This window comes from Streptomyces sp. NPDC053541 (assembly GCF_044544705.1).
In the GTDB taxonomy this organism is placed as follows: Bacteria; Actinomycetota; Actinomycetes; order Streptomycetales; family Streptomycetaceae; genus Streptomyces.
In genome coordinates, this window is the sequence record NZ_JBITXM010000006.1 from 61998 (window position 1) to 284299 (window position 222302).

Here is a 222302-nt window from a genome sequence, read left to right on the forward strand (position 1 = left end):
GCAATCACTCTGCGACCAGGAGGGCCGCGTAAATGCCCAAGGGACAGCCGACCGTCGTTCCGGACGACGGCCTCACCACCCGTCAGCGCCGCAACCGTGCCCTGGTGATGGTGCACACGGGCGTCGGCAAGGGGAAGTCGACCGCCGCCTTCGGCATGGCGCTGCGGGCCTGGAACCAGGGCTGGCCGATCGGGGTGTTCCAGTTCGTGAAGTCCGCCAAGTGGCGGGTGGGCGAGGAGAACGCGCTGAAGGCGCTGGGCGAGACCGGCAAGGGCGGCACGGTCGTCTGGAACAAGATGGGCGAGGGCTGGTCCTGGATCCAGCGCGAGGTCGCCGAGGGCGAGCAGTCGCATGAGGAGAAGGCGCGCGAGGGCTGGGAGCAGGTGAAGCGGGACCTGGCCGAGGAGAAGTACAAGTTCTACGTCCTCGACGAGTTCGCGTACCTGCTGCACTGGGGCTGGATCGACACGGCCGAGGTGGTCGAGGTGCTCGCGAACCGGCCGGGTCAGCAGCACGTGGTCATCACCGGCCGGAACGCGCCGCAGGAGCTGGTGGACTTCGCGGACCTGGTGACGGACATGTCGAAGGTGAAGCACCCGATGGACGCGGGTCAGAAGGGCCAGCGGGGCATCGAGTGGTAGCACGTCTCGTCATCGCCGCGCCGTCCTCGGGCGCGGGCAAGACCACGGTCGCGACCGGTCTGATGGCCGCGTTCGCCGGCCGCGGGCTCGCGGTCTCGCCGCACAAGGTGGGCCCGGACTACATCGATCCGGGCTACCACGCGCTGGCGACCGGCCGTCCGGGCCGGAACCTCGACGCGTACATGTGCGGCCCCGACCGGATCGCGCCGCTGTTCCGGCACGGGGCGCGGGGCTGCGACCTGGCGGTCGTCGAGGGCGTGATGGGCCTGTACGACGGGGCCGCGGGCCAGGGCGAACTGGCCTCCACCGCGCAGGTGGCGAAGCTCCTGAGGGCGCCCGTGGTGCTGGTGGTGGACGCCTCCTCGCAGTCGCGGTCGGTGGCGGCGCTGGTGCACGGCTTCGCGTCCTGGGACCCGGAGGTGCGCCTGGGCGGGGTGATCCTGAACAAGGTCGCCACCGACCGGCACGAGGCGCTGCTGCGGGAGGCCCTGGAGGAGTCCGGGGTGCCGGTGCTTGGCGTGCTGCGGCGGGCGCCCGCGGTGGAGACGCCCTCGCGGCACCTGGGTCTGGTGCCGGTGGCGGAGCGGCAGGCGCAGGCGGTGGCGGCGGTGGCCGCGCAGGCCGAGCAGGTGCGGGCCGGGTGCGACCTGGAGGCGCTGCTCGCCCTGGCGCGCAGCGCGCCGGAGCTGTCCGGGGAGCCGTGGTCGGCGCAGGTCGTGGAGCCTTCGCCGGGCGGGGCCCGGCCGGTGGTGGCGGTCGCCGGCGGGGCGGCGTTCACCTTCTCGTACGCCGAGCACACCGAGCTGCTCGCGGCGGCCGGCGCGGAGGTCGTGACCTTCGATCCGCTGCGCGACGAGGCGCTGCCGGAGGGCACGCGCGGCCTGGTCGTCGGGGGCGGTTTCCCGGAGGTGTACGGCGAGGAGCTGTCGGCGAATTCGGCGCTGCGGACGGCGGTGGCGGGGCTCGCGGCCTCGGGCGCGCCGGTCGCGGCGGAGTGCGCGGGGCTGCTGTATCTGGCGCGTTCGCTCGACGGACGCCCGATGTGCGGGGTCCTGGACGCGGACGCGCGGATGTCGCCGCGGCTGACGCTGGGCTACCGGGACGCGGTGGCGGTGAGCGACAGTGTGCTGGCGGCGGCCGGGACCCGGATGCGGGGGCACGAGTTCCATCGCACGGTGATCGAGCCGGGGGCCGGGGAGCGGCCCGCCTGGGGGCTGCGGCAGCCGGAGCCGAGGGTGGAGGGCTTCGTGCGGGGCGGGGTGCACGCCAGTTACGTGCACACGCACTGGGCGGGGGCCCCGGAGGCCGCCGCGCGGTTCGTGGCGCACTGCGCGGGCGGGCCGGCCGCGTGAGGTCAGCCGCCGGAGAGGCCCACCACGAGCCAGATGAAGGCGGCGCCGGCGACCGTGCAGAGCAGGGTGGTGCGGGCCGGGTGGGTGTGGTGGGCCTCGGGGAGGATCTCGGCGGCGGCGAGGTAGAGCAGGGCGCCGCCGAAGAAGCCGAGATAGCTGCCGAGGAGTTCCTCCGGAAGGGTGAGGAGGGTGGCGAGGCCGGCGCCGGCGATCGGGGCGACCGCGTCGGCGACGAGCATGGCGACGGCCTTGCGGCGGTCGTTCCCGTACACGCTGGTGAGCGTGTAGGTGTTGAAGCCGTCGGCGAAGTCGTGGGTGATGACGGCGAGCGCGACGGTGACGCCCATGCCGCCGCTGACCTGGAAGGCGGCGCCGAGGGCGATGCCGTCCATGAGGCTGTGCAGGACCATGGCGGCGGCCGCGACGAGTCCGACCTCGGGGGTGCGCCCGGGGGTCTGCTCCCCCGCGCCGGCCGGGGTGCCCTCGGGGGCCTTCTGCCCGGTCTCGGCGCCGTGGGCGGCGCGGCGGGTGGCGAGGAGGCGTTCCACCACGTGGGCGAAGAGGAAGCCGCCGACGAAGAGCAGCAGGGCCTGCGGGACGCCGAAGAGGGGACGTCCGGCGGCCTCCATGGCCTCCGGCAGCAGGTCGAGTCCGACCACGCCGAGCATCAGGCCGCCGGCGAGGCCGAGGACGAGGTGGCGTCGGTCGGTGACGCGCTGGGCCGTCCAGCCGCCGAACAGCGTCATGAGGAACGCGCCGAGCGCGACGACTACAGCCATGGGCCCTTGCTATCCGATCCGGCCTCCCCCGCGCACCTCGGCGTGGTCGTGGGGGTGGGTGCCCGGTCCGGGGTCGCGGTGGCGGAGGTGCTGGAGCTCGTCGGGGCGGCGCTGCGGGAGGCGGGGCTGGGCGGCGCGGACGTGCGGGCGGTGGCCACGCTCGACGTGCGGGCGGGCGAGCCGGGGATCGCGGGGGCGGCGGCGCTGCTGGGTCCGGGGCCGGGGGTGCCGGTGCGGGCGTTCGGGAGCGAGGAGCTGGCGGCGGTGGCCGTGCCGCATCCGTCGGCGGTGCCGCTGGCGGCGGCGGGGACCGCGTCGGTGGCGGAGGCGGCGGCGCTGCGGGCGGCGGGGCCGGGGGCGGTGCTGCTGGTGCCGAAGCGCAAGAGCAGGCGTGTGACCTGCGCCATTGCCCGTTCCGTCCCCCTTCGTCCGAACGAAGACTCCCCAGGCGCACGGTTGTTGCCCGATACTCACGGGTACATCGGTGGCGAGCCCCACACTCGTCCCACCGGCACCATCCCCATCCCCTCCCCCCACACGACGGCGGCCATGGACATCGACACCTCTGCGGGCACCTCCGCTGACGCGCACGACCTCAGACACCACGGCGACGCCGAGGTCCGGGACGAGAAGCTGATCGACCTCGCGGTGAACGTGCGCACGAACACGCCGCCGGACTGGCTGCGGGAGCGGATCGCCGAGTCCCTGACGGGGCTCGCGGCCTATCCGGACGGGCGGGCGGCGCGGGCCGCGGTGGCCGACCGGCACGATTTGCCGTCCCGCCGGGTGCTGCTCACCTCGGGTGCGGCGGAGGCGTTCGTGCTGCTCGCGCGGGCGCTGCCGGCGCGGCGGGCGGTGGTGGTGCATCCGCAGTTCACGGAGCCGGAGGCGGCGTTGCGGGACGCCGGGCACGCGGTGGAGCGGGTGCTGCTGCGCGAGGAGGACGGTTTCCGCTTCGATCCGGCGGCGGTGCCGGAGGACGCGGACCTGGTGGTGATCGGCAATCCGACCAATCCGACCTCGGTGCTGCATCCGGCGGCGGCGATCGCCGCGCTGGCCCGGCCCGGGCGGTGGCTGGTGGTCGACGAGGCGTTCATGGACGCGGTGCCGGGCGAGCGGGAGTCGCTGGCCTCGCGGACGGACGTGCCGGGTCTGGTGGTGCTGCGGAGCCTGACCAAGACCTGGGGTCTGGCGGGGCTGCGGATCGGCTACGTGCTCGCCGAGCCGGAGACGGTCGCCGCGCTGGAGCGCGTGCAGCCGCTGTGGCCGGTGTCGACGCCGGCGCTCGTGGCGGCGGAGGCGTGCATGGCGCCGGTGGCGCTGATGGAGGCGGAGGACGCGGCGCACCGGATCGGGGTGGAGCGGGCGCACCTGCTGGCGGGGCTCGCGGAGTTCGACGAGGTGCGGGTGGTCGCGGCGGCGGAGGGGCCGTTCGTGCTGGTCCGGATCGAGGGCGCGGACGCGGTGCGGGACCGGCTGCGGACGCTGGGCTTCGCGGTGCGGCGCGGGGACACCTTCCCGGGGCTGGACCGGCACTGGCTGCGGATCGCGGTGCGGGACCGGGTGACGACCAACCGCTTCCTGCAGGCGCTGGACCAGGCGCTGTTGCTGCTGGGCTGAGGTTCCCGGGCGGGAAGGGGGTGCCGTCGCGGCACCCCCTTCCCCGTCCCCCCGGACGCTCCCCCTCGGGCCGGTCAGCCGCGCGCGCGGGCGCGGCCGCGGGCCAGGACCAGGGCGCCGCCGCCGACGCCGAGGAGCAGCACCGCGCCGCCCGCGAGGTACGGGGTGAGGGAGCTGCCGCCGGTCTCGGCGAGGTTCTGGGTGGGGGTGGTGCCGCCGTTCTGGGTGGTCACTCCGGCGTCCCGGCCGGGCGCGGTGGTGGGCTGCCCGGACGGCTGCTCGCTCGGCTGCGGGGAGGGCTGCGAGCTGGGCTCCTTGCTGGGCTCGGTGCCGCGCGGGGTGGTGCAGGTGGCCTCGGCGAGGGTGACCTTGCCCTTGACCTCGGCGACGTTGAGGTTCAGCGGGTTGACCTCGACGGAGAGTTCGAGGGCGGTGGCGGCGGCGGTGTTCGAGGTGGTGGCGGTACGGGAGAGGTCGAGGACGACCTCGCCGACGCCCGGCACGGTGACCTTGGTCTGTCCGCCGGTGGACAGGGTGGTCTTCTTGCCGAGCACGGTGACGTGGCCGAGCAGGTTGGACTCGGCGACCGGGCGCTTTCCGGCCTCGCAGACCGCCTTGGAGGTGACCTTCTCGACCTCGACCAGGGAGAGCAGCGGCAGTCCGGGGACGTGCAGCCGGGCCTTGGCAAGGTTGACGTAGCCCTTGGCGGTACTGCCCTCGACGGTTGCCTCGGAGGTGGCGACGTCCGCCTTGAGCACGCTGACCGGCTTGCCGTTCTCGGCGCCTTCCACCCGGACGCTGAGCGCGGTCTTCTCGGCGCTGGCGGGGGCCTCGACCTCGTTGAGGGAGGCGCGCAGCGGGACGCTCACGGCCTTGTTGAGCAGGTTGACGTCGAGGCCGGTGCGCAGGACGACGGCGGTGGCGTGGCCCTCGCCGCCCCGCTCGCCGGTGCCGCCCGTGGCGTGGGCGGCGGGGGCCGCGAGGACCAGCGGGCCGACGGCGAGGGCGGCGACCGCGGTCGCGGCCGCGGTGCGGCGGGCGGGCAGGCGGAAGGTGGTGCTGTTCAAGACGGTGGAACCCCCACGGGAGACATGGCGTCGCCAGGCCGCTCGCCACGGGGACTGTGGGTCACTGCGGCGCCGGCGACTCGAGACACCGGAATCTTTACGCACTGTGGGTGAACGGGCAGGCACCTGGCGTGAGTTCACTCCAAAGGGTGGATTCCGTGCCCATATTCGAATCTTTCGGCACAGGCGTTCCCGGCAGCCCCGTCCGTCGCACGGCGTGCGAGCGCACGGGGGCGCACTCGGGGGCATTCGGTGAGGGTGAGAACGACGTGCGCCGGCCCGGCGTCACGGTTCGTCAACCTCCCGCCGCACCCACCCCCGTGTGAGCCCTTCCCCGGCTCCTGTAGATTAATTTAGGCCAGCCTAACCTAAGAAACATTGATCTGATCGGGGTCGTACGCGTGAGCATCGAGGTCTTCCGGGACGCCTGGGGCGTGCCGCATCTGCGCGCCGCCGACCCGCTCGAACTGGCCCGCGCCCAGGGCCTGGTGACCGCCCGCGACCGGGCCTGGCAGCTGGAGGTCGAGCGGCACCGGGCCCAGGGCACCACCGCGGAGTTCCTGGGTGCCGCGGAGGCCGGCTGGGACGTCTTCGTCCGCCGGGCCCGGCTGGCCGACACCGCGCGCCGCTGCCTCGACCGGCTGGACCCCGAGACCGCGGCCTGGCTGCGGGCCTATGGGGACGGGGTCAACGAGGGGCTCGCGGCGGGCGCCCGGCGCGCGCCCGAGTTCGCCGCGACCGGGCTGCGGCCGGGCCGCTGGGAGCCCTGGACGCCGCTGGCCGTCTGGCTCTCCACCCACATCCTCTTCGCCGGCTTCCCTACCAAGCTGTGGCGCGACCGGGTCGCGGCGCTCCTCGGCGAGGAGTGGACCGAGCTCTTCGCCGCCGACGGCCCCGGCACGGCCGGCTCCAACGGCTGGCTGGTCTCCGGCGCGCGCACGGCGAGCGGCGCGCCGATCGTCGCCGGCGACCCGCACCGCTTCATCGAGGCGCCCGGCGTCTACCAGCAGATCCGGCTGTCCTGCCCCGACTACGACGTGCTCGGCCTGGCCGTCCCGGGCGTCCCCGGGCTCGCCCACTTCGGCCACGCCGGCACGGTGGCCTGGGCCATCACCAACGCCATGGCCGACTACCAGGACCTCTACCGCGAGCGGCTGCGCCGGCTCCCGGACGGGCGGATCGAGGCCCTCGGCCCGGACGGCTGGGAGCCGGCCACCGCGCACACCGAGACCGTCCGGGTGCGGGACGCGGCCGCGCCGGTCCCGGTCGAGGTGGTGGAGACGGCCCGCGGCCCGGTGATCGTCGACGGCGAGGCCGCCGGGGCCGGGGAGTGGGAGGCGATCAGCCTCCGGTACGCGCCGCGGGTCACCGGGGAGCTGGGCTTCGCGGCGCTGCCCGCGCTGCTGCGGGCGCGCCGCGTCGGCGACGTGGACCGGGCCCTCGCCGCGTGGGTGGAGCCGGTGAACGTGGTGCAGGCCGCCGACACCGAGGGCGGGCTGCTGCACCGGGTGGCCGGGCACGTGCCGGTGCGGGACCGGGCCAACGCGCTGCGCGTGGTGCCCGCCTGGGAGGCGCGGTACGCCTGGGCCGACGGGCCCGCCCCGCTGCCCCGCGCCGAGGTCGGCCCCGAGGGCTTCGCCGTGATGGCCAACGCCCGCGGTCTCGCCGCCCCGTTGGGCGTCGAGTTCGCCCCGTCGCACCGGGCCGACCGGATCGCCGCGCTGCTCGCCGCCTCCGACTCCTGGACCCCGGACGCGACCGCCGCCGTGCACACCGACACCGACAACCCGGCCGCCCGGCCGCTGCTCGACCGGATCGCCGCCGCCGAGGAGACCGCGCTCTCCCCCGCCGCCCGAGCGGTGCGCGCGCGCCTGCTCGGCTGGGACCGGCGGATGGCCGCCGAGAGCACGGACGCCGGGCTCTACGCGGCGGTGCGCGGCGCGGTCGTGCGCCGGCTCACCGGCCACGGGGCCTTCGCGGCGCTGCGCGAACCCGCCCCGTACCCCGAGCTCTTCCAGCCCTGGCTGGCGCTCGGCGGGCGGGTCGGGCTCGCCCTGGAGACCCTGCTGACCCGCGGGCCGGTGCCGGAGGCGGACCTGGTGCGGATCGTGCGCGAGGCCCTGGAGGAGGCCGCGGCCGGGGAGGCGCCGCCCGCGTGGGGCGTGACGCACCGGCTCGCGCCCTGGCAGGCACTGCCCGACCCGGACCCGGAGGCCGACGCGCGGTGGCCGGGGCTGGCCGGCGACCACGACTGCGTGCTCTCCACCTCCAGCGTGCCCGGCTACACCGACCGCAGCGCCCGGGCCTCCGCCGCCCGCTACGTGTGGGACCTCGCCGACCGCGAACGCAGCCGGTGGATCGTGCCGTTCGGCGCCTCCGGGGTGCCCGGCGACCCGCACCACCGCGACCAGCTCCCCCTGTGGCTGCGGGGCGAACTCGCCCCCGTCACCACCGACTGGACCCACCTCGTGAAGGAAGAGCATGAGCAGGACTGAGCACGTACAGACCGTCGAGGGCTTCGGCACCGTCCGCGTCGACCGCATCGACCCGGACGCCGACGCCCCGCTGATCCACGCCTGGGTGAACGAGGAGCGCGCCCGCTTCTGGGGCATGCACGGCACCACCGTCGAGCAGGTCTGGGAGATCTACGCCCACCTGGACGCGCTCACCACGCACCACGGCTTCCTGGTCCGCCGCGACGACGAGCCGGTGGCCGTCTTCCAGACGTACGACCCCGGGGCCGACCGGATCTCCGAGTGCTACGAGGCCCGGCCGGGCGACATCGGCGTGCACCTGTTCCTCGCGCCGACGGCCGCGCCGGAGCCGCGCTTCACCGAGTCGCTGCTCACGGTCCTCATCGACTTCGCGCTGACCGGGCGGAGCCGGATCGTGGGCGAGCCGGACGCCGCCAACGAGAAGGTGCTGGCCCGGCTCGCCCGTACCGGCTTCGAGCTGGGCCCCGAGGTCGTGCTGCCCGAGGTGGACCTGCCGGAGGTCTTCATCCCGGAGAAGCGGGCCCGGCTCGCCTTCTACACCAGGGACTGACCCGGCATCAGGCGATCGCCCGGCCGTTGACGACCACCCGGCGCGGGTCCGCGAGGACCCGGACGTCGGCGCGCGGGTCCTCGCCGTAGACGACGAGGTCGGCCGGGGCGCCCTCGGTCAGCCCGGGACGGCCCAGCCAGTCGCGGGCCCGCCACGCGGTGGCGGAGAGGGCGTCCAGGGCGGGGATGCCCGCCTTCGTGAGCTCCTCGACCTCGGCGGCGACCAGGCCGTGCGGCAGGGAGCCGCCCGCGTCGGTGCCGACGAAGACCGGGATGCCCGCGTCCCAGGCGGCGCGCACCGTGTCGTACCGCCGCTCGTGCAGCCGGCGCATGTGCGCCGACCAGCGCGGGAACTTCTGCTCGCCGCCGTCCGCGAGGTGCGGGAAGGTCGCGATGTTGACCAGGGTGGGGACGATGGCGACGCCGCGCTCGGCGAAGAGCGGGATGGTGTCCTCGGTCAGGCCGGTGGCGTGCTCGACGCAGTCGATGCCGGCCTCGACCAGGTCGCGCAGCGAGTCCTCGGCGAAGCAGTGCGCGGTGACCCGGGCGCCCAGCCGGTGCGCCTCGGCGATCGCCGCCTCGACCTCGGCGCGCGGCCAGGACGGGGCCAGGTCGCCGAGGTCGCGGTCGATCCAGTCGCCGACCAGCTTGACCCAGCCGTCGCCGCGCCGGGCTTCCCGGCCGACGTACGCGACGAGCTCGTCCGGCTCGATCTCGTGGGCGTAGTTGCGGATGTAGCGGCGGGTGCGGGCGATGTGCCGGCCGGCCCGGACGATCTTCGGCAGGTCCTCGCGGGCGTCGATCCAGCGGGTGTCGGAGGGCGAGCCCGCGTCGCGGATGAGCAGGGTGCCCGCGTCCCGGTCGGTGAGCGCCTGCTTCTCGGCGGTGACCTCGTCGACCGGGCCGTGCTTGTCCAGGCCCACGTGGCAGTGGGCGTCGACCAGGCCGGGCAGCACCCAGCCCTCGACGGAGAGGGTCTCCCCGGCGGCGGCCGGCGGGCGTTCGAAGGTGATCCGCCCGTCCACGCACCACAGCTCGTCCCGTACGTCCTCCGGGCCGACGAGCACCCGCCCCTTCACATGCAGCACCGCGTGATCGCTCATACCCGCACTCTACGAGGCCCCTGGGTACCCTGACCCAGGCCCTGCCCGCACCGATCCGAACCGAAGAAGGCACCACCGTGACCGTGACGCACCCGCTCCTCGACCTCGCCCCGCTGACCGCCGCGCACTTCGCGTCGATCGAGCGGCGGGTGGCCGCGCTGCTCTCCACCGAGCAGGACGTGGTGATCACCCAGGGCGAGGCGCTGCTGCCGCTGGAGGGCTGCATCCGCAGCGGGGCCCGGGCCGGTTCCACGGCCCTGAACATCGTCACCGGTCCCTACGGGCAGACCTTCGGCGACTGGCTGCGCGACTGCGGGGCGACCGTGGTCGACCTGGCGGTGCCCTTCCACACGGCGGTGACCGCCGAGCAGGTGGCCCGGGCCTTCGAGGAGCACCCGGAGATCGACTTCGTCTCGCTGGTGCACGCGGAGGCGGCGACCGGCAACACCAATCCGGTCGCGGAGATCGGCGAGGTCGTGCGGGCGCACGGCGCGCTGTTCTACCTGGACGCGGTGGCGTCGATCGGCGCGGAGCCGGTGCTGCCGGACGCCTGGGGCGTGGACATGTGCATCATCGGCGCGCAGAAGGCGATGGGCGGCCCGGCCGGTGTCTCGGCGGTGTCGGTGAGCGCGCGGGCCTGGGAGCGCTTCGCCGCCAACCCGGCGGCACCGCGCCGCTCGTACCTCTCGCTCCTGGACTGGAAGGAGCGCTGGATCGACGGCGGCCGCAAGGCGCTGCTGCACGCTCCGGCGCAGTTGGAGATGCTGGCCCTGGAGGCCTGCCTGGACCGGATCGAGACCGAGGGCCTCGACGCGCTGATGGCGCGGCACGCGGCGGCCGCGGCGGCCACCCGGGCGGGTGCGCTGGCGCTGGGCGGCGGCCTGGAGCCGTACGTGCACGAGGCGAAGGACGCGGCGCCGGTGGCGACGACGCTGCGCTCCCCGGCCGGTGTGGACGCCTCGGAGCTGGTCGCGAAGGCGCTGGCGGCCGACCCCTCGCTGCCGCTGATCGCGGGCGGCGGGGCGCTGGCGAAGGAGATGATCCGGGTGAACCACTACGGGGTGGACGCCACCCCCGGCGCGGTGCAGTCCTCGCTCGCGGCGCTCGGCGCGGCCCTCGCGGAGACGGGCCGCGCCGTGGACCTGGAGGGCGCGCGCCGGGCGGTGACGGAGGCCTGGTCGGCCTGACCCGTGCGGGCCTTCCCCGGCAACCCCGTACGGGGCTACAGGGCCGGGTAGTCGGTGTAGCCGCGGTGGTCGCCGCCGAAGAAGGTGGCCGGGTCGGGGGTGTTGAACGGGCCCGCGGCCCGGAGCCGGGCGGGCAGGTCGGGGTTGGCGAGGAAGAGGGCGCCGTACGCCAGGATGTCGGCGGTGCCGTCCTCGATCAGGGTCAGGGCCTCGGGTCCGGTCGGGCCCTCGGTGGCCGGGTTGAGCACGAAGGTGCCGGTGAACAGCTTGCGCAGGGTGTGGGTGAGTTCGCGGACCTCGGCCACCGGCTCGGTGACGTGCAGGTAGGCGATGCCGAGCGGGTTGATCGCGGCGACGAGCGCGGGGTAGAGCTCGGCGGTGTCGGTCTCGGCGATGTCGTTGTAGACGTTGGCCGGGGAGATCCGCAGTCCGGTGCGCTCGGGGCCGATGGCCTCGGCGACGGCCCGGACGACCTCGACGGCGAAGCGGATGCGGTTCTCGACGGGGCCGCCCCACTCGTCGGTGCGGTGGTTGCTGTTGGTGGCCAGGAACTGGTGCACCAGATAGCCGTTGGCGCCGTGGATCTCGACGCCGTCGAAGCCGGCCTCGACGGCGTTGCGGGCGGCGGTGGCGAAGCCCTCGATCGTCTCGCGGATGCCGTCCGGGGTGAGTTCGAGCGGGGCGGTGAAGTCCTTCATGCCGGGCCCGGCGAAGAGCTGTCCGGCCGGGGTGACCGGGGAGGGGCCGACGGGGTGCAGGCCCGCGCCGAGGACCTCGGGGTGGCTGATCCGGCCGGCGTGCATGAGCTGGGCGAAGATCGTGCCGCCGCGGGCGTGGACGGCGTCGGTGACCTCGCGCCAGGCGGCGATCTGCTCGGCGCTGTGCAGGCCGGGGGTGTCGGGGTAGCCCTGGCCGACGGCGGTGGGCTGCACGCCCTCGGTGATGATGAGGCCGGCGGAGGCGCGCTGGGCGTAGTACTCGACGGTGAGCGGGGTCGGGACGCGGCGCTCGGTCTCGGCCCGGCTGCGGGTCATGGGGGCCATGGCGATGCGGTTGGCGAGGCGTGCGCCGGCGAGGTCGATGGGGTCGAAGGCGGTGGTCACGGCGGCCCTCCCGGGTCAGGTGTGGTCGGCCAGGCATGGAGAAGCGGCGAGCGTTATGTGGTCGGCCAAGAATAAATATGTGGTCGGCCAACGATTCGCCGCGAGGCTTACTGTAGCCCATCTCTTGGCCGACCAAGTTAATCTGGGGGCAGAAACCCTGGAGGAGAGCCGTGTCCGGAACCGAACCCTTCTGTCCCCACCCCGCCCCCGCGGGCCTGCCGTCGGCCGCCCGGGGCGGCCCGGCCAGCCACGCGCTGTCCCGGGTGGCCCGGCTGCACCGGATCGCGGCGGCCCGGCTGCTCAGGGAGGCGGACCTCTACCCGGGCCAGGAGTTCCTGATGATGGCCCTCTGGGACTGCGGGCCGGTGCGCCAGTCGGCGCTGATCCAGTCGCTGGGGCTCGACCCGTCGACGGTCACGAAGATGCTCCAGCGCTTGGAACAGTGCGGCCATGTGCGCCGCCGGCCCGACCCGGACGACCGGCGGGCCGTCCTGGTCGAGCCGACGGAGGAGGGCGAGGCCCTGCGCGCCCGGGTCGAGGCCGCCTGGGTCACCCTGGAGGAGCGCACCCTGGCCGGGCTCGACACGGAGGACCGGGCCCAGCTGACCCGGCTGCTCGCCCGCCTGGAGGAGAACCTGTGCGGCGAGGCGGGCGAGTGCTGAGCCGCTGAAGCGGCCGGCGGCCTCGGCCTCCGGTCAGCCGGCCAGCGCGTCGAGGGCCCGGTCCACGTCCGCCGAGGAGTTGTAGAGGTGGAAGGAGGCCCGCAGATTGCCCGCGCGGGCCGACAGCAGCACGCCCGCCGCCCGCAGCCGCTCCGCCCGGTCGCCCAGGCCCGGCACGCCGACGACCGTCGAGTCGTCCGCGACCGCCGGGTGGCCGAGCGCGGCGAGGCCGGCCCGGAAGCGGGCCGCGAGGGCCTTCACGTGCGCCTCGATCCGCTCGATGCCGAGCTCTTCGAGCAGGGCCAGCGAGCGGGCCGCCCCGTGGTACGAGAGGAAGGCCGGCGGCTCGTCGAACCGGCGGGCGGAGCGGGCGAGTTCGCGCACCGGCCCGTAGCTGTTGACCCACAGCTCCTCGCCGGTGACCCAGCCCGCGTGGATCGGCAGCAGCGCGTCCTGCGCCTCCTCCGTGACGGTGAGGAAGGAGGCCCCGCGCGGGCAGAGCAGGTACTTGTAGCCGCCGGAGACGGTGAAGTCCCACTCCCCCGCGTACAGCGGCAGCCAGCCCGCGGACTGGGTGGCGTCGAGCAGGGTGCGGGCGCCGTGCGCCGCCGCCGCGGCCCGGATCGCCGGGAGGTCGGCGGTGCGCCCGTCCGCCGACTGCACGGCGGAGAAGGCGACGAGCGCGGTCTCCGGCCGCACCGACTCGGCGAGCCGGTCCAGCGGCACGAAGCGGGTCTTCAGGTCGCCGCGGACCGTGAAGGGGGTGATGACGGAGGAGAAGTCGCCCTCGGGGAACAGGATCTCGGCCCCGGCCGGCATGGACTGCGCCACCATGCCGACGTGGACGGAGACCGAGCTGCCGACCGCGACCCGGTCGGGGGCGGTGTGCGCGAGCCGGGCGAAGGCCGCCCGGGCCTCGTCGACCACCTCGAAGTCCCCGGCGCCGCCGGGGCGTCCGTCGGCGGTCTCCTCGGCGAGCGCGGTGACGGCGTCGATCGTGCGGCGGGGCAGCAGCCCGCACGCGGAGGTGTTCAGATAGGTCTGCTTGGGGGCGAACTCGGCCCCGCCCAACGGCTCCAGATGCTCCACGGATTCCATGGGCCCAGAGTGGATTCTCCACGATCTCACGTCAATTGCGATAGATCATGGAGAATTCCCAAGAAAGCCTTATAGGCGGGAGGGTACGGGGCGCGGGCGGCGGGCACCGCCCGGACGCCTCCGCTCAGCAGCTGCCGCCGTCGACGTCGCAGGCCGCCGCGTCCCCGCCGACCGGCTCCAGGACACGCCCCTGCCAGGCCTGCTCCAGGGCCTGGGTGAAGACCTCGGCGGGCTGGCCGCCGGAGACCCCGTAGCGCCGGTCGAGGACGAAGAACGGCACGCCGTTCGCCCCCAGCTCGGCCGCCTCGCGCTCGTCGGCCCGCACGGCCTCCGCGTACGCGGTGGAGTCGGCGAGCACCGCGCGCGCCTCGGCCTCGTCGAGACCGGCCTCGACCGCGAGGGCCACCAGGGTCTCGTCGTCGAAGACGGACCGCTCCTCGGCGAAGTTGGCCCGGTAGGCCAGGTCGAGCAGCTCGCTCTGCAGGCCGCGCTCCTTGGCCAGGTGCAGCAGCCGGTGGATGTCGAAGGTGTTGCCGTGGTCACGGCCCTCCGTGCGGTACCCGAGGCCCTCCGACCGCGCGTTCTGCGCGACGTGCGCCTCCATGGCCCGGGCCTCGTCGAGCGTCCGCCCGTACTTGCGCGCGAGCATCTCCAGGACCGGCCCGGTGTCGCCCTTCGCGCGGTGCGGGTCGAGCTCGAAGGAGCGGTGCACGACCTCGACCTCGTCGCGGTGGGCGAAGGCCGCGAGCCCCTTCTCGAAGCGGGCCTTGCCGATGTAGCACCAGGGGCAGGCGATGTCGCTCCAGATCTCGACGCGCATGGGTGGCTTCTCCTACGGGGTTCGGTGCGGGCGTGCGGGCGGACACGGCGGTGCCGGTGTTCCGTGACGGGAACGTCCCGGCCCGCGGCATTCATTCCGCCGCGGCCGCCGGTGTGAGCGGGCGCACGCGCGGGCGGCCCGGCCCCGTGCCGGGGAGGCGGTTGAAGGAGGCGCGGTAGGCGCTCGGGGTGAGGCCGGTGCGGCGCAGCAGATGGTGGCGCAGGGAGTCGGCGGTGCCCAGGCCGCAGGCGCGGGCGAGCGCGTCCATGGGCAGCGTGGTGGTCTCCAGGAGCTCCCGGGCCCGCTCCACGCGCTGGTGCAGCAGCCACTGGAGCGGGCTGACCCCGGTCTCGGCGTGGAAGCGGCGCGAGAGGGTGCGGACGGAGACGCCGGCGTGCCGGGCGAGGTCGGTGAGGGTGAGCGGGCGGTCGAGGTGTTCCATCGCCCACGCGCGCGTGGCGGCGAAGGAGGCGCCGCGCTCGGGCGGCAGCGGGGTGTCGGTGAACTGTGCCTGGCCGCCGGGCCGGACGGGGGCGACGAGGGCGAGCCGGGCCACGGTGTTGGCGACGGCGGCGCCGTGATCGGTGCGGATGACGTGCAGGCACAGGTCGATGCCGGCGGCGTAGCCGGAGGAGGTCAGCAGCGGGCCGTCCTGGACGAAGAGGACGTCGTCCTGGAGGTCCACGGCGGGGTGCCGTTCGGCGAGGAGCTCGCGGTAGGCCCAGTAGGTGGTGGCGCTGCGGCCGTCGAGGAGGCCGGCGGCGGCGAGCGCGAAGGAACCGGTGCAGATGGACGCGATCCGCCGGCCGTCGGCGCCGGCCCGGCGCAGCACGTCCAGGATCCGCGGGTCGGGGTCGTCGTACCGCCCGCTGCCGGCCAGGATCACCGTGTCGGCGCCGGCCACGGCGTCCAGGCCGTGCGGCACGTGCAGGTCGAGGCCGCCGGTGGTGGCGACCGGCCCGGGGTCGGGGGCGCAGATCAGGGTCTCGTAGCCGGGTCCGTCCGCCGTCTCGACCTTGGCGAACAGCATCTCCGGAATGGCCAGGTTGAACATCGACACGGGCGGGGCGGCGATCACCGCGACGCGGTGGACGGCGGTCATGGCCAGAACCTCCGGGCATATGGCATTCGGGCCACTACTGTACGGGCCTGCGGCCGCGCAGGCTGAGGCCCATGACGACAACGCACCTCGCTCCGCCCTCCGTTGAGTCCCCGCCGCCGGCCGGACGCGGCCCCGGCCCGGCGCTCGCCGCCGCCCTGCTCGGCTTCGCCCTGATCACCCTGGACACCTCGGTGGTGAACGTGGCGCTGCCCGCGATCGGCGGGGAGCTGCGGGCCGGCCTGACCGGTCTGCAGTGGGTGGTGGACGCGTACACCCTGGTCTTCGCCGCGCTGCTGCTGTCCAGCGGCGCGCTCGCCGACCGGGTCGGCGCGAGCCGGGCGTACGGGGCGGGGGTCGTCGTCTTCACGCTGGCCTCGGCCGCCTGCGGTCTGGCGCCCGGGCTGCCGGCGCTGCTCGCGGCGCGCACCGTGCAGGGCGCGGCGGCGGCCGTGATGCTGCCGGCCTCGCTGGCGCTGGTCCGCGAGGCGTACGCCGATCCGCTGCGGCGGGCCCGCGCGGTGTCGCTGTGGGCGGCGGGCGGCACGGTGGCGGTGGCCCTCGGGCCGGTCGCGGGCGGTGCGCTGACCACGGCGTGGAGCTGGCGCGGGATCTTCTTCATCAACCTGCCGCTCGGACTGCTCGCGCTCGCGCTGCTCACCCGGGTGCGGCGCTCGGCCCGCCGTCCCGCGCCGCTGGACCTGCCGGGCCAGGTGACGGCGGTGCTGGCGCTCGGCGCGCTGACCTTCGCGGCGATCGAGGGCGGCCGGGCCGCCTGGTGGGCGCTGGGGCTCGCGGTGGTGTCCTTCGCGGCCTTCCTGCTGATCGAGGCGCGGCGGCGGCACCCGATGGTGCCGCTGGGCCTGTTCCGCGACCGGACGGTGTGGGTGGCGGTCTCGGCGGGCGCGGCGAACACGGTGGCCTTCTACGGCATGGTCTTCGTCTTCAGCCTCTTCTTCCAGCAGGTGCTCGGGCTCTCCGCGCTGGGCGCGGGCCTGATGTTCCTGCCGATGACCGGTCTGCTCGCCGGGGTGAACGTGCTGTCCGCGAAGGTCGCGGCGCGCCACGGGGCGCGGCTCCCGATCGTCGTCGGCCAGGTGGTCGCGGTGGCCGGTCTGCTCGCCCTGCTGTCGGTGGACGCCCACACCCCGCGGGCGGTCCAGGCCCTGCTGCTCGTCCCGCTCGCGCTGGGCTGCGGCTTCGCGCTGCCGCCGCTGATCGCCGCGATGCTGGAGGCCGTGCCGCCGGAGCGCGCGGGCACGGCGGCCCGGCTCCTCAACGCCGTCCGCCAGACGGCGGGAGCGCTCGCGATCGCGGTCTTCGGCTCCTTCGCCGCCACGGGCGTCGCCGCGGCCCTCCGCCCCTCGCTCGTGATCAGCGCGGTGCTCCTCTCCGTGACGGCCCTCGCCTCGCTGGGCCTGCCGCGCGGGAACGGGCACGGGCGGAGGGCATGACCGCGAGCGCGCGCCGGGGCGTAGGCATTCAAGGGCCTTTCGGATCTTGGCCGGATCCCTACGATGACGCCATGCCGATCTCCGGACCCGAACAGCCCCTGACACGCGTCCTGCACGACGCCTCCCGGAGCGACCTGAAGGACCCCGCCCGGCCCCGGCCGGTCCGGGTCTACCACTGGGAGCCGGCCGGACCCCCGGCCGGGCCGGCGCCGCTGGTGGTCGTCTCGCACGGCACCGGGGGCTCCGGGAGCGCCATGGGGTGGCTCGTACGGCCGCTGCGCGAGGCGGGTTTCCGGGTGGTGGCCCTCGACCACCACGGCAACGACTTCGTCGGCGGCTACGAGCCGGAGGGCTTCCTCCACGTGTGGGAGCGCCCCCGGGACGTCTCCTTCGTCCTCGACGCGCTGGCCGCCGAGGAGCCCCTCGGTCCGGTCGGCGTGGCGGGCTTCTCGCTCGGCGGGTACACGGCGGCGGCCCTCGCCGGCGCCCGGCTCGATCCGCGGCTGCTGTGGGCGGTGCTCACGGGGGCGGTCCCGCTGCCGGACATCCCCGAGTTCCCCGGGGTTCTGGAGGCGCTCCGGGCGAAGCACCCGCTCGACGAGGAGTCCCGGGCCGGGACGCAGGCCGCCGGGGCGGACCTCTCGGACCCCCGGGTGCGGGCGGTGTTCCTGGTGGCCCCCGGTCTGGGCGCCCTGGTGACGCCGGAGAGCCTGGCGGCCGTGCGGGTGCCGGTGGGCCTGCGCTGGGGCGGGGCGGACACGGTGAACCCGTACGAGGTCGACACCCGGCCGTACCGGGAGCACATCCCCACGGCGAGCGGGCACTCGGCCGGCCCGGACGTCCGCCACGACGACTTCTTCGCCCCGGACCCTGCCGACCCGCACGCCCGCGTCCGGGTCGGCGCCGAGGCCGCCGGCTTCTTCCGGCAGCACCTCCGCTGACGGACGGATCAGGCCGGGTCCGGATCCAGGTTCGGGCCAGGCCCGGCTCAGGCCCCGGCCGCCGCCGACTCGCCCTCCTCGTCCCGGAGTTCCGGCGGCAGCAGGTGCTGCGGGGTCGACTGGTAGGTGACCGGGCGGAGCCAGCGTTCGATGGCGGTGGCGCCGACCGAGGTGGAGGGGGAGGTGGTGGCCGGGTAGGGGCCGCCGTGGTGCTGGGCGTCGGCGACCGCCACGCCGGTGGGCCAACCATTGACGAGGATCCGGCCGGCCAGCGGGGTGAGTTCGGCGAGCAGTCCGGCGGCCTCGGGGTCGTCCTCGGTGGTCTGGAGGGTGGCGGTGAGGTTCCCGGACAGCAGGCCGAGGACCGTGCCGAGCTCCTCGCGCGTGGAGTAGCGGGCGACGACGGTCACCGGGCCGAAGCACTCCTCCAGGAGGGCCGTGTGTCCGCCCCGGGCCAGCGGCCCCGCCTCGGTGACGAGGACCCCGCCGCTGACCGTGTGCTCGCCGCCCGCGCCCGGGGTGACGGGCGCGGTGACGCCGGGCAGCGCGGCCCGCTCGCGCACGCCGTCGAGGAAGGCCTCCCGCATCCGGTGGTCGAGCATCACGCCGGGTTCGGTCTCGCTCACGGCGTCGGTCAGCGCGGCCACGAAGCGGTCGCCCGCCTCGCCCGCGGGCGCCAGGACGAAGCCGGGCTTGGTGCAGAACTGGCCCTGCCCCTGGGTCATGGAGGCCGCCAGCCCGGCGCCGATCTCCTCGGCCCGCGCCGCGGCCGCCGCCTCGGTGACCACCACCGGGTTGAGGGAGCCGAGTTCGCCGTGGAAGGGGATGGGCACGGGGCGGGCGGCGGCCGCGTCGAAGAGCGCCCGGCCGCCCCGTACCGAGCCGGTGAAGCCGGCGGCGGCGACCCGCGGGTGCCGGACGAGCTCCTTGCCCGCCTCGAAGCCGTGCACCAGCCGGACGACGTCCTCGGGCAGTCCGCTCCCGGCGGCGGCCTTGCGCAGCAGCACGGCGCACAGTTCCGCGGTGGCCGGGTGGTCGGGGTGCGCCTTGATCACCACCGGGCAGCCGGCGGCCAGCGCGCTCGCGGTGTCGCCGCCGGGGACGGAGAAGGCGAGCGGGAAGTTGCCGGCCGCGTAGACGGCGACGACCCCGAGCGGGACCTTGGTGCGCCGCAGGTCGGGGGTGGGCGGGGTGGTCGTCGGGTCGGGCCGGGAGATCCGCACGTCCAGGAAGGAGCCGTCCTCGGCGATGCCGGCGAAGTAGCGCAACTGGGCGGTGGTGCGGGCGAGTTCCCCGGTGAGCCGGACCGGCCCGAGGGCCGTCTCGGCGTCGGCGGCCTCGACGACCCGGTCGCGGGCCGCGTCCAGGAGGTCGGCGGCGGCGCGCAGCAGCCGGGCCCGCGCGCCGCGGTCGGCGAGCGCCCCGCGGGTGGCGTGCGCGGCGCGCACGGCCGCGTCGACCTCGGCCGCGTCGGCCTCCACGGCGACCTGCTCCCGCGCCTTCCCCGTCCGGGGGTCCACACTCCACACTGGTGCTGCCACGACACGCCCCTCGCCCACGTTGTTCGCTATTCTGAACGCGGTTCCTGTAGGTGAATCCGACAGCGGGACTCTAGGGACGGCCGAGCCGTCTCCACAAGGGGCCTCCCGGGCCGGAACCGGACTCCCGCGGAACCGACGGGGCCATGACGAGGGGCGAGGGCGAGGGGCGATGGCGACGAACGACTCGGGTGGGGCGCAGGTCAAGTCCGCGGTGCGGACGGTGGAGTTGCTGGAGTACTTCGCCGGGCGGCCCGGCATGCACTCGCTCGCCGCCGTCCAGGAGGCCGTCGGCTACCCGAAGTCCAGCCTGTACATGCTGCTGCGCACCCTGGTCGAGCTGGGCTGGGTGGAGACCGACGCGACGGGCACGCGGTACGGCATCGGGGTGCGCGCGCTGCTCGTCGGCACGTCCTACATCGACGGCGACGAGGTGGTGGCCGCCGCCCGGCCCACCCTGGACCGCCTCTCCGACGACACCACCGAGACCATCCACCTGGCGCGGCTCGACGGCACCAACGTGGTCTATCTGGCGACCCGTCAGTCCCAGCACTACCTGCGCCCGTTCACCCGGGTCGGGCGCCGGCTGCCGGCCCACTCGACCTCGCTGGGCAAGGCGCTGCTCGCCACCCACAGCGACGAACAGGTCCGCAAGCTGCTGCCGGAGACGCTGCCCGCGCTCACCGAGCACACGATCACCGACCGCGAGCGCCTGATCGAGGAGCTGCGGGTGATCCGCGAACGGGGCTACGCGGTGGACCGCGAGGAGAACACCCTGGGCCTGCGCTGCTTCGGCATCGCCATCCCCTACCGCACCCCGGCCCGCGACGCGATCAGCTGCTCGGTGCCGGTGGCCCGGCTGACCCCGGGGCACGAACAGCTCATCAGGGACGCCCTGTTCGACGCCCGCGACCGGCTGGCGCTCGCCACCCGGCGGCTCTGAGGACCCATCGGGGCGACCTCAGCCGATCCACACCACCAGGCGCACGTGCTCGTCCCCGTGCTCGGCGGCCAGAGCGCGCATGGTGTCCCAGACGGGGGCCCACGTGCCGTCCGGCGGGGCGAACATGCGGGCGGTGATGACGACCGGGCGGTAGACGGCCCCGTTCCACGGCACCTCGCCACCCTCCGGCCACTCCCACGGGCACAGCTCCTCGCCGAAGACCACGTCGGCCACGCGCTCCACCTCGTCCGGGATCCACACGATGTCGTGGAAGGCCGGCTCGCCGTCCGGACCCGGCCGCCACTCGCCGACCCAGGGTCCGACGGGGCCGTCGCACAGCGGCGCGTCCCAGTCGGCGGCCGCCACCTCGGCCCAGGTGACGTACGTGTGCGTGTGGTTGACCTCGTCGTCGGGGATGTGATCGGCGGCGTCCGCCGGCAGCCCGCGGAGCGGGAAGAGCTCCCGTACGGTCCCGAGGCCCCCGCCGTACCCGAACAGGACCTCCCGCGCGTACGACTCCCGCCAGATCCCGAAGTCACCCAGCCAGGCGCGGTCCTCCCAGCTCCCGTCGGTCCCGCGTACCTCGATCACGCCTTCGATGTCCGTCCCCACGGCGCCGATGTTAGGTCCTTCGCGCGGACGGCGGCCTCTCCCCCGTGCGGCGGAGGCGGTTCGCCGTCCGGCAGGACGCGCAGGGGCGGGGGTGCGCGGGAGCGTGGGGGCATGACGACACCGACCGCCCGTCCGGCCCGTACCGGACGCCGCTCCGAGGCCCCCGCCCACCGCACCGCAGCCGCCGCGTCCGGCGACCGCCGCCCCGCCTCGCCCGCCTCGCCCGCCCGGCGCGTGCTGCGCGTGCTCGCGATCGTGGCCTGCCTGCCGTACATCGCGCTCAAGGTGACGTGGATCGGCGGCGGCCGGATCGGCATTCCCGACGGGAGCGCGCTCCTCGACCATCCGACGGCGATGGCCGTCGGCAACTCCCTCACCGTCCTCGCGGACGCCGTCGTGGTGCTGCTCGCCCTGCTCCTCACCCGGCCGTGGGGGCTGCGGGTGCGGGCCTGGCTGCTCGTGCTGCCGATGTGGGCGGCGACCGGTCTGCTCGCCCCGATCATGGCGGGCTATCCGGCGCAGCTGGTCGTCGCGCTCGTCACCGGACAGGACGGGGGCTCCTCCGGGCCGGCCGACGAGCCCTTCCTCGACGCGTGGGTCTTCCCCGTCGTCTACGGCGGTTTCATCGTCCAGGGCCTCGCGCTCGGCGCCCTCTTCGCGCTGTACGCCCGCGACCGCTGGGGCCACGTCTGGGCCGGGCGGCTCGGCGAGCTGCCCGCCGGGCTCACCGGGACCCGGGTGCGGGCCGGCGCCGTGGCGGCGACCGTCCTCGCGCTGCTGCCCGCCGCCCTGACCGTGCTGTGGGCCTGCGGCTCGACCGCCGGCCTCTCCCCCGAGCTCGCCGCGCGCCACGACGCCGACCGGGCAACCGTGGACGCGGTCCGGGCCCTGTTCCTCGTCCTCGCCCCGCTCGCCACCCTGCTCCTGGTGACGCGCCGGCCGGCCGGGCTGCGGACCCGCACCGCGATGGCCCTGACCTGGGTGGGTTCGGCCGCGGTCGGGTGCTGGGGCGCCTACATGTCGCTGGTCTCGCTGCTGCCGCTCGCCGATCCCGGGAAAGAGCCGACGGGCCTGATGATCACCGCCTACGCTGGCGAGATGATCACCGGATTCCTGCTGGCCGGCTGTCTCGCCGTGGTGCTGCGCCGCCGCGGGCCCGCGGGCGGATGAGCGGCGGACCGACGGGCCGCGGGCGGCTGGGCCCCTGCGCGCGGGTGCTGTTCGGGCAGCGGGCCCGGCGGCGCTGGCTGCACCTGATCGTGGGCGGCGCGCTGTTCATGCCGTACTGGCTGGTCGGCACCCTGGTCGTCGGGCCGTTCGCGGACGGCCCCGCGATGTTCGGCGGCAGCCCGCTCGCACAGTTCGGGGCGTACGGGGTGGGGCTGCCGATCGCCGCGCTCACCGCGCTCTTCCCGCTCACCCGGCCGATGTCGGTGGCGGCGGCGCGGGCGCTGTGCGGGGTGGCGCCCGACCGGTTCGCGGAGGGCCCGGCGCGCGGGCGGGCCGCACGGGCGCGCACGGCCGGCTGGTTCGTGCTGCACCTGGGCACGGGCGCGCTGCTCAGCGGGGCCAGTCTGGCGCTGCCGCCGTTCGCGCTCGCGGTGGCCGCGCTGCCGTTCTCGCCCGCCCTGCGGGCCTCGGAGCTCGGCCGCTTCTGGCACCTGGACCACCCCTGGCTCGTCTGGGCCGGACCGCCGCTCGGGCTGCTGATGCTGCTCGCCCTCGCCGCGACGGCCGCGGCGGCGGGCGCGCTGCTCGCGGCGGCGGCTCCCCGGCTGCTCGGGCCGAGCCCGGCGGACCGACTGGCCGCCGCCGAACGACGGGCCGCCGAGCTCGCGGTGCGCAACCGGCTCGCCCGCGAGCTGCACGACTCGGTCGGGCACGCGCTGAGCGCCGTGACGCTCCAGGCGGCGGCCGCGCGCCGGGTGCTCGACTCCGGCACGGACGAGCCCGGTTTCGTACGCGAGGCGCTGACCGCGATCGAGGAGACGACCCGGCGCACGGTCGGCGAGCTCGACGCGGTGCTGGGCCTGCTGCGCAGCGGCGAGGACGACGGCGCGCTCCCGGCGCCCGGTCTGAACGCCCTGGACGCCCTGGAGGCGCTGGTGCGGGGCGCCGGGCCGCGGGTGGCGCTGACGGTGCGCGGGGATCTGGCCGGGCTGCCGGACGCGGTGGCGCGGGAGGCGTACCGGATCGTGCAGGAGGGGCTGACCAACGCGGTGCGGTACGCGCGGGACGAGACGGTGACGGCGCGGATCGCGCTGTCGGGGGACGCGCTGGAGATCACCATGGAGAACCCGCTGCCCGGTCCGGGCCGCCCGGCACCGGTGGCCCGCCCGGACGGCGGCCGGGGCCTGCGCGGGGTGGCCGAGCGCGCCCGGCTGCTCGGCGGCACGGCCGGGGCGGGACCGGCGGACGGTGTGTGGCGGCTCGCCGCGCGCCTGCCGGTGGGAGACGGGGCGCCGCCCCGAGGAGGGGGACCGCGGTGATCAGGATCGTGCTCGCGGACGACGAGCGGATGGTGCGGACGGCGCTGCGGGTGATCCTCGACGCCGAGCCCGGCCTGACGGTCGTCGGGGAGGCGGCCACCGGCGCCGAGGCGGTGGCGGTGGTGCGGGAGCTGCGGCCCGACGTGGTCCTGATGGACGTGCGGATGCCGGAGCTCGACGGCATCGAGGCGACCCGGCTGCTCCTGTCCGGGCCCGCGGCGCCGCGGATCGTCGTCGTGACCACCTTCGAGAACGACGCCTACGTGTACGACGCGCTGCGCGCGGGCGCGGCCGGTTTCCTGCTCAAGCGGGCCGCCCCGGAGGAGCTGGTGAGCGCGGTCCGGCTGGTCGCCACGAGCGACTCGCTGCTCTACCCGGCGGCGGTGCGGGCGCTGGCCGCCGAGCACGCCCGCCGGCAGCCGGCGGCACCGGCCTGGGCGGCCCGGCTGACCGAGCGGGAGGCGGAGGTGCTGCGCCGGATGGCGAAGGGGCTGACCAACGCGGAGATCGCGGCCGGGATGGGGGTCGGCGCGGCGACGGTGAAGTCGCACGTGGCGGCGGTGCTCGCGAAGACGGGCGCCCGGGACCGTACGCAGGCGGTGATCGCGGCGTACGAGTCGGGCTTCATCCGGCCGAGCGCCTGATCCGGGGCGTGGCCCGGAACACGTCCCTGACCGGTCCTCACATGAAGGTTCCCTGAGAAACCGGACACATCAGGAACGATCGGCCGCGCCCCGGTCGTCCCGCACAGTGGGATGAACAAGACGATCAGGCGCGCCTCGGTCTTCACGCTCCTCCTGGTGCTCGCCCTCCTCGGCCGGGCCACCTGGGTGCAGGCGTACGAAGGCAAGGCCCTCGCGAACGAGAAGAACAACCGGCGGAAGATCATCGCGCAGTACGCGGAACCGCTCGGGAACATCGTCGTGGCCGGCTCACCGGTCACCGGATCGAAGGAGACCAGGGGCGGCGACCTCGCCTACAAGCGGGACTACACGGACGGCGCCCTGTACGCGGCGGTCACGGGCTACAGCTCGCAGGCCTACGGGGCGACCCAGCTGGAGGGCATCTACGCCGACGTCCTCGACGGCACCGACACCCGGCTGAAGAACCCGGTCGACGCGCTCACCGGCAAGCGGGCCGAGCCCGGCACCGTCGTGACGACGATCGACCCGGCCGTGCAGGAGGCGGGCTACCGGGCGCTGGGGAACAAGAAGGGCGCCGCCGTCGCCATCGACCCGAAGACGGGCCGGATCCTCGGCATGGTGTCCACCCCGTCCTACGACCCGTCGAAGATCGCCGGGATGACGGACGGCGAGGAGTGGCGGCGGCTGACGGAGGACGAGGACAAACCGCTGGTGAACCGGGCGCTGCGGCAGCCGCTCCCGCCGGGCTCGACGTTCAAGCTGGTGGTCGCGGCGGCGGCGCTCGAGGACGGCCTGTACGGCTCGGTCGACACGGCGACGGACAGCCCGATGCCGTACACCCTGCCGGGGACCAGGACCGTGCTGAGGAACGAGAACGCCTCGGCGCCGTGCGAGAACGCCACGATCCGCACCGCCCTGCGCTACTCCTGCAACAACGTCTTCGGCAAGATGGCGGTCGACCTCGGCCAGGACAAGGTCAGGGCGATGGCGGAGAGGTTCGGCTTCGACGACGAGGAGCTGGACGTCCCCGTGCGCGCCTACCCGAGCGTGTACCCGACCGGGATGGACCAGGCGCAGACGGCGCTGAGCGGCATCGGGCAGTTCGACGTGACGGCCACGCCGCTCCAGATGGCGATGGTGTCGGCGGCCCTCTCCCACGACGGCCTGCTGGCGAGCCCGCACATGGTCGCGCAGGTGGTCGACTCCGACGGCGACGCGCTGCAGAGCTACGAGGACGGCGCGACCGAGCGGGTGGTGTCGGCGGACACGGCGCGGCAGCTGCGCAGCGCGATGCGGACGGTCGTCGAGGAGGGCACCGGCAGCAACGCGGCGATCGGCGGCGGCGTGGAGGTCGGCGGCAAGACGGGCACGGCGCAGCACGGCGAGAACAACAGCAAGACGCCGTACGCCTGGTTCACCTCGTACGCGAAGGACCCGGCGACCGGCAAGGAGGTGGCGGTCGCGGTGATGATCGAGGACTCCGGCGCGGCGCGCTCGGAGGTCAGCGGCAACGGGCTCGCGGCGCCGGTGGCGAAGGCGATGATGAAGGCCGCGCTGGGCTGACCCGCCGGGGCGCGGGGCGGAGGCTCCGAGGTGCCCCCGGGTTCGCAGGGGCGTGGGTCCGAAGTGTCCCGGATCCGAAGTGACAGGAGGCGGGGGCCGGTTGGTGTCCGGCCCCCGCCGCACGATATGCAGGGGGCATGCTCTCGAACGTGCGTCTGCCCCGCTCCCCGTCCGGCTGGACCATGGCCGTCTTCGGCGTCCTCGCCGCGGCGCTCGGCGCGGTGGGCCTGGTCTCGCCGGACACCACGATCCGCCTGATGGGCCTCGCCCCGGTCCCCGGTGCGGAACGGGCCGCGGACGACCACACCCTGCTCTTCCTGACGGCCTCCTCGATGGCGGCCCTCAACATGGGCGTCTACTACGTGCTGGCCGCCCTGGCCGACTGGAGGTCCTTCTTCCGCTGGACGGTGCCCTTCCGGCTGCTCACCTGCACGGTCTTCACCCTCGCGGTGCTCGGCGACCGCGCCCCGGCCGGTTTCCTCGGCGTGGGCCTCTGGGAGGGCGCGGGCGCGCTGGCGACGGGCCTGGCGCTGCGGTACGAGTCCCGGCGCGCGGCCCGGGTCACGGCCTGAGGACCTCCTCCGTCAGGAGCGGCCTTCACGGCTTGAGCAGTGCCTCCGTCACGGCCGCCAGATAGGCGGGGTCGGCCGGGACCGACTGCGGGACGGCGTGGGAGAGCTGGGCGTGGCCCAGGTAGCTGGTGTAGGCGAGCAGGCCGCGGTGGCGCGCCCGGTCGGCGGGGAAGCCCAGCAGTTCGAAGAGGTGGGCGAGATAGCCCACGCGGCGCTCGGTGACGCGGGCGAGGGCCGCGGCGACCTCCGGGTGGTCGCCGGCGGCGAGCAGCCGCACCTCCAAGGGGTGTTCGGCGGCGGTGGCGGTCGCCCCGCGCAGCAGTGCGGCGAGGCGGGCGGCGGGGTCGGCTTCGGCGGCCTCCATGGCGCGGATGATGCGCTCGGTGGAGGTCTCCTCCCAGCGGGCGAGGGCCGCGGCGACGAGGGCGTCGCGGTTGGCGAAGTGCCAGTAGAAGCTGCCCTTGGTGGTGCCCAGGCGGGCGGCGAGGGGTTCCACCGCGACTCCGGCGAGTCCGCGTTCGGCGAGCACGGTGAGGGCCGCGTCCGCCCAGTCGTCGGCGGTGAGCCGTTTGCGGGCGCCGCGTCGCGCCCGGGTGGCCGGGGAGTCCTGGGGGCCGGGGGCCGTGGAGTCCTGTTCCTGGGGGGCCGTGGAGTCCTGCATGCTTCCGTACGGTACCGTACGGTTGGAACATACGCTCCCGTATGGAGGTCCGGTCATGCCCGGAACGCGCACGGTACGCAACGTCCACCAGAGGGTCGTGGAGGCCCCCGCCGAGACCGTCGGCGCCCTCCTCGACCGGCTCTCCGCGCCGGACGACCCGCTCTTCCCCACTCCCGTGTGGCCGGCGATGGTGCTCGACGGGCCGCTCGCCGTCGGCGCCGACGGCGGTCACGGCCGGGTCCGCTACCGGGTCGCCGCCCACGAGCCCGGGCGCTCGGTGCGCTTCGACACCACCGACGACGGGCTCGGCACCGGCTACCACCGCTTCGAGGTCGAGCCGCTCGGCCCGGACCGCTGCCGGATCTCCCACGTCCTCGAAGTGACCATGGGCGTCCGGGCGTTCCTGCTCTTCAAGCTGGCGGTCGAGCCCGTGCACGACACGATGGTCGAGGAGGCCTTCGACAACGCCGAGCGCGCGGTGCTCGGCGGCCTGCCCCACCCGCCGGCCCGGCGCCCGGCCCGGGCGCGGCTGGTGAACCGCCTGATGTGGCTGCGCCCGGTGCCGGTGCCGGTGCCGTCCGGGGCGGCGCTGCTGCACGCCGCCGTGCCGGAGCCCGACTACGCCGACGCCTACCGGCTGCCGCTGCCGTCCGGCGTCGAGCGTGATCCGGCGGCCTGGCGGCACGTGCTGCGGGCGCCGGTCCGGGCCGCGGGCGAGCACGAGATCGTGCTCGGCGAGGACCTGCCGCACCTGGACTACCGCGCCTCCGTGCTGCTCGACGCGGAGACCGCGTCCGTGACCCTGGTCAGTGCCGTGCGGCTGCACAACACGGCGGGCCGGCTGTACTTCGCCGTGGTGCGCCGGGTCCACCCGTTCATGGCCCGCCGGGCACTGCGCCGGGCGCACCGCGCGCTGGCGCACGCCGCCCCGCCGGCGGGCGAGCGGAACGCGCGGCCCGTGCCGGTAGTGCGGGAGCCGGCCGTTCCCTAGGGAAGGTGCCCGATCCGGGCGGGGCTCCTCAGACGGCAGCCTGCCGTCATGCGTGTACCTCTGTATCTGACGGCCGTGCTCGTGTCCGGATTCGGCACCACGGCGATGTGGCTGGTGTCCGGGATCTGGGTGAAGTCCCTGACGGGGTCCGACGGGCTGGCGGCGCTCACCGCCTTCGCCCTGTGGGCGCCCGCCCTGCTCGGCCCGTGGCTCGGCGCCGTGGCCGACCGGGTGCGGCGGCGGCCGCTGCTCGTCGTCCTGAACACGGCGATGGCGCTGCTGCTGCCCCTGCTGCTGTGGGTGGACCGGGCGGACCGGGTGTGGCTGCTGTTCGTCCTGCTGCTCGTGTACGGGACGCAGGGCGCCGTCCACGAGGCGGCGGAGTCCGCGCTGGCGGCGGGCGCGCTCGACCGGGAGCGGCTCGGGGACTTCAACGGCCTGCGGATGACGGCGAACGAGGCCATGAAGCTGATCGCCCCGCTGGTCGCCGCGGGCCTCTTCGCACGGTACGGCGGCGGCCCGGTCGCCCTGCTCGACGCGGGCACCTTCGCGGTGGCGGCGGCCCTGTTCGGCCTCCTGGGGGTGCGCGAGGCGCGCCCTGAGCGCCAGGAGCGGCCGCGGGTGGCCGAGGGCGCCCGGCTGCTGTGGGGGTCGCCGGTGCTGCGGCCGCTGGTGCTCGCGGGCGGCTTCACGATGCTGCTCGCCGGGCTCAACGGCGCGGCGATCTACGCGGTCGTGGACGACGTCCTGGGCCGCGCCCCCGCCTACGCGGGCGTCCTCTACGCGGCCCAGGGCGCCGGCTCCGTCGCGGCCGGGCTCCTGGCGGGCCCGCTGCTCCGCCGCGTCCCGGAGCGCGTCCTCGCGACCGCAGGTCTGGCCCTCTTCTCGGTGGGCGCCGCCGCCCGCGTCCTCCCCTCCACCCCGGTCGCCCTCGCGGCCGGTGCCCTCATCGGCATCGGCCTGCCCTGGGTCCTGGTCGCCGCCATGACCGCCCTCCAACGCGAGGTCCCGGCCGAGGCGGTGGGCCGGGCCGCGGGCACCGCCCACACCCTCCTCTTCGCCCCCAACGCCCTCGCCCTCGCGGCCGGCGCCGCCCTGACCTCCCTCGTCGACCCCCGCTTCCTCCTCCCCGCCCTCGCCACAGCCGGCCTCCTGGGCGCGGCGGCCCTCGCGACCCTGGTCCGCCCCGCCCGCGCCGACGAGAAGGCCGCCGCCCCCGCACCGGCCGGACCGCCGGGCCGCGCCTGACGCAGGGTCCCTCAGCGCAAGGCCGCCAGCGTCTCGCGCACCGCCTTCAGATCCGTGTCCGAGGCCAGGCCCGCGTGGTAGAGGCTGAGTTCGGTGGCGCCCTGCCGGGCGGCGCGGTGGGCGTCGGCGGTGAGGGCGTGGGGGGTGGCGCCCAGGGCGTGGACCACGGGGAGGTTGGCGGCGAGGGTGGTTCCCGGGCGGGTGTGGGGGGCGAAGGCGGGGATGTGGGAAGCGGGGGTCACGACGCCGTCGGCGAAGGTGAGGACGTGGGACGGGTCGGTGCCGGGGTCGGCACCGGTGTGGTGGGGGGTGGGGTCGGCGTGCAGGAGGACGCGGAAGCCGGGTGGGGCGGCGGCGCGGACGGCGGTGACGGCGGCCTCCTGGAAGGTGCGGGCGGTGGCGAGGCGGTGGGCGAGGGCGGCGGCCGCGAGGGGGGCGGGGAGCGGGGCGGCGGGGCCGCCGCGCCAGGCGGGCTCCAGGGCGGCGCGCACCGCCGCGGCCAGTTCGTCCGGGTCGGCGCCCCGCTCCCCGTACCCCGTCCGGCAGGCGGGGCAGAAGCACAGGGACATCAGGTACTGCGCGTCGGGCCCGGCGGGCAGGCCGCCCGTCTTGTCGTGGGCGTGCAGGTGCGCGAGCCCGTACCAGCCGCAGGACTCCAGTTCGGTGCCGACCGCCCCGGGCCGTACCGCCGCCTCGGCCGCGAGGTCCACCAGGAAGGCGCGGACCGCGTCCTGGGCGATGCACGGCGCCCAGGGGTAGCGGTCGCCGTGGGCGTTCACCACGGAGGTCTCCGGATGCTCCGCGCCGAGGCGGGAGTTGTGCGCGAGCACGACCCAGCTGTGCACCTCCAGGGCCGCGCCCGCCAGCGCCTCCGCCGCCGCGCCGAACGCGTCGCCGGGCGCCCAGTCACCCGCGGGGTACGGGGCGAGGGCGCGGCCCCGCCAGCGAGCCGGGTCCGGCGGGTAGAGCACGGCGGCGTACTCGGCGGTGACGACCCGGTGCCGGGGGTGGCGCGGGGTCACCGCGCGCGTGGAGTGGTAGGCGGCGGCCAGGGTGATCCGGTCGAGGCCGAGGGTGGCGAGCCGGCCGGGCGCGGCCGGGTCGCCGACGACGTCCCACGGGTAGAGGAAGGCGCCCGCTCTCACCGAACCTCCCCGGCCGACGGGCCCGCCAGGGCCGCGAGTTCCGCCCGGCCGCGGGCGAGGATCGCGGCGAGTTCCCTCACGTGCTCGGGGTGCGGCTCGCTGAGCGGCGGCCGGACCTCGCCGACGTCCAGACCACCCATCCGGACGCCCGCCTTGACCAGCGAGACCGCGTAGCCCCGGCCGCGCGAGCGCAGTTCGACGAGCGGGCGGTAGAAGGCGTCGATGAGGCGCTCGGCGGTGGCGTCGTCGCCGTCGGCCAGCGCGCGGTGGAAGGCCAGGGCGATGTCGGGGGCGAAGCAGAAGACCGCGGAGGAGTAGAGGCCGACGCCGATGGCCCGGTAGGCGAGGCCGGTGAGTTCGGCGGTGGGCAGGCCGTTGAAGTAGCGCAGGCCGAGGCCGGCGGAGCGGACGGCGCTGACGATCCGCTGCATGAGGTCGAGGTCGCCGTGGCCGTCCTTGAGGCCGATGACGCCGGGGGTGCGGGCGAGGGCGACGACCGTCTCGGGGGTGAGGATCGCGTTGTCGCGCTGGTAGACGATGACGTCGAGCCGGGTGGCGGCGGCGAGTTCGGTGTAGTGGCGGAGCAGCCCGGCCTGGTCGGCGACCACGAGGTACGGGGGCATGGCGAGCAGCCCGTCGGCGCCGGCCTCCTCGGCGAGCCGGGCGTAGCGGACGGCGAGGGCGGTGCCGTAGCCCGCGCCGGCGAGCACGGGCACCCGGCCGGCGGCCTCCGCCACGGCGGCGGCGACGCAGTCGCGGAACTCCTCGGGGGTCAGCGCGTGGAACTCTCCGGTGCCGCAGCAGGCGAAGACGGCGCCCGCACCGGCGTCGATCCCGGCCCGCACGTGGGCGCGGAAGACGTCGAGGTCGACGCCGCCGTCCGGACCGAAGGCGGTGACGGGGAAGAAGAGCAGTCCGTCGAGCCGGTCGGCAAGCGGGGGTGTGGTCACGGGCACTCCCTGGCGTACAAGATTCTGACTACTGTCCATATTCTTGAACGACTGCACGCTAAGGCAGCCCCAATGGGGCGGTCAAGAAGCGAAGTCCCTTTGCCGCACGTGTTCTTGACGCCGCAACCGGCAGTACCTAGCGTGGCGGGCCTTCCACATGCGTGAATACGGTCTACGGACGGAGATCCCGCCTTGAACCCCGCACCCCGCACCGTCCTGCTCACCGGGGCCGCCGGTGGCGTCGGCACCCATCTGCGCGCGCTGCTGCCCCCGTACGGCTACACGGTGCGGTCGCTCGACATGGTCCCGGTGCCCGGCGACCCGGACGCCGTCCTCGCCGACCTCGCCGACCGCGAGGCACTGCGCGAGGCCGTGCGCGGCGTCGACGCCGTCGTCCACCTCGCCGGCATCTCGCTGGAGGCCGACTTCGACAAGATCGTCGCCGCCAACGTCATCGGCCTCCAGCACCTCTACGAGGCGGTGCGCGAGGAGGGCGTCCCCCGGGTCGTCTTCGCCTCCAGCAACCACGCCGTCGGCTTCACCCCCCGACCCCGCGCGGGCGAGCCGCCGCTGCCGGTCGACCTCCCGCACCGGCCCGACACCCACTACGGGCTGTCCAAGGCCTTCGGCGAGGACCTGGCGCAGTTCTACTGGGACAAGCACGGCGTCGAGACCGTCTCGGTGCGGATCGGCTCCTGCTTCCCCGAGCCCACCTCGGTGCGGATGCTGTCCCTGTGGCTCAGCCCCGGCGACTGCGCCCGGCTGTTCCACGCGGCGCTCAGCGCGCCCGAGGTCGGCCACACCGTGGTCTACGGCTCCTCCGCCAACACGCGCGAGTGGTGGGACCTGTCCTCGGCCTGCGCGCTCGGTTACGAGCCGAGGGACGACTCCGAGGCCTGGGCCGAGAAGATCGTCTCGGAGCACGGCCTGCCGGCCCCCGGCAGCGCCGACGACCTCTATCTGGGCGGCCACTTCTGCGAGGACCCGCCGCGCTGGCCCCACTGAGCCGCGCCCCGGAACCGGGGGCGGAAGAAGCTCAGGCCCGGCCGGACAAAGCGGGGGAGCCGGCCGGGACCCGGGTCGACGCGGGCGACGCATGACGCCCGCGGACGAAGCCGACGATACGTTTCGGTCAAGATCACCGCGATCCGCGGAGCGCGGCGACTGTCCGCAAAGCGCGACGCGTTCGCATGCCGGACACCGCGCGGGCCCGGTACGGACCGCACGGACCCCCGACCCGGCCCCCGGAACCGGCCCGCCTCAGCCGCGCAGCGTCCGCGAGGGCGGTTCGCCGAACCGGGCCCGGTACTGGGCCGCGAAGCGGCCGGGGTGGGTGAAGCCCCAGCGCCAGGCCACCTCGCCGACGCTCAGCCCGTCCGGGTCGCCCGCCCGGAGCTCCTCGTGGACCCGCTCCAGGCGCACCTCGCGCACGTACGCCATCGGCGACATCCCCACGTACTGCCGGAAGGACTCCTGGAGGCGGCGCACGCTCACCCGGGCGAGCCCGGCCAGCTCGGTGCTGGTGAAGGGGTGCTCGGGGCGGGCCCGCACCGCGTCCATGGCCCGCTTCACCGGCGCCGGCCTGGCCGGTTCGCCGGGGTGCGCCAGCTCCTCGCGCCAGGGGTGCTCGGCGGCCAGCAGCAGCCCGTTGAGCAGCGCCTCCTGGAGCGGCCCCGCCACCAGCGCGTGGGTGGCGAGCCCGTCCCCGGCGAGCGCCCCCGCGGCCACCTGCCGGGCGAAGGTCACCCAGCTCAGGCCGGGCCCGCGGGTGATGTCGAGGCGCGGCACGAAGGCGAGGCGGCGGTCCGGCGCCCGTCCGATCAGCCGCTCCAGGCGGTCCTGGAGCGCCGCCGCGTCGATCTTGACCGAAAGCGTGCGGCAGTCGCCGCTCCAGCGGTCCAGGCAGGTGTCCCCGGACGGGTCGAGCAGCACCGCTTCCTCGGGCGTGGCGAGCAGCCGCCGCCCGTTCCGCCCCTGGCGCAGCTCCATGGTGCCGCTCTGCGGGGCGTTGAGGTGGTAGGCGCCGAGCTCGCCGAAGCGCATCCGCACGTCGGCGCCGCAGCCGAGGTCGCCGATCATCAGCGGCCCGAGGCCGACGGTGTCGAAGCGGGCCGCGAAGGGCCGGCCCCGCGTGTCGATCACGTCCATGAAGTTGGCGTAGTAGCGCGCGTCGATCTCCTCGCGCGCCTCGTCCACGTCCCGCGTCCGGAAAGAGCTCCCACCCACACCCACACTCACGTTCGAAAGAATAGGCACACCGCCCGCCGTCACCGGCCCCGCTCCACGCCCCGCCGTCACCGGGGTGGCCGAACCCGGGCAAGGTAAGGGAACGGCAAAGCCGTCCCGATCGTTATCCCGGTCATGACCGCTATGACCCCTGGCTCGAACATCCCTCTCACCGCCGTGCGCGTGGCGGTGGACGTCGCCGCCCCGGTGCGGCTCGACGTCTCGGGCCTGCTGCTCGGCGCCGACGGCAAGGTGCGCTCCGACGACGACTTCATCTTCTACAACCAGCCCGCGGGCCCCGGCGTCTCCTACCGCTCGGGCGGCGGCGCCGCGCCGGACGCCATCCTGGTGGACACCGCCGCCGTGCCGGCCGGGATCGAGAAGATCGTGGTGACCGCGAGCCCGGACGCCGCCGGCCAGACCTTCCAGGGCATCGAGCCCACCGCCACGCTGCGCAACTCCGACGACGGCAGCGTGCTCGCCACCTTCACCCCGCCGCAGCTGGGCACCGAGACGGCGCTGGTGGTCATGGAGATCTATCTGCGCAACGGGCAGTGGAAGGCCCGTGCGGTCGGTCAGGGGTACGCGAACGGGCTGGCCGGGATCGCCACCGACTTCGGCGTGAGCGTGGACGAGGAGCCGGCGCCCGCCCCCGTGGCCGCACCCGCGCCGGCCGCTCCCCCGGCGCCCGTCTCCGCTCCCCCGGTGCCGGCCGCCCCGCCGGCCGCTCCCCCGGCCCCGCCGGCGCCGCCCGCCGGCAGCGGGAAGATCAATCTGGACAAGGGCCGGGTCAGCCTCCAGAAGAACCAGACCGTGTCCCTGGTCAAGGGCGGCCGGCCGCTGCTCTCCCAGGTGAGGATGGGCCTGGGCTGGGAGCCGGCCTACCGCGGCCGGGACATCGACCTCGACGCCTCCGTCATCGCCTACGGCCCCCAGCGCAACCACATCGACAGCTGCTACTTCGGCAAGCTGTCCATCCTGAACGGCGCCGTCAAGCACTCCGGGGACAACCTGACCGGCGAGGGCGCGGGCGACGACGAGGTCATCACGGTGGACCTGGGCCGGCTGCCCGCCGACACCACCGGCCTGGTCTTCACCGTCAACTCCTTCTCCGGGCAGAAGTTCACCGAGGTCGCCAAGGCCTACTGCCGGCTCATCGACGCCGCCAGCGGCGAGGAGCTGGTCCGCTTCGACCTGACCACGGCCGAGCCGCAGACCGGCGTGATGATGGCAAAGCTGATCCGGCAGTTCTCCGGCGAGTGGGAGATGACGGCGATGGGCGAGTTCGTGAAGTCCCGCACCGTGCGGGGCATGGTGAAGCCCGCCGCCCAGGCGCTCTGAGCGGCGGGCGGGGGCCCTGCTCGCCGGTCAGAACAGCGCGCTGTACGCGTTGAGGGCCGGCTGGCCACCCAGGTGGGCGTAGAGGACGGTCGCGTCGCGGCCGATCTCGCCCCGCTCCACCAGGTCGATCAGTCCGGCCATCGACTTCCCCTCGTAGACGGGGTCGGTGACCATGCCCTCGGTCCGGGCGGCGAGCCGCATCGCCGCCAGGGTGGCCTCGTCCGGGATGCCGTACACGCCGGCGTGGTAGCGCTCGTCCAGCTCCACGTCGGCGGCGGTGACCGGGCGTTCGACGCCGATCAGGGCCGCGGTGTCGCGGGCGATCCGGGTGATCTGCTCGTGGGTCTCCACGGGCTTGGCGGAGGCGTCGATGCCGATGACCCGGCGGGCCGGACCGCCCTCCTCGGCGAGGGCCGCGAAGCCGGCGACCATCCCGGCCTGGGTGGAGCCGGTCACCGAGCAGACCACGACCGTGTCGAAGAAGACGCCGAGCTCGCGCTCCTGCTCGGCCACCTCATAGGCCCAGTTGGCGAAGCCGAGCCCGCCGAGCCGGTGGTCGGAGGCGCCGGCCGGGATGGCGTACGGCTTCCCGCCCGCCTCCTCGACCTCGCGCAGGGCCTGCTCCCAGCTCTCCTTGAAGCCGATGCCGAAACCGGCCCGCACCAGGCGCACGTCGGCGCCGGCGAGGCGGCTGACCAGGATGTTGCCGACCTTGTCGTAGACGGAGTCCGGCCAGTCCACCCAGCTCTCCTGCACCAGGACGCACTTGAGGCCGGCGTGGGCGGCGACGGCGGCCACCTGGCGGGTGTGGTTGGACTGGACGCCGCCGATCGACACGAGCGTGTCGCAGCCCTGGGCGAGCGCGTCGGCGACCAGGTACTCCAGCTTGCGGGTCTTGTTCCCGCCGTACGCGATGCCGGAGTTGCAGTCCTCGCGCTTGGCCCACAGGGTGGCGCCGCCGAGGTGGTCGGTGAGCCGCCGCAGCGGGTGCACGGGCGAGGGCCCGAAGAGCAGCGGATAGCGGTCGTGGTCGGCGATCGTCGGCATGCGGGCTCCCGGGGTGGGTGACGGTCAGGTCGTGGACGCCGGGGTCCTGGGCTCCGTCGCCTCGTCCGCGAGTTCCTCCAGGGCCCGCCATATCTCCGTCGTGACCCGCACCGCCTCCTCGGTGTCGCCCGCCTCGCACGCGTCGATGAGCAGCGTGTGCAGCGCGGCGGAGACACAGGTGCCGGCGTCGCCGAAGAGGTGCCGCTCGACGCGGCGGAGCAGCGGGGTGTAGCGCTCGACGGTGGCGGCGAGGGCGTGGTTGCCGCTCGCTCCGACGAGCACCTGGTGGAGTTCGTCGTCGGCCCGCAGGGCGGCGTCGACGTCGGCGGTGCGCACGGCCGCGGCGAACCGCTCGTTGGCCTCGCGCATGGCGCGGATGCCCTCGGGGCCGAGCAGCGGCACGGCGGTGCGGGCGGCGAGTTCGTGCATCACCCGCACCACGGAGGCGGCGTCCCGGACGACCCGGCTCACCAGCCGGGTGACCCGGGTGTAGCTCTGCGGCTTGGTCTCGACGAGGCCTTCGTCGCCGAGCCGGGCCAGGGCCTCGCGCACGGGTGCGCGCGAGAGCCCGAGCCGTTCGGCCAGTTCGGTGTCCTTGACCACGGAACCGGGCGCGAGGTCGCCGCGCACGATGGCGTCGCGCAGCGTCTCGTACGCCCGGTCGCGCAGCAGGGTCCGGCCCACGGGCCGCAAGGCGTCCATGAACTGACATGTTAGATGTCAGTTCATGGACGGCACCAGGGTTCAGCGGCGCGGCTGGCGGCGCCAGGGGCCGGTGATCGCGACCATGATGCCGGGGTCCTGGATGTTGGCGAAGAGGGTGTCGCCGTCGGGCGAGAAGACGACGCCGGTGAACTCGCTGTCGTTCAGGTCGTTGCGGGCGATCGGGTACGTGCGGCCGCTCTCGGTCGCGCCGAAGAGGTGCTGGACGCCCTCGCCGTCCTCGGCGATGACCAGGCCGCCGTACGGGGAGACGGTGATGTTGTCCGGGCCGTCGAAGGCGCCGTCCTGCTCGGGGGCCGGGTTGACGCCGAGCAGCACCTTGAGGGTGAGGGTGCGGCGCTTGGGGTCGTAGAACCAGACCTGGCCGTCGTGCGGGGCGCCGGGGCTCTCCTCCCGGGCGTACGAGGAGACGATGTAGGCGCCGCCGTCGGCCCACCACATGCCCTCCAGCTTGCGGGCGCGGGTGATGTCGGTGTCGGCGAACTGCTTGCGGACCGGGGTGGTGCGGGCGTCGCGGTCCGGGACGTCGACCCAGTCGACGCCGTAGACGGTGCCGATCCGCGGGGCGCGGGACAGGTCGTCGACGAACTGGCCGGCGGAGTCGTAGCACTTGGGCGCCTGGAGGCGGCCGGCGTCGTCGGCGAGGGTGGCGAGCCGGCCGCGGCCGTGCTCGAAGCCCTGCGGCGGCACCCAGCGGAAGAAGAGCCCGTTGGGGCCGGAGGCGTCCTCGGTGAGGTAGGCGTGGCCGCGCTTGGGGTCGATGACGACGGCCTCGTGGGCGTAGCGGCCGAAGGCCTTGATGGGCTTCGGGTCGCGGTTGGCGCGGCGGTCGTGCGGGTCGACCTCGAAGACGTAGCCGTGGTCCTTGGTCATGCCGTTCTTGCCGGCCAGGTCCTCGGTCTCCTCGCAGGTGAGCCAGGTGCCCCAGGGGGTGCGCCCGCCGGCGCAGTTGGTGGAGGTGCCGGCGATGCCGACCCACTCCGCGACGGTGCCGTCGCGGTGCACCTCGACGACGGTGCAGCCGCCGGAGGCCGCCGGGTCGTAGACCAGGCCCTCGGTGAGCGGCACGGGGTGGGCCCACTTGGAGCGGGGGCCCTTGAGCTCGTGGTTGTTGACGAGGTACGTGGTGCCGCGCGGGCCGTCGAAGGTGGCGGTGCCGTCGTGGTTGGAGGGCGTGAACTCGCCGGTTTCCAGGCGGGTGACGCCGCTGTGGGTGATGACGCGGTAGGTGAAGCCCTCGGGCAGGGCGAGGAGGCCCTTCGGGTCGGCGATCAGCTCGCCGTAGCCGAGCCGGTGGCCCCGGCCCCGGTCCTGGGCCTGGTCCTGGGCCTGGTCCTGGCCGGCTCCAAGGTCATGGTCCTCGGCGGCCAGCGCCTGCGGGGCGGTGGCGAGCGCGCCGACGGCCCCGGTGAGGGCGAGTGCGGCGCCCGCGGCGGCCGACTGCTTGGTGAACTGTCTGCGGTTGAGGGACATGACGGTCTTCTCCCTGTGGTCACCCGGTGTCGCGGCACACGGTGTCCCCCTCGCCTGAACGCCGGTTGAACGCGGGGACGATCCCGCATGAAGCCGCCCCCGCCCTCAGCGCGCGTCCGGGGCCCGCCCGGCGCGGCGCCGCAGCCACGCCGCCTCGGCGGGCCGCAGATGGGGGTCGGCCAGCTTGGCCTCGGCCGCCTCCCGGATGCGTCCTGAGGGATCGGTGCGGCTGCCCCGGCGCAGGGCGCGCACCAGCAGGCCCCGTCCCAGGCGGACGGCCGTCCCGGACAGCTCCGCGCCGGCGACGGTGACGATCGTCGTCGCGAGGTCCGCGGCGGGGTCGCCGGCGGCCCCGTTGCGCCAGTCGATCACCACGGGGCCCCGCGGGGTCAGCATCACGTTGCCCGGGTGCAGGTCCAGGTGCAGCACGCGGGCGTCGCCGGCCGTCGCGAACCGCCGGGGCAGCCACTCCGGTGCCGGCAGCGCGTGCAGCCGGTCGTGCAGGCGGCCCAGTTCGCGGCCGAGGGAGCCGACCCGCCACGGCTGCCGGGCCAGCGCCTCCGTCATCGTCGGCCCGGTCAGCCGCTCCAGGACCATGTCGGTGCCGGTGACCTCGTACACCCGCGGCACGGGATACCCGCGGGCCGCCAGGTGCGCCATCAGCCGTGCCTCCAGCTCCGTGGGTCCCGCCTCCCGGTAGCGCCGCAGCACCCTGGACCCGTCCAGGGCGTACACGTCGGCCTCCCGCCCCCTGCCGATCAACTCCATGCGGCGCAGTCTGTCCTGACGGCGCGCCGGGTGCCAACCGACGGGGCCCGCAAGGGAGTTCAGGGGCCGACGTACTCGTACACGCCTCCGTGGGGGTGGCGGACGATCGCCCGGTGGCCGTGGGGCGTGGGGTGCGGCGGCGCCACGATGGCGGCGCCGGCGGCGACGGCCTCCTCGACGGCGGTGGTCAGGTCCTCGACCGTGAGGGTGGCGCCGACGCCGGCGACGTTCCGCACCGCCTCGTCCGGCCCGGCGAACAGCAGGAAGCTGCCGACCGCCGCCAGCCGCACGCCCGCGTGGTCGAAACGCTCGGCGGTCCGGCCGGTGAGGCGCTCGTAGAAGGGGACGGCCGCGTCCAGGTCGGTGACGCGCTGCCGGGCGATGACCGAGACGATCTTCGCTGCCATGTCGTGGTACCTCTCCGTGTGGTTGGTCGGCTGTCGTGACGGCGACGACGGTCAGGGTTCGATGTCGACGACCCCGGTGCCGTCCCTGATGTCCAGCGGCACCGAGACCTGGTCGTGCGTGATGAGCCAGGTGTCGTCGTCGGTCCTGCGGAGGCAGAGGGTGAGACGGACCCACATGCCGCCCGCCGCCGTCCCGTCGGGCAGCGTACCGACGAGCCGGCCGAAGCCGTGCGCGAAGGCCAGGTCGTCGCCCACCGTGGGAACCAGGTCGCGCACCTCGTAGGTCACCTCCGCGAAGAAGGCGAACACCCGGGCCCAGTTCTTGAGCTTCGCGTCGACGCCGACGTGCTGGAGCGGCGGGTCGATGTCGAAGGACACGACGTCGGGCGCGTAGAGCCGCCGCAGGGCGTCCAGGTCCTTGGCGCGGATCGCGTCGACGAGCCGGTCGAGGTGGCCGCGGATCGCGGCCTCGTCCGGGTCCTGCCCGGCGGGCCCGGGCGCCGCCGTTCCGTCCGCGCTCCGGGCGACGACCCGGTCGAGGAGGGCGTCCAGGACCTCGGCGTGCCGGGCGTCCGGCCGGAAGGCGGTGAGCTCCTCGAAGTCGGTGTGCAGGGACAGCGCGACCCGCGGGCCCACCGTCGCCATCCCGAGCCGCCCGCACAGGGTGCGCAGTTGCCGGGCCGCGCGGGTGCCGCCGTGGGCGCCGTAGGAGACGAAGCCGACGGCCTTGTCGGTCCACTCCGCGTACAGGTAGTCGATCGCGTTCTTGAGCACGCCCGGCACGGAGGCGTTGTACTCCGGGGTGACCATGACGAATCCGTCGCAGCGGGCGACGGTCTCCGCCCAGGCCCGGGTGTGCGGGTGCGCGTACCGCCCGGTGAGCGCCGGCAGCGGCTCGTCCAGGTGCGGCAGCGGGTGGTCGAGCAGGTCGATCAGCTCGAACTCGGCGTCGCCGCGGCGCGCGGCCCGCTCGTGCACCCACCGGGCGACCTGTTCGCCCCTGCGGCCCGGCCGGGTGCTGCCGACGAGTATGCCGATCCTGGTCATCGCTCTCTCCTGAGGTTCACGGGGGTGTGGCGTCTTCGACCGGTATGACGACGCACCCCCGCGGAACGTCAGGAGGGGCCGCGCACTGCCGCATACGGACCGCGCACCTGACAATCGGGCGGGCTGTCTCGTCGGACGGTTGACGGCTGGGGCACGATCCGGGATCAGGGGAGCCACGAGAACCATGACCGAGCGCATGACGTCACCGCACGACGGGCCCGACGCGGACCTGGCCGCGATCATCGGCGAGCGCCGGCGGCTGGTCGGGCTCGCCTACCGGCTGCTCGGCTCCCTCGCCGAGGCCGAGGACGCGGTCCAGGAGACGTACACCCGCTGGTACGCCCTGTCGCGGCGGCAGCAGGACGCCGTGGAGTCCCCCGGTGCCTGGCTGACGACGGTCGCCACCCGGGTCTGTCTCGACCTGCTCGGATCGGCGCGGGTACGGCGCGAGCGCTACGTGGGCGAGTGGATCCCCGAGCCGCTGCCGGGGCGGACCGACTGGATCAGCGGGCGCCCGGCGGGGGACGCGGCCCGCTGCGCGGACCCGGCCGACCGGGTCACCCTCGACGAGTCGGTGAGCATGGCGTTCCTCGTCGTCCTCGACTCCATGACGCCGGCCCAGCGCGTGGCGCTCATCCTGCACGACGTCTTCGGCTACCCGTTCGCCGAGATCGCCGGGATCACCGGCCGCACCCCGGCGGCCTGCCGCGAGCTGGCCTCGGCGGCCCGGCGCCGGGTCCGCGACGCGTTGCCTCCCGAGGCCCCGGCACCCCACCGGGCGGAGCTCGTCCGCCGGTTCCGCCAGGCCTGGGACGCGCGGGACATCGACGCCCTCGTCGGCCTCCTCTCCCCCGACGCGACGCTGACGGCGGACGGCGGCGGCGTGGTCCCCGCCGCGCTCCACCCAATCCACGGCGGCGAGGGAATCGCCCACTACCTCACCGACCTGGCCACCCGCGCGGCCGGCGCCCTGACCCTCCTCGAACGCACGGTCAACGGCCGCCCCGGCCTCGTCGTCGCGTACGAGGGCACCGCGGCGGCGGTGTACGCCTTCGACGTCGAGGCCGACCGGATCACCCACATCTGGGCGGTCCGCAACCCGGACAAGCTCCGCCCGTGGACGGCGGAGTGACGGCTGGGGGGCGGGGGCCGGGGACGGTTGGACCTGGGCGTGGCCGGGCACGGGCCGAGGCGGGCCCCGGCCGGGGTCGGGCGCCGGCCGGGGGTCGGACCGCGGGCCGGGCCGGGGGCGGTTGGACCTGGGCGTGGCCGGCCACGGGCCGGGCCAAGGCGGGTCCGGGCGGGCGCCGGCCGGGGTCGGGCGCCGGCCGGGGGTCGGACCGCGGGCCGGGCCGGGGGGTGGACCGCGGGCCGGGCCGGGGGGTGGACCGCGGGCCGGGCCGGGGGCGGTTGGACCTGGGCGTGGCCGGGCACGGGCCGAGGCGGGCCCCGGCCGGGGGTCGGGCGCCGGCCGGGGTCGGGCCGCGGGCCCGGAGCTGGCCTGGTGCGGGCCGGGTGAAGGCGATGCCGGCCCGGGTGAAGACGGAGCCGGCCCCGGCCGACAAGGTGCGGCCCGAGCCGGGCGCGTGGGGCGCGTCGGGCCGCGGGCCCGGAGCCGACCCGGTGCGGGCCCGTGCGGGCCCGGGTGAAGACGGAGCCGACCCCGTGCGGGCCCGGGTGAAGGCGGAGCCGGCCCCGGCAGACCAGGGGCGGCCCGGGCCGAGCCGGGCGCGTCGGGCCGGGTCAGTGGTGCGGGCCGGGAGCCGGCCGGGCCGGAACCTGCCTGGTTCGGGCCGGGCTTCGGGCGGGCGCGAGCCCGGCCGGATCGGGCCGGATGCGGCACGGCGCGGGAGCCCCGGGCGCCGTACACGGCCAGGGCGCCCCGGGGCCCCGCACCGCACGCCGGCCGCGCGCCCCGGGAACCCGGCTCCGCTCACGTGCCGTACCGCACACCCCGCCCCGGGCCTCAGCCCCGCGAGCGGGCCTTGAACGCCGCCTTTCGGGCCTCCTTCGCCGAGGACTTGTCCGGGTGGAGGCGGCCCATCGCCTCCAGGACGTCGGCGGTCGCCGGGTGGTCGACGCGCCAGGCGGCCTCGAAGAAGCCGCTGTGGCCGGCGGTCAGGCCCTGGATCAGGCCCTGGAGTTCCTCGGGGTCGCCCTCCGCGTCGAGGTGGGCCGCGATCGTGTCGACGGCGAGCCAGAAGATCATCGCCTCCGGCGGCGCCGGGACCCCGGCCGCGCCGCGCTCGGCGAGCCAGACCCGGGCGAGGCCCCCGAGCTCGCGGTCGTCGAGCACCTCGCGGACGGCCGGCTCGGCCTCGGGCCCGACGAGGGAGAGGGCCTGCTGGGCGTGGAGGCGGCGCAGCGGGGCGCCGGGGTCGGTGCCGCGGGCGGCGGCGAGGAGTTCGCGCGCGGCGGCCGGTGCCTCGCGGCCGGCGAGCCAGCCCTCGGTCTCGGCCCGGGCTGCCTCCTGCGGGTAGTGGGCGATGCCGTCGAGGAGGACCTCGGCGCCCTTGTCGGCGAGTTCGCCGACGACGGGCACGACGAGTCCGGCCTCCAGCATGCGGGCGCGCACCCCGTACAGGCCGAGCGGGGTGAGCCGGACCATGCCGTAGCGGCTGACGTCCTCCTCGTCGAAGGGCACCTCGGAGCCGCCGCCCTCCGGCGTGCCGCCCTCGGCGCCCACCTCCACCATCAGGGCCTCGTCGACCGGCTCGTACGCGACGAGTCCGATCGGCTCCAGGATCCGGAACTGCTCGTCGAGCCGCATCATCGCGTCGGAGACCTGCTCCAGGACGTCGTCGGTGGGCTCGCCCATGTCGGCGGGGACGACCATCGAGGCGGCGAGCGCGGGCAGCGGCACCGGGGCCTCGCCGGGGCCGGCCTCGCTGACGGTCAGCAGGTAGAGGTTGCCGAGGACGCCCTCCAGGAAGTCCGCCTCGCCCTCGGGGTCCCAGTCGAGGGCCTCGAAGTCGATGGTGCCGTCCTCGCCGACCAGGGCCTCCAGGTCCTCCACGTAGGGCGCGGTGGCGTCGGCGAAGACGGTCTCCAGGCCGTCGAGCCAGAGGGACAGCACGTCCTGGGGCGAACCGCCGGTGAGCAGCGCCAGGTTCGCGCCGGGCCGGGCGGTGCCGGTCTCCTCCTCGTCCCCACCGGCGCCGTCCGGGCCGTCCGCGCCGTCCGCGCCGTCCGCGCCGGCGCCGTCCGCGTCGTCCGCCGGCTCGTCCGCCGGGTCCTCGACCTCGACGAGCCCGGTGTCGACGGCGACCCGCCAGGCCTCGCTCGCGTACGCCTCGCCGTCCTCGTCGTCGGCCAGGCCGAGCACTTCGGCGGCGGCGGGCAGTTGCTCGTCGACCAGCTCGCCGCCGGCGCCCACCCGGGTGTCCGGTCCGGCCCAGCGGGCGAGCCGGACGGCGCGGGTGAGGAGGGGGGCGGCCAGGGCGTCCCGCGCGAGTTCCGCGTCCGTGCGCAGCCGAACGGGTGGGAAGGTCGGGCGGTCGGATGCCATCTGGGGTGTTCTCCTCGACGGGGGACGGGGTGCGGGTGCGTACGGTGTGCCCGCTTCGGGCGGCTTCAGCGTAGACGCATTCGGGAGGCCGTCCGGCGGTTCACGGGGCCGTCAGCCTTCGTACACCCGTCGACCCTTGACAAGGGGGTGGCTGTGCAACGAAATTGACGCGCGTAGATCGTTCGATCGTTCGTCCAAACCCTCACGGAGCGCCTTGATGTCTTCCTCCATACCGAGATCGGCCGCCGTCGCCGCCGTCGTGTCCGCCGCCCTGGCCGCCGGGCTTGTGACCGGCGCCACCGCCTCCGCCGAGGACGCCACGGCGGCCGGCGCCGCCGCCGCGGCCGCCGTCCGGATCCACGACATCCAGGGCACCACCCGGGTCTCGCCGCTGGTCGGCAAGCAGGTCACCGGCGTGACCGGCGTCGTCACCGGTGTGCGCACCTACGGCTCGCGCGGCTTCTGGATCCAGGACCCGCAGGCCGACGACAACCCGGCCACCAGCGAGGGCCTCTTCGTCTTCACCAGCTCGGTGCCGACCGTGGCGGTGGGCGACGCGGTGAGCGTCAACGGCACCGTGACCGAGTACGTGCCGGGCGGCCTGAACTCGGGCAACCAGTCGCTGACGCAGCTGTCCAAGCCGGCCGTCACCGTCCTGTCCAAGGGCAACCCGGTCCCGGCCCCGGTCACCATCGACGCCGGCTCCGTGCCGGACGCGTACGCCCCCGAGGGCGACCCGGCGGCCGGCGGCTCGATCAACGGGCTGCTCCTGGACCCGGAGACCTACGCCCTGGACTACTACGAGTCCCTGGAGGGCACCAACGTCCGGATCGGCTCCTCGCGGGTGGTCGGCGCGACCGACCCGTACTCCGAGCTGTGGGTGACGGTGAAGCCGGCCGAGAACGCCAACGTGCGCGGCGGCACGGTCTACGGCTCGTACGACTCCCAGAACACCGGCCGGCTCCAGATCCAGCAGCTGGCCCCGATCTCCCAGCAGCCGTTCCCCAAGGCGAACGTGGGCGACTGGCTGGTGGGCGCCACCGAGGGCCCGCTGGACTTCAACCAGTACGGCGGCTACACCCTGGTCGCGAACACGCTGGGCGAGCACGTGGACCTCGGCCTGGAGCACGAGGTGACGGAGCGGCAGCACAAGAACGAGCTCGCGGTCGCCACGTACAACGTGGAGAACCTCGACCCGAGCGACCCGCAGGAGAAGTTCGACGCGCTCGCCAAGGCGGTCGTGGAGAACCTGGCCTCCCCCGACATCGTGGCCCTGGAGGAGATCCAGGACGACAACGGCGCCAAGAACGACGGCACGGTCACGGCCGGCGAGACGCTGAAGAAGTTCACGGCCGCGATCACGGCGGCCGGCGGGCCGGCCTACGAGTGGCGCTCGATCGACCCGCAGAACGGCAAGGACGGCGGCGAGCCCGGCGGCAACATCCGTCAGGTCTTCCTCTTCAACCCCGAGCGGGTCACCTTCGTGGACCGCGCGGGCGGCGACGCGACCACCGCGACGGCCGTCACCGGCACCAAGGGCGACGCGCACCTGACCCTCTCCCCCGGCCGGATCGACCCGGCGAACACGGCGTGGGAGAACAGCCGCAAGCCGCTCGCGGGCGAGTTCCGCTTCCGCGGCCGGACGGTCATCGTCGTCGCGAACCACTTCGGCTCGAAGGGCGGCGACGAGTCGATCGTCTCGCACCACCAGCCGCCGAACCGTTCCTCCGAGGCCAAGCGGCTGCTCCAGGCCCAGGCCGTCAACGCCTTCGTCAAGGACGTCGTCGCCCTCGACAAGCAGGCGGACGTGCTCGTGCTCGGCGACATCAACGACTTCGAGTTCTCGGGCACCACGCAGGCCCTGACCGACGGCGGCGCGCTGTTCCCGGCGGTCACCTCGCTGCCGGAGAGCGAGCGCTACTCGTACGTCTACCAGGGCAACAGCCAGGTCCTCGACCAGATCCTGACCAGCCCCGGCGTGCACCACTTCGAGTACGACAGCGTGCACATCAACGCCGAGTTCGCGGACCAGAACAGCGACCACGACCCGCAGGTGCTGCGCTTCCGCCCGTGATCACGAAGGGCACGGGTGTGCGAGACTGCCGGGCGTGATCCTGCGTCCCGCCACCCGTGCCGAGCTTCCCGCCGTCCTCGCGCTCCTCGCCGACGAGGAGCGGGTGACCGACCCGGCCTCGGTGACCGTGAGCCCCGCCCACGAGCGGGCGTTCGCGGACATCGAGGCCGACGCGCGCAACGAGGTGCTGGTGCTCGTCGACGACGAGGCCGAGGGCGGCACCGTCCTCGGCTGCCTCCAGGCCACGTACATCCCGGGACTCGGCAAAGGCGGCGCCGAGCGGGCCCTGATCGAGGCGGTCCGGATCCGGGCCGACCGGCGCGGCGGCGGGCTCGGCCGGGCCCTGATGGACGGCGCGATCGCCCGGGCCCGCGCCCGCGGCTGCGGTCTGGTCCAGCTGACCAGCAACAAGTCCCGGACGGACGCCCACCGTTTCTACGCCTCGCTGGGCTTCGCCCGCAGCCACGACGGCTTCAAGCTCGCCCTCTGAGCCCGGCGCCATCCAGCGTGGCGGTGGGACGGAACCGGTGCCGCGCCACACGGGACAGCGACCTGCGCGCAAGGGGAATGCCGCGGCTCGCGGGCATGCGGCGGAAGCGGACCGGCGCCCGGTACGTCCCCGGGCGCGGGCGCGTGGGGCTGCGGCCCCGAGAAGCAGCCGCCGGAAGCGGACCGGCGCCCGGCACGCCCCCGGGCGCGGCGCCTGACCGCCCTCCCGGCGACCTGACGACCCCTCAAGTCCGCGGGACGCGGAACGGCCCGCCGTCCCCTTCCGGGGCGGCGGGCCGTTCGGCGGGCGCGCGGGGTCAGTTGTGGCTGTGCAGGATCTCGTTCAGGCCGCCCCAGACCGCGTTGTTCGGGCGGGCCTCGACGGCGCCGGTGACCGAGTTGCGGCGGAAGAGGATGTTCGAGGCGCCGGAGAGCTCGCGGGCCTTGACGATCTGGCCGTCGGGCATGGTGACCCGGGTGCCGGCGGTGACGTAGAGGCCGGCCTCGACGACGCACTCGTCGCCGAGGGCGATGCCCACGCCCGCCTCGGCGCCGATGAGGCAGCGCTCGCCGATGGAGATGACGACGTTGCCGCCGCCGGAGAGGGTGCCCATGGTGGAGGCGCCGCCGCCGATGTCGGAGCCGTCGCCGACGACGACGCCGGCGGAGATGCGGCCCTCGACCATGGAGGTGCCCAGCGTGCCGGCGTTGAAGTTGACGAAGCCCTCGTGCATGACGGTGGTGCCGGCGGCCAGGTGGGCGCCGAGGCGGACCCGGTCGGCGTCGGCGATGCGGACGCCGGCGGGCACGACGTAGTCGGTCATGCGGGGGAACTTGTCGATCGAGGTGACCTGGAGGTGCAGGCCCTCGGCGCGGGCGTTGAGCCGCACCTTCTCGATGTCGTCGACGGCGACCGGGCCGAGCGAGGTCCAGGCGACGTTGGCGAGGTGGCCGAACATGCCGTCCAGGCTCACGCCGTGCGGCTTCACCAGGCGGTGGCTCAGCAGGTGGAGGCGCAGGTAGGTGTCGTGGGCGTCGAGCGGCTTGTCGTCGAGGGAGGCGATGACGGTGCGCACGGCGACCACCTCGACCCCGCGGCGGGCGTCGACGCCGAGGGCCTTGGCGGCGCCCGCGCCGAGTGCGTTCACGGCCGCGTCGGCGTCGAGGCGCTCGGTGCCGGCCGGGCCGGGGGCGTCGGTCAGCTCGGGGGCGGGGAACCAGGTGTCGAGAACGGTGCCGTCGGCGGCGATGGTGGCGAGGCCGGCGGCGACGGCGCCGGTGGAGCGAGGAGCAGTGGTCATGACGGAAAACCTAACGGTCCGGGCCCCGCGCGGGCCAACCGGTCTCAGGTGCCGGGCCGTCCGTCCGTCGCTTCCGACGAGCCCGGGCCGGGACCGTTCGGGCCTTCCTTCAGTCCGCCCGACCCGCCCGACCCGCCCGACCCGTCCGGCCCGCCGTTCAGGACCCTGGCCAGCATCTCGCGGGCGTGCTCCGCGTCGTACGGGGCGCCGGTCAGCAGCACCTGGAGGCTGATGCCGTCCATGAGGGCGAGCAGGGCGCGGGCGGTGCCGGGTCCGGTGCGCGGGGCGAGGGCGGTGACGACCTCCTCGGTCCACTCGGCGGCGACGGGGCGCAGGGCGGGCCGGCGCAGGGCGGCGAGGTAGAGCTCGTACTCCAGCTCCACGCCGGTGCGGTCGGCGGCCAGCCACTCCCCCAGGAGCGCGGCGAGCCCGGCGGCCAGGTCGGGCGCGGCGATCTCGGGGCCCTGCCGCAGCCGCGCCCCGAAGGTGCCGTTGACCCGGCGCAGGGCGGCGACGAGGAGTTCGTCGAGGGAGGCGAAGTGGTACGTGGTGGAGCCGAGCGGCACGTCGGCCTCGGCGGCCGCGGTGCGATGGCTCAGTCCGGCGATCCCGGCCCTTGCGACGACCCGGAGGGCGGCGTCGACGATCCGTTCGCGCCGGTCCGGGTCGTGCCGCCGGGGGCGGGTCATCAGTGGGCTCCGCCGAGGTTGAGCACGGCGACCCCGGCGATGATGAGGACCAGGCCGGTGATCTTGGCGGGGTTCATGGACTCGCCGAGGAAGAGGGCGCCGATGCCCGCGACGGCGGCGGTGCCGACGCCGGACCAGATGGCGTAGGCGGTGCCCACCTCCAGGGTCTTGAGGGCACGGGCGAGCAGGGCGAAGGCGAGGAGGTAGCCGGCGCCGGTGACCAGTGACGGACCGAGCCGGGTGAAGCCCTCGCTGTACTTCATGGAGGTGGTGGCGGCTATCTCGGCCGCTATGGCCCCCGCGAGCAGTCCGTATCCCATGGGAGCGATGGTACGCGGCCCTGTGTACGCCCGTACACATCCTCGCCCGCTACGGTGTGCGCATGACATACCCCTCGGGGCCGTACGGATACGGCTATCCCCCTCCGCCTCCGCCGCCGAAGCCGGGCGTGATACCCCTGGCGCCGCTGGGCTTCAGCGAGATCCTCACCGGCGCCTTCACCACCTACGGACGCTACTGGCGCCCGCTGCTCGGCGTGGCCCTGATCGCCTACGCCGGCTTCGCCGCCGCCGTGGGCGGCGCGCTCCTGGCCGGCTGGGCCGTCGCCGGCGACACGCTGACCCGGATCTTCGACACCCCCGAGGGGCAGACCCCCGACTTCTCGGACCCGGCGCCCCTGTTCGTCGCCTTCGGCATCGTCTGGCTGATCGCCGTGGCCGCGGCGGTGGTCGCCAGCGGGCTGGTGTCCGCGGCCGTCCCCGCCGTGCTCCAGGAGGCCGTCCTCGGGCGCCGGATCTCCTTCGGCGAGGCCTGGCAGCGCGCCTGGTCGCGGCTCGGCGCCGTGATCGGCTCGGTCTTCCTCGCCTTCCTCGCCGTCCTGGTCCCGATGGTGCTCGCCCTGGCCGGCTTCGGCTTCCTGGTGGCGGCGATCGTCGCGGCCGTCGCGGCCAGTGACAACGGCAGCCTCGACGACGGGCAGGGACTGGCCGTCGTCGCCGGACTGCTCGTCCTGGCCCTGCTGGCGACGGCGCCGTTCGCCCTGTGGCTGCAGGTCAAGTTCTGCCTGGCGCCGACCGTCGCGGTCATCGAGCAGCAGGGCGCGGTGGCCTCGCTGCGCCGCTCCTCGGCCCTGGTCAAGGGCTCCTGGTGGCGGACCCTCGGCTTCATGGTCGTCGCCGGGGTCATCGCCGGCATGGTCAACTTCGCGATCCAGCAGGTGATCCAGGCCGTGGCCGGCCTCCCGATGCTGACGGTCAACCCCGGGGACGACGTCACCCCGGGCGAGGTGCTGGGCGCCCTCGGCGGCGTCCTGGTGATCCTCTCGGTCGCGGGTGTCGTCACCCAGGCGCTCATCGCGCCCTTCCAGCCGCTGGTCATGGGCCTGGTCTACGTCGACCGGCGGATCCGCCAGGAGAACCTGGCCCCGGCCCTGGCCCAGCAGGCCGGCTGAGCGGCGCCCCGTCCGGGCAGCGCGAAGGGCCGCATCCCGGCGGGGTGCGGCCCTTCGCGTGCTGTCGCCCGTTGCCCCGGGCGCCGGGGATCAGACGTTGAAGCCGAGCGCGCGCAGCTGCTCGCGGCCGTCGTCGGTGATCTTGTCCGGGCCCCACGGCGGCATCCAGACCCAGTTGATCTTCAGCTCGCTGACGATGCCGTCGGTGGCGGCCTTCGCCTGGTCCTCGATCACGTCGGTCAGCGGACAGGCCGCCGACGTCAGGGTCATGTCCAGCGTCGCGACATTGGAGTCGTCGATGTGGATGCCGTAGATCAGGCCGAGGTTGACGACGTCGATGCCCAGCTCGGGGTCGACGACGTCGTACAGCGCCTCGCGGATCTCTTCCTCCGAAGCCGGCTTGATCGTGGCCTCGGCGTTCTCGGTCTCGGTCGCGTTCTCGGTCATGCCGACTTCCTCTCCGCGTCGGAGCCCAGCGCCTGGGCCGTCGCGTCCTTCCACGCCATCCAGCTGAGCAGGGCGCACTTCACCCGGGCCGGGTACTTCGAGACACCGGCGAACGCGACCGCGTCCTCCAGGATCTCCTCCATCGCGTCGTCCGGCTCGATCTGGCCCTTGGACTGCATCAGCTCCAGGAAGGTGCCCTGGATCTTCTGCGCCTCGGCCAGGTCCTTGCCGACGAGCAGCTCGTTGAGGACGGAGGCCGAGGCCTGGCTGATGGAGCAGCCCTGGCCCTCGTACGACACGTCCTCGATGCGCTCGCCGTCGTACTTCACGCGGAGCGTGATCTCGTCGCCGCACGTCGGGTTGACGTGGTGCACCTCGGCGTCGCCGTCCCGCAAGCCCCGGCCGTGCGGGTGCTTGTAGTGGTCCAGGATGACGTCCTGGTACATCGAATCCAGCTTCACAGGTCAGCCCTATCCGAAGAAGTTACGGACGTGCTCCAGGCCCGCGACCAGGGCGTCGACCTCGGCCGGAGTGGAGTACAGATAGAACGACGCTCGCGTGGTCGCCGGAATTCCGTACCGCAGGCAGACCGGCCGCGCGCAGTGGTGGCCGACCCGGACCGCGATGCCCTGCTCGTCCAGCACCTGCCCCACGTCGTGCGGGTGGATGTCCCCGAGCGTGAAGGAGATCGCCGCGCCGCGGTCCTCGGCCGTCGTGGGGCCGATGATCCGCAGGTCCGGCACCTCCTGGAGGCGGCGGACGGCGTACTCGGTGATCGCGTGCTCGTGGCGCTGGATGTTCTCCATGCCGATCGCCGAGAGGTAGTCCACGGCCGCGCCGAGGCCGACGGCCTGGGCGATCGGGGGCGTGCCCGCCTCGAACTTGTGCGGGGCCGGCGCGTAGGTGGAGGAGTGCATCGAGACGGTCTCGATCATCTCGCCGCCACCGAGGAACGGCGGCAGGTCCTCCAGGAGCTCCTGCCGTCCCCACAGCACGCCGATGCCGGTCGGGCCGCACATCTTGTGGCCGGTGAAGGCGACGAAGTCGGCCTGCAGCGCCTGCACGTCGAGGACCATGTGCGGGGCGGCCTGGGAGGCGTCGATGCAGACGAGGGCACCGACCTCCTGGGCCCGGCGGATGATCGTCTCGACCGGGTTGAACGTGCCGAGCAGGTTCGAGACCAGGGTGAAGGAGACGATCTTGGTCTTCTCGGTGATGACCTCCTCGATGTTCGAGAGGTCGAGACGCCCGTCGTCGGTGAGGCCGAACCACTTCAGCTTCGCGCCCGTGCGCTGCGCGAGCAGCTGCCACGGCACGATGTTGGAGTGGTGCTCCATCTCCGTGATGGCGATCTCGGTCTCGTGGTCCACGCGGTAGGGCTCGTCCGCCCAGCCCAGCATGTTGGCCACGAGGTTGAGCGACTCCGAGGCGTTCTTGGTGAAGATCACCTCGTCGCGGCTCGGCGCGTTGATGAAGGCGGCGACCTTGTCGCGGGCGCCCTCGTACAGCGCGGTGGCCTCCTCGGCGACCGTGTAGACGCCGCGGTGGACGTTGGCGTTGTGCCGCTCGTAGTAGGCATTCAGCGCGTCGAGGACCTGGCGCGGCTTCTGCGAGGTGGCCGCGGAGTCCAGGTAGACGATCTTCTTGCCGTCGTGGACCGTGCGATCCAGGAGCGGGAAGTCCTTGCGGATCGCCTCGGTGTCGAGGAGGCCGGTCAGCCCCTGATGGGCGGAAGTCACGCGGATGCGCCACCCTTCACGTACTTGTCGTAGCCCTCGTTCTCCAGCTGGTCGGCGAGCTCGGCGCCGCCGGACTCGACGATGCGGCCGTTCGCGAAGACGTGCACGAAGTCGGGCTTGATGTAGCGCAGGATGCGCGTGTAGTGCGTGATCAGCAGGGTGCCGACCTCGCCGGTCTCGCGGACGCGGTTGACGCCCTCGGAGACGATGCGCAGGGCGTCGACGTCGAGGCCGGAGTCGGTCTCGTCGAGGATGGCGATCTTCGGCTTGAGCAGCTCGAGCTGGAGGATCTCGTGGCGCTTCTTCTCACCGCCGGAGAAGCCCTCGTTGACGTTGCGCTCGGCGAAGGCCGGGTCCATCTGGAGCTTCTCCATGGCCTCCTTGACCTCCTTCACCCACAGGCGCAGCTTCGGCGCCTCGCCGCGGACGGCGGTGGCGGAGGTGCGCAGGAAGTTGGAGACCGAGACGCCGGGGACCTCGACCGGGTACTGCATGGCCAGGAAGACGCCGGCGCGGGCGCGCTCGTCGACCGACATCTCCAGGACGTCCTCGCCGTCGAGGGTGACGGTGCCGCCGGTGATCGTGTACTTCGGGTGGCCGGCCAGCGAGTACGCCAGGGTCGACTTGCCGGAGCCGTTCGGGCCCATGACGGCGTGGGTCTCGCCCTGCTTGATGGTCAGGTCGACACCCTTGAGGATCTCGCGCGGACCGTTCTCGGCCTCGACGGAGACGTGCAGGTCGTGGATTTCAAGCGTTGCCATGGGTGACTCAGGACTCCTGGGTGACGGAGACGAGCACATCGTCCCCTTCGATCTTTACGGGGTATACGGGGACGGGGCGCGTCGCGGGAAGGCCGGACGGCTTGCCGGTGCGGAGGTCGAAGCTGGAACCGTGGAGCCAGCACTCGATGGCGCAGTCCTCGACCTCGCCCTCGGAGAGCGAGACGTTCGCGTGCGAGCAGATGTCGTTGATCGCGAACACCTCGCCGTCGGTGCGGACGACGGACACCGGCGTGCCGTCGACCTCGACCCGCTTGGGCGTGTCGGTCTCCAGCTCGCTCAGCGCGCAGACGCGGACGAAGGCCATCAGACGGAAGCCTCCAGCTCGGCCTCGATCTTGGCGATCAGGCGCTCCTCGACGTCCGGCAGGCCGATCTGCTGGACCAGCTCGGCGAAGAAGCCGCGGACGACCAGGCGGCGGGCCTCGGTCTCCGGGATGCCGCGGGCCATCAGGTAGAACAGCTGCTCGTCGTCGAAGCGGCCGGTGGCGGAGGCGTGGCCGGCGCCGGCGATCTCGCCGGTCTCGATCTCCAGGTTCGGCACGGAGTCGACCCGGGCGCCGTCGGTGAGGACGAGGTTCCGGTTGAGCTCGTAGGTGTCGGTGCCCTCGGCGGCGGCCTGGATGAGCACGTCGCCGATCCACACCGCGTGCGCGTCCTGGCCCTGCAGCGCGCCCTTGTAGGCCACGTTGGACTTGCAGTGCGGGGTGTTGTGGTCGACCAGCAGGCGGTGCTCCTGGTGCTGGCCGGCGTCGGTGAAGTAGAGGCCGAAGAGCTCGGCCTCGCCGCCGGGGCCGGAGTACTCGACGCGCGGGTGGATGCGCACCAGGTCGCCGCCGAAGGTCACCACGACCGACTTGAAGGAGGCGTCGCGGCCGAGCAGCGCGTTGTGCTGGGCGACGTGGACGGCCTTCTCGTCCCAGTCCTGGACGGAGACCACGGTGAGCTTGGCGCCGTCGCCGAGCACGTAGTCGACGTTGGCGGCGAGCACCGCGTCGCCGGTGTGGTCGAGGACGACCAGGGCCTCGGCGAAGGCGCCGAGCTCGATCACCTGGTGGCCGAAGGCGACGCCGCCCTCGCCGTGCACGGCGATCCGGATCGGCTCGGTGAGCACGGCCTCCTTGGGCACGCTGACGACCGAGGCCTTCTCGAAGGAGGAGTACGCCTGGGCGGCGACCCGGTCGACCGGCTTGGCCTTGCCGAGGCGGGCGTCGTCCCGGCCGACGGTCTCCACGGTGACGCCCTCGGGGGCCTCGATCTCGACGCGGACGCCCTCGCCGGTGGCGACGGCGGTGCCGTCGTGCAGGCCGCGCAGGCGCTCCAGCGGGGTGAAGCGCCACTCCTCCTCGCGGCCGTGCGGGATCGGGAAGTCCGCGACGTCGAAGGACGGCGGGGCGCTCATGCGCGTGGCGACGGTGGACTCGGCGGCCACCGCGATCGAGCCGGCGGTGGTGGAGCCCGCCGGGATGTTCTGGGCGTCAGCCATGGCTGTCGTGTTGCTCTCTTCCTGCGTAAGAAATCGGTCGCTGCGGTACGGAGGGGCGGGGCGCTTAGCCGACCGCGCCTTCCATCTGCAGCTCGATCAGCCGGTTCAGCTCCAGCGCGTACTCCATGGGCAGCTCCTTGGCGATCGGCTCGACGAAGCCGCGCACGATCATCGCCATGGCCTCCTGCTCGGTCAGGCCGCGCTGCATCAGGTAGAAGAGCTGGTCCTCGGAGACCTTGGAGACGGTGGCCTCGTGGCCCATGGTGACGTCGTCCTCGCGGACGTCCACGTAGGGGTACGTGTCCGAGCGGGAGATCGTGTCCACGAGCAGCGCGTCGCACAGCACGTTGGACTTGGCGCCGGGGGCGCCCTCGCCGATCTCGATCAGACCGCGGTAGGAGGTGCGGCCGCCGCCTCGGGCCACCGACTTCGAGACGATGCTCGACGAGGTGTTCGGGGCCATGTGGACCATCTTGGCGCCGGCGTCCTGGTGCTGGCCCTCGCCCGCGAAGGCGATGGACAGGGTCTCGCCCTTGGCGTGCTCGCCCATCAGGTAGACGGCCGGGTACTTCATGGTGACCTTGGAGCCGATGTTGCCGTCGACCCACTCCATGGTGGCGCCCTCGTAGGCGACGGCGCGCTTGGTCACCAGGTTGTAGACGTTGTTCGACCAGTTCTGGATGGTCGTGTAGCGGCAGCGGCCGCCCTTCTTGACGATGATCTCGACCACGGCGCTGTGCAGCGAGTCCGAGGAGTAGATCGGGGCGGTGCAGCCCTCGACGTAGTGGACGTAGGCGTCCTCGTCGACGATGATCAGCGTCCGCTCGAACTGGCCCATGTTCTCCGTGTTGATGCGGAAGTAGGCCTGGAGCGGGATCTCCACGTGCACGCCCTTCGGCACGTAGATGAAGGAGCCGCCGGACCACACGGCCGTGTTCAGGGAGGCGAACTTGTTGTCGCCGACCGGGATGACGGTGCCGAAGTACTCCTTGAAGAGCTCCTCGTGCTCCTTCAGGGCCGTGTCGGTGTCGACGAAGATGACGCCCTGCTCCTCCAGGTCCTCGCGGATCTGGTGGTAGACGACCTCGGACTCGTACTGGGCGGCGACGCCGGCGACGAGGCGCTGCTTCTCCGCCTCCGGGATGCCGAGCTTGTCGTACGTGTTCTTGATGTCCTCCGGCAGGTCCTCCCAGGACTCGGCCTGCTTCTCGGTGGACCGCACGAAGTACTTGATGTTGTCGAAGTCGATGCCGGAGAGGTCGGAGCCCCAGGTCGGCATGGGCTTCTTGTCGAAGAGGCGCAGACCCTTCAGCCGGAGCTTCAGCATCCACTCGGGCTCGTTCTTCTTCGCCGAGATGTCGCGGACGACGTCCTCGGAGAGACCTCGCTGAGCGGCGGCACCGGCCGCGTCCGAGTCGGCCCAGCCGTACTCGTACCGACCCAGGCCCTCGAGCTCGGGGTGGCTGATCTCGGTGGTCATGCGGGGTTCCTCCCGGCCGTGCTTGCGGATGCTGTGGATGGAGTGGTCTGTGGGGTGCCGTGCGGGATGAAGGTCGTGCAGACGCCGTCACCATGCGCGATGGTGGCCAGGCGCTGGACGTGGGTCCCGAGGAGGCGGGAGAAGAACTCCGTCTCCGCCTCGCACAGCTGGGGGTACTGCTCGGCGACGTGGGCGACCGGGCAGTGGTGCTGGCAGAGCTGCTCGCCGACCGGCGCGTTGCGCGCAGTGGCAGCGTACCCGTCGGCCGTCAGCGCCCTGGCCAGGGCCTCGGTGCGCTCCTGGGGGTCCGCCGACTCGACGGCGGCGCGATAGGTCTCCGCCTGGGCCTCGATCCGGTCGCGCGCGAAGGCCGCGACGGCGGCCTCGCCTCCGGCGTTGCGCTCGATCCAGCGCAGGGCCTCGACGGCCAGCTTGTCGTAGGACTGGTCGAAGGCGTCCCGGCCGCAGTCGGTGAGCGCGAAGACCTTCGCGGGCCGGCCGCGGGTGCGGGCGCCGTAGACCCGCTTCTCGCGGGCCTCCACCACGTTGTCGCTCACCAGGGAGTCGAGGTGGCGGCGAACGGCGGCCTGGGTGAGGCCGAGGCGCTCGGCGAGGTCGGCGACGGTCGAGGGGCCGTGGTCCAGGATGGACCGCGCGACCCGGTTGCGCGTGGATCGCTCACCGGTCGCGAGTTCCTCCGTGGGAGCCTCTCCGACGTTTTTCACAACGCCATTGTTGCGTAATTAATCGGGGACTGACAAGCGAGGTCCGGGTGCACGACGGTGCGGTACGTCACGCAGGTAAGGCTTACCTGACCTGCGGAAACGATCATTCGTAGGACGAATCACGACCGGTCTGACCAGCGCTTTCCGCCCCCGCCCGGCCCTCCGCTCACCCCTTCGGGCGAAGCACCGGACGGCCCGTTCTCTCCACGAGGCGGAGGAAGGTTTCCGCGTTGCGGACCGCCGCGCCGCCCGGGTCGTTGTTGAAGAAGACGAAGACGTCCGCCCGCTCCGGCCAGGCCTCCGCGATCCGGTCCGCCCACCCGGACAGCGCCTTCCTGCCGTACGAGGGGAAGGGCCGCGCCCGGCCCTCGTGCAGCCGCAGATAACCCCAGTCCGCGGTCCGCCACAGCGGGGCCACCGGCCGCGAGCCCCGGTCCGCCCAGCACAGCGCCGCGCCCCGCCCGGCCAGCACCCCGGCCACCTCGTCCGTCCACCAGGACGGGTGCCGGAACTCCACCGCGAGCCGCGTCCCCTCCGGGAACCGGGCCAGCGCCGCGTCCAGCAGCTCCGGATCGGCCCGCAGGTTCGGCGGCAGCTGGAGCAGCACCGGCCCCAGCCGCGCGCCCAGCGCCTCCGCGCGGCCCATCAGCCGCGCCACCGGCTCGGCCGGCGCCTTCAGGCGCTTGATGTGGGTCAGATAGCGGCTCGCCTTCACCGCCATGACGAAGCCCTCGGGCGTCCGCTCCCGCCAGTCGGCGAACACGGACCGCTCCGGCAGCCGGTAGAAGGCGTTGTTGTTCTCCACCACCGCGAAGTTCCGGGCGTACTCCTCCAGCCAGCGCCGCTGCGGCACGCCCTCCGGGTAGAGCACGCCCCGCCAGTCCCGGTACTGCCAGCCCGAGGTCCCGACCAAGACCGTCATGTCCGGCCCGTACCCCGCCGGGACCGGGTCCACCGGCCAGTCCTTAGACTTCCCGGCATGCGAAACGAGTCCGTCGAGTCCGCCGTCCGGGTCCGGGGCCTGGCCAAGCGGTACGGGACGAAGACCGCCGTCGACGGCCTCGACCTGGACGTCCGGGCCGGCACCGTCACCGCCGTCCTCGGCCCCAACGGCGCCGGCAAGACCACCACCGTCGAGACCTGCGAGGGCTACCGGAGGCCGGACGCCGGCACCGTGCGCGTCCTCGGCCTCGACCCGGTCGCCGACGCCGCCGCCCTGCGCCCCCGGGTCGGCGTCATGCTCCAGTCCGGCGGCGTCTACTCCGGCGCCCGCGCCGACGAGATGCTGCGCCACATGGCGAAGCTGCACGCCCACCCGCTGGACGTGGACGCGCTCATCGAGCGCCTCGGCCTCGGCTCCTGCGGCCGCACCGGCTACCGGCGCCTGTCCGGCGGCCAGCAGCAGCGCCTCTCCCTCGCCATGGCCGTCGTCGGCCGCCCCGAGCTGGTCTTCCTCGACGAGCCGACCGCCGGCCTCGACCCGCAGGCCCGCCGCGCCACCTGGGACCTGGTCCGCGAGCTGCGCGCCGACGGCGTGACCGTCGTGCTCACCACCCACTTCATGGACGAGGCCGAGGAGCTCGCCGACGACGTCGCCATCATCGACGCCGGCCGGGTCGTCGCCCAGGGCAGCCCGGAGGAGCTGTGCCGCGGCGGCGCCGAGAACACCCTGCGCTTCACCGGCCGCCCCGGCCTCGACCTCGGCTCCCTCCTCAAGGCCCTCCCCGACGGCACCCAGGCCGGCGAGCCCACCCCCGGCGCCTACCGCCTCACCGGCACCGTCGACCCCCAGCTGCTCGCCACCGTCACCAGCTGGTGCGCCCAGCACGGCGTGCTGCCGGACCGGATCTCGGTCGAGCGCCACACCCTCGAAGACGTCTTTCTTGAGCTCACGGGCAAGGAGCTGAGGTCATGATGCCGGGCCACACGGACGAGAGCCGGGGGTCCGGGGGTTGTCCCCCGGAAAAGCACAGCCTGGAACCGACCGGCAAGGAGCTGCGCGGATGAGCACGGCCACAGGTACGGGTACGTACGCGCCGAGGCCCGGGGCCGCGCCCGTCGGGCGGATGATCGCCGCGCAGGCCGCCCTGGAGACCCGGATGCTGCTGCGCAACGGCGAGCAGCTGCTCCTCACGGTGATCATCCCCTCCCTCCTCCTCGTGCTGTTCTCGACGGTCGACATCGTCGACACCGGCGCGGGCGAGGCCGTCGACTTCCTCGCCCCGGGCGTCCTCGCGCTCGCCGTGATGTCCACCGCCTTCACCGGACAGGCCATCGCGACCGGCTTCGAGCGCCGTTACGGGGTGCTCAAGCGGCTCGGCGCCTCGCCGCTGCCGCGCTGGGCACTGATGACCGCCAAGACGCTGTCCGTCCTGGTCACCGAGGTGCTCCAGGTGGTGCTGCTCACGGCGATCGCCCTCGGGCTCGGCTGGTCGCCACACGGCAACCCGCTGGCCGTCCTCGCGCTCCTGGTCCTCGGCACCGCCGCGTTCTCCGGGCTCGGCCTGCTGATGGCCGGCACCCTGAAGGCCGAGGCCACCCTGGCCGCCGCGAACCTGGTCTTCCTGCTGCTGCTGGTCGGCGGCGGCGTGATGGTGCCGCTGGAGAAGTTCGGCGCGGCCGGCGACGTGCTCGCGCTGCTGCCCATCTCGGCGCTCTCCGACGGCCTGCGGGACGTCCTCCAGCACGGCTCCGGCATGCCCTGGGGCGACGCCCTGATCCTGGCCGTGTGGGCGGTCCTCGGGCTCGGCGCGGCGGCGCGGTTCTTCCGCTGGGAGTGAGGGGCGCGGGGGCGCCCTCGGTAGCGGTGCGGTGACGGTACGGGGCGACTCGCCCCGTAACCACCCTCTCGTACCCCCTCGTGAAAACACGCACAAGCCCCGTCCTACGATGGTGCCCGTGCAGACCCCCCTCGCCTTCATCGCCCAGCGCTGGACCCCGTCCCCCCGGACGCTCCGGCGTGCCGCGCTCTCCGCCGTCGTGATGAGCGTGGTCATCATCGTCACCGGCGGCGCGGTCCGGCTGACCGGCTCCGGCCTCGGCTGCGACACCTGGCCGAAGTGCACCGACGACAGCCTGATCGTCACGGCGGAGCAGGGCTTCCACGGCTTCGTGGAGTTCGGCAACCGCATGCTGACGTACGTCCTGTCGGCGGCCGTCGGCTGGGCGATCGTCGCCGCGCGGGCCGCCAAGCCCCGGCGCCGCCCGCTCACCCGGCTCGGCTGGGCCCAGTTCTGGATCGTGATGAGCAACGCCGTGATCGGCGGCGTCACCGTGTGGATGGGCCTCAACCCGTGGACCGTGGCCGGCCACTTCCTGGCCGCGAACTCGCTGCTCACGGTCGCCGTGATCACCTGGCACCGGGCGGGCGAGGGCGATGCCGCGCCCAAGCCGCGGGTGCCGGGTCCGGTGCGCAAGCTGTCCTGGGCGATCGTCGTGGTCTCCGGGCTGCTGATCGCGCTGGGCACGACCGTCACCGGCGCGGGCAAGCACGCCGGTGACAGCAGCGACGTGCCGCGCATGCCGTGGGACTGGACGAACGCGGCCCACCTGCACGCCGTCGCCGCCTGGCTGGTCTGCGCGCTCGCGGTCGCCATGTGGCTGGTCCTGCGCGTGGTGGACGCCCCGGACGACACCCGGGCCCGCGCCCGTGACCTGCTGGTCGTGCTGCTCGCCCAGGGCGCGATCGGCTACGTGCAGTACTTCACCGGGGTGCCCGAGCTCCTGGTCGCCGCGCACATGCTCGGCTCGTCCCTGATGTGGATCGCGGTGCTGCGCCTCGCGCTGAGCCTGCGCGAGCGCCCGGTCGCCACCGCGGAGATCCCGGCGCAGCCGGACCCTCAGCTGGCGAGCGCGTAGCTCACCCGAGCCGGTAGACCCTGCGGGCGTTGCCCTCCGCGAGCATTCCGGCCACGCGCTGCGCGTCGGTACGGGACCAGGCGCCGTCGGCGACCCACTCGCCGAGCACCCGGGCGAGCGCCCCGCGGAACACCCCGGCGGCCACCACGTGCAGCTCGGGCAGGGCGCGGGCGCCGCTGGAGAAGAGCAGTTTGCCGAACGGGGCAAGCTCGAGGAACTCCGCCAGCACGGCCGCGGCCCGCGCGCCGGTGCGGGCCACCACCGGGCCCAGGTCGGCGTGGACGTGCGGGAAGTGGGCGGCGAGCCGGGCCGCCTGGCGGTGGTGCGGGTAGCTGTGCAGCAGCACCAGGTCGGTGCCGAGGCCGCCGGTCGCGGCGGCGAAGCCGGCCAGGGCGCTCGGGTCGCGGTCCCCCACGTGCAACTGGAGCGGGCGCCCCGCGCCCACCCCGGCCCACAGCAGATGGCGCAGCAGCACCGGGTCGTCCACCGGCCCGCCGGCCGCGCGCCGGGCCAGCCAGCGGCCGGCCGCGCCGCGCACCTCGCCCGGTCCGGGCGGCTCCGGGACGGCGGCGAGCCCGCCCCGTACCCCCGCCGTGGAGGAGAGGGCGACGGCGCCCGCGGCGGCCCCGTGGACCGCCTCGGAGAGGTTGGCGAGGAAGCCGTCGACGGTGCCGGAGGTGTCGGCGACCTGCTGGGCGAGCGGTTCGAGCCGGACGATCTCGTGCGCGGCGGCGGCGCCGGTGGCGGCGAGCTCGGCGGGGCCGGTGAGGTCGCCGGGCGGTCCGGTGTCGACGAGGTAGGTGCTGATGCCGGAGGCCCGCAGGAGGCGGCGGCCGGCCTCCAGGACGCCGAGTTCACGGCGCCGGGCCAGATACCGCGCGGGCGGGCAGTGCGGCTCCAGGCCGAGCAGCGGCGGGCACCAGCGGCGCACCGCGAAGCCGGTCTGGGTGTCGAAGAAGGTGGTGCCCGCGGCGGCCGGGGTGCCGGCCGGCGCGAGGTGGCTCTCGAAGGTGCCGAGGCCGAGCTCCGTACGGAGCACCCCGTGGCAGTACTGGTCGACCAGGCGGGGTGTGTCGATCATTCGGGGGGCTCCCACGTGTGGACGGGCTTCCACACGTCCTAACGGGTGAGCCCCGCGCAAGGTGTTGGCCGCGGGACCGCGGCGGCCTCAGCGGTTGGCCGGGCCGCCCAGCTGGATCCCGGCCATCCGGGTCCACTCGTACGGGCCGGTGACGACCTTGGCGGCGAACTCGCCGTCGAACTCCTCGTGGAGCGTGAGGCCGGCCTTCTCTGCGGCGGCCTCCGCGATCGCGTACGTCGGGGCCACCAGGTCGCCCCAGCCGCCGTCCTCGCCCACGAGGACGATCCGGGTGCCGGCCTGGCCGATGTGGGCGAGCTGTCCCTCGGCGCCGCCGTGCTTCCCGGCGAAGGCCTTGATCTCCTTGGCCAGCTTGGCCGCCCTGCGCTCCGCCTGCTTCGTGTCTGCCATGCCAAGGATGCTACTCGGGGGTAGATCACGTGGCGACGGCCGGGGCACGTGGCGTGGGCCACGCGCCCCGGCCGTCGACCGGGCTCATGAGGGTCCGTGCGGGCTAGCGCAGGAAGGGGTCCACCGCGACCGCCACGAAGAGCAGCGACACGTAGGTGATGGACCAGTGGAACAGGCGCATCTCCTTGAGCTTCGCGCCCGTCACCTCCGCCTTGGCGCGGTTGAGGAGGGCGTGCGCCTCCCACAGCCACCAGCCGCCGGTGGCCAGGGCCACGGCCGTGTAGAACCAGCCGGTGTAGCCCAGCGGGGTGAGCAGCAGGGAGACCGCCACCATGACCCAGCTGTAGACGACGATCTGCTTGGCGACGACCTTGTTGGAGGCGAGCACCGGGAGCATCGGCACGCCGGCGCGCGCGTAGTCGTCCTTCACCTTCATGGACAGCGGCCAGTAGTGCGGCGGCGTCCAGAAGAAGATGACGAGGAAGAGGATGATCGCGGCCCAGGACATCGAGTTGGTGACCGCGGACCAGCCGATGAGCACCGGCAGGCAGCCGGCGATGCCGCCCCAGACGATGTTCTGCGCGGTGCGCCGCTTCAGGATCATCGTGTAGACCACGACGTAGAAGAGGAGCGCGCCGAGCGACAGCGCCGCGGACAGCCAGTTGACGAGCAGGCCGAACCACAGCGTGGAGACGACCGCGAGGCTGAGGCCGAAGACCAGCCCCTCGCGCGGCGTGAGCGCGCCGGTCACCAGCGGGCGCTGGGAGGTGCGGTCCATCAGGGCGTCGATGTCGCGGTCGATGTACATGTTCAGCGCGTTCGCGCCGCCCGCGGAGAGGTAGCCGCCGAAGCAGGTGGCGAGCACCAGCCACAGGTCCGGCACGCCCTGCTCGGCGAGGAACATCACCGGAACGGTGGTGATGAGCAGCAGTTCGATGATCCGCGGCTTGGTCAGCGCCACGAATGCCTTGACGCGGGCCCCGAACGGCCGATGGCCCCCCGGGCTGGGAGTCAAGACGACCCCTGCGGGTCGGGACTCGACGGCCGTCACGCACACCCCTGACAGAGAAATTCCCAGCAAGCCCCTCGGTCGAGAACTCGGATGAGGACGAGGTAAAGGCTTGCGCGTACCACGCCACTGTAGACGTTGGCCATACGCCGGTCTTCGCGGGGGTGGGGTCGTGTTGGCGGGGCTCACCCCGGGGCGCGTCCCGGTGGGTGGACGCACCTGGTGGAACGGCTCGGGAGGCGAAGTCCCACGGGCGGCGGCAGTCTTGCCGTAAGCGCTCATTTGAGGGGCGTGGGCCCGAAAAGAGGGGCGTTTTTCGGGGGTAGGCTCGACAGCGCCGGGACACCCTCCGTCAGTCCCCGGCTACAGACATGTGGAGAGGAGCCCTGACTCAGGGTGAGCACTAAGCCGACCACCACAGACCTCGAATGGACCGAACGGGACCAGCGGGCCGTGGACACCGCCCGCATCCTGGCCGCCGACGCCGTACAGAAGGTCGGCAACGGCCATCCGGGCACGGCGATGAGCCTCGCGCCCGCCGCGTACACCCTCTTCCAGAAGGTGATGCGCCACGACCCCTCCGACCCGGAGTGGGTGGGCCGTGACCGCTTCGTCCTCTCCGCGGGGCACTCGTCCCTGACCCTGTACACGCAGCTGTACCTGGGCGGCTTCGGCCTCGAGCTGGACGACCTGAAGTCCTTCCGCACCTGGGGCTCGAAGACCCCGGGCCACCCGGAGTACGGCCACACGGCCGGCGTGGAGACGACGACCGGCCCGCTCGGCCAGGGCGTCGCCAACGCGGTGGGCATGGCGATGGCCGCCCGCTTCGAGCGCGGCCTGTTCGACCCGGAGGCGCCGAAGGGCACCTCCCCGTTCGACCACCACGTGTACGTGATCGCCGGCGACGGCTGCCTCCAGGAGGGCATCTCCGCCGAGGCGTCCTCGCTCGCGGGCCACCAGAAGCTCGGCAACCTGATCCTGCTGTGGGACGACAACCACATCTCGATCGAGGGCGACACCGAGACCGCCGTGTCCGAGGACACGATGAAGCGGTACGAGGCCTACGGCTGGCACGTGCAGCGCGTCGAGCCGAAGGCCGACGGCGACCTGGACCCGGTCGCGCTGTACGCGGCGATCAAGGCCGCCGAGGCCGAGACCGAGCGTCCGTCCTTCATCGCGATGCGCTCGATCATCGCCTGGCCCGCCCCGAACGCGCAGAACACCGAGGCCGCGCACGGCTCGGCGCTCGGCGACGAGGAGGTCGCGGCCACCAAGCGCGTCCTGGGCTTCGACCCGGAGCGGACCTTCGAGGTCTCCGACGAGGTCCTCGCGCACACCCGCGCGCTCGGCGACCGCGGCCGCGAGGCCCGCGCCGCCTGGGAGAAACAGCTGTCCGAGTGGCGCACCGCCAACCCGGAGCGGGCGGCCGAGTTCGACCGCATCCAGGCCAACGAGCTCCCGGCGGGCTGGGAGAAGGCCATCCCGGTCTTCGAGCCCGGCAAGGGCGTCGCGACGCGTGCCGCCTCGGGCAAGGTGCTGCAGGCGCTCGGCGCGGTGCTCCCGGAGCTGTGGGGCGGCTCGGCCGACCTGGCCGGCTCGAACAACACCACGATCGACAAGTCGTCCTCCTTCCTTCCGGAGGGCAACCCGCTGCCGGAGGCCGACCCGTACGGCCGCACGATCCACTTCGGCATCCGCGAGCACTCCATGGCCGCGGAGATGAACGGCATCGCGCTGCACGGCAACACCCGCGTCTACGGCGGCACCTTCCTGGTGTTCTCCGACTACATGCGCAACGCGGTGCGCCTGTCCGCGCTGATGCACCTGCCGGTGACGTACGTGTGGACGCACGACTCGATCGGCCTCGGCGAGGACGGCCCGACCCACCAGCCGGTGGAGCACCTGGCCTCGCTGCGCGCGATCCCGGGTCTGAACCTGGTCCGCCCGGCCGACGCCAACGAGACGGCGATCGCCTGGCGCGAGATCATGCGCCGCCACACCAAGGTGTTCGGCAAGGGCGCCCCGCACGGTCTGGCGCTGACCCGTCAGGGCGTGCCGACCTACGCGCCGAACGAGGACGCGGCCAAGGGCGGCTACGTGATGTTCGAGGCCGAGGGCGGTCCGGCGCAGCTGGTGCTGATCGCGACCGGTTCCGAGGTGCACCTGGCCGTGGAGGCCCGGGAGCAGCTGCAGGCCGCCGGCGTCCCGACCCGGGTGGTCTCGATGCCGTCGGTGGAGTGGTTCGAGGAGCAGGACCAGGAGTACAAGGACGCCGTGCTGCCGCCGTCGGTGAAGGCGCGTGTCGCGGTCGAGGCCGGCATCGGTCTGACCTGGCACAAGTACGTCGGTGACGCCGGCCGGATCGTCTCGCTGGAGCACTTCGGTGCCTCGGCGGACGCGAAGGTCCTGTTCCGTGAGTTCGGGTTCACGCCGGAGGCGGTCGTCGCCGCCGCGCGGGAATCTCTGGACGCCGTCGCGCGCTGACGCGCATACGTACGACTTATTGGAGATGCAATTCTCATGACAGACGCACTCAAGCGCCTCTCCGACGAAGGCGTCGCGATCTGGCTGGACGACCTCTCGCGTCAGCGGATCACGTCCGGCAACCTGGCCGAGCTGATCGACCAGAGCCACGTGGTGGGTGTCACCACCAACCCGTCCATCTTCCAGAAGGCGATCTCCGAGGGGCACGGCTACGACCAGCAGCTGGCCGACCTCGCCGCCCGCAAGGTGACCGTGGACGAGGCCATCCGCATGATCACGACGGCTGACGTGAGGGACGCCGCCGACATCCTGCGGCCGGTGTTCGACGCCACGCAGGGCCAGGACGGCCGGGTCTCCATCGAGGTCGACCCGCGGCTGGCCCACGACACGGCGGCCACGATCGCCGAGGCCAAGCAGCTGGCCTGGCTGGTGGACCGGCCGAACACGCTCATCAAGATCCCGGCCACCAAGGCGGGTCTGCCGGCGATCACCGAGGTCATCGGCCTCGGCATCAGCGTGAACGTGACGCTGATCTTCTCGCTGGAGCGCTACCGCGCGGTCATGGACGCCTACCTGGCCGGTCTGGAGAAGGCCCGCGAGCGCGGCCTCGACCTGTCGAAGATCCACTCGGTGGCGTCCTTCTTCGTGTCCCGCGTGGACACCGAGATCGACAAGCGCCTGGACGCCCTCGGCACCGACGAGGCCAAGGCCCTCAAGGGCAAGGCGGCCCTCGCCAACGCGCGGCTCGCCTACCAGGCGTACGAGGAGGTCTTCGGCTCCGAGCGCTGGGCGGCCCTGGACAAGGCGCAGGCCAACAAGCAGCGTCCGCTGTGGGCCTCGACCGGCGTGAAGGACCCGGCGTACAAGGACACCCTGTACGTGGTGGACCTGGTCGCCCCGGGCACCGTCAACACCATGCCGGAGGCGACCCTGGAGGCCACCGCCGACCACGGCGAGGTCACCGGCGACACCATCCACGGCACGTACGACGAGGCCCGCTCGCTCCTGGACGACGTGGCCGCGCTGGGCATCTCGTACGACGACGTCGTCCAGCTCCTGGAGGACGAGGGCGTCGACAAGTTCGAGGCGTCATGGAACGAGCTGCTCAAGTCGACCGAGGCGGAGCTGCAGCGCCTCGCACCTTCGGAGGCGTAACCACCTTGAGCGCAGTCACCGGAGCCAACCCGCTCCGTGACGCCGCAGACCGACGGCTCCCGCGCATCGCGGGGCCGTCGGGTCTGGTGATCTTCGGTGTCACGGGCGATTTGTCCCGTAAGAAGCTGATGCCCGCCGTCTACGACCTCGCGAACCGCGGTCTGCTGCCGCCGGGCTTCTCCCTCATCGGTTTCGCCCGCCGCGAGTGGGAGGACGAGGACTTCGCCCACGAGGTCCACGAGGCCGTCAAGCAGCACGCCCGCACCCCGTTCCGCGAGGAGGTGTGGCAGCAGCTGATCCAGGGGATGCGCTTCGTCCAGGGCGACTTCGACAGCGACGAGGCCTTCGAGCAGCTGAAGTCCACCATCGAGGAGCTGGACAAGGCGCAGGGCACGGGCGGCAACTTCGCCTTCTACCTCTCCGTGCCGCCGAAGTTCTTCCCCCTGGTCGTCCAGCAGCTCAAGAAGCACGGCCTGGCCGACCAGAAGAACGGCTCGTGGCGGCGCGCCGTCATCGAGAAGCCGTTCGGCCACGACCTGGCCTCCGCCAAGGAGCTCAACGAGGTCGTGCACGAGGTCTTCCCGCCCGAGGCGGTCTTCCGCATCGACCACTACCTCGGCAAGGAGACCGTCCAGAACATCCTGGCGCTCCGCTTCGCCAACACCCTCTTCGAGCCGATCTGGAACCGGTCGTACGTCGACCACGTGCAGATCACCATGGCCGAGGACATCGGCATCGGCGGCCGGGCCGGCTACTACGACGGCATCGGCGCGGCCCGTGACGTCATCCAGAACCACCTGCTCCAGCTGCTCGCGCTGACCGCGATGGAGGAGCCCGCCTCCTTCGACGCCGACGCGCTCGCGGCGGAGAAGACCAAGGTGCTCGGCGCGGTGAAGCTGCCGAAGGACCTGGCGAAGTCCACGGTGCGCGGTCAGTACGCGGCCGGGTGGCAGGGCGGCGAGAAGGCCGTCGGCTACCTGGAGGAGGACGGGATCGACCCGCAGTCGAAGACCGACACCTACGCGGCGATCAAGCTGGAGATCGACAACCGCCGCTGGGCGGGCGTCCCCTTCTACCTGCGCACGGGCAAGCGGCTCGGCCGCCGGGTCACCGAGATCGCGGTGGTCTTCCAGCGCGCCCCGCACTCCCCCTTCGACCAGACGGCCACCGAGGAGCTCGGGCAGAACGCCCTGGTCATCCGGGTGCAGCCGGACGAGGGCGTGACCATGCGCTTCGGCTCCAAGGTGCCGGGCACCCAGATGGAGGTCCGGGACGTGTCGATGGACTTCGCCTACGGCGAGTCCTTCACCGAGTCCAGCCCCGAGGCCTACGAGCGGCTCATCCTCGACGTCCTGCTCGGCGACTCCAACCTCTTCCCGCGGGTCGAGGAGGTCGAGCTGTCCTGGAAGATCCTCGATCCGATCGAGCGGTTCTGGGACACGCACGGCAAGCCCGCGCAGTACCAGTCCGGGACCTGGGGTCCGGTCGAGGCGGACGAGATGCTCGCACGAGACGGCAGGAGCTGGCGCCGGCCATGAAGACCGACCTGACGGACACCACGTCCTCCAAGATCAACAAGGCGCTGGTGCTCGGGCGGCGGGCCATCGGCACCCCGGCCGTCGGCATGGTGCTCACCCTCGTCATCGTCACCGACGAGGAGAACGCCTACGACGCGCTGAAGGCGGCCAACGAGGCGTCCCGCGAGCACCCCTCGCGGACCCTCGTCGTCATCAAGCGGGTCTCGCGGGGACCGCGGGACCGCAGCAAGGCGCGGCTCGACGCCGAGGTCCGCCTCGGCGCCGACGCCAGCACCGGCGAGACGGTGGTGCTCCGGCTGTACGGCGAGGTCGTCGACCACGCCCAGTCGGTCGTGCTGCCGCTGCTGCTGCCGGACGCTCCGGTCGTCGTCTGGTGGCCGGTGAACGCCCCGGTCGACCCGGCGAACGACCCGCTGGGCGCGCTCGCCCAGCGCCGGGTCACCGACACGTACGCCGCCGAGCAGCCCATCCAGGAGCTGACCGCGCGGGCGGACGCGTACACGCCGGGCGACACCGACCTGTCGTGGACCCGGATCACCCCGTGGCGGTCGATGCTGGCCGCCGCGCTCGACCAGGTCGTGTGCGAGGTCACCTCGGCCGAGGTGGAGGGCGAGGAGTTCAACCCGAGCGTGGAGCTGCTGGCCATGTGGCTGGCGGACCGCCTCGGCATCCCGGTGCGGCGCTCGGCGTCGGGCGGCCCCGGCCTCACCTCGGTGCGGCTTGAGACCAACTGCGGTCCGATCGTGCTGGACCGGCCGGACGGCTCGCTGGCGACGCTCTCCATCCAGGGCCAGCCGGACCGGGCCGTGGCGCTCAAGCGCCGCGAGACCTCCGAGTTGATCGCGGAGGAGCTGCGCCGGCTCGACCCGGACGACACCTACGCCTCGGCGCTGCGCTTCGGTCTGGAGCGGCTCGACGAGGAGGCGGCGACGACCGCTCCGGAGCCGGCCGCTTCGGCGGCCGAGGAGGTCGTCGTGGTCGAGGAGGTCACCGCGACCGGGGAGCCCGCCAAGCGGACCGCGAAGAAGACCCCGGCCAAGAAGGCGGCGGCCAAGTGAGCACTCCCCGGCTGGTCGTGCACCGCGACAAGGAGCTGATGGCCGAGGCCGCCGCGGCCCGGCTGATCACCAGGGTCGTGGACGCCCAGGCCGCCCGCGGCTCCGCCTCGGTGGTCCTCACCGGCGGCCGCAACGGCAACGGTCTGCTCGCGGCCCTGCGGACGGCGCCCGCCCGGGACGCGATCGACTGGTCGCGGCTCGACCTGTGGTGGGGCGACGAGCGCTTCCTCCCCGAGGGAGACCCGGAGCGCAATGTCACCCAGGCCCGTGAGGCGCTGCTCGACAGCGTCCCGCTGGACCCGGCGCGGGTGCACGCGATGCCGGCCTCGGACGGCGCGTACGGCGACGACGTCGAGGCCGCGGCCGCGGCGTACGCGGCGGAGCTCGCCGCGGCGGCCGGCCCCGGCGACCAGGGCGGCGTGCCGGCGTTCGACGTGCTGATGCTGGGCGTCGGCCCGGACACCCATGTCGCCTCGCTGTTCCCCGAGTTGCCGGCGGTGCGCGAGACCGAGCGGACGGTGGTGGGTGTGCGCGGCGCGCCGAAGCCGCCGCCGACCCGGATCTCGCTGACCCTTCCGGCGATCCGGGCCGCCCAGGAGGTCTGGCTGCTCGCGGCCGGCGCGGACAAGGCGAAGGCCGCGGCGATCGCGCTGTCCGGGGCGGGCGAGGTGCAGGCCCCGGCGGCCGGCGCGTACGGCCGGTCCCGCACGCTGTGGCTGCTCGACGCGGCGGCCGCGTCCGAGCTGCCGCGTGAGCTCCGCCCCCCGGCCACGGCCTGAGGGGGCGTCACCAGGGCCCGGTTCACCTGTCGGTGGGCCGGGCCCTCGGCTTCTCCGCGTCCGGTACGGGTTCCAGGAAGGGGTCCAGCAGGCCGGGCACGGCCTCGGCGGCGAAGGCCAGGCCCTGGCTCTCGCCCGCGTCGTAGACCGTGTAGGCGCCCTCGCCGGCCGCGGTGGTGGCGCTCAGCGTGAGCACGCCGGCGCGGCGCTGGAACCAGGACTGTCCGACCGTCCAGCCGATCACGCCGGCGCGCTGGAGGGCGACGGTGGAGCGGCGCACGGTGCCGGAACGGGTCACCAGGTAGCGGCCGCTGACGCCGTGTCCGAGGTTGCGGTAGGCGTCGAGGGCGAGCAGCACGGCGAGCGGGGTGAGGACGACGGCGAGGCCGCCGGCGAGGTAGAGCAGCACGGGGGTGAGCCGGGCGCCGAGGACGGCGAGGACGGCGGCCGGGCCGAGGGCGGCCCCGAGCGCCCGGCGCAGCCGCCGGGTCCGGGCGGCCCGGGGGTGGGCGGCGAGGGCGGCGCCGGTGGGCGGTCCGGTCTCGCGGAGCACGCTCGCGGCGACCCGGTCGGCGACGGCGCGCGGCGCGGGAGGCAGCAGGTTCTTGAGGTCGGCGTGCTTGTCGTCGTCGTCCTGGGCGAGCCCGGTGGCGACGGCGTCGACCCGGGCGGCGCGGAACAGGCGCACGCCGAGCGGTTCGACGAGCTCGACCCCGCGCAGCCGGCGCTCCTCCAGGGAGACCGAGCGGGAGGTGAACAGGCCGCGGCGGACCCTGAGGGTGCCGCCCGGTTCGCGTTCCAGCCGGTAGTGGGCCCACATCTCGATCCACAGGCCGAGCGCGCCCAGCATGCCGGCGAGGGTGGCGAGCAGCGCGAGGACGACGATCATCCAGGGCAGCGAGACGTCCTCGAAGCGGTCCCCTATCCAGCCGATGACCTCGTCCTGGGCGCCGAACCAGTCGCTGACCTGCAGCACGGCCCCGGCGGCCGCGCCGCCGAGCAGCGGGGCGACGAAGGAGACCGGGGCGTAGCGGATCCAGCGCGGGTCGAGGGTGGCGAGCGGGCCGTCGTGGGCGGTGTCCCCGGGCGCGCCGGCCGGGCGGGCGAGCAGGGTGCGGCGCAGGTGTTCGCCCTCGGCGCGGGTGACCAGTTCGAGTGCGAGGGTGGACTCGCCGTCGGTGTGCTCGCCGGTGCCGATGCGGACCTTGACCAGGCCGAGGAGGCGGTGCAGCGGGTTGGCGGTGAGGTCGACGCTGCGGATGCGCTCGCGGGCCAGGGAGCGCCGGGTGACGACGAGCAGGCCGGTGTGGAGGTCGACGCGGTCGGCGCCGACGCGGTAGCGGGTGCGCCGGAGCCGTACCCAGTCGGCCGCGGTGCCGCCGCCGATGAGCAGGGCGGCGCCGGCCAGGACCCAGGCGGCGGCCTGCCAGGCCGGCCGTGAGCCGGAGGAGAGGCTGAGGAAGGCGGGGAGCGCGGCGCCGCCGGCGACGCCGCACAGGACGGCGGCACCGGCCAGCACCGAGCGGGGGGCGAGCCGGCGCCACTCCTCGCTCATGTGGCGTCCCCGGGGGTGGCGCGGGTGATCGCGGTGAGCCGTTCGGCGAGCCCGGCGGCGAGCTCGTGGTCCAGTCCCTCGATCCGCAGGGCGCCCTTGGCGGAGGCGGTGGTGACGGTGACGGTGGCGAGCCGGAAGGCCTGTTCGAGCGGGCCGCGCACGGTGTCGACGGTCTGGATCCGGGACATGGGCGCGATCCGCCACTCCTGCCGGAGGGCGCCGGTGCGCACGTACACGGCCTCGTCGGTGACCTCCCAGCGGTGCACGCGGTACCGCCAGGCGGGGAGGAACGCGGTCACGGCGAGCCCGGTCAGCGCCACGGCCGCGGCGGCGGCCAGGAGCCAGGTCCTGGCCGGCCCGACGAGGGCGCCGAGCACGGCGAGCACGCCGGCCGGTGCGGCGGTGGCGAGCAGCAGCCGGCTGCGCCACCAGTGGACGACGCGCCCGTCGAGGGTGTGCCTCGGCGGGCGGAGCCGTACCGCGTCCGATCCGTTCCTCCCCCCGGTCACCGGGTCAGTCCCGGCCGCGCAGCGCGCGGTAGGCGGCGACGAGTCCGGCGGTGGACGAGTCGAGCCCCTCGCCTCCGGTCCCTTGCGTGAGCACCGGCTCGATCTTCTTGGCGAGGACCTTGCCGAGCTCGACGCCCCACTGGTCGAAGGAGTCGATGTTCCAGACGGCGCCCTGGACGAAGACCTTGTGCTCGTAGAGGGCGACGAGCTGGCCGAGCACCGAGGGGGTGAGGGCGTCGGCGAGGATGGTGGTGGTGGGGTGGTCGCCCTTGAAGGTCTTGTGCGGGACCAGCTCCTCGGGCACGCCCTCGGCGCGCACCTCCTCGGGGGTCTTGCCGAAGGCGAGGGCCTGGGTCTGGGCGAAGAAGTTGGCCATCAGCAGGTCGTGCTGGGCGACCAGGCCGGGCTGGAGGTCGGCGACGGGCCGGGCGAAGCCGATGAAGTCGGCCGGGATGACCTTGGTGCCCTGGTGGATCAGCTGGTAGTAGGCGTGCTGGCCGTTGGTGCCGGGGGTGCCCCAGACGACCGGGCCGGTCTGCCAGCCGACCGGCTGCCCGTCGCGCGTGACGGACTTGCCGTTGGACTCCATGTCGAGCTGCTGGAGGTAGGCGGTGAACTTCGACAGGTAGTGCGAGTACGGCAGGACGGCGTGCGACTGGGCGTCGAAGAAGGCGCCGTACCAGACGCCGAGGAGGCCGAGCAGCAGCGGCGCGTTCTCCTCGGGCGGGGCGGTGCGGAAGTGCTCGTCGACGAGGTGGAAGCCGTCGAGCATCTCACGGAAGGCCGCCGGGCCGATGGCGATCATCAGGGAGAGGCCGATGGCGGAGTCGTAGGAGTAGCGGCCGCCGACCCAGTCCCAGAACTCGAACATGTTCGTGGTGTCGATGCCGAAGTCCTCGACCTTCTCGGCGTTGGTCGACAGGGCCACGAAGTGCTTGGCCACGGCCTCCTGGCCGGCTCCCAGCCCGGTGAGCAGCCAGTCGCGGGCGGAGGTGGCGTTGGTGATCGTCTCGATGGTGGTGAAGGTCTTCGAGGCGACGATGAAGAGGGTCTCGGCGGCGTCGAGGTCGCGGACGGCCTCGTGGAGGTCGGCGCCGTCGACGTTGGAGACGAAACGGAACGTCAGGTCGCGCCGGGTGTAGGAGCGCAGCACCTCGTAGGCCATGGCGGGGCCGAGGTCGGAGCCGCCGATGCCGATGTTGACGATGTTCTTGATCGGCTTGCCGGTGTGGCCGGTCCACTCGCCGGCCCGGACCTTGTCGGCGAAGGCGGCCATCTTGTCGAGGACGGCGTGCACCTCGGGGACGACGTTCACTCCGTCGACCTCGATCACCGCGTCGCGCGGGGCGCGCAGCGCGGTGTGCAGGACGGCGCGGTGCTCGGTGTTGTTGATCTTCTCGCCGCGGAACATGGCGTCGCGCAGCTCGGCCACGCCGGTGGCGGCGGCGAGCTCGCGCAGGAGGCCCAGGGTCTCGTCGGTGACCAGGTGCTTGGAGTAGTCCAGATAGAGGTCGCCGACCCGCAGCGTGTACGCGCTGCCGCGCTCGGGGTCGGCGGCGAACAGCTCACGCAGCCGGGGCTCGCCCAGCTGCTCACGGTGCTTTCCGAGGGCCGCCCACTCGGGCAGCTGGTCGAGCCTGTTCCGGCCCGCCCGTCGCCCGCCGCCACCCTTCTGCGGAGCGCTGTGCGCACTGTTCTGTTCGTTGTTCATCTCGGACATCGCCCATTTCTCCGTCTTGCTGCGTGTGTGCCCCGCTGTCTCCAACCTAATTGATCGAGGGCCGGATTCCCGTTCAGTGACCGCCGCGGTGGAGGCGGCCGGCGTAGCGCGCCTCCAGGACGGCGTTGCGCTCGTGGCCGCCGGGGAGGTTGGCGGAGACGTAGAGCGGCGGATCGACGTCCGCGGCGAGCAGCAGGGCGACGGCCTCGGCGACGGTCATCTGGACGAGCAGGGAGGAGGTGAGGGTGGAGATCCCGCACAGTGCGCCCGCGTCGGAGCCGGGCAGCGGCAGCACCGCGTCGCCGGCCGGGGCGCCGTTGTCCAGGACGGCGTCGGCGAGGTCGGCGAGGCGTCGGCCGCTCGGGTGCAGGGCGGGCACGGCGCGGGTGTGCTCCAGGGAGGTGAGGGCGACCAGCGGGTGGCCGGCGGCGGTGACCTTGAGCGCGAGGTCGACGACCGCGTTGTTCACCCCCGAGTTGGAGATGATCACGAAGAGGTCCTGGGGGCGGGGCGTGGCCAGGGCGTAGAGGCGGTCGGCGAGGCCCGGGGAGCGTTCGAGCAGCGGGTCCTTCAGGATCGCCGGGTCCTCGCCGCCGCGCAGGACGAGGTCGGCGAGGGCGATCCGGCTGGTGGGCACGAGACCGCCGGCCCGTCCGGCGACTTCGAGGGCGGCGGCCTGGGAGTGGCCGGTGCCGAAGGCGTGGATCACCCCGTCGGCGGCCACGCAGTCGGCGAAGAGCCGGGCCGCGGCGGCGACGGCCTCCCGGTTGGCGGCGACGACCCGGTCGACGGCAGCGCGGGCGACGTCGGCGAACTGGGCGGCGCCGAGGGCGGGTTGGGCCATGGCAGAAGCTCCTCCTGGTTGAACGAACCGAGTGAGACCGGGCCAGCCGGTTCAATCAACCAACAACCCGACGGCCCGTCAAGGGGACGGCACCACACCGGCGCCCGGGTCGGCGAGCCGGGCCAGGGCCACCGCGCCCGCCAGGCCGTCGGGCACCGGGGACGGGACGAGGCCGAGGGCGGCCACCCGCGCGGAGAGCCGGTCGAGCAGCGGGCCGCCCGGGCCGAGCAGTCCGCCCGTGACCACCAGCGGCTCCCCGGGCCGGGGCAGCAACGCCCGTACGGTCATGCTCAGTTCGTCCGCCGCGCGGTCCAGCAGCTCGGCCGCCACCGGGTCCCCGGCCGCCGCCGCGGCGACCACCAGCGGGCTGAGCGCGGCAAGCCGCACCGGGTGCGCCGCGTGGGCGTGGCCGACCACCCGCTCCTTGCTCAGGCCGCCGCACAGCTCCGCGACCGGGCCGCTGAGCGCGGTCGCCGGACCCCGGCCGTCCAGCGCCCGCAGCACCGCCCGCAGCGCCTCCCGGCCGAGCCAGAAGCCGCTGCCCGCGTCCCCGAGCAGCCAGCCGTCGCCGTCCACCGCCGAGACCAGACGGCGCTCCACCACCCGCGCGCCGGCCGCGCCGGTGCCGGCGATCAGCACCAGGCCGTCGGCCGGGGCGCCCGGTCCCGCCGCGAAGGCCACCTCCGCGTCGCCGTGCACCACGAGCCGCTCCGGGTCGGCGCCTGCCTCGGCCAGCGCCGCCCGCAGCGCCGCCCCGGCCCGGGCCGCTCCCCCGCCCGGGCCGCCGCCGGCGAAGCCCGCGACCACCGCCCCGACCGCCGCCCGCACCCCGGGCGGCAGTGCCCCGCGCAGCGCCTCGGTCAGATGCCGTACGAGTTCCTCCGCGGGCACGCTCAGCGCGTTGCCCGGGCCGCCCGTACCCTCGCCCAGGACGGTGCCGGTCGCCGCGTCGGCGCAGCGCGCCCTGGTCCGCGTACCGCCGGCGTCGATGCCGAGGACCACCCGCTGAATTCCGGATCCGTTCATCACGGCGCATGCTGGTTGATAGATTCACCCGGCCACAAGACCCCCGGCACCGCTCCCCCGAGACCGTCCGGCGAGGAAGGACCCGCATGATCACCGCGCTGATCCGCTCCGAACTCCCCCGGATGTCCGGCTCGTTGCGCAAGGTCGGCACCTGGGTCCTGGCCGATCCGGCCCGGCCGGCCGGGCTGTCCGCCGCCGAGCTCGGCCGGCTCACCGGCACCTCGCAGGCCACCGTGACCCGCTTCTGCCACGCCCTCGGCCTCGACTCGTACCAGCGGCTGCTGCTCGAACTGGCCCGGGAGCAGGGCCGGGAGACCGGCCCGCTGGGCCCCGACATCGGCCCCGACGACCCGCTGGAGCGGGTGGTGGCCGCCGTCGCCCAGGCCGACCTCGCGGCGCTGCGCGCGACCGCCGAGCGCCTCGACCCCGAGCTCCTGGAACGGGCGGCCCGGGCCCTGGCGCAGGCCCGCCGGATCGACGTCTACGGGGTGGGGGCCTCCGGGATCCTCGCCGTGGAGCTGCGGGCCCGACTGTTCGGCATCGGCTGCGAGGCCCGCTCGTGGACCGAGGTGCACGCGGCGAAGACCTCCGCGGCGCTGCTCACCCCGGCCGACGCGGTGGTGGCGCTCTCCCACTCGGGGGCCACCCGCGAGGTGCTCGCCCCGCTGGAGCTGGCCCGGGAGCGGGGCGCGGCGACGGTGGCGATCACGGGCGACCCGCGTTCCCCGGTGGCCCGGGCGGCCGGGGTGCACCTGGCCTCGACCTCCGCCGAGACCGGCTTCCGGCACGGCGGCTTCGGCGCCCGGCACTCGGTGCTGCTGATCCTCGACTGCCTCTACGCGCGCGTGACGCAGCTGACCCACTCGCGGGCAGCGGCCGCCCTCGCGCTCACCGCGCACATCGCCGGCGACCACCGGAAAGAGGGCACATAGACGACGGAACGGGCCCTGCGTACAGGGCCCGTTCGGCCGGTCCTTGTCAGATCTCGCCCCGGAGCTTGGCGAGGGCCTCGGCGAGGATCGCCTCGCCGTCCGCGTCGCTGCGGCGCTCCCGTACGTACGCCAGGTGCGTCTTGTAGGGCTCGGTGCGCGGCGGGTCCGGCGGGTTGTCCCGGTCCTGTCCGGCCGGGAAGCCACAGCGGGGGCAGTCCCAGGTGTCCGGGACCTGTGCGTCGCTGGCGAAGCTCGGCTGGGTCTCGTGCCCGTTCGAGCACCAGAAGGAGATGCGGAGACGCGGTGCCGACTCGCCCCGCTCGGCCTCGCCCATCGGCCCCGCGCCGACCCGGCTTCCCCGGATCGCGTTGCCACTTGCCACGGTCGTAACTCCCTGCGTGATGGTGCTCGAAGATGCCCCAGTCTACGTAAGGCCCAACGCGCGTCCAGTGATTGGAGTTACCCGTCCAACTTCATCAGGAGACCGAGTACGACAATGCACGCGAACCACAGCAGACCGACCACGACGGTGATGCGGTCCAGGTTGCGCTCGGCGACCGAGGAGCCGCCGACGGACGACTGCATGCCGCCACCGAACATGTCGGAGAGGCCGCCGCCCTTCCCCTTGTGCATCAGCACGAGCAGCATCAGCAGCGCACTGAAGACGATCAGGGCGATCGAAAACCCCATAACCACGGCTGGACCAACTTCCTCGGACTTATACGGACGGGGGCCGGGCATCGTACCTGCCCGACCCCCGCAAGGGTACGACGGATCTCCTCCGCCGCCTACATCATCACTGGTCGCGGAAGCGCACGATCTTGACGAACTCGTCGGCGTCCAGCGAGGCGCCGCCGACCAGCGCGCCGTCGATGTCGGGCTGGGCCATGATCTCGGCCACGTTGCCGCTCTTGACGGAGCCGCCGTACTGGATGCGGACCTTGTCGGCCAGCTCCTGCGAGTACAGCTCGGCGACCTTGCCGCGGATCGCCGCGCAGACCTCCTGGGCGTCGTCGGCGCCGCAGACCTTGCCGGTGCCGATGGCCCACACCGGCTCGTAGGCGATCACGATGCTCTCGGCCTGCTCGGCCGGGACGTCCTTCAGGCCGCCCTCGACCTGGGCCAGGGTGTGCGCGACGGCCTCGCCGGCCTCGCGGACCTCCAGCTCCTCGCCGACGCACAGGATCGGGGTCAGGCCGTGCTGGTAGGCGGCCTTCACCTTGGCGTTGCAGAGCGCGTCGTCCTCGGCGTGGTACTGGCGGCGCTCGGAGTGGCCGACGGCGACGTAGGCGCACTTCAGCTTGGACAGCATGGCGCCGGAGATCTCGCCGGTGTACGCGCCGGACTCGTGCGCCGAGAGGTCCTGGGCGCCGTACTTGATCTTCAGCTTGTCGCCGTCGACCAGGGTCTGCACGGAGCGCAGGTCGGTGAAGGGGACCAGGACGGCGACCTCGACGGCGTCGTAGTCCTTGTCGGTCAGGGCGAAGGCGAGCTTCTGGACGTGGGCGATGGCCTCGAGGTGGTTGAGGTTCATCTTCCAGTTGCCCGCCATCAGCGGGGTACGCGTGCTCATAAGGGGGTCAGTCCTCCAGTGCGACGAGGCCGGGGAGCTGCTTGCCCTCGAGGTATTCGAGGGAGGCGCCGCCGCCGGTCGAGATGTGGCCGAAGGCATTCTCGTCGAAGCCCAGCAGCCGGACGGCCGCGGCGGAGTCGCCGCCGCCGACCACGGTGAAGGCCGGGGAGTCGAGCAGCGCCTGCGCGACGGCCTGGGTGCCGCCCGCGTAGTCGGGGTGCTCGAAGACGCCCATCGGGCCGTTCCAGAACACGGTGCCGGCGTCGGCGAGCTTCGCGGCGTACAGCTTGCGGGTCTCGGGGCCGATGTCCAGGCCCTCCTCGGTGGCCGGGATGGCGTCCGCGGCGACCGTGGTGGGGTGGGCGGGGGCCTTGGTCTTCAGGTCCGGGAACTCGGCGGAGACCAGCACGTCGACGGGGAGCACGAACTCCACGCCGCGCTTCTCGGCCCGGGCCAGGTACTCCAGGCAGGCCGGGATCTGGTCCTCCTGGAGCAGGGAGATGCCGACCTCGTGGCCCTTGGCCTTGAGGAAGGTGTACGCCATGCCGCCGCCGACCAGGATGCGGTCGGCCTTCTCCAGGAGGTGGTCGATCACGCCGAGCTTGTCGGAGACCTTGGCGCCGCCGAGGACCACGACGTAGGGGCGCTTGACGTCCTCGGTGAGCTTCTTCAGGACGCCGACCTCGGTGGCGATGAGGTAGCCGGCGGCGTGCGGCAGCTTGGCGGGGAGGTCGAAGACCGAGGCGTGCTTGCGGTGCACGGCGCCGAAGCCGTCGCCGACGTAGAGGTCGGCGAGCTCGGCCAGCTGCGCGGCGAAGGCCTCGCGCTCGGCGTCGTCCTTGGAGGTCTCGCCGGCGTTGAAGCGCAGGTTCTCGATGACGGCCACCTGGCCGTCGGCGAGGCCGGCGACGGTCGCCCTGGCGGACTCGCCGACAGTGTCGGTCGCGAAGGCCACGTCGGCGCCGAGCAGTTCGCCGAGCCGGGCGGCGGCCGGGGCGAGCGAGAACGCCGGGTCCGGGGCGCCCTTGGGGCGGCCGAGGTGGGACGCGACCACGACCCGGGCGCCGGCCTCGGCGAGCGCCTTGACGGTCGGGACGACGGCGCGGATGCGTCCGTCGTCGGTGATGGTGGTGCCGTCGAGGGGCACGTTGAGGTCGGCGCGGACGAACACCCGCTTGCCGGTGACGCCCTCGGCGAGCAGCTCGTCGATCGTCTTCATCTGTTTCTCTGACTCCTTGGTACACGCGGTGGAGCACACGACACAGGGCTCGCACAGTGCGCCATCGCACTGCCCGAGCCCTGCTTCACATCGAAAGCCCGCTCAGAAGCTTAGAGAGCTTAGAGCTGGCCGCCGACGAAGACGGTGAGGTCGACGAGACGGTTGGAGTAGCCCCACTCGTTGTCGTACCAGCCGAGGACCTTGACCGAGTTGCCCTCCTGGACCATCGTCAGCGACGAGTCGAAGGTGCAGGAGGCCGGGTCGCCCACGATGTCCGAGGAGACGATCGCGTCCTCGGTGTAGAACAGGATGCCCTTGAGCTCGCCGTCCGCGGCCTTCTTGAACGCGGCGTTGACCTCGTCCTTGGTGACCTCGCGGGAGAGCTCGACGACCAGGTCGGTGACCGAACCGGTCGGGACCGGCACGCGCATGGCCATGCCGTCGAGCTTGCCCTTGAGCTGCGGGAGGACCAGGGCGGTGGCCTTGGCGGCACCCGTCGTGGTCGGGATGATGTTCTCCGCGGCGGCGCGGGCGCGGCGCAGGTCCTTGTGCGGGAAGTCCAGGATGCGCTGGTCGTTGGTGTACGCGTGGACCGTGGTCATCAGACCGCGGACGATGCCGAAGTTCTCGTCGAGGACCTTGGCCATCGGCGCGACACAGTTGGTCGTGCAGGAGGCGTTGGAGATGACGTCGTGGTTCGCCGGGTCGTACTTGTCCTGGTTGACGCCCATGACGATGGTGATGTCCTCGTCCTTGGCCGGGGCCGAGATGAGGACCTTCTTCGCGCCGCCGGCGAGGTGCTTCGCGGCGTCCTCGCGCTTGGTGAAGATGCCGGTGGACTCGATGACGATGTCGACGCCCAGCTCGCCCCACGGGATGTCGGCCGGGTTGCGCTCGGACAGCACCTTGATGGTGTGGCCGTCGACGGTGATGGTGTCGGCGGTGTGGGTCACCTCGGCCTTGAGGCGGCCCAGAATGGTGTCGTACTTCAGCAGGTGGGCCGTGGTCGCGGTGTCGCCCAGATCGTTGACGGCCACGACCTCGATGTCGGCACCCTGCTCAAGGAGCGCGCGGAAGTAGTTGCGACCGATACGGCCAAAGCCGTTGATGCCTACGCGGATCGTCACGAACCGATCTCCTCGTTAGGTACGCCGGGTGTGTTCGACGCCCGGCGAGCTTCTCTTTTGGGATGTCCCCGACCGCTTACGACCCTACCTCTCCGGATGGCTCCGCGTGACATCGAGTGCACCTGTACGCGCCCGGAAAGTGCCGGAAAAAGGCCGACAGCCCTTACCTACCAACAGGTAAGGGCCGTCCGGGGACCCGGCCTACGACTACAGGGAGTGACGAAAACGGGTGCTCGCCTGAGCGCTCGAATCAGCTTCGGAGCGAAGTAAGCGCCCTTCTGAGAAGAGTGGCCCGTTCCGTCGCATTCGGGACGTGCTCCAGGCCGAAGCCCAGCAGGACGGTGTCACGGGTGGTGACCGCTGCCTGGGAGTGGAACAGGGCCTCGGAACGGGTCCAGTCACTTCCGTTCCCGGGACTTCCGGCGGGCGGGCCCGGGACGGACCAAGCGCCCATTCCGGTCTCGAAGCCCTCGGTCTCGGTCGCGGAGCCCGTCGACAGGGTCAGCTCGTCGACGAACGCGCCCGTCTCTCCGGTGCCCGGATCGGACACGTACGAGATCGCCAGCTCGACCCGCTTGCCCGCGTAGGCGCTCAGGTCGACGCTCGCCTGCCGCCAGCCGTTGGACGGGCCGGTGAAGGCGTGCCAGGCGCCCGTGGTGCCGGTGGCGGCGCAGCCGCCGTCCTGGCCGACGGTGAGGTAGTGCGCCAGGAAGGGGTGCTGCTTGACGTAGTAGCCCTCGCCGCAGTCCGCGGGCGGCTCGGACGAGGTGCCGCCGTTGGCGTCGGGCAGGGTCGTCCAGTCGTCCTGGCCGGCCGTGCGGGCCTCCACGATCAGGTTGTCGTAGCCCGGCTCGGTGTCGTGGCTGACCTGGAAGGTCAGCTTCGGCCCGGCGGCGGCCGTCACCCCGGTGAGGTCCACGGTCCGGCTGAGCCGCCCCCAGGTGCCGTCGGTGTGGCGCAGCGCGGCGAAGCGGCTGCCCGCGTACGGCTCGAAGGGGGTCCGGACGCCCGGGTAGTCGCCGGCGGCGGCGCTGCTCGCGAACTGCGGGAAGCGGTCCGGGGTGAGCGTGTCGGAGGTGACGGTGAAGGCGCCGGCGTTGTCGAGCGGGTTGCCCTCGGCCGCGCCGAGCGCCGCGCCCGCACCGCCGAGCCGGCCGGAGCCGGCGAAGGAGCCGGGGGCGTTCAGGCCGGCCCTGCGGAAGGCGCCGAGGTAGTACTGCGCGAAGTCGTTGGAGTCGGCCCGGCCGACCCGGACCTGCCCGCCGGACTTCTCGCCCGCGTTGATCAGCTTGCCGCCCTCGTTGAGGTAGGCGCGGACGGCGAGCAGGGTGGACCCGGAGGGCTGCTCGGCGCCGGTGTACCAGACGACCGTGCGGAAGTGGCTCAGGACGCCGAGGGCGTGCGGGGCGCCCTGGGTGGCCACGTCCCACACGGCGGCCCGGCGCCCGTTCGCGGCGAGCGCCTTCACATAGGCGTCGGTGTGCCGGGCGGCGGCGGTGCCACCCTCGTCGGCGAGGACCAGGACGTCGCCGCGGGGCCGCTCGGCCACGGTGTACGTGAAGGGGGCGGAGGCGGTCGCCTTGCCGGCGCGGGTGCGGCCGGTGAACCAGACCTCGACCCGGTCGCCGGTGCGGGCGCCCTCGACCTCGGCCCGGTACTGGTCGAAGTAGAGGTTGTCCTCGCCGCCGAAGGTCTCGCCGCCCTGCCAGGCCGCCAGCGGCGCCTGGTGCACGCGGCCGCCGTTGATCCGGTAGTTCAGCGTCTTGGCGCGGACGGACTTGCGGGCGGTGACGGCGACCTTCTGGTCGCCGCCGCCCGCGTAGGAGGTGGCGAAGGCGTCCGGGGTGAAGTCGGGGGCTTCGATGCCGACCGGGGAGACCGGGGTGTCCGGGTGGGCGGCGGTCTCGGCGACGGCGAGCGCGAACGGGACGTTCTTCGCGAACTCGGCCTGGATCAGCTTCTCGTCGTCCGGGAAGGTGAAGACGGAGGCGCAGTCGGCCGGGTCCCAGGCGTCGTTCGGGTCGACCCGGGAGGCGGTGGCGCAGGTCGACATCTCCGGGGTGAACATCTGCATCCCATTGACGTTGGCGGCGTGTCCGTCCGCCTCGCCGTTGGTGGTGTAGAGCTCGGAGGAGAGCTGCGAGCGGTAGCCGGGGATCGCCGGCTTCTGCGGGGTGCCGGCGAGCGCCTTGAGGGCGACGTCGTCCGGGGTGTCGGTGGCGACCTGCCAGCCCACGCCGTAGAGGAGCAGCTGGGCGGCGGAGTGGTAGTTGATGCCGTAGCGGAAGCCGATGCGCTTCTCGAAGGCGTCCAGGGCCCGGGTCTCCGGCTCGGACATCGGGGCGGGGCCGCGGAAGGTCTCGTCGGCCGGGTCGGGCGAGGAGCCCTCGTCGTCGTAGCCCCACTTGTAGCCGAAGTTGCGGTTGAGGTCGACGCCGTCGCCGGAGGTGATCCGGCCGTCGCCGTTGTTGTCCCGCAGGTTCTTGCGCCACTGGCGGTTGGCCGGGTCCGCGTGGGTGTGGTCGTAGCCGTCGGGATTGGCGGAGAGCACGAACCACAGCTCGGTGGTGTCGACGATCCGGGTGATCCGCGGGTCCTTGCCGTAGCCGTCCAGGTAGTGGTGCATCAGCCGGCGGGTCATCTCCGGCGTGATCCACTCGCGGGCGTGCTGGTTGGACAGGTACAGCGTGGCGGGCCTGCTGCCGTCCCTGGTCTTCGCGGCGCCCTTGCTGACCTTGAGGGCGAGGATGTCCTGGCCCCTCACGGTCTTGCCGATCGAGAGCACCTTGGTGAGCCCGGGGTTGGCGCGGGCCGTGTCCAGGATCTCCTGCTTGAGGCCGCCCTCGCCGCCGTACGGGCGGAAGACGCCGTCCCCGGCGGCGGCGACCCGCCGCTCGGCGCCGGCGTCGAGGCTGTGCTCGGCGAGCCGGACGCCCTTGCGGCGCAGCTGCCCGGCCTGTGCGTCGGTGAGGTAGAGCTCGACCGTGGCGGAGCCCCGGTCGGGCACCTGCTCGGTCAGCTCGTGGGCGTCGGTGCCGGCGTCGAGGAGCAGCGGCAGCTGCTCCTTCGTCACGGTGGCCCGCCAGACGGAGACGTGCTCGGCGTCCCCGTCCCGGCCCGTGGGTCGCGCCCCGGCGCCGGGTGCCGCCGCCAGACCCGCGATGACCAGTGATGCAGTGGCGAGGATCGCTCCCGCTCTGCGTCTCATCAGCCCCCCTTGCTGTCGTCTGCCACGAATGTGAACAGACGCCAGGCTCGTGGTGGCTCATACCCCTGTCAAGACCACCCGCCGCACCTGGAACAAAAGACTGCCGGTGCCTCAGAAAGGCACCGGCAGAAGGGAATTGGGGACTCCGGAGGGTCAGCCGACCAGGCTGTCGTCCAGCTCCTCCGTCAGGTTGGACTCGGTCCCGGGGATGCCCAGGTCCTGCGCCCGCTTGTCGGCCATGGCGAGCAGCCGGCGGATCCGGCCGGCCACCGCGTCCTTGGTCAGCGGCGGGTCGGCGAGCGCGCCCAGCTCCTCCAGGGAGGCCTGCTTGTGCTCCATGCGCAGCCGGCCGGCGGCGGCGAGGTGCTCGGGCACCTCCTCGCCGAGGATCTCCAGGGCGCGCTGCACCCGGGCGCCCGCGGCGACCGCGGCGCGGGCCGAGCGGCGCAGGTTGGCGTCGTCGAAGTTGGCGAGCCGGTTGGCGGTGGCGCGGACCTCGCGCCGCATCCGGCGCTCCTCCCAGGCGAGCACCGACTCGTGCGCGCCGAGCCGGGTGAGCAGGGCGCCGATCGCGTCGCCGTCGCGGACCACGACCCGGTCCACGCCGCGCACCTCGCGGGCCTTGGCGGCGATGGAGAGCCGGCGGGCGGCGCCGACCAGGGCGAGCGCCGCCTCGGGGCCGGGGCAGGTGACCTCCAGGGAGGAGGAGCGGCCCGGCTCGGTCAGCGAGCCGTGCGCCAGGAAGGCGCCCCGCCAGGCCGCCTCGGCGTCACAGGTGGCCCCGGAGACCACCTGCGGGGGCAGGCCCCGGATGGGCCGGCCGCGGCCGTCCACCAGACCGGTCTGCCGGGCCAGCTGGTCGCCGCCGGCGACCACCCGCACCACGAAGCGGGAGCCGCGGCGCAGTCCGCCGGGGGCCATCACGATCAGCTCCGAGCTGTGCCCGAAGATCTCCAGGATGTCCCGCTTGAGCCGGCGCGCCGCCATGGCGGTGTCCAGCTCCGCCTCGATCACGATCCGGCCGCTCACCAGGTGCAGCCCGCCCGCGAACCGCAGGATCGACGAGACCTCGGCCTTCCTGCAGCAGGTCCGGGTGACGGGGAGCCGGGAGATCTCGTCCTTCACCGCTGCCGTCATCGCCATGGGCCGATCCTTCCATGCATCCGAAAAATACGGTCGTACGCGGCGGCCAACAGCTCCGGGTCGTGCTTCGGAGCGCCGTCGGGCCGGGCCACCGGCGCCAGCTCGACCGCGGCGCCGAACCGCTCGGCGGCTTCGGCGAGGGGCTCCCTGGCGCACACGTCGCGCACGGCTGCCTCGTCGGCCAGCACCACGTCCAGGGCGAGTTTAGGGGCGTGTCGTGCCAAAACCTCCAAATGACGCTGCGGGGAGAAGCCCTCGGTTTCTCCGGGCTGCGGCGCGAGGTTCAGCGAGAGCACCCGGCGGGCCTTGGTCTCCATCAGCGCGTCGAGCAGTTCCGGCACCAGCAGGTGCGGGATCACCGAGGAGAACCAGGAGCCGGGGCCGAGCACCACCCAGTCCGCGTCGAGCACCGCGGCGACCGCCTCGGGCACGGCCGGCGGGTCGTGCGGCACCAGGTGCACGGACTGCACCTCGCCCGGGGTGAGCGCCACGGTGGCCTGACCGCGCACGGTGTCCACGTCGTGCGGGCGCGCCGGGTCGTGGCCCCTGACCAGGGCCTGGAGCTCCAGGGGCACGGCCGACATGGGCAGCACCCGGCCCTGCGCGCCGAGCAGCCGGCCGACCAGGTCCAGGGCCTGCACGGGGTCGCCGAGCTGCTCCCAGAGGGCGACGATCAGCAGGTTGCCGACGGCGTGGCCGCCCATCTCGCCGCGGGACTGGAAGCGGTGCTGGATGACCCGGGCCCAGGTCTGGCCCCAGTCGTCGTCGCCGCACAGCGCGGCGAGCGCCTTGCGGAGGTCTCCCGGGGGCAGCACGCCCAGCTCCTCGCGGAGCCGGCCGCTGGAGCCCCCGTCGTCGGCGACGGTGACCACGGCCGTCAGGTCGCCGGTGATGCGGCGCAGGGCGGCGAGCGAGGCGGACAGGCCCATGCCGCCGCCGAGCGCGACCACCTTGGGCTGGGCGCCGCGCCTGCGGAGCGCACGCCGCACCGAGAGGGTCGGCGTGCGCCGGCGGTACTGCTTCACTCGCGCCCCATGTCCCGGTGGACGACGACGGTCTCGACGCCCTCGGCGGCGAGACGGGCGGCCAGCTTCTCGGCGGTGGCGACGGAGCGGTGCTTGCCGCCCGTGCAGCCGACCGCGATGGTCACGTACCGCTTGCCCTCGCGCCGGTAGCCGGCGGCGATCAGCTGGAGCAGCTCGGTGTAGCGGTCCAGGAACTCCTTGGCCCCGGGCTGGTTGTAGACGTAGTTCGCGACCTCCTCGTTGAGGCCGGTGAAGGGGCGCAGCTCCGGGACCCAGTGCGGGTTGGGCAGGAAGCGCATGTCGACGACCAGGTCGGCGTCGACCGGCAGGCCGTACTTGAAGCCGAAGGACATCACGGTGGCCCGCAGCTCGGGCTCCTCGTCGCCGGCGAACTGGGCGTCCATCTTGGCGCGCAGCTCGTGCACGTTGAGGCTGGAGGTGTCGATCACCAGGTCGGCGTCGCCGCGCAGCTCGCGCAGCAGGTCGCGCTCGGCGGCGATGCCGTCGACGATGCGGCCGTCGCCCTGGAGCGGGTGGGGCCGGCGGACCGACTCGAAGCGCCGGACCAGGGCCTCGTCGGAGGACTCCAGGAAGACGATCCGGCGGGTGACCTGCTTGGCGTCGAGGTCGGCCAGGGAGTCCTTGAGGTTGTCGAAGAACTGGCGGCCGCGGACGTCGACGACGACCGCGATCCGGGCCACGTTCCCCTGGGAGCGGGCGCCGAGCTCCACCATGGTGGGGATCAGCGCGGGCGGCAGGTTGTCGACGACGAACCAGCCGAGGTCCTCCAGGCACTTCGCCGCGGTGGACCGGCCGGCGCCGGACATGCCGGAGATGATCACCAGCTCGGGGATGGCCGCGTCGCCGTTGGTCTCGGCCGCGGCGGGCTCCTTGGTGCCCGTACTCATGTCTGGTGCTCCGTCTTCGTACTCGGGCTCTTCTTGCCGGTCGTGCCGGGCCGGCGGGGCCGGCTCGTGGTGCTCGGTCATGCGGTGGTGCCCCCGTCGTCTTCCATGATCTCTCCTGTGGCCGTGTTCACGGCGGGCGCGGCCGGGGCCGCCTGCGCGAGGGCCACCGCCACGGCCTCGGCCGTCTTGCGGCCCATGCCGGGGACCTCGCAGATCTGCTCGATTGTCGCCTGCCGGAGGCGTTTGACCGAGCCGAAATGCTTGATGAGGGCTTGTTTCCGGGTTTCGCCGAGGCCGGGGATCGCGTCCAGGGGGCTGGTACGGATGCGCTTGCTCCGCTTGGACCGCTGGTAACGGATGGCGAAGTCGTGAGCCGTGTCACGCACCCGCTGGAGGAGGTACAGGCCCTCGCTGGTGCGGGGCAGCACCACCGGGTCGTCCTCGCCCGGCAGCCAGACCTCCTCCAGGCGCTTGGCGAGGCCGCAGACGGCGATGTCGTCGATGCCGAGCTCGTCCAGGGCCCGGCGGGCGGCGGCGACCTGCGGCTGCCCGCCGTCGACCACGACGAGCTGCGGGGGGTAGGCGAAGCGCTTGGGCCGCCCGTCCTCGTCCCGGCCGTCGGCGTCCGCCGGCACCTCTCCGTCGACCGGTCCCCCGCCTTCGGCGGGGACACCCCATTCGCCGGTCTTCTCCTTCTCCGCGAGGTAGCGCCGGAAGCGGCGGCTGATCACCTCGTGCATGGACCGGACGTCGTCCTGCCCCTCGAAGCCCTTGATCTGGAAGCGCCGGTACTCGCTCTTGCGGGGCAGGCCGTCCTCGAAGACGACCATGGACGCCACCACGTCCTCGCCCTGGAGGTGCGAGATGTCGAAGCACTCGATGCGCAGCGGGGCCGCGTCCAGGTCCAGGGCCTCGGCGATCTCCTCCAGGGCGCGGGAGCGGGTGGTGAGGTCGCTGGCCCGCTTGGTCTTGTGCAGCACGAGGGCCTGCTGCGCGTTCCGCGCGACCGTCTCCATCAGGTCCTTCTTGTCGCCGCGCTGCGGCACCCGGAGGGAGACCTGGGAGCCGCGGCGCCCGGAGAGCCAGGCGCTGACCGCCCCGGCGTCCTCCGGCAGGGCCGGGACCAGGACCTCCTTGGGGACCGCGTCGCCGCTCTCCTCGCCGTACAGCTGCTGGAGGGCGTGCTCCACGAGCCCGGCGGTGTCGACGGCCTCGACCTTGTCGGTGACCCAGCCGCGCTGGCCGCGCACCCGGCCGCCGCGGACGTGGAAGATCTGCACGGCCGCCTCCAGCTCGTCCTCGGCGAGGGCGATCAGGTCGGCGTCGGTGGCGTCGGCGAGCACCACCGCGTTCTTCTCCATGGCCTTGCGCAGCGCCCCTATGTCGTCGCGCAGCCGGGCGGCCTTCTCGTACTCCATGTCCTCGGCCGCGATCATCATCTGCTTCTCCAGGCGGCGCAGATAAGTGCCGGTGCGGCCGGCCATGAAGTCGCAGAACTCCTCCGCGAGTTCGCGGTGCTCCTCGGCGCTCACCCGGCCGACGCAGGGCGCCGAGCACTTGCCGATGTAGCCGAGCAGGCAGGGGCGCCCGGCGGAGGCGGCGTTGCGGAAGACCCCGGCGGAGCAGGTCCGCACCGGGAAGACCCGCAGCATCAGGTCGACGGTCTCGCGGATCGCCCACGCGTGCGCGTACGGCCCGAAGTAGCGCACGCCCTTCTTCTTGTGCCCGCGCATGACCTGGACCCGCGGGAACTCCTCGTTCAGCGTCACCGCGAGGTACGGATAGCTCTTGTCGTCCCGGTACTTCACGTTGAACCGGGGGTCGAACTCCTTGATCCAGGAGTACTCCAGCTGCAGCGCCTCGACCTCGGTGGACACCACGGTCCACTCCACGGACGCGGCCGTGGTCACCATGGTCGCGGTGCGCGGGTGCAGGCTCGTCAGCGGCTGGAAGTAGTTCGCCAGCCGCTGGCGCAGGGACTTCGCCTTGCCGACGTAGATCACCCGGCGGTGCTCGTCGCGGAATTTGTAGACCCCGGGCGAGTCGGGGATCTGTCCCGGCTTGGGGCGGTAGCTGGAGGGGTCGGCCATGGGTCCCACCCTACTGGCGGGGACCGACACCCAGGCCGTGCCCGCCGGTCGCCGGGAGGCGGGGTCCGGCCCCCGCGCGGTGGGGGCGCGCGGGGGCCGGGGCAGGCGGCGCCGGTGATCAGTCCGTGCGCGCGGCCCGGCGGCGGAGGGCCGCCGTCGCGGTCAGGGCGAGGGCGAGCAGGGCGCCCGCGCCGGCCGCCGCGGAAGCGCCGGTGACGGCCGGGTCACGCCGCGCCGCCGATGCCGTGGCCGGGGCCGCCGGGTCGTAGCCGCCCGCCGCGCCCTTCCGGGCGTACGCCGAGCCGGGCAGCTTGTCGCCGTAGGCCCGTGCCACGCGGTCCCGGTAGGCGGCGAGGGTCGTGCCGTTCCGCCCCACGGCCCGCACCGCGTCCTCGTCCAGCGGGAGCACCGTGTCCCCCTTCCAGGCGAACCACGCGTCGATCTGCGGCTCGCGGAAGACCGTCCCGCCGGGCAGCGCCCGCCGGCCCCGCGCGTCGAAGCGCCGTTCGTCGTCGCCGGTGGCGATGTTCACCACCTGCCAGCCGCCGCCGGGGGCGGGCACGGTCCACAGCGAGGCGGTCCGGCCGTCGGCGGCGACCGCCGTGCTCGCGTGGAACTCGACCCGGGCGACCGGCGCCCCCGGCTTCCCGGCGACGAAGTCGGGCGACAGGATCCGGACGGGCACCGAGCGGCCCTCGATCCGGGGCGCGGCGGCGGACCGTCCGAGGGCCGCGTCCCGTGCGAAGAAGCGGGCCACCGTGTCGAGCGTCCGCGGCGCGGCCGCCGCCTGCTCCGGGGTCGCCCCGGTCGCCGGGCCTTCCGCGGCCTCGGCCGGGACCGCGCCGAGGCCCAGGAGCACCGCGGCCGCGAGCAGACCGGCGCCGAGCGCCCGGAACCGTACCTCCGTGGTCGTGGTCATCGCCGTCACGCCCCGATCCGGTAGAGCGAGTGGGTCCAGGAGAAGGAGCCGTTGTTCACGTACCAGGCGTGCGAGGCCCAGTTGTAGCGGTCGCTCGACGGCCACGGATCGCCCCAGTAGACCCAGCCGTTGGCGTCGTCGTAGCCGTACAGGACGTGCATGTGGCCGCCGCCGCTCGCCCACTGGATGCGGGTCTCGACCGGCCGGTTCGCGTCGATCTCGGTCTGCACGGTCGAGTACCGCAGCCAACCGCTCACGTACGAACCGGGGTTGACGCCCGCCCAGCTCAGTCCGTCCTGGACGTTGCCGAGGGTGGCCTGCCAGTTGGGGCAGTCGTAGCCCTGCTGTCGCCCGAAGGCGGCGTTGCAGAACTGGTTCTGGCTGTAGGAGCGCCCGAACCAGGTGGCGATGGTGTTCCCGCCGGCCGCCCAGCACCAGTTGGTCTTCTGCTGGGCCTGCATGGTGATGTTCAGGCGCTTGTACGCGTACGTGGAGACGTCCTCGCCGGCCGGAGCCGGGACCGTGGCCGAAGCCGGGGCCGTGGCCGAAGCCGGCGCGGCGGACGCCGGTGCGGCGGGGACGAGGAACAGGGCGGCGGCTGCGGCGAGCACCGCCAGGGCCTTTCGCTTGCGCATCGCGTTCCTCCCGGGGTGGGGATGTGGGGAGTGAGTGGGGGGAGAGGAGCGCGTCCGGACGCTGTCTGGAGCATCGATCGTTGTCCGGATCGGGTCAACACGCTTCAATGCGGGGTGACGGCGGGCTGTGAACGGTGTGACCCGGATGTGAACGGCCGTCCCCCGCCCACCTGCCCGCCCGCCCCGGCGGCGCGCCCTCCGCCGTCCCCTGCCGTGAACGTTCACTGAGGAGCCCTCGTGAGCCACACCGAGGCCGATCTGGTGCAGCTGCTGCACACCGGTCCCTTCCACCTGGCGCTGCGCACGGCGCTCGCGGTGCGCGGGCTGCCGCTCCAGCGGGTGCAGCACCATCTGGCGCACCGGGGCGTCAAGGTCGGCGTGACCTCGCTGAGTTACTGGCAACAGGGCGCCCGGCGGCCGCAGCGGCCGGAGTCGATGAAGGCGGTGCGGGCCCTGGAGGAGGTGCTCCAGCTGCCCGGCGACTCGCTGATCCGGCTGCTGCGCGAGGACGCCGCCGCCCGCTCCGAGGTGGAGCGCCCGGCGGCCCGCTCGTACCGCTCCCTGGTCGAGGCCTCCGGGGTGGTCGAGGAGCTGCTCGCGGAGCTGGAGTGCCCGGCGGACGGCGGGCTGCACACGGTGGGGCACCAGGAGCGGGTGCGGATCGGCGCCGGGCGCGAGCTGCTCGGCCGGGACTCGCAGCAGGTGGTGCGGGCGCACCGGGACGGGGTCGACCGCTACCTCGCGATCCACCGGGGCGACCCGGGCTGCGAGCCGGAGCGGGTGCGGGTGCGGGCGGCGGAGAACTGCCGGGTCGGGCGGGTGCGACGGCACGCGGAGACCGGGGTGCTGGTGGCCGAGCTGCTCTTCGACGCGCGGCTGCGGGTCGGCGACACCTTCGTCTTCTCGTACGGCTTCGAGGACGGCACCGGCGGGCCGAGCCGGGAGTACGTGCGGGGCTTCGGCTTCGCCGGCGGGCAGTACGTGCTCCAGGTGCGCTTCGACGAGGCGGCCCTGCCGGTGCGCTGCCGGCGCTTCGCGCAGGCCTCGACGGGCGCGCCGCGCGGCGGCCGGGCGGAGCTGACGCTGAACGGCCGGCACCGCTCGGTGCACGTGGTGGAGCAGGGGGTGCGCGCCGGGATCCTCGGGATCGAGTGGGACTGGTCCTGAGGGGCGGTGCGCGGTGGGCGCCGGTCAGGCCTTGGGGGCGCTCTCCGGGCCGGCGACGAGCTTGCCGTTCTCGACGCGGACGGGGACCTCGGGGAGCGGCACGGTCGCCGGGCCCTGGAGGGCCTTGCCGGTGGTGACGTCGAAGCGGCTGCCGTGGCAGGGGCAGTTGCCCTCGTTGTCCTCGATCTTGTCCAGGACGCAGCCGGCGTGGGTGCACTGGGCGCTGAAGGCCTTGTACTGGCCCTTGGCCGGGCAGTGCACGAGGAGCCGCTGCTCGCGGTAGAGCTTGGCGCCGCCGACGGGGACCTCGTCGGGCGCGCCGAGGGCGACCGGGGCGGTGGGCGTGGGATTCTCCGCGTGGCCGAGCTTGGAGTCGGTGGAGCAGGCGGCGACACCCAGCCCGGCGGCCCCGGCGAGGGCGGCGCCTTTGAGGACGGTGCGGCGGGTGGACTGGCCGGACATGAGCGCTCCACGGTGTCGGTACGGGGACGGGCGGCCCCGGAAAAGGGACCGAACCGACGATACCGGCGCCCGCGCGGGGTCCGGCGGGCGGGTGCCGGGGCCGGGACGGGCTCGGCGGCGGCCGCCAGGGCGGGCCGGTGGTTGCCGGGGCGGGGCGGTGATGGGTTACGTTCCGGTGCGTGATCGTCGTCGCCGGTGAGTCCCTGATCGACCTGGTCCCGGACGGGGCGCCGGGCCCCCTGGCCCCGCTGCTGCCCCGGCCGGGCGGCGGCCCGTACAACACCGCCGTGGCGCTGGGGCGACTCGGCGCGGACGTGGCCTTCTGCTCGCGGGTGTCGACGGACGCCTTCGGCGAGGCGCTGATGGCGCGGCTGGCCGGGGCCGGGGTGGCCACGGGCCTGGTCCAGCGCGGTCCGGAACCGACGACGCTGGCGGTGGCGGCGGTGGGGCCGGACGGCTCGGCGCGCTACGGCTTCTACGTGGAGGGCACCGCGGACCGGTTCTTCGAGCTGCCGGAGCGCCTGCCGGAGGGGGTGCGGGCGGTCGCCTTCGGGACCTGTTCGCTGGCCCTGGAGCCGGGCGCGAGCGCGTACGAGGCGCTGCTGCGGCGCTCGGCGCGGGAGGGCCTGCTGACGTTGCTCGACCCGAACGTGCGGCCGGGGCTGATCCCGGACGCGGAGGCGTACCGGGAGCGGTTCGCGGGCTGGCTGCCGGACGTCTCGCTGCTGAAGCTGTCGGAGGAGGACGCGCGGTGGCTGGGCGGCTCCCCCGCCGGCTGGCTCAGGGCCGGACCGGCGGCGGTGGTGCTGACCCGGGGCGGCGCGGGGCTGACGGTGTTCACCGGGGAGCACGAGGTGTCCGTGCCGGGCGTGCGGGTCCCGGTGGTGGACACGATCGGCGCGGGCGACACGGTGAACGCGGCGCTGCTGCACGGACTGGCGGGGCGGACGCCGGGTGCGCTCGACCGGGCGGACTGGCGCGAGCTGCTGGCCTTCGCCGCCCGGGCGGCGGCGGTCACCTGCACCCGGGCGGGCGCGGAGCCGCCGTACGCCCGGGAGCTCGCCGACGGGCTCGCCGACGGCTGAGGGGGCGCCCTCCTGTCGGTGGGCGCCCCCTCGGGGCGGTGGCGGGGCCGGTCAGGCCTTGCGGGCCCGTCCGGTGGCCGTCTTCTTGGCGGCGGCCTTCTTCGCCGGCGCGGCCTTCTTGGCGGCGGCGGTCTTGGCGGCCGTCTTGGTGGCGGCCGCCGTCTTCTTCGCCGGGGCCTTCCGGGCGCCGCGGGCGGCCGGGACGGCGGCCGTGGCGTCACTGACCCGCTCGGCTCCGAGGACCTCCCGCAGGAACTTGCCGGTGTGGCTGGCCGGCACCGAGGCGACCTCCTCGGGGGTGCCCTCGGCGACGACGAGACCGCCGCCGCTGCCGCCCTCGGGGCCCATGTCGATGATCCAGTCCGCGGTCTTGATGACGTCCAGGTTGTGCTCGATGACGATCACCGAGTTGCCCTTGTCGACCAGACCGGAGAGCACCTTGATCAGCTTCGAGATGTCCTCGAAGTGGAGGCCGGTGGTCGGCTCGTCCAGGACGTAGACCGTGCGGCCCGTGGAGCGCTTCTGGAGCTCGGAGGCGAGCTTGACGCGCTGGGCCTCGCCGCCGGAGAGGGTCGGCGCGGACTGGCCGAGGCGCACGTAGCCGAGGCCGACCTCGGTGAGGGTGCGCAGGTGGCGGGAGATGGTCGGGACGGCCTCGAAGAAGTCCAGGGCCTCCTCGATGGGCAGGTCCAGGACCTCTGCGATGGACTTGCCCTTGTAGTGGACCTCCAGGGTCTCCCGGTTGTACCGGGCGCCGTGGCAGACCTCGCACGGGACGTAGACGTCCGGGAGGAAGTTCATCTCGATCTTGATCGTGCCGTCGCCGGAGCAGTTCTCGCAGCGGCCGCCCTTGACGTTGAAGGAGAAGCGGCCGGGCAGATAGCCGCGGACCTTCGCCTCCATGGTCTCCGCGAAGAGCTTGCGGATGTGGTCGAAGACGCCGGTGTAGGTCGCCGGGTTGGACCGCGGGGTGCGGCCGATGGGCGACTGGTCGACGTGCACGACCTTGTCGACGAGGTCGTCGCCGTCCACCCGGGTGTGCCGTCCGGGCACCGACTTGGCGCCGTTCAGCTCGCGCGCCAGGTGGGTGTAGAGGATGTCGTTGACCAGGGTCGACTTGCCGGAGCCGGAGACGCCGGTGACGGCGGTGAGGACGCCCAGCGGGAAGGAGACGTCGATGTCCCGCAGGTTGTTCTCCCGGGCGCCGTGCACGGTCAGCCGGCGCGAGGGGTCGACGGGGCGGCGGATCTCCGGGGTGACGATGGCCCGCCGGCCGGACAGGTACTGCCCGGTCATGGACTCCTCGTTGGCGAGCAGCTCCTTCAGGGATCCGGAGTGGACCACCTTGCCGCCGTGCTCGCCGGCGCCGGGGCCGATGTCGACGACCCAGTCGGCCACCTTGATGGTGTCCTCGTCGTGCTCGACGACGATCAGCGTGTTGCCCATGTCGCGCAGTCGCACCAGGGTCTCGATGAGCCGGTGGTTGTCGCGCTGGTGCAGGCCGATGGACGGCTCGTCGAGCACGTAGAGCACGCCGACCAGGCCGGAGCCGATCTGGGTGGCGAGCCGGATGCGCTGGGCCTCGCCACCGGAGAGGGTGCCCGCGGCGCGGTTGAGCGAGAGGTAGTCGAGGCCGACGTCGACGAGGAAGCGCAGGCGCTCGTTGACCTCCTTGAGGACGCGCTCGGCGATCTTCTTGTCGCGCGCGTTGAGCGTGAGCCGGCCGAGGAACTCGGCGCAGTCGCTGATCGACATCGCGGAGACCTCGGCGATGGACTTGTCCATCACGGTGACCGCGAGCACGATCGGCTTGAGCCGGCTGCCCTCGCAGGTGGGGCAGGGCACCTCGCGCATGTAGCCCTCGAAGCGCTCGCGGCTGGAGTCGCTCTCGGCCTCGCTGTGCCGCCGCTTCACGAAGGAGACGGCGCCCTCGAAGGCCGGCGTGGTGTAGGAGCGCTCGCGCCCGTACCGGTTGCGGTAGCGCACCTCGACCTGGGTCTTGTGGCCGTACATCAGCGCCTTCTTGGCGCGCGCCGGCAGACCCGCGTACGGGATGTCGGTGCGGAAGCCGAGGGCCTGGGAGAGACCGCCGATGAGCCGGCCGAAGTACTCCTTGGTGTGGCCGTGCGACCAGGGGTGGATGGCGCCCTCGTCGAGCGACTTGTCCTCGTCGGGGACGACCAGCTCGGGGTCGACCTCCATCCGGGTGCCGATGCCGGTGCAGTCCGGGCAGGCGCCGAAGGGCGAGTTGAAGGAGAAGGAGCGCGGCTCCAGCTCCTCGAAGGACAGGTCGTCGTACGGACAGTAGAGGTGCTCCGAGTACATCCGCTCGCGCTCGGGGTCGTCCTCGGGGAGGTCGACGAAGTCGAGCACGACCATGCCGCCGGAGAGCCCGAGGGCGGTCTCGACGGAGTCGGTGAGCCGGCGCTTGGCGCTGTCCTTGACGGTGAGGCGGTCGACGACCACCTCGATGGTGTGCTTCTCCTGCTTCTTCAGCGTCGGCGGCTCGCTGAGCTGGATCGTCGTCCCGTCGACCCGGGCGCGGCTGTAGCCCTTGGTCTGGAGGTCGGCGAAGAGGTCGACGAACTCGCCCTTGCGCTCGCGCACCAGCGGCGACAGCACCTGGAAGCGGCTGCCCTCGGGCAGCTCCAGGACCTTGTCGACGATGGCCTGCGGCGACTGGCGGGAGATCGGCCGGCGGCACTCGGGACAGTGCGGCTTGCCGATGCGGGCGAAGAGCAGCCGGAGGTAGTCGTAGACCTCGGTGATCGTGCCGACCGTCGAGCGCGGGTTGCGCGAGGTCGACTTCTGGTCGATGGAGACGGCGGGCGACAGACCTTCGATGAAGTCGACGTCCGGCTTGTCCATCTGGCCGAGGAACTGACGGGCGTAGGAGGAGAGCGACTCGACGTACCGGCGCTGCCCCTCGGCGAAGATCGTGTCGAACGCGAGGGAGGACTTGCCCGACCCGGAGAGCCCGGTGAAGACGATGAGGGAGTCACGGGGGAGGTCGAGCGAGACGTTCTTGAGGTTGTGCTCGCGAGCGCCACGGACGATGAGACGGTCGGCCACGCCGGTCCGCACCTTTCTTCAGAGAGCGGATGTGCCTGAACACCCAACAACCAAGGATGCCGGATGCTTCCATCGAGCTTATAGCACGCACATTCGATTTCCGGACCTTCGCCGAGCTCTTCACCCGAACGAGTGGCGCCCCGGGGGCGTCGCCCCAGGTCGCGGCCCCTGGGCCCTGGCCGGACCGGCCCGGAACCGCCTAGGGTCGGCGCCATGATCGACCATTCGCGTGACCTCGCCTCCCTGTACGAGGCGACCGACCGGCTCATCGACGCGGTCTCCTCCTGGGACAACGCGGCGCTCGCCCAGCCGTCACGGCTTCCGGGCTGGACCCGCGGCCACGTCCTGTCCCACCTCGCCCGCAACGCCGACGCCCTCGTGAACGTCCTGCGCGGCCTGCCGATGTACAAGGACGCGGAGACCCGCGACGCCGACATCGAGCACGGCGCCGGCCGCCCCCTCGACGCCCAGCTCGCCGACCTGCGCGAGACCGCCGACCGCTTCCGCGCGGTCGCCGAGGAGCCCGCCGACTGGAACCGCACCGTCGAGCTGCGCAACGGCGTCACCGACAGCGCCTCCCGGATCCCCTTCCGCCGCTGGGTGGAGGTGGCCCTGCACCACGTCGACCTGGGCGCCGGCTACGAGCTCGAGGACCTGCCCGAGGAGTTCGTCGACCGCGAGATCGACTTCCTCGCCGACCGCTGGAGCGGCCTCGCGAACGTGCCGCGGACCCTGCTGCGCGCCCCCGACGGGCGCACCTGGACCACCGGCGGCGACTCCGGCGACGTCACCGTCACCGGCCCGGCCGCCGACCTGCTGGGCTGGCTCGCCGGCCGCCGCGACGGCGCCGCCCTGACCACCGAGGGCGGCCCCCTCCCCCACCTCCCGGCCCTCTGACCCCGGCCCTCCGCGCCCCCTCCCCGACCCCGCCCCGGCCCTCCCCGGCCGGGGCTAGGCTGAGCCCATGACGTACAGCGGAGTGGTGAAGGTCGGCGGGCCCGCCGACGTGCACGAGCTGACCGACCTGATGATCTCCAAGGTCGCGGTCGGTCCGATGGACAACAACGCGTATCTGCTGCGCTGCCGGGCCACCGGCGAGCAGCTGCTGATCGACGCGGCCAACGAGGCCGACACCCTGCTCACGCTGATCGGTGACGACGGCATCGCCGGCGTCGTCACCACCCACCGGCACGGCGACCACTGGCAGGCCCTCGCCGAGGTCGTCGCGGCCACCGGGGCCCGCACCTACGCCGGGGCGTACGACGCCGAGGGCATCCCGGTCGGCACCGACGAGCTCGTGGAGGACGGCGACACCCTCACCGTCGGCCGGGTCTCGCTCACCGCCCGCCGGCTGGTCGGCCACACCCCCGGCTCGATCGCGCTGATCTACGACGACCCGCACGGGCACCCGCACGTCTTCACCGGCGACTGCCTCTTCCCCGGCGGCGTCGGCAACACCTGGAAGGACCCCGAGGCCTTCGCGAGCCTGCTGAACGACGTGCAGACCAAGCTCTTCGACCGGCTGCCCGACGAGACCTGGGTCTACCCGGGGCACGGCCGGGACACCACGCTCGGTGACGAGCGCCCCCACCTCGCGGAGTGGCGCGAGCGCGGCTGGTGACGCCGGGGGCGCCCCCGCGCGCCCCCGTAACCGGAGCGGCCCGCGGGTAGTTGGCGCGACATGCACCAGCACCGCAGTCACCCTCCGTCGATGGGCCGGCTGGCCGCCGCCTCGCTCGTCGGCACCGCCATCGAGTTCTTCGACTTCTTCGTCTACGGGACGGCCGCCGCGCTCGTCCTCGGACCGCTGTTCTTCCCGACCTTCTCCCCCGCCGCCGGCACCCTCGCCGCCTTCGGCACCTTCGCGATCGGCTTCCTGTCCCGGCCGCTCGGCTCGGTCGTCTTCGGCCACGTCGGCGACCGGCACGGGCGGCGCCCGGTCCTGTTCGCCTCGCTGCTGCTCACCGGTGGCGCCACCGTCGCGGTCGGCTGCGTCCCCACGTACGACAGCATCGGCGTCGCCGCGCCGGCCCTGCTGCTCGTGCTGCGCTTCCTCCAGGGCCTCGGGCTCGGCGGCGAATGGGGCGGGGCGGTGCTGCTGACCGCCGAGCACGCCCCGGCGGGGCGGCGGGCGCTGTGGGCGAGCTTCCCGCAGATCGGGCCCGCCGTCGGCTTCCTGCTCGCCAACGGGGTGATGCTGGCGCTGACCGCGGGCCTCGACCACGCCGACTTCCGCTCCTGGGGCTGGCGGGTGCCGTTCTGGGCGGCCGGGCTGCTCGCCGCCGCCGGGCTCGCCCTGCGCTCCTCGCTCGCGGAGACCCCGCAGTTCGAGGCGCTGGCCGCCGAGGGGCGGCAGGCGAGCGCGCCGCTCGCCGAGGTGGTGCGCGGCCACTGGCGGCTGGTGCTGCTCACGGCGGGCGCGCTGGCCGTCGGCTACGCCGTCTTCTACACGGTGTCCACCTGGGCCCTCGCGTACGGCACGGAGCGGCTGGGGGTGCCGAGCACGGTGATGCTGACCTGTGTGATGGCGGCGGTGGCGGTCAAGGGCGCGCTGACCCCGGTCTTCGCGCTGCTCGGCGACCGCTACGGACGCCGGACGCTGTGCCTGGCGGGTTGCGCGGCCTCGGCGCTGTGGATGTTCCCGATGGTGGCGCTGCTGCACACCGGGCGCCCGCTGCCGATGTTCCTCGGCTTCCTGGGTTCGCTGCTCGCCTTCATGGCGATGTTCGCCGTGGTCGCCGCGTACCTGCCGGAGCTGTACGAGCCCCGGGTGCGCTGCACCGGCGCGGCCGTCGGCTACAACCTGGCGGGCGTCCTCGGCGGCGCGCTGACCCCGATCGTGGCGACGGCCGTCTCGGACGGCGGCTCCCCGGGCCCGCCGTGGGGCGTGGCGGCCTATCTGACGGTGGTGGCCCTGGTGAGCCTGGGCTGCTTCGCCCTGCTGCCGGAGACCCTGCCGGCCCGCGCGGAACCGGCGGAGCGGGAGTGCGCCCCCGCGTAACCCCGGGTGGGGGCGACCGGCGATGGCGGTCGCCCCCACGGGGTGCCCCGCGCGGCCGCTCGGGCCGCGCGGTCGGTGCCTCGGATCAGGCCTCCACGCCGGCCTTCTCGGCCTCGTCCCGGCCGGTGCCCCCGGCCGCCTCGTTCCGCGCCTGCTTCCGCGTCGCCATCAGGCTCGTGATCGTCGTGACGACCAGGACGCCGCAGATGACGGCGAGGGAGAACGGGATCGAGATCTCCGGGACGTGCACGCCGGACTCGTGCAGCGCGTGCAGCACCAGCTTCACGCCGATGAAGCCGAGGATCACCGACAGGCCGTAGCTGAGGTGGACCAGCTTCTTCAGCAGACCGCCGATGAGGAAGTACAGCTGGCGCAGGCCCATCAGGGCGAAGGCGTTGGCGGTGAAGACGATGTACGGGTCCTGGGTGAGGCCGAAGATCGCCGGGATGGAGTCGAGGGCGAACAGCACGTCGGTGGTGCCGATGGCGAGCATGACCACCATGAGGGGGGTCAGCACCCGCTTGCCCTTGTCACGGATGAAGAGCTTGGTGCCGTGGTAGCGGTCGGCGACGCCGAACTTCTTCTCGATGGACTTGAGGAGACGGTTCTCCTCGAACTCGTCCTCCTCCTCGTCGGAGCGCGCCTCCTGGATGAGCTTCCAGGCGGTGTAGATGAGGAAGGCGCCGAAGAGGTAGAAGACCCAGGAGAAGCTGGCGATGATCGCCGCGCCGGCGGCGATGAAGACCGCGCGGAGCACCAGGGCGATCAGCACGCCCACGAGCAGCACGCGCTGCTGGAGGTGGGAGGGCACCGAGAACTTCGCCATGATCAGGACGAAGACGAAGAGGTTGTCGACGCTGAGCGACTTCTCGGTGATGAAGCCGGCGAAGAACTCTCCGGAGGCCTTGCCGTCACCGAAGATCATCAGGCCGATGCCGAAGAGCACGGCGAGGGCGATCCAGACTCCCGTCCAGATGCCCGCTTCCTTGATCGACACGTCATGGGGCTTGCGCCCGATGAAGAAGTCGACCGCGATCAGGGCGGCCAGACCGAGAACGGTCACCACCCACAGGGTCATCGAAACGTCCACTGCGCCTCCGGCGTCGTACGGCTGCCGTGCAGCCTCGTCGTTGCCGGAGGTCTCTTCCACCCGGGTGAACCGGGCCGGCGCCCCGGGACCAGGTGTCCGACCTGTCCGTATTGACGGGTACGCCGCGCATGGGGAGTACTCCCCTCCGTGCCGAGAAGATTACCGGAAGAACCAAGGATTGGTAAAGGGGAGGGTAAAGAAACGCCAAAAGCGCAGGTCAGACAGGCTTTACGGTCACTGTCGGCGGAAGTCCCCGAGCTGGTCGAGCACCTGACGCATCACCCGGCTGCCCGCCGGGAAGGCCGGCGGCTCGTACGTCCAGGCGTGCCCCACCCACGGGTCGGCGAGGTGGTCGTCGGGCACCGGCGTCAGCCGGGTCAGCGAGCGCCACAACGGGTCGAGCACCGGCCCGTACGCCGCCGCGTCGGCCCGGTCCGCGATGAGCAGCAGATGGGTGCCGACGGCCGGGCCCTCGTCGGCGAGATAGCGCAGCTGGTTGACCGAGCGGTCGTCGAAGCCGTGCGGGAAGTCGTGCACCACCAGCAGCTCCTCGGCCGCGTCCAGGCCGGGCGGCAGGTCCTCGGCGGCTCCCGCGCGCGCCGCCATCTGCAGCAGGTCGACCCGCTCGGTGAGCTGCTTCAGGACGGCCTGGACCCCGGCCGCGCCGGCGGCCGGAGGGCCGGCGAGCACGCCCGACTCGACCAGCGGGGCGAAGGCGCTCGCACCGGCGCCTGCCGCGTCGACGACCCGGATGCGGAAGGTGCCCGCGGGGTGCACGGCGAGCAGCCGTACGGCGTGGGCGACGGCGCTGTCCAGGGCGAGCCGGCGCAGCTCGGCCGGGTCGAGCAGCGCCGCGGCCTCGGAGTGACCGCGCCCCGAGTCCACCCACAGTCCGCGGGCGAGCGGGAGACGGGCCAGGAACGGGATGCGCAGGCCGGTGCGCTCGGGCAGGTGGAGGTCGCCGAGCCGGACGGCCATCGGCGCCTCGGTGGGCACCCGGTAGGCCTGCCACACGGGGCTGTCCCAGCGGGCGTACGCGGCGGGCAGGGCGGGCTCGACCACCTCGGACTCGGCGGTGAGCTGGGCGAGGTCGCGGTCCAGGGCCTCCTGGGCGCGGGCGGTCAGCTCGTCGTGCCGGGCCTTCGCGGCGGCCCGGGCGGTGTCCCCGGCGCCGCCGACGCGGCTGCGCGGGTCGGAGAGGACCCGGTCGAGCTCCTGGTCGAGGCGGGACTCGGCGAAGTCGCAGGCGCTGCGGTAGGCGGCGGTGGTGCGGGCCAGATCCTCGAACATGCCCCAGACCTGGTTGTAGAGGCGCTCCTCCATGGTCCAGCCGGTGGCGTCGCCTGCGACCGGGGCCGGGAAGCCGGCCGGGTCCGGGGCGGGGCCGTCGGCCGCGGCGGCCGTGGGGGTCTCGCCCTGCCGGCGGCGCGGGTGGGTGTAGTCGATGGGACCGCCGGGGGCCGGCGGCACCGGGGGCGCGGCCGGCGGCGGGGGCGGGACCACGGGCCGGGTCGGCGCCGTCAGCCGGGCCGCCTCGCTCTCCGGGACCCGGCCGGCCGCGTCCGCGGCCCGCGGGGCGGGCGCGGGCACCGCCGGGGTCTGCCCCTCGGCGGCGGCCTCCAGGACGGCGCCGGCGAGTTCGGCCGCGCGGTCGAGGCCCTGGTCGGCGAGGAGGGCGGCGAGCCCGCCCTCGTACCCCTGGCCGACGGCGCGGACCTTCCAGGCGCCCTGGCGGCGGTAGAGCTCCAGGGCGACCAGCGCGGCCTCGCGGTCGAGTCCGGTGATCGTGTAGTCGGCGATGACGGTGCCATCGGGGGCGCCGACGGAGACGACGGGGGCCGCCGAGGCCCCGAAGCGGGTGGGGCCACCGGTGCCGGCGGGCAGGGCGAGCAGCACGGAGACCCGGTGGACGGTGTCGCGCACCGCCGCCAGGTCGACGTCGAGCCGGTGCCGGGCGGCGGCCTGCCGGGGCACCTCGACCCCGGGCAGCGCGGCGGCGCCCGGGTGGACGAGGGCCTCGGGGCCGGCGAGCCGGCCCTCCTCGTCGCCCAGGGCGGCCGCGGCGAGGACCGGATGACCGGCCGAGACCCGGATCTCCAGGCGGGTGTGGGGCAGGGGGTGGTTCTGCCCCCGGACCAGCTCGGCGGTCATCGCTTTCCGTCTCTCGTCGTGAACGTGGGCGCGGCGGCGCCGGGTTACAGGACCGGGAAGATGCTCGGCATCAGGTCCTGGAAGGTGCGGCCGTTGGCCGGGTTGCCCAGGGCGGTCATCTGCCAGCCGGAGCCGGCCCGGTGCACCTTGGCCATGATCTGGGCGGTGTACTGGCCGCCGCCGTTGAGCGTGTAGCGGGCGAGCTCCTGGCCGTTGGTCTCGTCCACGAGGCGGCAGAACGCGTTCTGCACCTCCTGGAAGGTCTGGCCGGTGAAGGAGTTCACGGTGAACACGATCTGGTCGATGTGCACCGGGACCCGCTGGAGGTCCACCAGGATCGCCTCGTCGTCGCCGCCCTGGCCGACGCCGCCGACCAGGTTGTCGCCGGTGTGGCGGACCGAGCCGTCGTCGCTGACGAGGTGGCGGAAGAAGACCACGTCGACCGGCTGCTTGTCGGCGAAGAGGACGGCGGAGGCGTCGAGGTCGATCTCGCGGGTGCGCGAGCCGAACAGACCGCGGCGGGGCGCCGCCTGCCAGCCCAGCCCCATCCGCACGGACGTCAGGCTGCCGCCGTCCCTCTTCTCCAGGCTGATGGCCTGGCCCTTGGTCATGTTGACCGTCACGCGCTGCCCCTCTCATCGGTGTGAGCAGCACCCTACGCAGGGGCACTGACACCGTGCCCGGACCGGCCCGGTTTTGTGTCGTTCTTGCAACACACCGGGGCGGCCCGGCAGGGGCGGCGGTCAGGCCAGTCCGGCCTCCTTCATCTGGCGCAGCTCCTTCTTGAGTTCGGACACCTCGTCGCGGAGCCGGGCGGCGACCTCGAACTGCAGCTCGGCGGCGGCGGCCTTCATCCGGTCGGTCATCTCCTCGATGATCCCGGCCAGTTCGGCCGCGGGCCGGTCGCCGAGCTCCAGGGTCGAGCCGGCCGAGCCGGACTTGCCCGCCGCGCCCGCCTTGGCCTTCGGGGCGTGGGCGGCCAGCGAGGGCACCGGGGCCTTGGCGCCCTTGCCGTCCTTCCCGCCCTTGCGGTAGCCGGTGCCGAGCAGCTCCTCGGTGTCGATCTCCTCGCGGGCGATGGTGGCCACGATGTCGTTGATCTTCTTGCGGAGCGGCTGCGGGTCGATGCCGTGGGCCTGGTTGTAGGCGACCTGCTTCTCGCGGCGCCGGTTGGTCTCGTCGATGGCCTGTGCCATCGCCGGGGTGATGGTGTCGGCGTACATGTGGACCTGGCCGGAGACGTTGCGGGCGGCGCGGCCGATGGTCTGGATGAGCGAGGTGCCGGAGCGCAGGAAGCCCTGCTTGTCGGCGTCGAGGATGGCGACCAGGGACACCTCGGGCAGGTCGAGGCCCTCGCGGAGCAGGTTGATGCCGACGAGGACGTCGTACTCCCCGGAGCGCAGCTCGCGCAGCAGCTCGATGCGGCGCAGGGTGTCGACGTCGCTGTGCAGATAGCGCACCTGGATGCCGAGCTCCAGGAAGTAGTCCGTGAGGTCCTCGGCCATCTTCTTGGTGAGGGTGGTGACGAGGACCCGCTCGTCGCGCTCGGTGCGCAGCCGGATCTCGTGCACCAGGTCGTCGATCTGGCCCTCGGTGGGCTTGACGACGACCTCGGGGTCGACGAGGCCGGTCGGGCGGATGATCTGCTCGACGAAGCCGTCCGAGCGGGACAGCTCGTAGGTGCCGGGGGTGGCCGAGAGATAGACGGTCTGGCCGATCCGCTCCTGGAACTCCTCCCACTTGAGCGGCCGGTTGTCGAGCGCCGAGGGGAGCCGGAAGCCGTGGTCGACGAGGGTGCGCTTGCGGGAGGCGTCGCCCTCGTACATGGCGCCGATCTGCGGGACGGTGACGTGCGACTCGTCGATGACCAGCAGGAAGTCCTCGGGGAAGTAGTCGAGGAGGGTGTTGGGCGGGGAGCCGGGCTCGCGGCCGTCGAAGTGCATCGAGTAGTTCTCGATGCCGGAGCAGGAGCCGATCTGGCGCATCATCTCGATGTCGTAGGTGGTGCGCATCCGCAGCCGTTGGGCCTCCAGGAGCTTGCCCTGCTTCTCCAGCTCCGCCAGGCGCTGTCCGAGCTCGGCCTCGATGTCGTTGACCGCGCGCTCCATGCGCTCGGGGCCGGCGACGTAGTGGCTGGCGGGGAAGACGTACAGCTGCTCGTCGTCGCTGATGACCTCGCCGGTGAGCGGGTGGAGGGTCGACAGGGCCTCGATCTCGTCGCCGAACATCTCGATGCGGACGGCGAGCTCCTCGTACACCGGGAAGATCTCGATGGTGTCGCCGCGCACCCGGAAGGTGCCGCGGGCGAAGGCCATGTCGTTGCGCGTGTACTGGATGTCGACGAAGCGGCGCAGCAGCTGGTCGCGGTCGATCTCGTCGCCCACCTTGAGGGAGACCATCCGGTCCACGTACTCCTGCGGGGTGCCGAGGCCGTAGATGCAGGAGACGGAGGCGACCACGACGACGTCGCGCCGGGTGAGCAGCGAGTTGGTGGCGGAGTGGCGCAGCCGCTCGACCTCCTCGTTGATCGAGGAGTCCTTCTCGATGTAGGTGTCGGACTGCGGGACGTACGCCTCGGGCTGGTAGTAGTCGTAGTACGAGACGAAGTACTCCACCGCGTTGTTCGGCAGGAGCTCGCGGAACTCGTTCGCCAGCTGGGCGGCCAGGGTCTTGTTCGGCGCCATCACGAGGGTGGGGCGCTGGAGCTTCTCGATCATCCAGGCGGTGGTCGCCGACTTGCCGGTGCCGGTGGCGCCGAGCAGCACGACGTCCTTCTCGCCGGCGCGGATGCGCCGGTCGAGCTCGGCGATGGCCGCGGGCTGGTCGCCGCTGGGCTGGTAGGGGCTGACGACCTCGAAGGGCGCCACCGTACGTTCGATCTTGGAAACGGGCCGCATGTCACCACCGTACGACCCGGCACTGACAGCCGGGGGGTCATCGGCCCGCGGCGGGCCCGGCGGGGCGGCTACCAGTCCTGGGAGCGGTACGTGCTGCGGGCGGTGCGGCGGGCGGAGCGGGGCGCGGGGCGGGCGGCGGACCAGTTGGCGGGCTCGCCGTAGGCCGGGGGGCGGCGCGGGGAGGGCACGCCGGGGGCGCCGTACGGGTGGCCGCGGCGGCCGGTGGGGCGCTGCCAGTCGGGCTCGCCCATGACGAGCAGCGGGTCGAACATGACGACGACGGCGGCGAGCAGCAGGAAGACGCCGGGGCCGATCAGCATGGGCAGCAGGAGCGAGGTGGCGGTGTCGCCGCCGCCGGGGGCGGGGGTGCCGTGCAGCCGCACGTCGACGGCGGCCATGGCGGTGTAGTGCATGCCGCTGACCGCGAGGCCCATGACGACGCTGGCGCCGAGGCTGGCGAGGAAGCCGTGCACGGAGACGGCGGCCCAGAGCGCGGCGGTGGCGGCCACGACGGCGATGACCACGGAGAGGGCGACGGTGAGGGTGTCGTACTGGATCTCTCCGTGCAGCCGCATCCCGGCCATGCCCAGGTAGTGCATGGTGGCGACGCCGAGGCCGGTGATGGTGCCGCCGGTGACCAGGGTCAGGGCGGTGGCGCCGCGGTAGCCGACGATGAAGATGCCGATGCCCACCATGAGGACGGCGACGCCGAGGCTGGCGAAGGTGATGGGCCGGTCGTAGCTGACCGGGCTCTGCCGGACGGAGAAGCCCATCATGGCGATGAAGTGCATGGTCCAGATGCCGGTGCCGATGGAGGTGGCGCCGAGGGCGAGCCAGCCGGCCTTGAAGGTGTCGCGGTGGCGCAGCGATCTGGTGGTGCAGCGCAGGCCCAGGGCGCCGCCGAGGCAGGCCATGAGGAAGGCAGCCACCGGGGTGACCACTCCGTAGCTGAATCCGTCGACCGTGCCCTGCATCAGCGTCCGTCCTCCACCGTGGTGCCACGTTCGTCCGAAAACAGTCGGTACCGCTGAGTAGTGCTATCGGATTATGGCGTCCGCCGAGGCCGTCCGGCCATGGGGTCCGGGAAAAGTCCGGACCGGTTGTCGGTGGCGGGTCGTACGGTGGGCGGCATGGAGCAGGAGACGCGGGGGACGGCGGCCGGGACCGGGCCGGGGCGGGTGGAGTGGGCGGTGGTGCCCAGTGCCATCGGGCCCCTGCTGCTCGCGGCGACGGAGCGGGGACTGGTGAGCGTGGTCTTCCACGCCGACGCGCGGGTGCGGGAGCGGGCCCTGGAGCGGCTCGCCGGGGCGCTCGGCGGCGAGCCCGTGGAGTGCGCCACGGGCCGGCTGGCCGAGCCGATACGGCAGCTGGCGGCCTATTTCGCCGGAGGTCTGCGGAGCTTCGACGTCAAGTTGGACTGGTCGCTGGTGACCGGATTCCATCGCCAGGTGCTGCGCGAGCTGGCGTCCGGCGTCCCCTTCGGGGCGGTGGTGGGGTACGGGGAGCTGGCCCGCCGGGTGGGGCAGCCGGCGGCCGCGCAGGCGGTCGGCGCGGCGATGGGCGCCAATCCGCTGCCGGTGGTCGTGCCCTGCCACCGGGTGGTGGAGAGCGACGGCGGCATCGGGGGCTTCGGGGGCGGCCTGGAGACCAAGCGGAAGCTGCTCGCCCTGGAGGGCGTGCTGCCGGAGCCGCTGTTCTGAGTTGCCGGCCGCGGAATCCCGAAGGGCAAGGCCCTCGGACGGGGTGCGGGGCGTTCGTGCGGGCTTCCGCGGTCCGGGCAGGCCGGCGACGGGGGCGGGGCCGGGCGCGGGGGCGGGTTCGTCGGCCCTGGGCGTTCCCACTCCGTGGGACGGCTGGCACACTGCGTAAGTGACCAAAGCCCCAGACGCCCCTGACGCCCTGCTGACCGCGGGGATATCCGCGCCCGTCGCCGCCGGCCGGCTGCCCGCCCTGCGGCGCCGGATCCAGGCCGTGCTGATCGCCAGCCAGATCCTCGGCGGGCTCGGCATCGCCATCGGCGTGGCGCTCTCCGCCGTCCTGGCCAAGGAGGTCAGTGGTACGGAGGCGCTGTCGGGGCTCGCGTCGACGGCCACCGTCGCCGGGCCCGCGCTGCTCGCGATGCCGCTCGCCTCGCTGATGGCCCGGCACGGGCGGCGCGCCGGACTGGTCCTCGCCTATCTGGTCGGCGCCCTCGGCGCGGGAGTCGCCGTCCTCGGGGCCACCGCCGGCAGCTTCCCGCTCCTCCTGGCCGGCCTGGTCGGCTTCGGCGCGGGCTCCTCGGCCAATCTGGCCGCCCGGTTCGCCGCCGCGGACCTGGCCGAGCCGGACCGCCGGGCCCGGGCCATCTCCACGGTGGTGTGGGCCACCACCATCGGCGCCGTCCTCGGCCCCAACGTCGCCGCCCCGGCCGGCGAGAGCGTCTCCGGCCTCGGCATCCCGACCGCCGCCGGCCCCTTCGTGTGGGCCTCCGGCGTCTTCGTGCTCGCCGCCGCCATGGTGGCGGTGCTGCTGCGCCCCGACCCGCTGCTCACCGCGCGGGCGCTGGCCGGGCCCGAGGAGGCCACGGCCGCCGACGAGCGCTCCCTGAAGGCCGGGATGCGCGCGGTGCGGGCCTCGTCCAGGGCCCGGCTCGCCCTGGTGACGGTCGCCGGTTCGCACACCGCCATGGTGTCGATCATGTCGATGACCCCGGTCGCGCTCGGGCACCACGGCGCCGGGATCCGGCTGATCGGCCTGGTGATCAGCGGCCACATCGCCGGCATGTACGCCTTCTCGCCGCTCATGGGCTGGCTGTCCGACCGCTTCGGCCGGCTCACCGTGATCGGCCTCGCGGTGGCGCTGATCACCACGGCCGCTGCCCTCGCGGGCACCGCCGGGCCCAGCCACGGGCAGACCGCGCTCGGCCTGTTCGTGCTGGGCCTCGGCTGGTCGGCGGGCCTGGTCTCCGGTTCGGCGCTGCTCACCGACTCGGTGCCGCAGGCCGCCCGCGCCGCCGTCCAGGGCCTGTCCGACTTCATCATGAACACCTCGGCCGGCGTCGGCGGCCTCGCCGCCGGCCTGATCGTCTCCCAGGCCGGCTACGGCTGGCTCAACCTCGTCGGCGCCCTGCTGCTGGTCCCGATGACCGTGCTCGCGGTGCGCGGCGCGCTGCGCCGCGCCTGACCCCGCCCGGGCTCACCGGGGCACCACCGGGGAGCTCGCGCCGGCCGCCACCTTCCGGGGTGCGCCCGTGCCGTCGGCGGGCACGCTCCACACGGCGCCGTCGTGGGCGTAGGCGACCGTGCCGGGGCCGGTCCAGGCGGCCTGGTCGTCGACGGAACGGGTCTCCGCGAGCGGGTGCCCGCGCAGGGTCGCCAGGTCGAGCACGTAGAGGCGCCAGGGGGCGCTGGTGTCGGTGGAGACCTTCTTCTTGTACGCGAGGCGGGTGCCGTCCGGGGAGAGCGAGGGGCACTCGACGTTCTCCGCGACCGCCCGCGCCGACCACGTCCGCAGGTCGCCCTCGACGAGGTGGGTGCGGCCCCGGGTGCCGACGGTCGCGTAGAAGCGGTTGTCGTCGGCGGCGAAGCTGACGCCCCAGTAGTTGACGTCGGGGGCGTGGTGGCGGCGGCCGTCGAGGGTGAGCGGGATCTGCTCGATGCTCTTGATCAGATAGCCGGTGCGCAGGTCGAGGATCGAGGTGCGGGTGGAGAAGGCCGAGGTGTTGTACGAGTCGCCGGTCGCGAAGGTGGTCCAGGCGAGGACCTGCCCGGAGGCCGAGACCCGGGCCCGGTTGGGGATGCCGGGCAGGCTGATCCGCTGCCGCTCGCGCAGCTGCCGGTCGAGCACCAGGACGTACGTGCGGGCGGGCACGCCCGGGCGGCGCTGGAGGCACAGCGCGGTGGGCCCGGCGGCGTGGAAGCGGTCGCAGCGCGGCCCGAGCGCCAGCCGGCCGCCGGGCGCGGCCGGGTCCTGCCGGGCCACCCGTCCGGTCGCCGTGTCGCGGAACCAGAGGGTGCCGGGCGGCGCCCCGTCGAGCCCGAAGCCGGCCTCGGCGGCCACGGCGGTGTGGTCGGCGCGGCCGGCGGCGGCGCGCACGGTGTAGGCGGTGGCGCCGCCGGCCAGGAGCAGGAAGCCGAGCACGAGGGCCCAGAGTCGGCGCCGGGTCATGTGGGGTCCTTTCGAGTGGTGCGGGGCCCCGGCTCTTCCCGGGGCAGCAGCCGGCCGGCGCCGAGCAGCGCGGCGGTGAGGGCGGCGAGCGCCAGGAGCAGCGCGGGGCGCGGGCCCCACAGGGTCCAGGCGGCGCCGAAGCCGGTGGCCGCGGCCACCTTGGCGAGGGCCTGGGCGGTCTGGACGAGCGCCAGGCCGCCGGCCCGCCGCGCGGGCGGGAGCAGCGGGCCGGCGAGCGCCATCAGGACGCCGTCGGTGGCCGCGTAGTACACGCCGAGGAGCACCGGGACGCCCGCGAGCAGCAGCGGGCCCGGCACGGGGGCCAGGAGCAGGCCGAGGGCGAGGAGCAGGGCCCCGTGCCCGTACAGGAAGGGGCGCCGGCGGCCCAGGCGGTCGGCGAGCCGTCCGGCGGGCACCGCGAGCAGGAGGTACGCGGCCGAGGCGCCGAGCGGCAGGAAGGGGAACCAGGTGGCGTCCAGTCCGGTGCGCTCCTGGAGCAGCAGGTAGAGGAAGGCGTCGCCGACGGTGGCGGCGCCGAGCAGCGCGGCGGCGGCCGCGACCCGGCGCACGGCGGGCAGCCGCAGCGGCGAGGGCCCTTCCGGCCGCACGCGCGCCCGCGCCGGACGTCCGGCGGTGCGGCCGGTGGCCCGGTGGGCGGCGCGGTCGCCGGGGACGAGGACGACGAGCAGGAGGACCCCGAGCAGCCCGGTGCAGAAGCTGACGACGAAGACGGCGTCGTACGCGTCGGCCGTGGCCCACAGGATCGCGAAGGCGGCGAGCGGGCCGAGCAGCGCGCCGGTGGTGTCCATGGCGCGGTGCACGCCGAAGGCGCGTCCGAGGGCGTCCGGCGGGCTGTCGAGGGTGATGAGCGCGTCGCGGGGCGCGGTGCGGATGCCCTTGCCGAGCCGGTCGGCGGCGAGCGCGGCGGCGATCGGCCCCGGCGCGCCGCCGGCGAGGAGCAGTCCGAGCCGGGAGCAGGCGGAGAGCGCGTAGCCGAGGCCGGCGACCCGTTTGTGGCCGCCGCCGCGGTCGGCGGCGTGGCCGCCGAGCAGCCGGACGAGGGCGGTGGCGCCGTTGAAGAGCCCGTCCAGGAAGCCGAACTGGAGCGGGCTGAGACCGAGGCCGAGCACCAGGTAGAGGGGCAGGACCGCGGTGACCATCTCGGACGAGACGTCGGTGACCAGACTGACCGTGCCGAGGGCGAGGACGGTGGCGGAGACGCGCCGCCGCGCCCCGGTGGGGGCGGGCGGCACGTCCCGGCGACCGGTGGTCGCGAGGTACATCGGCGGCGGTCAGTGGCAGGTGTAGGTGGGGCCGGAGTCCTTGACCTGGCCGTCGGTGCCGACGTACTGCCAGGTGTAGGTGGTGTCGGTGAAGTCGAGCTTCAGGACGCCGTAGGTGCCGCTGATCCGCTTCTGGCTGTTGGGCTGGACGGTCTCGATGGGGTACGGCTCGGCGCCGCCCATGCCGCCGACGATCTCGACGATGCCGTCGGGGGTGGCCCGGCCGGCCGGGTCCTGCGGGGCGAAGCGCTCGTAGTGGTGGTCGTGGCCGTTGAGGACGAGGTCGGCCTTCGCGCCGTAGAGGATGTCCCAGACCGGCTTGGACACCGGGTCGTTGCCGTGTCCGCCGGAGGAGTAGAGCGGGTGGTGGAAGTAGGCGGCGACGCAGCCCTTGGTGGTGCGGGCGAGGTCGTCCTTGAGCCACTGGATCTGGTCGGGGTCGTCGAAGGAGTTGGAGTCGAGGGCGATGAAGTGCCAGTTGCCCTCGTCGTAGCTGTAGTACGGCTCGCCCTGCGGGTAGGCGAGGGCGCCGAAGTAGGACTTGTAGCCGGCGAGCGGCCCGGCCGGGTCGTAGGTCTCGTGGTTGCCGGGCACCGGGCGGGTCTTGGCCTTGAAGGCGCCCCAGGTCTTGTCGTAGTAGTTCCGGTAGTCGGACAGGCGGGCGTCGTCGTACTGGTTGTCGCCCATCGTGACGTAGAACCTCGGGTTGATCCGCTGGGCCTGCGCGGCGGTCTTCGGGTGGGCGCAGGAGCTGCTGGAGGCCGTGCACTGGGCGGCGATGTCACCGGCCGCGACGACGGTGAAGGCGCCGGTGCCGGGCGGGGTGGTGGTGGGCGGCGGAGTGGTGGGCGGGGTGGTGGTGTCGGGCGTGCCGTAGACCTCCACCTCGTAGAGGGAGTAGCCGTACGGGGTGCCGCGCTCGGTGCCGTAGACCCTGAGGTAGCGGCCCTTTCCGGTCAGTCCGGTCCAGTCGTCGGTGCCGCCGTTGCCGGCGGTCTCGGCGGCGAGCCGGGTCCAGGTGCTGCCGTCGGCGGAGATCTCCACGCGGTAGGACTCGGCGTAGGCGACCTCCCAGAGCAGCTTGACGCGCGAGACGGTCACGGGCGCGCCGAGGTCGACGCGGATCCACTGCGGGTCGACGCCCTCGGTGCTGGCCCAGCGGGTGGCCGGGTCTCCGTCGAAGGCCTTGGCGGGTTCGAAGCCGGTGTCCTCGATCGAGGAGGCCGTGGCGGGCTTGCCGCGGGAGAGCAGCGGGTCCGCGGCGGCGGCCCGGTCGGGCGCGAACACCAGGAGTCCGCCGACCAGGAGCAGTGCGGCGGCGAGGGCGGTGAGGAGAAGGGTCGGGGCGGTGGTGCGGCGAGGTGGGGCGGAGGCGTACAGGCGCATACCTGGGGCTCCCTTGCCTGGGGGACGGCGAGAGCTGGACTGCGGTGCGGACACCGTGGTCCGGTCCGCGCGGCGATGGGGCGCCACGGGGCGTGCCGCGGTGCACGGCGGCCGGGTCAGAGCTCTCGCTGAGCGCGTCACGCCCGGGTCCCGGGGTCGGGACGACGGGCGCCGCGCCAAGCCGCCGCCCGCGAGGTTAGCGGATAGGAAGGTTTCCTACCAGACCTGTGAACGACCCTCGGGAGAAGGGCCGTTCACAGGCCGCGGGCGGGCCGGGCGGATCGGGCGGCCTCGGCCGCGGGGGGACTCAGAGGGTGATGTGGTACGCCTTGCGCAGGGTCTCGTGCACGGTCCAGGTCGTTCGGTCGCCCTCGCGCAGCACACAGGCGTCGCCGGGGCCGATCTCCAGCGTCGCGCCGCCCTCGACGGCGACCGTGGCGCGCCCGCTGACGACGACGAAGAGTTCGTTGGCCTCGGTGTCGGTGACCACGCCGGGGGTGATCTGCCAGATGCCGCGCAGCTGCTTGCCGTCGGCGGACTCCCACAGGACCTTGCCGGTCACCTCGGGCGCGCCGGAGACGATCTGCGCGGGGTCGAGCGGCTCCGGTTCGAGCTCGGCGTCGGGGATGTGGACGGCGAAGGAGGGCTGCGCGTGAGTGGTCATGGGCGGTGACTGTAGCGGGGCCCGGGCGCCGTTCCGCCCCCGGGAGTTGCTGGAATCCCTCCCTCCGTTCCCCCCTCCGACCTGGCCCTTCGTCACCCCGCCGGGCACGACGGAATCCGTACGGGGGGTTTGCGGCGCACCCGTGCGCCAAGGGGCGCTCCGGGCGATCGCGGAGGGGCCGCCGGGCACCGATTCCGCAGGCGTGCCCACGCGCGCGTGAGGGTCCGCAAGCCCGGGGGCCGTGCCGAAACCCCGGAAACCCGCCGCCGGACGGACGGCGCCGCCGGGCGTCGCCGCTGGTCCGGAGCGGCGCCTTTGGTGGAGCCAATGTTGGTCCGGGGGATCACGTCGCGCCCCCTGGCAGTGCGGGTGCCGGGGCGTCACACTCCCCCCGAGCCACTCCCCCACGGGCTCACCCTCCCCCCTCACTCCCGGACAGGAGAGTGCGATGTCGGCCACCCCCACCCTGCTCCGTGCCGCCGTCCTCGGCGCGGCGGCCCTGCTCACCGCCGTCACGGCCGCGCCCGCCGCCACGGCCGCGGGATCCCGTCCCGAACCCGCCCCCGGCGCCGCCTACAAGGCCGCCCACGACACCCTCGGGCCACAGCGCCTGACGCCGGACCAGCTCCGGCTCGCCGCGACCAAGCAGGCCGCGGCCGCGAGAGCGTACGCGGAGGCGCGCGCCCGCGGCGCCCTGACCGTCCCCGACGCCACCGGCACCCTGGGCGCACCGGGCGCACCGGCCGCGACGGGCGCCTCGGCCGCGCTCGCCGGGTACAAGCTGTCCGGCGCGATCCACCAGTCGCAGCAGACCTCGTACTGGTGCGGCCCGGCCACCCTGGTCATCACCCAGTCCGCGCACGACGAGGTCGCCGGGCGTTCGCAGCGGGACGCGGCGACCCTGCTGAAGACGACCACGTCGGGCACGGCCTGGTACGGGATCGACATCAACGTGCCCTCGCCCACCGGCTATCCCATGGTCGACGCGCTGAACTACCGCCTGCCCGGCGCCGGTTACGTGCCCAAGGCACTGCCGTACACCCCCACCGCGACCGACAAGACCGCCTTCAGGCAGCACATCACGCACAACACCGACAACGACTACGCCATCGCCGGCAACGCCTGGGAGGTGCCCGGCGGGCCGCACCTGGTGGGGCACCCCAACATCGAGATCTTCCACTGGGTCGCGATCGACGGCTACAACACGGACACCGCCGCCGCCGAGGTGAACTACCTGGACCCGGTCGGCGGGGTGAGCACCAGCGTCATCTCCTGGGCGGGTCCGGTCCCCAAGTCCGCGCACATCTCCTCCGACACCCTGACCACGATCATGGGCGGCCGTGGCTACGTCTGGTAGCTCCGGGACCCGCCGGTCGCGCGCCTCGGCCCTGCTCCTGGCGGGCGCCCTCCTCGCGGGGTGCTCGCCGGGGGCCGGGCGGGGGGACGGCCCGCCGCCGGACCGGCCCGCGGACCGCCCGGCACCCCGGGCCGCGGTGCGGGCCGCCGCGGCCTGCGAGGTGCCGCTGCCGGAGTCCTGGCAGCGGGCCTTCGCGGCCGGCGAGTACCGGGCGCCCGCCGGGCAGCGCGCCGTCCTGGTGGACACCGGCCCCGGCTGGACCGCCCTCCAGCTCACCGGGGGCGGCACCGGATCCGGGGGCGGGCGGCGGGCGGCGCTGGTACCGGGCCGCGGGGGCGCGCCGCGCACCCTGCTGCGGTTCGCCGATCCCGTCGAGCACCAGCTGCTCGCGGCCGACCACGACGGGCGCCGCTGGGCCGCCTTCGCGGTCCTGGAGGGCCGGACCCTCGACAGCCCGTGGAGCCTGTACGTGTGGGACGCGGCGACCGGCAGGACCCGGCGGCTCGCCCGCGCCGACCGGCCGGGTCCGCTGCCGCGCCCCGTGGTCCGGGACGGCACCGTGGTCTGGGCACAGGGCACGGGCGGAGGCCGGGCCACGGTGTTCGCCGCACCGGCCGCCGGCGGGCCCACGCGCGCGTGGCGCACGGCGGTCCTGGACACGCCGTTCGCGGCGGGCGGCCTGCTGGTGTGGCGGGAGGCGGCCGGCGGGCACACCCGGCCGGTGGCGGTCGCCCTGACCGACGGGCGCCCGGCCGCGCTGCCCGCGCCGATCGCCGCCCTGCGCGACGTGCGCGCCCTGGTGTCCGACGGCACCACGTGGGCGTGGGTGGCGGGCGAGACCGCGCCCCGGCTGATGGTCTGGCGCCCGGGCGAGGCCCGGCCGTTCGCCGCCGTGACCGCCTCCCCGGCCGTGGACGGCATGGACCAGCTGCGGATCGCGGGCCGGCTCGTCACCTGGCGCACGCCGGAGACCTCGTACGCCCTCGACCTCGGGAGCCCGGGCGGCCCCGCCGCCGACGCGGGTTCGGGCCCGGGATCGGGTTCGGGACCGGGCCAGGGCTCGGGCTCGGGACCGGGCCAGGGCTCGGGTTCCGTCTTGGGTTCGAGTCCCGCCTCGGGTTCGGGTTCCGCCTCGGGTTCGTACGCGCGGATCACTCCCCCGTACGGCTACGCCGCCGCCTCCGGGAACGCGCTGGCCCTCGCGTACAGCGTCGGCAACGCCAAGACCCCCGGCGCGCGCCCGGTGATCCGGGTGGTGGACGCGGCCCGGCTGCCCGCGCTGCCGCCCTGTGGCTGAAGTGCGCCGGGTCCGGCGGCCGTCTCCGACGGCGAGGTTTGCGGGGCGCGGCGCCGCGCCAGAGATCCTCCATGTCCACACAGGTGTCCGAAGAGGTACGTGAGGCGCTCGACGCGGGGCGCCCGGTCGTCGCGCTCGAGTCGACGATCATCGCCCACGGTCTGCCGCGGCCGCGCAACCTGGCGGTGGCCCGGGAGCTGGAGGACCTGGTCCGGGAGGGCGGGGCGGTGCCGGCGACGATCGCGGTGCTGGACGGGGTCGCCCGGATCGGCCTCGACGCCGCCGCGCTCGCCCGGATCGCCGAGGACCCCTCGGTGCGCAAGCTCGGCCACCGCGATCTGGCGCCGGCGCTCGCGAGCGGCGCCTCGGGCGCGACGACGGTCTCGGCGACCGCCTGGCTGGCCGAGTCCGCGGGCCTGCGGGTGTTCGCGACCGGCGGCCTCGGCGGGGTGCACCGGGAATGGACCGAGACCCAGGACGAGTCGGCGGACCTGCGGCTCCTCGCCGAGGTCGGCGTCACCGTGGTGTGCGCGGGCGTGAAGTCCATCCTCGACGTGCCGGCCACCCTGCAGCGTCTGGAGACCCTCGGGGTGACCGTGCTCGGCTACGGCACGGAGACGTTCCCCGGCTTCTACCTGTCCTCCTCCGGCGAGCGCGTGGACTGGACCGTGCGCACCCCGGCGGAGGCGGCCCGGGTGATGCGCGCCCGGGACGAGCTCGGCGGTCCGCGCGGCGCCCTGATCGTCGCCAACCCCGTCCCGCCCGGGCAGCAGCTGGACCCGGCCCTGCACGACCGGGTCCTCGCCTCGGGCCTGGCGGCGGCGCGCGAGAAGGGCATCACGGGACAGGCCGTGACGCCGTTCCTCCTCGAATACCTGACGGTCCACACGGAGGGCGCGTCCCTGGAGGCCAACCTGGCGGCGGTACGGGGCAACGTCGCGCTCGCCGCCCGCATCGCCGCCGCCGACCGCGAGCCGGCGTGAGGGGGACGGGAGCCGGGTCCGGGTCCGGGTCCCGGCCGGAGCGGGGGGCGCTGCTCGTGGTCGGGGACGTCGTCACGGACGTGGTCGCCCGGCACGGGGAGCCGCTCGCGGTGGGCACCGACACGGCGGCCCGGATCCGCACGCTGCCCGGCGGGGCGGGGGCGAACGTGGCGTGCTGGGCGGCGCGTTCGGGCTGCGCCGACGTGCGGCTCCTGGCCCGGATCGGCACCGACGCGGCCACCTGGCACGAGCGGGCGCTGCGCGCGGCGGGCGTCCGGCCGCTGCTCGTACGGGACCCGGAGGCGCCGACGGCGACGGTGATCGCCCTGGTCGGGGCGGACGCCGAGCGCACCTTCCTCACGGACAGCGGGGCGGCGCTGCGCCTCGCGCCCGGCGACTGGTCACCGGATTTCCTGGACGGGGTCGCCCGCGTGCACCTGTCCGGCTACCTCTTCTTCGCCGGGCAGAGCCGCGCCACCGCCGCCCTGGTGCTGCGCGAGGCGCGCGCGGCGGGCGTCCCGGTGAGCGTGGACCCCGCATCGGCCGGCTTCCTCGCCGGTCTCGGCGCCGAGGCCTTCCTCGCGGCGACGGCCGGGGCCGCCTGTCTGCTGCCCAACGCCGACGAGGCGCGCTTCCTGACCGGCCACCGGGACCCGGCCGGGGCCGCTGCCGCGCTGAGCCGGCACTACCCCCTGGTCGCCGTCACCCTCGGCGCCGCCGGTGCCGTCCTCGCCGCCGGCGGACGGGTCACCGCCCGCGTGCCCTCCCCGGCGGCCGTCCCGCTCGACACCACGGGCGCCGGCGACGCCTTCACCGGCGCCTTCCTCGCCGCCCTCCACACCGGCGCCTCCCCCACGCGCGCGGCCGCGGCGGGCTGCGCGGCCGGGGCCCGGGCGGTGACGACGGTGGGCGGCCGCCCCGGCGGCGCGGGCCCGGGGTGACCCCGATTCCCGTACCACCGCGGCCAGTTCGGACTCGCTGTTAGCCTGCGCACCATGATCAAGGGTGACGTGCTGGGGCGCATGGGCCGGATGGCCGGGGACAGCGGGCCGGAGCGCGTGCTGGTCGCCGCCAGTTTCGTCAACCGGGTCGGCAACGGTCTGTTCAACGCGGCGTCGGCGCTCTACTTCACCCTGGTCGTGGGCCTGCCCGCGGCGCAGGTCGGCGGCGCGCTCACCATCGCCGGGGTGATCGGCCTGTGTGCGGGGATACCCGGGGGCCATCTCGCCGACCGGCGCGGCGCACGCGTGATCATGATGGTGGCCCTCGCGGTCCAGGCGGTGTCGATGGCGGCCCTCGTCCTCGTCGAGAGCTGGGCCGCGCTCACGATCATCGCGACGGTCGACCAGATCGCCGCGGCGGTCGGCGGGGCGGCCTGGGGGGCGCTGGTGGCCCGGGTCGGGGGCGAGCGCCCGGCCAGGTTCCGGGCGAAGCTGCGCACCTTCGTCAACCTGGGCGTCATCCTGGGAACGGTGGGCGCCGGACTGGCGCTGGCCGCGGGCACCCGCGCCGCCTACGTCACGCTGATCCTCGGCAACGCGGCGAGCTTCGCCCTGTGCGCGGTGCTGCTGCTCCTGCTGCCCCGCTATCCGGTGCTGCCGGCCCCGCCGCGGCAGCGGCGCTGGCTGGTCTTCGCGGACCGTCCGTTCCTGGCGTTCACCGCCCTCTACGGGGCGATGGGGCTCCAGTACCCGGTGGTCTCGCTGCTCCTGCCGATCTGGATCGCCGAGCACACCGCGACCCCGCGCTGGGCGGTGGCCGCCCTGTTCGGGGTCAACTCCGCCTTCTGCGTCCTGATGCAGACCCGGATCGGCTCGCGCATCGAGAGCCCGTACGACGGCGGCAGGGCGTTCCGCACGGCGGGACTGCTCTTCCTCCTCAGCTGCCCGATGATGGCGCTGGCGGCGTACGCCCCCGTCTGGGGCGCGGCGGGACTGGTCCTGGCGGCGGTCTTCGTCCACAGCCTGGGCGAGGTCTGGGAGTCCTCGGCGTGCTTCGCCCTGGGTTTCGGTCTCGCCCCCGACCACGCCCAGGGCCAGTACCAGGGCGTCCTCGGCCTCGGCTTCAACGCGGGCCAGGCCCTCGCCCCCGCGATCCTCACCACGGTGGTGCTGGGCCTCGGCACGACGGGGTGGCTGCTGCTGGCGCTGTTCTTCGCGGCACTGGGCGCCACCGGCCCCGCCCTTGCCCGCTGGGGCATGCGGACCCGGCCGCAGCCGGGCGCCGTCGCGGAAGCGACGGTCTGACACACGCGGGCAGGTCCGAAGGTCGCCTCTTTCGGATCAGGCCGGATCTGGGGGCACCTCCCGTGCCCGAAGGACGACGGGTGGAGAGCGGCGTCCGGTGCATGGGGGCTCCCCGGGCCCGCCAGGGCCGAGGGTCGGGGCCTCCCCGAGCCCGCCAGGCCTAGGGTCGGGGCCTCCCCAGGCCCACCAGGGCCGAGGGTCGGGGCCTCCCCGAGCCCGCCAGGGCCCAGGGCCGGGGCCTCCCCAGGCCCACCAGGCCCAAGGCTGGGATCTCCCTAGGCCCGCCAGGGCCCAGGGCCGGGGCCTCCCCAAGCCCACCAAGGCCCAGGGGAAGCATCGCAAGGCGGAGGCGGGGGCGCCTCCCCGGCCGCCAGGCCGAGGGGGCGGAAGCGATGCGATGGGGGTGCCCCGGGCGATACCCAGCGGGCCATCGGCGACCGGCGACAACACGACGAGGCACGGCACCGGGGGCACTCCCCCAGGCTCCACCGGGGGCACCCCCACCCGGGCGAAGCCCCGGGGGAGTCGCGAACCCGGCCATGATCCGCCGGACCGGCCCTAGCGGTCCCGCCACCCCGTCCAGGCCGGGCGGCGGGCGTCGTCCGCGCGGATGACGGCGTCGGCGGCGTCGGCGGGGCCCACCTCCGACTCGTACCGCGCGAACGCGGGCAGCGTCCAGGACTGTTCGGTGCGGCGGGCCAGCGCGCCCGGGGACAGGCGGAGGTGGAGCTTCAGGTCGAAGGGGTACCAGTGGCCGAGCAGGAACGGGCCGTGCAGCAGCAGGACGCCGCCCGGCGGCAGGGGCACGGCGGGGCTGCGGGTGGCGCGGTCGGTGACCGGGTTCCACAGGTCGGGCAGCACCCGCCCGCTGCCGCCCGGCTCCAGCGGGCCGAACACCTCGCGCCACAGCGCGCCCGTGTCGTACCAGTCGGAGTAGTACGCGTCGGGGTCCTGCTTGCCGTGCTCGAACCGCAGCGAACGGGGGCGCAGGAAGCCGTCGGTCGCGACGACCAGCACCGAGCGCCCGCGCAGCCGCAGCACCGCCGCCACGCGCTCGGCGAACTCCCCGCCCGGCGCGGCCGGGGCGCCGTCGACGCCCACCTTGAGCCAGTCGCTGCCGTCCCCGGGCTCCGCCCGGTCGAGGCGGTCGGCCACGGTGTCGGCCAGCCGCTCCCAGCTGATCGCTTGGAATCGCATCCGTCCCATCCTGCCGTACCGGCGCCGCCGGGCGCCGACGGGCGCCGTGCAGGATTCCGGTGCCCGGGCTTGACCTTGCCGCTGGCGGCAGGGTTCGAGGCTCTTCCCATGAACCACGACAACGACCTCGGCACGAACCACGCGAACGACCCCGGCGCCCGGCGCGTCGTCGTCGTGACCGGCGCCGGCACCGGCATCGGGCGGGCCGCCGCACGGGCCTTCGCCCGGCAGGGCGCGACCGTCCTCGCCGTGGGGCGGCGCCCGGGGCCGCTCGACGAGACGGCCGCCGGCCTCCCGTCGGTCCGCCCGCTCGTCGCCGACGTCACCGACCCCGACGCGCCCGCGGCGATCGTGCGCGCCGCCCTCGACACGTACGGGCGGCTCGACGTCCTCGTCAACAACGCGGGCATCGCCACCGGCGGCCCGCTCGGCAGCCTCGACCGGGCGGTGCTGGGCCCGCTCGTGGAGACCAACCTGCTCGCCCCGGTACTGCTGACGCAGGCCGCGCTCGACGCGCTGGCCGCGTCCGGCGGCGGGGTGGTCGTCAATGTGACGACGACGATCGGGCAGCGCGGCTGGCCGAACAACTCGTTCTACCCGGCGACCAAGAGCGCCCTGGAGACCCTGACCCGCTGCTGGGCGCTGGAGCTGGCGCCGCGCGGGATCCGGGTGGTGGCGGTCGCGCCCGGCGCGATCGAGACGCCGATCGGCGAGCACGCCGGCCTGACGCCGGAGCGGCGCCGCGCCGTGCGCGCGTGGCAGGCGGCGCACACCCCGCTGGGGCGGATCGGGCGGCCGGAGGAGGTGGCCTGGGCGATCACGTCCCTCGCCTCGCCGGACGCCTCCTATCTGACCGGCACGGTGCTCCCCGTCGACGGGGGTGCGCTGGTCACCTGAGTCGGCGGCCCCCGGCGCGTGGTACGAAGGCGTGCGGAGGTGGGGGCTTGCGGATCGGTGAACTGGCCCGGCGGACCGGCACGACGGCCCGCGCGCTGCGGCACTACGAGGCGGCGGGGCTGATCTCCTCGGCGCGCGCCGCCAACGGCTACCGGGTGTACGAGGAGACGGCGGTGGTGCGGGTGGCGAACATCCGCCATCTGCTCGCCGCGGGGCTGACCCTGGAGGACGTGGCGGCGTTCGAGCCCTGCCTGGACGGGAACGTGCCCGCGGCGGCGCCGTCGCCGCGCGGTCTGGCCATCGCCCGGGAGCGGCTCGCGGTCCTGGAGGCGCGGATCGCGGCCCAGACGGCGGCCCGGGACCGCCTCGCCGCCGCCCTGGCGGCCCATCCGGCGCCGAACGACCCGGGCGGGCCGAACGACCCGGGCAACCCGGGCAACCCGAGCGACGCAAGCGGGGCGAGTGAGGCGAGCGAGCCGAGCGGCGACCCGGCCGCCTCCCCCCGCCCCTGACCGGGCCTGGGGTCTGTCCTCCCGGCTGTCCGGGGCCCGGCCCTCGGCGACGGGGAAACCGCCTACGCGCGCCCGGCGGACACCTCTTCGCTCAGCTCCGCCCGCCCCGACTCGACCGCCTCCGCGAGGGTCAGTCCGCCCTCCGCGAGCTCCCGGCAGGTGGCGACGTCGGTGCGCAGCCGCACCTCCGCGTCGGCGGCCGGCCCGTCCCCGTACGCGAACCGGCCGTCCTCCCCGCACCGTACGTGGAACTCCCCCTGGTCCAGGGCGACATGGACGACCTTCGCGCCGAGCCCCGCGAGGGCGTCGAGCAGCGGGACGGCGAACCAGTGGGCGCGGACGGCGTCGGTGGGGCGCGGCTCGCCGAGGGCCGGTGCGCCCCAGGCGGCCAGGGCGCGCAGCACGGGCAGCAGTTCGCGGCCGCGGTCGGTGAGTTCGTAGACGTACGCGGAGACCGGCGGCGGCAGCTTGCGGCGGCTCACCAGGTCGTTGCCCTCCATGTCCTTGAGCCGCCCGGCGAGCATGTCGGTGCTGACGCCGGGGAGGTCGGCGTGCAGGTCGGTGTAGCGGCGCGGCCCGGCGAGGAGTTCGCGGACGATCAGCAGGGTCCACCGGTCGCCGACCGCGTCGAGGGCGCGCGCTGCGGCGCAGTACTGGTCGTAGCTCCGGCGGCGGGACGGGGGGCGCGGCGGTCGCGACTGGGCTGGCATGTGACGCAGTCTAGACATGTTGTTGGACTTTCCAAGCTCGAACTTGGTAAAACCAAGCATCAACACTTCTGGGGAGGTCGGCGCATGGAGTTCCGGCAGTCGAGCAAGCTGAGCGAGGTCTGCTACGAGATCCGCGGGCCGGTCATCGAGCAGGCCAACGCCCTGGAGGAGGCGGGCCACAGCGTGCTGCGCCTCAACACCGGCAACCCCGCGCTCTTCGGCTTCGAGGCGCCCGAGGAGATCGTCCAGGACATGATCCGGATGCTCCCCCGGGCGCACGGCTACACCGACTCCCGCGGCATCCTCTCCGCCCGCCGCGCGGTCGCCCAGCGCTACCAGTCGATGGGCCTGACGGAGGTGGACGTCGACGACGTCTACCTCGGCAACGGCGTCTCCGAGCTCATCTCGATGGCCACCCAGGCGCTCCTGGAGGACGGCGACGAGGTGCTGATCCCGGCCCCCGACTACCCGCTGTGGACCGCCGCCACCACCCTCGCGGGCGGCAGGCCGGTGCACTACGTGTGCGACGAGTCGGCCGACTGGTACCCCGACCTCGACGACATGGCCTCGAAGATCACCGACCGCACCAAGGCCGTGGTCGTGATCAACCCCAACAACCCCACCGGCGCGGTCTATCCGAAGGAGATCGTCGAGGGCATCCTCGACCTGGCCCGCCGGCACGGCCTGATGGTCTTCTCCGACGAGATCTACGACCGGATCGTCTACGACGACGCCGTGCACCACCCCACCGCCTCGCTCGCCCCCGACCTGGTCGTCCTCACCTTCGGCGGCCTCTCCAAGACCTACCGGGTGGCCGGCTTCCGCTCCGGCTGGCTGGTCGTCACCGGCCCCAAGGAGCACGCCGCGAACTACCTGGAGGGCCTGACCATGCTGGCCTCCATGCGCCTGTGCCCCAACGCCCCCGCGCAGTACGCCATCCAGGCCGCGCTCGGGGGCCGGCAGTCCATCCACGAGCTCACCGCCCCCGGCGGCCGCCTGCGCGAGCAGCGCGACCTGGCCTGGCGCCGGCTGAACGAGATCCCCGGCGTCAGCTGCGTCAAGCCGCAGGGCGCGCTCTACGCCTTCCCGCGCCTCGACCCGAAGGTGTACCCGATCCACGACGACGAGAAGTTCGTCCTGGACCTGCTGCTGCGGGAGAAGATCCAGGTGGTGCAGGGCACCGGCTTCAACTGGCCGCACCCGGACCACTTCCGCATCCTCACCCTGCCGTACGCCGACGACCTGGACGCCGCCATCAGCCGCATCGGCCGCTTCCTCGCCGGCTACCGGCAGTAGGGCACCCGCGGCACCCACGCCCCGTGCTCCTGCGATGATCTGACGGACCGTCGCGGGAGCGAGCACGAGCGAGCAGGAGTGGAAGGGGCGAGTCCGTCATGGATGCCGCGCTGATAGCCGTCGTCGGAACGCTGCTGGGTGTCGTGGCCACCCACTGGTTCCAGGGCCGCGCCGCCGAGCGCACCGCCGCGCTGGCCCGGACCGAGCAGCTGCGGCAGGAACGGATCGCGACCTACAGCGCCTTTGCCGGCGCCGTCGTCGACTACCGGCAGAGCCAGAACGACCGCTGGTTCCGCGCCCGTCTGGAGCCCGGCACCGAGCAGGCCGAGCAGTCCCGCCTCGCCTCGTACCGGCAGCGCACCACGGCCCGGCAGGCGCTGTTCCGGGTCCAACTGGTCTGCGACGACCCGGAGACCCGACGGCTCGCCGAGGCCGCCTTCGAGCGCACCCACTGCATGCACGAGGCCGCCGACGACGCCGAGCGCGTCCGCCGCTCCGACGAGGCCAAGGCGGCCCTGGCCCGGTTCGTCGAGGCCGCGGCGCCCGGCGTGCGCTGACCCCGCGTGCGCTGACCCCGGCGTGCCCTGATCCCGGCGTCCGCCGACCCGGCCCCGCACCGGTGGGCCGGGGATGCGCCGGGGCGCCCGCGGGTAGAACACCGGCGTGGAACTCGTCGCCCCCGTCGTGGTCGAACCGCTCCGGCGGCGCCGCTGTTCGGAATGCCGCCGGGGCCCCCTGGAACGCATGATCGTCGAGTTCAACGCGCCCGTGTGCCTGGACTGCGCCGACCTCGGACACCTCGTCTTCCTGCGCCGCGGCGACACCGCGCTCACCCGGCGGGCCCGCGAGGGCAGTGGCCTGTGGGCCGTGGTGGTACGGCACAACCGGCGCCGCACCCGTTACGAGCGCCAGGGCCTGCTCGTCGAGGAGGCGGCGCTGGCCCGGGCGGAGGCCGCCTGCCTCGCGGACGCCGAGGCCCGGGCGCGCCGCCGGGCCCGCGACGCGGAGCGCAGGGCGGAGCGGGACGCGCAGGTCACGGCGGCCCTGGAGGCGGAGATCCGGCGCCTGTTCCCGGGCTGCCCGGCCGAACGCGCGCAGCGGATCGCCGCGCACGCCTCGGCCAAGGGCAGCGGCCGGGTGGGGCGCACGGCGGCCGGCCGGGCCCTCGACCCGGGCGCGGTCACGGCCGCGGTGCGGGCCGCCGTACGCCATGTCGACACCGACTACGACGCGCTGCTGATGTCCGGGGTGCCCCGGCACCAGGCGCGGGCGCGGATCGCGCCGACCGTCGAGACGGTGCTCCGGTCCTGGCGGGCGGGCTGAGGGGCGCGGCGACGCGACGCCCTGAACTCGGCCCGGTGGCCCGCCCGGATCCCCTGTGCCCCCGTGGGCCCGTGGGCCCGCGGTGAGCGGTGGCCGGTGGCCGGTGGCCGGTGACCCCGGGGTCAGGCCTGGTCGGCCGCGCGCCGGGCCCGACGGTAGAGGAGCGCGCCGCCGAGCAGCAGCGCGGCACTGGCCGGGGCGGCGATGCCCAGCGAGTCGGCGCCGGTGCTGGCGAGCTGGACCTTGGTCGACTGCGGGACGGGGCCCTGCTCGTGGCTCGGGGCCGGCGGCAGGTTGCGCACGGGGGTCGGGGGGTGCGGGGTCGGGGTCTCCGGCTCCTCGCACTCCTCCTCCGGCGGCGTCGACTCGTTGACCGAGGTGTTGCCGGTGACGGGGTTGCCGATGCCGACCACGTTCAGCGAGTTGCCGCTGAGGTTGACCGGGAGGTCGACCGGCAGCTGGAGCCCGTTGCCGGACAGGACGCCCGGGGAGCCCGCGGTGCGGCTGTCGGCGCTCGCGCCGCCCCCGTTGTGGGCGCCGCCCGAGGCGGCTCCGTCGCCCCCGCGGGTGCCGGAGTCCGGCGTGGCGGCCCGCGGGGTGCCGGGCAGGTCCTTGTGGGCCGAGCCGCCGGTGCGGGCGCCGGAGTCCCCGGCCCCGGCCCCGCCGGAGGTGTTGGCACAGCTGTTGCCGGCCGCCGGGTTGAGCAGCCCGACGACGTTGACGGTGTTGCCGCAGACGTTCACGGGCACGTGCACCGGCAGCTGAACCGTGTTGCCGGAGCCGACGCCCGGCGAACCGACCGCCGCGCCCTGGGCCGCGGAGTCGGCGTGCGCGGCGCCCGCCGACAGCGCGAGCGCGCCGCCGGTGACCAACAGTGTGGCCAGACCACTTCGGCGAGTGTGCCTCATGGTTTCCTGCCTTCCGGATGACTTCACGGGCACTCGCCCGTACCCGAAATAACGCCGTCCGCGAGGCGGCCGGATCCGGCGCTCCCCCTCTTTCACTCCAACGAGGGAGTGTGCGAAGGGCGATCATGCCCCGACGTGGGACGTTGCCGGTGGGCTACGGTGGCGCGGGAGGGGGGCGAGATGACCGTGGGGCAGGAGAGGCTGCGGGTGCCGGTGGGGCGCGACGCGGCGCGCTGGCGGACCCGGGGGACCACGCGCACGGTGCTCTTCGTCGTCCACAACGTCACCTCGGCGACCCGACTGCTGGACGTCCTCCCCCTGTTCGACGACGCCGCGGACGTGCAGACCCTCGCGACCTGCACCGGTTCCTCGCCGTTCCTGGCCGGGGTGGACGCGCTCCTGGACGAGGTCGGGCTGCCGGTGCTGCCCTGGGAGCAGGCGAAGGAGCTGGCGGCGGCGGGCGGTGTGGACCTCGCGATCAGCGCCAGCTACGGCGGGGAACTCCAGGTGTTCTCAAGGAAGTTGACCATCCTCTCACACGGCGCGGGATACAATAAGAGGCTGGCGACACCGGACACCGGACACCGGACACCGGACACCGGACACCGGAGTCGGGAGCGGGAGCGAGGGGCGGGGCGTGGCGCCCGTGTTCGGGATGGCGCCCGACTGGCTGCTGCACGAGGGCGCACCGCTCGCCGCGGCGACCGTGCTCTCCCACCCCGAACAGCTCGAACGGCTGCGCCGGGCCTGCCCCGAGGCCGCGGAGACGGCCGTCCTCGCCGGTGACCCCTGCTTCGACCGGATGCTCGCGCTCCGCCGCCGCAGGCCGGCGCTGCGGCGCGCGTTCGGCGCGGGCGACGGACGCCGGCTCGTCGTCCTGAACTCCACCTGGGGCCGCTCCTCCCTCTTCGGCTCCGACGCGTTCCCGGCCCTGCTGCGGGAGCTGACCGAGACCCTGCCGGTGGACGAGTACCGGCTGTGCGCCGTGCTGCACCCCAACATCGGGTACGGGCACGGTCCCGGCCGGCTGCGCGCCTGGCTGCGCCGGGCCGCCGCCTCCGGGCTCACCCCGGTCGACCCGCTGGGCCCCTGGCGGCAGGCGGTCGCCGCGGCCGACTGCGTCATCGGCGACCACGGCTCGGTCACCTACTACGCCGCCGCCCTCGGCGTGCCCGTGCTGCTCGGCAGCTTCGCGGAACGGGACCTCGACCCGGACTCGCCGGTCGCCGCGCTCGGCCGGGCCGCGCCCCGGCTGCGGCCCGGGACGCCGCTGCGGACCCAGATCGACGCCGTGATCGACGGGCACGTGCCCGGGCGGTACGACGGGTTCGCGGCGCTCGCCAGCTCGGACCCGGGCGGTTCGGCGCGGCTGCTGCGGAGCCTGTTCCACTCCTTCCTGGCCCTCCCCGAGCCCGCCCGGCCGGCCGCGCTCCCGCCGCTGCCGGTCCCGGGCACCGCCCCGGGCGGGCCCCCGCCGGGAACCCCGGAGCTGCTCGCCCCGCTCAGGGTGCTCACCCGCGTGGTCGCGGACGCCCCGCCCGAGGTGGCCGTGACCCGCTGGGCCGACCCGTCCGCCGAACCGGCGGGCCCGGACGCCGAGGCGGCCGAGGGCGCCCACACGGTGGTGGACGAGGACACCCCGGACACGAGCCGGCTGGCGCTCGCGGACCTGGTCACCGACCGCAGCCTGGCCGGCGACCCGCCGGGCCCGCGCGCCGCGGAGCTGCTCGCCGCCCACCCGTACGCCGCCCTCGCCGCCGTCCGCACCGGCCCCGGCCGCTGCCTGGTCCGCGACCGCGCCGGCACCCAGCTCGCCCTCACGGCCCTCCCCCGCCCCGACGGCTTCCCCGACCCCTGCGACCCCTTCGCGTACGCCTCCGCCGTCCTCGCCTGGCACACCGGCGGCCACCCGCTCACCACCCTGACGGAGCGCGGCCCCCTCGTGGTGACGACGGGCCGGGTGCGCCACCGCGTGGCGGTACGGGTGGTTCCCGCCTAGGCGTCTCTTCCGGATCCTGCCGGGCTCCCGACTCCCCCAGAGCTTCGCCCGGGTGGGGGTGCCTCCGGAGGAGCCTGGGGCCCCAGAACCGCGCGCCTCGCCGCGTTGTGGCCGGTCGTTGACGGCCCCCGGGCGAAGCCCAGGCGGAGTACCCCACCGCATCGCGCCCGCCCCCTCGGCCCGGCGGCCGGGGAGGTGCCCCCACCTCCGCCTTGCGTTCCGAGGCACCGGACGCGGGAGGGCTCGGGGAGACCCCACGCACCGGACGCCGCTCTCCCCCGCAGCCCTTCGGGCACGGCGGGTGCCCCCGGGTCCGGCCTGATCCGAGAGAAACGACCTATCCGTCGGAAGCCTCAGGCGCCTCCGTCGTGTCCGTCGCCTCCAGTGCGGCGCGCAGGGCGGCGCCGCGTGGGGAGCCGAGGCGTTCGTGGAGGGTGGCGGCCTCGGTGAGGAAGGCGCGGCGTTCGGCGGGGGTGGCGGCGGCGCGGGCGCGGAGTTCGGCGATCTCCGCGTCCTGGACGGGGGCCTTCTCCCGGGCCATCCGCTCGGCCGCCTCGGCGAGGACGCGGGCGGCGCGCTCGCGGTCGCCGGCGGCGAGGGCCGCCTGGCCGAGGCTGGTGAGCACCCGGGCCTGGTTGTACGGGTCGGGGACGGGCAGGTCCGCCATGAGCCGCCCGGCCAGTTCCAGGGTGGCGGCGGCCTCGGCGTGCTCGCCGCGGCCGGAGAGGGCGCGGCCCCGGTGGTGGGCGAGCAGGGCGCGGGCGCGCGGGTCCTCGGTGAGGGTCCGGGCGGCCCTGAAGCAGGCCTCGGCCTCCTCGTACCGGCCCTGCTCCAGGCGCACCAGGCCGAGGGACTCGACCGCGGTCGCCTCGCCCCGGCGGTGGCCGCAGCGCCGGTCGGCCCCGGCCGCGGCGGTGAACGCCCGCTCGGCCTCGTCGAGGCGTCCGAGGCCCTTGAGGGCGAAGCCGAGCTGGGCGTGCATCCGGCCCTCGGCCTCGGGGACGGCGGGGCAGCGGGCGGCGGCGCGGACGCCCAAGTGGTGGGTGGCCAGCCAGTCCTGGTGGAAGCCGTTGCGGAGGAAGAGGCTCCAGAGGGTCTCGCACAACTGCCAGGTGAGCTCGTCGAGTCCGTACTCGTCGGCGGTGCGCACGGCCTCCACGAGGTTCTCGCGCTCGTCGAGGAGCCAGTCGGTGGCCTGTTCGGCGGTGCGCGGGTCCGGGGGCAGCCGGTCGTAGGCGGGGCCGAGGTGCCAGCGACCGGGCATGACGCGGGCGTCCGCGGCGGCGGCCGCGGCCAGGTGGTGGCGGAGCAGCCGGCCGACGGCCGCGGCGGAGCGGGCGGGTCCGTCGACCCGGAGCGCGAGGCGCTCGGCGTGGGCGCGCAGCAGGTCGTGGTACCGGTAGCGGCCGGCGGTGTGCTCCTCCAGGAGGTGGACGGCGGCGAGTTCGTCGAGCAGGGCCGCCGCCTCCGGTCCGGGGACCCCGGCGAGCGCGGCGGCGGCCGGGGCGGTGAGCGCGGGCCAGGGGCGCAGTCCGCCGAGCCGGTAGAGGCGGGCGGCGTCGGGGCCGAGGTCCTCGTAGGAGGTGTCGGCGGCTGCGGTGACCGGGTCGGTGCCGGGTTCGTCGGAGGGTGCCGCGGCGGTGGCCATGTCGCGCTCCAGCTGCTGCCAGGTGAGGTGGGTGCGGACGGCGAGCCGCTCGCCGGCCATGCAGAGGGCGAGCGGGAGTCCGCCGCAGCGGCGGGCGACGGCCGCCGCCTCGTCGGCTCCGGGGGTCTCGCGGCCGGAGAGCCGGGTGAGCAGCAGGGCGGCGTCGGCGGGGCCGAGCGGCGGGAGCTGGATCACGCGGGCGCCGGCCTCGCGGACCAGTCCGTCCAGCCGGCGGCGGCTGGTGACCAGGGTGAGGGAGCCGGGGCCGGTGGGCAGCAGCGGCAGCACCTGGGCGGCGGAGTGGGCGTTGTCGAGGACCGCGAGCATGCGGCGGTCCGCGGTGAGGGTGCGGTACCAGTCGATCTGCTCCTGCTCGTCCGCCGGCAGGTACGGGGGTGCGACGCCGAGGGCGCGCAGGAAGCGCACCAGGACGGTGGACGGCGTGACGGCGGTGGCGGTGGTGTCGCCGCGCAGGTCGGCGTGGAGCTGGCCGCCGGCGTAGCGGTCCTGGAGGCGGGCGGCGAAGTGGAGGGCGGTGGCGGACTTGCCGATGCCGCCGGTGCCGGTGAGGACGACGACCCGGGGCGCGTCCTCGTCGGGCGCGTCCAGCAGGGCGGTCAGCCGGGCGAGTTCGGCCTGCCGGTCGGTGAAGTGGGGCGCGGGCGGTGGAAGTAACCGGGGCGGGCGGCTGTCGGGGAGGATCGCCGGGACGGCGGCGGCCACGGTCAGCGTGTCGATCCGCCCGGCCTGGACGACGGGCCCGTGCACGGTGCCGCCGACCTCGTTGCGCACCAGGGGGTCGGCGTTCACGGGCGCGGCCCGTCCGGTCCGGCGGGGTCGCGGCCGTCGCCCCTGTCCCGGGCGGTGCCCGTGTCGTGGACGGTGTGCATCCGGTGGACGGTGCCGACCTGGAGGACGAGGCCGTGGCTGCCGCCGGTGACGGTGTTGTGGACCGTGGTCACCTGCTGCGGCACGGCCGCGCCGGCGCCCTCCAACTCGGCGAGAATGCGGCGCAGTTCGGCCGCCGCATCGGGGTCGGCGAGCAGGCTGCGGCGCATCCGGGCGCGCCATTCGACGCGGGCCTCGGTGCGGGCCTCGTCGGCCGCGTCCTGGTCGCCGCCCTCGGTGGCGCGGACCAGTTCCTCGCGTGCGGCGTCGAGTTCGGCGCCGACGGCCTGCTCGTCGCCGCCGGAGCGGGCGGCGAAGAACGCGGCCACCCGGGTCCTGGCCCGCTCCCAGCCGTCGCCGACCATCTGCTGGACGAGGGCCGTCGCCCCCGCCGTCGCCAGTGCCACCAACTCGGCTTCCACCGGGCCCCCTTCGCCGTCCGCCGGATCAGTCCTCCCAGCCTATCGGTCACCTTCCGAGCAGGGCGGTGATCGCGCCGACCGGGTCGGCGTCCGGGGTGCCGCGTGGCCACCAGTCCTCGCGGTCGGGGTCCGACTCGTAGCCGTACCAGAGTCCGTCGCGGCCGAGGCGGAGCTGGAGCGAGCGGGTGGACAGGCGGTTGCGCCAGGGGCGGAAGGGCGGGAGGTCGGCGGCGAGCAGGGCGGGGCGGGCCCGGTCGAAGGGTCCGGCGGGCGGGTCCCAGGGCTCCTCCAGGACGGCGAGTCCGGCGGGGCCGCCCTGGCGCCAGGCGGCGACGGCCCGGGCCAGGTCGGTGGGGGTGCGGTCGAGGGCGTAGGCCAGGTCGCGGTAGAGGGCGCGGGTGGAGGCGGTGAGGCCGGAGCCGGGGTGCGCGGCGGCCAGCCGTACCGCGTCCTGCCAGGGGGTAAGGGCGGCGACGGGGTCGTGTCCGGTGACGAGGAAGGCGTGGGCGCGGGCGGCGGCCTCCCCGGCGAGGAGGTCGAGGGCGAGCGGGTCCGGCGCCTCGGGGTCGGCGGGGAACACGGCGGGCCGGCCGGGCCGGTCGGGTGCGGGGAAGGGCGGGGGCAGCGGCGACGGCGTGTGGCCGGTGGTGGGGGCGAGCACGGTGCGGGCGAGGACGGTGGGCAGGGCGGGGGCGGCGGGGGTGCTCTCGGCGGCGGCGAGGGCGGCGTTGCGCCGGGTGAGGTCGGCGAGCAGTTCCTGTTCGTCGCGGCCGCGCATGAGGAAGAGGACGAAGGGGTCCTCGTCGAGGAGGCGGGCGGCCTGATAGCAGAGCGCGGCGGCGTGCTTGCAGGGGTAGCCGTCGTCGGGGCAGGTGCAGTCGGGGACGAGGTCGCCGGGGGCGGGCAGGAGTCCGGTGACGGCTTCGAGGGCGTGCGGGACGTCCTTGTCGAGGAGGGCGGCGATGTGCTCGGGGCGGGCGGCGGCCTCGTCGAGGAAGCGTTCCCAGTCGTCGTCGCCGAGGGTGCGCAGCCGGATCTCCGCGCGGTACGGCCGGGGGCGGCTGCCGTGCACATAGGCGACGACGCGGCCGGGGGTGACGGTGATGGCGTCGACGTGCCCGCGCTGGGCGTAGGCCTTGCCGCGGGCGAGCCGGGCGGGGTCGAGTGCGGTGTCCTCCAGGGCGTCCACCCAGGCGTTGCCCCACCAGCTGGCGGCGAAGCGGCCGTCGGGGGCCTCGCGCGGGGCGAGCGGGGGGAAGGTGCGGCGCCGGGCGTCGGGGCGGGGCGCTCCGCCCGTACGGGCGGCGGCGCGCGAGCGGGCGAGGCGGCCGGCACCTGTCTGGGGGCGGCCCGGCCGGTCGCCGGGCAGGGGGCCGTGGGGGCTCATGCGGGCCTCCTCAGGGACACCAGGTCGGCGAGCTCGCGGTCGGTGAGCTCGGTGAGGGCGGCTTCGCCGCTGCCGAGGACGGCGTCGGCGAGGGCCCGCTTGGCGCGGAGCATCTCGGCGATGCGGTCCTCGACGGTGCCCTCGGCGACGAGCCGGTGGACCTGGACGGGCTGGGTCTGGCCGATCCGGTAGGCCCGGTCGGTGGCCTGTTCCTCGACGGCCGGGTTCCACCAGCGGTCGTAGTGCACGACGTGGCCGGCCCGGGTGAGGTTGAGGCCGGTGCCGGCGGCCTTGAGGGAGAGCAGGAAGACGGGGACCTCGCCGGCCTGGAAGCGGTCGACCATCCGCTCGCGCTCGGCGACCGGTGTGCCGCCGTGCAGCAGCTGGGTGGGGACGCCCCGGGCGGCCAGGTGCTCCTCCAGGAGGCGGGCCATCGACACGTACTGGGTGAAGACGAGCACGGCGCCGTCCTCGGCGAGGATCGTGTCGAGGAGCTCGTCCAGCAGGGCGAGCTTCCCGGAGCGGCCGGCGAGGCGGAGCCGGCCGGTGGCGGCGCGGGCCCCGGAGCCGGGGGCGCTCTCCTTCAGGTAGAGCGCCGGGTGGTCGCAGATCTGCTTGAGCGAGGTCAGCAGCTTCATGACCAGGCCGCGCCGGGCCATGCCCTCGGCGCCCTCGATCCGCGCCATGGTCTCGCGCACCACGGCCTCGTAGAGGGAGGCCTGTTCGCGGGTGAGGGCCACCGGGTGGTCGGACTCGGTCTTGGGCGGCAGCTCGGGGACGATCCCGGGGTCGGACTTGCGGCGGCGCAGCAGGAAGGGGCGGACCAGCCGGGCCAGGCGCTCGACCGCCTCCTCGTTCTCGATCTCCCCGGTGTTCTCCACGGCGCGGGCGTGCCGGGAGCGGAAGGCCTTCAGGGGTCCGAGGAGGCCGGGGGTGGTCCAGTCGAGGAGCGCCCACAGCTCGGAGAGGTTGTTCTCGACGGGGGTGCCGGTGAGGGCGACGCGCGCGGGGGCGGGCACGGTCCGCAGTGCCTTGGCGGTCGCCGAGAACGGGTTCTTGACGTGCTGGGCCTCGTCGGCGACGACCATGCCCCACTCCCGCTCGGCGAGCCGTTCGGCACTCGTGCGCAGGGTGCCGTAGGTGGTGAGGACGAAGCCGCCGTCGGCTCCGTCGAGGGAGCGGTCCGCGCCGTGGAAGCGGCGGACGGGGACGCCGGGGGCGAAGCGCAGGATCTCGCGCTGCCAGTTGCCGAGCAGCGAGGCGGGGCAGACCACGAGGGTGGGCGCGGTGCGGGCGCGGCGCAGGTGGAGGGCGATGAGGGTGACGGTCTTGCCGAGGCCCATGTCGTCGGCGAGGCAGCCGCCGAGGCCGAGCGAGGTCATGAGGTCGAGCCAGGCGAGGCCGCGGAGCTGGTAGTCGCGCAGGGTGGCGTCGAGTCCGGGCGGCGGGGACACCTCCTCGGGTCCGGCGAGCAGCCGGTCGCGAAGGGCGGCGAGGGCGCCGACCGGGACGGCGGGCACGGTCTCGCCGTCGACCTCGGCGGTGCCGGTGAGGGCGACGGCGAGCGCGTCGACCGGCTGGAGCAGGCCGAGCTCGCGCTTGCGGGCCTTGCGGACGAGGTCGGGGTCGACGACCACCCACTGGTCGCGCAGCCGGACCACGGGCCGGTGGGCCTCGGCGAGGGTGTCCATCTCGCGGGCGGTGAGCGGGTCGCCGTCGAGGGCCAGCTGCCAGTTGAACCGCAGCAGCTCGGTGCTGTCGAAGAAGGCGGTGCCGTCGGTGGCGGAGCCGGGCGCGGCCCGCTCGGGGCGGACCACGGCGGAGGCGGTGAGGGCACGGGCCAGGTCGCGGGGCCAGTGGACGGCGACCCCGGCGTCGGCGAGCCGGGCGGCGGCCGGGCCGAGGAGCTCGTACAGCTCGTCCTCGGTCACGGACATCACGTCGGGCACGTCCCGCTCGAGGAGGCGGCCGAGCGGTGGCCAGACGCGGGCGGCGCGGCGGAGCGCGAGGACCGCGTCGACGCGGGCGCGGGGCCCGAAGCGCTCGTCTCCCTCGCCGGCCCAGAGGGCGCCCGCGTCGACGACGAGGGTGGGGTCGGCGAGGCTGTGGACCTGGAGGAGCGCGGCGGCGGCCTGTCGCTCCTCTCCGTCGGTGGTGTCGGCGGGGCCGGACAGGTCGAAGAGCTCGAAGGGCGACAGATCGAGGCGGAGCGAGATCCGCACGCCGGCGTCCATGCCGGCGGCGGTCTCGGCGGCCCAGGCCCGGGCGCCGGGCAGCCGGCTGGGCTCGCGGGCGGCGAACGGGGCGCCGGCGGCGTGGGGCGCGGCAGGGGTGCGGGGCAGGGTGTCGGCGACGGCGTCGAGGAAGGCGCGGACCAGGGCCTCGGGCTCGGGCAGCCGGAGCGGGCCGGGCCCGGGGACGGGCACCGCGTGCGCCTCGTAGGGCATGGCGGCGGCGACGGCCCGCAGATGGGCGATGTCGTCGGCGTCGAGCGGCCCGGCCCGCCAGGCGTCGTGGTCGTCGGCGGTGAGCCCGGGCAGCAGCCGGCCGCGGGCGACCAGGTGCAGGGCGTGCAGCGCGGCGGCGCCCCAGCAGGCGGTGGCCGGGTGCGCGGCCGGGTGGTGGCGGGCGGCCACCAGGTGGGGCAGGGCGTCGGCGACGGGCAGCAGCACGGCGGGCACGGTCCGGCCGCGGGCGCCGGTGCCGTGCCTCCGTACGACGGTGATCTCGCCCCGCTCGGCGGTGGCGGGCAGCACCGGGTCCCCGTCGGGTCCGGGCCGCTCGCCGGGCAGCGGCCCGCCGTCGGGGGCCCACAGGGCGATGCGGCCGTCCCGGGGCAGGGCGGCGGGCAGGAAGACGGCGGCGGCGCCGCCGGTGAGGACTGCGGTCACGACGCTGCTCACCTCCCGCTGCGTGACGGATTCCGACTGGACCTCCGACCTTACGGGTGGGGTCTGACAACGGGCGCTTCCGGCGGTTCGCCCGACCGGCGCAACCGGGCATGACACCCGGTCGGGGAGGCGGCAGGGTGGCGGGCAACAGGCCTGGGCCTGCCCGGCGGACCAGGCCGGGACGGGCCCCCGGCCGCCACGCCCGACAGACGAGGAAGTCCGCCATGTCCCTTCACCGGCGTCTCACCATCGCCAGCGGGGCCGCCCTGCTCGCCTTCGCCCTCGCGGGCTGCTCCGGCCTCGGCCGCAGCATGGTGGGCACGGTCTCCTACGAGACCGGGCGCGAGCTGGTGGTGACGGTGACCAGCCCGTCGGTGAAGGGCTGCCACCGGCTCGCGCCGACGGGGGCGACCAAGGTGGAGAACGCGACGCTGGTGGACATGCGGCTCTACCGGACGCGGGACTGCAAGGGCGAGGACCCCATCTACCTGCCGAGCAGGACGGCCAACGAGATCGCGCCGGGCACCCTGCCGTGGCGCAGCTACAGCGTCATCCACTGACCTCGGGGACGGGCCGGGCGAGGACCCAGGTGCCGTCGTCCGTGAGGTAGCGCTCGACGGCGAGACCGGCCTCCGCGAGGTGCCCCTCGAAGGCCTCGGGGCCGAGCCGGCGGGACAGGAAGGTCTGGGTCCAGGTCACGTCCGGGAAGACGTACTCGCACAGCACCCGGTCCACGCCGTCGCCGACGGGGTCGGAGGCGGCGATCCGCACGGTGTAGCCGGCCGGGTCGTGGCGCTCGCGGGGCACGTTGTCGTGGTAGTCGGCGCCCTCGCGCTGGACGAGGACGTACCCGTCGTCCTTCACGTGCCGCCGGCAGGTCTCCAGGAGGCCCTGCCGGGTGCGGTGGTCGGCGCTGTGGACGAGGAACGAGCCGAGCACGACGGCGTCGAACCGGCGCGGCAGCCGCAGCTCCTCGATCGGGCTGAGCACGGTCTCCACGTCGGGGGCGCGCTCGCCGACGACGGCGAGCATCTCGGGCGACTCGTCGACGGCGGTCACGGCGAAGCCGCGCTCGGCGAGCGGGACGGTCACCCGGCCCGCGCCGCTGCCCAGCTCCAGGAGGGTGGCGCCGGCCGGCAGCGCGGCGCCGATCACCTCGGGCTCGATGCCGACGGACAGCCGCCGGTAGAGATCGACGGCGCAGCCGTCCGGGGTGATCGGTCCGGGGCCGGTCCCCCCGTGCCCGGTGCGGGTGCGTCCGGTGTTCCGCTGGTCGGTCATGCCGTGTCCCGTCCTCTGCTGTCGCGTGCTGTCGCGGGTTTCTCGGATCGCGGGTGGCGGGTGGATCCTGGAAGGTGCCCGAGGGTCCTCTCACCCGGGAGTGGCGAGTCATGCGTACCGGGAGTGAACCGGCGACCGCGCGCAGTGCGCTGCGGCTGCGGTTCTGGCTGAGCCTCTGGGGCCTGCTGTGGGCCGCCTTCGGCACCACGATGTTCTCGCTGGTCGAGCGGCCCGGCTGGGCGGCGGCGTGCGGGGTGCTGTTCGTGGTGGCGGCGGTGGACCTGATCATGGTCACCCGGCACATCCGGCAGGGCCCGCACTGGCAGCCGGGGCGGGACGTCCCGCCGTACGAGCCGGATCACGGCGGGCGCCGCCGGGGCCGCTGACCCGCGGGCGACGGCTCAGGCCTCGGCCGGGCCGAAGCGGGCGGCCTCCAGATACTCCGGCTTCGGATCCAGGGCGGCGGCGAGGCGGAAGTGGCGCAGGGCCTGGGCGGAGCGGCCGGAGCGCTCGAAGGTGCGGGCCAGCGCGAAGTGCGCGAACGCGTTGTCCGGCTCCCGCTCCAGGACCAGCCCGAACTCGAGCTCGGCCGAGCGGAGCTGGGCGGCGGCGAAGAAGGCGCGGGCGCGCAGCAGCCGAGCGGCGGTGTTCTCCGGATGGGCGGCGATCACCGAGTCGAGGAGCTTGACCGCGCCCCTCGGGTCCCGTGCGGCGAGCAGCTGCTCGGCGGCCCGGTAGTCGATGACGTGGGTCTCCGGGGTGCTCTCGGCCACGGCTTCTCCTTCCCCTCGCTCCGGCGTTTCAACAGCGGGCCCGGCGGCGGTATTCCGCCGGGCTGCGGTGCCGGGCCCCTCCCTGCCGGGCCTGCGCCGGGCATCCCTACCCATTCCGCGGGCACATGCGATCCGCCGGGCGCCGCCGGTTTCCCGTCAGCGGGGCTCCGCGGCGCGCTGCCGGAGCTCCTCCCAGACCTTGCGCACCTGCGGCTCCAGGGCCTCCAGGGGCCCGTCGTTGTCGATGAGGAGGTCGGCGACGGCCCGGCGCTGGGCGCGGGTGGCCTGCGCGGCCATGCGGGCCCGGGCCTCGTCCTCGGTCATGCCGCGCAGCCGGACCAGGCGGTCGAGCTGGGTCTCGGGGGCGGCGTCGACGACCACGACGAGGTCGTAGAGGGGGGCGAGGCCGTTCTCGGTGAGCAGCGGCACGTCGTGGACCACCACGTCGTCGGGGCCGGCCAGGGCCTTCAGCTCGGCGGAGCGGGCGCCGACGAGTGGGTGGACGATCGCGTTGAGGGCGGCGAGCCGCTCGGGGTCCTGGAAGACGATGGCGCCGAGCCCGGGCCGGTCGAGGGTGCCCTCGGGGGTGAGGACGCCCTCGCCGAACTCGGCGACGACGGCGGCGAGCCCGGGCGTGCCGGGCTCTACGACCTCGCGCGCGATCCGGTCGGCGTCGATCAGCACGGCGCCGTACGAGACGAGCAGCCGGGACACTTCGCTCTTGCCGGCACCGATACCGCCGGTCAGGCCCACGGAAAGCACGACCACTCCTCCAGCTCCCGTCCCCGCGTGCGCGGGGAGCGTTTTCCGGCGCCGGTCCCTCCGGTCAGACCCACCGGATCATCCCCGCACCGGCGGGGAGCATAGCTGGACGGGCGGTTGCGCAGCGAGGGCGCCCGGGCTACGCGTCGCCTTCCCGTTCGGCGAGGAAGCGCTCGAACTCGCGGCCCAGCTCGTCGGCCGAGGGCAGGTCGACCGGCTCGGCGACCAGGCTGCCGCGGGTCTCGGCGCCGGCCACCGCGTCGTACTGGTGCTCCAGGCCCTGGACCAGGGCGGTCAGCTCCTCGTCGCCCTCGCCGATCTGGCGGTCGATCTCGGTCTGGGTGCGGCGGGCCTCGGTGCGCAGGGCGTGGGCGACGCCGGGCAGGACGAGGCCGGTGGCGGCGGTGACCGCCTCCAGGACGGTGAGGGCGGCGTCCGGGTACGGCGAGCGGGCCACGTAGTGCGGGACGTGGGCGGCGACGCCGAGGGTGTCGAAGCCGGCCTCGCCGAGGCGGAACTCGATCAGGGACTCGGCACTGCCGGGGACCTGGGCCTCGTCGAAGGGGCTGCGGTGGCCGGGCATGAGGTCGACGCGGTTGCCGTGCGGGGTGAGGCCGACCGGGCGGGTGTGCGGGACGCCCATGGGGATGCCGTGGAAGTTCACGGCGAGGCGGACGCCGAGGCGCTCGACGATCTGCCCCACGGCGGCGGCGAACCGCTCCCACTCGACGTCCGGCTCGGGCCCGGAGAGCAGCAGGAAGGGGGCGCCGGTGGCGTCCTGGACGAGGCGCACCTCGATCGCCGGGGTCTCGTAGGCCGTCCAGCGGTCGCGGCGGAAGGTCAGCAGGGGCCGGCGGGCGCGGTAGTCCACCAGCCGGTCGTGGTCGAAGCGGGCCACGAGCTGGTGGGGCAGGGTGTCGAGCAGTCGCGTGACGATCTGCTCGCCGGTCTCGCCGGCGTCGATGTAGCCGTCGAAGTGGTAGAGCATGACCAGTCCGGCCGACTCCTGGGCCAGGGCGAGGTCGACCACGGCCAGGCCCTTCTGGTCCCATTCGTACAAATCCTGGGGATCAAGCACGGTTTCCACTCCTCCTCGCGTTCTCTTCGGTCAACACCCGTTGCCCCAGGCCCATTCCCGTGGAGTGACGGAGGTCCGCGCGGATTTCACGGCGTGTTCGGCCAGAGGGGCAGGAGGACCGGAGAAACGACCGAGGCCCGCCTCCCCGGAGGGAGGCGGGCCTCGACGCTAGCTACTGGAGCTCAGCGGTGAGCCTGTTCAGCTCTGGCCGCCGGCCAGCTTCTCGCGCAGGGCGGCGAGGGCCTCGTCCGACGCCAGGGCGCCGGAGTTGTCGTCCGACTCCGAGGAGTAGGAGCCACCGGTCGGCGCGGCGGCCGGAGCGGCGGCGCCACCCTCGGCAGCGGCGGCCTCGTCGGCCTCGCGGGACTTGATGACCTGAGCCTGGTGCTGCTCGAAGCGCTGCTGCGCCTCGGCGTACTGGGTCTCCCACGCCTCGCGCTGGGCCTCGTAGCCCGGCAGCCAGTCGTTGGTCTCGGGGTCGAAGCCCTCGGGGTAGATGTAGTTGCCCTGGTCGTCGTAGGACGCGGCCATGCCGTACAGGGTCGGGTCGAACTCGACCGAGGCCGGGTCGGCACCGAAGGACTCGTTGGCCTGCTTCAGCGAGAGGCTGATGCGGCGGCGCTCGAGGTCGATGTCGATGACCTTGACGAAGATCTCGTCGTTGACCTGGACGACCTGCTCCGGGATCTCCACGTGGCGCTCGGCCAGCTCGGAGATGTGGACCAGACCCTCGATGCCCTCGTCCACGCGGACGAACGCACCGAACGGAACCAGCTTGGTGACCTTACCCGGAACGACCTGGCCGATCTGGTGGGTACGGGCGAACTGCTGCCACGGGTCCTCCTGGGTCGCCTTCAGCGACAGGGAGACGCGCTCGCGGTCCATGTCCACGTCGAGAACCTCGACGGTGACCTCCTGGCCGACCTCGACGACCTCGGACGGGTGGTCGATGTGCTTCCAGGACAGCTCGGAGACGTGGACGAGACCGTCGACGCCACCCAGGTCCACGAAGGCACCGAAGTTGACGATCGAGGACACGACGCCGGAGCGGACCTGACCCTTCTGCAGGGTCGTGAGGAAGGTCTGGCGGACCTCGGACTGGGTCTGCTCGAGCCAGGCGCGGCGGGACAGGACCACGTTGTTGCGGTTCTTGTCCAGCTCGATGATCTTCGCCTCGAGCTCCTTGCCCACGTAGGGCTGGAGGTCGCGGACGCGACGCATCTCGACCAGGGAGGCCGGGAGGAAGCCGCGGAGGCCGATGTCGAGGATGAGACCACCCTTGACGACCTCGATGACGGTACCGGTGACGATGCCGTCCTCTTCCTTGATCTTCTCGATGGTGCCCCAGGCACGCTCGTACTGGGCGCGCTTCTTCGAGAGGATCAGGCGGCCTTCCTTGTCCTCCTTCTGGAGAACCAGGGCCTCGATCTCGTCGCCGACCTTGACGACCTCGTTCGGGTCGACGTCGTGCTTGATCGAGAGCTCGCGGCTCGGGATGACACCTTCGGTCTTGTAACCGATGTCGAGCAGGACCTCGTCCCGGTCGACCTTCACGATGACGCCGTCGACGATGTCGCCGTCGTTGAAGTACTTGATCGTCTCGTCGATCGCTGCGAGGAAGGCTTCCTCGTTACCGATGTCGTTGACCGCAACCTGCGGGGTGGTGGCGGTGGTCTCGGTGCTGCTCGTCATGTGGGAAAGGGCTCCGGTACGGACATTGAAGTCGTAGGTACTGCTACGCCGAGAGCCCGTATCGCAGCTGAAGAAGCCGGACAGCAAAAGAAGCACCCGACCCGAAGTGGGTCGATGCCTCGAGAACCGAGGGGACATACAACAGATGCGAGCGCAGCCTGCTCCGTCTGAGGCGCGCAGGCCCGCAGCGCAACCTTTAGCATACGGGGGCGGCCGGACGGGGTCAATGCGCGAAGCGCGCACCCGGGGCGGATCGCCGCATATCCGGCACAACTCATGTCGGCCCAGGCCATCCTGGCCACGGGAGGCCGCCCGCATCTACGCGCGCGGCTCTGAGCGCAAACTACATCGACGGGCGAGATGAACCAAGAGTACGGACACGAAGACGGGCCCGAGGACGAGGCGGAGGCCACCCGGCGTGACGCCGGGGAAGCGGAGAGCAGCCGGGCCAGCCGCGGCTGGTGGGACCGCAACGCCGACGAGTACCAGAGCGAGCACGGCGCCTTCCTCGGGGACGACCGGTTCGTGTGGGGACCGGAGGGTCTCGACGAGGCCGCCGCCGGGCTGCTCGGCCCGGCCGGCTCGCTGAAGGACCGGGACGTCCTGGAGATCGGCGCGGGCGCGGCGCAGTGCTCCCGCTGGCTGGCCGCCCAGGGGGCGCGGCCGGTGGCCCTGGACCTCTCGCACCGGCAGTTGCAGCACGCGCTGCGGATCGGCGGCGGGGTGCCGCTGGTCGAGGCGGACGCGGGGGCGCTGCCGTTCCGGGACGGCAGCTTCGACCTGGCGTGCTCGGCCTACGGGGCGGTGCCCTTCGTGGCCGATCCGGTACGGGTGTTCCGCGAGGTGCACCGGGTGCTGCGGCCCGGCGGGCGCTGGGTGTTCTCGGTGACCCACCCGATCCGCTGGGCGTTCCCGGACGAGCCCGGACCGGAGGGCCTGTCGGTGGCGGCCTCCTATTTCGACCGGACGCCCTACGTCGAGCAGGACGAGCGGGGGAACGCGGTCTACGTGGAGCACCACCGGACGATCGGGGACCGGGTGCGGGACGTGGTGGCCGGCGGTTTCCGGCTGGTGGACCTGGTGGAGCCGGAGTGGCCGTCCTGGAACGACCAGGAGTGGGGCGGCTGGTCCCCGCTGCGCGGGAACCTGATCCCGGGCACGGCGATCTTCGTGTGCGAGCGCGCCGACTAGGTCGTTCCTTCCGGATCAGACCGGAGGGTTCTTTCGGATCAGACCGGAGGGCCCGCGCGCCGGCGGGGCGCTCGCTCGATTTGTCATATGAATCGGCGGGCCTGTGGACAACGGCGCGCACCGGGCCGGCCCGACGTACGAGACTGACCGCGTGATCCGAAACGACGCACTCGATCTGCTTCCCGTCCGCCATGCCGTCCCCGAGCTGCTGACCGCGCTCGACGAGCGCGGCACGGCGGTGCTGCACGCCCCGCCCGGGACCGGCAAGACCACGCTGGTCCCGCTGGCCCTCGCGGGGCTCATAGGGGACGGGCCGGAGCGGCGGGTGCTGGTGGCCGAGCCGCGCCGGATGGCGGTGCGGGCCGCCGCCCGGCGGATGGCCTGGCTGCTCGGCGAGGAGGTCGGCGGAGCCGTCGGCTTCTCCGTGCGCGGGGAACGGCGGGCCGGTCCGGGCACCCGGGTCGAGGTGGTGACCACCGGCGTCCTGCTCCAGCGGCTCCAGCGGGACCCGGAGCTGGCCGGGGTGGACACGGTGCTGCTGGACGAGTGTCACGAGCGGCACCTGGACGCGGACACGGCCCTCGCGTTCCTGGTGGACGTGCGGGCGACGCTGCGGCCGGAGCTGGGGCTGATCGCCGCGTCGGCGACGAGCGACGCGGCGGCCTGGGCGGAGCTGCTGACCGTGCTCGACGGCAGCGGCCCGGCGCCGGTGGTGTGGGCGGAGGGGCAGGGCCACGGCTCGGCGATCCACTTCGCGCCGCCGCCGGCCGGGGTGCGGCCGGCGCACGGCACCTGGGTGGACCCGGCGCTGCTGCGGCACGTGGCGGGGACGGTGCGGGAGGCCCTGGAGCGGCACGAGGGCGACCTGCTGTGCTTCCTGCCGGGCACCGGCGAGATCGCCCGGACGGCGGGGCTGCTGGCGGACCTGGACGCCGAGGTGCTGCAGTTGCACGGGCGGGCGCCGGCGTCGGTGCAGGACGCGGTGCTGCGCGGCGGCGGGCCGGGCGGGCGGCGCCGGGTGGTGCTCACGACCTCGGTGGCGGAGTCGAGCCTGACCGTGCCGGGGGTGCGGATCGTGGTGGACTCGGGGCTGTCCCGGGAGCCTCGGATGGACCACGCGCGGGGGCTGGGCTCGCTGGCCACCGTGCCGGTGTCGGCGGCGGTCGCGACGCAGCGCGCCGGGCGGGCCGGGCGCGAGGCCTTCGGGACGGTGTACCGCTGCTGGTCGACGGCGGAGGACGGACGGCTGGCGCGGTTCCCGGCGCCCGAGATCAGGGTCGCCGATCTGACCGACTTCGCGCTGCGGACGGCGTGCTGGGGCGATCCCTCCGCGTCGGGCCTCGCCCTGCTCGACCCGCCGCCTGCCGGGGCGATGGCGGCGGCCCGGCAGGTGCTGACGGCGATCGGTGCGGTGGACGAGGAGGGCCGGGCCACGGAGCGGGGGGTGCGGATGTCCCGGCTCGGGCTGCATCCGCGGCTCGGCCGGGCGCTCCTCGACGGGGCGCCCGAGGTGGGCGCCCGGCGGGCGGCGGAGGTGGTGGCGCTGCTGAGCGAGGAGCCGCCGAGGGAGTACGGGGACGATCTGGCGGCGGCCTGGCGCGAGGCGCGCCGGGGTGCCGACGGGTACGGGGCGCGCTGGAAGGCGGAGGTCCGGCGCCTGGAGCGGTCGGCGGCCGAGGCCGCGGGCGGCGCGGCCGGCTCGGGCGGCTCGGGCGGCTCGGGCGCGGCGGCGGGGGCCGGCGACCAGGACGCGGTGGCGGGGCTGGTGACGGCGCTGGCGTTCCCGGAGCGGGTGGCGCGGGCCCGGGAGCAGGGCGGCTGTCTGATGGTGTCGGGCACCGGGGCGCGGCTGGCGGAGGGTTCGGGGCTGCGGTCGGCGCCGTGGCTGGCGGTCGCGGTGGCGGACCGGACGGTGCAGAGCGCGGTGGCCCGGGTGCGGCTCGCGGCGGTGGTGGACGAGGCGGTGGCGCGGCGCGCGGCGGGGCATCTGCTGCGCTCGGGCGAGGAGGTCCGCTGGGAGGACGGGGACGTGGTGGCCCGGTCGGTGGAGCGGCTGGGGGCGGTGGAGCTGACGGTCCGGCCGCTGCGGGACGCGGCGGATCCGGAGCTGGTGCGGGCGGCTCTCCTCGATGGGCTGCGCCGGGAGGGGACGGGGCTGCTGCGGTGGTCGCGGGAGGCGGTGGAGCTGCGGAGCCGACTGGCGTTTCTGCACCGGGTGCTGGGCGAGCCGTGGCCCGACGTGTCGGAGGAGGCGCTGCTGGGCCGGGCGGCGGAGTGGCTGGAGCCGGAGCTGTCGCGGGCGCGCCGGCGGGCCGATCTGGGGCGGATCGACGCGGGCGAGGGGCTGCGCCGACTGCTGCCGTGGGCGACGGGCGAGGCGGGGCGGCTCGACGAGCTGGCGCCGGAGCGGATCGAGGTGCCGAGCGGTTCGCGGATCCGGGTGGAGTACGGCGGGGAGCGGCCGGTGCTGGCGGTGAAGCTCCAGGAGATGTTCGGGCTCGCGCGGACGCCCCGGGTGGCGGGGATACCGGTCCTGGTGCACCTGCTGTCGCCGGCCGGGCGGCCGGCGGCGGTGACCTCGGACCTGGCCTCGTTCTGGCGGGAGGGGTACCGGGCGGTGCGGGCGGAGTTGCGGGGGCGGTATCCGAAGCACCCGTGGCCGGAGGACCCCTCGGCGGCGGAGCCGACCCGGCACACCAGCGCCCGGCTCAGGCGGGAGCGGTGACGGGGGCGGGGTCCGGGCCGGCGCCGGGGGCCGGGCCGGGCTCGCCGGCGGGGCGGCGGGAGCGGGCCTCGAGCCAGAGGGAGAGGGCGAGCAGGAGGAGGGCGAGGACGGTGAAGCTCCAGGGGAGGTAGCGGACGAGCAGGAGGACCATGAGGCGGTTGCTCTTGACCAGGTCGACGACGGAGGTGACGTAGTCCTCGCGCATCTTCACGTGGCCCGCGAAGACGGTGACGGTGTCCTGGCCCATGAGGGCCCGGGCGCCCCGGAGTTCCTCGCGGTGGATCTCCTCGCCGTTGACGGGGGCGCCGGTGACGGGGTCGACCCAGAACATGCGCCGGGTGGTGTACCAGCGGGTGAGGCCGGTCTTGGCCAGGACCTCGGGGGTGATGCCCTGGACGGGCATCGTCTTGGGCATGGGGACCTTGGTCCAGGGGACGGTCTGCTCGAAGTAGTAGACCTCCAGGCCGCGGAAGGTGCGGGTGCCCCGGTAGTGGATGGGGGCGGAGGTGCGGGTCTGGGCGTCGAAGTACTGGTAGTCCCGCTTCTCGGTGAGGAAGGGCCACTTGAACTCGATGCCCTCGCGGCGGACCGGGTCGCCGTCGACCATCTCGCCGGTGGCGTGGACGGGGTCCTGGGTGTGGGCGTCGAAGACGTAGCGCTCGGGGATCTTGGAGACCATCGTGCCGTCGGGGCCCATGACATAGGAGAGGGAGTCCCAGACGACGACGTCGCGGCCGGCGTCGCGTTCGATCCTCCTCGACTCCTCGACGTTGCCCTTGAGGGTCTGGACGATGGTGATCTTCTCGACCTGTTCGGCCTTGAGGGTGGAGTAGTTCAGCAGGGTCGCGGGCTTCGCCTCCAGGACGGTCTCCTGGTACTGGTTCGGCGGGATCTTGGCGAGCCGGGGGAAGGCGTACCAGCGCAGGGTGGGGGCCATGGCGGCGAGGAAGACCGCGAAGGCGAGCAGGACGAGGCTGGCTCGGCGGCGCATGGGGCGGCCCCTCACTTCTTGGGGCCGGGGTCGGTGGTGAGCAGGGGCCGCGGCGAGGTGGGGCCGTCCGGCGGCAGGTCGACGAAGGAGACGAGCAGGACGAACAGGAGGACGGGCACGAGTCCGATGACGGCTGCGGCAAGGGCACGCAAGGTCGGCCTCCCGGCGCTCGATCTGATACATCGTCAGGGCGGGGGCACCGTAGCAACGCGGCCGTGAGATGAGAACAGGTCGCACGCGCAACGCGGACGCCCCCGGGTCCGGCGGAGCGGACCCGGGGGCGCGGGGAAGCGGGCGGTCAGCTTGCCGGCGTGGGCGTCGGGGTGCCGGCCTCGGACTCCGAGGGGGCCGGGGTCGGCGTGGGCGTCGGGGTCGGCTCGGGGGCCGGGGCGGTGACCGTGAACGTGACGGTGACCGTGCCGCCGCCGGGTGCGGTGAGGCGCAGCGTGAAGGTGCCGGTCACCTCGCCCGCGTAGACGTCCGGCAGCGTGAGGGTGCCGTCGGCCCCGGTCTTCAGACCGGTGAGGGTGCGGACCGCGGTGCCGTCGGCGGCCTTGAAGAAGGGGCCGTCGGTGGCGGGCTTCGGGTCGGTGTCCGAGGTGACGAAGGTGGCGGTGAGGGCGACCCCGGAGGCGACGGTGCCGCCGTCGGTGGCCTTGACCCGCACCCGGTCGGCGAAGCTGCCGCCGGTGACGGCCGAGAGCTCCTTGGCGTCGAGGCGGGTGAGGGCGTCGGCGGAGCGCTCGGTGACCGTCGCGGTGAACTGGGCCGCCGTCAGGGAGCGGCCGACCACGGAGGCGCTGACGGTGAACGTGCCGGTCTGCTCGCCGGCCGTGAGGGCGGGGGCGAGGGCCTTGCCGTTGGTCCCGGTGACGGCGGCGACCTCGCGGGCGCCGGCGGCGAAGCGGGTGTCGGTCTCGCCGACGATCCGGAAGCGCACCGGGACGCCCGCGACCGGCTTGCCGGCCGCGTCGACGGCGAGGACGGCGGGCCGGGTGACGAAGCCGCTGCCCGCGCGGGCGGTCAGCGTGGTGGCGCCGTCCCGGGAGATCCGGGTCACCCGGCTCGCCGGGTCGGTGACCGGCGGGTTGGTGGGCTTCGTCGGCGCCGGCGTGGACGGCGTCGGCTTCGGGGTCGCCGGCTTGGACGGGGTGGGCTTCGGCGACGCGGGGCTCGTCGGGAGCGGGCGGGTGCCGGCCGGGGTGGTCACCGGGTCGTCGCTGCGGTGGCCGGGGAGCGGACCGGTGCCGTCGGGCACCTGGTGGCTTCCGCGCTTGTAGTACTCGAACCAGGAGAGCACCGTGCGGAGGTACTCGGTGGAGTGGTTGTAGCTGAGGATCGCCTGGTCCAGGTCGGCCTGGAGGGCGAGGTTGCGCCCGTTGGCGCAGAGGTAGAGACCGGCGGCCTGGGCCGCGTCGTAGATGTTGTTCGGGTCCTTCTTCCCGTCGCCGTTGGCGTCCTGGCCCCAGGTCTTCCAGGTGGACGGGATGAACTGCATCGGGCCGATCGCCCGGTCGTGCTTCGTGTCGCCGTCGTACAGCCCGCCGTCGGTGTCGCTGATGTCGGCGAAGCCGACACCGTTGAGAACGGGGCCGAGGATCGGGGACTTGGTGGTGCCGTTGGCGTCGACGTTGCCGCCGTTCGCCTGTCCGGACTCGACCTTGCCGATGCCGGCGAGGAGCTGCCAGGGCAGGTTGCAGTCGGGGTCGGTCGAGCGTATCGACTGCTCGGCGCGCAGATAGGCGGCGTGGACGGTCGCGGGTATGCCGGCCTCGCCGGGGCCGGTGACCAGCGGCAGATGGGTGGGCTGGCCGGGCTTGTTGGGGGTGTTCAGCGGGGGCAGCTCGGTGTAGTAGGGCGAGTTGCCGGAGGCCGAGCCGTTCGGGGGCGTCGTCGTGTCGCCGGCGCCGATCGGCAGGTCACCGCTCGCGCCGTCGGTGGGCGGCTGCGTCGTGTCCGGTGCCTGCGAGGCGGCCAGCGCCGCGACCGCGGCGGCCACGACCGCACCGCTGGTGGCTCCCCTGCGCAGCCGGCGGCCCAAGTGCGCTGCCATACGTGTGGTCCCTCCCCGGGTGTGCCCTCCGCGCTCCCCGCGCGGCTCCGACCCGCCGAACCCTATGCCAACTCCGGTCGGCCGAACACCGCGTGCTGACCGTGTTTCACTGTTTCGTCACTACTTGGCCGCCAGGGCTTTCTCACGGGGACGGTCCTGAATACTGGGGTGGCACGTCGGATCGAGGGGGAGTTCCGTGCCGTTCACACTCAGTCATGCCGCGGCGGTCCTGCCGGGCCTCCGCCGCGGAGGCACGGCCCGGGGCCCGTTGGTGGCCTCGGCTCTGGTCGCCGGGTCCTTCTCCCCCGACCTCACCTACTTCGCCGCCTCGGTGGTGCCGGGCGCGATGCGGTTCGGGGACGTCACGCACTCCTTCCCCGGCGTCGTCACCGTCGACGTGCTGATCACGGCGGCGTTGGTGGGGCTGTGGCTGCTGGTGCGCGAGCCGCTGGTGGCGCTGCTGCCGGGGCGGTGGCGCGGCCGGGTGTACGGGGTGCTGCGCGGCCGGCCGTGGCGGGAGCGGCGTCCGGCGGCGCTCGCCGGGTGGTTCGCGCTGTCGGCGGCGCTCGGCGCGACGACGCACGTGGTGTGGGACGCCTTCACCCATCTCGACCGCTGGGGCACCCGGGTGATCCCGGTGCTCGGCGAGGTCGTGGCGGGCTTTCCCGTCTACTTCTACGCGCAGTACGGGGGTTCGGCGCTGGCGCTGGCGCTGCTCTGCTGGTTCTCGCTGCGCGCGCTGCGTTCCCTGCCCCGGGACACTCCGGTGCCGGCCCGGGTCCCGGTGCTCGGCCGGCGCGGGCTGCTGCTCGCGGCGGCGGTGATCGGCGGGTGCGTGGTGGTGGGCGCGGTGCAGCGGGTGCTGCGCTTCTACGCGTACTGGGGCGGGATCGGGACGCCCGTCGACCTCATTCCGACGCTGTGCTTCGGCGCCGGGTCGGGGCTGCTGGCGGGCGTGCTGCTGTACGGGGCCGGGCTCCGGGTGCTGCGGCGCCCCGCGGCCCCGGCGGCTTCCGGTTCCCCGGCCGCCGTCGGCTCGCGGGCCCCGGCCCGTACCCCGGAGGAGGCCCGGCCGGGACCGCGCTGACCGTCGCCGGGGGCGGCCCCGGCGGCGGGGCGCCGTCGCGGCGCCCCGCCCCCGCGTCCTGTCAGTGCGCCGCCGAGTCCCAGTCGCGGCCCACGCCGACCGAGACGTCGAGCGGGGCGCGCAGCGAGACGGCGTTGGACATGCGGTCGCGGACCAGGGACTCGACCTGCTCCCGCTCGCCGGGCGCGAGTTCGAGGACGATTTCGTCGTGGACCTGGAGGAGCATCCGGGAGGCGAGGCCGGCCTCGGTCAGGGCGCGGTCGACGTCGAGCATGGCGACCTTGACGATGTCCGCGGCGGTGCCCTGGATGGGGGCGTTGAGCGCCATGCGCTCGGCGGCCTCGCGGCGCTGGCGGTTGTCGCTGTTGAGGTCCGGGAGGTAGCGGCGGCGGCCGAGCATGGTCTCGGTGTAGCCGGTCGCCCGGGCCTCGTCGACGACGCGGCGCAGATAGTCGCGGACGCCGCCGAAGCGCTCGAAGTAGGTGTCCATCAGTCCGCGCGCCTCGGCCGGGTCGATGCCGAGCTGCTGGGACAGGCCGAAGGCGGAGAGCCCGTACGCCAGGCCGTACGACATGGCCTTGATCTTGCGGCGCATCTCCGCGTCGACGGCGGACCGTTCGACGCCGAAGACCTGCGAGGCGACCGTGGTGTGCAGGTCCTCGCCGGAGGTGAAGGCCTCGATCAGGCCCTCGTCCTCGGAGAGGTGGGCCATCACCCGCAGCTCGATCTGGCTGTAGTCGGCGGTCATCAGGGCCTCGAAGCCCTCGCCGACGACGAAGCCGTGGCGGATGGCGCGGCCCTCGTCGGTGCGCACCGGCACGTTCTGCAGGTTGGGGTCGGTGGAGGAGAGGCGGCCGGTGGCGGCCACGGTCTGGCTGAAGGTGGTGTGGATGCGCCCGTCGGCGGCGACGGTCTTGATCAGGCCCTCGACGGTGGAGCGCAGCCGGGCCTGCTCGCGGTGGCGGAGCATGATCACCGGGAGCTCGTGCTCGGTCTGGCCGGCGAGCCAGGCCAGGGCGTCGGCGTCGGTGGTGTAGCCGGTCTTGGTCTTCTTGGTCTTCGGCAGGTTGAGCTCGCCGAAGAAGACCTCCTGGAGCTGCTTGGGCGAGCCGAGGTTGAACTCGTGGCCGACGGAGGCGTGCGCCTCCTTCACGGCCTGCTGCACGGCGCCGGCGAACTGCTGCTCCAGGGCCTCCAGGTGGTCGCGGTCGGCGGCGATGCCGTGCCGCTCCAGGCGGGCGAGCAGCTCCGAGGTGGGCAGCTCGACCTGGTGGAGGAGGTCCTTGGCGCCGACCTCGGCGAGCTTCTCCTCGAAGGCGGTGCCGAGGTCGAGCACGGCGCGGGCCTGGCTCATCAGGGCCTCGGCCTCGGCGGTGTCGTCGGCGCCGAAGGCGAGCTGCCCGTCGGCGGCCGCGGCGGGGGCGAGCTCGCGCCCGAGGTACTCGACGGACAGGGCGTCCAGGGCGAAGGAGCGGCGGCCGGGCTTGACCAGGTAGGCGGCGAGCGCGGTGTCCATGGTGACGCCGGCGACGCTCCAGCCGTGCTCGGGGAAGACCCGCATGGCGCCCTTGGCGTTGTGCATGACCTTGGGGCGCTCGGGGTCGGCGATCCAGGCGGACCAGGCCTTCTCGTCGGCCTCGTCGAGCTCGGTCGGGTCGAACCAGGCGGCGGCCCCGCCCGCGGCGGCGAGGGCGACCTCGCTGACGTTGCCGGTGCCGAGGGCCCAGCTGTCGACGGTGGCGATGCCGAGCGGCCCGTCGGCGTGCTCGGCGAGCCAGTCGGCGAGGCCGCCGGAGCCGAGGACGGTGAAGTCGAGCTCGACGCCGGGGGCGGGCGCGGGCGCGGTCTCCTCGGCGGCGCCGGGGTCGACCGCGAGGAGGCGCTCGCGCAGCGAGGGGTTGCGGATCTCCAGGGTGTCGAGGACAAGCGCGACGGCCGTGCGGTCGTACGGCGCGCGGGCGAGGTCGGCGACGGTCTTGGGCAGCTCGACGTCGCGCACCATCTCGGTGAGACGGCGGTTGAGCTTCACCGACTCCAGATGGTCACGGAAGTTCTGGCCTGCCTTGCCCTTGACTTCCTCGGCGCGCTCCACCAGCTCGGCGAAGGAGCCGAACTGGTTGATCCACTTCGCGGCGGTCTTCTCGCCGACGCCGGGGATGCCCGGCAGGTTGTCGGACGGGTCGCCGCGCAGGGCGGCGAAGTCCGGGTACTGGGAGGGCGAGAGCCCGTACTTCTCCTGGACCTTCTCCGGGGTGAAGCGGGTCAGCTCGGAGACGCCCTTGGTGGGGTAGAGCACGGTGGTGTGCTCGGTGACGAGCTGGAAGGAGTCCCGGTCGCCGGTGACGATGAGGACCTCGAAGCCCTCGGCCTCGGCCTGGGTGGCGAGGGTGGCGATGACGTCGTCGGCCTCGAAGCCCTCGACGGCGAAGCGCGGCGCGTGCATGGCGTCGAGCAGCTCGCCGATCAGCTCGACCTGGCCCTTGAACTCGTCGGGGGTCTTGGAGCGGTTCGCCTTGTACTCGGGGAACTCGTCGGAGCGCCAGGTCTTGCGGGACACGTCGAAGGCGACGGCGAAGTGCGTGGGCGCCTCGTCACGGAGCGTGTTCGCCAGCATGGAGGCGAATCCGTAGATGGCGTTCGTCGGCTGCCCGGTCGCGGTGGTGAAGTTCTCCGCGGGCAGTGCGAAGAACGCCCGGTACGCCAGGGAGTGCCCGTCCATGAGGAGCAGGCGCGGGCGGTTCTCTTCGGTCATATCGGTCTTCTTCGCTGCTGTCTCGGCCACGTGACGATCCTGCCACGCGCGACCGACATTCCCGTCCACCGTGCCCCGCCGCCGGTCCGTGACCGCCCGTGCGTGGTCCGTTGTCGGAGGGGCGTGACAGGATCGGTGGGTACGACAGCCTCGTACGTCAGCAGGGACACGCTCGGACGCTCAAGGGAGAGCGCGATGGTCAGCAAGCCGCCCGCCGGTGACCCGGTCCAGGACGCGCCGCAGGTCGCGGCCCCGCAGCACGCGGCGGCCGGGCTGCCCGCCGTCGCGCACACGCTGCGGATCGCGCAGGCGCAGATGGGCGTGCGGCGCACGGCGCGCACACTGCTCAAGGTCAACCAGAAGGACGGCTTCGACTGTCCGGGGTGTGCCTGGCCGGAGGGCGACAAGCGCCACGTGGCGGAGTTCTGCGAGAACGGCGCGAAGGCGGTCGCCGAGGAGGCGACGCTGCGCCGGGTGACGCCGGCGTTCTTCGCCGCGCACCCCGTGGCGGACCTGGCGGAGCGCAGTGGCTACTGGCTGGGGCAGCAGGGCCGGATCACGCATCCCATGTATCTGCCGGAGGGCGCCGACCGCTACGAGGCGGTGAGCTGGGAGCGCGCGTTCGCGATCATCGCGGAGGAGCTGACGGCGCTGTCCTCGCCGGACGAGGCGCTCTTCTACACCTCGGGCCGCACCAGCAACGAGGCGGCGTTCCTGCTGCAGCTCTTCGCGCGCGAGTTCGGCACGAACAACCTGCCGGACTGCTCCAACATGTGCCACGAGTCCTCGGGCTCGGCGCTGACGGAGACGATCGGCGTCGGCAAGGGCAGCGTGTCGCTGGAGGACCTGCACCGGGCGGACCTGATCGTGGTGGCCGGGCAGAATCCGGGGACGAACCATCCGCGGATGCTGTCGGCCCTGGAGGAGGCGAAGGCGGCGGGTGCGCGGATCATCTCGGTGAATCCGCTGCCGGAGGCCGGTCTGGAGCGGTTCAGGAACCCGCAGACCCCGCAGGGCCTGCTCCGGGGCACCGAGCTGACCGACCTCTTCCTGCAGATCCGGATCGGCGGCGACCAGGCGCTGTTCCGGCTGCTCAACAAGCTGGTCCTGGAGACGCCGGGCGCGGTGGACGAGGAGTTCGTCGCCGCGCACACGCACGGTTACGAGGAGTTCGCGGCGGCCGCGAAGGCCGCCGACTGGGACGAGACGCTGGCGGCGACCGGGCTGTCCCGGGCGGAGATCGAGCGGGCCCTGGAGATGGTGCTCGCCTCGGAGCGGACCATCGTGTGCTGGGCGATGGGCCTGACCCAGCACAAGCACGCGGTGCCGACGATCCGCGAGGTGGTGAACTTCCTGCTGCTGCGGGGCAACATCGGGCGGCCCGGCGCGGGCGTGTGCCCGGTGCGCGGTCATTCGAACGTGCAGGGCGACCGCACCATGGGCATCTTCGAGCGGCCGGCCCCGGCCTTCCTGGACGCCCTGGACAAGGAGTTCGGCATCGTCTCGCCGCGGCACCACGGCTATGACGTGGTGCGGTCGATCCGGGCGCTGCGCGACGGGGACGCGAAGGTGTTCTTCGCGATGGGCGGCAACTTCGTGGGGGCGACCCCGGACACCGAGGTCACCGAGGCGGCGATGCGCCGGGCCCGGCTCACGGTGCACGTGTCGACGAAGCTGAACCGCTCGCACGCGGTGACGGGCCGGCGCGCGCTGATCCTGCCCACGCTCGGCCGCACGGACAAGGACGTGCAGAAGGGCGGCCGGCAGTTCGTGACGGTCGAGGACTCGATGGGCCTGGTGCACGCCTCGCGCGGCAACCTGCCGCAGGCGAGCCCGCACCTGTTGTCCGAGCCGGCGATCGTGGCGCGGATGGCGCGGGCGGTGCTGGGCGAGGAGTCGCGGACGCCGTGGGAGGAGTTCGAGGCGGACTACGCGACGATCCGGGACCGGATCGCCCGGGTGGTCCCCGGCTTCGAGGACTTCAACGCGCGCCTCGCGGCGAACCCCGGCGGCTTCGCGCTGCCGCACGCGCCGCGCGACGAGCGCCGCTTCCCGACGGCGACGGGGAAGGCGAACTTCACGGCGGCCCCGGTGGAGTACCCGGCGGTGCCGGAGGGCCGGCTGCTGCTGCAGACGCTGCGCTCGCACGACCAGTACAACACCACGATCTACGGCCTGGACGACCGCTACCGGGGCATCACGGGCGGCCGGCGGGTGGTCCTGGTGCACCCGGAGGACGCGGCGGCGCTCGGCTTCGCGGACGGGGCGTACGCGGACCTGGTGAGCGAGTGGACGGACGGCACCGAGCGGCGGGCGCCCGGCTTCCGGGTGGTGCACTACCCGACGGCCCGGGGCTGCGCGGCGGCCTACTACCCGGAGACGAACGTGCTGGTGCCGCTGGAGTCGACGGCCGACGTCAGCAACACCCCCGCGAGCAAGTCCGTGATCGTGCGTCTGGAAGAATCCGCACCCGCCTAAGCGTTTGCTCAGGCGCGAGTGGAAGACCGGCCGTACGACGACGAACGGAGCCCGTCCATGGGTGAGCAGCAGCACGTGAAGTTCCCGCAGGAGGTCATCGACGAGTACGCCTCGCTGGGCGTGGACCTGCCGGCGCTGTTCTCCGCCGGACACCTGGGCAACCGGATGGGCGTGCAGATCCTGGAGGCCTCGGCGGACCGGGTCGTGGGCACGATGCCGGTGGAGGGCAACACCCAGCCGTACGGGCTGCTGCACGGCGGCGCCTCGGCGGTGCTCGCCGAGACCCTGGGCTCGGTCGGTTCGATGCTGCACGGCGGGGTGTCCCGGATCGCGGTGGGCGTGGACCTGAACTGCACGCACCACCGCGGGGTGCGCAGCGGTCTGGTGACCGGGGTGGCGACGCCGGTGCACCGGGGCCGCTCGACCGCCACGTACGAGATCGTCATCACCGACGAGCAGGACAAGCGGGTCTGCACGGCCCGGCTGACCTGCATGCTCAAGGAGGTCGGCGGCCAGGACGCGCAGCACCTCCCGGCGGCGGGCCGGGCGGCCACCGCCGGCGCCTGAGCCCCGCTCCCCCGCGGCCCGGTACGGATCTCCCGTACCGGGCCGCGGCGCGTTCCGGCCCGGACGAGCGCCCGCACCTTCCCGCCGGTATGCCAACTCCCTTACGGTCACGCCCCCTTGCCCTCGCGGGCGGCAGCCGCTTCACTGGCCAGCCTCCCCCACAGGAGAAGCCCGATCCGCTCGCACCCGAGTCCATCGACCAAGGGGTTCTTCTTGACCGCCGTACGCACCACGACCGTGGCGACCGCCGTGTCCGCCGCGGCCTGCGCTGCCGTTCTCGCCACCGCGATCCCGTCCGCAGCGATCAACTCGTACAACGCGACGCCCGCGCCCGAGCGCACCGAGGTCGGCGCCCTCGTCGCGACCTGGGACAACGACGACGACCCCGGCACGCCCGACCGGGTCGACTGGGTCTGTTCCGGGACCATGATCGACGCCGACACCTTCCTCACCGCGGCGCACTGCACCACCGACTGGCCGGCGAACGTGCGCTTCTACGTCTCGCTCGACCAGGACGTGCAGGCCGGCCTCGACAAGGCCGCCGCCGCGCACCCGGGCGACCCGGCGGCGGTGGCCCGCGCCGTGGCGGTCGAGGGCGTCGCGCACAGTCACCCGGCGTACCCCGGTCCGGCGGCCGACACCCATGACATCTCGGTGATCGAACTGCCCGCGGCCAAGATCGCGGAGCGCTGGAGCTTCAAGCCCGCGGCGCTGCCGAAGGCGGGCGCGCTGGGCGCGCTGGGGCCGCAGGGCCTGAACGACACCTCCTTCCTGGTGGCCGGCTACGGCACCCAGGAGGCCGAGCGCGGCCCCGGCGGCCAGACCCACCCGGGCGGCGGGGTGCGGATGAAGGCGCCGGTCACCTTCGACGCGCTGAACGACGCCTGGATCCGGCTCGGCATGACCGCGCCGCAGGGCAACGGCGGTGCCTGCTACGGGGATTCGGGCGGTCCGAACTTCGCCACGCTGGGCGGGCGGCTCACCCTGGTGGCGACCACGATCACCGGTGACACCCCCTGCTACGCCACGAACGTGGTGTACCGGCTCGACACCCCGGGCGCCCGCGACTTCCTGAAGCCGTACGTCCGACTGCCGTGATCCGTCAGGGTTTCCGCCCGGCCGGGGCCGCGCTCGCCGCGGCCCTGGCCGGCTGCGTTCTGGCCCTGTCGGCGGGCTGCGCGGGGACCCCGGAGCGGCCCCGCGATCCGGAGCCGACCGCGAGTTCACCCGCGGACGTGTGCACAAGTCTCGTGTCGTACTGGGTCAAAGAGGCTCTGAAGGGCAGCAAGTGGGCGGGGCTCGACTGGGAGCAGAAGGGGATGTCCAACGAGCAGTACGAGATCCACGACGAGGTCCTGGTCGCGGCGCGGGCGGAGGAGCGTCGGGCGGGTCGCCCGGCGGCCTTCGCGCTGACCGACCGCGAGACCCGGCGGAGGTGCGAGGCGGCGAAGGGCGCGACGGGCAGTTCGGAGAACTGGCGACCGCCCAGCGAACAGCGCGTACCCACCAGCGGTTCCCGGCCAAGCCCGTCGTGACTCTGCGTGACCTTCCCACGGGTTGGCATCCACGGCGGAGCGGAGCGTTCCGGTCAGCCGCTCCGTCCGCTGAGGTCAGGGCGGGTGTCCGATATCCGGAGACCCCCGCAATGATCTCGTCAGCACCATGAAGCGCTCAAGCCCCTTAGCCGAACTGGGCGTTCTCTGGGCGTTCTCAGCATGTGAACACCGCACTACGGACCGATGTGCCCGACTTTGCCCCCGGCCCGCACACCGGTTCCCCCTGTCGGCATAACAAGACAGTCACATCATCCCCTCGGCGCTCCCGGTCCTTCCCCGGCTGCGCTTAGAGTCACGGCCAGTCACCGCGCCGCCGGGCGCTTGCTCTGCACGGCCCGCTCCACCCCCGTACGGCCCGGCATCGAAAACGGCACCTCTCAGCTCCACAGCTTCACGGCACCGCCTCAGCTCGAGGGGGCCGCGCCAGGGAAAGGAAAACCTTCGTGCGACACCGTTCTTTGCTCATCCTGACCAGCGTCCTCACCACGGGTGCGCTCACCCTCACCGCCTGCGGTTCGCGCGACGAGGGCAAGGGCGGCGGCGACAGCGCCGGCGGCGGCACCACCGTGGTCATCGGCGTCGACGCGCCGCTCACCGGTTCGCTCTCCGCGCTGGGCCAGGGCATCAAGAACTCCGTGGACCTGGCGGTCCAGACCGCCAACAAGAACAAGGAAGTCCCGGGCGTCACCTTCAAGCTCGAGGCCCTCGACGACCAGGCGGTCCCGGCCTCCGGCCAGGCCAACGCCACCAAGCTGGTCGGCAACAAGGACGTCATCGGCGTCGTCGGCCCGCTGAACTCGGGCGTCTCCCAGCAGATGCAGGGCGTCTTCGCCGCCGCCAACCTGGCGCAGGTCTCCCCGGCCAACACCAACCCGTCCCTCTCCCAGGGCGACAACTGGGGCAAGGGCGAGTTCAAGCGCCCCTTCAAGACCTACTTCCGCACCGCCGCCACCGACGTGGTCCAGGGCAAGTTCGCCGCCCAGTACCTCTTCAAGGACGCGGGCAAGAAGAAGGTCTACGTCGTCGACGACAAGCAGACCTACGGCGCCGGCCTCGCGGCGATCTTCACCGACGAGTTCAAGCGCCTCGGCGGCCAGGTCGTCGGCACCGACCACGTCACCGTGAAGGAGACCGACTTCTCCTCCACCGCCGACAAGGTCAAGTCCTCCGGCGCCGACTCCGTCTACTTCGGCGGCCAGTACCCCGAGGGCGGCCTGCTCTCCGACCAGATCAAGAAGACCGGCGCCAAGATCCCCGTCATGGGCGGCGACGGCATCTACGACCCGGCCTTCATCAGCGCCTCCGGCGAGGCCAACGAGGGCGACCTGGCCACCTCCATCGGCTACCCGGTCGAGAAGCTCCCGACCGCCAAGAAGTTCATCGAGGACTACAAGGCGGCCGGCTACAAGGACCCGTACGCGGCCTACGGCGGCTACTCCTACGACGCCGGCTGGGCGATCATCCAGGCCGTCAAGGCCGTCGTCGCCGCCAACGGCGGCAAGGTCCCGACCGACGCCCGTGCCAAGGTCACCGAGGCCCTGGGCAAGGTGTCCTTCGACGGCGTGACCGGCAAGGTCTCCTTCGACGAGTACGGCGACACCACCAACAAGCAGCTCACGGTCTACAAGGTCGAGGGCGGCAAGTGGATCGACGTCAAGAGCGACACCTTCAACCAGTAAGCACCGTCCCGGCCCCGGGCCGGGAGCCCCGCACCAACTGAACCGAAGCCGCGCGAGGGCGCAAACAGCGCCCTCGCGCGGAGTCTTATCCGACAAGCTCATCGGAGGCCTGCGGTGAACGAACTGCCGCAACAGCTGGCCAACGGTCTGGCCCTCGGTGCCCTCTACGGCCTCATCGCCATCGGGTACACCATGGTCTACGGCATCGTCCAGCTCATCAACTTCGCCCACGGCGAGATCTTCATGATCGGGGGCTTCGGCGCCCTCACCACCTACACCGCTCTGCCGAGCGGAACGTCCCTGCTGGTGGCGATCCCGCTCATGATCGTCGGTGGTGCGATCGCCTCCGTGGCCGTCGCCACCGCCGCCGAGCGCTTCGCCTACCGCCCCCTGCGCAACGCACCCCGGCTGGCCCCGCTCATCACCGCGATCGGTCTGTCGATCGCGCTCCAGCAGCTGGTCTGGCAGTTCTACCCGGACGCCAAGAAGGCCGTCAGCTTCCCCGAGTTCAAGGGCGAGGCCTTCCAGCTGCTCGACAACCTCTCGATCCAGCGCGCCGACGCCTTCGTCCTCGTCCTCGCCCCGCTGTGCATGCTCGCCCTCGGCGTCTTCGTCTCGAAGAGCCGCAGCGGCCGCGCCATGCAGGCCACCGCGCAGGACCCGGACACCGCGAAGCTGATGGGCATCAACACCGACCGCATCATCGTCATGGCCTTCGCCATCGGTGCCGCGTTCGCCGCCGTCGCCGCGGTCGCCTACGGCCTCGACAAGGGCCAGATCAACTTCGAGATGGGCTTCATCCTCGGCCTCAAGGCCTTCACCGCGGCCGTCCTCGGCGGCATCGGCAACATCTACGGCGCCATGGTCGGCGGCGTGGTCCTCGGCATCGCCGAGTCCCTCTCGATCGCCTACATCCAGGACATCCCCGGCATGCAGCAGCTCGGCGGCGGTGCCTGGTCCAACGTGTGGGCCTTCGTCCTCCTCATCCTCGTGCTGCTCGTCAGGCCGCAGGGTCTGCTGGGCGAGCGCGTCGCGGACAGGGCGTGAGCGACATGACCGACACCACTCTCGACCAGACCGCCGCCAAGTCCCCGGCCACGCCCGCGGCCCTGCTCTGGACGGTCGTCGCCGGCTCCGTCGCGACCGCCGCCAGCACCTTCCTCGCCTGGACGTGGACCACCGCCTTCCCCGGCAACCTCACGATCTACGGCAACCCCGCCCCGCTCCAGCTCCTCACGCTGGTCGGCGCGGTCCTCACCGGCCTGTACGCGCTCTCCGCGCTGGGCATCAAGGGCCTCGGCTGGCTCGCTCCCACGGGCACCCGCAAGCCGCTGTGGCTGCTGGCCCTGGGCACCTTCGCCACCACCCTGTTCACCGCGATATCGATCATCGTGGAGCTGGGCGCCCTGGTGGACCTGGAGCCCGGTGCCGGTGTCGCCGTCATCGCCGCCGCCGTCCCGGCCGTCGCCGCGTACAAGCTGCCCGACGACAGCCACAAGGCCGCGCCCGCCAAGCGCCTGCCCTCCTGGGCCGAGGTGCTGATCATCGTCGGCGTGTTCGCCCTCGGGCTGTTCGTCGTGACCTTCGGGATCGACACCGACGACTCCGAGCCGCAGCTCTTCATCGCGTACCTGATCCTGGTCGGCTGCTCCGTCACCGCGCTGGTGAAGTCCGGCCTCACCGCCCGGCTCGCGCAGATCACCGCGCGGAACCGGCAGGTGACGATCACCGCCAGCCTGGTCATGGCGATCGCCTTCCCCTTCATCCAGCAGAGCGGCGACACGTACACGCTGATCGCGGTCAACATCCTGATCTTCGCGACCGTCGCCCTCGGCCTGAACATCGTGGTCGGCCTGGCCGGCCTGCTCGACCTCGGTTACGTCGCCTTCCTCGGCGTCGGCGCGTACACCGCGGCCCTCGTCTCCGGAGCCACCTCCTCCGCCTTCGGCGTCCAGTTCCCCTTCTGGGCCGCGGCCCTCACCGGCATGGCCGCCTCGCTCGTCTTCGGCGTCGTCATCGGCGCGCCGACCCTGCGACTGCGCGGCGACTACCTGGCCATCGTGACCCTCGGCTTCGGTGAGATCTTCCGCATCGCCATGGGCAACCTCGACGGCACCTCGGGCCCGCAGATCACCAACGGCCCGAACGGCATCCCGAACATCCCGCAGCTGGAGTTCTTCGGCTACAACTTCGGCGAGCCGCACACCGTCCTGGGCGTCGAGCTCGGCGCGTACGCCAACTACTACCTGCTCATGATCCTGATCATGGCGCTGGTCGTGGTGGTCTTCTCCCGCGCCGGCAACAGCCGGATCGGCCGCGCCTGGGTCGCCATCCGCGAGGACGAGACCGCCGCCACCGCGATGGGCATCAACGGCTTCCGCGTGAAGCTCGTCGCCTTCGCCCTCGGCGCGGCCCTCGCCGGCCTCGCGGGCACCGTTCAGGCGCACGTCAACACCACGGTGGTGCCGGAGAACTACGTCTTCGCCGGCCCCGTCCCGCCGAACTCCGCCTTCCTCCTGGCGGCGGTCATCCTCGGCGGCATGGGCACCATCTCCGGTCCCATCGTCGGCTCCGCGCTGCTCTTCCTGATCCCCGCGAAGCTGCAGTTCCTCCAGGACTACCAGCTGCTCGGCTTCGGCATCGCGCTCATCCTGCTGATGCGCTTCCGCCCCGAGGGCCTCATCGCCAACAAGCGGGCACAGCTGGAATTCCACGAGAACGACGACGAGGCCGGCGTACCGGAGCAGCGTCAGTCCGCGGAGGCGGACCCCGACGCGGAACCGGCCGCCGGTGCGGCGAAGGCAGGGGCGTGAACGCCATGACGACCACCACCGAGACCGGCACCCCGGCGACGGCCACCGGCGCCACCGTCCTCGACGCCAGCGGCGTGACCATGCGCTTCGGCGGTCTGACCGCCGTGCGCGGGGTCGACCTGACCGTCCGCGAGGGCGAGATCGTCGGCCTGATCGGCCCCAACGGCGCCGGCAAGACCACCTTCTTCAACTGCCTGACCGGTCTGTACGTGCCCACCGAGGGCCAGGTCAGCTACAAGGGGACGGTGCTCCCGCCGAAGCCGCACCTGGTCACCCAGGCCGGCATCGCCCGTACCTTCCAGAACATCCGTCTCTTCTCCAACATGACCGTCCTGGAGAACGTCCTCGTCGGACGCCACACCCGGACCAAGGAGGGCCTGTGGTCCGCGCTGCTGCGCGGCCCCGGCTTCAAGAAGGCGGAGGCCGCCTCCCGTGAACGGGCCATGGAACTCCTGGAGTTCGTGGGCCTGGCGAACAAGGCGGAGCACCTGGCGCGCAACCTGCCCTACGGCGAGCAGCGCAAGCTGGAGATCGCCCGCGCGCTCGCCAGCGACCCGGGCCTGCTGCTGCTCGACGAGCCGACGGCCGGCATGAACCAGGCCGAGACCCGCACCACCGAGGAGCTGGTCTTCGCCATCCGCGACCGCGGCATCGCCGTCCTGGTCATCGAGCACGACATGAAGTTCATCTTCAAGCTGTGCGACCGGGTGGCCGTCCTCGTCCAGGGCGAGAAGCTCGTCGAGGGCACGGCCGAGGTCGTCCAGGGCGACGAGCGGGTCGTGGCGGCGTACCTCGGTACGCCGTACGAGGACGCGCCCGGCGCGGCGGAGGTCGCCGAGGTCGAGGCGGCCGAGGCGCACGCCGCCGAGGAAGCGGCGGAGGAAGCCGCGGCCGAGGAGCCGGCGGAGCCGGCCTCCGAGGAAGGCGCGCCCGAGGAGCCGGAGTCCGAGGACCCCTCCGACGACGCCTCCGACGAGGACGCGGGCGAGGCCCCCGAGGAAGCGGCTCCGGCCGCCGACGCGGACAGCACCACCGAAGGAGACTCCAAGTGACCGCTCTGCTCGAGGTCGAGGACCTCAGGGTCGCCTACGGCAAGATCGAGGCCGTCAAGGGCATCTCCTTCTCCGTCGAGGCGGGCCAGGTCGTCGCCCTGATCGGCACCAACGGCGCCGGCAAGACCACGACCCTGCGCACCCTGTCGGGTCTGCTCAAGCCCACCGCGGGGAAGATCACCTTCGACGGGCAGCCGCTCAACGGCGTGCCGGCGCACAAGGTGGTCTCGCTGGGCCTGGCCCACTCCCCCGAGGGCCGGCACATCTTCCCCCGGCTCACCATCGCCGAGAACCTCCAGCTCGGTGCCTTCCTCCGCAAGGACAAGGACGGCATCGAGAAGGACATCCAGAAGGCCTACGACCTCTTCCCGATCCTGGGCGAGCGCCGCAAGCAGGCCGCGGGCACCCTCTCCGGCGGTGAGCAGCAGATGCTGGCGATGGGCAGGGCGCTGATGTCCCAGCCCAAGCTGCTGATGCTGGACGAGCCCTCGATGGGTCTCTCCCCGATCATGATGCAGAAGATCATGGAGACCATCGCGACGCTGAAGTCCGAGGGCATGACGATCCTGCTCATCGAGCAGAACGCGCAGGCCGCGCTCTCGCTCGCGGACCAGGCGTACGTGCTGGAGGTCGGCACGATCAAGCTGTCCGGCACCGGCCAGGAGCTGCTCGTGAACGACGACGTGCGCAAGACGTACCTCGGCGAGGAGTAGCACCACCCGCCCCTGGCAGAAGGCCCGCCCCACGACGACGTGGGGCGGGCCTTCTTCCGTACTGCTCGCGGGCGGGCCGACGGCCCTACGCGCGGGAGGTCACTGCTCCTTGGCCTTCGCGGCCTTCTTCTCCTCGGCGTCCTCGATGACCGCCTCGGCGACCTGCTGCATCGACATGCGGCGGTCCATGGAGGTCTTCTGGATCCAGCGGAAGGCGGCGGGCTCGGTCAGCCCGTACTGGGTCTGCAGGATCGACTTGGCGCGGTCGACGAGCTTGCGGGTCTCCAGGCGCTGGGAGAGGTCGGCGACCTCCTTCTCCAGGGCGCGCAGCTCGGCGAAGCGGGAGACGGCCATCTCGATGGCCGGGACCACGTCGCTCTTGCTGAACGGCTTCACCAGATACGCCATGGCGCCGGCGTCCCGGGCCCGCTCGACGAGCTCGCGCTGCGAGAAGGCGGTGAGCATGAGGACCGGGGCGATGGACTCGCCGGCGATCTTCTCGGCGGCCGAGATGCCGTCGAGGACGGGCATCTTCACATCGAGGATGACCAGGTCGGGGCGGTGCTCGCGGGCCAGCTCGACGGCCCGCTGCCCGTCGCCGGCCTCGCCGACGACGGTGTAGCCCTCCTCCTCCAGCATCTCTTTCAGGTCGAGACGGATGAGGGCCTCGTCCTCGGCGATGACGACACGGGTCGTCAGCGGCGGGACGTGCGACGCGGGCGCGGCGTCGTCGTCGGCGGCGGGCTGGGGCGACTCGGGGGCGGTCACGCGGGCTCCTCGTTCAAGGCCTCGTTCCCTCTGGAAGCGAGGCGGATACAGCTCCCCATGAGCCTACCCACCTCCTGTAAGGTAGGGGCACGGCGGGTGACCGCCCCCCTTCGTTTCGAAGGACGCCCCGGTAGCCCAGCGGTAGAGGCAATGGTCTCAAACACCATCCAGCGTGGGTTCGAATCCCACCCGGGGTACATTAACGAGATTTCCAAGGTCACGTCCGGGCTGCGGCTTCCGGGGGACGGTCCCGTGGCGGTCAGGTGCCGACCGGATCCCCGATGTGGTGCACCCGGACCAGGTTGGTCGAGCCCGTGACGCCGGGCGGGGAGCCGGCCGTGATGACGACGATGTCGCCCTTCTGGCAGCGGCCGATCCGCAGCAGTTCCTCGTCCACCTGGGCCACCATGGCGTCGGTCGAGTCGACGTGCGGGCCGAGGAAGGTCTCCACGCCCCAGGTGAGGTTGAGCTGGGCGCGGGTCGCCGGGTCCGGGGTGAAGGCGAGCAGGGGGATCGGGGAACGGTAGCGGGAGAGGCGCTTGACCGTGTCGCCGGACTGGGTGAAGGCGACGAGGAACCGGGCGCCGAGGAAGTCGCCGATCTCGGCGGCGGCCCGGGCCACCGCGCCGCCCTGGGTGCGGGGCTTGTTGCGTTCGGTCAGCGGGGGCAGGCCCTTGGCGAGGACGTCCTCCTCGGCGGCCGCGACGATCCGGCTCATGGTGCGCACCGTCTCGATCGGGTACTTGCCGACGCTGGTCTCGCCGGACAGCATCACGGCGTCGGTGCCGTCGATGACGGCGTTGGCGACGTCGGAGGCCTCGGCGCGGGTGGGGCGGGAGTTCTCGATCATCGAGTCGAGCATCTGGGTGGCGACGATGACCGGCTTGGCGTTGCGCTTGGCGAGCTTGATCGCCCGCTTCTGCACGATCGGCACCTGTTCCAGGGGCATTTCGACGCCCAGGTCGCCGCGGGCGACCATGATGCCGTCGAAGGCGGCGACGATCTCGTCGATGTTCTCGACGGCCTGGGGCTTCTCGATCTTGGCGATGACGGGGACCCGGCGGCCCTCCTCGGCCATGATCCGGTGCACGTCCTCGGTGTCCCGGCCGCTGCGGACGAAGGAGAGGGCGATGACGTCCACCCCGGTGCGCAGGGCCCAGCGCAGGTCCTCGACGTCCTTCTCGGACAGGGCGGGGACGGAGACGGCGACCCCGGGCAGGTTGAGGCCCTTGTTGTCGGAGACCATGCCGCCCTCGATGACCAGGGTGTGGACCCGGGGTCCGTCGACGGAGACGACCTCCAGGGTGACCCGGCCGTCGTCGACGAGGATGCGCTCGCCGGTGGTGACGTCGGCGGCGAGTCCGGAGTAGGTGGTGCCGCAGCCGTCCTTGTCGCCCTCCATGGGCTCGACGGTGATGGTGAACTCGTCGCCGCGTTCAAGGAGTACGGGTCCCTCGCGGAACCGGCCGAGGCGGATCTTCGGGCCTTGAAGGTCGGCCAGGACTCCGACGCTGCGGCCGGTCTCTTCGGCGGCCTTGCGGACGTGCCGGTAGCGCTCCTCGTGCTCCGCGTGGCCGCCGTGGCTGAGATTGAGCCGGGCCACATCCATTCCGGCCTCGATCAACGCCTTGATCTGGTCGTATGTTTCGGTGGCGGGCCCAAGGGTACAAACGATTTTTGCTCGGCGCATAAGGCGAGGGTATGCCTTACCGGCGGGTAGCGAGGCGGGTCCGCATGACGACCCAACAACCTTTCCGTGAAAGCTTGTTGACAACTCTTGAATATGTGCACGAGCCTGCTCCGATGAGCGGAATTCGGGGCCCGAAAGGAGTTGTCTCGAATTCCGGGCGTCACAGTTCCGGTGGGCTCATCACAAAACGTGCGACCACCTCCGCGACCACCGTCTGCCGCTGCGGTTCCACGTCCAGCGGCGCCGGCTCGTCCACCGACTCCGCCGCGAAGGCCGTCCGCGCCGCGCCGAGCGGGCGCCCCGGCGGGACCGCTCCCGCGAGGGCGGTGTCGGAGAGCTCCAGCAGCGCCATCAGCGAGGCGCCGAGCGCGTCGGCGTACTCCCGGCCCCGGCGCACCGCCTCCGCCACGGCCGCGCGGCGTGCCCGCGCGTACGCCGGGGAGTCCGGGCGCAGCGCCCACCACGGGCCGTCGACCCGGGTCCACTCCAGGTCGGCGAGACGGGTGGTCAGCTCGCCGAGCGCGGTGAAGTCGGCGAGCTCGACGGAGAGGCGGACCCAGCCGCGGTAGCCGCGCACCCGTTCGCCGCGCCCGTGCCGGGCCGGTTCGGGGGTGACGGAGAGCGCGCCGGTCTCCAGCGCGGTGACGGCCTCGCCGTACGAGCGGACCAGGGCGAGCGCCTCGGCGTTGCGGTCCGTCAGGGCGGCCAGCACCGCGGCCCGGTCGGTGCCGCCGGACCGTACGGAGACGTCGATCCGGGCGAGTTCGGGCTCCACCTCCAGGCGGCCCTCGCCGCGGACGGTCAGCTGGGGTGCCCCGGGGCTCGGGTGGTGCTGCGGTGTCATGCCGAACACTTTCCCACTCCGTAACCCGAAAGGTCTGTTGCGACGGTGCCGTCTGGGCCAGAATCTACGCGCGTTGTGCGCCCTGCGGGGCGCTTGATCATTGGGGAGAACACACATGCCGCTGAACCGCCGGGCCTTCTTGGAGAGCTCCGCCGCCGTCGGAGCCGGAATAGCCCTCACCGCCGGGGCCGCCGCCCCGGCCGAGGCCCACGGGGACCGTCCCCGGCCGGCCAAGCGGTACTCCTTCACCGTGATGGGCACCACCGACCTGCACGGAAACGTCTTCAACTGGGACTACTTCACCGACAGGGAATTCGACGACAAGGCCCACAACGACGTCGGCCTCGCCAAGATCTCCACCCTGGTGAACCAGGTGCGCGAGGCCAAGGGCCGCGGCAACACCCTGCTCATCGACGCCGGTGACACCATCCAGGGCACCCAGCTGTCCTACTACTACGCCAAGATCGACCCGATCACGAAGGCCGGCGGCCCGGTCCACCCGATGGCGCAGGCCATGAACGCCATCGGCTACGACGCCGCCGCGCTCGGCAACCACGAGTTCAACTACGGCATCCCGGTGCTGCGCAGGTTCCAGGAGCAGTGCGACTTCCCGCTGCTCGGCGCCAACGCGCTGGACGCGAAGACGCTGCGCCCGGCCTTCCCGCCGTACAGCATGCACCGGCTGCGCACCCCGCACGGCCGGGACGTGCGGGTCGCCGTGCTGGGCCTCACCAACCCCGGCATCGCCATCTGGGACAAGGCCAACGTCAACGGGCAGATGGTGTTCCCGGGCCTGGAGGAGCAGGCCGCGGTGTGGGTGCCCAAGCTGCGCTCCATGGGCGCCGACGTGGTGATCGTCTCGGCCCACTCCGGCTCCAGCGGCACCTCCTCGTACGGCGACCAGCTCCCGTACATCGAGAACGCGGCCGGTCTGGTCGCCGAGCAGGTGCCCGGCATCGACGCGATCCTGGTCGGCCACGCGCACACCGAGATCCCGGAGTACAAGGTCACCAACAAGGAGACCGGCAAGGACGTCGTCCTGTCGGAGCCGCTCAAGTGGGGCCAGCGGCTCACCCTCTTCGACTTCGACCTGGTGTGGGAGAAGGGCCGCTGGACCGTCGAGAAGGTCGGCGCCCAGGTCCTCAACTCCAACACCGTGGCGGAGGACCCGGAGATCACCGGGCTGCTCACCGACGAGCACAAGAAGGTCGTCGCGTACGTCAACCAGGTCATCGGCACCTCCACCACCGCCATGACCACGGCCGACGCGCCGTGGAAGGACGAGCCGATCATCGACCTGATCAACGTCGTCCAGGCCGAGACGGTGAAGGCCGCCCTGGCCGGCGGCGCGCACGCCGGGCTGCCGGTGCTCTCGCAGGCCTCCTGCTTCTCCCGCACCGCCCGCATCCCCGCCGGGCAGATCACCATCAAGGACGCCGCCGGGCTCTACCCCTTCGAGAACACCCTGGAGGCCCGTCTGATGACGGGCGCCCAGCTGAAGGACTACCTGGAGTACTCGGCGAAGTACTACGTCCAGACCCCGGCGGGCGCGCCGGTCGACACCGCGAAGCTCACCAACGCGGACAACACCCCGGACTACAACTACGACGCCGTGTACGGCCTGAGCTACGAGATCGACATCGCCAAGCCGGCCGGGCAGCGGATCGCGAACCTCTCCTTCGAGGGCAAGCCGCTCGACCCGGCGGCGAAGTTCGTCCTCGCGGTCAACAACTACCGCGCCAGCGGCGGCGGCGCCTTCCCGCACGTCGCCAAGGCCGAGCAGCTGTGGGCCAACTCGGACGAGATCCGCAACACGATCATCCAGTGGGTGCGGGCGAAGGGCACGGTCGACGCGGCGCGGTTCGCGGGCGTGGACTGGAAGCTGACCCGGGACGGCGTCCCGGTCTTCTAGTCACCCCTTCCGTCCCGCCGTCGGGGCGTTCACTGCTGTACGAGAGGCGTCAGCTTCCGGTCCTGGGCCGGAATGCCCGGCGCCTCTCGCGCGTCCAGGCCGAACCGGGTGAACGCGGTGCGGGCCGGCAGCGGGTACGGCTCCTTGCCGGTCACCGCGTTGAGGATGACCGCGCTGCGCCAGGCCGCGAGGCCCAGGTCGGGGGCGCCGACGCCGTGGGTGTGGCGCTCCGCGTTCTGCACGTAGACCGAGCCGGTGACGGACTCGTCGAGGACCATCCGGTACGCGGCGTCGATCCGGGGCCGGCCGGCGGCGTCGTGCCGCAGGTACGGGTCGAGGCCGGCCAGCATCCGGTCCACCGGGCGCTCCCGGTAGCCGGTGGCGAGCACCACGGCGTCGGTGACCAGCCGGGAGCGGCTGCCCTGCTGCACGTGCTCCAGGTGCAGCTCCACCTTGGTGGTGGCGACCCGGCCGGCGGTGCGGACCCGGACGCCGGGGGTGAGCACGGCGTCCGGCCAGCCGCCGTGCAGGGTGCGGCGGTAGAGCTCCTGGTGGATCGCGGCGATCGTCTCGGCGTCGATGCCCTTGTGCAGCTGCCACTGGCGGGGCATCAGCTCGCCCCTGACCTGCTCGGGCAGCGCGTGGAAGTAGCGGGTGTAGTCGGGCGTGAAGTGCTCCAGGCCCAGCTTGGAGTACTCCATGGGCGCGAAGGCCTCGGTGCGGGCCATCCAGTGCAGCCGCTCCGCCCCGGCGGGCCGGGCCCGCAGCAGATCGAGGAAGATCTCCGCGCCCGACTGGCCGGAGCCGATGACGGTGACGTGTCCGGCGGCGAGCAGCGCCTCGCGGTGGGCGAGGTAGTCGGCGGAGTGGATCACCGGCACGCCGGGGGCGTCGGCGAGCGGCCGCAGCGGCTCGGGGACGTAGGGCTCGGTGCCGACGCCGAGGACGACGTTGCGGGTGTACGAGCGCCCGAGCGCAGCGGCCTGCCCGTCGGCGTCGAGCTGGGTGAAGTCGACCTCGAACAGGCGCCGTTCGGGGTTCCAGCGGACCGAGTCGACCTGGTGGCCGAAGTGCAGTCCGGGCACCAGGCCGGCGGCCCAGCGGCAGTAGGCGTCGTACTCGGCGCGCTGGATGTGGAAGGTCTCGGCGAAGTAGAAGGGGAAGAGCCGGTCGCGGCTCTTCAGGTAGTTGAGGAAGGTCCAGGGGCTCGCCGGGTCGGCGAGGGTGACCAGGTCGGCGAGGAAGGGCACCTGGAGGGTGGCGCCCTCGATGAGCAGGCCGGGGTGCCAGCGGAAGTCGGGGCGCTGCTCGTAGAAGGCGGTGGCGAGGCCGCCGGGCACGCCGTCGGCGAGGGCGGCCAGGGAGAGGTTGAACGGACCGATGCCGACGCCGACCAGGTCGTACGGGCGGTCGGGGGCGGGCTGGGGGGTGCTGCCGGTCATCGGGGGGTGCTGCCTTCCACGAGGGTGAGGATGTCTGCCAGGTCGCCGGGGGCGGCGTGCGGGTTGAGCAGGGTGGCCTTGAGCCAGAGCCGGCCGTCGGCGGCGGCACGCCCGAGGACGGCGCGGCCGGTGGTGAGGAGGCGGCGGCGGATCGCGGCGACGTCCTCGTCCGGGGCGCCGTGCGGCCGGAAGAGCACGGTGGTGAGGGTGGGCCGGGCGTAGAGCTCCAGGCCCGGGGCCTTCTCCACCAGGTCGGCGAGGTGTCCGGCCAGCTCCATGCAGGTGTCGACGAGGGCGCCGAGGCCGTCCCGGCCGAGGGCGCGCAGGGTGACGGCGGTCTTGAGGACGTCGGGGCGTCGGGTGGTGCGCAGCGAGCGTCCGAGGAGGTCGGGCAGGCCGGCGTCGGTGTCGTCGTCGGCGTTCAGGTAGTCGGCGGTGTGGCCGAGGGCGGCGAGGTCGGCGGCGTCGCGGACGGCGAGCAGTCCGGCGGCGGCGGGCTGCCAGCCCAGCTTGTGCAGGTCGAGGGTGACCGTGCGGGCCCGGTCGAGGCCGGCGAGCAGTGGGCGGTGGGCGGCGCTGAGGAGGACGGGGCCGCCGTAGGCGGCGTCGACGTGGAGCTCGGCGCGGCCGTGGGCGGCGCACAGGGCGGCGATCTCGGGGAGCGGGTCGATCAGTCCGGCGTCGGTGGTGCCGGCGGTGGCGGCGACGAGGAGCGGGCCGCCGAGGTCGGTGAGGGCCTCGTCGAGGGCGACGGGGTCCATCGTGCCGCTGGGCGCGGGGACGACGACCGGCTCGGGCAGTCCGAGCAGCCAGGCGGCGCGGTGGAAGGAGTGGTGGGCGTGGGCGCCGACGACGGCGCGGACGGCGGGGCCGTGGCGTTCGCGGGCGAGGAGGAGGGCGAGCTGGTTGGACTCGGTGCCTCCGGTGGTGACGAGCGCGTCGGGCCGGGGGGCGCCGGGGAAGACCTCGGCGGCGAGGGCGGCCGTGACCAGCGTTTCGAGGGCGGAGGCGGCCGGCGCCTGGTCCCAGGAGTCCAGGGAGGGGTTGAGCGCGGAGGCGGCGAGGTCGGCGGCCGCGGCGAGGGCGAGCGGCGGGGTGTGCAGGTGGGCCGCGCACAGCGGTTCGGCGGGGTCGGCGGCGCCGGCGGCGACCGCCCGCACCACCGTCCGCAGCGCCTCCTCGGGCCCGGAGCCCCGCTCGGGGAGCACGTCCCCGAGCGCCTCCCGCACCCGCCGGTCGACCGCCTGGGGCCCGCCGGCGGGCAGCGGCCCGCCGCGCTCGGCGGCGCCGTCGTCGAGCGCGCCGAGGACGATGTCGAGCAGGGGACGCAGGGCGGTGGCCCCCTGGGGGCCACCGGCGAGGGGTGCGGCACGCATGGACGACAGGGTGCCGGGGCCGGCCGGGGGTTGTCCGGCGAGTGGGGCGCCGTGACCCGAACGAGGGACGGCGGGTTGCGGGCGGGAGGGGGGGTGAGGCGGGCTCACCCGCACCACCAGTGGCGTCCAGATGGTCCGGATGCCGGTCCCGATGGCCTTCACGCCGATGGTCGCGGCGCCGATCGTGTGCGTCGGCGGCCGGTCGTGGTCCGGGGCGGTTCCGGTCGTGTGCGTCGGCGGCCGGTCGAGGTCCGGTCGGTTCCGGTCGTGTTCCGGGGGTGGCCCTCTGCTCCCCTCCCCCGCGCGGGAGTTGGCGTGCGGTGACGGACGCACGCGGCGGCCGTGCGCGGGCCGGTTAGGGTGGCCGGGATCGGTACCGCTCTGGCCTCATGTCCCGGGAGTCACGATGGATCTGCACGCGCTCCGGCAGTTCCGGGTGGTGGCCCGGCTGGAGCACCTCAGCCGGGCGGCCGAGGAACTCCACGTGGCCCAGCCCTCGTTGAGCCGGACCATCGCCCGGCTGGAGGGCGAGCTCGGTGCCCCCTTGTTCGACCGGGCCGGGCGGCTGCGGCTCAACGACGCGGGGCGGGCGTTCCTGCGACACGTCGAGCGGGCGCTGGGCGAGCTGGAGGCCGGGCGCCGGGCCGTCGCCGACGTCGCGGAGCACGGCCCCGGCACCGTACGGCTCGCGTCGGAGACCTTCCTGACGCTCACCGCCCCGCTCGCCGCCTTCAAGGAGGCCCACCCGGCCGTCGAGGTCACCCTGCACCAGATGCCGGCCGAGCGGATGGCCCGGGCGCTGCGGGCCCGGGAGGTCGACCTGTGCGTGGCCTCGCAGCCGGTGCCGGCCGAGGGCCTGGAGGCGGTACGGCTGCTCGACGAGCCGGTGTGGGTGGTGACCCCGCTCGGGCATCCGCTCGCCGACCGCGCGTCGGTGAGCGTCCCCGAACTCGCCGGGGAGCCCTTCGTCAGCACCCGCACCGGGCACTGGCAGCGGCGCCTCCTCGACCGCCTGTTCGCGGCGGAGGGGCTGAACGCGCCGCGGATCGTGTGCGAGGGCGACGAGCCGAGCGCCACCGCGATCCTGATCGCGGCGGGGCTCGGCATCGGCCTGATCCCGGACATGGCCCGGCGCAGCGCGGCCCGCGCCCCGGTCGCCTGGATCGCGGTCGAGGCCCCGGCCTGCCGCCGGGTCCTCACCCTGCTGCACCGGGCCGACGACCGCCCCGGCGGCGCCGCGCGCCTGATGCGCGCGACGCTCACCGGCTGGGACTGGTCCTCCGGTCCCGTCGTCTAGCGAAGGACCGTCGGGCGGGTCAGCCGCGGGCGCGCAGGGCGCGACGGAGGTCGTCGAGCTGGTCGGCGACCTGGCGGCGGAGGGCCGGGATCATCGTGTCCTCGGCCAGGTGCCGCTCGCCGAGGGCGAGGGACTCCGCGTCGATCGCGTAGGCCGGGAAGGCGCGGCGGCCGGCGGCCTCCGCGAGGGCCGGGCCGCGGCGGGCGGCCATGGCGATCGCGGCCGGGTAGAAGCGGGCCACGTAGTCCCGGGTCAGCTCGGCCTGCTCGGGCTTCCAGAAGCCCTCGGCGGTGGCGGTGAACAGGTAGTTGGACAGCTCGTCGGTGTCGAACATGGCCGACCAAGCCGCCGCCTTGGCCTCCGCCGTGGGCAGCGCGGCCCGGCAGCGGGCCGCGCCCTCCTGGCCGGTGGCGCTGGGGTCGCGCTCCAGCTCGGCGGCGATCGCGGCCTCGTCGGTGGCGCCGAGGACGGCGAGCCGGGCGAGGATCCGCCAGCGCAGCTCCGGGTCGAGCTCGGGGCCGCCGTGGACGGTGCCCTCGTCCAGCCAGGAGGCGATCTTGTCGGGGGTGGTGGCGCTGTCGATGCAGGCGCGGACGGCGGTGAGGCGCAGCCCGGGCGCCTCGCCGTCCTCGGTGCGGCGCAGCAGCGCGCGGGTGATCTCGGTGAGCTTGGCGAGGGCGGCCGGGCGGTCGGCCTCGGAGACGTAACGGTCGGCGATCTGGGTGCGGGCGAAGCCGAGCACGCCCTGGACGACGGCGAGTTCGGTCTCCTCGGGGAGGTGGGCGAGGGCCGTCTCCAGGTAGGTGGCGGGCTCGAGTTCGCCGTCGCGGACCATGTCGCGCAGGGCGTTCCAGACGACGGCCCGGGTGAGGGCGTCGGGGATGCGGGAGAGCGCCCACAGGACGGTGTGCTGCGACGTGTCGTCGAAGCGCATCTTCGCGTAGGTGAGGTCCTCTTCGTTGAGGACGACGAGCGCGGGGCGCGGGCCGCTCAGCTCCAGCGGCGCCTGCTGCGGCACGTCGATCTCGTGCCGCTCGCGCAGCACGGGGGCGTCGACCGCGTCGCGGTCGTAGATCCCGACGGACAGGCGGTGCGGGCGGCTGCCGGCGCGGTCGACGGTGAGCCGCCACGTGCTGCCCTCGCCCTCCAGGCGCGGGGTGAGGGTGTCGACGCCGGTGGTGCGCAGCCACTGCTCGGCCCAGGCGTGCACGTCGCGGTCGGTGGCGGCGGCGAGGTTGTCGACGAAGTCGGCGAGGGTGGCGTTGCCGAACTTGTGCCGCTTGAAGTGGATGTTGATGCCGGCGAGGAAGTCCTTCTCCCCCATCCAGGCGACGAGCTGGCGCAGCGCGGAGGCGCCCTTGGCGTAGGAGATGCCGTCGAAGTTGAGCAGCGCGGAGGCGGTGTCGGGGACGGCGTCCGGGTCGGGGGCGACGGGGTGGGTGGAGGGCCGCTGGTCGGCCTCGTAACCCCAGGCCTTGCGGGTGACGCCGAAGTCGATCCAGGTGTCGGCGAAGAGCTCGGAGCAGGCCTCGTTGATGGTCTGGAAGCCCATGTACTCGGCGAAGGACTCGTTCAGCCAGATGTCGTCCCACCAGCGCAGGGTGACGAGGTCGCCGAACCACATGTGGGCCATCTCGTGGGCGATGACCATGGCGCGGGTCATGCGCTCGGTGGCGGTGACGGCGGAGCGGAAGACGAACTCGTCGCGGAAGGTGACGAGTCCGGGGTTCTCCATGGCGCCCGCGTTGAACTCGGGCACGAAGGCCTGGTCGTACGAGTCGAAGGGGTAGGGCTCGTCGAACTTCTCGTGGTAGCGGTCGTAGCAGGCCTTGGTGACGTCGAGGATCTCGTCGGCGTCGGCGTCCAGGTGCGGGGCGAGGGAGCGGCGGCAGTGGATGCCGAAGGGCAGGCCCGCGTGCTCGGTGCGCACCGAGTGCCAGGGGCCGGCGGCGACGCAGACGAGGTAGGTGGAGATGGGCGGGGTGGCGGCGGCGGTCCAGCGGCCGTCGGGCTGCTGCTCGGTGATGCCGTTGGACAGCACGGTCCAGCCCTCGGGGGCGGTGACCGAGACCTCGAAGACGGACTTGAGGTCGGGCTGGTCGAAGGCGGCGAAGACGCGCTGGACGTCCTCCATGAACAGCTGGGTGTAGACGTACGCCTCGCCGTCGGTGGGGTCGGTGAAGCGGTGCATGCCCTCGCCGGTGTGCGAGTAGCGCATGGTGGCGGTGATGCTCAGGGTGTGCTCGCCCTCGGTGAGGGTGAGCGGGAGCCGGTTGCCGTCGAGGTCCGCGGGGTCGAGCGGGGTGCCGTCGAGGGCGGCGGAGTGCAGGGCGTCCGGCTTGAGCTCGACGAAGGTGTTCCCGGCGGCGCGGGCGGTGAACCTGATGCGGGTGGTGGAGCCGAAGGTCTCGTCGCCGGTGGTGAGGTCGAGGTCCACGGCGTAGTGGTGGACGTCGAGGAGCTGGGCACGGGTCTGCGCTTCGTCGCGCGTCAGTACGGACATGGGGGCCATGCTGCCCGATGGGCTCCCGCCCTGGGGAGGGGCGTTCACCGAGAGCTCAGGAGTCGGTGCGGGGTGCACGGGGACGCACGGCGTTACGGGGGCGCGCGGGGGTGCGGGGCGCGCGGGTACGGGGGCGGGCGCTCAGGCGAGGCCGGCGCCGTCGAGGTGGGCGAAGGCGGCGGAGATGCGGGGGCGGTCGTAGCCGGCCGGGCCCTTGGCGCCGCTGGAGAGCAGGGCGTGCAGCAGCAGCCGGGCCTTGATGGGGCTGAGCGGTCCGGCCGGGATCAGGCCGCGGTGCAGCAGGTCGGTCTCGGAGCCGGGGCCGCGGTAGGTGTGGGAGAGGGTCGCGCCGGCGCCGGTGCGGGAGGCGAGGACGACCGGGATGCGGGCGGCGAGCGCGGCGAGCGGCTCGACGAGCCGGGCGGGGGCGTGTCCGGCGCCGAAGGCGGCGACGACGAGGCCGTCGTGCCGCTCGGGGTGCTCGGCGACGGCGTCCAGGAGTTCGCCGCGGTCGCCGAGGGAGAGGGTCAGCAGGGTCACCCGGACGGCCGGGTCGAGGCGCAGCGGGCAGGCCCGGGCGGGCACGGCGGGGCGGAGCAGGATCCGCGGCTCGCCCTCGACGACGGCGCCGAGGGGCCCGGCGCCCGGCGAGACGAAGGTGGCGACGGAGGTGGCGTGGCCCTTGTGGGCGAAGCGGGCGGCGTGGATCTCGTCGGCGAGGACGACGAGCACGCCGAGTCCTCGGCAGCCGGGGTCGGCGGCGACGGCGAGGGCGGCGGCCAGGTTGGCGGGGCCGTCGGCGCCGGGCAGGTCGGGGCGGCGCATGGCGCCGGTGAGGACGATCGGTTCCTCGGTGGTGCACAGCAGGTCGAGCAGGAAGGCGGTCTCCTCCAGGGTGTCGGTGCCCTGGACGACGACCACGCCGGAGCCGGCGGCGACGGCCGCGGCGACCTCGTCGGCGAGGGCGGCGAGGTCCTCGAAGGAGAGGGAGGAGCTGGGGACCCGGCGGAAGTCGCGCAGTTCCACGTCCACGCCCGGGGGCAGGACGCCGAGGCCGGCGAGCACCTCGTCGCCGCTCATCCGGGCGGCGTCGCCGCCCCGCGCGGAGATCGTGCCGCCCAGGGTGAATACGGTGACGCGGCTCATCGGTTCCCACTCCTCGGCGTGCGCTGACGGGCGTCGGCCGGCGGTGCCGGCACGGGGTCCTCGGGGCTGACGGTACCCGGGCGGGGGCCGCCGGGCGGAGATTCCCGGCCGGCGGTCGCGGGGCGGCGGCCCGGGCCCCGAAGGGCCGGGGGCCCGGCGCGCTCAGCGGGACTCGTCGGCGATCGTCTCGTGGTGGCGGATGACCTCCGCGATGATGAAGTTCAGCAGCTTCTCCGCGAACGCCGGGTCCAGCTTGGCGCTCTCGGCGAGTTCCCGCAGCCGGGCGATCTGCCGGGCCTCGCGGGCCGGGTCGGCGGGCGGGAGCTGGTGCTGCGCCTTGAGGACACCGACCTGCTGGGTGCACTTGAAGCGCTCGGCGAGCATGTGGACCACCGCCGCGTCGATGTTGTCGATGCTCTCGCGCAGCCGGGTCAGCTCGGCCCGTACGGACTCGTCGATCTCGCTCATGAGCAGGGACCCTATCCGGATCCGGTGAGGAGGGTGGGCGGGTGTTCGGGATCCGGAACGGTGGTGGACCAGCCGCCGTGGACGTTCCTCCCCTGCTGCTCGCGGAAGCGGATGGGGGCGGTGCCGACCCGGCGGGTGAAGAGGCGGGAGAAGTAGGCGGGGTCGTCGTAGCCGACCCGGCGGGCGACGGCGGCGACCGGCAGGTCGGTGGCGGCGAGGAGCTCCTTGGCGCGGCCGAGGCGCACGGTGAGCAGGTAGTCCTTGGGGCTGCAGCCGGCGGCGCGGCGGACGGCGGTGCGCAGCTCGGCGGGGGTCATGCCGTGCCGGGCGGCGTGCTCGGCGACCGAGAGGCGGGTGAAGGCGTCGCGGGCGAGGGCGGCGAGGACGGGGGCGCCGTCGGCGTTGGTGTCGGCGCGGGCGCGGCGCAGCGCGACGAGGAGTTCGTGGACGGCGGCGGCGGTCTCGACCTCCAGGAGGGGGTTGCCGGGGCGGGCGGCGCGGGCGATGCGGCCGATGGCGGCGCGGGCGGGGGCGGCGTCGGTGAGGGGGACGACGGGGCGTTCGGGTTCGATGTAGCCGAGTTCGGTGTAGGTGGCGGTGGCGGGTCCGGTGAAGTCGACGAAGGACTCGTCCCAGCCGGTGCCGGGGTCGGCGGCGTAGTGGTGCGGCACGCCGGGGGTGAGCCAGATCAGGGCGGGCGCGGTGACGGTGGTGCGGCGCCCGTCGGGGCCGCGGTACCAGCCGCCGCCGGAGCTGACGAGGACGGCGACGTGGTGGTCGAGGGTGCGCGGGCCGACGGTGGGCAGGGCGCCGTGCTGGAGGCCGACGCCGAGGCAGACCAGGCCGAGCCGGTGGTGGGCGGGGCTGGGCGTGAAGTAGCGCATCCAGGTGTGGTACACGGCGCGACCGCCTCCCTGACCTCGTATGAAGCCCCTCGGCCGGCCGTGCGCGGGACGGCGTCCGAAGGTCCAAACCGCCACGATCTTTGTCCATGGACCGGTCCGCCGCCAGAGGGCGAGGGTGAGGCCCATGAGCGAGTTCAGCCAGTTCGTGGTCGGTGACGAGGACTTTCTGCTCGACGGGCGGCCGGTGCGGCTGCTGTCGGGCGCGCTGCACTACTTCCGGGTGCACGAGGAGCAGTGGGAGCACCGGCTCGGGATGCTGGCCGCGATGGGCCTCAACTGTGTCGAGACCTATGTGCCGTGGAACCGGTACGAGCCGGAGCCGGGCCGCTGCGGGGACGTGGCGGAGCTGGGCCGGTTCCTGGACGCGGTGGCGCGGGCCGGGCTGTGGGCGGTCGTGCGCCCCGGCCCGTACATCTGCGCCGAGTGGGAGAACGGCGGGCTTCCGCACTGGCTGACGGGTCCGCTGGGTCGGCGGGTGCGGACCCGGGACCCGGAGTTCCTGGCGCCGGTGGAGCGCTGGTTCCGGCGGCTGCTGCCGCAGGTGGTGGCGCGGCAGGTGGACCGGGGCGGGCCGGTGCTGATGGTGCAGGTGGAGAACGAGTACGGGAGTTACGGGAGTGACGCCCGCTATCTGGAGTGGCTGGCGGAGCTGTTGCGGGAGTGCGGGGTGTCGGTGCCGCTGTTCACCTCGGACGGCCCGGAGGACCACATGCTGACGGGCGGTTCGGTGCCGGGGGTGCTGGCGACGGCGAACTTCGGCTCGGGGGCCCGGGAGGCCTTCGCGACGCTGCGCCGGCACCGGCCGACGGGGCCGCTGATGTGCATGGAGTTCTGGTGCGGCTGGTTCGACCACTGGGGCACGGAGCACGCGGTGCGGGACGCGGCGGACGCGGCGGCGGCGCTGCGGGAGGTCCTGGAGTGCGGGGCCTCGGTCAACGTCTACATGGCGCACGGCGGCTCGAACTTCGGCGGCTGGGCGGGGGCGAACCGGTCCGGGGAGCTGCACGACGGGCGGCTGCTGCCGACGGTGACCTCGTACGACTACGACGCGCCGGTCGACGAGTGGGGCCGGCCGACGGAGAAGTTCCACCGTTTCCGCGAGGTGCTGGCCGCGTACGCGGAGGGGCCGCTGCCCGAGGTGCCGGAGCCGCCGGCGCGGCTGGCGGCCCCGGTGCGGGCGGAGCTCGCGGAGCGGGCGTCGCTCGACGCGGTGCTGGGCGCGCTGGGCGGCGCGGAGACGGAGTGGGGGGCGCCGCCGTCCTTCGAGGAGCTGGGCGTGGACCGGGGCCTGGTGCGCTACCGCTTCTGCGTGCCGGGTCCCCGGCAGCCGTATCCGCTCGGGGTGACGGGGTTGCGGGACCGGGCCCGGGTGTGGGTGGACGGGGTCTTCGCCGGGGTGCTCACGGAGGAGGACGCGGTGCTGCCGGCGCCGGTGGCGGGTCCGGCCGTGGTGGACGTGTGGGTGGAGTCGCTGGGCCGGGTGAACTACGGGCCGCGGCTCGCCGAGCCGAAGGGGATCACCGGCGGGCTGCTGCACGAGCGCCAGTACGTGCACGGGGTGCGGGCCCGGGGGCTGCGGCTGGACGCGTTCACGGCGGAGGCGGTGGGCCGGGTGCCGTTCGGGGAGGCGGGCGGGCGGGGGGACGGGCGGGGGCTGTACCGGGCGTGGGTGGAGGTCGCGGGCGCGGGTGACGCGTCCCTCCGTCTGCCGGGCGGGACCCGCGGCTTCGTCTGGGTGAACGGCTTCTGCCTGGGCCGCTACTGGCCGGCGGCGGGGCCCCAGGAGGCCCTGTTCGTGCCGGGCCCGGTGCTGCGGGAGGGCGCGAACGAGGTGTGGGTGCTGGAGCTGGAGGGCTGCGCGGGCGGGGCGGTGGAGCTGTCCTGAGCGCGGGGATGCCCGGGGCCGCGAACGGCTCCGGGCATCCCGTACGTGCGCGAAGGGTGGGGCTACAGGGTGGCCGCGGCGGACTTGATCGCGGCGGCGAAGGTGGAGACCTCGGTGTAGACGCCGGGGTAGCCGGGCCGGGCGCAGCCCTCGCCCCAGCTCACGATGCCGACCTGGACCCAGGCGTTGGTGTTGTCCTTGCGGAACATCGGGCCGCCGGAGTCGCCCTGGCAGGTGTCGACGCCGCCCTCGTTGTAGCCGGCGCAGATCTCCTCGCCGGGCACGAGCGAGCCGCCGTACGCGGACTGGCAGTCGGCGTCGGAGACGAAGGGGACGGTCGCCTTGCGCAGGTAGCGCTGCTGCGATCCGCCCTCGCGGGTGGCGCCCCAGCCGGCCACGGTGAAGGTGCCGTTGTTGTAGGCGGTGGTCTCGGCGATCTTCAGGTTGGGGAGGCTGGTGATGGGCGAGGCGAGCTTGATGAGGGCCCAGTCCTTGCCCTGCCCGTTGTAGCCGGGGGCCTGGTAGACCTTGGTCGAGCGGACCTTGATGGCGCTGGAGGACTGCAGGTCGACCACGCCGGCGGTGGCGGTGATGCTGGTGTTGGTGCCGGAGCCGGAGACGCAGTGTGCGGCGGTGAGGACGACCTGAGGGGTGATCAGGGAGCCGCCGCAGCCCATGGAGAGCCTGACCATCCAGGGGAACTCGCCCTGGGCGGCGCGGGTGCCGCCGACGACCGGGGCGGGCGCGGCGGAGGCGGTGCTGGTGGGCTGGAGGCTGACGGCGGCGAGGACGACGGCACCGGTGGCCGCGAGCTTCTGCAGCGCGCGGACCAGTCTGTTCTTCTTCTGCATGCGACTGCCTTCTTTCGTGGGGGGTTCGATCTTGATGGCATGAGCCCGTCAAGATGTCGTCCGGATTATGGACAGCGGCCAACAGGCGTCACAAGAAGGCCTTTTCGGCCAGAGGGGCGGGCACGCCGGGGCGGGCGGGGGGCGGCGGAGCCCGCCGCCCGTACCCTGGACGCAGGGGGTGATCCGGGATGCCGCACAGGGACGAATCCTCCCCCGTGGTGCACGGCTTCCCGCACCTCGACACGGTCCGCTCCGCCATCACGGCGCTCTACCGGCGGCTCTCCCCGGACGGCGTGCGGCGCTACGACCTGAGCGTCCCGGCCTCCGACGTGCTGTTCGACCCCACCGACGGGGTCCATCTGGGTGCCCAGCGGGTGGCCCGCGCCCTGGTCCGCCATCTGGGGCTGCCCGAGGCGCGGATCGTGGTGAGCTTCCGGGCCATGGAGCACGCGGCGAGCGTGGAGCTGGGCGCGGGCCCGGAGTACTTCGTGGAGCTCAACGAGCGCTTCGCGCGGCCCGCGCACCAGCGGGACGTCGGGGCCGCGCTGGCCCACGAGATCACCCATGTGCTGCTGCACCGGCTCGGTCTGGAGCGCCCGACGGTCGCCGGCAACGAGATCCTCACGGACGTCGTCACCAGCTACCTCGGGGCGGGCTGGCTGCTCCTGGACGCCTTCCGGCAGGACGGGATGTCCCGCCAGAAGCTGGGCTATCTGACGCCGGAGGAGTTCGGGTACGTGCTCGCCAAGCGGGCCGAGGCCTTCGGCGAGGACCCCTCCCCGTGGTTCACCAGCGCGGTGGCCTACGAGGCGTGGCTACGGGGCCGGGCCGAGGCCGCGCGGGACTGGCGCAGGCCGCCGCTCGCGGGCGCGGGATGGGCGGCCCGGCGGCGGGCCCGGGCGGCCGGCGGGGAGGGCGCCGTGTTCCCCTGCCCGGTGTGCGGGCAGCGGCTGCGGGTGACGGGGACGCGGCGGGTGAAGGCGCGGTGCGGGGTGTGCGGGACGGTCCTGGACTGCGCGCCGTAGGGCCCGTCCGGACCCGGCGGGGTGCTCCGGGGCGCGGTGGCCCGTGTCCGCCCCGTATTCGTTTGCGCCGTTCGGGGGTTACGGGCGAGGGTCGGGCGCATGAGCACGTTGTTCGACTCGCTGGGTGACGGGGACGACGCGGTGGTCCGGGCGCTGCGCGCGGGCGCCGATCCGGACGCCCGGGACGCCGACGGGGAGACCCCGCTGTACCGGGCGGCCGTCTCCAACCAGCCCGGCGCCGTCCGGCTGCTGCTCGCCGCCGGGGCCGACCCCGGTCGGGCGAGCGGCCCCGACGAGGGGGACCTGCCGCTGTGCGGGGCGGCGTGCGGCGGGCACACCGAGGTCGTGCGGGCGCTGCTCGCGGCGGGCGCGGAGCCGGACCAGGAGGAGGAGTTCGGCTTCACCGCGCTGGCCTGGGCGGTGCGGCTCGGGCACACGGAGACGGCCCGGGCGCTGCTCGGGGCCGGCGCGGACCCGGACCGGCCGGGGCCCGACGGGCTCGCTCCGCTGACCGCCGCCGCCCGGCGCGGCTCGCCCTCGCTCGTCCGGGCCCTGCTCGCACACGGCGCGGGCGGCCTGCGGGCGGCGCTCGACGAGGCCCGGCGGTGGATCGGCGTCGACATGGCGGCCGTGCTGCGGCGCGGCCTGGTGGAGAGCGGCGGCGCCGGCGAGACGTACGAGGCGGTGGTGCGACGGGTGCCGGAGGACGGCGGCGTCACGGTGGTGGTCGAGCTACTGCGGGCGGACGGTGCGCCGAGCCGCGGCGACGAGCGGCAGACCGGGCACGCGGCGATCGCCACGCTCCTGGAGGGCGCGCTGGGCGAACCGGCGGCGCCGGAGGTGCTGGCGGAGCGGGCGCTGCGCTGCGGCGACCCGGCCGGGGAGGACTGGACGACGGCGGTGGACGCGCTGGCCGCCGGCGCGGACGGGACGGCCGAGACGGTCTTCGTGGCCGCCACGGCGTGGTGCGCGGGGCCGGACCCGCTGCGCCGGGCGCTGGGCGCGCGGGTCCTGGCGGCGCTCCCGGGCCACGCGGCGGGCGCGGTGCCGGTGCTGCGCCGGCTCGCGGCGGAGGCGGCCGGGGCGGGGGACGCCCGGGAGCCGGCGGCCTCGGTGGCGGCGGCGCTCGGACGGTGCGGGGACGGCGCCGCCGTGCCCGAACTCCTCGGCCTGGCCGGGCACCCGGACCCGGAGGTGCGGCGGGAGGTGGCGGCGGCCCTCGCGGGCATCGTGCCGCCGGGGCACGCCGAGGCGGTGCGGCGGATCACCGCGCTGAGCCGCGACCCCGATCCGCGGGTCCGTGACTGGGCCACCCTGGCGCTCGCCGAACTCCCCGACGACACCCCGGCCGTGCGGGAGGCCCTCGCCGCCCGGCTGGCCGACCCGGACCCGGAGACCGCCGCCGAGGCCGCCCGCGGTCTGGCCCTGCGCCAGGACCCGCGCGCCGTCGACGCCCTGGCCCGGCTCCTCGCCGACTCCGATCCGGAGGGCCCGGCCCGCGAAACGGCCCTCGCGGCCCTCCCCCACCTGGCGGACCCGCGCGTCCGCACCCGCCTGGAGTGGACGACGCCCCGCTGCCGCTAGCCGTCCCGTCCGGCAGGTTCCGCCCCGCGCCGGCGTGCCGGCGCCCCCGGGCCGGGTGGGCTCGGGGGCGGGGTGCGCGGGGGCGCGGGCGTCAGGCGGCGACGGCGTGGCGCGGGAGGCGGAGCGTCAGCAGGGCGGTGAGCAGGGAGACGACGACCACCCACGGCATCGCGTCGGCGAGGGACAGGTCGGTGAAGTAGAGGGTGCCGATCGCGGCCGCGCCCAGGGCGCCGCCGAACTGCTGGGCCGTGGAGAAGACTCCGGACGCGCCGCCCGCGAGGGTGGCGGGCACGGCGGACAGGACGATGTCGACGAGGGGGACGACCAACAGTCCGAGGCCGGCGCCGGCGACGAGGAGGCCGGGGACCATGGGCCAGGCGCCGGTGTGGACGGGGGCGGCCGCGTGGGACATGGCGTACCAGGTCCAGCCGTAGCCGGCGGCCATCAGCAGGGCGCCGGCCGCGAGCACCCACCGCCCGGCCTTGACGGCGAGCGGCACCGCGACCGGGGCGGTGAGGAAGCCGCCGGCAGAGAAGGCGACGAGGAGGACGCCGGCCTGCATCGGGGTGTACCCCTGGCCGCCCTGCAGCCAGATCGCGAAGACCAGGAAGAAGCCCTGCATGCCGACGGAGAAGAGGAGTTGGACGGCGAGGCCGTACGAGAACGCCGCCACCCGGAAGGCGCGGCCCGGCAGCACGGACCCGCGGGCCCCGAGCGCGGCCACCGTCAGGACGCCGCAGGCGAGCAGCAGCCAGCACCACAGCGGCCAGCCGTTGCCGCGGCCCTGGACGAGCGGGAGGACGATCGCGACGAGTCCGGCCGCGAGGACGACGCTGCCGAGGACGGGCGGGCGGGCCGCGACCCGCTCGCGGGTGGCGGGGACGAGGACGACGGCGGCGGCGAGCGCGAGCACGGCGACGGGGACGTTGACGAGGAAGACCGCGCGCCAGCCGAGACCGAAGAGGTCGGCGTCGGTGAGGACGCCGCCGAGCAGCAGTCCGATCGCGGAGGCGAAGCCGGCCACGGCCCCGTAGACGCCGAAGACCTTGCCGCGTTCCTTCCCCTGGAAGAGGCTGTGGAAGGAGCCGAGCACCTGGGGCATCAGGACGGCCGCGGCCACGCCCTGCACGGCGCGCGCCGTGACGAGCTGGCCGGGGGTCTGGGCGAGGCCGCAGGCGAGGCTGGCGAGGCCGAAGCCGGCGGTGCCGACGAGGAAGAGCGCCTTGCGGCCGTGGCGGTCGCCGAGTCGGCCGGCGACGATCAGGGTGGCGGCGAAGCCCAGCAGGTAGGCGGAGACCGTCCACTGCAGCACGCTCGCGGAGGCGCCGAGGTCGCGGCCGATGGACGGCAGGGCGACGTTGACGATGGTGGTGTCGACCAGGTCCATCAGGGCGGCGGCCGTCATCACGAGGGCGGCGGCCCAGCGGCGCGGGTGGGGCGGCTCGGTGGCGTGGTCGGGCGGGGCGGAGGTGAGGGCGGTCATGGCGGGCTCCTCGGCGGGACGGGCGGATTTATTTCGTTCGGCCGAACGAAATAGTTCCACGGCCACCTCCGCGCCCGCAAGTCTTTCGTTCGGCCGAACGAAATAAATCTTGCTAGGCTGCGCCCATGAGCAGCGCGCAGAGGGACGCCGGAACCGCAACCGACGACAGCGACACGCGGCCGAGCCGCGCCGAGATCGTCTCGGCCCTCGACACGGCGGGGCGCGACAGCAGCGCGGCCTCGGTCGCCTTCCACTCCGCCGTGGCGGCCCGGTACGACCTCGGGGCGAGCGAGACCAAGACGCTCGACCTGCTCGAACGGCACGGCGCGCTCACCGCGAAGGAGCTGGCCGAGCATTCCGGCCTGGCCCCCGCCTCGGTCACCGGGCTGGTCGACCGACTGGAGCGCAAGGGCTTCGTCCGCAGGGTGAAGCACCCGACGGACAAGCGCCGGGTGCTGGTCGAGGCGCGCCCGGCGAAACTCGCGGAGTTCGCGCCCCTGATGGCCGACTGGGCCCGTGAAGTGCACGAGCTCTACGAGGAGTTCACCGACGAGGAGCTGCTGGTCGTGCTGCGCTTCCTGACTGGCGCCTCGGCGCGGCAGCGCGAGGCCACCCGCCGGCTCACCCGGTAGCGCCTCACTCGCCGGCGCCGTACACCGGTTGCGGCGGCTCCGCCTCGGCGAGCAGCTTCAGGGCGGTCTCGCCCGCCTCGGCCGGGGTCCGGCGGGCGCCCTTGTCGGCGGTGGGGCCGGGGCGCCAGCCCTCCATGACGGTGAGCCGGCCGCCCTCGGCCTCGAAGACGCGGCCGGTGACCCCGGCGGAGGCGGGCGAGCCGAGCCAGACGACGAGCGGGGAGACGTCCTCGGGGAGGGCCTCGAGGCCGCCGAAGGTCCGCTCGGTCATGCGGGTGCGGGCGGCCGGGGCGACGGCGTTGACCTGGACGCCGTACCGGCCCAGTTCGGCGGCGGCGACGAGGGTGAGGCCGACGACGCCGGCCTTGGCGGCGGCGTAGTTGCCCTGGCCGACGCTGCCGAGGAGGCCCGCGCCGGAGGTGGTGTTGACGACCCGGGCGGTCACGTCCCGGCCGGCCTTGGACTCGGCCCGCCAGTACGCCGCCGCGTGCCGCAGCGGCAGGAAGTGGCCCTTCAGGTGCACCCGCAGCACCGCGTCGAAGTCGTCCTCGCCGAGGTTGACGAGCATCCGGTCGCGCAGGAAGCCGGCGTTGTTCACGAGGGCGTCGAGCCGTCCGTAGGCGTCGAGCGCGGTGCGCACGAGGGAGCCGGCGCCCTCCTCGGTGGCGACGTCGCCGCCGTGCGCGACGGCCTCGCCGCCGGCCGCGCGGATCTCCTCGACCACCCGGGCGGCGGGGCTGCCGGCGTCCGGCCGCCCGTCCAGGCCGACGCCGAGGTCGTTGACGACCACCCGGGCGCCCTCGGCGGCGAAGGCGAGCGCGTGGGCCCGGCCGAGCCCGCGTCCGGCGCCGGTCACGACGACGACCCGTCCGTCGCTGATGCCCATGTCAGTCCTCCTTGTTGACGGTTGCGGCGTCCAGGAAGGCGGGGCGTTCCCCGCCGCCGTGGACCAGGAGCGAGGCGCCGGAGACGTATCCGGCCCGGTCGGAGGCGAGGAAGACCGCGGCCTCGCCGATCTCGGACGGCTCGGCGAGCCGGCCGAGCGGGACGGTGCGGCCGACGGCCGCGAGGCCGTCCGCGTCGCCGTAGTGCAGGTGGGAGAGTTCGGTGCGGACCATGCCGGGGACCAGCGTGTTGACCCGTACCTCGGGGGCCCATTCGACGGCCATCGAGCGGGCCAGGTTCTCCAGGCCGGCCTTGGCGGCGCCGTAGGCGGCGGTGCCGGGCGAGGGGCGGGTGCCGCTGACGCTGCCGATCATCACGACCGAGCCGCGCGCGGCCCGCAGCTGCTCGTAGGCGGCGAGGGAGGCGGTGAGCGGGGCGGTGAGGTTGAGCGCGAGGACCCGGGCGTGCCGCTCCGGCTCCCCTTCCCCGAGCAGCCGGTAGGGCGTCCCGCCCGCGTTGTTGACCAGCACGTCCAGCCGCCCGTGGTCGCGCGCCACCCGCGCGAAGAACTCCCGTACGGCCGCCCCGTCGCGCAGGTCGAGCGGCCGGAAGCCGGCCGCGCGGCCGGCCGCACGGACCGGTTCGTCCGGTGGTCTGCGGGCGCAGACGACGACCTCGGCCCCGGCCCGCAGAAAGGCCCGGGCGATGCCCGCGCCGACCCCGCGGGTTCCGCCCGTGACGACGGCGACCCTCCCGTCCAGCTCCATCGGCTGCTACCTTCCTCCCAGCGTCACCTAACAAACGTTTGGTGGAAAGGTAGCTGATCCGTTCATGGGTGTCTCCACCGCACGCCCGGACCAGGGCATCGCGCTCGTCACCGTCGACTTCCCACCGGTCAACGCCCTTCCGGCACACGGCTGGTACGAGCTGGCCGACGCCGTCCGCGCCGCCGGGCGCGCCCCCGACGTCCGCTGCGTCGTGCTCGCCGCCGAGGGCCGCGGCTTCAACGCGGGCGTCGACATCAAGGAGCTCCAGCGCGATCCCGGCCACGGCTCGCTCCTCGCGGTCAACCGGGGCTGCGCGGAGGCCTTCGCGGCGGTCTACGACTGCGAGGTGCCGGTGGTCGCGGCGGTCGGCGGCTACTGCCTCGGCGGCGGCATCGGCCTGGTCGGCAACGCCGACGCGATCGTCGCCGCCGAGGACGCCGTCTTCGGCCTGCCCGAGCTGGACCGGGGCGCGCTCGGCGCCGCCACCCATCTCGCCCGGCTCGTCCCCCCGCACCTGATGCGCGCCCTCTACTACACCTCGCGCACCGCCACCGCCGCCGAGCTGCACGCCCACGGCTCGGTGTGGCGGGTGGTCCCGCGCGCCGGGCTGCGGGCCGCCGCCCTGGAACTGGCGGCCGAGATCGCGGCCAAGGACGGCACGCTCCTGCGGCTCGCCAAGGCCGCCATCAACGGCATCGACCCCGTGGACGTGCGCCGCGGCTACCGCTTCGAGCAGGGCTTCACCTTCGAGGCCGCCCTCAGCGGGGTCGCCGACCGGGTCCGCGACACCTTCGGGAAGGAGCCCCGGCCATGACCGACAAGACCATGACCCCCGAGGACGTGGTGGGACGGCTGCGCTCCGGGATGACGATCGGGATCGGCGGCTGGGGGTCGCGGCGCAAGCCGATGGCCCTGGTCAGAGCGCTGCTCCGGTCCGAGGTCAGCGATCTCACGGTGGTCTCCTACGGCGGCCCCGACGTCGGCCTGCTGGCCGCCGCCGGCCGGATCCGCCGCCTCGTCGCGCCCTTCGCGACCCTCGACTCCATCCCCCTCGAACCGCACTTCCGGGCCGCCCGCGAGCGCGGCGCCCTCGCGCTCACCGAGCTGGACGAGGCCATGTTCATGTGGGGCCTGCACGCCGCCGCCAACCGGCTGCCGTTCCTGCCGGTCCGGGCCGGCCTCGGCTCCGACGTCATGCGGGTCAACCCCGAGCTGCGCACGGTCGTCTCCCCGTACGAGGACGGCGAGGAGTTCGTCGCCGTGCCCGCGCTGCGGATGGACGCCGCCCTGGTGCACGTCAACCGCGCCGACCGGCTCGGCAACGGGCAGTACCTGGGCCCCGACCCGTACTTCGACGACCTGTTCTGCGAGGCCGCCGACACCGCGTACCTCTCCTGCGAGCGGCTGGTCGACTCCTTCCCGGCGGACACCGTCCCGCAGACCCTGCTGGTCTCCCGGCACTCCGTCACCGGCGTCGTCGAGACCCCGAACGGGGCGCACTTCACCTCCTGCGTCCCCGACCACGAGCGCGACGAGCCCTTCCAGAAGCTCTACGCGACCACCCCCTGGCCCGAGTTCGCCGCGCGCTTCCTGGCCGGCAAGAGCGAGGAGGACTACCAGGCCGCCGTGCGGGCCTGGCACGACGAGCGGACGGAGGAGCAGCCGTGAGCAACGACCCGATCACCCGCGCCGAGTACTGCGTGATCGCCTGTGCCGAGGCCTGGCGGGGCGACGGCGAGGTGCTGGCCAGCCCGATGGGCCTGATCCCCGGCATCGGCGCCCGGCTCGCGAGGCGCACCTTCTCCCCCGACCTGCTGCTCACCGACGGCGAGGCGCTGCTGGTCGGCCCCGACGGGCGGCCCGAGGGCTGGCTGCCGTACCGCCGGCACCTGACGATGGTCACCGGCGGCAAGCGGCACGTGATGATGGGCGCGAGCCAGATCGACCGCCACGGCAACCAGAACATCTCCTGCGTCGGCGACTGGGAGCGGCCGGCCCGGCAGTTGCTCGGAGTGCGCGGCGCACCCGTCAACACCCTGAACAACCCGGTGAGTTACTGGATCCCCCGGCACTCGCCGCGGGTCTTCGTGGAGCGCGTCGACATGATCTGCGGGGTGGGCTACGACCACGCCGTCGGCCCCTACCACCGGCTGCCCCGGGTGGTCACCGACCTCGCCGTGCTCGACTTCGCGACCCCCGACCAGCGGATGCGGCTCGCCTCCGTGCACCCGGGCGTCACCGTCGACGAGGTACGGGCCGCGACCGGCTTCGAGCTCGCGGTCGACGGCGACGTGCCGCTCACCCGCGAGCCGACCGCCGAGGAGCTGCGGCTGATCCGCGAGGTCCTGGACCCGGCCGGACTGCGCGAGCGCGAGGTCCCGGCCCGATGAGGACCGCGCTCACCGAGCTCGTCGGCGTCGAGCACCCGATCGTGCAGACCGGGATGGGCTGGGTGGCCGGCCCCCGGCTGGTCTCGGCCACCGCGAACGCGGGCGCGCTCGGCATCCTCGCCTCCGCCACCATGACCGTGCCCGAACTGCACGCGGCCGTGCGGGAGGTGAGGTCCCGCACCGACCGGCCCTTCGGGGTGAACCTGCGGGCCGACGCCGCCGACGCCCGCGAACGGGTCCGGATCGTCGTCGAGGAGGGCGTCCGGGTCGCCTCCTTCGCCCTCGCGCCCTCCCGCGAGCTGATCGCCGAGCTGAAGGACGCCGGGGTGGTCGTCATCCCGTCCGTCGGGGCCCGCCGGCACGCCGAGAAGGTGGCCGCCTGGGGCGCGGACGCCGTGCTCGTGCAGGGCGGCGAGGGCGGCGGGCACACCGGCGAGGTCGCGACCACCGTGCTGCTTCCGCAGGTGGTGGACGCGGTCGGCATCCCGGTGATCGCGGCCGGCGGCTTCCACGACGGGCGCGGTCTGGTCGCCGCCCTCTCCTACGGCGCGGCCGGCATCGCCATGGGCACCCGCTTCCTGCTCACCTCCGACTCGCCCGTGCCGGACGCCGTCAAGGCGAGGTACCTGGCGGCCGGCGTCAAGGACGTCACCGTCACCACGGCCGTCGACGGGCTGCCGCACCGGATGCTGCGCACCGAGATGGTGGCCGCCCTGGAGGGGGCGGGCCGGGTCCGGGGCCTGGCGGAGGCGGTGCGCCGGGCCGCGGGCTTCCGCCGGATCAGCGGCCTGTCCTGGGCCGCGATGATCCGCGACGGCCTGGCGATGCGCCACGGCAAGGACCTGTCCTGGAGCCAGGTCCTGCTCGCCGCCAACACCCCGATGCTCCTGAGGGCTTCCCTGGTCGAGGGCCGCACCGACCTCGGCGTCATGGCCTCCGGACAGGTCGCGGGGGTGATCGAGGACCTGCCCAGCTGCGAGGAACTCGTGACCCGCGTCATGGCCGAGGCCGCGCACGTGCTCCGTACCCTTCCATCCTCGTGAGGGAGTCAGCCATGTCTCTGTCGAGACGCGCACTGCTGAGCACCGCCGGCGCCACCGCGCTCCTCGCGGTCACCGCCCCGCCCGGCCTGGCCCGGCCCCGGGTCCGCACGCTGGGCGACGTCCGCCGGGTCCCGCTCCAGGGCGCGGTCAACGTCCGCGACCTCGGCGGCTACGGCACCTACGACGGCGCGCGGGTCCGCCACGGCCTCGTCTACCGCGGCGACCACCTGGCCAGGCTGACCGACGCCGACGTGGCGGTGCTGGGCGGCCTCGGGCTCGCCCGGGTGGTCGACTTCCGGATCACGCTGGAGGTGCGCTACGACGGGACGGACCGGCTGCCGGCCGGGGTGGCCGCGCTGTCCCGGCCGGTCACCGACAACGGGCTGTACGGGCAGCTGCTCGCCGCGATCGGCTCGCGCGACCCGGTCCGGCAGGAGGAGATGCTCGGCGGCGGCCGGGCCGCGGCCTTCATGACGGAGGTGTACCGCACCTTCGTCACCGGCGCCGACAACCGCGCCGGCTTCGGGGCGACGCTGCGCGAGCTGGCCGCCCCCGGCGCGGGCCCGCAGCTCTTCCACTGCACCTCGGGGAAGGACCGCACCGGGTGGGCGAGTTGGCTGCTGCTGGTGCTCGTGGGCGTCCCCGAGTCCCTCGCCACCGACGACTACCTGGCGTCCAACACCTACCGCGCCGCCTACGACGCCCGCGTCCGGGAGGGCCTGAGGCAGTCCGGGTACATGGAGAACCCTGATCTGATCATTCCGCTCCAGGAGGTCCGCCGGGAGTACCTGGACGCGGCGCTCGCCGAGGTCCGCTCCCGCTACGGCGGCCTCTACGCCTATGTGACCGACGGCCTGGGCCTGGACCTGCGGACCCTGGCCGCCCTCCGGAACCGTCTGGTGGGCTGACCGCCCCGGGGCCTGTCCGACCCCGATCCGCCGGACAGGCCCTCCAGGCGCTACAGGCGCTACAGGCGCTCGATGATGGTCACGTTCGCCTGTCCCCCGCCCTCGCACATCGTCTGCAGCCCGAACCGGCCGCCCGTGCGCTCCAGTTCGTGCAGCAGGGTGGTCATCAGGCGCACGCCGGTCGCGCCGAGGGGGTGGCCGAGCGCGATGGCGCCGCCGTTGACGTTGACGCGGTCCGGGTCGGCCCCGGTCTCCTTGAGCCAGGCGAGGACGACCGGGGCGAAGGCCTCGTTGATCTCGACCAGGTCGATGTCGTCGAGGGTCATGCCGGTCTTCTTCAGGGCGTGGGCGGTGGCCGGTATCGGCGCGGACAGCATGCGGATGGGGTCCTCGCCGCGCACCGAGAGGTGGTGGATCCGGGCCCGGGGCGTGAGGCCGTGCTCGCGCACCGCCCGCTCGCTCGCGAGCAGCATCGCGGCGGCGCCGTCGGAGACCTGGGAGGAGCAGGCGGCGGTGATGGTGCCGCCCTCGACGACCGGCGGGAGGGCCGCCATCTTCTCCAGGCCGGTGTCGCGGCGCGGGCCCTCGTCGACGGTCACGTTCCCGTAGGGGACGGTCTCCCGCACGAAGCGGCCCTCGTCGAGGGCGCGCAGCGCCCGCCGGTGCGAGCGGAGGGCGAACTCCTCCTGGTCGCGGCGGGTGATCCCCCACTTGGCGGCGATCAGCTCGGCGCCGTGGAACTGGTTGACCGGCGCGTCCCCGTAGCGGGCCCGCCAGCCCTCCGAGCCGGCGTAGGGGCCCTCGGTGAGGCCGAGGGGTTCGGCGGCCTGCCGGGAGGCGAAGGCGATGGGGACCATCGTCATGTTCTGGGTGCCGCCGGCGACGACCAGGTCCTGGGTGCCGGAGAGCACGCCCTGGGCGGCGAAGTGGACGGCCTGCTGGGAGGAGCCGCACTGGCGGTCGACGGTGACGCCGGGGACCTCCTCGGGCAGCCCGGCGGCGAGCCAGCAGGTGCGGGCGATGTCGCCGGCCTGCGGCCCGACGGTGTCGAGGCAGCCGAAGACCACGTCCTCGACGGCGGCCGGGTCGATGCCGGTGCGCCCGACGAGCGCCTTGAGGACGTGGGCGCCGAGGTCCGCCGGGTGGACGGCGCCGAGCCCGCCCCTGCGGCGGCCCACCGGGGTGCGGACCGCGTCGACGATGTAGGCCTCGGCCATGGCTGCTCCTCTGGAGGGGTCTAGGGGGTTCGTACGGCGATCCCGTCGAGCACCATCGACAGGTACTGGCGGGCGATCTCGTCCGGGCTGTGCTGTCCGCCCGGGCGGTACCAGCTCGCGGCGACCCAGACGGTGTCGCGCACGAAGCGGTAGGTGAGGCGGACGTCGAGGTCGGCGCGGAAGACGCCGGTCTCGACGCCGCGCTCCAGGGTGCCGAGCCAGGCCTTCTCGAACTTGACCTGGGAGTCGGCGAGGTAGTGGAAGCGGGGCTGGTCGGCGAGGTGCCTGGCCTCCTTCTGGTAGATGGCGACGGCGGGGCGGTGCCGGTCGATCTCCCGGAAGGACTCGGTGACCAGGGCCTCGATGGTCTCCCTGGGGCCGAGCCCGGCGGCGAGCACGGCGTCGTACCCGTCCCACAGCTCGTTCAGGAAGGTGGAGAGGATCTCGTCGAGCATCGATTCCTTGGAATCGAAGTGGTAGTAGAGGCTGCCGGCGAGCATGCCGGCGGCGTCGGCGATCTTGCGGACGGTGGTGGCGTTGTAGCCCTGGGCGGCGAAGACCTCGGCGGCGGTGCGGAGCAGTTCGGCGCGTCGCTCGGGCGTGGCGGTCACCTGGGTCTTCTTCTTCGTGGTCGGCACACGTCCATTGTTGTCCTACGCGTGCTGGCTGCTGACGGAGACCGTCTCCCCGGTCATGTACGAGGAGTAGTCGCAGGCCAGGAAGACGATCACGTTGGCGACCTCCCAGGGCTGCGCGTACCGCCCGAAGGCCTCGCGGGCGGTCAGTTCCTCCAGGAGTGCGGTGGAGGTGACCTTGGCCAGGTGGGGGTGCATGGCGAGGGAGGGGGCGACGGCGTTGACCCGGACCCCGTAGGCGGCGGCCTCGACGGCGGCGCAGCGGGTGAGGGCCATGACGCCGGCCTTGGCGGCGGCGTAGTGGGCCTGGCCGGCCTGGGCGCGCCAGCCGATCACGGAGGCGTTGTTGACGACGACGCCGCCGCGGCCGGTGTCGCGGAAGTGGCGCAGGGCGGAGCGGGTGCAGCGCATGGTGCCGTTCAGGGTGACGTCGAGGACCCGGTCCCACTGCTCGTCGGTCATGTCGACGAGGGCGGCGGTGCCGCCGAGGCCGGCGTTGTTGACGAGGATGTCGAGGCCGCCGTGGAGGCGTACGGCGGTGTCGTGGAGGGCCCGGACCTGGGTCTCGTCGGTGACGTCGCAGGCCTGGGCGGCGACCCGGCCGGCGCCGAACTCGGCGGCGAGGGCGGTCTCGGTCTCCTTGAGGCGGCGGGCGTGCGCGTCGCTGACGAGCACGCGGGCGCCCTCCTCCAGGAGGCGGCGGGCGGTGGCGCCGCCGATGCCGGCGCCGGCAGCGGCGGTGACGACGGCGGTGCGGCCGGCGAGCAGGCCGTGTCCGGGGACGTACGGGGGCGGGGCGCTCATGCGCGCGGCTCCTTCGGGAGGCCGAGCACCCGCTCGGCGAGGACGGTGCGCTGGATCTCGCTGGATCCGGCGTAGATGGTGTCGGCCCGGGAGAAGAGGAACAGGCGCTGCCACTCGTCGAGTTCGTAGGGCTCGCCGGCGGCGAGGGTGGCGGCGGCGCCGCGCACGTCCATGGCGAGTTCGCCGAGGTCGCGGTGCCAGTGCGACCAGGAGAGCTTGGCCATCGAGGGTTCGGCGCCGGTACGGGCGTGGGCCCGCAGGGCGCGCAGTCCGGCCCAGGCGCGCACCAGCCGGTCGCGGATCAGCGGGTCGGCGGCGGCGCCGTTGGCGCGGGCGAGGGCGACGAGGGCCTCGAACTCGCGGCGGAAGCCGACCTGCTGGCCGAGGGTGGAGACGCCGCGCTCGTAACCGAGGGTGGCCATGGCGATCCGCCAGCCGTCGCCGGGGGCGCCGACCACGTGCGCGGCGGCCGTGCGGGCGCCGTCGAAGAACACCTCGTTGAACTCGCTGGTGCCGGTGAGCTGCGTGATCGGCCGGATGTCGACGCCGGGCTGGTCGAGCGGGACGAGCAGATAGGAGAGCCCGGTGTGCGGGCGGGCGCCGGGGGCGCGGGGTTCGGTGCGGGCGAGGACGAAGCACCACTGGGCGGCGTGGGCGAGCGAGGTCCAGGTCTTCTGGCCGTGCACGACCCACTCGTCGCCGTCGCGGACGGCGCGGGTGCGGACGGCGGCGAGGTCGGAGCCGGCCCCGGGCTCGCTGTAGCCCTGGCACCAGAGTTCCTCCACGGCCCGGATCGGGGGCAGGAAGCGGGCCTTCTGCTCCTCGGTGCCGTGGGCGATGAGGGTGGGGCCGAGGAGCTGTTCGCCGATGTGGTTGACCCGGGCGGGGGCGTCGGCGAGGGCGTACTCCTCGTGGAAGGCGATCTGCTGCTCGATGCTCGCGCCGCGTCCGCCGTACTGCTCCGGCCAGCCGACGCAGGTCCAGCCGTGGGCGGCCATGTGCCGTTCCCAGGCGAGCCGTTCGGCGAAGGCCTCGTGCTCGCGACCGGGGCCGCCGAGTCCCTTCAACGCGGCGAACTCGCCCGCGAGGCGGTCTTTCAGCCAGTCGCGTATCTCGGTGCGGAACTCCTCGACGCTGCTCGTGGCGCTGCTCATGACAGGCACGGTAACCTACCAAACACTTGTTAGGGAAGGATGAGCCCGTGTCTGACGATCCCGTCCTGTACGAGCGGCGCGGCCCGGTCGCCCACGTGACGATGAACCGCCCCCGCTACCGCAACGCCCAGAACTCGGCCATGACCTACGCCCTCGACACCGCCTTCTACCGGGCCGCCGAGGACCCGGAGGTGAAGGTCGTGGTGCTCGCCGGCGCCGGCGAGCACTTCTCCGCGGGCCATGACATCGGCACCCCGGAGCGCGACGCGCACCTGCCCTTCCAGCGGCGGGCCGGGCTGTGGTGGGACCACTCGGAGCGGCCCGGCGCCGAGTCGCGCTTCGCCCGCGAGTCCGAGGTCTACCTGGGCATGTGCCGGCGCTGGCGGGAGCTGCCGAAGCCGGTGATCGCCTCGGTGCAGGGGGCCTGCGTCGCGGGCGGCCTGATGCTCGCCTGGATCTGCGACCTGATCGTGGCCAGCGAGGACGCCTTCTTCGCGGACCCGGTGGTACGGATGGGGATCCCGGGCGTCGAGTACTTCGCGCACCCCTGGGTCCTGCCGCCGCGGATCGCCAAGGAGCTCCTCTACACCGGCGACCGGATGCCGGCCGGGCGGGCGTACGACCTGGGCATGGTCAACCGGGTGGTGCCGCGGCACGAACTCGGCCCCGCCACCGAGGCGCTGGCGCTGCGGATCGCCGGGATGCCGCAGTTCGGCCTGGCGCTGACCAAGCGGGCGGTCAACCAGGCCGAGGACCTCCAGGGCCTGCACACCGGCCTCGACTCGGTCTTCGGCCTGCACCACCTCGCCCACGCGCACAACGCCGACACGGCCGCCGACCCGCTCGGCGGGATGGACGTCACGGGCATGAAGGAAGCCGCGAAGCGGGCGGTGCGCTGATGGACCTGACCCCCGACGCGGGCACCGAGGCGTTCCGGGCGGAGGCCCGCGCCTGGCTGCGCGCCCATGTGCCGGCCGCGCCGCTGCCCTCCCTGGAGACCGCCGAGGGCTTCGCCGCCCACCGCGCCTGGGAGGCCGAACTCGCCGCCGGCGGCTGGTCGGTGGTCTCCTGGCCCGAGCGGTTCGGCGGCCGGGACGCCGGCATCTTCCGCTGGCTGGCCTTCGAGGAGGAGTACTGGGCGGCCGGCGCGCCCGGCCGGGTCTCGCAGAACGGCATCAGCCTGCTCGCCCCCACCCTCTTCGAGCACGCCACCGAGGAGCAGCGGGCCCGGGTGCTGCCGGCCATGGCGACCGGCGAGACGATCTGGGCGCAGGCCTGGTCCGAGCCCGAGGCAGGCTCCGACCTGGCCGCGCTGACCTCGCGGGCGGTGCGCACGGACGGCGGCTGGCTGCTGTCCGGGCAGAAGACCTGGTCCTCCCGGGCCGCGTTCGCCGACCGGGCCTTCGGGATCTTCCGCACCGACCCGGCGCCGGCCGCCGAGGGCCGGCCGCACCGCGGGCTCACGTACCTGATGTTCGACCTGCGCGCGCCCGGCGTGACCGTGCGGCCGATCGGGCGGCTCGACGGCAGGCCCGCCTTCGCCGAACTGTTCCTGGACGAGGTCTTCGTACCGGACGAGGACGTCGTCGGCGAGCCCGGCGAGGGCTGGCGGATCGCCATGTCCACCACCGGCAACGAGCGCGGGCTCACCCTGCGCTCCCCCGGCCGCTTCCTGGCCGCCGCCGACCGTCTCGTACGCCTGTGGGAGAAGCGGGCGGATCCGCGGGACACGGCGCTGCGCGACCGGGTCGCGGACGCGGTGATCGGGGCGCGGGCCTACCAGCTGTTCACGGCCGCGGGCGCCTCGCGGTTCGCGGCCGGCGAGCGGATCGGCGCCGAGTCCAGCCTCAACAAGCTGTTCTGGTCGACGTACGACATCGCCCTGCACGAGACCGCGCTCGACCTGCTCGGCGCGGACGCCGAACTGGCGGACACCGACTGGGCCGAGGGGCACGTCTTCGCGCTCGCCGGACCGATCTACGCCGGCACCAACGAGATCCAGCGCGACATCGTCGCCGAGCGGCTGCTCGGCCTCCCGAAGGGCCGCCGCTGATGCGCTTCCTGCCGACCGACGAACAGCGCGCCTTCGCGCGCTCCCTGGACGCGATGCTGACCGCCACCGGCACCCCGGCGGCGGTCCGGGCCCGGGCCGCGGGCGACGACGGCCCGGCCCGGGCGCTGTGGACCCGGCTGGGCGGGGCGGGCGTGTTCGCGCTCGCCGTGCCCGAGGCGTACGAGGGGGTGGGGCCGCTGCCGGTGGAACTCGCCCACGCCTTCGTCGAGCTCGGCCGGCACGCCGTGCCCGGGCCGCTGGTGGAGACGGTCGCGGCGGGCGCGCTGCTCGCGGAGCTCGCCGCCCGGGGCGAGAGCGGCCCGGCCAAGCGCTTCCTGCCCGGCATCGCGGAGGGCACGACGCCGGCGACGCTCGCGATGGCCGAGGTCTCGCCCTACGCCCTGGACCCGGACCTCGCCGGTGTGCTGTTCGCCGTCGAGGGCGAGGAGCTGCGGCTCGCGCCCGGTCACGGCGAGCCGCGGGCGTCCGCCGACCCGGCGCGCCGGCTCGCCCGGCCCGCGCCGGGCGGCGAGCCGCTGGCGGCGGGCCCGGCCGTGGTCGCCGCCGCGCGCACGGCCCGGCGGTGGGCGCTGCTCGCGACGGCGGCCCAGTCGCTGGGGGTGGGCCTTGCCCTGCTCGACCGCTCGGTGGCGTACGCGCGGCAGCGCACCCAGTTCGGCCGGCCGATCGGCTCCTTCCAGGCGGTCAAGCACCGGCTCGCGGACACCCTGCTCGCCCTGGAGTTCGCCCGCCCGCTCGTCTTCGGAGCGGCGCTCTCGTCGGCGAGCGGTGATCTGGCGGCGGCGAAGGTCGCGGCCGGCGAGGCCGCCCACACGGCGGCCTCGACCGCCCTCCAGGTCCACGGCGCCGTCGGCTACACCGAGGAACTCGACCTCTCCCTCTGGCTGCGCAAGGCCCGCCCGCTCCGCGACGCCTGGGGCACCCCGTCCTGGTGCCGCGGCCAGGTGCTCGCGGAGCGCGGCTAGGTCGTTCCTTTCGGATCAGGCCGGATCGAGGGGCACCTCCCGTGCCCGAAGGGCTACGGGGGGGGAGCGGCGTCCGGTGCACGTGGCCTCCCCGGGCCCGCCAGGGCCGAGGGCCGGGGCCTCGCCGAGGGCCGGGGCCTCCCCAGGCCCGCCAGGACCCAGGGCCGAGGCCCCCAGACCCGCCAGGACCCAGGGCCGAGGCCTCCCCCGGGCCCGCCAGAACCCAGGGCCGAGGCCTCCCCCGGGCCCGCCAGAACCCAGGGCCGGGGCCTCCCCCGGGCCCGCCAGGACCCAGGGCCGAGGCCCCCAGGCCCGCCAGGACCCGGGGGCAAGATCGCAAGGCGGAGGTGGGGGTACCTCCCCGGCCGCCGGGCGGACCGAGGGGCGGAAGCGATGCGGTGGGGGACTCCCCCAGGCTCCGCCGGGGGCACCCCCATCCAGGCGAAGCTCTGGGGGGAGTCGAGAGCCGGCAAGATCCGGAAGAGACGGCCTAGGCCGGGTCCTCGCGGGGCGGGGAGGCGTCGTTGCCGCGGCGGAGGGTGCGCGGCGGGCGGCCCGGCCACCAGGTGCGGAAGAGGATCTCCTCGCCCTCGACGAAGGTGCGCACCACCTCCGTGAGCTCGACCCGGAAGAGGTGGAACGGCTGCGGCGCGCCGGCCTCCCGCCCGTACCGTTCCAGTCGCGCGGGGTCGGTGATCTCGACCGCGCGGCCGGAGATCCGGACGTCGCCGCCGCCCATGGAGGTGCCCTCGCCGGGGTTGGCGAGCAGCGCGAGGCGCGGGTCGCGGCGCACGTCCCGGGCCTTGAGCGAGTTCGGCATCATGCCCAGGTAGAGCTCGCCGTCGCGGAAGTCGGCCTCGATGCCGCTGAGCCGCGGCGAGCCGTCCTTGCGGAGGGTGGCGAGGGCGTGGTGGGTGTACTGCCCGAAGCGCTCGCGGACCGTCGCGGCGAACTCGGGTTCGGCGGCCTCGAAGGCCGCCCAGCTGCTGGGGGTTGTGGTTCCGGTGTCTCCCATGGCTCCAGGAGACACCGGAATCCCGACACCTTCCGTCCGGATTACTCCACCGGTCCGGCCGCCGGGATCACTCGCCCCGCTCGGCCTTCGAGCGCTCGACGCAGAACTCGTTGCCCTCCGGGTCGGCGAGCACGACCCAGCCGGTGCCGTCGGGGCGCCGCTGGTCGTCCACGAGGGTGGCGCCGAGCGCGAGGACCCGCTCGACCTCCTCGTCGCGGGTGCGGTCCTGCGGCTGGAGGTCGAGGTGGACCCGGTTCTTCACGGTCTTCTTCTCGGGGACCCGGATGAAGAGCAGGCCGGCGCCCGGCGTCTCCAGGAGGGCCTCGGGGTCGCCGGGCTTGTCGTCCTCGGAGAGCGTGGCGTCGAGCACCCCGGCCCAGAAGGACGCGAGGGCGTAGGCGTCGGAACAGTCGATGGTGACGTGGCGCACGAGTGAACTCATGCGGCCACTATCGCCCGCACGCCCGCTCCAGACCAGTGGATTCCGGCCCGTCAGGCCCCGTCGGCCCCCCGTCGTACCTTCCTCGTGCCTCCGTCGGGCCCCTCCCGTCGGGACCGCGCTTCAGGACCGGACGATCCCCTGGGCGCGGGCGGCGGCGAGCCAGGCGGGGAAGCCGGCGACCAGCCGGTCGTACAGCTCCTCGTCGGGGACCCGGCGCGGGTCCCGGCCGGCGTGGAAGAAGCCGGCGTTGTCCACCACCCGCTTCCCGGGGACCGCGAGGTCGTCGAGCCTGCGCAGGAAGTCGAACTGGCGGCTGTCCGGGTCGCCGAAGCCGACGAACTGCCAGAACAGCGGCAGCCGGGCCGCCTTGCAGACGTACCGCTCGGCGGCGGGCCTGCTGATCGGACCGCCGTCGGTCTGGAAGACGACGAGCGCGGGCGCGTCCGTGCCGCTGTCCAGGTAGTGGTCGATGACCGCGTCCATGGCCAGGTGGTAGCTGGTCTTCCCCATGTGCCCGAGCCCGGCGACGATCCGTTCGATCCGGCCCTCGTGGGCGTCGAGGGCGATCTCGGTCTCGGCGTCGATGTCGGTGGAGAAGAAGACCACGGGGATCCGCCCGTCGTCGTCGAGCTGCGCGGACAGGCCGAGCACCCGGTCGGCGAGGGCCTGCACGGAGCCGTCGGCGTAGTACGGCTTCATGGAGCCGGAGTAGTCGACGACGAGATGAACGGCGACCCGCTGCCCGTCGATCCCGTGTCTGCGGAGCGACTCGCCCGCCTTCTTGTAGAGGCTGACCAGCGCGGGAGCGCTTTCCTCGACCTTGCGCAGACTCAGGGCCACGGGCGGCCCCCCTCCCTCATCGCGTACCGGCTGCCGAGGGTACGGGATCCGGCCGGGGGTCACGGCCCGGCTGGGTACCCTCACCGGGTGACCCGGCCCCGGACCCCGTACCGCCCGCTCGACATCACCGTCCCGTTCCCCGAGCTGTCCGCCCACGCCCGCACGGCGACCCGGCTGCACCCGCGCCCGGGCACGCCGACGGCGGCCGGCAGCTCGGTGGGCGGGCCACTGCTGTGGCCGGCGGCGGAGGCGTGGCCGGTGTGCGGGGAACACGGCGGCGCCCCGCTGCTGCCGCTCGCCCAGTTCCACGTCCGCGACGTCCCGGACCTGGCCCCCTTCGCGCCGCCGGGCACGGACCTGCTCCAGGTCCTGTGGTGCCCGCGGTACGCGCACGAGGACGGCCCCTTCAGCCACTTCGGCCCGTACACCCGCCTGGTGTGGCGCCGGGCGGCCGAGGTGACCGGCCCGCTCGCCGTACCGTCGCCGCCGCCCGTGGCCGAGGAGCGGTACGTACCGGTGCCGTGCGTGCTGCATCCCGAGCAGGTGGTCGAGTACCCGTGGGCGGACTACCTGCCCGGCCCGCTCGTCGCCCGGATCGACGCCTGGGAGGACGGCCTCCGCGCCCGGACCGGCGACGCCGCCCCCTGCTACCAGTACGACCTCTCCCTCGCCCCCGGCTGGAAGATCGGCGGCTGGGACTCCTGGCACAGGACGGACCTGGTCCCGCTCTTCTGCGCCGCCTGCGGGACGGAGATGCGGGTGCTGCTGACGCTCGACGCGTACGAGAGTGACGGCAGCTGGGGCCCGTATCCGGACCCGCGCGTCCACGCCCCGACCGGCGTCGACCTGGGCCGCGACTACCGCGCCTTCGTCTGTCCGGCCGATCCCACCCACCCGCACCGGATGAGCATGCAGTGAACGCGCCGCGGCGCCTACCCAGTCGTCCAGGTCGGGGACAGTGGGGCAAGCGCCGCGCTCAGTTCCGCACGTCGTTGTGCGGGACGGATGAGGGGTGATCCGCGGGATCAGACCGTCAGGGCACGGTCCGTCGGGCGGATCGGGGCCGGCAGGGAGCTGGCGCCCGTGAGGAAGCGGTCCACGCCGCGGGCGGCCGAGCGGCCCTCCGCGATGGCCCACACGATCAGGGACTGACCGCGGCCGGCGTCACCGGCGACGAAGACGCCATCGACGTTGGTGGCGAAGTCCGCGTCACGCGCGATGTTACCCCGCTCGTCGAGGTCCAGACCAAACTGCGCGACCAGGCCGTTCTCCACGTCCGTGCCGGTGAAGCCCATCGCGAGCGTGACCAGCTGGGCGGGGATCTTCCGCTCCGTGCCCGGCTTCTGGGTCAGCTTGCCGTCCACGAACTCGACCTCGACCAGGTGCAGGAACTGGACGTTGCCGTCCTCGTCGCCCTCGAAGTGGGTGGTGGAGACGGAGTAGACCCGCTCGCCGCCCTCCTCGTGGGCCGAGGTGACCTTGTAGAGCATGGGGAAGGTCGGCCAGGGCTGGCCGGCGCTGCGCTCCTCGCCCGGCCTCGGCATGATCTCCAGCTGGGTGACGGAGGCCGCGCCCTGGCGGTGCGCCGTGCCGACGCAGTCCGCGCCGGTGTCGCCGCCGCCGATGACGACCACGTGCTTGCCCTCGGCGGTGATCGGCGGGGTGACGAAGTCGCCCTCCTGCACCTTGTTGGCGAGCGGCAGGTACTCCATCGCCTGGTACACGCCCTTGAGTTCGCGGCCCGGCACGGGCAGGTCGCGGGCGGTGGTGGCGCCGGCGGCGACCACGACCGCGTCGAAGCGCTTGCGCAGGTCGGTCGCGGTGATGTCGCGGCCCACCTCGATGCCGGTGCGGAACTTGGTGCCCTCCGCGCGCATCTGCTCGATGCGGCGGTTGATGTGCCGCTTCTCCATCTTGAACTCGGGGATGCCGTAGCGCAGCAGACCGCCGATGCGGTCGGCCCGCTCGTACACCACCACGGTGTGGCCGGCCCGGGTCAGCTGCTGGGCGGCGGCGAGTCCCGCCGGGCCCGAGCCGATCACGGCGACGGTCTTGCCGGAGAGGCGCTCGGGCGCCTGCGGCCTGACGTCACCGCCGTCCCACGCCTTGTCGATGATGGAGACCTCGACGTTCTTGATGGTGACGGCCGGCTGGTTGATGCCGAGCACGCACGCCGCCTCGCACGGGGCCGGGCAGAGCCGGCCCGTGAACTCCGGGAAGTTGTTCGTGGCGTGCAGCCGCTCCGAGGCCGCCTGCCAGTCCTCGCGGTAGGCGTAGTCGTTCCACTCGGGGATCAGGTTCCCCAGCGGGCAGCCGTTGTGGCAGAACGGGATGCCGCAGTCCATGCAGCGGCCGGCCTGCTTGCTGATGATCGGCAGCAGGGAGCCGGGGACGTAGACCTCGTTCCAGTCCTTGACGCGCTCGGCCACGGGGCGGGTCTTGGCGACCTCGCGACCGGTGGTGAGAAAGCCCTTCGGGTCAGCCATGGGTCGCCGCCTCCATCATCTTCTCGGTGGTCTCGGCCTCGGAGAGGCCGGCGAGCTCAGCGGCGTCCTTGGCGGCGAGCACTGCCTTGTACGTGGTGGGGATGATCTTGCTGAAGCGGGCCGCGGCGGCGTCCCAGTCGGCGAGCAGCTTCTCGGCGACCGTGGAGCCGGTCTCCTCGTGGTGACGGCGCACGACGTCGTGCAGCCACGCCTTGTCGGCGTCCGAGGGGGCCTCGATGGCGCCCAGGTTGCCGGAGTTGACGTTGTCCCGGTTCAGGTCGATCACGTAGGCGACGCCGCCGGACATGCCGGCCGCGAAGTTGCGGCCGGTCTCGCCGAGGACGACCGCGGTGCCGCCGGTCATGTACTCGCAGCCGTGGTCGCCCACGCCCTCGGAGACGACCAGGGCGCCGGAGTTGCGGACGCAGAAGCGCTCGCCGGTGCGGCCGCGCAGGAACAGCTCGCCGCCGGTCGCGCCGTAGGCGATGGTGTTGCCCGCGATGGTCGAGTACTCGGCCAGGTGGTCGGCGCCGCGGTCCGGGCGGACGATCACGCGGCCGCCGGACAGGCCCTTGCCGACGTAGTCGTTGGCGTCGCCCTCCAGGCGCAGGGTGACACCGGCCGGCAGGAAGGCGCCGAAGGACTGGCCCGCGGAGCCCGTGAAGGTGATGTCGATGGTGTCGGCCGGCAGGCCGGCGCCGCCGAAGCGCTTGGTCACGTGGTGGCCGAGCATGGTGCCGACGGTCCGGTTGATGTTCCGGATCGCGACCTGGGCGCGGACCGGCTGGGCCTCCTCGGCGGAGGCGGCGTTCAGGGCCTCGGCGGCGAGCTCGATCAGCTCGTTGTCGAGGGCCTTCTCCAGGCCGTGGTCCTGCTCGACCAGGGCGTGGCGGACCGCGCCGTCGGGCAGCGCCGGCACGTGGAAGAGCGGCTCCAGGTCCAGGCCCTGCGCCTTCCAGTGGGAGACGGCACGGCTGGTGTCGAGCAGCTCGGCGTGGCCGACGGCCTCCTCGATCGAGCGGAAGCCCAGCTCGGCGAGGAGCTCGCGGACCTCCTGCGCAATGAACTCGAAGAAGTTGACGACGTACTCGGCCTTGCCGGAGAAGCGCTCGCGCAGCACCGGGTTCTGGGTGGCGATGCCGACCGGGCAGGTGTCCAGGTGGCAGACGCGCATCATGACGCAGCCGGAGACGACGAGCGGCGCGGTGGCGAAGCCGAACTCCTCGGCGCCGAGCAGCGCGGCGATGACGACGTCGCGCCCGGTCTTGAGCTGGCCGTCGGTCTGCACGACGATGCGGTCGCGCAGGCCGTTGAGCAGCAGGGTCTGCTGGGTCTCGGCGAGACCGAGCTCCCAGGGGCCGCCCGCGTGCTTCAGCGAGGTCAGCGGCGAGGCGCCGGTGCCGCCGTCGTGGCCGGAGATGAGCACGACGTCCGCGTGGGCCTTGGACACGCCGGCCGCGACCGTGCCGACGCCGACCTCGGAGACCAGCTTCACGTGGATGCGGGCCGCCGGGTTGGCGTTCTTGAGGTCGTGGATCAGCTGCGCCAGGTCCTCGATGGAGTAGATGTCGTGGTGCGGCGGCGGGGAGATCAGGCCGACGCCCGGCGTCGAGTGACGCGTCTTGGCGACCCACGGGTAGACCTTGTGGCCGGGCAGCTGGCCGCCCTCGCCGGGCTTGGCGCCCTGGGCCATCTTGATCTGGATGTCGTCCGCGTTGACCAGGTACTCGCTCGTCACGCCGAAGCGGCCGGAGGCGACCTGCTTGATCGCGGAGCGGCGCGCCGGGTCGTACAGGCGCTCCGGGTCCTCGCCGCCCTCACCGGTGTTGGACTTGCCGCCCAGCTGGTTCATGGCGATGGCGAGGGTCTCGTGGGCCTCGCGCGAGATGGAGCCGTAGGACATGGCGCCGGTGGAGAAGCGCTTGACGATCTCGGAGACCGGCTCGACCTCGTCGACCGGGATCGGGGTGCGGCCCTCGGTGGCGAAGCCGAAGAGGCCGCGGAGCGTCATCAGGCGCTCGGACTGCTCGTCGACCCGCTGGGTGTACTTCTTGAAGATGTCGTACCGCTTGGCGCGCGTGGCGTGCTGGAGGCGGAAGACGGTCTCCGGGTCGAACAGGTGCGGCTCGCCCTCGCGGCGCCACTGGTACTCGCCGCCGATCTCCAGGGCGCGGTGCGCCGAGGGGATGCCGGTGGCCGGGTACGCCTTGGCGTGGCGGGCGGCGACCTCGCGGGCGATGACGTCGAGGCCCGCGCCGCCGATCTTGGTGGCGGTGCCGTTGAAGTACTTCTCGACGAAGGCGGTGTCGAGGCCGACGGCCTCGAAGACCTGGGCGCCGCGGTAGGAGGCGACGGTGGAGATGCCCATCTTGGACATGACCTTGAGGACGCCCTTGCCGAGGGCGTAGATCAGGTTCCGGATGGCCTGCTCGGGCTCGATGCCCTCGATGAAGGTGCCGGCCCGGACCAGGTCCTCGACGGACTCCATGGCCAGGTACGGGTTGACGGCGGCGGCGCCGTAGCCGATGAGCAGGGCGACGTGGTGGACCTCGCGGACGTCGCCGGCCTCGACCAGCAGGCCCACCTTGGTGCGCTGCTTGGTGCGGATGAGGTGGTGGTGGACGGCCGCGGTGAGCAGCAGCGACGGGATCGGCGCCTGCTCGGCGTCCGAGTGCCGGTCGGACAGGACGATCAGGCGGGCGCCGCCCTCGATCGCCGCGTCGGCCTCGGCGCAGATCTCCTCGATGCGGGCGGCGAGCGCGTCGCCGCCGCCGGAGACCCGGTAGAGGCCGGACAGGGTCACGGCCTTCATGCCGGGCATGTCGCCGTCGGCGTTGATGTGGATGAGCTTGGCCAGCTCGTCGTTGTCGATCACCGGGAAGGGCAGGGTGACCGAGCGGCAGGAGGCCGCGGTCGGGTCGAGCAGGTTGCTGCCCGGGCCGAGGGAGGAGCGCAGCGAGGTGACGAGCTCCTCGCGGATGGCGTCCAGCGGAGGGTTGGTGACCTGCGCGAACAGTTGGGTGAAGTAGTCGAAGAGCAGCCGCGGGCGCTCGGACAGGGCCGCGATCGGCGAGTCCGTGCCCATGGAGCCGATCGGCTCGGCGCCGGTGCGGGCCATCGGGGCGAGGATGACGCGGAGCTCTTCCTCGGTGTAGCCGAAGGTCTGCTGGCGGCGGGTGACCGAGGCGTGGGTGTGCACGATGTGCTCGCGCTCGGGGAGGTCGGAGAGCTCGATCTCGCCGGTCTCCAGCCACTCGGCGTAGGGCTGCTCGGCGGCGAGGGCGGCCTTGATCTCGTCGTCCTCGATGATCCGGTGCTCGGCGGTGTCGACGAGGAACATCTTGCCGGGCTGGAGGCGGCCCTTGCGGACCACCTTGGCGGGGTCGATGTCGAGGACGCCGACCTCGGAGGAGAGGACGACGAGGCCGTCGTCGGTGACCCAGTAGCGGCCGGGGCGCAGACCGTTGCGGTCGAGGACCGCGCCGACCTGGGTGCCGTCGGTGAAGGTGACGCAGGCCGGGCCGTCCCAGGGCTCCATCAGGGTGGAGTGGTACTGGTAGAAGGCGCGCCGGGCCGGGTCCATGGAGTCGTGGTTCTCCCACGCCTCGGGGACCATCATCAGGACCGCGTGCGGGAGCGAACGGCCGCCGAGGTGGAGCAGCTCCAGGACCTCGTCGAAGGAGGCCGAGTCGGAGGCGTCCGGGGTGCAGACGGGGAAGATGCGCTCGATGCCGCGGCCGTCGGCGCCGGTCCCGAAGACGTCGCCGGCCAGCTGGGCCTCGCGGGCGGTCATCCAGTTGCGGTTGCCCTTGACCGTGTTGATCTCGCCGTTGTGGGCGACGAAGCGGTACGGGTGGGCGAGCGGCCAGCTCGGGAAGGTGTTGGTGGAGAACCGGGAGTGGACGAGGGCCACGGCGCTGGCGCAGCGGCGGTCCGACAGGTCCGGGAAGAAGGGCTCCAGCTGGCCGGTGGTCAGCATGCCCTTGTAGACGATGGTGCGGGCGGAGAGCGACGGGAAGTAGGTGCCCGCCTCGCGCTCGGCGCGCTTGCGCAGGACGAAGGCCTTGCGGTCGAGGGCGATGCCCTCGGCCTCGCCGGCCGCGTCGGCGACGAAGAGCTGGCGGAAGACCGGCATGGTGGCGCGGGCGGAGGCGCCGAGCAGGTCGGGGGCGACGGGGACCTCGCGCCAGCCGAGGACGTTCAGACCCTCCTCGGACGCGATCGTCTCGATCTGCGAGACGGCCTGTGCGGAGCCGTCCGCGGGGAGGAAGGCGATGCCGACGGCGTACGAGCCGGCCGCGGGGAGCTCGAACCCGGTGACCTCGCGGAGGAAGGCGTCCGGGACCTGGAACAGGATGCCGGCACCGTCACCGGAGTCCGGCTCGGAGCCGGTGGCGCCGCGGTGCTCGAGGTTGCGCAGTACGGTCAGCGCCTGCTCGACCAGCTCGTGGCTGGCAACACCGGTGAGGGTGGCCACGAACCCGACACCACAGGCGTCGTGTTCGTTACGGGGGTCGTACATCCCCTGCGGGGCGGGGCGACCGTCCATGGGCGACCAGGCGTCGGAACGCATCGGCTCTCCCGTCGTCGTCGTGGCATATGCAGCAGCCGAGGGACGACGTTGGCCCTCCGCGAAATTTCGTGCAGGTTACATGATGGCTGGCTTCTCGGGAAGCGGATAGCGCATTCCAGCATGCGGACACCGTCGATACGGGCGGTGGCGGGTGGTTCAGCTGTGGGACACGGGAACGACGGCGTTTCCGTGGGGGACGGAGCGAGGAATCCGGGGTGATGCGGATCCTGGGCCGATCCGTCGCAGAGCGGGCTTCATTGCCCGCGGCGCTTGTGCCTCATGCCCGGCGAACGGAACTTCGAAACCGTCCGGTAACCGGCTAGATATGTGGAGCTCCGCATAGTGTCTCACCGGAGCGGCCGATCCGCCCAGGGAGATACGTCACAGAGACAGAACCGCCGGTCACGTGCGGGGGCGCGGTGCGGAGGCACGCCGGAAGCCCCCGGCACGGGCGGGCGCCGGGGGCTTCGGGAAGGTGCGGGGGGCTCCTGACGGGCGCGGGGCCGCCGGATGGGCGCGGGGCCTACAGGGCCGCCCCGAAGAGCATGCCGAGTCCGTACGTGACGGCGGCCGCGGCCCCGCCCAGGACGAGCTGGCGCAGCCCGCTGAACCACCAGCTGCGGGCGGTCACCCGGGCGACCAGGGCGCCGCAGGCGAAGAGCCCGAGGAGCGCGAGCAGCACCGCCGGCCAGAGCGCGGTGGCTCCGAGCAGGTACGGCAGGACGGGCAGCAGGGCGCCGAGGGCGAAGGAGGTGAAGGAGGACACGGCGGCGACCGTCGGCGACGGCAGGTCGTCGGGGTCGATGCCCAGCTCCTCGCGGGCGTGGATCTCCAGGGCCTGCTCCGGGTCGCGGGAGAGCTGCATCGCGACCTCGCGGGCGAGCGCGGGCTCGACACCCCGGGACACGTAGAGCGCGGCCAGCTCCTCCATCTCGTCGACCGGATGCTTGCGCAACTGGCGCCGCTCGACGTCGAGTTCGGCCTGCACCAGCTCGCGCTGCGAGGCGACCGAGGTGTATTCGCCGGCGGCCATCGAGAAGGCGCCGGCGGCCAGTCCGGCGAGACCGGTGATGACGATCGTCTGCGAGGAGACCGCGCCGCCGGCCACACCGGTCATCAGCGCCAGGTTGGAGACGAGTCCGTCCATCGCGCCGAAGACGGCGGGGCGCAGCCAGCCGCCGTTGACGTCACGGTGGGTGTGGTTGTCGCGGTGGGCCTCGTGGAGCGGTGCGACGGCTTCGATGATGGACATGCTTCTCCCCTGTGTGCGCTGCGGGTTCGGCAGCCCCGCCCCCTTCGACACCCTCGAAAATACGCCCGATGTAAGGGGCGCGCCAGCAAGGCAGGCCGTACTTAGTAAGGCTGACCTTGGTGTTTACGGGCGGGTGTCGACATGCTGACAGCACCTTGACGTCGCGCCTGACACGCCGTCACCCGGGTGACAGAAACGTTTCCGTGAGCGGTCGGGACCCCCGCGTGGCAGAGATGGGGCAGAGCACGGAAGGGGTACGGCATGACGACCGGCGACACGACTGTCACGGCGGGAACGACGGGGCCGGCAGGCGCGGCGGGGGCGGGGCGCGCGACGGCGGCGGAACCGGCGGGGGCCGCGGGCGAGGTGCGGGAACGCGGGCGGGGCGCGCTGCTCGGCCTCGCGGTGGGCGACGCGCTCGGCGCCCCCGCCGAGAACCTGCGCCCCTCCGAGATCCGCCGACGCTGGGGCCGGATCGAGGGCTTCGTGACGGACCGGCCGGCCGGCACCGACGACACCGAGTACGCGATCTTCTCGGGCCTGTTGCTCGCCCGGCACGGCTCGGCCCTCACCGTCGCCCATGTCGAACGCGCCTGGCACCACTGGATCGCCGACCTCGACGAGGGCCCGTTCCGGGGCGCGGGCTTCTCCGAGCGCGGCACCCTGGAGAACCTCCGCCGTGGCCTCGCCGCGCCGATCTCGGCCCAGCACCGGCACGCCTGGAGCGACGGCCTCGCGATGCGGGCGGCGCCCTTCGGGGTCTTCGCGGCGGGCCGCCCGGCGGAGGCGGCGCGGCTCGTCGCCATCGACGGCAGCGTCAGCCACGAGGGCGAGGGCATCTACGGCGGCCAGGCGGTGGCGGCGGGGGTCGCGGCGGCGATGGGCGGCGCGAGCGTCACCTCGGTCATCGCGGCCGCCCTCTCGGTGGTCCCGATGGACTCCTGGACCGCCCGCTCCATGCGCCGCGCGGTCGTCGCGGCGCAGCGCGTCGAGCCGGACCCGCTGACCCGCGAGCGCGCGGTCCGCTCGGCGGTCGTCATCGGCGGCTACCCCTGGACGGACCTCGCCCCCGAGGCCGTCGGCCTCGCCTTCGGCGCGTTCGCGGCGGCCCGCGGCGACTTCCGCACCGCGGTCCTCACCGCCGTCAACATGGGCCGCGACGCCGACACCACGGCCGCCGTCGCGGGCGCCCTGGCCGGCGCCCTCGGCGGCGCCGCCGCCATCCCGGACGGCTGGGCCTCCGCGATCCCGCCCGTCGCCGGCTCCTGCCTCCCCTCGATGCGCGGCTACCACGTCCTGGACATCGCCGACTTGCTCACCCCGGAGGTGGACGCCTGATGAGCGCGGACCTGACGACCACGACACCCACGACGCTGCCGGACACGACGACGGCGAACACGACGACGGCGACCGCGCCGCACGCCGGCGGCGAGGAGGCGGGCGACGGGAACCGTACGGGGACCGGCGGAAGGGTGCGGCGGGCGCCGGTGCTCGGGCTCGGGCCACGGGGCACGGGGCGCCGGGAGGGCATCGAGGGGGTGCTGCTGGGGCTGGCCGCGGGGGACGCCGCCGGGTGGCCTGCGGCGCGGCACCGGGCGGCCCGGATGCCGGAGTGGACCCGGCGGCTCACCCGGGAGCTGGACACCTTCGCCGAGGAGAACGCGACGACCACGCTGCCGGTGCCGATCGCGCTGAACCAGCCGCCGGAGCCGCTCCGGCTCGGTCCCTCGGACGACGCCGAGTGGGCGGTGTTCACCGCCGAGGCGCTGCTCGCGGCGACGGGGCCGCTGTTCCGTACGCTCGCGCCGGAGCGGCGGCTGCGGGCCGCCGTCGACCTCGCCTGGAACGCGCTCGCGAGCCAGGTCGCCGCGGCCGCCGACCGCGCGCCCGAGGTCGAGTCCGCGGTGCTCCCGCTGCGGGCCCGGATCTCGGTGCGGGCCGGGCTCGGCAATCTGGCGACCGGGCTGCGGCCGCCCGCGACCGGCCACGACAACCCGCACTACTTCGACGACGCGGCCTGTGTGCGCGCCGCCGTCCTGGCGCTCGTGCACCCCGGGGACCCGCACGCCGCCGCGGCCCTCGCCGAGTTCGACGCGCGCTACACCCAGGACGGCGACGGCGTGCACGGCGCCCGGGCCATGGCGGCGGCGGTCGCGGCCGCGCTCGGCGGGGCGCCCGCCGGGGAGGCGGTGGAGGCAGCGCTCGCACAGCTCCCGGCCGCGACGGAGATCGGCCGCAACGCCCACCACGCCCTGCGGCTCGCCCGCACCGCCGCCACCGCCTTCGAACTGGTCCCGCTCCTGGAGCACCAGATCGTGGACCACGTCTACAGCTACGGCATCGCCGCCGCCGAGACCCTCCCGGTCACCCTCGCGCTCGCGCTCGCCGCGCGCGGCGACATGACCGCCGCGGTGCCGGCCGCCGCCTGCCTGTCCCGGGTCGCCGACTCCGCCCCGGCGCTCGTGGGCGCGCTCACCGGCGCCCTGGGCGGCGGGAGTTCGGTGCCGGCGACCTGGCGGGCCGCCTGCCGCACCCTCGCGGGCTGCGCCCTGCCCCGCCTCGCGGGCACCGACCTGGTCGAACTCGCCGGTCTCCTGGCAGCCACGGAACCGGCCACCCCGGGTGGACAATTCCGGCATGACACCGCAAAGCAACCCCACGCTGGATGACCGGATCACCGGCAGCCTCCTCGGGGCCGCCGTGGGTGACGCCCTCGGCGGCCCCGTCGAGGGCTACACCCCGGAACAGATCGTGCGGCGCCACGGCGGCCGCGTCACCGGCATCGTCGGCCCCTGGAACGGCGACGACTGGCGCACCGCCCGCCCCATCGCCCCCTACCACAAGGGCGACGGGCACGTCACCGACGACACCCTGATGACCCACGCCCTGATCAGGGTGTACGAGAAGGTCCGCGACCACCTCGACGCCTACGCGATCGCCGAGCACCTGGTCCCCGAACTCATCGGCCGCCCGGTGTGGATCCCCGAACTGGAGGCGGAGGCCCTGCCCCTCCAGCGGGTCTTCCTGGCCGAGAAGTGGATCGTCGCCCGGCTCCACTACGGACACGCCGACCCGCGCGAGGCCGGCACCGGGAACATCGTCAACTGCGGGGCGGCGATGTACATGGCCCCGGTCGGCCTGGTCAACGCCGCCCACCCGGCCGCCGCCTACGCCGAGGCGCTGGACGTGGCCGGCGCCCACCAGTCCTCGTACGGCCGCGAGGCCGCCGGCGTCTTCGCCGCCGCCGTCGCCGCCGCCTGCACCCCCGGCGCGACCCCGCGCTCGGTGGTCGAGACGGCGCTCGCCCTCGCCAAGGACGGCACCCGCGCCGCCATCGAGGCGGCCTGCGAAGTCGGCGACGCCCACCGGGACTTCGAGACCGCGCTCGCCCCGCTGCGCCGGGCCGTCGCCCCCTTCGACTCGGTCGGCCCCGACTACCGCGCGCCCTCCCTGGACGCCCGCCGCCCCTCCCGTACGCACGCCATCGAGGAACTGCCCGTCGCCCTCGGCATGCTCCTGGTCGGCGACGGCGACTACCGCCGCTCCGTGCTCGGCGCCGTCAACTACGGGCGCGACTGCGACTCCATCGCCACCATGGCCGGCGCACTCGCCGGCGCCCTGCACGGCGAGTCCGCCGTCCCCGCCGAGTGGGCCAAGCGGGTCGCCGAGGCCAGCCGGCTCGACCTGCACGCCCCCGCCACCGCGCTCACCGCCGTCGCCCACGAGGTCTTCGCCCGCGACACGGCCCGCCGCTGCGCCCACGAGTCGGCCTGGGCGACCCTGACGGGCACGGCCCGATGACACCCCCTCCCCCCGCCCCGCTCCGGCTCACCTGGGTCCAGCCCGAGGACCTGGTGGGGCACGAGCTGCGGCAGGCGGCGGAGGACGGCCGGGACGCCCGCGCGCTCGCCGACCGCTGGCACGCCGCCGGCGGCCGGCCCGCACCGCCCTCCGCCGGCGCCTCCCCCACCCCGCGCCCGGAACTCCGCCCCCTGGCGGAGCGCCTCCTCGACGCCCTCGCCGCACTCCCCTCCCCCCTCGCCGCCCTGGAACCCACGCCCCTCGACGCGATCGTCGCCGCCTGCCCCGACTGGCCGTCCCCTCCCCGAAGCCCGGGCGCGGCGCGCCGGGACGGTGCCCTCCTCGACCGGCTGCACGCCGCCTGGCTGGGCCGCGCCGCCGGCTGCCTCCTCGGCAAGCCCGTGGAGAAGCTGCCCCTGCCCGCCATCCGCGCCCTCGCCCGCGCCACCGGCAACTGGCCGCCGCGCACCTGGTTCACCGCCCGCGGCGTCCCCGCCGAACTCCTCGCCGCCCACCCCTGGAACCGGCGCTCCGCCGCCACCTCCCTCGCCGAGAACATCGACGGCATGCCGGAGGACGACGACCTCAACTACCCCCTCCTCGCCCTGCTCCTCCTCCGGCGCCACGGGCGCGACTTCGACACCGCCGACGTCGCCCGCCTCTGGCTGGACGAACTGCCCGCCGGCCGCACCTTCACCGCCGAGCGGATCGCCTACCGCAACCTCCTCGACGGCGTCGAACCCCCGCACACCGCCTCCCGCCGCAACCCCTTCCGCGAGTGGATCGGCGCCCAGATCCGCGCCGACGTGCACGGCTGGACCCATCCCGGCGACCCCGGCGCCGCCGCCCGCCAGGCCCACCGCGACGCCGTGCTCACCCACACCGGGAACGGCGTGTACGGCGCGATGTTCGCCGCCGCCACGATCGCCGCCGCCGCGGGCGGCACCGCCGACGTGCACACCGCCCTCGCCGCGGGGCTCTCCGTCGTCCCCCCGGAGTCACGGCTCGCCCGCGCCGTGCGCTCGGCCATCGAGACGGCCCGCGCCCACCCGGACTTCGACACCGTCGTGGACCGGCTCCACGCCGAGCTCGGCGGGTATCACTGGGTCCATGCCGTCCCCAACGCCGCCCTGCTCGCCGCCGCGCTCACCCATGCCGACGGCGACTTCACGCGCTCCATCGGCGCGGCCGTCTCCGGCGGGTGGGACACCGACTCCAACGGCGCCACCGCCGGCTCGGTCGCCGGACTGCTCGCCGGACACCCCGACCGGCTCCCCGACTCCTGGACCTCCCCCCTCAAGAACCGGCTCTCGACCTCGGTGCCGTCCTTCGACGGCATCGGCTTCGACGCCCTGGCCGCACTGACGCACTCGGAGGCAGTACGCCCATGACCAGCAGCATCGTCGTGCTCGGCAGCACGAACATGGACCTCGTGGCCTACGTGGCCAAGGCACCCGCCCGCGGCGAGACCGTCACCGGCCGCGAGTTCCGCACCGTGCCCGGCGGCAAGGGCGCCAACCAAGCCGTCGCCGCCGCCCGGGCCGGCGCCGAGGTGTCGATGATCGGCGCGGTCGGCGCCGACGACTTCGGCGTCCGGATGCGGGCCGCGCTCGAACACAGCGGCGTCGACACCGATCTGCTGCGCACCGTCGAGGGCCCCTCCGGCACCGCCCACATCGTCGTCGACGACGAGGGCGGCAACGCGATCGTCGTCGTCCCCGGCGCCAACGGCACCGTCACCTCCCTCGACCACGGCGACGAGGCCCTGATCGGCACCGCCGACGCCCTGCTCCTCCAGCTCGAACTCCCCCTCTCCGTGGTCGTCGAGGGCGCCGTCGCCGCCCGCGAGCGCGGCGTCCGCACCCTCCTCACCCCCTCCCCCGTCCAGCCCCTCCCTCCCGAACTCCTCGCCGCCACCGACCTCCTGGTGCCGAACGAGCACGAGGCCGCCGCCCTCACCGGCGAGACCGACCCGGCCGCCGCCGCCCGCGCCCTGCTCGACCAGGTGCCCGAGGTGGTCGTCACCCTCGGCGCGGCCGGCTGCCTCCACGCCGTCCGCGGCGGCGAACCGCTGACCGTGCCCGCGCCCCGCGTCCGGGCCGTGGACACCACCGCCGCCGGCGACACCTTCGCCGGGGTCCTGGCCGTGGCCCTCACCGAGGGCCGCCCCATGCCGGAGGCCCTCGCCTGGGCCTCGGCGGCCGCCGCCCTCTCGGTGCAGCACGAGGGCGCGTCGACCTCGATGCCGTACCGCGCCGCGATCGAGGCGGCCCTCTCATGACCGCCCGCACGAGCCCCGCCCCCGCCGGCCCCGCCGCCGCGGACGGGCCGCGCCCGCCGCTCCACGGACTGCGCGTCCTCGACCTCGCCACCCTCTTCGCGGGCCCGCTCGCCGCGATGATGCTCGGCGACTTCGGGGCCGAGGTCGTCAAGGTCGAGCACCCCCGCAAGCCCGACCCCTCGCGCGGCCACGGCCCCGCCAAGGACGGCGTCGGACTCTGGTGGAAGGTCCTCGGCCGCAACAAGCGCACCATGACCCTCGACCTGTCCACCCCCGGCGGCCGCGACACCCTGCTCCGGCTCGCCGCCTCGGCCGACGTGATCGTGGAGAACTTCCGCCCCGGCACCCTGGAACGCTGGGGCCTCGGCTGGGAGGAACTCTCCACCGTCAACCCGCGTCTGGTGCTCGCCCGGGTCACCGGCTTCGGGCAGTTCGGCCCGTACGCCCACCGGCCCGGCTTCGGGACCCTCGCCGAGGCCATGAGCGGCTTCGCCGCCATCACCGGCGAGCCGGACGGACCGCCGACCCTGCCGCCCTTCGGCCTCGCCGACTCGATCGCCGCCCTCGCCACCGCGTACGCCGTGATGACCGCGCTCACCGCCAGGCACACCACCGGCCAGGGCCAGGTCGTCGACATGGCCATCATCGAACCGATGCTCTCCGTCATCGGCCCCCACCCCCTCTGGTACGACCAGCTCGGCTACGTCCAGCCGCGCACCGGCAACCGCTCCCGCAACAACGCACCCCGCAACACCTACACGACCTCCGACGGCTCCTGGGTCGCCGTCTCCACCTCCGCCCAGTCGATCGCCGAACGCGTGCTGCGCCTGGTCGGCCGGCCGGAGCTGATCGACGAGCCCTGGTTCGCCACCGGCACCGGCCGGGCCGAGCACGCCGACGTCCTCGACGAGGCCGTGGGCTCCTGGATCGCCCGCCACACCCGCGACGAGGCCATGGCCGCCTTCGAGAAGGCCGAAGCCGCGATCGCCCCCGTCTACGACGTCCGCGACGTCCTCGACGACCCCCAGTTCCAGGCCCTCGGCACCGTCACCGAGGTGCCGGACCCGGAGCTCGGCCCGATCCGGATGCAGAACGTGCTCTTCCGGCTCTCCGACACCCCCGGCGCCATCCGCTGGACCGGCCGCCCGCACGGCGCCGACACCCACGCCCTCCTCACCGAACTCGGTCTCCGCCCCGACGAGATCGCCGCCCTGCGCGCCGAAGGAGCCGTATGACCCCCGACCGGCCCGTCCCGCTCACCTGGCTCTACGCCCCCGGCGACCGCCCCGACGTGGTCCGCAAGGCCCTGGCCTCCGGCGCCGACGTCGTCATCGTCGACCTGGAGGACGCGGTGGCCCCCGACCGCCGGGGCTACGCCCTCGCGGCCACCCGCGAACTGCTCTCCGACCCCCAGCCCGTACCGGTCCACGTCCGTGTGCACGCACCACGCGACATCCCCTCCCTGGTCTCCCTGCCCGGACTCGTCGCTCTGCGTGTTCCCAAGGTGACACACCCCACTGACATCGCCCGGATCGCCGAGATCTCCGCGGGCCTCCCGCTCTACCCGCTCCTGGAGAACGCCCTCGCCGTCGAGCACGCCCACGCCATCGCCGTCGCCCACCCCTCGGTCCACGGCATCGCCCTCGGCGAGGCCGACCTCGCCGCCGACCTGGGCGTACGCGAGGACCGCGGGCTCGACTGGCCGCGCAGCCGGGTCGTGGTCGCCGCCCGCGCCGCCGCCCTGCCGCCGCCCGCGCAGTCCGTCCACCCCGACGTCCGCGACCTGGACGGGCTCGCCGCGAGCTGCGCCCGGGGCCGCGCGCTCGGCTTCCTGGGGCGCACCGCGATCCACCCCCGCCAGCTCCCGGTGATCGAGCGGGCCTATCTGCCGGCCCCCGACGAGATCGCCGCGGCCGAGGAGGTGGTGAAGGCGGCCGAGGCCCAGGAGGGCGCCCTCGCGCTGCCGGACGGGCGCTTCGTCGACGCGGCCGTGGTGACCCGCGCCCGCCGGGTGCTCGCGCTGGCCGCCCGGAGGTCCTGAGCCCGGGAACGGCGGAGGGCCGCCGGAACCCTCGGTCCCGGCGGCCCTCCGCCCCGTCCTGTGCGTGCCGTGCGGGTCAGCGCCCGCCGGCCCCGGCCCCGTTCCCGGCGCCGTCCTTGCGCTTCTCCCCGGCCTGGTCGGCGTCCTCGTCCGCGCCCGGCACCTTGTCCTCGGCGGCCCGGTCCCCGGCGGCCTCCGCCGGCTCGGCGTCCCGGTCCGTCGCGGCGTCCTCGGCACCCTCCGCGGGCTTCTCCCCCGCCTCGGCGGCCTTCCGCGGCTCCACGGTCTCCTCGCGGCCCGGGCGGACCTTCGCCGAGACGACCATGTACACGACGGCGAGCAGGAAGACGATGATCGCGGTCCACACGTTCAGCCGCAGGCCGAGGATGTGGTGCGCCTCGTCGACGCGCATGTACTCGATCCAGCCGCGGCCGGCGCAGTAGGCGGCGACGTACAGCGCGAAGGCGCGGCCGTGGCCCAGCTTGAAGCGGCGGTCGGCCCAGATGACCAGGAGCGCGACGCCGACGCACCACAGCGACTCGTAGAGGAAGGTCGGGTGGTAGAGGCCGGCCTCGCGGTTGGGGCCCGCGGTGATCTTCAGCGCCCACGGCAGGTCGGTCGGCCGGCCGTAGAGCTCCTGGTTGAACCAGTTGCCCCAGCGGCCGACGGCCTGGGCGAGGGCGATGCCGGGCGCGATGGCGTCCGCGTACGCCGGGAGCGGGATGCCGCGGCGGCGGCAGCCGATCCAGGCGCCGACGGCACCGAGCGCGATGGCGCCCCAGATGCCGAGGCCGCCCTCCCAGATCTTGAAGGCGTCGACCCAGTTCTCACCCTCGCTGAAGTACAGCTGGTAGTCGGTGATCACGTGGTAGAGGCGGCCGCCGACGAGGCCGAAGGGCACCGCCCAGACGGCGATGTCGGCCACCGTCCCGGCGGTGCCGCCGCGGGCGATCCAGCGCTTGTTGCCGAGCCAGACGGCGACGAAGACACCGATGATGATGCAGAAGGCATAGCCGCGCAGCGGGATCGGTCCGAGGTGGATCACGCCGGTCGACGGGCTGGGAATGTAGGCAAGGTCCATGGCAGGTCCGACGCTACCCTGCCGGGCGGGCCCCACGGCAGCCAGCCCGGCAACTTCTCCGTAACGCCGTCAGCGGGTGGGTGACCCGGCGGCCGGGGAGGCGGTGCCGGGCTTCTTGCCCTTGTTGGCCTCGGCGACCCACTTCTTCAGGTTCTCCGTGGAGATCTGTTCGCCGCCCTTCTGCGGGAAGATCGATTCTCCGTTGAGCAGCACCGACGGGGTGCCGTTGAACTCGCTCTTCTTGAAGGCGTCGTTCGACTTCTTCACCCAGCTGTCGTGCGTGCCGTCCTCGACGCAGGAGCGGAAGGCGGGGGTGTCGAGCCCGGGGACCTTCGCGGCGAGCTCGATCAGCTTGTCGTTCTTCGCGTAGGCGTCGTCGGTCTCCTGCGGCTGGTTGGTGTACAGCACGTCGTGGTACGCGGTGAACTTCCCCGCGTCCTGGGCGCAGGCGGCGGCGTTCGCGGCGCGCAGCGAGCCGCTGCCGCCGAGGTTGCCGTCGATGAGGGTGGCGAGGTGGTACTCGGCCTTGACCGCGCCGGCCGCCTCCAGCTCGTGGACGGTGTCCCGGAAGTACGTCTCGAACTGGGCGCACGCGGGGCAGCGGAAGTCCTCCCAGATCTGGAGGGTGGACGGGGCGTCCGGCCGGCCCTGCGGGATGGCGGGCTTCTCGCCGGTGATCGCCCCGGCCGGGTCGACGACCGGGCCGGCCTTGTCGGAGCTGTCCTTGCCCCCGCTGTTGGCGGCGATCACGCCGACGACCGCGGCAAGGCCGAGGACGCCGACCACCGCCGCCGACACGATGAGGACGCGCCGCTGCTTCTCCCGGGCCCTGTCGCGCTCGCGCTGCTGCTGAAGGCGCTCCCGCGCGCTCCGATTACCGTCACGGTTCTTCTCGCTCACGCCCACGAGAACGAACCGGGGAGGCACCCGCGTGCCTCCCCGGTGACGAATCCACCCGTATGGGTTACTTCCTGCGGCGGACGCCCTCGGCGAGTTCGGCCGCCAGTTCCCTTACGCCGGCGAGACCGGCCGCCTCGTCGCCGTCGGCGTCGAGGATCCGCTTGACGAAGGCGGAGCCGACGATGACGCCGTCGGCGAAGCCGGCGACCTCCTCGGCCTGGGCGGCGTTGGAGACGCCGAGGCCGACGCAGACCGGCAGCTCGGAGGTGGCCCGGGTGCGGCGGACCAGGTCGGCGGCCTGCTCGCCGACCGACTCGCGGGTGCCGGTGACGCCCATCAGCGAGGCGGCGTAGACGAAGCCGGAGCCGGCCGCGGTGATGGTGGCCAGCCGCTCGTCCTTGCTGCTGGGGGCGACGACGAAGACGGTGGCGAGACCGTGCTTCTCGGCGTGCTCGCGCCACAGGGCGGACTCCTGGACCGGCAGGTCGGGCAGGATGCAGCCCGCGCCGCCGGCCGCGGCGAGCTCGGAGGTGAAACGCTCGACGCCGTAGCGGTCGATCGGGTTCCAGTAGGTCATCACGAGGACCGGCTTGCCGGTGGCCTCGTACGCCTCCTTGACCGTGCGCATCACGTCGGCGATCTTCAGGCCGCCGCGCAGCGCGATGTCGTCGGCGGTCTGGATGACGGGGCCGTCGAGCACCGGGTCGCTGTGCGGCAGGCCGACCTCGACGACGTCGGCGCCGCCGTCGAAGGCCGCCTTGACCGCGGCGATGCCGCCGTCCACGGTCGGGAAGCCGGCCGGGAGGTACGCGATGAGCGCGGCCCGGTTCTCCGCCTTCGCCTTGGCGAGGGTGTCGCTCAGGAGCTGGATGGTGCCGGTCACTTCGCGTCCCCCTCGATCTCGGCGGTGTCGGCGGCGTCCGCGGCCACCTCGGCGTCGGTGTCGTACAGCCCGAAGTAGCGGGCGGCGGTGTCCATGTCCTTGTCGCCGCGGCCGGAGAGGTTGACGACGATCAGCCCCTCGGGGCCGAGCTCCCGGCCGAGCTCCAGCGCGCCGGCGAGGGCGTGCGCCGACTCGATGGCCGGGATGATGCCCTCGGTGCGGGACAGCAGGCGCAGCGCCTGCATGGCGGCGTCGTCGGTGACGGCCCGGTACTCACCGCGGCCGCTGTCCTTGAGGTAGGCGTGCTCGGGGCCGATGCCGGGGTAGTCGAGGCCGGCCGAGATCGAGTACGGCTCGGTGATCTGGCCCTCCTCGTCCTGGAGGACGTAGCTCCGGGAGCCGTGGAGGATGCCGGGCTCGCCGGCGGTCAGGGTCGCGGCGTGCTCGCCGGTCTCCACGCCGTGGCCGGCCGGCTCGCAGCCGACCAGGCGGACGGAGGCGTCCGGGATGAAGGCGTGGAAGAGGCCGATGGCGTTCGAGCCGCCGCCGACGCAGGCGACGGCCGCGTCGGGCAGGCGCCCGGTGCGCTCCAGGATCTGGCGGCGGGCCTCGACGCCGATGACCCGGTGGAAGTCGCGGACCATGGCGGGGAAGGGGTGCGGGCCGGCGACCGTGCCGAAGAGGTAGTGGGTGCGGTCCACGTTGGCGACCCAGTCGCGGAACGCCTCGTTGATGGCGTCCTTGAGGGTGCGGCTGCCGGACTTCACGGCCACGACCTCGGCGCCGAGCATCCGCATCCGGGCCACGTTGAGGGCCTGCCGCTGGGTGTCGACCTCGCCCATGTAGATGGTGCAGTCGAGGCCGAAGAGGGCGCAGGCGGTGGCGGTGGCGACGCCGTGCTGGCCGGCGCCGGTCTCCGCGATGACCCGGGTCTTGCCCATGCGCTTGGTGAGCAGGGCCTGGCCGAGCACGTTGTTGATCTTGTGCGAGCCGGTGTGGTTGAGGTCCTCGCGCTTGAGGAACACCCGGGCGCCGCCGGCGTGCTCGGCGAACCGCGGGACCTCGGTGAGGGCGCTGGGCCGGCCGGTGTAGTTGACCATGAGCTCGTTGAGCTCGCGGGCGAACTCGGGGTCGCTCTTGGCCTTGTCGTACTCGACGGCGACCTCGTCGACGGCGGCGACGAGGGCCTCGGGGATGAACTTGCCGCCGTAGGCACCGAAGTAGCCCTCGGCGGACGGGACCTGACCCTCCGGGTCGGGAATGAAGAACTCGCTGGACATGCGGTTGCTCCTCGCGGGGCGGGTGCCCCGGGATCACGTGTGGTCGATGGTCACGTTATGCGCGCGCCTGACTCCCGCCGCGCAGCCGGCCGGGCACGTCGCCCTGGCGGGACGCGGTGCCTCGCCGAGCCCGTTGCCGGCGGCCGCGCCACTCCGTGGCGGGCGCCGCCGTCCCGTTGTGGGCTGCCGCGCCATTCCGTTGTGGGCATTCGTTCCGCTGGGGCGGAACGGGTGGGCACAACGGACGGCGCCCCTTGCCGGGCCCAGGCATTCCGCGCCTGGACCCGCACCACGAGGGCGCCGCACCGGTGGTGCGGGCAGGTACGGGGAGCGGAGGCGCCCGCAAGGGCGCCGTCCCGTGTGCCCACCCGCCCCGCCCTGCGGGACGAATACCCACGACGGGAACGGATCGGGCGGGCGGCGCACCCGGCCGTACGGGGTGCGGGGGTCAGGAAGCGCGCGCGGGGCGCGGGCGCCATCGCATGCCGTTGACCTGGCCCGGCTCGTCGCCGATCACGTAGCGGACCCGGCGGCCGTGCACACGGCGGGCGGGCGCGCGGCAGCCGCGCGGGCGGCAGCCTCGGGCGAGCGGGGCGTGGCGGCGGTCGCTTCCGTCCGTGTGCACGTCGACCGCGCCCCGGGCGATGCGGCCCGGGACGTGCGGCGTGTCGTGGCGGAAGCGGACGCTCATGGCGGGGTCAGCCCCGCCCGTGGCGCAGCGCCGGGTGGGCGCCGGCGGCGACCAGGTCGGCGACGGCGGACTTCGGGTCTCGGCCGGTGACCAGGGACTCGCCGACCAGGACCGCGTCGGCGCCGGCGTTGGCGTACGCGATCAGGTCGTGCGGCCCGCGGACGCCGGACTCGGCGACCTTGACGATGCCGGCCGGGATCTCGGGCGCGACGCGCTCGAAGGTGGACCGGTCGACCTTGAGGGTCTTCAGGTTGCGCGCGTTGACGCCGATGACGCGGGCGCCGGCGTCGACGGCCCGCTCGACCTCCTCCTCGTCGTGCACCTCGACGAGCGGGGTGAGTCCGATGGACTCGGCGCGCTCGATGAGGGAGACCAGGGCCTCCTGCTCCAGGGCGGCGACGATGAGCAGCGCGAGGTCCGCGCCGTAGGCCCGGGCCTCCCAGAGCTGGTACGCGGTGACGATGAAGTCCTTGCGCAGGACCGGGATGTCGACGCGGGCGCGCACGGCCTCCAGGTCGGCCAGCGAGCCGCCGAAGCGGCGCTGCTCGGTGAGGACGGAGATGACGGCGGCGCCACCCGCCTCGTAGTCGGCGGCCAGTCCGGCCGGGTCGGCGATGGCGGCGAGCGCGCCCTTGGACGGGCTGGAGCGCTTGACCTCGCAGATCACCTTGACGCCGTCGCCGCGCAGGGCGGCGACTCCGTCCTTGGCCTGCGGCGCCTTGGCGGCGCGCTCCTTGAGCTCGTCGAGGGAGACCCGCGCCTGCCGCTCTGCGAGGTCGGCGCGCACGCCGTCGATGATCTCGTCGAGCACACTCACGCGAGAGGCCCCCTTCCGGGATTCGATGAACACGGTTCAGCCAGGTCGATGGTATCCGCAGGTGGGCCGCTGACTCGCATCGGTTGACGACACGTCCCAACTGCTGGGACTTCGCGGGGGCGCCCGGCGGGTCCTCAGGGGGCGAGCGCGGCGCCGAACGGCAGGTTCCGGACCAGCGTGAACGCGGTGAGGACGGCCCCGACGCCCCACCACCAGGCCGGGGCGACGGCGAGTCGCATCGGCAGTCCGCGGACGGCGCGAACCAGCCAGAGGACCATCACGACGGCGAAGATCCCGTAGCCGAGGACGGCGAGCGCGTTGGCGCCGAGGGCGGTGGCGAGGTCGCCGTGGACGAAGGCGTGGGCGCTGCGCAGTCCGCCGCAGCCGGGGCAGTAGAGGCCGGCGAAGCGCAGCAGCGGGCAGACGGGGTAGTGGCCGGGTTCGTTGGGGTCGACGGTGCCGACGTACGCGAAGGCGGCGGCGACCCCGGCGAGGGTGCCGAGCGGGGCCAGGAGGCGCCGGGCGAGCGGCCGGGGCGCCGGGGGCGGTCCGGCGGGCCCGTAGGCCGCGTACGGGCCGTGGGGGGCGTACGGGGCCGGGAGGGGCACGGCGTGGCCGGGGTGCGGCGCGCTCGCTGCTGCGGTGTGCGGGGGCGTCGGGGCCGGGCTCGGGTTCGGGTCCACCCGCAGATTCTCGCCCGTACGGCGCGAAGGCGCAGCCCCGCGTCGGGGGGCTGCGCCTTCGGGGTGAACCGGGGTGCGGCGGAGGGTCAGGCCTTGCCGAGGGCGGCCCGGGTGGCGGCCTCGCGGGCGGCCACGACGTCGTCCGAAGCCTTCGGCATGCCCATGCCGGCGAGCTTCATGGCGCCGCCGACGACACCGCCGAGGAGGATGACACCGACACCGGCCCAGAAGCCCGGCACGTTGGCGGCCACCATGAAGACGCCGGCGATGCAGAAGCCGATGAAGGAGATGATGACACCGGTCCAGGCGGCCGGGGTGTGTCCGTGGGCGCTGCCCGCCATGAGTTGCTCCTCGTTGGTGTTGCTCGGTGGTGACGCCTCATTCTTCCGCACACGCGGGCGCCGTGATGCATCGGGGTGCCCGAACGATCACGCGTCGCGGTCACCGTACCGGGTCAGCCGCCGTGCGTCGGGTCCTCGCCGCGGTCCAGGGCCTTCCAGAGGTCCTCGGGGCGGTCGGGGTCGACGCGGGCGGGGCGGCGGGCGGCGCGGGGCGCGCCGGAGCGCTCGTAGCGGCCGCCCATGGCGGGCCAGGCCTTGCCGAAGCGCAGCGCGAAGAGCCCGGCGGCCAGGATGAGGACGGCGCCGG

Annotated in this window: 198 protein-coding genes and 1 tRNA gene (2 of these 199 cut by a window edge); 88 read left to right on the forward strand and 111 right to left on the reverse strand. The window is 74.1% G+C overall.

What is annotated here, in order from left to right; all coding sequences use genetic code 11:
• The 3 genes in view from ACIGW2_RS16740 to ACIGW2_RS16750 are tightly spaced (each overlapping or abutting the next) and all read left to right on the forward strand, a layout consistent with a single transcriptional unit that may run on beyond the window.
• Positions 1–32, forward strand: partial view of a putative cobaltochelatase gene (locus tag ACIGW2_RS16740; RefSeq protein WP_399844203.1) — the final stretch only. 2020 nt of this gene lie to the left of the window's left edge; only the last 32 of its 2052 coding nucleotides appear in the window; its start codon lies beyond the left edge, outside the window; its stop codon occupies positions 30–32.
• A complete protein-coding gene (gene cobO, locus ACIGW2_RS16745) occupies positions 33–641 on the forward strand; it encodes a cob(I)yrinic acid a,c-diamide adenosyltransferase (protein WP_356062725.1) in 609 nt (202 codons plus the stop codon).
• Positions 635–1993, forward strand: a complete 1359-nt coding sequence (locus ACIGW2_RS16750; RefSeq protein ID WP_391655303.1) for a cobyrinate a,c-diamide synthase — start codon at positions 635–637, stop codon at positions 1991–1993. Before cobO ends, ACIGW2_RS16750 begins: the two co-directional genes overlap by 7 nt.
• Positions 1994–1995: 2 nt before the next feature.
• Here the strand turns inward: ACIGW2_RS16750 and ACIGW2_RS16755 are convergent, their stop codons facing one another.
• The gene (locus ACIGW2_RS16755) at positions 1996–2772 is read right to left on the reverse strand and encodes a ZIP family metal transporter (protein ID WP_361588536.1); all 777 of its coding nucleotides are present in this window, start codon (positions 2770–2772) and stop codon (positions 1996–1998) included.
• Between the two features lie 48 nt (positions 2773–2820).
• Between ACIGW2_RS16755 and cobC the strand changes: the two genes are divergently transcribed.
• Positions 2821–4392 carry an Rv2231c family pyridoxal phosphate-dependent protein CobC gene (cobC, locus tag ACIGW2_RS16760; protein ID WP_391655347.1) on the forward strand — a complete coding sequence of 524 codons (1572 nt, stop codon included), beginning with the start codon at positions 2821–2823 and terminating at the stop codon, positions 4390–4392.
• A 74-nt stretch (positions 4393–4466) separates the two neighbouring features.
• Here cobC and ACIGW2_RS16765 read toward each other — a convergent pair whose 3' ends face one another.
• On the reverse strand, positions 4467–5459 hold the full coding sequence (locus ACIGW2_RS16765) for an SCO1860 family LAETG-anchored protein (RefSeq protein ID WP_399844206.1): 993 nt from the start codon (positions 5457–5459) through the stop codon (positions 4467–4469).
• A 401-nt stretch (positions 5460–5860) separates the two neighbouring features.
• Between ACIGW2_RS16765 and ACIGW2_RS16770 the strand changes: the two genes are divergently transcribed.
• Positions 5861–7954, forward strand: a complete 2094-nt coding sequence (locus tag ACIGW2_RS16770; RefSeq protein WP_399844208.1) for a penicillin acylase family protein — start codon at positions 5861–5863, stop codon at positions 7952–7954.
• Positions 7941–8504: a GNAT family N-acetyltransferase gene (locus ACIGW2_RS16775; protein ID WP_399844210.1), complete on the forward strand. Its 564-nt coding sequence runs from the start codon at positions 7941–7943 to the stop codon at positions 8502–8504. Before ACIGW2_RS16770 ends, ACIGW2_RS16775 begins: the two co-directional genes overlap by 14 nt.
• 7 nt (positions 8505–8511) lie before the next feature.
• Here ACIGW2_RS16775 and ACIGW2_RS16780 read toward each other — a convergent pair whose 3' ends face one another.
• Positions 8512–9606 carry an amidohydrolase family protein gene (locus tag ACIGW2_RS16780; RefSeq protein WP_391655300.1) on the reverse strand — a complete coding sequence of 365 codons (1095 nt, stop codon included), beginning with the start codon at positions 9604–9606 and terminating at the stop codon, positions 8512–8514.
• A gap of 83 nt (positions 9607–9689) precedes the next feature.
• On the opposite strand from ACIGW2_RS16780, the gene ACIGW2_RS16785 reads away from it, so the two are divergent.
• Positions 9690–10793: a pyridoxal-phosphate-dependent aminotransferase family protein gene (locus ACIGW2_RS16785; RefSeq protein ID WP_391655346.1), complete on the forward strand. Its 1104-nt coding sequence runs from the start codon at positions 9690–9692 to the stop codon at positions 10791–10793.
• 35 nt (positions 10794–10828) lie between these two features.
• On the opposite strand, the gene ACIGW2_RS16790 is transcribed toward ACIGW2_RS16785, so the two are convergent.
• Positions 10829–11896, reverse strand: a complete 1068-nt coding sequence (locus ACIGW2_RS16790; protein ID WP_361588545.1) for an alkene reductase — start codon at positions 11894–11896, stop codon at positions 10829–10831.
• Positions 11897–12066: 170 nt separating this feature from the next.
• Here ACIGW2_RS16790 and ACIGW2_RS16795 point away from each other — a divergent pair, with 170 nt between their 5' ends.
• Entirely contained in the window at positions 12067–12558 is a 492-nt protein-coding gene (locus ACIGW2_RS16795) for a MarR family winged helix-turn-helix transcriptional regulator (RefSeq protein WP_399844213.1), read from the forward strand.
• A 33-nt stretch (positions 12559–12591) separates the two neighbouring features.
• Here ACIGW2_RS16795 and ACIGW2_RS16800 read toward each other — a convergent pair whose 3' ends face one another.
• The 3 genes from ACIGW2_RS16800 to ACIGW2_RS16810 all read right to left on the reverse strand — a co-directional run bounded on the left by ACIGW2_RS16800 (position 12592) and on the right by ACIGW2_RS16810 (position 15578).
• On the reverse strand, positions 12592–13656 hold the full coding sequence (locus ACIGW2_RS16800) for an aminotransferase class V-fold PLP-dependent enzyme (protein ID WP_391655297.1): 1065 nt from the start codon (positions 13654–13656) through the stop codon (positions 12592–12594).
• A gap of 124 nt (positions 13657–13780) precedes the next feature.
• The gene (locus tag ACIGW2_RS16805) at positions 13781–14476 is read right to left on the reverse strand and encodes a DsbA family oxidoreductase (RefSeq protein ID WP_399844215.1); all 696 of its coding nucleotides are present in this window, start codon (positions 14474–14476) and stop codon (positions 13781–13783) included.
• A 91-nt stretch (positions 14477–14567) separates the two neighbouring features.
• Positions 14568–15578: a GlxA family transcriptional regulator gene (locus ACIGW2_RS16810; RefSeq protein ID WP_391655295.1), complete on the reverse strand. Its 1011-nt coding sequence runs from the start codon at positions 15576–15578 to the stop codon at positions 14568–14570.
• 71 nt (positions 15579–15649) lie between these two features.
• Here ACIGW2_RS16810 and ACIGW2_RS16815 point away from each other — a divergent pair, with 71 nt between their 5' ends.
• Together ACIGW2_RS16815 and ACIGW2_RS16820 are read left to right on the forward strand one after the other, a co-directional pair.
• Positions 15650–17029 carry an MFS transporter gene (locus tag ACIGW2_RS16815; RefSeq protein ID WP_399844218.1) on the forward strand — a complete coding sequence of 460 codons (1380 nt, stop codon included), beginning with the start codon at positions 15650–15652 and terminating at the stop codon, positions 17027–17029.
• A 71-nt stretch (positions 17030–17100) separates the two neighbouring features.
• Complete coding sequence (locus ACIGW2_RS16820) at positions 17101–17970, forward strand: alpha/beta hydrolase family protein (RefSeq protein ID WP_399844220.1); 870 nt, start codon at positions 17101–17103, stop codon at positions 17968–17970.
• 47 nt (positions 17971–18017) lie between these two features.
• On the opposite strand, the gene ACIGW2_RS16825 is transcribed toward ACIGW2_RS16820, so the two are convergent.
• Positions 18018–19511: an aldehyde dehydrogenase family protein gene (locus tag ACIGW2_RS16825; protein ID WP_399844222.1), complete on the reverse strand. Its 1494-nt coding sequence runs from the start codon at positions 19509–19511 to the stop codon at positions 18018–18020.
• Positions 19512–19680: 169 nt separating this feature from the next.
• Here ACIGW2_RS16825 and ACIGW2_RS16830 point away from each other — a divergent pair, with 169 nt between their 5' ends.
• Positions 19681–20451: an IclR family transcriptional regulator gene (locus ACIGW2_RS16830; protein WP_399844224.1), complete on the forward strand. Its 771-nt coding sequence runs from the start codon at positions 19681–19683 to the stop codon at positions 20449–20451.
• A gap of 18 nt (positions 20452–20469) precedes the next feature.
• Here the strand turns inward: ACIGW2_RS16830 and ACIGW2_RS16835 are convergent, their stop codons facing one another.
• Positions 20470–21063, reverse strand: coding sequence for a hypothetical protein (locus tag ACIGW2_RS16835; RefSeq protein WP_391655291.1), 594 nt, complete (start codon positions 21061–21063; stop codon positions 20470–20472).
• A 111-nt stretch (positions 21064–21174) separates the two neighbouring features.
• On the opposite strand from ACIGW2_RS16835, the gene ACIGW2_RS16840 reads away from it, so the two are divergent.
• The 5 genes from ACIGW2_RS16840 (at position 21175) to ACIGW2_RS16860 (ending at position 26331) form a co-directional block, all read left to right on the forward strand.
• The gene (locus tag ACIGW2_RS16840) at positions 21175–22233 is read left to right on the forward strand and encodes a hypothetical protein (protein WP_391655290.1); all 1059 of its coding nucleotides are present in this window, start codon (positions 21175–21177) and stop codon (positions 22231–22233) included.
• Positions 22230–23552 (forward strand): sensor histidine kinase, encoded by a 1323-nt coding sequence (locus ACIGW2_RS16845; protein WP_399844227.1) that lies wholly within the window; start codon positions 22230–22232, stop codon positions 23550–23552. Before ACIGW2_RS16840 ends, ACIGW2_RS16845 begins: the two co-directional genes overlap by 4 nt.
• A gap of 29 nt (positions 23553–23581) precedes the next feature.
• On the forward strand, positions 23582–24196 hold the full coding sequence (locus ACIGW2_RS16850) for a response regulator (protein ID WP_391655345.1): 615 nt from the start codon (positions 23582–23584) through the stop codon (positions 24194–24196).
• A gap of 111 nt (positions 24197–24307) precedes the next feature.
• A complete protein-coding gene (locus tag ACIGW2_RS16855; protein ID WP_399844229.1) occupies positions 24308–25759 on the forward strand; it encodes a peptidoglycan D,D-transpeptidase FtsI family protein in 1452 nt (483 codons plus the stop codon).
• Between the two features lie 137 nt (positions 25760–25896).
• A complete protein-coding gene (locus ACIGW2_RS16860; protein WP_399844230.1) occupies positions 25897–26331 on the forward strand; it encodes a hypothetical protein in 435 nt (144 codons plus the stop codon).
• A gap of 25 nt (positions 26332–26356) precedes the next feature.
• Here the strand turns inward: ACIGW2_RS16860 and ACIGW2_RS16865 are convergent, their stop codons facing one another.
• Positions 26357–26992, reverse strand: coding sequence for a TetR/AcrR family transcriptional regulator (locus ACIGW2_RS16865; protein ID WP_399844233.1), 636 nt, complete (start codon positions 26990–26992; stop codon positions 26357–26359).
• A 55-nt stretch (positions 26993–27047) separates the two neighbouring features.
• On the opposite strand from ACIGW2_RS16865, the gene ACIGW2_RS16870 reads away from it, so the two are divergent.
• Together ACIGW2_RS16870 and ACIGW2_RS16875 are read left to right on the forward strand one after the other, a co-directional pair.
• Positions 27048–27983 (forward strand): DUF2867 domain-containing protein, encoded by a 936-nt coding sequence (locus ACIGW2_RS16870; protein WP_399844235.1) that lies wholly within the window; start codon positions 27048–27050, stop codon positions 27981–27983.
• 48 nt (positions 27984–28031) lie between these two features.
• Positions 28032–29231 carry an MFS transporter gene (locus ACIGW2_RS16875; protein WP_399844237.1) on the forward strand — a complete coding sequence of 400 codons (1200 nt, stop codon included), beginning with the start codon at positions 28032–28034 and terminating at the stop codon, positions 29229–29231.
• 11 nt (positions 29232–29242) lie between these two features.
• Here the strand turns inward: ACIGW2_RS16875 and ACIGW2_RS16880 are convergent, their stop codons facing one another.
• Positions 29243–30376, reverse strand: coding sequence for a hypothetical protein (locus ACIGW2_RS16880; RefSeq protein WP_399844239.1), 1134 nt, complete (start codon positions 30374–30376; stop codon positions 29243–29245).
• Positions 30373–31326 carry a 5-dehydro-4-deoxyglucarate dehydratase gene (locus ACIGW2_RS16885; protein WP_399844241.1) on the reverse strand — a complete coding sequence of 318 codons (954 nt, stop codon included), beginning with the start codon at positions 31324–31326 and terminating at the stop codon, positions 30373–30375. The genes ACIGW2_RS16880 and ACIGW2_RS16885 overlap by 4 nt, the downstream gene beginning before the upstream one ends.
• Before the next feature lie 192 nt (positions 31327–31518).
• On the opposite strand from ACIGW2_RS16885, the gene ACIGW2_RS16890 reads away from it, so the two are divergent.
• The gene (locus ACIGW2_RS16890; protein ID WP_399844243.1) at positions 31519–32331 is read left to right on the forward strand and encodes an NAD-dependent epimerase/dehydratase family protein; all 813 of its coding nucleotides are present in this window, start codon (positions 31519–31521) and stop codon (positions 32329–32331) included.
• Positions 32332–32586: 255 nt separating this feature from the next.
• Here ACIGW2_RS16890 and ACIGW2_RS16895 read toward each other — a convergent pair whose 3' ends face one another.
• Positions 32587–33522 carry an AraC family transcriptional regulator gene (locus ACIGW2_RS16895; RefSeq protein ID WP_391655280.1) on the reverse strand — a complete coding sequence of 312 codons (936 nt, stop codon included), beginning with the start codon at positions 33520–33522 and terminating at the stop codon, positions 32587–32589.
• Between the two features lie 165 nt (positions 33523–33687).
• Here ACIGW2_RS16895 and ACIGW2_RS16900 point away from each other — a divergent pair, with 165 nt between their 5' ends.
• Positions 33688–34893: a TerD family protein gene (locus tag ACIGW2_RS16900; RefSeq protein WP_399844245.1), complete on the forward strand. Its 1206-nt coding sequence runs from the start codon at positions 33688–33690 to the stop codon at positions 34891–34893.
• A 27-nt stretch (positions 34894–34920) separates the two neighbouring features.
• On the opposite strand, the gene ACIGW2_RS16905 is transcribed toward ACIGW2_RS16900, so the two are convergent.
• The 6 genes from ACIGW2_RS16905 to ACIGW2_RS16930 form a co-directional block, all read right to left on the reverse strand.
• Positions 34921–35940 carry a 1-aminocyclopropane-1-carboxylate deaminase gene (locus ACIGW2_RS16905; protein WP_361588586.1) on the reverse strand — a complete coding sequence of 340 codons (1020 nt, stop codon included), beginning with the start codon at positions 35938–35940 and terminating at the stop codon, positions 34921–34923.
• Positions 35941–35964: 24 nt separating this feature from the next.
• Complete coding sequence (locus tag ACIGW2_RS16910; RefSeq protein ID WP_361588588.1) at positions 35965–36642, reverse strand: GntR family transcriptional regulator; 678 nt, start codon at positions 36640–36642, stop codon at positions 35965–35967.
• Positions 36643–36684: 42 nt separating this feature from the next.
• Positions 36685–38136, reverse strand: a complete 1452-nt coding sequence (locus ACIGW2_RS16915; protein ID WP_391655278.1) for an alkaline phosphatase PhoX — start codon at positions 38134–38136, stop codon at positions 36685–36687.
• Between the two features lie 105 nt (positions 38137–38241).
• A complete protein-coding gene (locus ACIGW2_RS16920; RefSeq protein WP_391655277.1) occupies positions 38242–38904 on the reverse strand; it encodes a phosphotransferase in 663 nt (220 codons plus the stop codon).
• Positions 38905–38963: 59 nt separating this feature from the next.
• Positions 38964–39311, reverse strand: a complete 348-nt coding sequence (locus ACIGW2_RS16925; protein ID WP_399844248.1) for a VOC family protein — start codon at positions 39309–39311, stop codon at positions 38964–38966.
• Positions 39312–39362: 51 nt separating this feature from the next.
• Positions 39363–40358, reverse strand: a complete 996-nt coding sequence (locus tag ACIGW2_RS16930; RefSeq protein WP_399844250.1) for an NAD(P)H-dependent oxidoreductase — start codon at positions 40356–40358, stop codon at positions 39363–39365.
• A 184-nt stretch (positions 40359–40542) separates the two neighbouring features.
• On the opposite strand from ACIGW2_RS16930, the gene sigJ reads away from it, so the two are divergent.
• Positions 40543–41490, forward strand: coding sequence for an RNA polymerase sigma factor SigJ (gene sigJ / locus ACIGW2_RS16935; RefSeq protein WP_391655274.1), 948 nt, complete (start codon positions 40543–40545; stop codon positions 41488–41490).
• A gap of 834 nt (positions 41491–42324) precedes the next feature.
• Here the strand turns inward: sigJ and ACIGW2_RS16940 are convergent.
• On the reverse strand, positions 42325–43866 hold the full coding sequence (locus ACIGW2_RS16940; protein WP_399844252.1) for a hypothetical protein: 1542 nt from the start codon (positions 43864–43866) through the stop codon (positions 42325–42327).
• Positions 43867–44083: 217 nt separating this feature from the next.
• On the opposite strand from ACIGW2_RS16940, the gene ACIGW2_RS16945 reads away from it, so the two are divergent.
• Positions 44084–45940, forward strand: a complete 1857-nt coding sequence (locus ACIGW2_RS16945; protein ID WP_391655272.1) for an endonuclease/exonuclease/phosphatase family protein — start codon at positions 44084–44086, stop codon at positions 45938–45940.
• 34 nt (positions 45941–45974) lie between these two features.
• Positions 45975–46430: a GNAT family N-acetyltransferase gene (locus ACIGW2_RS16950; RefSeq protein WP_361588603.1), complete on the forward strand. Its 456-nt coding sequence runs from the start codon at positions 45975–45977 to the stop codon at positions 46428–46430.
• A gap of 316 nt (positions 46431–46746) precedes the next feature.
• On the opposite strand, the gene dapD is transcribed toward ACIGW2_RS16950, so the two are convergent.
• The 3 genes from dapD to ACIGW2_RS16965 are packed head-to-tail and all read right to left on the reverse strand — an operon-like array spanning position 46747 to position 48739.
• Complete coding sequence (dapD, locus tag ACIGW2_RS16955; RefSeq protein WP_356062628.1) at positions 46747–47730, reverse strand: 2,3,4,5-tetrahydropyridine-2,6-dicarboxylate N-succinyltransferase; 984 nt, start codon at positions 47728–47730, stop codon at positions 46747–46749.
• A gap of 44 nt (positions 47731–47774) precedes the next feature.
• Positions 47775–48419: a TetR/AcrR family transcriptional regulator gene (locus ACIGW2_RS16960; protein ID WP_399844255.1), complete on the reverse strand. Its 645-nt coding sequence runs from the start codon at positions 48417–48419 to the stop codon at positions 47775–47777.
• A complete protein-coding gene (locus ACIGW2_RS16965; protein WP_391655271.1) occupies positions 48419–48739 on the reverse strand; it encodes a DMT family transporter in 321 nt (106 codons plus the stop codon). The genes ACIGW2_RS16960 and ACIGW2_RS16965 overlap by 1 nt, the downstream gene beginning before the upstream one ends.
• A 62-nt stretch (positions 48740–48801) precedes the next feature.
• Here ACIGW2_RS16965 and ACIGW2_RS16970 point away from each other — a divergent pair, with 62 nt between their 5' ends.
• Complete coding sequence (locus tag ACIGW2_RS16970) at positions 48802–49869, forward strand: oxidoreductase (protein WP_391655270.1); 1068 nt, start codon at positions 48802–48804, stop codon at positions 49867–49869.
• 90 nt (positions 49870–49959) lie between these two features.
• Here the strand turns inward: ACIGW2_RS16970 and ACIGW2_RS16975 are convergent, their stop codons facing one another.
• The 9 genes from ACIGW2_RS16975 to ACIGW2_RS17015 all read right to left on the reverse strand — a co-directional run bounded on the left by ACIGW2_RS16975 (position 49960) and on the right by ACIGW2_RS17015 (position 57446).
• Positions 49960–50316, reverse strand: coding sequence for a metal-sulfur cluster assembly factor (locus tag ACIGW2_RS16975; RefSeq protein ID WP_356062616.1), 357 nt, complete (start codon positions 50314–50316; stop codon positions 49960–49962).
• Positions 50313–50777, reverse strand: a complete 465-nt coding sequence (sufU, locus tag ACIGW2_RS16980) for a Fe-S cluster assembly sulfur transfer protein SufU (protein WP_361588612.1) — start codon at positions 50775–50777, stop codon at positions 50313–50315. Before sufU ends, ACIGW2_RS16975 begins: the two co-directional genes overlap by 4 nt.
• Positions 50778–50786: 9 nt before the next feature.
• On the reverse strand, positions 50787–52055 hold the full coding sequence (locus tag ACIGW2_RS16985; protein ID WP_361588614.1) for a cysteine desulfurase: 1269 nt from the start codon (positions 52053–52055) through the stop codon (positions 50787–50789).
• Positions 52052–52816, reverse strand: a complete 765-nt coding sequence (gene sufC, locus ACIGW2_RS16990; protein ID WP_265866087.1) for a Fe-S cluster assembly ATPase SufC — start codon at positions 52814–52816, stop codon at positions 52052–52054. Before sufC ends, ACIGW2_RS16985 begins: the two co-directional genes overlap by 4 nt.
• Positions 52817–52823: 7 nt before the next feature.
• The gene (locus ACIGW2_RS16995; RefSeq protein WP_356062606.1) at positions 52824–53141 is read right to left on the reverse strand and encodes a bifunctional 3-phenylpropionate/cinnamic acid dioxygenase ferredoxin subunit; all 318 of its coding nucleotides are present in this window, start codon (positions 53139–53141) and stop codon (positions 52824–52826) included.
• A complete protein-coding gene (gene sufD / locus ACIGW2_RS17000; RefSeq protein ID WP_361588616.1) occupies positions 53141–54319 on the reverse strand; it encodes a Fe-S cluster assembly protein SufD in 1179 nt (392 codons plus the stop codon). The genes ACIGW2_RS16995 and sufD overlap by 1 nt, the downstream gene beginning before the upstream one ends.
• A gap of 64 nt (positions 54320–54383) precedes the next feature.
• Positions 54384–55799: a Fe-S cluster assembly protein SufB gene (gene sufB / locus ACIGW2_RS17005; protein WP_356062601.1), complete on the reverse strand. Its 1416-nt coding sequence runs from the start codon at positions 55797–55799 to the stop codon at positions 54384–54386.
• A complete protein-coding gene (locus tag ACIGW2_RS17010) occupies positions 55796–56524 on the reverse strand; it encodes a metalloregulator ArsR/SmtB family transcription factor (RefSeq protein ID WP_361588618.1) in 729 nt (242 codons plus the stop codon). Before ACIGW2_RS17010 ends, sufB begins: the two co-directional genes overlap by 4 nt.
• A gap of 166 nt (positions 56525–56690) precedes the next feature.
• Positions 56691–57446, reverse strand: a complete 756-nt coding sequence (locus ACIGW2_RS17015) for a DUF72 domain-containing protein (protein ID WP_399844260.1) — start codon at positions 57444–57446, stop codon at positions 56691–56693.
• Positions 57447–57503: 57 nt separating this feature from the next.
• Between ACIGW2_RS17015 and ACIGW2_RS17020 the strand changes: the two genes are divergently transcribed.
• The 3 genes from ACIGW2_RS17020 (at position 57504) to ACIGW2_RS17030 (ending at position 60382) form a co-directional block, all read left to right on the forward strand.
• Positions 57504–58439 carry an ABC transporter ATP-binding protein gene (locus tag ACIGW2_RS17020; protein WP_399844262.1) on the forward strand — a complete coding sequence of 312 codons (936 nt, stop codon included), beginning with the start codon at positions 57504–57506 and terminating at the stop codon, positions 58437–58439.
• Between the two features lie 88 nt (positions 58440–58527).
• On the forward strand, positions 58528–59304 hold the full coding sequence (locus ACIGW2_RS17025; protein ID WP_391655266.1) for an ABC transporter permease: 777 nt from the start codon (positions 58528–58530) through the stop codon (positions 59302–59304).
• 109 nt (positions 59305–59413) lie between these two features.
• Complete coding sequence (locus ACIGW2_RS17030; protein ID WP_356062588.1) at positions 59414–60382, forward strand: COX15/CtaA family protein; 969 nt, start codon at positions 59414–59416, stop codon at positions 60380–60382.
• 1 nt (position 60383) lies between these two features.
• Here the strand turns inward: ACIGW2_RS17030 and ACIGW2_RS17035 are convergent, their stop codons facing one another.
• From ACIGW2_RS17035 to ACIGW2_RS17045, 3 genes are all read right to left on the reverse strand, one after another.
• Entirely contained in the window at positions 60384–61463 is a 1080-nt protein-coding gene (locus ACIGW2_RS17035; protein ID WP_391655265.1) for an amidohydrolase, read from the reverse strand.
• Positions 61464–61550: 87 nt separating this feature from the next.
• The gene (locus tag ACIGW2_RS17040; RefSeq protein ID WP_361588627.1) at positions 61551–61871 is read right to left on the reverse strand and encodes a hypothetical protein; all 321 of its coding nucleotides are present in this window, start codon (positions 61869–61871) and stop codon (positions 61551–61553) included.
• Between the two features lie 103 nt (positions 61872–61974).
• The gene (locus ACIGW2_RS17045; RefSeq protein WP_391655264.1) at positions 61975–62922 is read right to left on the reverse strand and encodes a heme o synthase; all 948 of its coding nucleotides are present in this window, start codon (positions 62920–62922) and stop codon (positions 61975–61977) included.
• Positions 62923–63276: 354 nt separating this feature from the next.
• Here ACIGW2_RS17045 and tkt point away from each other — a divergent pair, with 354 nt between their 5' ends.
• Genes tkt through pgl form a run of 5 tightly spaced genes read left to right on the forward strand, consistent with a single transcriptional unit; the run spans position 63277 to position 69894 of the window.
• Positions 63277–65364: a transketolase gene (tkt, locus tag ACIGW2_RS17050; RefSeq protein ID WP_361588631.1), complete on the forward strand. Its 2088-nt coding sequence runs from the start codon at positions 63277–63279 to the stop codon at positions 65362–65364.
• Positions 65365–65400: 36 nt separating this feature from the next.
• Positions 65401–66519 carry a transaldolase gene (tal, locus tag ACIGW2_RS17055; protein WP_361588633.1) on the forward strand — a complete coding sequence of 373 codons (1119 nt, stop codon included), beginning with the start codon at positions 65401–65403 and terminating at the stop codon, positions 66517–66519.
• Between the two features lie 5 nt (positions 66520–66524).
• Complete coding sequence (zwf, locus tag ACIGW2_RS17060) at positions 66525–68057, forward strand: glucose-6-phosphate dehydrogenase (protein ID WP_361588635.1); 1533 nt, start codon at positions 66525–66527, stop codon at positions 68055–68057.
• On the forward strand, positions 68054–69115 hold the full coding sequence (gene opcA / locus ACIGW2_RS17065) for a glucose-6-phosphate dehydrogenase assembly protein OpcA (RefSeq protein WP_391655263.1): 1062 nt from the start codon (positions 68054–68056) through the stop codon (positions 69113–69115). Before zwf ends, opcA begins: the two co-directional genes overlap by 4 nt.
• Positions 69112–69894: a 6-phosphogluconolactonase gene (gene pgl / locus ACIGW2_RS17070; RefSeq protein ID WP_391655262.1), complete on the forward strand. Its 783-nt coding sequence runs from the start codon at positions 69112–69114 to the stop codon at positions 69892–69894. Before opcA ends, pgl begins: the two co-directional genes overlap by 4 nt.
• 22 nt (positions 69895–69916) lie before the next feature.
• Here the strand turns inward: pgl and ACIGW2_RS17075 are convergent, their stop codons facing one another.
• The 5 genes from ACIGW2_RS17075 to ACIGW2_RS17095 all read right to left on the reverse strand — a co-directional run bounded on the left by ACIGW2_RS17075 (position 69917) and on the right by ACIGW2_RS17095 (position 75548).
• Positions 69917–71449: a PH domain-containing protein gene (locus ACIGW2_RS17075; protein WP_391655261.1), complete on the reverse strand. Its 1533-nt coding sequence runs from the start codon at positions 71447–71449 to the stop codon at positions 69917–69919.
• Complete coding sequence (locus ACIGW2_RS17080; protein ID WP_391655260.1) at positions 71446–71958, reverse strand: PH domain-containing protein; 513 nt, start codon at positions 71956–71958, stop codon at positions 71446–71448. The genes ACIGW2_RS17075 and ACIGW2_RS17080 overlap by 4 nt, the downstream gene beginning before the upstream one ends.
• Positions 71959–71962: 4 nt before the next feature.
• Entirely contained in the window at positions 71963–73669 is a 1707-nt protein-coding gene (pgi, locus tag ACIGW2_RS17085; protein ID WP_391655344.1) for a glucose-6-phosphate isomerase, read from the reverse strand.
• A gap of 82 nt (positions 73670–73751) precedes the next feature.
• Positions 73752–74522 (reverse strand): sugar isomerase domain-containing protein, encoded by a 771-nt coding sequence (locus ACIGW2_RS17090; RefSeq protein WP_391655259.1) that lies wholly within the window; start codon positions 74520–74522, stop codon positions 73752–73754.
• A gap of 78 nt (positions 74523–74600) precedes the next feature.
• On the reverse strand, positions 74601–75548 hold the full coding sequence (locus ACIGW2_RS17095) for an N-acetylglucosamine kinase (protein ID WP_391655258.1): 948 nt from the start codon (positions 75546–75548) through the stop codon (positions 74601–74603).
• A gap of 86 nt (positions 75549–75634) precedes the next feature.
• Between ACIGW2_RS17095 and ACIGW2_RS17100 the strand changes: the two genes are divergently transcribed.
• Positions 75635–76480 carry a MurR/RpiR family transcriptional regulator gene (locus ACIGW2_RS17100; RefSeq protein ID WP_391655257.1) on the forward strand — a complete coding sequence of 282 codons (846 nt, stop codon included), beginning with the start codon at positions 75635–75637 and terminating at the stop codon, positions 76478–76480.
• Between the two features lie 46 nt (positions 76481–76526).
• On the opposite strand, the gene ACIGW2_RS17105 is transcribed toward ACIGW2_RS17100, so the two are convergent.
• The 12 genes from ACIGW2_RS17105 to ACIGW2_RS17160 form a co-directional block, all read right to left on the reverse strand.
• Positions 76527–76862, reverse strand: a complete 336-nt coding sequence (locus ACIGW2_RS17105) for an RNA polymerase-binding protein RbpA (RefSeq protein ID WP_003957010.1) — start codon at positions 76860–76862, stop codon at positions 76527–76529.
• A gap of 77 nt (positions 76863–76939) precedes the next feature.
• Positions 76940–77170, reverse strand: coding sequence for a preprotein translocase subunit SecG (gene secG, locus ACIGW2_RS17110; protein ID WP_030205174.1), 231 nt, complete (start codon positions 77168–77170; stop codon positions 76940–76942).
• Between the two features lie 106 nt (positions 77171–77276).
• Complete coding sequence (gene tpiA / locus ACIGW2_RS17115) at positions 77277–78053, reverse strand: triose-phosphate isomerase (RefSeq protein WP_361588650.1); 777 nt, start codon at positions 78051–78053, stop codon at positions 77277–77279.
• Between the two features lie 7 nt (positions 78054–78060).
• Positions 78061–79272, reverse strand: a complete 1212-nt coding sequence (locus ACIGW2_RS17120) for a phosphoglycerate kinase (protein ID WP_391655256.1) — start codon at positions 79270–79272, stop codon at positions 78061–78063.
• Between the two features lie 119 nt (positions 79273–79391).
• Positions 79392–80399, reverse strand: coding sequence for a type I glyceraldehyde-3-phosphate dehydrogenase (gap, locus tag ACIGW2_RS17125; protein WP_361588654.1), 1008 nt, complete (start codon positions 80397–80399; stop codon positions 79392–79394).
• A 250-nt stretch (positions 80400–80649) separates the two neighbouring features.
• The gene (locus ACIGW2_RS17130) at positions 80650–83607 is read right to left on the reverse strand and encodes a M14 family zinc carboxypeptidase (RefSeq protein ID WP_399844270.1); all 2958 of its coding nucleotides are present in this window, start codon (positions 83605–83607) and stop codon (positions 80650–80652) included.
• Positions 83608–83760: 153 nt separating this feature from the next.
• Positions 83761–84750, reverse strand: coding sequence for a DNA-binding protein WhiA (whiA, locus tag ACIGW2_RS17135; protein ID WP_030205188.1), 990 nt, complete (start codon positions 84748–84750; stop codon positions 83761–83763).
• Complete coding sequence (yvcK, locus tag ACIGW2_RS17140) at positions 84741–85775, reverse strand: uridine diphosphate-N-acetylglucosamine-binding protein YvcK (RefSeq protein WP_361588659.1); 1035 nt, start codon at positions 85773–85775, stop codon at positions 84741–84743. Before yvcK ends, whiA begins: the two co-directional genes overlap by 10 nt.
• Positions 85772–86764: an RNase adapter RapZ gene (gene rapZ / locus ACIGW2_RS17145; RefSeq protein WP_356062535.1), complete on the reverse strand. Its 993-nt coding sequence runs from the start codon at positions 86762–86764 to the stop codon at positions 85772–85774. Before rapZ ends, yvcK begins: the two co-directional genes overlap by 4 nt.
• The gene (gene uvrC, locus ACIGW2_RS17150) at positions 86761–88773 is read right to left on the reverse strand and encodes an excinuclease ABC subunit UvrC (RefSeq protein WP_391655254.1); all 2013 of its coding nucleotides are present in this window, start codon (positions 88771–88773) and stop codon (positions 86761–86763) included. The genes rapZ and uvrC overlap by 4 nt, the downstream gene beginning before the upstream one ends.
• A gap of 118 nt (positions 88774–88891) precedes the next feature.
• Positions 88892–89692: a hypothetical protein gene (locus ACIGW2_RS17155; protein WP_399844273.1), complete on the reverse strand. Its 801-nt coding sequence runs from the start codon at positions 89690–89692 to the stop codon at positions 88892–88894.
• A gap of 5 nt (positions 89693–89697) precedes the next feature.
• Positions 89698–90327, reverse strand: a complete 630-nt coding sequence (locus ACIGW2_RS17160) for a papain-like cysteine protease family protein (RefSeq protein WP_399844275.1) — start codon at positions 90325–90327, stop codon at positions 89698–89700.
• Between the two features lie 237 nt (positions 90328–90564).
• Here ACIGW2_RS17160 and ACIGW2_RS17165 point away from each other — a divergent pair, with 237 nt between their 5' ends.
• Positions 90565–91494 carry a hypothetical protein gene (locus ACIGW2_RS17165; RefSeq protein ID WP_399844276.1) on the forward strand — a complete coding sequence of 310 codons (930 nt, stop codon included), beginning with the start codon at positions 90565–90567 and terminating at the stop codon, positions 91492–91494.
• A 24-nt stretch (positions 91495–91518) separates the two neighbouring features.
• On the opposite strand, the gene ACIGW2_RS17170 is transcribed toward ACIGW2_RS17165, so the two are convergent.
• A complete protein-coding gene (locus ACIGW2_RS17170; RefSeq protein ID WP_356073102.1) occupies positions 91519–91956 on the reverse strand; it encodes a Rieske (2Fe-2S) protein in 438 nt (145 codons plus the stop codon).
• 179 nt (positions 91957–92135) lie between these two features.
• Here ACIGW2_RS17170 and ACIGW2_RS17175 point away from each other — a divergent pair, with 179 nt between their 5' ends.
• Positions 92136–93041, forward strand: a complete 906-nt coding sequence (locus tag ACIGW2_RS17175) for a carbohydrate kinase (protein ID WP_399844279.1) — start codon at positions 92136–92138, stop codon at positions 93039–93041.
• Between the two features lie 51 nt (positions 93042–93092).
• On the opposite strand, the gene uvrA is transcribed toward ACIGW2_RS17175, so the two are convergent.
• Positions 93093–96113 carry an excinuclease ABC subunit UvrA gene (gene uvrA, locus ACIGW2_RS17180; protein ID WP_391655249.1) on the reverse strand — a complete coding sequence of 1007 codons (3021 nt, stop codon included), beginning with the start codon at positions 96111–96113 and terminating at the stop codon, positions 93093–93095.
• A 213-nt stretch (positions 96114–96326) separates the two neighbouring features.
• Here uvrA and ACIGW2_RS17185 point away from each other — a divergent pair, with 213 nt between their 5' ends.
• The 3 genes from ACIGW2_RS17185 to ACIGW2_RS17195 all read left to right on the forward strand — a co-directional run bounded on the left by ACIGW2_RS17185 (position 96327) and on the right by ACIGW2_RS17195 (position 99114).
• Positions 96327–97010: a maleylpyruvate isomerase family mycothiol-dependent enzyme gene (locus tag ACIGW2_RS17185; RefSeq protein ID WP_391655248.1), complete on the forward strand. Its 684-nt coding sequence runs from the start codon at positions 96327–96329 to the stop codon at positions 97008–97010.
• A 67-nt stretch (positions 97011–97077) separates the two neighbouring features.
• Positions 97078–97734, forward strand: coding sequence for an MBL fold metallo-hydrolase (locus tag ACIGW2_RS17190; RefSeq protein WP_392175989.1), 657 nt, complete (start codon positions 97078–97080; stop codon positions 97732–97734).
• Positions 97735–97824: 90 nt separating this feature from the next.
• Positions 97825–99114 carry an MFS transporter gene (locus tag ACIGW2_RS17195; RefSeq protein WP_399844282.1) on the forward strand — a complete coding sequence of 430 codons (1290 nt, stop codon included), beginning with the start codon at positions 97825–97827 and terminating at the stop codon, positions 99112–99114.
• Between the two features lie 85 nt (positions 99115–99199).
• Here the strand turns inward: ACIGW2_RS17195 and ACIGW2_RS17200 are convergent, their stop codons facing one another.
• The 5 genes from ACIGW2_RS17200 to ACIGW2_RS17220 all read right to left on the reverse strand — a co-directional run bounded on the left by ACIGW2_RS17200 (position 99200) and on the right by ACIGW2_RS17220 (position 106226).
• Entirely contained in the window at positions 99200–100204 is a 1005-nt protein-coding gene (locus ACIGW2_RS17200; RefSeq protein ID WP_391655245.1) for a TerC family protein, read from the reverse strand.
• A gap of 234 nt (positions 100205–100438) precedes the next feature.
• Positions 100439–102355, reverse strand: a complete 1917-nt coding sequence (locus ACIGW2_RS17205) for a TerD family protein (protein ID WP_399844284.1) — start codon at positions 102353–102355, stop codon at positions 100439–100441.
• 44 nt (positions 102356–102399) lie between these two features.
• A complete protein-coding gene (locus tag ACIGW2_RS17210) occupies positions 102400–102978 on the reverse strand; it encodes a TerD family protein (protein WP_356073122.1) in 579 nt (192 codons plus the stop codon).
• 120 nt (positions 102979–103098) lie between these two features.
• On the reverse strand, positions 103099–105252 hold the full coding sequence (gene uvrB / locus ACIGW2_RS17215) for an excinuclease ABC subunit UvrB (RefSeq protein WP_391655243.1): 2154 nt from the start codon (positions 105250–105252) through the stop codon (positions 103099–103101).
• Positions 105253–105320: 68 nt separating this feature from the next.
• Positions 105321–106226 (reverse strand): MHYT domain-containing protein, encoded by a 906-nt coding sequence (locus ACIGW2_RS17220; protein WP_391655242.1) that lies wholly within the window; start codon positions 106224–106226, stop codon positions 105321–105323.
• A 156-nt stretch (positions 106227–106382) separates the two neighbouring features.
• Here ACIGW2_RS17220 and ACIGW2_RS17225 point away from each other — a divergent pair, with 156 nt between their 5' ends.
• Together ACIGW2_RS17225 and ACIGW2_RS17230 are read left to right on the forward strand one after the other, a co-directional pair.
• The gene (locus tag ACIGW2_RS17225; protein WP_361588686.1) at positions 106383–106952 is read left to right on the forward strand and encodes a methylated-DNA--[protein]-cysteine S-methyltransferase; all 570 of its coding nucleotides are present in this window, start codon (positions 106383–106385) and stop codon (positions 106950–106952) included.
• A gap of 169 nt (positions 106953–107121) precedes the next feature.
• Entirely contained in the window at positions 107122–108414 is a 1293-nt protein-coding gene (locus ACIGW2_RS17230; RefSeq protein ID WP_391655241.1) for an MFS transporter, read from the forward strand.
• A gap of 12 nt (positions 108415–108426) precedes the next feature.
• On the opposite strand, the gene ACIGW2_RS17235 is transcribed toward ACIGW2_RS17230, so the two are convergent.
• The 4 genes from ACIGW2_RS17235 to ACIGW2_RS17250 form a co-directional block, all read right to left on the reverse strand.
• Complete coding sequence (locus ACIGW2_RS17235; RefSeq protein WP_391655240.1) at positions 108427–109398, reverse strand: hypothetical protein; 972 nt, start codon at positions 109396–109398, stop codon at positions 108427–108429.
• Positions 109395–110681: an MFS transporter gene (locus tag ACIGW2_RS17240; RefSeq protein ID WP_391655239.1), complete on the reverse strand. Its 1287-nt coding sequence runs from the start codon at positions 110679–110681 to the stop codon at positions 109395–109397. The genes ACIGW2_RS17235 and ACIGW2_RS17240 overlap by 4 nt, the downstream gene beginning before the upstream one ends.
• Before the next feature lie 9 nt (positions 110682–110690).
• Positions 110691–112067, reverse strand: coding sequence for a discoidin domain-containing protein (locus tag ACIGW2_RS17245; RefSeq protein ID WP_399844288.1), 1377 nt, complete (start codon positions 112065–112067; stop codon positions 110691–110693).
• Between the two features lie 307 nt (positions 112068–112374).
• Positions 112375–112731: a cupin domain-containing protein gene (locus ACIGW2_RS17250; RefSeq protein WP_391655237.1), complete on the reverse strand. Its 357-nt coding sequence runs from the start codon at positions 112729–112731 to the stop codon at positions 112375–112377.
• Between the two features lie 448 nt (positions 112732–113179).
• On the opposite strand from ACIGW2_RS17250, the gene ACIGW2_RS17255 reads away from it, so the two are divergent.
• The 5 genes from ACIGW2_RS17255 to ACIGW2_RS17275 all read left to right on the forward strand — a co-directional run bounded on the left by ACIGW2_RS17255 (position 113180) and on the right by ACIGW2_RS17275 (position 118614).
• Complete coding sequence (locus ACIGW2_RS17255) at positions 113180–114088, forward strand: hypothetical protein (protein WP_391655236.1); 909 nt, start codon at positions 113180–113182, stop codon at positions 114086–114088.
• A complete protein-coding gene (locus ACIGW2_RS17260; protein ID WP_399844291.1) occupies positions 114072–115385 on the forward strand; it encodes a hypothetical protein in 1314 nt (437 codons plus the stop codon). Before ACIGW2_RS17255 ends, ACIGW2_RS17260 begins: the two co-directional genes overlap by 17 nt.
• Before the next feature lie 71 nt (positions 115386–115456).
• Positions 115457–116368 (forward strand): pseudouridine-5'-phosphate glycosidase, encoded by a 912-nt coding sequence (locus tag ACIGW2_RS17265; RefSeq protein WP_391655234.1) that lies wholly within the window; start codon positions 115457–115459, stop codon positions 116366–116368.
• A gap of 56 nt (positions 116369–116424) precedes the next feature.
• Positions 116425–117309 (forward strand): carbohydrate kinase family protein, encoded by an 885-nt coding sequence (locus ACIGW2_RS17270; protein ID WP_391655233.1) that lies wholly within the window; start codon positions 116425–116427, stop codon positions 117307–117309.
• A gap of 54 nt (positions 117310–117363) precedes the next feature.
• On the forward strand, positions 117364–118614 hold the full coding sequence (locus tag ACIGW2_RS17275) for an MFS transporter (RefSeq protein ID WP_391655232.1): 1251 nt from the start codon (positions 117364–117366) through the stop codon (positions 118612–118614).
• Between the two features lie 558 nt (positions 118615–119172).
• On the opposite strand, the gene ACIGW2_RS17280 is transcribed toward ACIGW2_RS17275, so the two are convergent.
• Positions 119173–119811 carry a uridine kinase gene (locus ACIGW2_RS17280; protein ID WP_361588704.1) on the reverse strand — a complete coding sequence of 213 codons (639 nt, stop codon included), beginning with the start codon at positions 119809–119811 and terminating at the stop codon, positions 119173–119175.
• Between the two features lie 108 nt (positions 119812–119919).
• Here ACIGW2_RS17280 and ACIGW2_RS17285 point away from each other — a divergent pair, with 108 nt between their 5' ends.
• Positions 119920–120708, forward strand: coding sequence for an SDR family NAD(P)-dependent oxidoreductase (locus ACIGW2_RS17285; RefSeq protein ID WP_399844294.1), 789 nt, complete (start codon positions 119920–119922; stop codon positions 120706–120708).
• 47 nt (positions 120709–120755) lie between these two features.
• Positions 120756–121220 carry a MerR family transcriptional regulator gene (locus ACIGW2_RS17290; protein ID WP_399844296.1) on the forward strand — a complete coding sequence of 155 codons (465 nt, stop codon included), beginning with the start codon at positions 120756–120758 and terminating at the stop codon, positions 121218–121220.
• A gap of 62 nt (positions 121221–121282) precedes the next feature.
• Here ACIGW2_RS17290 and ACIGW2_RS17295 read toward each other — a convergent pair whose 3' ends face one another.
• Positions 121283–121930, reverse strand: coding sequence for a winged helix-turn-helix transcriptional regulator (locus ACIGW2_RS17295; RefSeq protein WP_399844298.1), 648 nt, complete (start codon positions 121928–121930; stop codon positions 121283–121285).
• An 84-nt stretch (positions 121931–122014) separates the two neighbouring features.
• On the opposite strand from ACIGW2_RS17295, the gene ACIGW2_RS17300 reads away from it, so the two are divergent.
• The 3 genes from ACIGW2_RS17300 (at position 122015) to ACIGW2_RS17310 (ending at position 124549) form a co-directional block, all read left to right on the forward strand.
• Entirely contained in the window at positions 122015–123226 is a 1212-nt protein-coding gene (locus tag ACIGW2_RS17300; protein WP_361588712.1) for a pyridoxal phosphate-dependent aminotransferase, read from the forward strand.
• 98 nt (positions 123227–123324) lie between these two features.
• Entirely contained in the window at positions 123325–123783 is a 459-nt protein-coding gene (locus ACIGW2_RS17305) for a hypothetical protein (protein WP_391655228.1), read from the forward strand.
• A gap of 106 nt (positions 123784–123889) precedes the next feature.
• Positions 123890–124549 carry a DUF2293 domain-containing protein gene (locus ACIGW2_RS17310; RefSeq protein WP_399844301.1) on the forward strand — a complete coding sequence of 220 codons (660 nt, stop codon included), beginning with the start codon at positions 123890–123892 and terminating at the stop codon, positions 124547–124549.
• A 122-nt stretch (positions 124550–124671) separates the two neighbouring features.
• Here the strand turns inward: ACIGW2_RS17310 and ACIGW2_RS17315 are convergent, their stop codons facing one another.
• On the reverse strand, positions 124672–125457 hold the full coding sequence (locus tag ACIGW2_RS17315) for a chaplin (RefSeq protein ID WP_399844303.1): 786 nt from the start codon (positions 125455–125457) through the stop codon (positions 124672–124674).
• 637 nt (positions 125458–126094) lie between these two features.
• On the opposite strand from ACIGW2_RS17315, the gene ACIGW2_RS17320 reads away from it, so the two are divergent.
• Positions 126095–127456, forward strand: coding sequence for a hypothetical protein (locus ACIGW2_RS17320; protein ID WP_399844305.1), 1362 nt, complete (start codon positions 126095–126097; stop codon positions 127454–127456).
• Positions 127457–127793: 337 nt separating this feature from the next.
• On the opposite strand, the gene ACIGW2_RS17325 is transcribed toward ACIGW2_RS17320, so the two are convergent.
• The 4 genes from ACIGW2_RS17325 to ACIGW2_RS17340 are packed head-to-tail and all read right to left on the reverse strand — an operon-like array spanning position 127794 to position 134692.
• Positions 127794–129914, reverse strand: coding sequence for an AAA family ATPase (locus ACIGW2_RS17325; RefSeq protein ID WP_399844307.1), 2121 nt, complete (start codon positions 129912–129914; stop codon positions 127794–127796).
• The gene (locus tag ACIGW2_RS17330; RefSeq protein WP_399844309.1) at positions 129911–130414 is read right to left on the reverse strand and encodes a hypothetical protein; all 504 of its coding nucleotides are present in this window, start codon (positions 130412–130414) and stop codon (positions 129911–129913) included. Before ACIGW2_RS17330 ends, ACIGW2_RS17325 begins: the two co-directional genes overlap by 4 nt.
• Before the next feature lie 46 nt (positions 130415–130460).
• Complete coding sequence (locus tag ACIGW2_RS17335) at positions 130461–131801, reverse strand: SWIM zinc finger family protein (protein ID WP_399844310.1); 1341 nt, start codon at positions 131799–131801, stop codon at positions 130461–130463.
• Positions 131798–134692, reverse strand: coding sequence for a DEAD/DEAH box helicase (locus ACIGW2_RS17340; RefSeq protein WP_391655222.1), 2895 nt, complete (start codon positions 134690–134692; stop codon positions 131798–131800). The genes ACIGW2_RS17335 and ACIGW2_RS17340 overlap by 4 nt, the downstream gene beginning before the upstream one ends.
• 224 nt (positions 134693–134916) lie before the next feature.
• On the opposite strand from ACIGW2_RS17340, the gene ACIGW2_RS17345 reads away from it, so the two are divergent.
• Positions 134917–135252, forward strand: a complete 336-nt coding sequence (locus ACIGW2_RS17345) for a hypothetical protein (protein ID WP_391655221.1) — start codon at positions 134917–134919, stop codon at positions 135250–135252.
• On the opposite strand, the gene ACIGW2_RS17350 is transcribed toward ACIGW2_RS17345, so the two are convergent.
• Positions 135242–135973 (reverse strand): class I SAM-dependent methyltransferase, encoded by a 732-nt coding sequence (locus ACIGW2_RS17350; RefSeq protein WP_391655220.1) that lies wholly within the window; start codon positions 135971–135973, stop codon positions 135242–135244. The two genes, ACIGW2_RS17345 and ACIGW2_RS17350, sit on opposite strands and share 11 nt — an antisense overlap.
• Positions 135974–136083: 110 nt before the next feature.
• On the opposite strand from ACIGW2_RS17350, the gene ACIGW2_RS17355 reads away from it, so the two are divergent.
• Positions 136084–136359 (forward strand): DUF6343 family protein, encoded by a 276-nt coding sequence (locus ACIGW2_RS17355; RefSeq protein WP_391655219.1) that lies wholly within the window; start codon positions 136084–136086, stop codon positions 136357–136359.
• Between the two features lie 15 nt (positions 136360–136374).
• Here ACIGW2_RS17355 and ACIGW2_RS17360 read toward each other — a convergent pair whose 3' ends face one another.
• From ACIGW2_RS17360 to rpsA, 4 genes are all read right to left on the reverse strand, one after another.
• Complete coding sequence (locus tag ACIGW2_RS17360) at positions 136375–136746, reverse strand: tetratricopeptide repeat protein (RefSeq protein WP_265866174.1); 372 nt, start codon at positions 136744–136746, stop codon at positions 136375–136377.
• Positions 136747–136902: 156 nt separating this feature from the next.
• Positions 136903–137508, reverse strand: a complete 606-nt coding sequence (coaE, locus tag ACIGW2_RS17365; RefSeq protein ID WP_392175959.1) for a dephospho-CoA kinase — start codon at positions 137506–137508, stop codon at positions 136903–136905.
• A 139-nt stretch (positions 137509–137647) separates the two neighbouring features.
• On the reverse strand, positions 137648–138586 hold the full coding sequence (locus ACIGW2_RS17370) for a PAC2 family protein (protein ID WP_391655217.1): 939 nt from the start codon (positions 138584–138586) through the stop codon (positions 137648–137650).
• Positions 138587–138784: 198 nt separating this feature from the next.
• Entirely contained in the window at positions 138785–140278 is a 1494-nt protein-coding gene (rpsA, locus tag ACIGW2_RS17375; RefSeq protein ID WP_031072721.1) for a 30S ribosomal protein S1, read from the reverse strand.
• A gap of 360 nt (positions 140279–140638) precedes the next feature.
• Between rpsA and ACIGW2_RS17380 the strand changes: the two genes are divergently transcribed.
• Together ACIGW2_RS17380 and hrpB are read left to right on the forward strand one after the other, a co-directional pair.
• Positions 140639–141469, forward strand: coding sequence for a class I SAM-dependent methyltransferase (locus ACIGW2_RS17380; RefSeq protein WP_361588152.1), 831 nt, complete (start codon positions 140639–140641; stop codon positions 141467–141469).
• Between the two features lie 151 nt (positions 141470–141620).
• Positions 141621–144194 carry an ATP-dependent helicase HrpB gene (hrpB, locus tag ACIGW2_RS17385; RefSeq protein WP_399844315.1) on the forward strand — a complete coding sequence of 858 codons (2574 nt, stop codon included), beginning with the start codon at positions 141621–141623 and terminating at the stop codon, positions 144192–144194.
• Here the strand turns inward: hrpB and ACIGW2_RS17390 are convergent.
• From ACIGW2_RS17390 to ACIGW2_RS17400, 3 genes are all read right to left on the reverse strand, one after another.
• Entirely contained in the window at positions 144178–145185 is a 1008-nt protein-coding gene (locus ACIGW2_RS17390; RefSeq protein WP_399844317.1) for a DUF3068 domain-containing protein, read from the reverse strand. The genes hrpB and ACIGW2_RS17390 overlap by 17 nt on opposite strands.
• A gap of 11 nt (positions 145186–145196) precedes the next feature.
• On the reverse strand, positions 145197–145337 hold the full coding sequence (locus ACIGW2_RS17395; RefSeq protein WP_356067135.1) for an SPW_0924 family protein: 141 nt from the start codon (positions 145335–145337) through the stop codon (positions 145197–145199).
• Positions 145338–145483: 146 nt separating this feature from the next.
• Positions 145484–147238 carry a lytic murein transglycosylase gene (locus tag ACIGW2_RS17400; RefSeq protein WP_399844319.1) on the reverse strand — a complete coding sequence of 585 codons (1755 nt, stop codon included), beginning with the start codon at positions 147236–147238 and terminating at the stop codon, positions 145484–145486.
• 196 nt (positions 147239–147434) lie between these two features.
• Between ACIGW2_RS17400 and ACIGW2_RS17405 the strand changes: the two genes are divergently transcribed.
• Complete coding sequence (locus ACIGW2_RS17405; RefSeq protein ID WP_391655213.1) at positions 147435–148325, forward strand: DUF4184 family protein; 891 nt, start codon at positions 147435–147437, stop codon at positions 148323–148325.
• A 61-nt stretch (positions 148326–148386) separates the two neighbouring features.
• On the opposite strand, the gene polA is transcribed toward ACIGW2_RS17405, so the two are convergent.
• Positions 148387–151107 (reverse strand): DNA polymerase I, encoded by a 2721-nt coding sequence (polA, locus tag ACIGW2_RS17410; RefSeq protein WP_391655212.1) that lies wholly within the window; start codon positions 151105–151107, stop codon positions 148387–148389.
• Between the two features lie 165 nt (positions 151108–151272).
• Here polA and ACIGW2_RS17415 point away from each other — a divergent pair, with 165 nt between their 5' ends.
• The 9 genes from ACIGW2_RS17415 (at position 151273) to ACIGW2_RS17455 (ending at position 161935) form a co-directional block, all read left to right on the forward strand.
• Complete coding sequence (locus tag ACIGW2_RS17415) at positions 151273–153555, forward strand: FdhF/YdeP family oxidoreductase (RefSeq protein WP_399844322.1); 2283 nt, start codon at positions 151273–151275, stop codon at positions 153553–153555.
• A gap of 57 nt (positions 153556–153612) precedes the next feature.
• Positions 153613–154122 (forward strand): PaaI family thioesterase, encoded by a 510-nt coding sequence (locus tag ACIGW2_RS17420; protein ID WP_391655210.1) that lies wholly within the window; start codon positions 153613–153615, stop codon positions 154120–154122.
• A gap of 213 nt (positions 154123–154335) precedes the next feature.
• Positions 154336–155220: a trypsin-like serine protease gene (locus tag ACIGW2_RS17425; RefSeq protein ID WP_399844324.1), complete on the forward strand. Its 885-nt coding sequence runs from the start codon at positions 154336–154338 to the stop codon at positions 155218–155220.
• Positions 155217–155657: a hypothetical protein gene (locus ACIGW2_RS17430; RefSeq protein ID WP_391655208.1), complete on the forward strand. Its 441-nt coding sequence runs from the start codon at positions 155217–155219 to the stop codon at positions 155655–155657. Before ACIGW2_RS17425 ends, ACIGW2_RS17430 begins: the two co-directional genes overlap by 4 nt.
• A 464-nt stretch (positions 155658–156121) precedes the next feature.
• Complete coding sequence (locus ACIGW2_RS17435) at positions 156122–157357, forward strand: branched-chain amino acid ABC transporter substrate-binding protein (protein WP_391655207.1); 1236 nt, start codon at positions 156122–156124, stop codon at positions 157355–157357.
• Positions 157358–157471: 114 nt separating this feature from the next.
• Positions 157472–158404, forward strand: coding sequence for a branched-chain amino acid ABC transporter permease (locus ACIGW2_RS17440; RefSeq protein ID WP_361588169.1), 933 nt, complete (start codon positions 157472–157474; stop codon positions 158402–158404).
• A 5-nt stretch (positions 158405–158409) separates the two neighbouring features.
• The gene (locus ACIGW2_RS17445; protein ID WP_391655206.1) at positions 158410–160170 is read left to right on the forward strand and encodes a branched-chain amino acid ABC transporter permease; all 1761 of its coding nucleotides are present in this window, start codon (positions 158410–158412) and stop codon (positions 160168–160170) included.
• A gap of 5 nt (positions 160171–160175) precedes the next feature.
• A complete protein-coding gene (locus ACIGW2_RS17450) occupies positions 160176–161222 on the forward strand; it encodes an ABC transporter ATP-binding protein (protein ID WP_391655205.1) in 1047 nt (348 codons plus the stop codon).
• On the forward strand, positions 161219–161935 hold the full coding sequence (locus ACIGW2_RS17455) for an ABC transporter ATP-binding protein (protein ID WP_356067113.1): 717 nt from the start codon (positions 161219–161221) through the stop codon (positions 161933–161935). The genes ACIGW2_RS17450 and ACIGW2_RS17455 overlap by 4 nt, the downstream gene beginning before the upstream one ends.
• Positions 161936–162034: 99 nt before the next feature.
• On the opposite strand, the gene ACIGW2_RS17460 is transcribed toward ACIGW2_RS17455, so the two are convergent.
• The gene (locus ACIGW2_RS17460; protein WP_356067111.1) at positions 162035–162703 is read right to left on the reverse strand and encodes a response regulator; all 669 of its coding nucleotides are present in this window, start codon (positions 162701–162703) and stop codon (positions 162035–162037) included.
• Between the two features lie 124 nt (positions 162704–162827).
• Here ACIGW2_RS17460 and ACIGW2_RS17465 point away from each other — a divergent pair.
• Positions 162828–162900 (forward strand) — tRNA-Leu (locus tag ACIGW2_RS17465).
• A 62-nt stretch (positions 162901–162962) separates the two neighbouring features.
• Here ACIGW2_RS17465 and pyk read toward each other — a convergent pair.
• Both pyk and ACIGW2_RS17475 read right to left on the reverse strand, forming a co-directional pair.
• Entirely contained in the window at positions 162963–164393 is a 1431-nt protein-coding gene (pyk, locus tag ACIGW2_RS17470; protein WP_399844328.1) for a pyruvate kinase, read from the reverse strand.
• A gap of 160 nt (positions 164394–164553) precedes the next feature.
• On the reverse strand, positions 164554–165237 hold the full coding sequence (locus tag ACIGW2_RS17475; RefSeq protein WP_399844330.1) for an SIMPL domain-containing protein: 684 nt from the start codon (positions 165235–165237) through the stop codon (positions 164554–164556).
• A gap of 115 nt (positions 165238–165352) precedes the next feature.
• Between ACIGW2_RS17475 and ACIGW2_RS17480 the strand changes: the two genes are divergently transcribed.
• The gene (locus ACIGW2_RS17480) at positions 165353–167149 is read left to right on the forward strand and encodes a bifunctional metallophosphatase/5'-nucleotidase (RefSeq protein WP_399844332.1); all 1797 of its coding nucleotides are present in this window, start codon (positions 165353–165355) and stop codon (positions 167147–167149) included.
• A 29-nt stretch (positions 167150–167178) separates the two neighbouring features.
• On the opposite strand, the gene ACIGW2_RS17485 is transcribed toward ACIGW2_RS17480, so the two are convergent.
• Together ACIGW2_RS17485 and ACIGW2_RS17490 are read right to left on the reverse strand one after the other, a co-directional pair.
• Positions 167179–168591 (reverse strand): lysine N(6)-hydroxylase/L-ornithine N(5)-oxygenase family protein, encoded by a 1413-nt coding sequence (locus ACIGW2_RS17485; protein WP_399844333.1) that lies wholly within the window; start codon positions 168589–168591, stop codon positions 167179–167181.
• On the reverse strand, positions 168588–169967 hold the full coding sequence (locus tag ACIGW2_RS17490) for a pyridoxal phosphate-dependent decarboxylase family protein (protein WP_399844335.1): 1380 nt from the start codon (positions 169965–169967) through the stop codon (positions 168588–168590). Before ACIGW2_RS17490 ends, ACIGW2_RS17485 begins: the two co-directional genes overlap by 4 nt.
• Before the next feature lie 406 nt (positions 169968–170373).
• Between ACIGW2_RS17490 and ACIGW2_RS17495 the strand changes: the two genes are divergently transcribed.
• Positions 170374–171264: a LysR family transcriptional regulator gene (locus ACIGW2_RS17495; RefSeq protein ID WP_399844337.1), complete on the forward strand. Its 891-nt coding sequence runs from the start codon at positions 170374–170376 to the stop codon at positions 171262–171264.
• A 19-nt stretch (positions 171265–171283) separates the two neighbouring features.
• On the opposite strand, the gene pepN is transcribed toward ACIGW2_RS17495, so the two are convergent.
• The 4 genes from pepN to ACIGW2_RS17515 form a co-directional block, all read right to left on the reverse strand.
• Complete coding sequence (pepN, locus tag ACIGW2_RS17500) at positions 171284–173767, reverse strand: aminopeptidase N (RefSeq protein ID WP_399844338.1); 2484 nt, start codon at positions 173765–173767, stop codon at positions 171284–171286.
• A 141-nt stretch (positions 173768–173908) separates the two neighbouring features.
• Positions 173909–174913, reverse strand: coding sequence for an asparaginase (locus ACIGW2_RS17505; protein WP_399844340.1), 1005 nt, complete (start codon positions 174911–174913; stop codon positions 173909–173911).
• Positions 174914–175075: 162 nt separating this feature from the next.
• A complete protein-coding gene (locus ACIGW2_RS17510; protein WP_361588186.1) occupies positions 175076–175381 on the reverse strand; it encodes a chorismate mutase in 306 nt (101 codons plus the stop codon).
• Between the two features lie 11 nt (positions 175382–175392).
• Positions 175393–176280 (reverse strand): helix-turn-helix domain-containing protein, encoded by an 888-nt coding sequence (locus tag ACIGW2_RS17515; protein ID WP_399844342.1) that lies wholly within the window; start codon positions 176278–176280, stop codon positions 175393–175395.
• 130 nt (positions 176281–176410) lie between these two features.
• Here ACIGW2_RS17515 and ACIGW2_RS17520 point away from each other — a divergent pair, with 130 nt between their 5' ends.
• A complete protein-coding gene (locus ACIGW2_RS17520; RefSeq protein WP_399844344.1) occupies positions 176411–178171 on the forward strand; it encodes a beta-galactosidase family protein in 1761 nt (586 codons plus the stop codon).
• Between the two features lie 62 nt (positions 178172–178233).
• On the opposite strand, the gene ACIGW2_RS17525 is transcribed toward ACIGW2_RS17520, so the two are convergent.
• Entirely contained in the window at positions 178234–179022 is a 789-nt protein-coding gene (locus ACIGW2_RS17525; RefSeq protein WP_391655194.1) for a S1 family peptidase, read from the reverse strand.
• A gap of 188 nt (positions 179023–179210) precedes the next feature.
• Between ACIGW2_RS17525 and ACIGW2_RS17530 the strand changes: the two genes are divergently transcribed.
• Positions 179211–180047: a hypothetical protein gene (locus ACIGW2_RS17530; RefSeq protein ID WP_391655193.1), complete on the forward strand. Its 837-nt coding sequence runs from the start codon at positions 179211–179213 to the stop codon at positions 180045–180047.
• A 99-nt stretch (positions 180048–180146) separates the two neighbouring features.
• Positions 180147–181631, forward strand: coding sequence for an ankyrin repeat domain-containing protein (locus ACIGW2_RS17535; protein WP_391655192.1), 1485 nt, complete (start codon positions 180147–180149; stop codon positions 181629–181631).
• A gap of 91 nt (positions 181632–181722) precedes the next feature.
• On the opposite strand, the gene ACIGW2_RS17540 is transcribed toward ACIGW2_RS17535, so the two are convergent.
• The gene (locus ACIGW2_RS17540; protein ID WP_399844347.1) at positions 181723–183114 is read right to left on the reverse strand and encodes an MFS transporter; all 1392 of its coding nucleotides are present in this window, start codon (positions 183112–183114) and stop codon (positions 181723–181725) included.
• Positions 183115–183239: 125 nt separating this feature from the next.
• Here ACIGW2_RS17540 and ACIGW2_RS17545 point away from each other — a divergent pair, with 125 nt between their 5' ends.
• The gene (locus tag ACIGW2_RS17545) at positions 183240–183746 is read left to right on the forward strand and encodes a MarR family winged helix-turn-helix transcriptional regulator (RefSeq protein ID WP_391655190.1); all 507 of its coding nucleotides are present in this window, start codon (positions 183240–183242) and stop codon (positions 183744–183746) included.
• Positions 183747–183750: 4 nt separating this feature from the next.
• On the opposite strand, the gene ACIGW2_RS17550 is transcribed toward ACIGW2_RS17545, so the two are convergent.
• Entirely contained in the window at positions 183751–184632 is an 882-nt protein-coding gene (locus ACIGW2_RS17550; protein ID WP_391655189.1) for an SDR family oxidoreductase, read from the reverse strand.
• A 1-nt stretch (position 184633) separates the two neighbouring features.
• Positions 184634–185398, reverse strand: coding sequence for an SDR family oxidoreductase (locus tag ACIGW2_RS17555; RefSeq protein ID WP_399844349.1), 765 nt, complete (start codon positions 185396–185398; stop codon positions 184634–184636).
• Positions 185399–185462: 64 nt separating this feature from the next.
• Here ACIGW2_RS17555 and ACIGW2_RS17560 point away from each other — a divergent pair, with 64 nt between their 5' ends.
• Genes ACIGW2_RS17560 through ACIGW2_RS17580 form a run of 5 tightly spaced genes read left to right on the forward strand, consistent with a single transcriptional unit; the run spans position 185463 to position 189739 of the window.
• Positions 185463–186212: an enoyl-CoA hydratase family protein gene (locus tag ACIGW2_RS17560; protein WP_391655187.1), complete on the forward strand. Its 750-nt coding sequence runs from the start codon at positions 185463–185465 to the stop codon at positions 186210–186212.
• A complete protein-coding gene (locus ACIGW2_RS17565; RefSeq protein WP_391655186.1) occupies positions 186209–187066 on the forward strand; it encodes a CoA transferase subunit A in 858 nt (285 codons plus the stop codon). The genes ACIGW2_RS17560 and ACIGW2_RS17565 overlap by 4 nt, the downstream gene beginning before the upstream one ends.
• Positions 187063–187788, forward strand: a complete 726-nt coding sequence (locus ACIGW2_RS17570) for a CoA-transferase subunit beta (protein WP_399844351.1) — start codon at positions 187063–187065, stop codon at positions 187786–187788. Before ACIGW2_RS17565 ends, ACIGW2_RS17570 begins: the two co-directional genes overlap by 4 nt.
• Positions 187785–188831: an NAD(P)H-dependent flavin oxidoreductase gene (locus tag ACIGW2_RS17575; RefSeq protein WP_399844353.1), complete on the forward strand. Its 1047-nt coding sequence runs from the start codon at positions 187785–187787 to the stop codon at positions 188829–188831. Before ACIGW2_RS17570 ends, ACIGW2_RS17575 begins: the two co-directional genes overlap by 4 nt.
• Positions 188832–188842: 11 nt before the next feature.
• A complete protein-coding gene (locus tag ACIGW2_RS17580; protein WP_399844355.1) occupies positions 188843–189739 on the forward strand; it encodes a tyrosine-protein phosphatase in 897 nt (298 codons plus the stop codon).
• Positions 189740–189798: 59 nt separating this feature from the next.
• Here ACIGW2_RS17580 and ACIGW2_RS17585 read toward each other — a convergent pair whose 3' ends face one another.
• Genes ACIGW2_RS17585 through ACIGW2_RS17600 form a run of 4 tightly spaced genes read right to left on the reverse strand, consistent with a single transcriptional unit; the run spans position 189799 to position 193549 of the window.
• Positions 189799–190956, reverse strand: coding sequence for an acetyl-CoA C-acetyltransferase (locus tag ACIGW2_RS17585; RefSeq protein ID WP_391655182.1), 1158 nt, complete (start codon positions 190954–190956; stop codon positions 189799–189801).
• 20 nt (positions 190957–190976) lie between these two features.
• Positions 190977–191594 (reverse strand): TetR/AcrR family transcriptional regulator, encoded by a 618-nt coding sequence (locus ACIGW2_RS17590; RefSeq protein WP_361588216.1) that lies wholly within the window; start codon positions 191592–191594, stop codon positions 190977–190979.
• Between the two features lie 15 nt (positions 191595–191609).
• Positions 191610–192395: an SDR family oxidoreductase gene (locus ACIGW2_RS17595; protein WP_399844357.1), complete on the reverse strand. Its 786-nt coding sequence runs from the start codon at positions 192393–192395 to the stop codon at positions 191610–191612.
• A complete protein-coding gene (locus ACIGW2_RS17600; protein ID WP_391655180.1) occupies positions 192392–193549 on the reverse strand; it encodes an acyl-CoA dehydrogenase family protein in 1158 nt (385 codons plus the stop codon). The genes ACIGW2_RS17595 and ACIGW2_RS17600 overlap by 4 nt, the downstream gene beginning before the upstream one ends.
• Before the next feature lie 47 nt (positions 193550–193596).
• Between ACIGW2_RS17600 and ACIGW2_RS17605 the strand changes: the two genes are divergently transcribed.
• From ACIGW2_RS17605 to ACIGW2_RS17615, 3 genes are read left to right on the forward strand one after another with little or no spacing between them, the layout of a single operon-like run.
• Positions 193597–194448 carry an enoyl-CoA hydratase gene (locus ACIGW2_RS17605; protein ID WP_399844359.1) on the forward strand — a complete coding sequence of 284 codons (852 nt, stop codon included), beginning with the start codon at positions 193597–193599 and terminating at the stop codon, positions 194446–194448.
• Entirely contained in the window at positions 194448–195602 is a 1155-nt protein-coding gene (locus ACIGW2_RS17610) for an acyl-CoA dehydrogenase family protein (RefSeq protein ID WP_391655178.1), read from the forward strand. The genes ACIGW2_RS17605 and ACIGW2_RS17610 overlap by 1 nt, the downstream gene beginning before the upstream one ends.
• Positions 195602–196588, forward strand: a complete 987-nt coding sequence (locus tag ACIGW2_RS17615) for an acyl-CoA dehydrogenase family protein (protein WP_399844361.1) — start codon at positions 195602–195604, stop codon at positions 196586–196588. The genes ACIGW2_RS17610 and ACIGW2_RS17615 overlap by 1 nt, the downstream gene beginning before the upstream one ends.
• A gap of 490 nt (positions 196589–197078) precedes the next feature.
• Here the strand turns inward: ACIGW2_RS17615 and ACIGW2_RS17620 are convergent, their stop codons facing one another.
• The 3 genes from ACIGW2_RS17620 to ACIGW2_RS17630 form a co-directional block, all read right to left on the reverse strand.
• Complete coding sequence (locus ACIGW2_RS17620) at positions 197079–197603, reverse strand: pyridoxamine 5'-phosphate oxidase family protein (protein WP_391655176.1); 525 nt, start codon at positions 197601–197603, stop codon at positions 197079–197081.
• Between the two features lie 67 nt (positions 197604–197670).
• On the reverse strand, positions 197671–198045 hold the full coding sequence (locus ACIGW2_RS17625; protein WP_361588227.1) for a VOC family protein: 375 nt from the start codon (positions 198043–198045) through the stop codon (positions 197671–197673).
• A gap of 120 nt (positions 198046–198165) precedes the next feature.
• A complete protein-coding gene (locus tag ACIGW2_RS17630) occupies positions 198166–198885 on the reverse strand; it encodes a VWA domain-containing protein (protein WP_391655175.1) in 720 nt (239 codons plus the stop codon).
• Positions 198886–198972: 87 nt separating this feature from the next.
• Here ACIGW2_RS17630 and ACIGW2_RS17635 point away from each other — a divergent pair, with 87 nt between their 5' ends.
• The gene (locus tag ACIGW2_RS17635; protein ID WP_399844363.1) at positions 198973–199803 is read left to right on the forward strand and encodes a hypothetical protein; all 831 of its coding nucleotides are present in this window, start codon (positions 198973–198975) and stop codon (positions 199801–199803) included.
• Between the two features lie 107 nt (positions 199804–199910).
• Here the strand turns inward: ACIGW2_RS17635 and ACIGW2_RS17640 are convergent, their stop codons facing one another.
• The 3 genes from ACIGW2_RS17640 to ACIGW2_RS17650 all read right to left on the reverse strand — a co-directional run bounded on the left by ACIGW2_RS17640 (position 199911) and on the right by ACIGW2_RS17650 (position 207196).
• A complete protein-coding gene (locus tag ACIGW2_RS17640) occupies positions 199911–201371 on the reverse strand; it encodes a glutamate synthase subunit beta (RefSeq protein ID WP_361588233.1) in 1461 nt (486 codons plus the stop codon).
• A complete protein-coding gene (gene gltB, locus ACIGW2_RS17645; protein ID WP_391655173.1) occupies positions 201364–205944 on the reverse strand; it encodes a glutamate synthase large subunit in 4581 nt (1526 codons plus the stop codon). The genes ACIGW2_RS17640 and gltB overlap by 8 nt, the downstream gene beginning before the upstream one ends.
• A 523-nt stretch (positions 205945–206467) precedes the next feature.
• Positions 206468–207196, reverse strand: coding sequence for a VIT1/CCC1 transporter family protein (locus ACIGW2_RS17650; protein ID WP_391655172.1), 729 nt, complete (start codon positions 207194–207196; stop codon positions 206468–206470).
• Between the two features lie 261 nt (positions 207197–207457).
• On the opposite strand from ACIGW2_RS17650, the gene ACIGW2_RS17655 reads away from it, so the two are divergent.
• From ACIGW2_RS17655 to ACIGW2_RS17685, 7 genes are read left to right on the forward strand one after another with little or no spacing between them, the layout of a single operon-like run.
• Positions 207458–208534: an ADP-ribosylglycohydrolase family protein gene (locus tag ACIGW2_RS17655; protein WP_391655171.1), complete on the forward strand. Its 1077-nt coding sequence runs from the start codon at positions 207458–207460 to the stop codon at positions 208532–208534.
• A complete protein-coding gene (locus ACIGW2_RS17660; RefSeq protein WP_391655170.1) occupies positions 208534–209865 on the forward strand; it encodes an ADP-ribosylglycohydrolase family protein in 1332 nt (443 codons plus the stop codon). The genes ACIGW2_RS17655 and ACIGW2_RS17660 overlap by 1 nt, the downstream gene beginning before the upstream one ends.
• Positions 209834–210997, forward strand: coding sequence for an ADP-ribosylglycohydrolase family protein (locus ACIGW2_RS17665; protein WP_391655169.1), 1164 nt, complete (start codon positions 209834–209836; stop codon positions 210995–210997). Before ACIGW2_RS17660 ends, ACIGW2_RS17665 begins: the two co-directional genes overlap by 32 nt.
• Positions 210994–212388 carry an ADP-ribosylglycohydrolase family protein gene (locus ACIGW2_RS17670; RefSeq protein ID WP_391655168.1) on the forward strand — a complete coding sequence of 465 codons (1395 nt, stop codon included), beginning with the start codon at positions 210994–210996 and terminating at the stop codon, positions 212386–212388. Before ACIGW2_RS17665 ends, ACIGW2_RS17670 begins: the two co-directional genes overlap by 4 nt.
• Positions 212385–213278, forward strand: a complete 894-nt coding sequence (rbsK, locus tag ACIGW2_RS17675) for a ribokinase (RefSeq protein ID WP_391655167.1) — start codon at positions 212385–212387, stop codon at positions 213276–213278. The genes ACIGW2_RS17670 and rbsK overlap by 4 nt, the downstream gene beginning before the upstream one ends.
• The gene (locus tag ACIGW2_RS17680) at positions 213275–214513 is read left to right on the forward strand and encodes a CaiB/BaiF CoA transferase family protein (RefSeq protein WP_391655166.1); all 1239 of its coding nucleotides are present in this window, start codon (positions 213275–213277) and stop codon (positions 214511–214513) included. The genes rbsK and ACIGW2_RS17680 overlap by 4 nt, the downstream gene beginning before the upstream one ends.
• The gene (locus ACIGW2_RS17685; RefSeq protein ID WP_399844367.1) at positions 214510–215319 is read left to right on the forward strand and encodes an HpcH/HpaI aldolase/citrate lyase family protein; all 810 of its coding nucleotides are present in this window, start codon (positions 214510–214512) and stop codon (positions 215317–215319) included. Before ACIGW2_RS17680 ends, ACIGW2_RS17685 begins: the two co-directional genes overlap by 4 nt.
• Before the next feature lie 76 nt (positions 215320–215395).
• Here ACIGW2_RS17685 and lgt read toward each other — a convergent pair whose 3' ends face one another.
• The 9 genes from lgt to ACIGW2_RS17730 form a co-directional block, all read right to left on the reverse strand.
• Positions 215396–216400, reverse strand: a complete 1005-nt coding sequence (gene lgt / locus ACIGW2_RS17690; protein WP_399844369.1) for a prolipoprotein diacylglyceryl transferase — start codon at positions 216398–216400, stop codon at positions 215396–215398.
• A gap of 69 nt (positions 216401–216469) precedes the next feature.
• Positions 216470–217300: a thioredoxin domain-containing protein gene (locus ACIGW2_RS17695; protein WP_356070235.1), complete on the reverse strand. Its 831-nt coding sequence runs from the start codon at positions 217298–217300 to the stop codon at positions 216470–216472.
• 64 nt (positions 217301–217364) lie between these two features.
• Positions 217365–218183: a tryptophan synthase subunit alpha gene (trpA, locus tag ACIGW2_RS17700; RefSeq protein ID WP_356070237.1), complete on the reverse strand. Its 819-nt coding sequence runs from the start codon at positions 218181–218183 to the stop codon at positions 217365–217367.
• A complete protein-coding gene (trpB, locus tag ACIGW2_RS17705; protein WP_361588254.1) occupies positions 218180–219463 on the reverse strand; it encodes a tryptophan synthase subunit beta in 1284 nt (427 codons plus the stop codon). The genes trpA and trpB overlap by 4 nt, the downstream gene beginning before the upstream one ends.
• 448 nt (positions 219464–219911) lie before the next feature.
• Positions 219912–220154: a tryptophan biosynthesis modulator TrpM gene (trpM, locus tag ACIGW2_RS17710; RefSeq protein WP_361588256.1), complete on the reverse strand. Its 243-nt coding sequence runs from the start codon at positions 220152–220154 to the stop codon at positions 219912–219914.
• Positions 220155–220161: 7 nt separating this feature from the next.
• The gene (gene trpC, locus ACIGW2_RS17715) at positions 220162–220971 is read right to left on the reverse strand and encodes an indole-3-glycerol phosphate synthase TrpC (protein ID WP_399844372.1); all 810 of its coding nucleotides are present in this window, start codon (positions 220969–220971) and stop codon (positions 220162–220164) included.
• A 134-nt stretch (positions 220972–221105) separates the two neighbouring features.
• The gene (locus ACIGW2_RS17720; protein ID WP_399844374.1) at positions 221106–221654 is read right to left on the reverse strand and encodes a DUF2752 domain-containing protein; all 549 of its coding nucleotides are present in this window, start codon (positions 221652–221654) and stop codon (positions 221106–221108) included.
• An 86-nt stretch (positions 221655–221740) separates the two neighbouring features.
• Positions 221741–221995 carry an HGxxPAAW family protein gene (locus tag ACIGW2_RS17725; protein ID WP_361588258.1) on the reverse strand — a complete coding sequence of 85 codons (255 nt, stop codon included), beginning with the start codon at positions 221993–221995 and terminating at the stop codon, positions 221741–221743.
• Positions 221996–222108: 113 nt separating this feature from the next.
• Positions 222109–222302, reverse strand: partial view of a TIGR02234 family membrane protein gene (locus ACIGW2_RS17730; protein WP_392176166.1) — the end only. The gene runs 463 nt beyond the window's last position; the window shows 194 of its 657 coding nt (coding positions 464–657); its start codon lies off the right edge, out of view; its stop codon occupies positions 222109–222111.

Excerpts from the sequence above, each read along its gene's own strand:
- cobO (WP_356062725.1), top strand. The coding sequence starts at position 33 with ATGCCCAAGGGACAGCCGACCGTCGTTCCGGACGACGGCCTCACCACC.
- ACIGW2_RS16755 (WP_361588536.1), bottom strand. The coding sequence starts at position 2,772 with ATGGCTGTAGTCGTCGCGCTCGGCGCGTTCCTCATGACGCTGTTCGGC.
- ACIGW2_RS16775 (WP_399844210.1), top strand. The coding sequence starts at position 7,941 with ATGAGCAGGACTGAGCACGTACAGACCGTCGAGGGCTTCGGCACCGTC.
- ACIGW2_RS16780 (WP_391655300.1), bottom strand. The coding sequence starts at position 9,606 with ATGAGCGATCACGCGGTGCTGCATGTGAAGGGGCGGGTGCTCGTCGGC.
- ACIGW2_RS16800 (WP_391655297.1), bottom strand. The coding sequence starts at position 13,656 with ATGGAATCCGTGGAGCATCTGGAGCCGTTGGGCGGGGCCGAGTTCGCC.
- ACIGW2_RS16805 (WP_399844215.1), bottom strand. The coding sequence starts at position 14,476 with ATGCGCGTCGAGATCTGGAGCGACATCGCCTGCCCCTGGTGCTACATC.
- ACIGW2_RS16810 (WP_391655295.1), bottom strand. The coding sequence starts at position 15,578 with ATGACCGCCGTCCACCGCGTCGCGGTGATCGCCGCCCCGCCCGTGTCG.
- ACIGW2_RS16815 (WP_399844218.1), top strand. The coding sequence starts at position 15,650 with ATGACGACAACGCACCTCGCTCCGCCCTCCGTTGAGTCCCCGCCGCCG.
- ACIGW2_RS16820 (WP_399844220.1), top strand. The coding sequence starts at position 17,101 with ATGCCGATCTCCGGACCCGAACAGCCCCTGACACGCGTCCTGCACGAC.
- ACIGW2_RS16830 (WP_399844224.1), top strand. The coding sequence starts at position 19,681 with ATGGCGACGAACGACTCGGGTGGGGCGCAGGTCAAGTCCGCGGTGCGG.
- ACIGW2_RS16840 (WP_391655290.1), top strand. The coding sequence starts at position 21,175 with ATGACGACACCGACCGCCCGTCCGGCCCGTACCGGACGCCGCTCCGAG.
- ACIGW2_RS16845 (WP_399844227.1), top strand. The coding sequence starts at position 22,230 with ATGAGCGGCGGACCGACGGGCCGCGGGCGGCTGGGCCCCTGCGCGCGG.
- ACIGW2_RS16850 (WP_391655345.1), top strand. The coding sequence starts at position 23,582 with ATGGTGCGGACGGCGCTGCGGGTGATCCTCGACGCCGAGCCCGGCCTG.
- ACIGW2_RS16855 (WP_399844229.1), top strand. The coding sequence starts at position 24,308 with ATGAACAAGACGATCAGGCGCGCCTCGGTCTTCACGCTCCTCCTGGTG.
- ACIGW2_RS16860 (WP_399844230.1), top strand. The coding sequence starts at position 25,897 with ATGCTCTCGAACGTGCGTCTGCCCCGCTCCCCGTCCGGCTGGACCATG.
- ACIGW2_RS16865 (WP_399844233.1), bottom strand. The coding sequence starts at position 26,992 with ATGCAGGACTCCACGGCCCCCCAGGAACAGGACTCCACGGCCCCCGGC.
- ACIGW2_RS16870 (WP_399844235.1), top strand. The coding sequence starts at position 27,048 with ATGCCCGGAACGCGCACGGTACGCAACGTCCACCAGAGGGTCGTGGAG.
- ACIGW2_RS16875 (WP_399844237.1), top strand. The coding sequence starts at position 28,032 with ATGCGTGTACCTCTGTATCTGACGGCCGTGCTCGTGTCCGGATTCGGC.
- ACIGW2_RS16900 (WP_399844245.1), top strand. The coding sequence starts at position 33,688 with ATGACCGCTATGACCCCTGGCTCGAACATCCCTCTCACCGCCGTGCGC.
- ACIGW2_RS16905 (WP_361588586.1), bottom strand. The coding sequence starts at position 35,940 with ATGCCGACGATCGCCGACCACGACCGCTATCCGCTGCTCTTCGGGCCC.
- ACIGW2_RS16910 (WP_361588588.1), bottom strand. The coding sequence starts at position 36,642 with ATGGACGCCTTGCGGCCCGTGGGCCGGACCCTGCTGCGCGACCGGGCG.
- ACIGW2_RS16915 (WP_391655278.1), bottom strand. The coding sequence starts at position 38,136 with ATGTCCCTCAACCGCAGACAGTTCACCAAGCAGTCGGCCGCCGCGGGC.
- ACIGW2_RS16920 (WP_391655277.1), bottom strand. The coding sequence starts at position 38,904 with ATGGAGTTGATCGGCAGGGGGCGGGAGGCCGACGTGTACGCCCTGGAC.
- ACIGW2_RS16925 (WP_399844248.1), bottom strand. The coding sequence starts at position 39,311 with ATGGCAGCGAAGATCGTCTCGGTCATCGCCCGGCAGCGCGTCACCGAC.
- ACIGW2_RS16930 (WP_399844250.1), bottom strand. The coding sequence starts at position 40,358 with ATGACCAGGATCGGCATACTCGTCGGCAGCACCCGGCCGGGCCGCAGG.
- sigJ (WP_391655274.1), top strand. The coding sequence starts at position 40,543 with ATGACCGAGCGCATGACGTCACCGCACGACGGGCCCGACGCGGACCTG.
- ACIGW2_RS16940 (WP_399844252.1), bottom strand. The coding sequence starts at position 43,866 with ATGGCATCCGACCGCCCGACCTTCCCACCCGTTCGGCTGCGCACGGAC.
- ACIGW2_RS16945 (WP_391655272.1), top strand. The coding sequence starts at position 44,084 with ATGTCTTCCTCCATACCGAGATCGGCCGCCGTCGCCGCCGTCGTGTCC.
- dapD (WP_356062628.1), bottom strand. The coding sequence starts at position 47,730 with ATGACCACTGCTCCTCGCTCCACCGGCGCCGTCGCCGCCGGCCTCGCC.
- ACIGW2_RS16960 (WP_399844255.1), bottom strand. The coding sequence starts at position 48,419 with ATGACCCGCCCCCGGCGGCACGACCCGGACCGGCGCGAACGGATCGTC.
- ACIGW2_RS16965 (WP_391655271.1), bottom strand. The coding sequence starts at position 48,739 with ATGGGATACGGACTGCTCGCGGGGGCCATAGCGGCCGAGATAGCCGCC.
- ACIGW2_RS16970 (WP_391655270.1), top strand. The coding sequence starts at position 48,802 with ATGACATACCCCTCGGGGCCGTACGGATACGGCTATCCCCCTCCGCCT.
- ACIGW2_RS16975 (WP_356062616.1), bottom strand. The coding sequence starts at position 50,316 with ATGACCGAGAACGCGACCGAGACCGAGAACGCCGAGGCCACGATCAAG.
- sufC (WP_265866087.1), bottom strand. The coding sequence starts at position 52,816 with ATGGCAACGCTTGAAATCCACGACCTGCACGTCTCCGTCGAGGCCGAG.
- ACIGW2_RS16995 (WP_356062606.1), bottom strand. The coding sequence starts at position 53,141 with ATGGCCTTCGTCCGCGTCTGCGCGCTGAGCGAGCTGGAGACCGACACG.
- sufD (WP_361588616.1), bottom strand. The coding sequence starts at position 54,319 with ATGGCTGACGCCCAGAACATCCCGGCGGGCTCCACCACCGCCGGCTCG.
- sufB (WP_356062601.1), bottom strand. The coding sequence starts at position 55,799 with ATGACCACCGAGATCAGCCACCCCGAGCTCGAGGGCCTGGGTCGGTAC.
- ACIGW2_RS17015 (WP_399844260.1), bottom strand. The coding sequence starts at position 57,446 with ATGACGGTCTTGGTCGGGACCTCGGGCTGGCAGTACCGGGACTGGCGG.
- ACIGW2_RS17020 (WP_399844262.1), top strand. The coding sequence starts at position 57,504 with ATGCGAAACGAGTCCGTCGAGTCCGCCGTCCGGGTCCGGGGCCTGGCC.
- ACIGW2_RS17025 (WP_391655266.1), top strand. The coding sequence starts at position 58,528 with ATGAGCACGGCCACAGGTACGGGTACGTACGCGCCGAGGCCCGGGGCC.
- ACIGW2_RS17030 (WP_356062588.1), top strand. The coding sequence starts at position 59,414 with ATGGTGCCCGTGCAGACCCCCCTCGCCTTCATCGCCCAGCGCTGGACC.
- ACIGW2_RS17035 (WP_391655265.1), bottom strand. The coding sequence starts at position 61,463 with ATGATCGACACACCCCGCCTGGTCGACCAGTACTGCCACGGGGTGCTC.
- ACIGW2_RS17040 (WP_361588627.1), bottom strand. The coding sequence starts at position 61,871 with ATGGCAGACACGAAGCAGGCGGAGCGCAGGGCGGCCAAGCTGGCCAAG.
- tal (WP_361588633.1), top strand. The coding sequence starts at position 65,401 with ATGACAGACGCACTCAAGCGCCTCTCCGACGAAGGCGTCGCGATCTGG.
- opcA (WP_391655263.1), top strand. The coding sequence starts at position 68,054 with ATGAAGACCGACCTGACGGACACCACGTCCTCCAAGATCAACAAGGCG.
- ACIGW2_RS17075 (WP_391655261.1), bottom strand. The coding sequence starts at position 71,449 with ATGAGCGAGGAGTGGCGCCGGCTCGCCCCCCGCTCGGTGCTGGCCGGT.
- pgi (WP_391655344.1), bottom strand. The coding sequence starts at position 73,669 with ATGAACAACGAACAGAACAGTGCGCACAGCGCTCCGCAGAAGGGTGGC.
- ACIGW2_RS17090 (WP_391655259.1), bottom strand. The coding sequence starts at position 74,522 with ATGGCCCAACCCGCCCTCGGCGCCGCCCAGTTCGCCGACGTCGCCCGC.
- ACIGW2_RS17095 (WP_391655258.1), bottom strand. The coding sequence starts at position 75,548 with ATGAACGGATCCGGAATTCAGCGGGTGGTCCTCGGCATCGACGCCGGC.
- ACIGW2_RS17100 (WP_391655257.1), top strand. The coding sequence starts at position 75,635 with ATGATCACCGCGCTGATCCGCTCCGAACTCCCCCGGATGTCCGGCTCG.
- secG (WP_030205174.1), bottom strand. The coding sequence starts at position 77,170 with ATGGGGTTTTCGATCGCCCTGATCGTCTTCAGTGCGCTGCTGATGCTG.
- tpiA (WP_361588650.1), bottom strand. The coding sequence starts at position 78,053 with ATGAGCACGCGTACCCCGCTGATGGCGGGCAACTGGAAGATGAACCTC.
- ACIGW2_RS17120 (WP_391655256.1), bottom strand. The coding sequence starts at position 79,272 with ATGAAGACGATCGACGAGCTGCTCGCCGAGGGCGTCACCGGCAAGCGG.
- ACIGW2_RS17130 (WP_399844270.1), bottom strand. The coding sequence starts at position 83,607 with ATGAGACGCAGAGCGGGAGCGATCCTCGCCACTGCATCACTGGTCATC.
- whiA (WP_030205188.1), bottom strand. The coding sequence starts at position 84,750 with ATGGCGATGACGGCAGCGGTGAAGGACGAGATCTCCCGGCTCCCCGTC.
- rapZ (WP_356062535.1), bottom strand. The coding sequence starts at position 86,764 with ATGACCGAGCACCACGAGCCGGCCCCGCCGGCCCGGCACGACCGGCAA.
- uvrC (WP_391655254.1), bottom strand. The coding sequence starts at position 88,773 with ATGGCCGACCCCTCCAGCTACCGCCCCAAGCCGGGACAGATCCCCGAC.
- ACIGW2_RS17155 (WP_399844273.1), bottom strand. The coding sequence starts at position 89,692 with ATGACCACGACCACGGAGGTACGGTTCCGGGCGCTCGGCGCCGGTCTG.
- ACIGW2_RS17160 (WP_399844275.1), bottom strand. The coding sequence starts at position 90,327 with ATGCGCAAGCGAAAGGCCCTGGCGGTGCTCGCCGCAGCCGCCGCCCTG.
- ACIGW2_RS17170 (WP_356073102.1), bottom strand. The coding sequence starts at position 91,956 with ATGTCCGGCCAGTCCACCCGCCGCACCGTCCTCAAAGGCGCCGCCCTC.
- ACIGW2_RS17185 (WP_391655248.1), top strand. The coding sequence starts at position 96,327 with ATGATCGACCATTCGCGTGACCTCGCCTCCCTGTACGAGGCGACCGAC.
- ACIGW2_RS17190 (WP_392175989.1), top strand. The coding sequence starts at position 97,078 with ATGACGTACAGCGGAGTGGTGAAGGTCGGCGGGCCCGCCGACGTGCAC.
- ACIGW2_RS17195 (WP_399844282.1), top strand. The coding sequence starts at position 97,825 with ATGGGCCGGCTGGCCGCCGCCTCGCTCGTCGGCACCGCCATCGAGTTC.
- ACIGW2_RS17205 (WP_399844284.1), bottom strand. The coding sequence starts at position 102,355 with ATGACCGCCGAGCTGGTCCGGGGGCAGAACCACCCCCTGCCCCACACC.
- uvrB (WP_391655243.1), bottom strand. The coding sequence starts at position 105,252 with ATGCGGCCCGTTTCCAAGATCGAACGTACGGTGGCGCCCTTCGAGGTC.
- ACIGW2_RS17220 (WP_391655242.1), bottom strand. The coding sequence starts at position 106,226 with ATGCAGGGCACGGTCGACGGATTCAGCTACGGAGTGGTCACCCCGGTG.
- ACIGW2_RS17225 (WP_361588686.1), top strand. The coding sequence starts at position 106,383 with ATGGAGCAGGAGACGCGGGGGACGGCGGCCGGGACCGGGCCGGGGCGG.
- ACIGW2_RS17235 (WP_391655240.1), bottom strand. The coding sequence starts at position 109,398 with ATGACCCGGCGCCGACTCTGGGCCCTCGTGCTCGGCTTCCTGCTCCTG.
- ACIGW2_RS17240 (WP_391655239.1), bottom strand. The coding sequence starts at position 110,681 with ATGTACCTCGCGACCACCGGTCGCCGGGACGTGCCGCCCGCCCCCACC.
- ACIGW2_RS17245 (WP_399844288.1), bottom strand. The coding sequence starts at position 112,067 with ATGCGCCTGTACGCCTCCGCCCCACCTCGCCGCACCACCGCCCCGACC.
- ACIGW2_RS17250 (WP_391655237.1), bottom strand. The coding sequence starts at position 112,731 with ATGACCACTCACGCGCAGCCCTCCTTCGCCGTCCACATCCCCGACGCC.
- ACIGW2_RS17255 (WP_391655236.1), top strand. The coding sequence starts at position 113,180 with ATGTCGGCCACCCCCACCCTGCTCCGTGCCGCCGTCCTCGGCGCGGCG.
- ACIGW2_RS17265 (WP_391655234.1), top strand. The coding sequence starts at position 115,457 with ATGTCCACACAGGTGTCCGAAGAGGTACGTGAGGCGCTCGACGCGGGG.
- ACIGW2_RS17275 (WP_391655232.1), top strand. The coding sequence starts at position 117,364 with ATGATCAAGGGTGACGTGCTGGGGCGCATGGGCCGGATGGCCGGGGAC.
- ACIGW2_RS17280 (WP_361588704.1), bottom strand. The coding sequence starts at position 119,811 with ATGCGATTCCAAGCGATCAGCTGGGAGCGGCTGGCCGACACCGTGGCC.
- ACIGW2_RS17285 (WP_399844294.1), top strand. The coding sequence starts at position 119,920 with ATGAACCACGACAACGACCTCGGCACGAACCACGCGAACGACCCCGGC.
- ACIGW2_RS17295 (WP_399844298.1), bottom strand. The coding sequence starts at position 121,930 with ATGCCAGCCCAGTCGCGACCGCCGCGCCCCCCGTCCCGCCGCCGGAGC.
- ACIGW2_RS17300 (WP_361588712.1), top strand. The coding sequence starts at position 122,015 with ATGGAGTTCCGGCAGTCGAGCAAGCTGAGCGAGGTCTGCTACGAGATC.
- ACIGW2_RS17305 (WP_391655228.1), top strand. The coding sequence starts at position 123,325 with ATGGATGCCGCGCTGATAGCCGTCGTCGGAACGCTGCTGGGTGTCGTG.
- ACIGW2_RS17315 (WP_399844303.1), bottom strand. The coding sequence starts at position 125,457 with ATGAGGCACACTCGCCGAAGTGGTCTGGCCACACTGTTGGTCACCGGC.
- ACIGW2_RS17335 (WP_399844310.1), bottom strand. The coding sequence starts at position 131,801 with ATGAGCCCCCACGGCCCCCTGCCCGGCGACCGGCCGGGCCGCCCCCAG.
- ACIGW2_RS17345 (WP_391655221.1), top strand. The coding sequence starts at position 134,917 with ATGTCCCTTCACCGGCGTCTCACCATCGCCAGCGGGGCCGCCCTGCTC.
- ACIGW2_RS17350 (WP_391655220.1), bottom strand. The coding sequence starts at position 135,973 with ATGACCGACCAGCGGAACACCGGACGCACCCGCACCGGGCACGGGGGG.
- ACIGW2_RS17355 (WP_391655219.1), top strand. The coding sequence starts at position 136,084 with ATGCGTACCGGGAGTGAACCGGCGACCGCGCGCAGTGCGCTGCGGCTG.
- rpsA (WP_031072721.1), bottom strand. The coding sequence starts at position 140,278 with ATGACGAGCAGCACCGAGACCACCGCCACCACCCCGCAGGTTGCGGTC.
- ACIGW2_RS17380 (WP_361588152.1), top strand. The coding sequence starts at position 140,639 with ATGAACCAAGAGTACGGACACGAAGACGGGCCCGAGGACGAGGCGGAG.
- ACIGW2_RS17390 (WP_399844317.1), bottom strand. The coding sequence starts at position 145,185 with ATGCGCCGCCGAGCCAGCCTCGTCCTGCTCGCCTTCGCGGTCTTCCTC.
- ACIGW2_RS17400 (WP_399844319.1), bottom strand. The coding sequence starts at position 147,238 with ATGGCAGCGCACTTGGGCCGCCGGCTGCGCAGGGGAGCCACCAGCGGT.
- ACIGW2_RS17415 (WP_399844322.1), top strand. The coding sequence starts at position 151,273 with ATGGTCAGCAAGCCGCCCGCCGGTGACCCGGTCCAGGACGCGCCGCAG.
- ACIGW2_RS17420 (WP_391655210.1), top strand. The coding sequence starts at position 153,613 with ATGGGTGAGCAGCAGCACGTGAAGTTCCCGCAGGAGGTCATCGACGAG.
- ACIGW2_RS17445 (WP_391655206.1), top strand. The coding sequence starts at position 158,410 with ATGACCGACACCACTCTCGACCAGACCGCCGCCAAGTCCCCGGCCACG.
- ACIGW2_RS17450 (WP_391655205.1), top strand. The coding sequence starts at position 160,176 with ATGACGACCACCACCGAGACCGGCACCCCGGCGACGGCCACCGGCGCC.
- pyk (WP_399844328.1), bottom strand. The coding sequence starts at position 164,393 with ATGCGCCGAGCAAAAATCGTTTGTACCCTTGGGCCCGCCACCGAAACA.
- ACIGW2_RS17475 (WP_399844330.1), bottom strand. The coding sequence starts at position 165,237 with ATGACACCGCAGCACCACCCGAGCCCCGGGGCACCCCAGCTGACCGTC.
- ACIGW2_RS17480 (WP_399844332.1), top strand. The coding sequence starts at position 165,353 with ATGCCGCTGAACCGCCGGGCCTTCTTGGAGAGCTCCGCCGCCGTCGGA.
- ACIGW2_RS17485 (WP_399844333.1), bottom strand. The coding sequence starts at position 168,591 with ATGACCGGCAGCACCCCCCAGCCCGCCCCCGACCGCCCGTACGACCTG.
- ACIGW2_RS17490 (WP_399844335.1), bottom strand. The coding sequence starts at position 169,967 with ATGCGTGCCGCACCCCTCGCCGGTGGCCCCCAGGGGGCCACCGCCCTG.
- ACIGW2_RS17495 (WP_399844337.1), top strand. The coding sequence starts at position 170,374 with ATGGATCTGCACGCGCTCCGGCAGTTCCGGGTGGTGGCCCGGCTGGAG.
- pepN (WP_399844338.1), bottom strand. The coding sequence starts at position 173,767 with ATGTCCGTACTGACGCGCGACGAAGCGCAGACCCGTGCCCAGCTCCTC.
- ACIGW2_RS17505 (WP_399844340.1), bottom strand. The coding sequence starts at position 174,913 with ATGAGCCGCGTCACCGTATTCACCCTGGGCGGCACGATCTCCGCGCGG.
- ACIGW2_RS17510 (WP_361588186.1), bottom strand. The coding sequence starts at position 175,381 with ATGAGCGAGATCGACGAGTCCGTACGGGCCGAGCTGACCCGGCTGCGC.
- ACIGW2_RS17520 (WP_399844344.1), top strand. The coding sequence starts at position 176,411 with ATGAGCGAGTTCAGCCAGTTCGTGGTCGGTGACGAGGACTTTCTGCTC.
- ACIGW2_RS17525 (WP_391655194.1), bottom strand. The coding sequence starts at position 179,022 with ATGCAGAAGAAGAACAGACTGGTCCGCGCGCTGCAGAAGCTCGCGGCC.
- ACIGW2_RS17530 (WP_391655193.1), top strand. The coding sequence starts at position 179,211 with ATGCCGCACAGGGACGAATCCTCCCCCGTGGTGCACGGCTTCCCGCAC.
- ACIGW2_RS17535 (WP_391655192.1), top strand. The coding sequence starts at position 180,147 with ATGAGCACGTTGTTCGACTCGCTGGGTGACGGGGACGACGCGGTGGTC.
- ACIGW2_RS17540 (WP_399844347.1), bottom strand. The coding sequence starts at position 183,114 with ATGACCGCCCTCACCTCCGCCCCGCCCGACCACGCCACCGAGCCGCCC.
- ACIGW2_RS17545 (WP_391655190.1), top strand. The coding sequence starts at position 183,240 with ATGAGCAGCGCGCAGAGGGACGCCGGAACCGCAACCGACGACAGCGAC.
- ACIGW2_RS17550 (WP_391655189.1), bottom strand. The coding sequence starts at position 184,632 with ATGGGCATCAGCGACGGACGGGTCGTCGTCGTGACCGGCGCCGGACGC.
- ACIGW2_RS17555 (WP_399844349.1), bottom strand. The coding sequence starts at position 185,398 with ATGGAGCTGGACGGGAGGGTCGCCGTCGTCACGGGCGGAACCCGCGGG.
- ACIGW2_RS17560 (WP_391655187.1), top strand. The coding sequence starts at position 185,463 with ATGGGTGTCTCCACCGCACGCCCGGACCAGGGCATCGCGCTCGTCACC.
- ACIGW2_RS17565 (WP_391655186.1), top strand. The coding sequence starts at position 186,209 with ATGACCGACAAGACCATGACCCCCGAGGACGTGGTGGGACGGCTGCGC.
- ACIGW2_RS17575 (WP_399844353.1), top strand. The coding sequence starts at position 187,785 with ATGAGGACCGCGCTCACCGAGCTCGTCGGCGTCGAGCACCCGATCGTG.
- ACIGW2_RS17580 (WP_399844355.1), top strand. The coding sequence starts at position 188,843 with ATGTCTCTGTCGAGACGCGCACTGCTGAGCACCGCCGGCGCCACCGCG.
- ACIGW2_RS17585 (WP_391655182.1), bottom strand. The coding sequence starts at position 190,956 with ATGGCCGAGGCCTACATCGTCGACGCGGTCCGCACCCCGGTGGGCCGC.
- ACIGW2_RS17595 (WP_399844357.1), bottom strand. The coding sequence starts at position 192,395 with ATGAGCGCCCCGCCCCCGTACGTCCCCGGACACGGCCTGCTCGCCGGC.
- ACIGW2_RS17600 (WP_391655180.1), bottom strand. The coding sequence starts at position 193,549 with ATGAGCAGCGCCACGAGCAGCGTCGAGGAGTTCCGCACCGAGATACGC.
- ACIGW2_RS17610 (WP_391655178.1), top strand. The coding sequence starts at position 194,448 with ATGGACCTGACCCCCGACGCGGGCACCGAGGCGTTCCGGGCGGAGGCC.
- ACIGW2_RS17615 (WP_399844361.1), top strand. The coding sequence starts at position 195,602 with ATGCGCTTCCTGCCGACCGACGAACAGCGCGCCTTCGCGCGCTCCCTG.
- ACIGW2_RS17620 (WP_391655176.1), bottom strand. The coding sequence starts at position 197,603 with ATGGGAGACACCGGAACCACAACCCCCAGCAGCTGGGCGGCCTTCGAG.
- ACIGW2_RS17625 (WP_361588227.1), bottom strand. The coding sequence starts at position 198,045 with ATGAGTTCACTCGTGCGCCACGTCACCATCGACTGTTCCGACGCCTAC.
- ACIGW2_RS17640 (WP_361588233.1), bottom strand. The coding sequence starts at position 201,371 with ATGGCTGACCCGAAGGGCTTTCTCACCACCGGTCGCGAGGTCGCCAAG.
- gltB (WP_391655173.1), bottom strand. The coding sequence starts at position 205,944 with ATGCGTTCCGACGCCTGGTCGCCCATGGACGGTCGCCCCGCCCCGCAG.
- ACIGW2_RS17650 (WP_391655172.1), bottom strand. The coding sequence starts at position 207,196 with ATGTCCATCATCGAAGCCGTCGCACCGCTCCACGAGGCCCACCGCGAC.
- ACIGW2_RS17655 (WP_391655171.1), top strand. The coding sequence starts at position 207,458 with ATGACGACCGGCGACACGACTGTCACGGCGGGAACGACGGGGCCGGCA.
- ACIGW2_RS17660 (WP_391655170.1), top strand. The coding sequence starts at position 208,534 with ATGAGCGCGGACCTGACGACCACGACACCCACGACGCTGCCGGACACG.
- ACIGW2_RS17665 (WP_391655169.1), top strand. The coding sequence starts at position 209,834 with ATGACACCGCAAAGCAACCCCACGCTGGATGACCGGATCACCGGCAGC.
- ACIGW2_RS17670 (WP_391655168.1), top strand. The coding sequence starts at position 210,994 with ATGACACCCCCTCCCCCCGCCCCGCTCCGGCTCACCTGGGTCCAGCCC.
- rbsK (WP_391655167.1), top strand. The coding sequence starts at position 212,385 with ATGACCAGCAGCATCGTCGTGCTCGGCAGCACGAACATGGACCTCGTG.
- ACIGW2_RS17680 (WP_391655166.1), top strand. The coding sequence starts at position 213,275 with ATGACCGCCCGCACGAGCCCCGCCCCCGCCGGCCCCGCCGCCGCGGAC.
- ACIGW2_RS17685 (WP_399844367.1), top strand. The coding sequence starts at position 214,510 with ATGACCCCCGACCGGCCCGTCCCGCTCACCTGGCTCTACGCCCCCGGC.
- lgt (WP_399844369.1), bottom strand. The coding sequence starts at position 216,400 with ATGGACCTTGCCTACATTCCCAGCCCGTCGACCGGCGTGATCCACCTC.
- trpB (WP_361588254.1), bottom strand. The coding sequence starts at position 219,463 with ATGTCCAGCGAGTTCTTCATTCCCGACCCGGAGGGTCAGGTCCCGTCC.
- trpM (WP_361588256.1), bottom strand. The coding sequence starts at position 220,154 with ATGAGCGTCCGCTTCCGCCACGACACGCCGCACGTCCCGGGCCGCATC.
- ACIGW2_RS17725 (WP_361588258.1), bottom strand. The coding sequence starts at position 221,995 with ATGGCGGGCAGCGCCCACGGACACACCCCGGCCGCCTGGACCGGTGTC.